The organism is Sphaerisporangium sp. NBC_01403 (assembly GCF_045040145.1).
Lineage (GTDB): Bacteria > Actinomycetota > Actinomycetes > Streptosporangiales > Streptosporangiaceae > Sphaerisporangium > Sphaerisporangium viridialbum.
The window spans coordinates 1440805-1669872 of record NZ_CP109534.1 but is presented as its reverse complement, the minus strand read 5'-3'; the positions used below and the strand labels follow the sequence as shown (position 1 = coordinate 1669872).

Here is a 229068-nt window from a genome sequence, read left to right as displayed (position 1 = left end):
CGAGGTGCCGGCGTCGCGCAGCGCCCGCCGCTGGACGGCGAGCAGGCAGGCCATGGACGGTGCGATGAGCACCACTCCGATGGCGGTCACGACGAGGGTGGCGGTCAGCACCGCCGGGTCGGCGGCGGCCTGGCGGTAGGTGAGCGAGGGCGGGAGCATGACGGGATACTGCGCGAGCGCCCATCCCCACAGGATCGTGATGACACCGAGCATGGCGGCGGCTCGCACCAGCGGGTAGACGCGCCGCCAGAGCAGCACCAGCGAGCCGACGCCGAGCACTGCCCCGGCCACGACCAGCGGGAACCCCCGGTGGGTGAGCCCGGTGAACAGCCTCGGGGCGTCCCAGCGCAGCACGGCGATGCCGCCGAGCGCGACGGCCCCGATGAGCACGGCCGCGACCAGCGCCCGCACGCGGAACCACTCGGCCAGGTCGGGGCGCCCGGCCTCGACCGCGTCGTCGCAGAGGTAGGCCCCGGCGAGGTAGACGCAGACCATGACGGCCAGCGCCCCGCCCAGCAGCGAGGTCGGATTGAGCCAGCTCGTGATGATGTTCCCCCTGGCCAGCCCCGGCGGCACCCGTCCCGAGGCGATCGCTCCCGCGGCCGTGCCGAGGAAGAACGGGGTGAGGATGGAGGAGACGGCGAAGGCCCCGCCGAACAGGCGTTGCTGCCACAGCTCCGTGGCCGCCTTGCGGAAGGCGAAGGCGGTGCCCCTGGCGATGATGCCGAGCGCCGCCAGCGTCAGCGGGATGTACAGCGTCGACATCACCGAGGCGAACACCCCCGAGAACCCCGTCCAGAGCAGCACGAGCACGAAGATCAGCCATACATGGTTGGCCTCCCAGACCGGCCCGATCGACTGCTCGATGAGCCTGCGCCGTCCCATGCCCGTACGGCTGCGCCCGGCGAGCAGGTCCCAGGCGCCCCCGCCGAAGTCCGCCCCGGCCAGCAGGGCGTACAGCGTGATTCCTACCCACATCACGACAAGTACGATCTGCGCAGTGTCCATCAGGAGGCTTCCGGCTCGCGGGTGCGTTCGGGCTCCTGGGGGGCGACGGGTCTCTCGCTCCACCTGATCAGCCGCATCACGTAGAGGGTGACGACGGTGAGCACCGCGTAGACCAGCGTGACGACCACGAAGCCGGTCACCAGCCCCGGCGCGGGGTTCACCGCGTCGGACGTGCGCAGATGGCCGTACACCGTCCACGGCTGCCGGCCGACCTCGGTGACGGTCCACCCCGCCTCTACCGCGATCACCGCGAACACCCCCGACAGGGCCGCCACCCGCAGGAACCACCGCGAGCGGGGCAGCTCCCGCCGCCGCCACCAGCTGTAGCCCAGCCAGGCCGACAGCAGGAGAAGGAGGAAGCCCATCCCCACCATCGTGTCGAAGGCCAGATGGACCATCATCACGGGCGGGCGGACGTCCCTCGGCACCTGGTCGAGACCCTGGACGACGGTGTCGGTGCTGTGCCCCACCAGGAGCGACAGCGCGTACGGGATCTCGATGGAGTAGCGCAGCCGGTCGCCGGTGACGATGCCGCCGATGCTCAGCGGGGCGCCCGCCTGCGTGCGGAACAGCGCCTCGGCGGCGGCGAGCTTGGTCGGCTGCAGCGTGGCGACGCGCTTGCCCGCGAAGTCGCCCACCAGGATCTGGATCGGGGTGAACACCGCCGCCAGCGTGAAGGGGACCAGGAACCCCAGCAGGTGGTAGCGGTCGCGCCGCCCCCTGAGCATGCCGGCGGCGTAGACGCCGGCGACCAGGAAGCCCGCGACCATGAAGGCCGCCACGACCATGTGGAGCGTCTCGTGCGGCACGGCCGGGTTGAACATCGCCCGCCAGGGGCGCACGTGGCCCACCACGCCGTCCGTGCGGGTGAACCCGCGCGGCGCGTTCATCCACGCGTTCGCGCACACCACCAGGAACGCCGACAGCGTTCCGGAGACCAGCACGGGGATCCCGCTGAGCAGGTGCACCTTGGGCGGGACGCGGTCCCACGCGTACAGGTAGATGCCGAGGAAGATGGCCTCGATGAAGAACGCGATGCCCTCCGCCGCGAACGGCAGCCCGATGACCTGGCCGTAGGTGCCCATCATCCCCGGCCACAGCAGCCCGAGCTCGAAGCTGAGGATCGTGCCCGACACCGCGCCGGCCGCGAACAACACCCCGATCGCCTTGGCCCACTGGCGGGCGAGCCGGGTGTAGTCGGCGTCGCCGGTGCGTATGCCCCGCCATTCGATGATCAGCATCAGGGCGGGCATGCCGACGCCCAGGCAGGCGAGCACGATGTGCCAGCCGAGCGACAGCGCCATCTGCAGGCGCGCCGCGACGAGGTCCGCCGGGGTCGCGGGACCGGCCGCCGAGAGGGCCAACTGCAACGTCGCCATCGCGACCTCCCGCCGCCCCCATGGCGCGCCGGTCGAGGCACGCGTGATCTGTTTCTGCAGGTTAGGCGGTCGGTCGGCGGGAGAACGGCTCCTCGCGCGGCGCGTCGCGCACGGTCCACCGGCCTTTGCCCGATGCCGGTGGCGGATTTGCCTTCTCCCGGGTGACCTGTGCGCGAGGCGTGCCGAGGCCACGGCGGAAAAGCGGCGCCCCGCGAGTGGCTACTCGCGGGGCGCCGCTTATGCGCGCATGTCCCGATTTATCCGGTGGGTGGTACCAGGGTCAGCCGCAGCGCCTGCCGTTGTTGATGCAGTCCACGGCCTGCTTCATCAGCGCCTCCGGCATCACGTTGATGAAGTCACCGTGGTCGGTGACCGGCTTGTGGAGCTGCTCGGGGAAGCTGTCGAGCGCGATGCCCGGGCCCGGCGGCACGTTGTAGGTGATGCGCTGCTCCAGGGCCGGGATGGCCTGGAACCCGCTCGGGCACGATCCGTCGGCCCCGGTGAAGGCCACGTGGGTGCGGTGGTTGGCGCTGTCGGTGTTCTTGCCGTCCCAGCAGCTCTGGAACCGCAGGAGGCGCACCACCTGGCTGCCGCGCGGGCAGATCGGGTACTTGTCCTTGAGCTGGCGGTTCTCGAACCCGGTGCACGTCCAGCGGGCGTTGGCGTTCGTCGGGCCGTTGGTGAACGACTTGGCGTCCCCGGTGATGATGCGCAGGAAGACCGGCATCCCGACCACCTTGCTCGTGGGGTTGCCGCTCAGCGTCAGCGTGACGGAGGCGGGACGCACGATCTGGCCGACGTTGCCGTCCAGGCCGCCGCCGGGCTTGTCGGCGTCGTTCCCCTTACCCTTCTGCAGGCGCAGGACCGGCCAGTAGTGGGTGGACTTGTCGCCGTTGGAGCAGGTGGTGCCCGCCGCCTGGAGGCTGTCGTTGGTCGAGAAGCCGCTGGTGTCCTTGTTGCCCACGTAGTCGTGGACGTGGTGGGCGCCGTTGGTCACTCCCGGCGCGACGATCACGTTGTCGGAGTTGTGGTGGCCGTCCTCGTTGCGCCCGCAACGGGAGACGAAGGTGCCCCTCGACGCCCCCTGCTGGTTGCGGGGCCTGTCGGCGTTGGGCTGGACGGTGCGGATGTCCACGAAGTCGTCGGGCGAGGGGCCCGTCGCGCCGCCGGTCGCCGTGGCGCTCGGTGAGGGAGAGGCCGAACCCGAGCCGGTCGGGCTCGCGGTGGGCTCGGCCGTGGGGTTCGCGGTGTCGCTCGGCGACGGCGAGGCGGAGGGGTCGCCGGGGTCGCCGGTCGCCGTCGGGCTCGGAGACGGTGACTGCCCGCCGCCCGCGCCGTTCTGCACCGTGCACGACGTCAGGTTGCGCAGGTCCGCCCGGGCGCCGGCGCGCCGGACGGCGGTCGCGATGCGGTTGATCGTGAACGAGCGCTGGAGCCGCAGCGGGTTGAGCACCGCGTTGCGGATCAGGCTGTTGCTCGCGCGGGCGCCGATCCTGGCCAGGCGCTGGTTGGCCTGGGCGATCTGCCGGTCGATCGTCGCGAGGTTCCGCTTCACCTCCGCCTGGGCGGCGGCGGGGACGTCGGTCAGCCTGTCGGCCACCGACGGGCAGCTCACCGTGCGTACGGCGTTGCCGGTCCTCGAAAGGGCGCTGGGCGACTCGGAGGCGGCGGGGTCGCCGGTCGCGCTCGGGTCCTCGGACGGAGTCGGGTCGTCAGAGGCGCTCGGAGACTCGGATGGAGACTCAGAGGGAGCGGCGGCGGGGCTCTCGCCGTTCTGTCCTGCTTCGGGCGCGCCGGTGCTCACGGCCGTGCTCACGAGGCTGTAGGCGGCGCTGACGGTGAGGGCCGACGGCGACCCGTCCGCGCCGACCGCCTGCCCAGCCGGGGCCAGGCTCGCCACGACGAGGCCGACCCCCGCCCCACCCAGGGCAAGGACGCTCAGGACGGGCCTGAACCGCCGTCTCTGCTGGATTCGGATCATTCGAACTCCTCCCGGAGTACGTGCTCATGGCGGCATTGGTTGGTGCCCCATCGTCACGAGGTACGCGGCGAGGACCGGAAGGGTTCGACCATCCTGGAAAACTTTTGCCGGCCCCTGACTCATGCGTGACACGCTGAACCGAACCGGCGCGCCCCGCGTACCCGCTGACGGTGACTTCTGCAGGCACACTGGATCGGAGATCTGCCATGGGACGCCCAAGCCTCACCACACGCGTGACCGCCCTTCTCGGTTCCGTCCTCGCCCTCGCGCTCGTCACGGGATGCGGTGGCGGCGCGGCCTCGGACGATCCCTCCCTCGCGGCGGCGGGCGGCGCCGCGGCGGCCAACCCGGGCCCCCCTGCCACCCTCAAGCAGCTCGCCACCAGGACCGGATGCGCCAAACCCCAGGTCCAGACCGACGCGGAGGAGCTACGACAGGGCGTGTGCAAGACCGACAAGGGCCAGTACACGGTCACGACGTTCTCCACCGACAAGGGCAAGGCCGAGTGGCTGGAGGAGGCGAAGAAGTGGGGCGGCAACTACCTGGTCGGCACGCGGTGGGTCATCGCGGGCAACGACCCGGGGGTGCTGCAGTCCTTCAGCGAGAAGGTCGGCGGCAACATCGAGACGACCGCGCCGTGACGGGCCGCGCCAGGCGTACGGCCGTGCTGCTCGGCGCCGCCCTGGCCGTCGCGGCCCTCGGCGGTTGCGGCACCGCGCGGGGCGCGACCGGCGGCCCTGCCACCGTCGAGGAGATCGCGGCCAGGACCGGCTGCGCCGAGCCCCAGATGCAGGTGGAGGCCGACGAGCTGCGCCAGGGCGTGTGCAGGACGTCGAAGGGCCAGTACTCCGTCACGACCTTCGCGACGGAGAAGGGCAAGCAGGAGTGGCTGGACGACGCGCTGAGCTACGGCGGCGCGTACCTCATCGGCACGCGCTGGATCGTGCTCGGCAACACCGAGGAGATGCTGGAGTCCTTCCGCGCGACCCTCGGCGGCCGCGTGAGGATGGGCGGGCACGTGATGCCGTCCGGCGAGCCGATGCCGCAGGGGCACTCCATGCCGCCGGGAGAGCACACGATGCCGATGCCGTGACGCGCGGAGCCGGGCCGCCGTGAGCGGCGCGGCCCCGCGCGGGACGGCGGACGCTCAGGAGATGGACAGTGCGCCGGACGGGCACACCTGCACCGCGCGGCGGACGCCCGCCTCCTGTGCGGCGGCCGGCTCCTCCTCCAGCAGCAGCACGGTGCCGTCCTCCTCGCTCTGGTCGAACACCTCCGGAGCCGTCAGCACGCACATCCCGGCTCCGATGCAGACATCGGTATCCGCTTTTATCCGCATGAGTTGGGAAACCTCCTACCAGGCGACCGGCAACCGGTGAACGCCGTAGATAGCCATGTCGGAACGCATCGAGACCTCCTCGCTCGGTATGGCGAGGCGCAGGTCCGGGAAGCGCCGCAGCAGGGCCGGGTATCCGATGCGCATCTCGATGCGGGCGAGCTGCTGACCGAGACACTGGTGGATGCCGTGGCCGAACGAGACGTGGCCCGTGGCCTGACGTGTGATGTCCAGCTTATCGGGGGCGTCGAAGCGTTCGGGATCACGGTTGGCCGCGCTCAGCGACAGCGTCACCGCCTCGCCGGCCTTGATCGTGTGGCCGTCCAGCTCGACGTCCTCCAGCGCCGTGCGAACCGGGCCGATGTGGACGATCGTCAGAAATCTCAGCAGCTCCTCGACCGCGCTTTCGGCCAGCGACGGGTCCCCGCGCAGCGCGGCGAGCTGGTCGGGGTTGTTCAGCAGCGTGTACGTGCCGAGGGCCAGCATGTTGGCCGTGGTCTCGTGACCCGCGATGAGCAGGAGCACCGCCACGCCGGTGATCTCCTCGTCGTTGAGCTGCCCGGTGGCGACCAGCCCGCTGATCAGGGCGTCGTCCGGTTCGGTGCGCTTGCTGACCACCAGGTCGTGAAGGTACTCCATCAGGCCGTCGAGCGCTTCGCGCACCTGCTCAGGCGTCGAGCCGAGGTTCAGCAGCTTGGCGGAGTCGCGCTGGAACCGGGCATGGTCGGCGTACGGCACGCCCAGCAGCTCGCAGATCACCAGGGACGGGATCGGCAGCGCGAACAGCTCCACCAGGTCGGCGGGCGAGCCGGCCTTCTCCATCGCGTCCAGCCGGTCGGAGGTGATCTGCTCGATCCTCGGCTCCAGCTGCTTCATGCGGCGGACGGTGAACTGGCCGGTGAGCAGCTTGCGGAAGCGCGTGTGCTCGGGCGGGTCCTCGCGCAGGAAGAACCCGGGACGCTTCCTGAGCGCGGCCTGCCTCAGCCGCTCGCCGATCGGCGGGTGCATGAACTCGATGCGCGTGCTGAAGCGGGGGTCGGCGAGCACCGCGCGCACGGTCTCGTACCGCGTCGCCAGCCACCCCACATGGCCGTCGGCGTAGAGCATCGGCCTGATCGGGCCTTCCTCGCGCCACCTGCGCAGGTCATCCGGCGGGTCGACGGGGTTCGCCCGCGACATCGGAAGGGTGACGGGATCGGGCATTGCCTTGGTCATGACGCGCTCCTCGGACTTGACAGCGGTCGAAACTTGACGGCCCTTTCTGTAGTCATAGAAAACAGTACCCTCTTTGAAATTGCAATGGATGAAAGAAAACATCGGATGCAGTAAAGTTCCCCCATGGGCGGTGGTCCAGGTCTGAGGGAACGCAAGAAGCTGCGCACGCGCCGTGCGCTGATCGAGTCCGCCATGCGCCTCTTCGAGGAGAAGGGGTACGAGGAGACGACCGTGGCCGAGATCGCGGCGGCCGTCGACGTCTCGACGCGCACGTTCTTCAGCTACTTCGCGAGCAAGGAAGACGTCGTGTTCTTCGACACGCGCACGCGGATCGACCGCGCCCTCGCCGTCATCGCCGGGCGACGGCCGGCGGAGCCGGTGGTCGAGCTCCTGCTCAGGGTCGCGGAGGCCACGCTCGGCTTCGGCGGCGCCGCGCCCAGGGACCCCGCGGACATCCAGGCCGCCGAGGACGCCGAGGCGGCCCTTGGGATGATCCCCGCGCGCACGCGCCTGATCATGTCGGTCCCCGCGCTCCAGGCCCGGGCGCTGCACGTGCTGTTCGACGTCCAGCGCGAGCTGTCCGAGGCGCTGCGGCGGGCCTATCCCGGCGAGCTCGATCCCGTCGAGGCCGCCGCCGCGGTGGGGATGTTCGTGGGGGCGGCGAAGATGGCCGCCATGGCCAGCAGGGATCTGGGCGACCCGCCCGCCATGAGATGGGCGGCGGTGCGCAGAGGCGTCGACATCGCGGTGAACGGGCTGCGCTCGCTCGACGTCGCGGGCAACGCGGCGACCGCCGACCGCCCGTAGGCACTCGCGAGGCAACCAGATTAGCTACAAAAGCGTAACCGATGGGGTGATGCGGCACGCGTTTTGGGGTGGAAAAGGTTTGATCGGGGTGATCAGCTCGCCACCAGCCTGTTTTACGACAAAATCATCCTCCGAGGGTGTCCGCGTGGTGAGCCCTCGGCCGTGAACGTCGCGCCCCTTCCGAGTCCCGCGTCAAGTCCCTGGCGGAATTCGATTGCGGCACGGCTGTTCGTGGTGTTCCGTCTCGCTGTGGGGTACAGACATGAACAGTCGTGACACTCTGCCATCCGGCGAGGGGTCCGAGACGGCCCTCACCGGCGCGGCCCCGCTCGTCGGGCGCCGCGACGCGCTCCGCTCCTTCACCCGCACGGTCGAGGCGACGCTCACCGGCGGGTTCCAGTTCCTGGCCGTGGTCGGCGAGCCGGGCGCGGGCAAGACCCGGCTGCTCGCCGAGCTCGCCACGCTCGCCGGAGGCCGGGGGCTCACCACGCTGTGGGGCAGGGCGGCCGAGTTCGAGCAGATCATGCCGTTCAGCGCGCTCATCGACGCCCTGGACGACCACCTGGAGGCCCACCGCGACGAGCTGTCGGAACGGCTCGGCGCGGGCCAGGCCCGGCAGCTCGCCACCGTGTTCCCCGCGCTCGCCGCCAAGATGCCGGAGCCCCCCGACGGCGCCGAGGTCGACGACCAGAGCGGCATGGTGCGCTACCGGCTCTACCGGGCGCTGCGGCAGCTCATCGACGAGATGGCCGGCCCGGCCGGGCTCGCGCTGATCCTGGACGACGTGCACTGGGCCGACGACAGCTCGGCGGAGTTCCTCGACCACCTGGTCCGCCACCCGCCGCGCGGCAAGGTGCTGGTCACCGTCGCCTACCGTCCCGCGCAGGTCACCCCGCGCCTGGCGTCCCTGGTGATGAGCGCGGGCGGCCACGGCAGGCAGGTCACGGTCGGCCCGCTCAACCAGGCCGAGGTGGAGGAGTTCCTCGGACCGCGCGTCAACCGCACGCGCGGCCGGGCGCTGTACGAGGCCAGCGGCGGCAACCCGTTCTACCTGGAGGCGCTGGCCCGCATGAGCCGGCTGGACGTCAGCGAGCTGCCTCCGACCGTGCGCGCCGCGCTCCAGGTCGAGCTGGGCGACCTGTCCCCCGGGTCCCTGCTGGTCGCCCAGGCGGCCGCGGTGACGGCCGACGAGTTCGAGCCCGCCCTGGCCGCCGTCACCGCGCAGGTCTCCGAGGCCACCGCCCTGGACGCGCTCAACGAGCTGGTCGGCCGCGACATCGTCCGCCCCGCGGCGGCCGGCCGGTTCCGGTTCCGCCACCCGCTGGTCCGGCGGGCCGCCTACGAGTCCTCGGCGGCGGGCTGGCAGCTCGCCGCCCACGCCCGGCTGGCCGCCCACCTGGCCTCCCTCGGCGCGCCCGCCACCGTCCAGGCCCACCACTTCGAGCAGTCCGGCTCCTTCGGCGACCAGCGGGCCGTGGCCACCCTGGTGGAGGCGGCCCGCGCGGTCGCCGCGCAGGCGCCGGTCACCTGCGCACACTGGCTGCGCAAGGCCCTCGACCTCATGCCCGAGGAGCCGGGCACGCTGGAGGAGCGGATGGAGCTGCTCCTGGAGCTCAGCCGGGCCCAGGGCGTCAGCGGCCGGCTCGCCGAGGGCCGCGACACCGCCCGCGAGCTGCTGCGCCTGCTGCCCGAGGACGACCACACGCGCCGCGCCAGGGCCGCACGCATCTGTGCCCTGATGGAACGACAGCTCGACCGCCCACACGAGGCCCGTGCCCTGCTGCTGGACGAGCTGCGCAGGATGCCCGACCCCCGCGCCGCCGCCGCCATACCCCTGCGGATGAGGCTGGTCGCCGAGAGCATGATGCGGGTCGACTTCCGCGCGGCCCAGGCCGTGCTCGACCTGATGCCGGACTCCGGCGACGACTGGGAGCCCGACCTCGCCATGGCGGTGGCGGCCCTGCGGCCGATGCCCGCCTACGCCGCCGGGAGGATGGAGGAGGCGCTGCGCAGCGCGGACGCCGCCGACCGGCTCATCACCACGGCCCTGGACGAGCACCTGGCCGAGTGGCTGGACGCGGTCGCCTGGCTGTGCTGGGCCGAGACCAACATGGGCCGCTACTCGGTGGCGCTGCGGCACTTCGAGCGCGCCGCCGCCGTCGCCCGCTCCACCGGGCAGACCTACATCCTGACCAACCTGCTCGCCGGCAAGGCCCGCACCCTCACCGTGCTCGGCCGGCTCCCCGAGGCGCTGGCCACCGTCGAGGAGTCGGTCGAGGGGGCCCGGCTGCTGGAGTCCGGGCAGCAGCTGGTGTTCGCCCTCACCCAGCTCTGCATGGGGTCCGTCTGGACCGGCGACCACGACGCCGGCCTGCGCGCCGGCGAGGAGGCCGTCCAGGCGGGCGTCGGCGGCGGCGAGGCGTGGGGCGACATGGCGCGGCAGGCCCTGGGAGTGGCCCTGGTCGCCGCCGGGCGGCTGGAGGAGGGCATCGAGGCGGTCCTGGACGCCTGTGCCGGGTTCGAGCAGCCCCGTCTGGACCGGGGCACGCTGATCGCCTGCTGCGAGCTGCTCGCCCACGCCGAGGCCGCCCGTGGCCGGAGCGACGAGGCCGCCGGTTGGGCCGAGCGCGCCGCCTCACTGTCGCATCCCCACCTGCCGGTCTTCTCCGGCCTGATCCCGCTCGCCCGCGCCCACGCCCTCCGCGCTTCCGACCCGGCCGCCGCCGCGCTCCTCGCCGGGCAGGCCGCCGTCCTGCTGGCCGCCGGGGAACGGCGCGTCGACGCCGGCCGGGCGCTGCTGGTGGCGGGCCTGGCCCACGGAGAGGCCGGTGAGCGCCGCCCGGCCCGCGAGCGGCTGCGCGAGGCCACCGAGGCCTTCCACGCCTGCGGCGCGCGCGGGCTGGAGGCGCAGGCGACACGCGAGCTCCGCCGCCTCGGCGTGCGGGTGTCGGCGGCGGGATCCCCCACGCAGGGCGGGCCGGGCGCCGCGCCGTACGGGCTGTCGCCCCGGGAGCTGGAGATCGCCACGCTGGTCGCCGAGGGGCTCACCAACCAGCTCATCGCCGAGCAGCTGTTCCTGAGCGTCCGCACCGTGGAGACCCATCTGTCGCACGTCTTCGCCAAGCTCGGCGTCGGCTCGCGGGTCGGAGTCGCCACCAAGCTGAACCGAAACCCCTGAATCGGAGTCTCATATACGGAATCCCCTGCTCCAGGTACGGGGTTCCCCGGAGTTATGTACGGGGTTTCCACGATGCCGTACGTGCCCGGCGATTGACATTGTTGGACCGGGTCACGAGGAGGACGGTCAGATGGAGCACCGCATACCGCGGTACACGCTTGAGGGCGTGACGGGCGCCGAGGTGTCGGTGCATCCTTTCTCGACCGAGGACGAGCTGGGCCTGACGCTGACGAGGTTCCTCGCCGAGGAGTCCGACGACGTCGTGCTGCTGGTCCACGGGCTGACGTCGTCCAGCGACATGTTCATCATGCCGGAGCACCGCAACCTGGTGAGCTTCCTGCTGGACAACGGCTTCGGCGACGTCTGGACGCTCGACTTCCGGATGAGCAACCGGTTCCCGTACAACATGGAGACCCGGCGGCAGACCCTGGACGACATCGCCGCCTACGACCACCCGGCAGCCATGAGGGAGCTCCGCCGTCACGTTGGGGCACGGCGGATCCACGTCATAGCGCACTGCCTGGGGTCGGTGTCGTTCCAGATGAGCCTGTTCGGAGGAGCGGTCGAGGGCGTCACCAGCATGGTGGCCAACAGTGTCGGGCTGACCCCGCGGGTGCCCGCCTGGGCCCGGGTCAAGCTGGCACTCGGCCCGCTCCTCCTGGAGTACGCGCTCGGCCTGTCCTACCTCGACCCCCGGTTCCACGACGCTCCGCCCCTGACCCGGCGCCGGTTGCTCGCCCGCGCCATCTCGTTCTTCCACCCCGAGTGCCGGGAGCCCGCCTGCCACATGCAGAGCTTCATGTGGGGCAGCGGCCGGCCGGCGATGTACCGTCACGGCAACCTCGCGCCGCGCACGCACGTCCACGAGCGGCTCGCCGACCTGAACGGCGCGTCCGACGTCAACTACTACCGGCACATCAACAAGATGGTGCGAGCCGGCCACGCGGTGAAGTGCGATCCCGGCAACCCGGCTCTGGCCGCTCTGCCGGACGACTACCTGGAGCGCGCCGGCGCGGTCGAGACGCCTGTGCTGTTCATGACCGGCGACCACAACGACGTCTTCACCGACTCCAACGTCGTCTGCCACCGGGTGCTGTCGAAGCGCGCCCCGGGCCGCCACGAGCTGCAGGTGCTGCCCGGGTACGGGCACATCGACCCGCTCATCGGCAAGAACGCGCACGTGGACGTGTTCCCGCGCATCCTCGACTTCCTCAAGCGCAACGCGGGCTGAGCGACCTCATGAGCACCGGGAAGAAGGCGCCTGGGGGCGCCCGCAAGGTAGAGCACGTGGACGTGCTGGTCGTGGGCTCGGGCTTCGGCGGCTCGGTCGCCGCGTACCGCCTGGCCGCGGCGGGGCAGTCGGTGGTGGTGATGGAGCGGGGCCGCGCCTACGCGCCGGGCATGTTCCCGCGCAGCCCCGCCGAGATGGGCAAGGCCTTCTGGGATCCCAAAGAGGGCCACTACGGCATGTACGACGTGTGGAGCTTCGGCGGCTGCGACTCGGTGGTCTCCAGCGGCCTGGGCGGCGGCTCGCTGATCTACGCGAACGTGATGATGCGCAAGGACGAGCGCTGGTTCGTGCACGAGGAGCCGCTGACGGCGGGCGGCTACGAGTCGTGGCCGGTGGCGCGGGACGACCTCGACCCCCACTACGACGCGGTCGAGCAGATGATCGGCGCCACGCCGTACCCCCTCGACCACCCCGTCTACTCCGACACGCCGAAGACCAGGGCCATGCAGGACGCGGCCGCCGAGCTCGGGCTCGACTGGCGGCTCCCGCCGCTGGCCATCAGCTTCGCCCCGATCCGGGGCGCCGAGCCGGGGCTCGGGCTTCCCATCGCCGACCCCGGGTACGGCAACCTGCACGGCGTGCCGCGCCGCACCTGCCGGCTGTGCGGCGAGTGCGACATCGGCTGCAACGACGGGGCGAAGAACAGCCTCGACCACACCTATCTCTCCGCGGCCCGCCACCACGGCGCCGACCTGCGCACGCTCCACGAGGTGCGGGCGATCCGGCCGCGCGCGGGCGGCGGCTACGAGGTGAGCTACCGCCGGTACCACCCCGACAGCGACCCGCGCGTCATCAGCTGCGACCGGCTGGTGCTCGCGGCGGGCACGTACGGCACGACGTACCTCCTGCTGCGGAGCCGTGCGCAGTTCCCCGGGCTGAGCCGCACGCTCGGCAGCCGGTTCTCCGGCAACGGCGATCTGCTCACATTCCTGCTGCGGGCCAAGGACCGCAGCCGCACCCGTGCGATCAACGCCAGCCGGGGCCCGGTCATCACGAGCGCGATCCGGCTGGCCGACGACGCCGACGGCACGCGCGACACCGGCCGGGGCGCCTACATCGAGGACGGCGGCTACCCCGCCTTCATCGACTGGCTGGTCGAGGGCGCCGACGTGCGGCACGAGATCCGGCGCGCCGCCCGGTTCATCGCCGACCGCCTGCGCGCCTTCGTCACGCACGACACCAACCTGTCCGCGGAGATCGCGGACCTGGTCGGCGACGGCGAGCTCTCGGGCAGCTCTCTTCCGCTGCTCGGCATGGGCAGGGACGTGCCCGACGGGGAGCTGCGGCTGCGCGACGGCAAGCTCGACATCAGGTGGAGCTCGCAGGCGAGCGACCAGTACTACGAACGCCTGCGCGCGACCATGCGGCGCATCTCGGACGTGCTCGGAGCCGAGCAGTCCGGCCTGCCGGCCTGGCTCGGCAAGCGCATCATCACGGTTCACCCGCTCGGCGGTGTGCCGATGGGACGCCACCCCGGCGAGGGCGTCTGCGACGCCTACGGCGAGGTGTTCGACCATCCCGGGCTGTACATCGCCGACGGCGCCGCCCTGCCGGGACCGGTGGGTGCCAACCCGTCGCTGACCATCGCGGCGCTCGCCGACCGCATGTGCACCCGGCTGCTGGAGAAGCTGCCGGTGGGAACACAGCACAGGAAAGAAGGACAAGCCCCAATGACCGTGGGAACCGGACGGGCAGGCCCAGTGGTGGACACCGCCCCGTCCGAGGAGGCGCTGAGCCTCATGGCGGGCGAGCCCGCCGAACGTACTTCGCTGTCGTTCACCGAGAAGATGGGCGGATTCGTCGCCCTCGGAGTGACCGACCCCCGTTCCGGTGACATGACCGGGCGATCCGACGGTGACCGGTTCTCGTTCCGGCTCACCATCAGCGTCGACGACGTGGACCGCTTCCTGTCCGAGCCCGAGCACCCCGCCCGGGCCGAGGGATGGATCGACGCCGCCTTCTGCGGAGGCCGGCGACCGGTCGAACGCGGCTGGTTCAACCTCTTCGCGCCGGGCGACACCCCCGACCGGCGCGAGATGCGTTACCGGCTGTGGTTCACCGACGACCAGGGGATGCCGCACACCCTGGCCGGCTGGAAGGACGTACACCACGGGCCCGCCACGCGGCTGTGGCTCGACACATCGACCCTGTACACGCGGTTGCTGCGGGGTCACGTGCCAGAGGGCGAGGACCAAGGGGCGACGGTGGCCGGCGCGGGGACGCTGCACATCCAGCCCATGGACCTCGCCGCGACCCTGAAGAGCTTCGACACGGAGGGCCCGCACGGCGTCGCCGCGCTGGTCCGGTTCGGGAGGTTCTTCGTCGGGCAGCTCTGGGACGTCTACGGACCGGGGTGAGGCGGAAACCCCGAGGCGGCCGATCGGTGAGAGGGAGGTGGATCCCCCGCCGATCGGCCGCCGGCCCTGGGGGTGGCGGCGCCGGTCGCGGTCGAACGCGGTGCCTGGTGAAGCAGATGGCTCTTTGACGCCTTCGTCCCCTATTTGGAGGGGTTAGGGGAGGGAGGCGGGGGCGTGGGCAACGCCGCGAAGTCGACCTTGCCCGTGCTTTCGAGGAGGGTCATGTGCTTCATGACCACGTCGACCGCGACCTGCGCGAAAGCGCGGATCTCGGAGTTCTTCGTGCCGGCGCGCACCAGGGCCACCGCCGAGAACACCTTGCCGTGCGCCGCGCGCAGGCGGTCGGCGAAGGTCTTGTCGTAGTCCTGGCCGGTCTTGGTGGACAACTCGGCCATCCACCCCTGCTGGTCCGCGTTGGGAGTGCTCGGTAGCTCGACGTTCAGCTTGGCGGCGAGCGCCCGCACCTGCTCGTCCAGTTTGGTGTGGTCGGCCACCAGCATCTGACCGACCTCCTTGACCCGCGTGCTCCCGGCCCGCTGCTGCGCCTGCTGCCCGGTCGGGATCTCCCAGAGCCCCGCCTGCCGCACTCTGACCAGGAAGTCCCGGTCCGCCGGCCCGAGCGGGCCCGACGCGGTGTCGGTCCAGTCGGAGGGGGAGGCTCCGCTCGCCGAGGTGATGCCGTTCGGCGCGATCATGAAGACCGCCACCGTGGCGATGACCAGGAAGGTCAGCGCCGCGAGAACCTCGACGAGCCGCATGGACCTGAGTTGAAGCCGGTTCACCGAATGCTCTCTCCCTTTCGTGTCCCTGATCCCTTGGGCGCGCCTGTCAGGAGGAGGTACGGGGGGAAATCGCCGACGGTTCAACCAATGTGGCGAGATTTTCGAATCTTACGGAAGTTGCCTAATTTGCTCACGTGACCCGTGATGCGCTGCCACCATGTGCCTGTGCAGCGTCATCGCAGCGTCCGGTCCCTACCGGAGGAAGCTCACGACGACTCGGAAGAGCAGCTGGTCACCACGCTCTACCGCGAGTTCGGCGGTCCCCTCCTCCGCAATGTGCGCAGACTGACTGGAGGCGACCAGCAATGGGCAGAGGATGTCGTACAGGAGACGGTCTTCCGCGCGTGGCGGAACGCCGGGAAGCTCAACAGGGAGCCCGGCCTCCTGTGGGCGTGGCTGATGACCGTCGCCCGCAGGATCGTCATCGACGCGCACCGTCAGCGCTCGGTGCGTCCGCAGGAGGTCGAACCTGACAGGCTTGACAGCGTCGCCATTCCCGACGGCTCCGAGCCGATGCTGTCGGCGATGGTGGTATCGGAGGCCCTGTACAGCCTCTCGGAAGAACACCGGGAAGCGCTCGTGCAGACCTACCTCCACGACCGTACGATCAATGAGGCGGCAGAGGTGCTGGGAGTTCCGCCAGGGACGGTCAAGTCCCGGGTGTACTACGCGCTTCGCGCCCTCCAGAAGACGATGAAGGAGAGGGGGTGACCGGTCTCATGGATTCACCCCCGCACGTGGAGGTGGCGGCCTACATCCTCGGAGCACTCAACAAGGAGGACTACGAGGCCTTCGACCGCCACCTGCTCGACTGCGCGAGCTGCCAGGACGAGCTGCGCGACATGTACGAGCTGCCCGACGCGCTGGACGTCCTCAAACGCGGCATGAAGGGCATGGCGGGCGGCGCGGTCCCGGGCACGGTGAACGGCGCCGCACTCAACGGCACACCCGGCGGCGCACTCAACGGCCCACTCGGCGACCAACTTGGCGGCCAACTTGGCGGCACAGTCAACGGCGCGGGGTACGGGACGAACGGGGCCGTGAACGGCTCCCCCACCGGCGTGGTGAGAGACCTGTGGTCGCCTCATCCGCAAAGGCGGGCCCCCTCCCGCAGCCATCGCAGGGCCGCGGCCCGCGACGACAGGCGGCAGGACGAGCTCGCCGAGGCGCGGGTCCGGCGCCGCCGGGTCATGTGGCTGGGCGTCGCCGCCGCCCTGGTGGTCGGGGTCACCGGCACCGCCACGGCGCAGCTGTGGCCGCGCGGAGCTCCCGCGGCGATCGTCGCGGCGCCCAGCGGCCCGGCCAAGGCCGACATCAGCGAGGGCACCAGCCCCGACACGGGGGTCAGCGGGTCGGTCGGCCTGGTCGCCAAGGTCTGGGGCACCGAGGTGGCATTCCAGCTCGCCGGGGTGCGCGGGCCCGAGCGCTGCAGCCTGGTGGCCGTCTCCCGGTCCGGGGACACCGACGTCGTGTCCGGCTGGCGCATCCCTCCCGGGGAGGGGTACGGCGTGGCGGGGCATCCCGACCCGTTGCGCCTGACGGGCGGCACTGCCCTCGCCAAGACCGAGATCGACCATTTCGAGGTGCGCAGGGAGGACGGGGTCCGCCTGCTGGCGATCCCCGTCGCCTGACCGTCGTGTCCTATCGCCTGCTCTCTGTGGGGGCAGGGGTCAGCCGGAGCGCGAGCGCGGGGCACATCTCGATCGCCCTGCGCGCGTCGCCTTCCAGCCGGCCCGGTACGGAAGCGGTGCTGACCACCGGGTAGCCGTGCTGGTCGAGCCTGATCAGCTCGGGGATGACCTCCGAGCAGAGCCCGTGTCCCTCGCAGCGTGACCAGTCGAGGATCAGCTGCGCCTCAGCAGCGCGGGACGAGGGCTCGGCCGGCAGCGGCAGCACGCCGCGCACCGGGACGCCGCAGGTGCCGTACGCCGCGTGCGTCATGATGTCCTCGGCGAAGACGTCGATGGCGGACAGCACGAAGCGCGCGGTGCCGTCGGGGTGGCCGCAGGCGCCCCGGCCCTTCATCGTCGCGGCGGCGCGCTGCACCGCCTCGATGTGCCCGGTGCCGTCGGCCAGCGCGCCGAACGCCTGCGCCAGGTCGGGCAGCCCCATGTAGCACGGCCCGCACTGGCCGGCGCTCTGACCGGCCATGTACCTGGCGACCCTGGCGGTCTCGCCGAGCGGGCAGGAGTCCCAGCCGAGCGGCACCACGATGCCGGCGCCGAGCGCTCCGCCCAGGGCCTCGAACCCGGCGCGGGACACCTCGGCCCGCTCCACCGCCTCGGGCGACATCCACTTGCCGTGGTAGCCGCCGAGCAGCACTCCTTGGCCCACCGTGGCGTCGCACAGGTCGAGCACCTCGCGGAGCCGGACGCCGGTGGGGGTCTCCACGACCGCCGGGCGGCGCGCCGAGCCGGTGACGCTGAGCAGCACCGTTCCCGGCTCGGAGGGCAGGCCCACCGAGGAGTACATGTCGACGCCCAGCATCGCCATCAGCGCGAGCTGGGCGTAGGTCTCGGCGTTGGACAGCATGGTCGGCATGCCGCCCACGCCGCTGTCGCTGGAGCGGACCTTGCGGCCGGGCGGGATGGGCCGCTCGCCGTTGATGCCGCGCACCAGCGCCCCGCCCTCGCCGGAGATGAAGCGGTCGGGCATGCGGACCACCCGTACGGTGTCCGTCATGCCCCGCTCGTGTATGGCGTTGAGCAGCGAGCGCTCCCCGGGGCCGCCGTGGGCCACGCCCACGACGATCTCCACGGCGGACAGCGCCCTGGCCACCAGGTCGGCGCCGTCCAGGATCAGGTGCGGGGCCCGGGTGAGCAGCACCTTGTCCTTGTGCGCCGCGGGCTCGCCCTCGGTGGCGTTGACCACCACCGTGATGGGCGCTCCCCTGCGTCCCGCCGAGTCGATCACGGCCCTGAGCTTGCGGGCGAACGGGAAGCCCGCGCCGCCGCGGCCGCGCAGGTCACCGAGCTCGGCCAGCGCGATCAGGTCGTCGATCGGCAGGCGGGGCATGTGGCCGTGCACCCGCCGGTGGGTGTCGTAGTCGAGCCTCGGCGAGCTGTCGAGGCCGGCGGTCAGGCGGCCCGGCCCGATCCTGAACACGTCCTGCACTCCGTACGTGGTCATCGCCGCACCTCCTTTCTCAACGTCACCCAGAACTCCTCGTCGAACACGTCGTCCACGCGGATCTGCTCCGCCTTGCGGCCGATGTTGGCCGGGCGCGCGGCGACGGGGCCGTCCTTGGGACCGACGGTCACCACCAGCCGTACGAGCAGGGCGAGCGCCACCGCGGCGAGGGAGCCGACGTAGCACATGGTGACCCAGCCGACCGCGGACCGTCCCGCCGTGAGCCCGTGCACGATGGCGACGGGCCAGGAGACGTAGGCCATGACATGGAGCACCCGCCACAGCCAGGGCCACTTGATGCCCACGAACCGTCCGCGGAAGGCGCCCGTGGCCGCCACCAGGATCATCAGGTCGGAGGCGACGGTGCCGAGGCCGATCGCGAAACCGGCTCCGCCGAACGGCAGGAACGCGGAGGCGGGGGCCACGCGCCCCCTCATTATCTGCAGGATCACGTGCGTGATCAGGGAACCGACCGCCACGACGGCGAACGCCCTGTGCAGGCCCTGCATGAACACGCGGTGCCGTACCGCGAGGATCAAGCGATCGGTGGCGGCCAGTCCGACGACCACCGTCCCAGTCAGTCCAAGGAGAGTGAACACCCCCGCGTAGAAGATCAGAAACTGCTGTACTTCGACAAGGACCGATGCTCCGAGGAGAGCGGTCCCCGCCAGGAGCGACGTGGACGTGAACAGTCCGACCACGATCGGGGCCCGTGATCGAGACCGTTGCGGAGCTCGTCGATGTCGCGTTTGATTCATCCCGTCCTCCGCCAGATAACGCAGTACCGGCATAAACCGGACAACGTGCCGCTGGGTGCCTACCGGGATCTATCGGGACATTTGCGCGCGCGATCACACTAGCGCCTCTGCAGCCTCGCTGGTACCAGAACGTTACAGAAATTCGGCGCGCTTGAATTTTGCACTATCTGCGGTAAATACTCCCGGACAAACCAGACAAATGATCATACTTGACGACAAACCACCCGAAAAGAAGTGGCCTGACGTCGGGGACTCGCTCTAACGTTTGACGACGTGGAGACTCTCAGCCGCCGTACGGTCACCGATTCCGCGGGCCGTCCTGTGCTCAGCTACGTCGAGGGCACCCGCGCCGGGCGCCCGTACGCCGACCTCGCGCAGGTGCTCGGGCCGGGCGCGGTGGAGGTCATCCTCCGCGAGATGCCGGGCTGGGTGGTCTCGGGCGACGAGGATCTCGGCAGGCGTCTGCTGACCGCCGGCGGCCGGCGCCTCCGGCACGCCCACGTCTACTCCCGCGACCTCCGCGCCGACCCCGCCCCGCCGGAATGGGCGGAGACGGGCTACGGCGTGGTCTCCTGCGACGCCGTCCCGGCCGAGGAGGTCTTCCCCGCCTGGCGGAGCGCCTACCCGCCCGACCATCCCGACCACAACGCGGGCGACGACGCCACCGCCCTGGCGCGCGATCTCGTCCCGCTGCTCGCCGGTGAGTCCTACGGCCCGCTGCTCCCCTGCGGCGGCCTGCTCCTGCGGAACGGCCAGGTGGCGGCCGGTGTGCTGGTCGGCGTGCTCGGCGGACATCCGCCCTCCGGCGGCCCGTGGGTCTTCGACGTCTTCCGCTCCCCCGGCCCGAGGTTCGCCGGGCTCGGCGCCGTGATGCTCCGCCGCGCCCTCGCCCTCGCCACCCTGCACGGCCTGCCCGCGCTCGGCCTCGCCGTGAGCGACGGCAACCCCGCGCGGCGCGTGTACGAACGCCTCGGCTTCCGCCACATGTTCTCGTCGATCACCGTGATCGTCCCGGGCTGACCCGAGGGGTCAGGACCTCAGATAGGCGAGGACGGCGAGCACCCTGCGGTGCTGGTCGCCGTCGTCGGCGTACAGGCCGAGCTTGTTGAAGATGCTCCTGACGTGCTTCTCCACCGCGCCGTCGGTGATGACGAGCTGGCGGCCGACGGCGGGGTTGGACTTCCCCTCGGCCATCAGCCCGAGCACCTCGCGCTCCCTCGGGGTCAGGGACGCCAGGGGATCGTCTCTGCGACGCCGGACCATCAGCTGTGCCACCACCTGCGGGTCGAAGACGGTGCCTCCCGAGGCCACCCGGCGGAGCCCGTCGAGGAACTCCTCCACGTCGGCGACCCGGTCCTTCAGCAGGTAGCCGACCGCGCCCCGGGCGTCGGCGAGCAGGTCGTCGGCGTAGGAGACCTCGACGTACTGCGAAAGGATCATCACCGGGGAGCCGGGCACCTGGCGCCGGGCCTCGACGGCGGCGCGCAGGCCCTCGTCGGTGAAGCTGGGCGGCATGCGGACGTCCACGACCGAGATGTCGGGACGGTGGGCGGCGACGGACCTCACCAGGGCGTCGCCGTCGCCCACCGCGGCCACCACCTCGCAGCCGAACTCCTCCAGCAGCCTCACCAGGCCGGATCGGATGAGAACGGCGTCATCGGCCACGACTACCCGCACGGAACCTCCGCAATGATCAAAGTCGGCCCGCCCGCCGGTGACTGGACGATCAGCTCGCCGTCCACCGCGCGCAGCCGGTCGGCCAGACCGGCCAGTCCATGGCCCTTGGCGACGTGTGCGCCGCCGACCCCATCATCGCCGATCGTGAGCAGCAGCGTGTCACCCACCCGACTGAGCGACAGCGTGCACAGCTCGGCCCTGCTGTGCTTGGAGATGTTGGTCAGCGTCTCGGCCGCCACGTAGTAGATGGAGTTCTCGACCACGGCGGTGTACCGCTCGGCGGTCTGCACGTCCAGCTCGACCGGGATGATGCAGCGGCCGGCCAGCGCGGCGAGCGCGGGGGCGAGGCCGCGGTCGCTCAGGATCGGCGGCGCGATGCCCCGGGACAGCGCCCGAAGCTCGTCGAGCGTCTCGCGGGTCGCCGTGATCGCCTCCGAGAGCGTCGCGTGCGCCCCCTGCGGGTCCTTCTGGAGCTGGCGCTGGGCCCGGGAGAGCTCCATCGCCAGGTACACCAGGCGCTGCTGCGGCCCGTCGTGGATGTCGCGCTCCAGCCTGCGCAGCGCGCTGGCCTCGGCCGACACCGCGGCGGCCCGCCCCTCGGTGAGGTCGTCGATGCGCTCGTGCAGCTCGGCCACCCCGGTGAGCAGCGCCCTGCCGAGCCCCGCCTGGAGCAGCGCGGCGCCGCGGACGATCCCCGGAAGGGTGATGGCGAACACCGCGCCGATGACCAGGTAGAACGCGCTGTCGGTGAGGTAGCCGCTGCCGAATCCGAGCAGCTCGGGGAGCTGGGTGTTGCCGGGGATGTTGGAGGTGATCCAGCCGTAGAGGGGGTACAGCAGGCCCGCCACGGTCACCGCCCACCAGGTCACGGTCACCACGAACGTCACGATCGCGATCGGGAAGACCACGACGCCGTGCAGCAGGTCGAGCCACGACTGGCCGTTCGCGAGCGGCTGGATCAGCCTGCGCGCCCATCCGGCGTTCTCCGGGGGCTTCTTGTAACGCGGGCGGGCCACCGGGCGGCCGAGGATCTCGGGGAGCCAGCGCCGCTCGACGTCGGCGAAACCACGTGCCACCAGCATGGTCACGGCCAGGATGGGGAGCCCGATCCAGACCACCACGGTGCCGAGCCCGGCGGCGAATCCGGGGACCAGCAGGGTGAAGCTCAGGATGGCGAGGGGCAGCCCCAGCAGGGTGTACCGGGTGTCGGCGCCAAGGTGCTTGAGGAGGGATCTCATGGCGACCAAGTTACGAGCGCGACCGGGGCCCGTTCGACCCCGTGCGCCGGTCTCACCGGGGTAGGGCCAGCCCTACCTGAAACAGTCATGTGATCTCCCCTGAAGACACCCGTATCCGTCACTGCGCCGGCAGGGTCGCCGGCGAGAGCCTCAAGCCATCGGATTTCCCCTGATTTCCCGCTAGGGCTCCCCCAGACGATACGAGGTGCGCCGTGCCGGCACTGCTCGAAAGACCCCCGATCACCGCTCCCGAGGCCGAGGTCACCGGCGGAGGCGTGACCCGCCCCGCCTCCGCCCCCGCACGCCACAGGGGGCCGGGCCGCGACCTTTTCATCGACCTGCTCCGGCTTTTCGGCATCGCGGTCGTGGTTCTGGAGCACTGGAGCATCCCGGTCCTGTCCTACGCTCAGGGCCGAATCACCACGGGCAACGCGTTCACCACCCCGGGAGCGTTCGCCATCACGTGGATCACCCAGGTGATGCCCCTGGTCTTCTTCGCGGGCGGGGCCGCCAACGCGATCAGCCACCGGTCGCACCTGGCACGCGGGGGCGGCGAGCCGCTCTGGCTCGCGGGCCGCGTGCGCCGCCTGGCCTGGCCGGTGCTCCCCCTCGCCGTGGTGTGGATCCCCCTGCCCCACCTGCTGCTCGCGCTCGGCCTGCCCGAGCAGCCGGTGCAGACGGCCGCCCGCCTGGCCGGGCAGCTGCTGTGGTTCCTCGCCATCTACCTGCTCGCGGTGGCGCTCACCCCTGTGCTGCTCCGCCTCGGCGAGCGGTACGGCGGGCGCGTCCCCGCCGCGCTGGCCGCGGGGGCCGTGGTGGTCGACGTGGTGCGGTTCAACGGGCTGGAGGCTGCGGGGTTCCTCAATGTCGGGCTGGTCTGGCTCGCGGTGCACCAGCTCGGCTTCCTCTACGCGGGCGGGCGGCTCGGCGGGTACCGGCTGATGGCGGCCGGCGGTTTCGCCGCCGCCGTCGCCCTGGTGGCCTTCGGGCCGTATCCGGGCAGCATGATCGGGATGCCGGGCGCCGCGATGTCGAACATGGCCCCGCCGACCGCCGCGCTGCTGGCCGTGGCGTTCGGGCAGATCGGGCTGGCGATGATCCTGCGCCCGGCCATCCTGCGGCTGGCGGCGAGGCCCGCCGTCGGGCGGATCGTGACCTGGGCCGGGCCGCGCATGATGACCGTCTACCTGTGGCATATGAGCGCGCTGTTCGTGGTCGCGGGCGTGGCGGTCGTGGGGCTGGGCATCGCGACCCCCGCACCCGGCGGCGCCGCCTGGCTGGCCGGGTGGCCGATCTGGCTGGCCGCGCTCGTGCTCGTCGTACGGCCGCTGATCCGGCTCTTCGCCCGGTTCGAGGAGCCGCCCGCCACTTCGTACGGAACCACCGGCCGGACGGTCGGCGGGAGGCCGGACGGGACCACCGGCCGGACGCCGGACAGGGTGCCGGACAGGGCGCCGGGCTGGGCGCGGGCCCTTTCGTCGGCGGCGCTGGCCGGCGCGGGACTGCTCACGCTGACGATCACCGGCTTCGCCACGGGCGTGACGCCGATGCTGGGAAGCGCCGCGATCGTGACCGGGCTCGCCCTGGTCACGCCGGTCGGGAACCGGAACCGGAGCCGGCGCGGGGCCGCTCAGCCTTCGGCGTCGAGCCAGACGTAACCCGCGAACCGGCCGGTCAGCCGCTCCCTGCGATGGGAGTAGAGGCCGGCCGTCTCGATCGTGCAGCGGTCGTCGTGCCGGACGTCGGTCACCCCGGCCCGGGCGAGCTGGGCGGCGATGCCCGCCCGCAGGTCGAGCGCCGGAGTGCCCTCGCGGCTGACCGACCAGGCCTCCGGCAGCACCTCGGCCACCTCCCGGCGCAGCTCCTCCGGCACCTCGTAGCACTTGCCGCACGCCAGCGGGCCGACCAGCGCGACCAGGTCGCCGGCGCCGTGCGAGCGCATCGCCTCGACCAGGGCGGTCACCACGCCTGCCGCCGTGCCGACCCGGCCGGAGTGGGCGCCGCCGACCACGCCCGTGACGGGGTCGGCGAGCAGGACGGGCGCGCAGTCGGCGGCGAGCACGGCGAGCCCGAGGCCCGGCCGGTCGGTGAACACGCCGTCCAGCGAGGGCGGGTCGGCCCCGAAAGGCCCGGCGGCGTAGCTCACGTCGCGGCCGTGGACCTGCCGCATGAACACGACCTCGCCGGGGTCGAGCCCGAAGCCCCTCGCGGTGCGCGCGCGGTTCTCGGCGACGGCCGCGGGATCGTCGCCGACCGACCCGCCGAGGTTGCGCGTGCCGTACGGCCCCGCGCTCACCCCGCCGTGGCGGTCGGTGAACGCCATCCTGACCCGGTCGATCGCAAGCACGCCGACAGTTTACCCAGGGCGGTGTTCATGATCACCGCTGGCTCCGCGCCCGCCGGCCCTGCCGGAGTCGGTCAGAAGTGGTACCGGCCGCCCTGTCGGAGGGGGTCAGAGGTGGGTACCGGCCGCCATCGGGGAGACGTCGATGCGGCCGTCGTCACAGGGGGCCGCCCTGAAGGGGATCTCCAGGTGGGCGTCGACCTCGTCGGGCGGCAGGATGATGAGCCGCGCGGACTCCGGGCACCTGGTCTCGCGCCCGGTGGGAACCACGGTCCAGTGCATCTTGGCGTAGGCCCCGGCTCCCGGCCGGAGGGTGATCCGGCGCGGCTGGGTCCCGTCTCTGCGCGTCCTGGTGCGCAGCACGTCGCCCCTTCCGTCGATCATGATCAGGCCGACGTAGCCGTACACCCAGCAGGTCTTGGCGGACTTGTTGGTGAGCACCAGGGGCGCGTACCGCTGGCCGGCGCCGGGGCCGACCGCGCCGACGCGCGCCGCCAGCGACCCGGTGCGGCATCGCCCGGCGGCGGCCGAGCCCGTGGAGGAACCGGTGGAGGAACCGGCCGCCCGCACTCCCCGCGAGGCGACCGTGGAGCCGGTGCCGGTGGAGCCGGTGGTCACCACCCCTGTCGCGGACGCGGCCGTACGGGCCGCCGTCGTGACCTCCTGCCCGGGAGACGCTGAGGACGCTGAGGACGCTGAGGACACGGAGGGCGCGGAGGAGGCGGTGGAACCACAGGCGGCCGACACGGTCACCACACCCGCCACCACGGCCGACACGAGGGCGAGCCGTCTGGCGTCGTTGGATGGCTTCATACCGTGTTAGACGCACCCCGCGCGGCATTTGTTCGGAGGCCGTCGTAGAGCGCCTGGGTGCGGGCGGCGATGGCCGGCCAGGAGAAGTGCTCGACGGCACGCTGACGGCCCGCCTTGCCCATCGAGGCGGCCAGCTCGGGGTCGGACAGCACGGCGTTGACCCGCTGGGCGATGGCGCCGGCGAAGGCCTCCGGATCGCGCGGCTCGCCGTCGGCCCCCTGGTCGATGGGCACGAGCAGGCCGGTCGAGCCGTCGGCGACGACCTCGGGGATGCCACCGGTCGCGGTGGCCACGACGGCGGTCTCGCAGGCCATGGCCTCGAGGTTCACGATGCCCATCGGCTCGTACACCGACGGGCACACGAACACGGTGGCGTGGGTGAGGATCTGGATGACCTCGGCCCTCGGCAGCATCTCGGAGATCCAGACCACCCAGGCCCTGCTCTCGCGCAGTTCCTCTACCAGCCCCGCGACCTCGGCGGCGATCTCGGGGGTGTCGGGCGCGCCCGCGCAGAGCACGAGCTGGGCGTCGGGGGCGAAGGACCGCGCCGCGCGGAGCAGGTGGACCAGCCCCTTCTGCCGGGTGATGCGCCCGACGAAGACGACATACGGCCTGGCGGGGTCGATGCCGTGCGCGAGCAGAACGCCGGTGCCGGGGTCCGGGGCGTACTCGCCCGTGTCGATGCCGTTGTGGATCACCGTCACGCGGCCGGGCGCGATCTCCGGGTAACAGGCGAGCACGTCGCGCCGCATGCCCTCCGAGACCGCGATGACCGCGTCGGCGCCGAGCAGGGCGGTGCGCTCGGCCCAGGAGGACAGGGTGTAGCCGCCGCCGAGCTGCTCGGCCTTCCAGGGGCGCAGCGGCTCCAGGCTGTGGGTGGTGACCACGTGCGGCGTGCCGTAGAGCATCTTGGCGACGTGGCCCGCGAAGTTGGCGTACCAGGTGTGGCTGTGCACGACGTCGGCCCCCTCGCACGCCGACGCCATCTCCAGGTCGACGCCGAGCACCTGGAGCGCCGGGTTCGCGGTCTCCAGGCCGCCGGGGACGCGGTAGGCGTCCACCCCGCCCTCGTCGCGCCGCGCGCCGAAGCAGCGGACCCGGACATCGGCCAGGCTCCGCAGCTCCCTGGCGAGGTACTCGACATGGACCCCGGCCCCGCCGTACACCTCTGGCGGGTATTCACGGCTCAGTAGATCGACGCGCATGGTTAAACCTTAGCGTTTGGCGGTGTTTCGGCGGGTTTAGCTGGGTAAAGCCGGGTAGCGTCCTCCTATGACGACGCCCAAAATCCTCGCGATCGTACTGGCCGGTGGCGAGGGAAAGCGGCTGATGCCGCTCACAGCCGACCGCGCCAAGCCGGCGGTGCCCTTCGGAGGAATCTACCGCCTGGTCGACTTCGTGTTGTCGAACCTGACCAACGGCGGCTACCTCAAGATCGTCGTCCTGACCCAGTACAAGAGCCACAGCCTCGACAGGCACGTCACGCGCACCTGGCGGATGTCGACCATGCTGGGCAACTACGTCACGCCGGTGCCCGCGCAGCAGCGGCTCGGCCCGCGCTGGTTCGCCGGGTCGGCCGACGCGCTCTTCCAGAACCTCAACCTCATCTACGACGAGCTGCCCGAGCACTGCATCGTCTTCGGCGCCGACCACATCTACCGCATGGACCCCCAGCAGATGGTCCAGCAGCACATCGAGTCCGGCGCGGACGTCACGGTCGCGGCGATCCGCCAGCCCCTCTCGCTGGCCGACCAGTTCGGGGTGATCGAGACCGACCCGGCCGGGCACAGGATCGTGGCCTTCCGCGAGAAGCCGACCGACGCCATCGGCCTCCCGGACGCCCCCGACCAGGTCTACGCCTCGATGGGCAACTACGTCTTCAAGACCCAGGCGATGATCGACGCGCTGAGGGAGGACGCGCTTGACCCCAGCAGCAAGCACGACCTGGGCGGGAACATCATCCCGATGTTCGTGAAGTCGGGTGGCGCCGAGGTGTACGACTTCGCCGACAACGCCGTCCCCGGCTCCACCGAGCGCGACCGGGGCTACTGGCGCGACGTCGGCACCCTGGACGCCTACTACGACGCGCACATGGACCTGGTGTCGGTGCACCCGGTGTTCAACCTCTACAACGACCGCTGGCCGATCTACACCGGCCACGACCCGCTGCCGCCCGCCAAGTTCGTGCACAACGACGGCGACCGCGTGGGGCACGCCGTCGACTCGCTCGTCTCGCCCGGCGTGATCGTCTCGGGGGGCGTCGCCTCGCGGTCCATCCTGTCGCCCGGCGTGGTGCTGCACTCCCACTCCCAGGTCGAGGACTCGGTCCTCATGGGGTCCGTCAAGGTCGGCAGGGGCGCCATCGTCCGGCGGGCGATCATCGACAAGAACGTGGTCATCCCGGACGGCGCCCGCATCGGGCTCGACCTCGAACACGACCGCTCGCGGTTCGCCGTGACCAGGGAGGGCGTGGTAGTGATCGGCAAGAACGAGGTCATCGAGAGGTAGCGCCGGGCGGACCTTCAGCATCCAGGGCGGGCGATTTCAGGTCCGTCTCTGAGCGAGATATTGCCAGATAGGGGTATGGCATCAGGTATGACCGAAACCACGCGCGGACCCGATGACATGGGCGATGACGAGCAGCTGACCCAGATAGGGGAATGGACGGAGAACCTGCCCATCGGCCACGAGATCGCCGAGGACGATCCCGAGGACAGGAACGGCATCTCGCGGCGGGTGTGGCAGGAGGCGCCCGAGCGCGGTCGCGTTCCCCGGGAGGAGCACCGGTTCGTCGCCCCCGACGAGGGCGCCCATCCGGACGTGGAGTCCGAGGAGTACGCCCAGGAGATCGGCCCGGACGACGGCGACCTCTCCGCCGAGGAGCGGGCGATGCACATCGAGCCCGACTGACGGCGGACCCGTCCAGTCGATCATGTACGCGACATGCCCCGCCAATGCCCCGTATCTCGCGCTAAGGTCCCGATGTGCGGAGATCACGGCCATTCTGGCGGCTGACGCCGGCGGAACGACAGGTGTGGGACGCCTACCCCTCGGGCGCCTGGGTCGACCTGCGTACCGGTGACCACCGGCGCGACGACCCCGCGAAGGGCGCACGGTGGGGGCGGGAGCGCACCGTACGCGCCGACATGATCATCGCCCTCATGCTCGGAGCGCACCCCGCGAGGCCCGGGCAGGTGGCGGGGCTGCGGCTCGCCGGGGCCCGCGTCGTCGGCGACGTCGACCTCTCGGACGCGACGCTCACCACCAAGCTCCACCTGCTGAACTGCCACCTGTCCGGCGTCGTCTCCCTCACCGACGCCACCACCAAGGGCATGCGCTTCCGCGGCTGCGACCTCCGCCGCATCCGGGCGGCCCGCTGCACGGTCGAGGGGCTCTTCGAGCTGGACTCGTGCACGGTCCACGCGGGAGTGCGGCTTGACAACGCCCACATCGCCGGCCAGTTCCGCCTCAGCCGTTCCCACCTGTCCGCGCCGGACCAGCCCGCCGCCATCGCCTCCGAGAGCTTCAAGGAGGACAGGAGCCGGCCGTTGACCGAGGCCGAGAAGCGCGATCGGGGCTGGGACCAGAACCACTGGGCGCTGTGGGCCGGGGGCCTGACCGTGGACGGCGGCGCCTTCTGCCGCGACCTGCGGACCGCCGGCGGGCTGAGGCTGATCGGCGCCCGCTTCAACAGCGGCCTCTACCTCCAGCGCGCGGTGATCACGAGCACCGGCCCCCACGCGGTGTACGCCGACCACATGAGCGCGACGAGCGTGGAGCTGAGCGCGGGATTCACCGCCGACGGCACCGTACGGCTGCGCGGGGCACGGGTCACCGGAGTGCTCTCCTTCGACCAGGCCGTGGTGAGCGCCCCCGACCGCTGCCTGCACCTCAGCCACATGCAGGTCGACGAGCTCATCCTGACCCCGGCGTCCGTGCGGGGCGAGATCAACCTCGGCTACTCGCGGATCGGCGTCCTGCTCGACCACCCCGGCGCCTATGCCGGGCGCGTACGCCTCAACGGGCTCACCTTCGAGTCGCTGCGGGGGAACACCTCGCTCACGGACCGCCTGGCGTGGCTGGGCCGTGACCCACTGGGCTACCGGCCGCAGCCCTACGAGCAGCTCGCCGCCTGGTACCGCAGGATCGGCCACGACCAGGACGCGCGCGGCGTCCTGCTCGCCAAGCAGCGGGCCAGGCGCTCCACGCTGCGCGTCCCGGGACGGCTCGCGGGCTACCTGCTCGACATGGTCGTCGGGTACGGGCACCGCCCCTGGCTCGCCGGGGTGTGGTTCGGCCTCCTGCTGTCGGTCGGGACGGCCGTCTTCGCCACCCATCCCCCGAGCCAGGTGGGGCTGGACGAGCGGCGGATCTTCCACCCCTTCGCCTACACGCTCGACCTGCTGGTGCCGGTGAGCCTCTTCGAGCAGCGGGGCGCCTGGGAACCCGTGGGCTGGACGCAGTGGCTGGCGAACATCCTGATCGCGTCGGGCTGGATCCTCGCCACGGCGCTCATCGCGGGCGGCACCCGCGTGCTCAGGCCGTCGAACAACTGAGCGGTCAACCGGCGCGTACCTCAGCCCACAGGGCTGACGGCACCCGCGGTGAGCGTGCCGTCGGCCATCGTCAGGACGACGTCCACCATCGCGAGCGTGGCGAGGTCATGTGTGACCATGACGGTAGCCAGGCCGTTCTCCCTGGTCAGCTCGGCCAGCAGGGCGACGATCCGCTCGCCGCGCTGGTGGTCGAGCGCGCTGGTGGGCTCGTCGACGAGGAGTACCTCGGGCCGGTTCATCAGGGCGCGGGCGATGTTGACGCGCTGCCGCTCGCCGCCGGACAGCTCGTGCGGGCGCTTGTCCTCCTTGCCCGTCAGGTCCATGGCCACCAGCAGCTCACGCGCTCGCACCGCCGCCTCACGCGTGGAGCGGCCGGACAGGTCGGCCATGACCAGCAGCTGGTCCAGTGTGGTCAGCGAGGCCAGCAGGTTGGACTGCTGGAAGACGATGCCGATGTGGTCACGGCGGATGCGGGTCCTGGCCGCCTGGCCGGCGTTCGTCACGTCGTGCCCGGCCACCGAGACCGTGCCGGAGGCGGGGGTGATGAGGGTGGCGGCGACGGCGAGCAGGCTGGACTTGCCGGAGCCGGACGGGCCGACGACGGCGGCGAACTCGCCGGGCGCGACGGAGAGCCCGACGTGGTCGAGCGCGGTCAGCGTGCGGTCGCCGTCGGGGTAGGTCAGGACGATGTCGGTGAGCTTGAGGCTCATCGGGAGGCTCCCAGCGCGGTGAGCGGGTCGACAGAGGTGATCTTGCGGATGGCCAGCGCGGCGCCCGCGGCGCCGAGCAGGATCATCACGGCGACGGGCACGACGGTGGTGGCGGGCGACAGGACGAACGGGACGGTGCCCTGTGCCAGCGAGCCGATCCCGGCGCCGAGCGCGCCGCCGATCCCGGCGCCGAGCAGCAGCACGATGACGGCCTGGGCGAGCGCGTCGCGCAACAGGTAGGCGGTGCTGGCGCCGAGCGCCTTCAGCACGGCCACGTCGCCGCGTCGCTGGATGGTCCACACCGTGAAGAAGGCGCCGATGACCAGCGCCGAGATGGCGAACAGGAAGGCGCGCATGAGTTGTAGCGAGCCGTTCTCCGACGAGAAGGAGCCGATGGCGGCCGGGGCGTCGGCGAGTGCCACGGTAGTGGTGCCCAGGCGCTCGTCGGTCGCCGAGAGGTCGCGGTCGGAGCCGGTGCGCAGCGCGAGGACCGTCGCCACGGTGTCGGCGCCGCCCTGGCGGCCCATCGACTCCCAGTCGCCGATGCTGATCCACGCGACGGGCGTGTGACTGTAGGAGGCGGCGCCCCCGGTCCCGGCGACGGTGTAGTCGCGGCCGAAGATCCGGACCTCGGCCCCCGTGGTCAGCCCACTGCTCTCGGCGAGGCCTGAGGAGAGGACCACCTTGCCGGCCTCGACGGCGCCACCCGATCCTTCGGCCAGCTCGCCGCCGGGCTGGACGCCGAACACCGCGGCCGTGGCGCCGCTCTCACCGTCGGTGCCGGAGGTGAGCCGTCCCATCGTGATGCCGAGCCGCTCGGCGGACGAGGTGCCGCCGGTTCTCCGCCACTCCTGCCAGGTCTTGTCGGTGATGCGGCTGTCGGAGAAGGACGGCTTGGCGGGATCGCCGTCCGGCCCCTTTCCTGTGGAGAAGACGATCCGATCGGCCGGCAGCCCGCTGATGGCCGAGATGTTCTCCTGCGCGAGTCCGGCGGTCAGGCCGGACAGCATGGTGACCAGGAGCGTGATGAGAAGGACGACGGCGCCCATGAGGGCGAACCTTCCCTTGGCGAAACGCAGGTCTCTGAGCGCCACGAACACGGCGCGTCCCCCCGTTGGAGATGGATTGATCTGGACGTTCTCCAGCCTGCGGCGGCGGGCCTTCCTATCGCGTCGTGAGGACGATCCGTCCCGGCTCGCTCCTTCGGTCAGCCCGGAGTCCACCTTTTGAATGACATGCCGGGGAAGGCCATCGCTTACTCTGAGTGAGAAATGTTGAGTTCTCCGTTTCCGCCCGCGCTCAGACTGCTCAGGTGGGCCATTCACGGCACCTTCGCGGTTCTCCTGGTGATCGCCGTCGCCGGGGCCGCGCGCGAGGGCCGTACCGCCGTGGCGACCTGCGGGGTCCTGCTCGGGGTGCTGTACGCGCTGGGGATCGTCATCGAGGGGCGGCTGCCGCACTTCGGTGGCCCCACGCACCTGTCCCTGGGACGGCTCTGGCTGGTGGCGGTGACCATCGGCTGGGCCGCGCTGGCGCTGACCTCGCCGCGGTTCGTCTGGCTGGCCTTCCCGTTGTTCTTCGCCTACCTGCACCTGCTGCCGCTGCCCGTCGCGCTGCCAGGTGTCGTCCTGCTCACCGCCGCGGCCATCGCCGCGGCCAGCTGGCACGCGGGCGGCCTGACCGCCCCGCAGGTGATCGGGCCGTCCATCGGCGCGTCGGTGGCGACCCTCATGGCCCTGGTCTACAAGGCCCTCTACTCCGAGAGCGAGCAGCGCCGCCTGCTCATCGACGACCTGGTCCTCACTCGCGGCAAGCTCGTCCAGGTGGAGAGCGAGTCTGCGCGCCTGGCCGAGCGCGAGCGGCTGGCCAGGGAGATCCACGACACCCTCGCCCAGGGCATGTCCAGCATCATCCTGCTGCTGCGCGCCGCCCGCCGCGACCTCGCCGACCGGCCTGAGGAGGCCGGCCGGCGCATCACCGAGGCTGAGCGTGCCGCCCAGGAGAACCTGGAAGAGGCACGCAACTTCGTCCGCGCGCTGGCTCCGCCCGCCCTGCTGCACTCCTCGCTGACCGCCGCGCTACGAAGGATCAGCGACTCGGCCGCAGCCGGCACTCCCACCGGGGTGCGGTTCGAGGTGTCGGGCACACCGGTGCCGCTCTCGGCCGACTACGACCTCGCGCTCCTGCGCATCGCCCAGGGCGCGCTGGGCAACGTCAGCCGCCACTCCGGGGCCGAGCACGCCGGCGTGACCCTCACCTATCTGGAAGACATGATCGTGCTGGACGTCTACGACGACGGCCGGGGCTTCGACCCGGCACAGACCCAGGGCCGTACGGCGGGCACCGGGTACGGTCTGCGCGTCATGCGGGACCGGGTGGCCGCGCTGGGCGGGAGCCTCACGGTCGAGTCCGCCCCAGGGGAGGGCACGGCAGTCGCCGCCATCCTCCCGCTGCCGGTCGTCGACGGGGCAGGACGATGACGGCGCCGATCAGGATCCTCCTCGTGGACGACCACCCCGTGGTGCGCTCGGGGATCCGCGCGATGCTCGCCGGGCAACCCGGCTTCGAGCTGGCCGGGGAGGCCGCCACCGGCGAGGAAGGCGTCGAGGAGGCGCGCAGGCTCACCCCGGACGTCGTCCTGATGGACCTCCAGCTCGGGGCGGGCATCCACGGCAGTGAGGCGACCAGGCGGATCGTCGCGCTCGGCGGTCCGAGGGTGCTGGTGCTCACCACCTTCGACACCGACGCCGACATCCTGGCCGCGATCGACGCGGGCGCGACCGGCTACCTGCTCAAGGACGCCCCCTCAGACGACCTGCACGCCGCCATCCGCTCGGCCGCCACCGGCGCCAGCGCGCTGGCGCCCAGCGTCGCCTCCCGGCTGCTCGGCCGCGTGCGCGCCCCGGACGCCGTGCTCAGCCCGAGAGAGCTGGAAGTGCTCGGTCACGTCGCCGCCGGCCTGTCCAACCGGCAGATCAGCAAGCGGCTGTTCCTGAGCGAGACCACTGTCAAGACCCACCTCGTGCGCATCTACGCGAAGCTCGGCGTCGACTCACGCACCGCGGCCGTCGCCGCCGCCACGAGAAAGGGCCTCATCCGCCCCTCATGATCTCTCACGGCCATCCCCCGCCGCGCGTCCGGTGAGGTTCTCCATGCGGGGACCGGGAGTCTTCTCCTCGCGGGAGCGGGCGGGCCGTTCGCCGGGGAGGTCCTCCACGCGCAGACGCGGCAGCGCCGCGGGGTGGTTCTCCCTGATGTAGGTGACCAGGTGCTCGCGTATGTCGCACTTCAGGTCCCACACGCTCGGCGCGTCCGAGGCGCTCATCAGCGCCCGCAGCTCCACCAGGCCGTTCGGCTGGACGTCGGTCACCTGGAGGGTCCAGTCCTTCTGGTCCCACAGCGGGTGCTCGCGCAGGCGACGGTACAGCTCCGTCCTGATCTCCTCGACGGGCACCGACCAGTCGACCCGGAGCATCACGTGCCCGATGACACGGCTCCCGTGGCGCGTCCAGTTCTCGAACGGGGTGGTGGTGAAGTGCGAGACCGGCAGGATGAGCCGCCGCTCGTCCCAGAGCCGCAGGACGACGTACGTGAGCGTCAGCTCCTCGATGCGGCCCCACTCCCCGTCGACCACCACCACGTCGTCGAGCCTGATGGCGTCGCTGAAGACGAGCTGCAGCCCGGCGATGAGGTTGCTCAGCGTGGACTGCGCGGCGATGCCCGCCACCACGCCGGCGATGCCGGCCGAGGCCAGCAGCCCGGCGCCCAGCGCCCGCACGGCCGGGAAGCTGAACAGCATCGCCCCCGCGGCGACCACGATCATGACGGCGGCGGCCACCCGCCGTACGAGGGTGATCTGGGTGCGGATGCGGCGGGCCCTGCGGTTGCCGTCGCCCTCGATCGTGCCGAGCCGCGCGAGCACGACGTCCGTCACCGCGTACGCGGCCTGGATGACCAGCCAGGCCACGCACGCGATCAGCAGCACGGTGATGGTCTGCTCCACGGCGTAGGAGGCGGCCCTGCCGGTCATGCCCGGCACGAACCCGGTGTTGAACGCGACCAGGCCCGCCGTCGCGAACCCCGGCCACGTGCAACGCTCGACGATCGGGCCCGCGAGCGAGAAGCGGCCGTTGACCCGGCGGGATCTCAGCAGCCGCCTGAGCAGCTCCACCGCCACGATGGCCGCCAGCACGACGACCACCAGGACCAACCAGTTGACTGCTGATGACACGGACGACGCCTCCTTCGTCGTCTTTCCTACCGTGTGCCGCTGATCGTGGGAAATCAGGGTGGGTCAGAAGGCCTCGTCGAGGCTCACGCTGCCCTCCACCGCCACCTGGTACGCGGACACCCTGCGCTCGAAGAAGTTCGCCAGTTCCTGCACGTCCTGGAGTTCCATGAAGGCGAACGGGTTGGCCGTGCCGTACCGCTCCGGCAGCCCGAGCCGGGCCAGGCGCCGGTCGGCGACGTATTCGAGGTACTGGCGCATCTGGTCCGCGCTCATGCCGGCCAGGCCCTCGCCGCACAGGTCGCGGGCGAACGCCAGCTCGGCGGCGACCGCCTCCTCGATCATCTGGGTCACCTCGGCGCTCAGCTTGTCGTCGAAGAGCTCAGGCTCCTCCGCGCGCACGGTGTCCACGACCGAGAAGGCGAACTCCATGTGCATGGACTCGTCGCGGAACACCCAGTTCGTCCCGGTGGCCAGCCCGCCCAGCAGGCCGCGCGAGCGCAGCCAGTACACGTAGGCGAAGGCGCCGTAGAAGAACAGGCCCTCGATGCAGGCGGCGAAGCAGATCAGGTTGAGCAGGAACGCCCTGCGGTCGTCCCCGGTCTCAAGGCGGTTCAGCTCGTTGATCGAGTCGATCCACCGGAAGCAGAACTCCGCCTTGTCCCTGATCGAGGGGATGTGCTCGACCGCCGCGAACGCCTTGGCCCGCTCGTCGTGGTCGGGAAGGTAGGTGTCCAGCAACGTCAGGTAGAACTGCACGTGCACGGCCTCCTCGAAGAGCTGCCGTGAGAGGTACAGCCGCGCCTCGGGGGCGTTGACGTGCTGGTACAGGTTGAGCACGAGGTTGTTGGCCACGATCGAGTCGCCGGTCGCGAAGAACGCCACCAGGCGGTTGATCAGGTGCCGCTCCCCCGGGCTCATCTTGGCGAGGTCGGCGAGATCCGACTGCAGGTCCACCTCCTCGACCGTCCAGGTGTTGCGGATCGCGGCCCGGTACCGCTCATAGAATTCCGGGTACCGCATCGGCCGCAGCGTCAGGTCCATTCCGGGGTCGAGCAACATCACTGGCACGCCTCACAGATCTCGGGGTTCTCAAGGGAACAGGCGACGGCGTCCGGGTCGGGCACGGCCGCGAGCACCTGCACGGGCGCCGCCGCCTGGGGCACCGCCCTCGACTCGGCCGCCACGGTGGTCTGCGCGATGCGCGTCGCCGGGCGCGAGCGCAGGTAGTACGTCGTCTTCAGCCCGGCCCGCCACGCGTAGGCGTACATCGAGGACAGCTTGCCGATGGTCGGGGTGGCCATGAAGAGGTTGAGGGACTGCGACTGGTCGATGTACGGCTGCCGCGCGGCGGCGAGGTCGATCAGCGCCTTCTGCGGCAGCTCCCAGGCGGTGCGGTACAGGGACTTGAGGTCCTCGGGGATCGAGGCGATCTCCCGCACGCTCCCCTCGGCGCGCTTGACCGCGTCCCTGACCTCCGGCGTCCACAGGCCGCGCTCCTGGAGGTCGCGCACCAGGTAGCGGTTGACCTGCAGGAACTCGCCCGAGAGCGTCTCGCGCTTGAACACGTTGGACACCTGCGGCTCGACGCACTCGTAGCATCCGGCGATCGAGGCGATGGTCGCGGTGGGCGCGACGGCCAGGAGCAGGGAGTTGCGCAGGCCGGTGACCGCGATGCGCTCGCGCAGCTCCGCCCACTCGGCGGGGTGCACGGGACTCGCCGCCGGGAAGTGGTCGAGGTGCAGGACTCCCCCGGCCGCGCGCGTGTCGGCGTACGACGGGTGCGCTCCGTGCCTCTCGGCGAGGCTCGCGGACTCCCAGTAGGCGGCGAGGGCCATCTCCTCGGCGATCCGGGTGGACAGCGCGAGCGCCTCAGGCGAGTCGAAGGGGAGCCGCAGCGAGAAGAAGACGTCGGCGAGGCCCATCACGCCGAGGCCGATCGGGCGCCAGCGCGTGTTCGCGGCCTGCGCCTCCGGCGTGGGGTAGAACCCCCGGTCGATGGACCGGTCGAGGAAGCGCACGGCCGTCGTCACCGTCGCGCGCAGCCGCGCCCAGTCGACCTCGCCGTCAACCAAGTGCGCGGCCAGGTTCACCGAGCCAAGGTTGCACACGGCGGTCTCGGCGTCGCTGGTCACCTCCAGGATCTCGGTGCAGAGGTTGGACAGGTGGATGACGTTCTCGGGGCGGGCCGTCTGGTTGGAGGCGCGGTTGGCGGCGTCCTTGAACGTCATCCAGCCGTTGCCGGTCTGCGCGAGGGTGCGCATCATCCGGCCGTACAGGGTGCGCGCGGGAAGCTGCCGGACGTACCGCCCGGCGGCCTCGGCCTCGCGGTACCTGGCGTCGAACTCCTCGCCCCACAGGTCCACCAGCTCGGGGACGTCCTTGGGGTCGAACAGCGACCACACGCCGTCGTCCTCGACCCGGCGCATGAACTCGTCGGGGATCCAGTTCGCCAGGTTGAGGTTGTGGGCGCGGCGGGCGTCCTCGCCGGTGTTGTCGCGCAGTTCGAGGAACTCCTCGACGTCCGCGTGCCACGGTTCGAGGTAGACGCAGGCCGCGCCCTTGCGCCGCCCGCCCTGGTTCACGGCCGCGACGCTGGAGTCCAGCGTGCGCAACCACGGCACGATGCCGTTGGCGTGGCCGTTGGTGCCCCGGATGAGCGAGCCGCGCGCCCGCACCCGGGTCCAGGAGACCCCGATGCCTCCGGCGTACTTCGACAGCCGCGCGATCTGGCCGTACCGCTCGTAGATGGCCTCCAGCTCGTCGCGGGGCGAGTCGAGCAGGAAGCAGGACGACAGCTGCGGGCGCCGCGACCCGGAGTTGAACAGCGTCGGCGAGCTGGGCAGGTACGACAGCGTCGAGATCAGGCGGTAGAGCTCCGCGGCCTCGGCCACCGTGTCGGCGAGCCCGCAGGCCACGCGCAGGAAGAAGTGCTGCGGCGCTTCGAGCACGCCGCGCGTGACGGGGTGGCGCAGCAGGTAGCGGTCGTAAACGGTGCGCAGGCCGAAGTACTCGAAGCGGGCGTCCGCCTCGGCGTCGACCAGGTCGTCCAGAACGGCCGCGTTGGCCCGCACGAACTCCGCCAGCGCGTCCTGGACCAGCCCGGCCTCGTGCGTGGCGGCGATCGACTCCGAGAACGTCCGCACCCCGTGCGCCGCCGCCTCGTCCGCGATCTCCTCGGCCAGCAGACCGGCGGCGATCCGCGAGTTGGCGGGGTCGGTGACGACCCGGGCGGCGGCCTCCTCGATGGCCAGGCGTCTGTCCCCGGCCTGGTACGGCAAATCGCGTGTCACGGTCACGTGCTCTCCCTCGTAGGGCTCGGTTTGCCCGCAGGAGAGCACGCGTCGGAGCACGACCGGCGTGCGCCGCCGAAGCGGGCACGCCGGATACCCCGCCCGCGGCCCTCCCTCGGGGCCTGGACGACATGTCACCGGCAGGTCTTCGGACTCGCGGGCGTCTTCTCACGCCTAGTGGCCGTCGCTTCCCAGGCGTGCGCGGCCTAGTGCTCATGTGACGGCGGTCGTTCCCGCTCACCGCTGCGGGGCAGCCCCGGAATCGCACCGGGTTCCCTCTTACTCGCTCCGAAGAGCGAACCAGCAACAGATCTGGATCCTACATGTAGTGCACGTCGCCGCAACAACCCCTACAGGTTGTGTCAGGGGGCCCTCACCTGATGCCCTCGGGCCCGTATCACACGTTCGGGGGCGGCGTGTCACACCCGCAGGCCGAGCTCGCCGAGCGCCCGGCTCAGGCGGGCCGACTCCACGCGCAGCCACTGCCGGAAGTCCTCGCCCTCCAGGTACAACGGGGTCCAGCCGTTTCGCGCGCACAGCTCCCTCCAGCGCGCCGAGCCCGCGACGTCGTGGCACAGGCCGACGAGGGCGGCCCGGTCGTCGTCGGCCAGGTCGCCCGCGCCGAGGAGTCCGCGCCAGTTGGCGCACGACAGGTGCACGTCGCACTCCAGCAGCGTCGGGGCGTCCACTCCCTGGATGCGGTCGGGCGAGGAGACCGCCAGCACGTGAAGCTCTCCGGCCCGTACGCGCTCACGCACCCCGGCGTGGCCGCCGACCGCCGCCACCACCCGGCCGCCCGCGAGCGCGGTGACCGCCTCGTCGCTGGTCGGGTAGGCCACGTAGTGCAGCAGGCGCGCGTCCAGGCCGAGGCTCTGGGCCAGCATGCCGAACAGCACGTGGTCCATCCCGCCCTCGGCCCTGCCCGCCACCGCCAGCTTGGCCGGGTCGCGCCGCATGGCGTCGGCGAACGCGCCGAACGACCCGAGGCGCGAGGACACCGGGACCACCAGCACCTCCCACTCGCCGCAGAGCCTGGCCAGCGGCGTGGTGCGCGCGAACGCGCCCGAGGGGCGGACGGTCCGTACGGTGCCGACCAGTTCGGGCTGGGCCATGAGGATCTGGTCGGCGCGCCGCGCGCGGGCGAACTCCGCGAGCGCGGCGTGCGGCGGGCGGTTGACCACCTGCATCCGGCCGGCCAGCGCGGCGCGCTCGGCCACGCCCGCGAGGCTCCGCGCGAGCCGGTCGGAGTCGCCCCCGTACGGCCCGGGGACGACCATCGAGAGCCCGGTCGAGGCGAGCGTGCGCGAGCCGGTGGTGGTGCCACATCCGGCGGCCAGCGCGACGAGCCCGGCGCCGAGTGCGAGCACCTCCCGACGACGCATGGTTCACGCCCTTTCCCCCAATATATGACTAAATGCCCATTTCAGCGGGTGTACACACGAGATGCGGAAGGCCGCGCGCCCGGTCGTGTCATCATGTGACCCGGACTGCGGCGGCGGAGGGCGAGAGCGTGGGCGAGCGGGAGGGCACGGCACCCACCGGCAGGGAGGCCAGGGCTCTCCTGCTGGAGGCCGAAGACCTTCTCGCCGCGGCGCGCACGCTGCTCGCCGACCACGCGCGCGCCCGTGACGACGTCCAGCGGGCGCTGTCGTCGCTGCGTGCCGAACTGGCACGCGACGAGCTGGCCGCCATCCCGCTGGCGCGGCTGAAGGACGTCACCGACGGGCGGCTGCGCCTCGGGGCCCTCGAACAGGCCGGGTACACCACGGTCCAGGGCGTGCTGGACGCCTCGGCGTACGAGCTGCAACTGCTGCCCGGCATCGGCGCCCGCACCGCCGCCCAGGTGCACGCCGCCGCCGGGCAGATCGCCCGCGCGGCGCAGGAGACCGTCGCCGTACGCGTCGACGTCGAGCGGCGGGACCCCGGCACCACGGCGCTGCTGGTCGCGCTGAACCGCCTGGTGACCGCCGGTCCCGACCTCCCGCGCGCCCGCGACGCCGCCCTCGGGATCGTCGGGAGGCTGACGCCGCTCCTGCCCGCCGCCCGGCCCGCGCGGGGGCTGCTGCGGATGGCGCTCGCCGGCCGGGACGGCCGTGACCGGGCGCGGGAGGCCGTCGCGACGATCGCCGCCGTGCTCGGCGAGGCCGGCTCCGAGGGCACGCGGCTGCTCCTCGCCCAGGCCGCCGTGGACCTGCTCCGTCCCCCGGTGACCGACGTCGAGGCGTGGATCGACTTCGAGATCCGCGCCCCCGAGTACTACAACCTGCTCGCCGAGATCGCGGCGCTCGAACCCGACCGGGTGGCGTCGGAGGGCTTCCTGCCGAACGAGGTGTCCGCGCGGGTCAACGCGCAGGCGCTGGACGACACCCACCGCAGGGTCTCACTGCGCGGTTACCAGGCGTTCGGCGCGCGCTTCGCCCTCGCCCAGCGGCGGGTCATCCTCGGTGACGAGATGGGCTTGGGGAAGACCATCCAGGCCATCGCCGCGCTCGCCCACCTGAAGGCCGAGGGCCGCACGCACTTCCTGGTCGCCTGCCCGGCCAGCGTGCTGATCAACTGGACCCGCGAGATCGAGACGCGCAGCACGCTCAGGGCCTACCGGGTCCACGGTCCCGAGCGCGCCGCCGCGCTCGCGGAATGGACGCGTAACGGCGACGTCGCCGTGACCACGATCGACGCCCTGCACCGGCTGGAGGTTCCCCCCGAGGTGGCGCTCGGGATGCTCGTCGTGGACGAGGCGCACTACGTGAAGAACCCCGCCGCCCGCCGGTCACAGGCCGTCGCGGGGTGGTGCGAGCGCACCGGCCGGGTGCTCTTCCTCACCGGCACGCCGATGGAGAACCGCGTCGAGGAGTTCCGCGCCCTGGTCGGCCACCTGCGGCCCGAACTGGTCCCCGGCATCCGCGGCAGCGACGCCGCGGCCGGCCCGCAGGCGTTCCGCAGGGCCGTCGCCCCCGTCTACCTGCGCCGCAACCAGCAGGACGTGCTCACGGAGCTGCCCGACCTGGTCCACGTGGACGAGTGGGAGGAGCTCAGCGCGGCCGACACGGAGGCCTACCGCGAGGCCGTGGCCGCCGGGAACTTCATGGCCATGCGCCGCGCCGCGTACGCCGACCCCGAGAAGTCGGCCAAGCTCGAACGCCTCCGCGAGATCGTGGACGAGGCGGCGGGCAACGGGCTGAAGGTCGTGGTCTTCTCCTACTTCCGCGACGTGCTGGCCACCGTTCACGACACCCTGACCGGCAAGGCGGTCCCCGACACCCGGGGCGTCGTCGCTGACGACACCAGGAACGGCCATACCGACGGCACCGTGAACGGCCGTGCCGGAGGGGCCGTGAACGGCCGTGTGCACGGGCCCATCTCGGGAAGCCTCACGGCCACCCGGCGCCAGGAGGTGGTCGACACGTTCACCTCCGCCCAGGGGCACGCGGTGCTGCTCAGCCAGATCCAGGCCGGCGGCGTCGGCCTCAACCTGCAGGCCGCCTCCGTGGTTGTCATCTGTGAGCCGCAGGTCAAACCCACCATGGAGAGCCAGGCGGTCGCCCGGGCCCACCGCATGGGACAGGTGCGCAAGGTCCAGGTGCACCGCATCCTGGCGGCCGACAGCGTCGACCAGCGCATGCTGGAGATCCTGCGCACCAAGAGCAGGCTCTTCGACACCTACGCCCGGCGCAGCGACCTCGCCGAGTCGACCCCGGACGCCGTCGACGTCTCCGAGCAGTCACTGGCCCGCGAGATCGTCCAATCCGAACAGCGACGCCTCTCCCTGACCCCCTCCCCCACGGCGCCCCCGGCCCCCGAACCCGGGGTTGAGTAGCAGCGGCATTCCCCCGCCGCCGGAGCACGGCCGGACCTACGCCACGCCCTCCGGATCCCGCAGGATCCACCAGTGGCCGGCCGGTCCCTTGCTCACCTCGCGGACACGGGTGACCCCCAGGTCCGCCGGCCGGGCCACCACCTGAGTCCCGGCCGGGCACGGATCCCCCGTGCGGGGGACGCGGTTCCCGTGCCGGGGGGAGGTGCCGGTGCCGCCCCGGCGCGATCGTGGGATGCGCGGATCTCCCCGTACTTCCCAACAAAGGGGGCACCTTGTCATCCTCGTCCCTCAACCCATCCGCCCCGGGCGCGAGCCGGCCCGCGCCCACCACGGAAGGCACGTCCGCCGCGCCAAGCGAGGGGCGTGCCGGGTGGACCGGCCACGCGGCGGTGCTCTGGGCCGCCGCCTACGGCGTGCTCGCACTCGTCTGGACGCTCACCGGCACCGGCTTCCCGTTCGGGGTGAACGACCCCGGCGCCCAGATCACGCTGCTGCGCGGCCTCACGCCCGAGGTCGGCGCGCCGGTCTTCGCGGCCGTCCTGCTCGCGACGGCGGTCGCCACCCTGGCCATGGCCGGGCGCCACGCCGTACGGCTGCGCGGGACGCCACGGGCCCTGCTGCTGACCTTCGGCTACACCGTGGCCGCGCTGCTGCTGGTGGTCGTGCCCACCGAGAACGTCCTCGCCCTGACCGCTTACGCGCCGATGCTGATCCTCGGCGCTCCGTTCGGCTGGCCGCGGGGGATCGACTACTCCCGCGTGCTCACCTGGTCGCTGGCGAACCAGCTGTGGTGCATGGTGGGCGGGTTCCTCATCGCGTTCGCGGTGCTGGCCTGGCAGCGGCGCAGCCGGGGCGCGTGTGCCCGCTGCGGCCGGGAGCGTGACATCTCGGCGGCCCACCGCGCTCGCACCGTCAGGTGGGCACGCAGGGCCGCCGCCGTCGCCGTCGTCATCCCGCTGCTCTACTCCGTGAGCCGTTACGCGTGGCTCGCGGGCATACCTCTCGGCATCAGCGACCAGATGCTGCACGATTTGCGGGAGTCCGGCGGCGTGTGGGCGGGGGCGGGCCTCGCGACGGTCGCCGTCATCGGCGCGGTCCTGACGCTCGGGCTGGTCCAGCGCTGGGGCGAGGTCTTCCCCCGCTGGATGATCGGCCTGGCGGGCCGCCGCGTCCCGATCCGGCTCGCGGTCGTCCCGGCGGCGTACGCGGCGCCCATCGTGATCTCCGGAGGCCTGGGGATCATCACCTCGCCGCAGATCTGGCACATGATGGGGTACAGCAAGGTGCTGGTCCTCACGCACGCGCTGTGGCCTCTGTGGGGGGTCGCGCTCGCCGTCGCCACGTACGGCTACCACCTGCGCCGGCTCCCCGCGTGCGCCACGTGCGGACGGCGGGGCTGACCGGTGTGGACCATCTCCGACGACTCCCTCGCCATGTGGACACGCCGATCGCTCGACGACGTCGAGACCCTGCTCGGCGCGACGCTGCGCAACCCCGGTGACCCGTTCCTCACCACCGTCGCCACCCATCTCCTCGCGGCGGGCGGCAAGCGCGTACGCCCGGCGCTCGTGCTGCTCGCCGCCCGGTTCGGCGAACACCCCGACGACCCCGCGGTCGTACGCGCGGCGGCGGCCGTGGAGCTCATGCACGTCGCCTCGCTGTACCACGACGACGTCATGGACGAGGCGGCCACGCGGCGGGGAGTGCCCAGCGTCAACGCGCGGTGGGGCAACCGGGTCGCCATCCTCGCCGGTGACTACCTGGTCGCCAAGGCGGCCGAACTGGCCGCGCCGCTCGGGGCTCCGGCGATGGAGGAGCAGGCGCGGATGCTGACCAGGCTCGTCACCGGGCAACTCCGCGAGACCGTGGGCGCCGACCGGCACGCCGACCCGGAGCGGTACTACATGAGCGTGATAGCCGACAAGACCGCCGCCCTGTTCACGCTGGCGGCGCGGCTCGGAGCGCACGCCTCCGGCGCGGACGCCGAGGTGCGCGCGGCCCTCGGCGCATACGGAGAGGCGCTGGGCATCGCCTTCCAGCTCTCCGACGACGTCCTCGACCTCACCCAGCCGTCCGCACGGGCCGGCAAGCCCGCGAACGCCGACCTGCGTCAGGGCGTGGCGACGCTGCCCGTACTGCGGGCCCTGCGCGCCCGCCGCCGGAGACCCGGACGCCCTGACGGGGAGCCGGCCCCGGCCGGCAGGGAGCCCGCACGGGTACGCAGGGACTCGGCGCGGCTCAGGAAGATGCTCGCCTCCGGACCGATCACGGACGCGGACGACCTCACGGTCGCCGCGCGCCTGGTGAGACGCTCTCCCGGGTTCACGCAGACGCGCGCGGATGTGGAGCACTACGCGAACCAGGCCAGGCGGGCTCTGCTGCGGCTCCCTCCCTCACCCGCACGCGACACCCTGGGCGAAATGTGCGACCACGTCGTCTCCCGCACCGATCCCGGACCACCCTGACCCGCGACCGTCCGCCCGGCGTCGCGCTCCTGCCACGGTCTCACCTCGACCGGCCGATCTCACCACAGCCACCAGGCTCACCTCAGCCGACCGGGCTCACCACAGCCACCAGGCTCACCTCAGCCGACCGGGCTCACCACAGCCACCAGGCTCACCTCAGCCGACCGGGCTCACCACAGCCACCAGGCTCACCTCAGCCGACCGGGCTCACGAAGCCGGACTCGTAGGCGACGATCACGGCCTGGGTGCGGTCGCGGGCGGCGAGCTTGGTAAGCACGTTGCCGACGTGCGTCTTGACGGTCTCCGTGCCCACCACCAGGCGCGCGGCGATCTCGGCGTTGGACAACCCGGTGGCCATGAGCCGCAGGACCGCCTCCTCACGCTCGGTCAGCCGGGCACGGCGAAGCCGGTCACCGGCCGGGCCGCCCGCCCCACCGCCCCCGTACGAGCCGGCCAGGCGCCGGATCGCCGCGGGGAACACCAGGGATTCGCCTCGTGCCACCACCCGCACCGCCTCCACGACCTCCGCAGGCCGCGTGCGCTTGAGCAGGAACCCGCTCGCGCCCGCGCGCAGCGCCTCGTACACGTAGTCGTCGTTCTCGAAGGTGGTGATGACGAGCACCCGCGGGGGCTCGCCGGAGGCGGCGAGCAGCCGGCGCGTGGCCTCGATGCCGTCGATCGCGGGCATCCGCACGTCCATGAGGAGGACGTCGGGCCCGGTGCGGGCCACCATCGCCATGACCTCGGCGCCGTCGGCGGCCTCGCCGACCACCTCCAGGTCGTGCTGGGCGTCGAGGATGACCCGCAGCCCGACGCGGATCAGCTCCTCGTCGTCGACGATCGCCACCCGGATGCTCATGACACCCTCACAACCGCCACCTTGGTGGTCATGACAGCCCCACAACCGCCACCTTGGGTGGTCATGACGGCCTCACGATTCCGACCCGGATGGTCATGGCAGGCTCCTCGTCACGGCGACTCCGCTCCTCTCACGACCGCCGCCCCCGTCGGCAGCCGGACGGAGACCTTCCACTCGCCGCCGTCGAGGCCGGCCGTCATTTCCCCGCCGAGCAGCGCGACGCGTTCACGCATGCCGGAAAGGCCCCGGCCGCCCTCGCGCCGCGGGTAGGAGCCGGTCACGGGGTTGGCCACGTCGATGGCCAGCGTGGGGCCGTCGACGGCGACGCGCAGGACGACCGGCACGGGCCCCGCGTGGCGGAGCACGTTGGTGAGGCTTTCCTGGATGATGCGGTAGCCCTCCCGCGACACCGGGGCGGGCAGGTCGTCCACGGAGCCCTCCATCTCGGTGCGCACCTGGACCCCGGTCCCGCGCGTGTGGGCCAGCAGGCCGCCGAGGCCGGCCAGCCTGTGATGCGGTGCGGGCTCTGCGGGCTCGTCCTCGCGCAGCATGCCGAGCACCCGGTCGAGGTCCTCGGTCGCGGCCCGCCCGGTGTCCTCGATCGCGGCGAGGGCGCGGCGCGCGAAGCCCGGGTCGGTGTCCAGCAACTGCAGCGCCGCGGCGGCCTGCAACGTCGTGACCGTCAGCGCGTGCCCGATGGAGTCGTGCAGGTCGCGGGCCAGCCGGTTGCGCTCGGCGAGCCGGGCGGCACGCGCCTCCAGCGCCGCGATGCGCTCGGCCGGGGACGGCCCGAGCAGCACCGGCGCCATGACCGCGGCCAGCGCCCCGAGCCCCGCCACCGCGTAGATGACGCCCACCAGCAGGACCACGCCGAGCAGCGACAGCCACACCGACTGGTGCCCGCTCGGCGCCCCGAGGCGCAACCCCGCGAGCTCCGCGCCGCCCGCGATGCCGAACCGCTGGACGATCAGGGTCACGCCCATCACGAGCGGGATGAGCAGGAGCAGGACCACCAGCCCGCCGATGGCCAGATGGACGGTGAACCACAGGGCCGCGCGCATCCTGGTCTCGCGGTCCGCCCGGCGGGACTCGGCCATCGCGGGCGGATCGGGCAGCGGGACGCCGAGCAGCGACCGCGCTGCCACGATCTCGAGCGCCCGCGTGCCCCGCAGGAACGGCGGCACCGAGGCGACCACGACCGCCACGGCCAGCACCGGCAAGACGATCCCCCGGGGCGTACGAGGCGTGGTGAGCATTTGCGCGAACGCCACCGCCACCAGCACATACGGCAGGAGCAGAACCCCACCGAGCAACAGGTGAACCCCCCGCCGGTAGGTGACCCCGCTCACCAGCGGCGCGACCACCCCCCGAACCCTCACGCGGCCCATTCTCCCGCAGCGAACCGCCATCCGGCTCGCCGTGATGAGGTGAGAGCAAGACACTCAATTTTGATACCCTCATTCATGAGTGTTTCGTCTATGAGTGCCTGTGAGGACGTATGGATGGATTCATCGGTAGGCGGCGAGAGCTCGCCGCACTCTCGCGCATGCTCGGGCGCACCGAGACAGGAGGCCGGGCAGGACGTCCCGGCCGAGCGGTGCTCATGCGCGGGCGGCGACGCGTTGGCAAGTCTCGCCTGGCCGAGGAGTTCATTGGGAGAGCCGACGTACCGCACCTCTTCTTCACCGCCTCAGCCCAGCCCAGTCTCCAGGCCGACCTGGCGCTGTTCACCGATGCCGCCCGTTCTTCCTCACTTCCAGGAGCCCGGGCCTTCCAGGAACAGTCCCCGCAGACCTGGGACGCCGCGTTGCATCTGCTCGCGGCGGCATTGCCGACCGACCGGCCCAGCGTCGTCGTCATCGATGAAATGCCCTACCTCATCGCCAACGATCCAGGGTTTGAAGGCACCCTGCAGAAGGTCTACGACCGGGAGCTGTCGAAGCGCCCTGTCCTGCTGCTCTGCATCGGTTCCGACCTCGCCATGATGGAGGCGCTCAACGAGTACGGCCGTCCGTTCCACCAGCGCGCCACCGAGATGGTGATCCCCCCGCTCAATCCCGCTGAGGTCGCCGAGATGCTCTCGCTGCCGGCCGCTGACGCGTTCGACGCGTATCTCGTGACCGGTGGGCTCCCGCTGGTCCTCGACGAATGGCCCGAAGGCGACGGCGTCTTCGACTACCTGGGGGACGCCGTCATGGATCCCACCTCCGCCCTCCTGGTGAGCGGCGAGCGCGCGCTGGCGGCAGAGTTCCCCACCGGGGCCATGGCGCGGCAGGTCCTGACCGCGATCGGCTCAGGAGAGCGCAGCTTCTCTCTCATCGGCCGGGCGGCGGGCGGCCTGCCTCAAGCCTCACTGACCAGGGCACTGCACCTGCTCACCACCAAACGCATGGTGGATGCCCTCGTACCGCTCTCCACCCATCCATCGAGGGAGACCCGCTACGTGGTGGCGGATCCGCACCTGCGCTTCTGGCTGAGCTTGCTCGGCCCCTATCTCGTGGAGGTGGAGCGTGGTCGCGGCGACCTGGTCCTGGAGCGGATCAAGAAGTCGTGGACGGCATGGCGGGGCCGGGCTGTGGAGGCGGTCGTCCGGGAGGCGCTGTTCAGGATGCCCGGCAGCATCCTTCCCGAGGGCACCGGAGCGGTCGGAGGCTACTGGACCCGCACCAACGATCCTGAGATCGACATCGTGGCCGCCGATCGCGCGCCGGTCGCCAAGCGCGTCACGGCGGTCGGCTCCATCAAGTGGCTGGAGAACCGCCCCTTCGACGGCCACGACCTTGCCCGGCTGGTCCTCCACCGCTCCTTGCTGCCGGGAGCGGACGACACCACCCCCCTGCTGGCGGTGTCCCGGAGCGGGTCCACGGTCGACGGAGTGCCCACGATCGCCCCGGAGGACCTGCTCTCCGCCTGGCGGTGACGGGCAGGGTGCGCCAAAGGCCCGACGCTTCGTTCATGAACCGGCTGGTCGATTTGGGGAGAGCGACGAGGTGCCACGGCTGGGGTGGGTGGGCATCAAGCGGATGCCCCCATCAAGTGGGTGGCGGGAGGGCAAAACAGGGCCTTCACCAGGGGTGACTTCTCACGAGGAGGCAGAGCGCGCGATGCTGCCAGGTTGATCACAAACGAGTTGCGTGAGGTGGAGCGTCGCCGGGGGGCTACGCCGGGCGTCATGGTTCGCCAAATACGGGTACCAGGCGTACGCCGACCCTCGCATGACGGCAACCCAATCCGCCCGCGCGTCAACTTCCGCAGCGAGCTGGTCTTCGTCAAAGCCTTCTACGAGGACATCGCCCGCTGGGCCCTCGACGACCCCACCCGCTGGGCCAAGTGGGCAGTCCCTTGCCCGATCAAGGCCAGCGAATGCGCCACCAAGAAGTCCAGGTCCGGAGTCAAGTCGCGGATGGACCAGCGCACCCGAGCCCAACTCCCGCTCATGCCCGCCCCTGCTGCGCGCGGTCGAACAGCAGCGCAAAGCTGCCGAACACCTGATCAGCGCCGCCCGGAGCACTCCCGAAGGCGAACTCTTCACCGTCGCAGGCCGCGCGTTCCGGCGATGCCGGCAAGGCCCATCCGGACGCGTCTACGTCATCGAGGTCGCCACTGGCAAGAAACGCAGCCTCACCCACGAGGAAGAGGCCGCGTTCTGGTCCTGGGCGACTGTCGAGGTGCTGCGCACGACCGGGATCCGGATTGAGGAGATGCTCGAACTCACCCACCACAGCTTCGTCGCCTACGCCCTGCCGACCACCGGCGAAGTCGTCCCCATGCTGCAGATCGCTCCGTCCAAGACCGATACCGAAAGGCTCCTACTTGTTTCGCCCGAACTCGCAGAGGTCCTCACCGCGATCATCTTCGGAGTCCGGCGCGGCAACGCCGCCATACCCCTAGTCTCCGCCTACGACGTGTTCGAGCAGACCTGGAGCGCGCCGATGCCGTTCCTGTTCCAACGCCGCTACGGATCCGAGGACCGGGCCTTGACCCGCGGCTACATCCGCGAATGCCTGATCGCCACCTCGGCCACCGCGCAGATCACCATCGCCGGACATCCCCTCGAATGGCGGCCCCATGACTTCCGTCGAATCTTCGTCACCGACGCCCTACGCTCCGGACTCCCACCCCACATCGCCGCCAAGATCTGCGGACACGCCCTGCTCGACACCACGATGGGCTACGCCGCGATCTACCCCGACGACGTCATCACCCACCACCGTGCCTTCATCGCCCGCCGCCGAGCCGAACGCCCCAGCGAGGAATACCGCGACCTCACAGCCAGCGAATGGGAAGAATTTCTCGCCCATTTCGAGCTACGGAAAGTCGCGCTCGGAATATGCGGACGCGACTATGGAACCCCTTGTGCGCATGAAAACGCTTGTGTCAGATGCCCACTCCTTCGCGTTGACCCAGCTCAGAAGCCCCGGCTCGAAGAAATCCACGCCAACCTCATCGACCGGCTCGCCGAAGCCAAACAACAGGGCTGGCTCGGCGAAGTCGCCGCTATCGAGACCACCCTCGCGGCAGCGAAGCAGAAGCTTCAAGCCATGCGTGAAGCGACTGTTCGTACGAGCACCGTCAACCTCGGAATGCCCAGCATCCGCGCGCACGATTGGACGATCATCCGAGATGACGTCCTGACCCGCTCGCCGGTGAGCGGCCCGCATCGCCAGTGGGGGCACAAAGCTCGCAGGCAATCAGCCGATCGACAGCGCGGCCATGTCCCGACCTGAGAGCATGGGCGCGATCCCGCCCAGCAGCCTCGCCAGCGCTTTCTCAGCATCAGCGTAATCAGCGGTCCGCGTTGTTGAATGGTGATCACCCGACGAGGTTCCGGAGAATGGCATGGTGCTGACCGAAACGGTCCGGAAGGCGTTACCGAAGCAGCGGAGCAGGTGGCCGTTCTTCGTGTGTCTCGCGCTCCTTGCTTCGATCGTCGCCTACACCCTGGTGTTCGACCTTCCCCAGTGGCGAAACGACGAGAAGCTGGCCCGGCTGCAGGAGCGGGTGAGCATGCTCTCCCTCCCACCCGACACCGAGCATGATCTGCGTGCCGAGGCCAGCGTGGTGGGCCTTCTGTCGGGCAACGGCAATCATTGCGACTATCTGGTGCATCTGGCCCTGGTCACGAAGCTGCCCGACGCCGAGATCGCACGCTACTACGAGTCCGTCACGGTCGAGGGCGTCGAGGGCGGTGAGCTCTCCGGCACCGTCTATGTCAACCCGAGCGGATCATGGCGGGACGGGTTCAAGGGCGTCATCGTGGAATTTTTCGACGGAGGCCACGAGGCCGGGTCCGACATGCGCTGCCACTAACCGAAAGCCCCGGCCATCACCGCGACACGCCGAACAGCCTCCTTCTCAGAACTGAATGTGGCTACAAAGAGTTGAGCTGCTCGCTAGGGGGCTCAGGGTTCGCCACCAAGATCAGTTCGGTTAAGCATGTGTCAGATGCCCTCAACTCCGACCCGATCCCGACCAGATGCCCCGGCTTGAGGAGATCCACGACAACCTCCTCGACCGCCTGAAAGAAGCAAAGGACCAGGGATGGCTCGGCGAGGTCGCCGCCATCGAGACGAGCGTGGCCGCCGCTGAAGACAAGCTCGCCACGATGCGCGAGATGACCGCCAAGCACACCACCACCAACCTCGGCATGCCCGACTTCCACCCGTCGGTCGGCCGACGCACGTCCGGCAGCTGACACACATTGACGAGGCCAAACCACCCGCGCACGCGCCGAGCAGCCAGCACAGACTGGCTGACCTTCGGAGAGGCACTCAGCGGCCCGTTGCCCGCACAAGCGACGGGCCGGATCGGCTCATCGAGGGTCGGCGTTCTGAGACCAGACCCGCTGGATCGTCCGGTAGTCGATCACAGCAATGTCCTCCTGCTGCAGAACTTCACGGGCCTGCGGCGATGTCAGGAACTCGTAGTCCGTCCGGCGCACGCACCAGCCACCGTCGACGGCCTGCGCCTCCTCGTTTCCCAGTCCGGGATGCACAGCCCACTCATTGAGCCCAGCAGGCAGGTCGCGCAGCATCTGAACGTATCGGGCCGCCTTTCCTGCGATATCGAGGGAAAAGCTGTCCAGGAAGTCGTTGTCGGTGACCGGCAGCCCGCGTTGCCGCATCACCCGGCGCCCGGGTTCCAGCCAGACCCGGACCGCAAGGCCGTACTCGGCTGCCAGTACTACGGCCAGGTCGAGGATGTCATCGCGGCCTCCGTCGGCCAGGCAATGGAAGTCCAGGTGGGTCGGCGTGAGCCCAGCATCGGCGACGGCACTGATCTGGGCGCGGAACTCAAGTTCGATCTCATCGAGCCGAGCCTGGCCGAGGAGGGCCGCCCGTCCGGAGGGCGTCGGAGGAAACAGCTCACCTGCGTGGTCCAGGAGCGAGGGCACTCGTTCCTTGGCGGTCATCGGCCCCCATCGGATGTCGGGCATCTCACACACCATGGTCAGGTGGATTCCGAACGGGATCTGGGGCCGTCGGCTGAGCAGTTGCATGGCCTGCGGCGCCGCGGGACACGGGACCATCAGGCTGCACGAGGTGGCGATGCCGTCTTCGATCGACTCGATCACCGCGGCGTTGATCGCTGGATACATCCCGAAGTCATCACAGTTGACGATCAGCAGCCGGGCATCGGGCGGATACCCCAGTAACTCACTCGACTGCTCTGCAGGTGTGACGGCCGTGGGGCCGGTGGTTTCATCCATGCCCGCAGTGTGAGACCCGGCCAGACATCGCGCACGGGAATATGACCCCTCCGCGGCTCCGCGCCGTCATTTTCTCGTGGACATCCACGAGCCCGCCGATCACCAACTGCCGCCACAACCAGCGAACGAAAGTTGCTGCCGAACGTGAACGAAGCCGACACGCCGAACGCAACGTCTATACAAGATTTTTTATGGTCACCGTCAGTGAATCTGCGGCGGGCGGCCGCCTCGAGGAGGCCGAGATCCACAGTTGGGGAGGCGAGATCGAAGGGATCAAGGCCAGCCTGGAAGCCGGCCGCGCCAAGCTCACCGCGGTTCGACGTTCAGCGGCCAAGCGTCAACCTGGCCTGACCGACGTGGGCATCTCAACGATCAGAGTCCGGGGCTTACCGTGAGAGCACTCCTCATCGGCCTCGACAGCAATCTCACCCACCTCGAGCTGCCCAAGGGCAGCTTCAACGGCCGCTTCCTCACCGGTGTTCGCAAGCACGTAAACGCGCAGGCCGTTCAACCACTCAGCCTCACCAGCCGCCTGGACCTCTGGGTCGACGAGAACGGCATAGCCACGAACCGGCCAATCAACACCGTCGCCACCAGACTCGCCCGAACCTTCGGCTCCACCCACAACCTCCGCGGCCCCGTCGTGATCACCAGCACCAACCCGGAGATTGGCACGGCCAAGTCCCTGACATCCGAACAAGTCGCCATGATCAAGAACAGGCTCGCCGGTCCCTGAGCACCCCGTCACGCAGTGCCGACGAGAAGCAGAGCCCCAGGATCGTTAGTTCGGAAAAGAGCTCGGCCGCCACGGCGAACAGATCGCGGCCGATGGCATGACGAGCTACACCCTTCTTAGATGGTCGAGAAAGGTCCTCCATTCGCTGGAACTGAATTGAATGGTCGGGCCGGAAGGGTTCTTAGAGTCTCTGGCGGCGATCGACTCGCCGATCACCGCGATTTCTACACAGTCGTTTCCGCCGCCACTGAAGCTGCTCTTTTGCCACGACACACCAGCAAGATCGACCTGGTCGGCCACTAGAACTCCTTAGCCGCTGCCGCGACCATGATCGCGGTTTCCTTGGGGTCCAACGCAAGTTCGCATATGTGCTCGAACAACAGCGTATAGCGCCGAACTTCCTCGACGCTCTCCAGGTAGAGGTCGCCCATCGCGCCCTCGACGTAGGCAACGTCAGGCTCGTACTCCCCGGAGAAGCGAAGCAGAACGAACGGACCTTCGATCGCCGCGTGGGCTCCGACGGCGAAGGGAAGTACCCTCACCGTGACATCTGGTCGCTCGCCGATCTCGATGAGTTGACTGAGTTGGGCGCGCATAGTCACGCTAAGGCGCGACGCCTCGTTCATGAACCGGCTATTCGATTCGGTGAGAGCGATGAGATGCGACGACAACGTGGGTGGGCATCAAGTGGGCACCCCGTCAAGTGGGTGACGGGTGGGCAAAACCGACCCGTCACCAGGGGTACCTCCTCACGTGGAGGTGGGGCACGTGGATGCTTGCAATTGATCACAACGGGCGTAGCTCGATGTAGGAGACCGCGGGCATGGGGAGGTCGAAGGTGAGGGTGAGGGTGCCGGAGGTGGGGTGGGCGGGGGCCGGGGGGTGGAGGTGGTCGAGGGTGTTGCGGGCGTGCAGTTCGTTCCACTGGGCCGCGTCCGGCCAGTCGCCGCCGCCCAGGGCCGCCCACACGCCCTGGATGTCGGAGCGTCCGGCGTCCACGCGGTGGTGGGTCAGCTCGTAGCGGTCGCGGGGAAGCCCGTCCAGGGTGAGGGTGACCCGCCGTTCGAGGATCGGGGCGCCGCCCGCCTGCGCCTGGTTGAGCGTGCCGTTCCACACCAGCACCCCGACGCGGCCGTCGTCGTGGCGGGCCGCCCACGCCTCGACCCCCGCGACGTCGCCCGTGACGTCCGCGGCCAGCTCGTGGTCGCCGAGCCGCTCGGCCAGGGCGAGCGCGAAGTACCGGGGCTTGCGCAGGTTGCCGACCGTGAGCAGGCCGAACCCCCCGTGGAACAGCCGGGGCGGGCGGCCGAGCTCCTCGAAGTGGTCGGAGGCCACCCAGTGTGACAGCGCGTCGACGCGTCCCGCGGCCGACTTCATCCCGTGGAGCAGGAACGCCGCGCCGAAGGGCCCGTCGCCGATGCCGTGGAAGTGCGTGGGAGTGGGCCCCCATTCGGTCCACCAGATCGGCGTGCCCGCCATGCCGTGCCTGGCGAGGACGGGCCGCCAGTCGAGCGGCGCGTTGCCGTAGGTGTGGGTGGAGACGAAGTCGAGCGCCGCGCCCGACCCGGCCGTGTGGGCGACCAGCTCCTCGACCCAGCCGTTGGCCGCGCTGGACGGCCCGCCCACGCGCAGGCCGGGATCGACGCTTTTCACGGCCGCCGCCGTCACGTCGTACAGCCGGAAGTACTCCTCCGGCGTGCCGCTCCAGAAGACCTCCAGGTTGGCCTCGTTCCACACCTCGAACGACCAGTTCCCGGCCACCTCGCGCAGCCCGTAGCGGTCCACCAGGTGGCGTACGAGCGCCTGCACCAGGTCGCCCCAGCGGCCGTAGTCCTTCGGCGGGGAGATGATCGCCCGGTAGCCGAACACGGTCTTCGACGGGTCGGCGGCCAGGTCGCGCGGCATGTAACCGAGCTCCACCACCGGGCGCAGGCCAAGGCCCATGAGCAGGTCGTACACCCGGTCCACTCCGGTGAAGTCGTGCGCCGGCACCCCGTCCACCTCGCGGTACACCCCGAGGTCGTCGCCGAGAATCGCGTGGGCGCGCACCGCGCGGACGCCCAGCTCGTCGTGCGTGAGGCGCAGCGCCTCGGCCAGCTCGGGGCCGATGGGCCGCCCGCCGGTCTCGCCCTCGCTCAGCAGGTGCGACAGGTGCTCCGAACCGATCATCGCCCGCCAGGGACGGGGCAGCGGCCGGGTGACCTCGGCCGCGTTCACCCGCACCGCCACCGCGGCGTCCCCGCCCTCGCGGGGTGTGGCCGCCACGGGCGCCGAGAACGGCCCGGCCAGGTCCATCGTGCCGAGGGCCGCGACGACGTAGTGGACGGTCTCGCCGGGTGTGACCGCCGTGTCGACGAACCGGGTCCCGGGTACGGCGGGCACGTCCACGTCGGGCTGCTTCGTGGTGAGGAACGGGCCGCCCGCGCTCGCGCCCCGGTGCACGAGGTAGCCGATCGCCCCCTCCACGGGCTCCCACTCCAGCGTGACGTGCCCGGCGCCGGCCGACGCGCGCGGCCCGGCGGGCGCGTCGGGCGCGACGCCGACGGCCATGCCCGCCTCGCCGGACCTCTTGTAGATGCGGTCTCTCCAGTCCGTGAGTGCGGACTCGGTCATGATCTTCTCCCCGATCGGTCGCGGTAGGTGCGGCTCGGCCGCCGGTCAGCGCAGCCGCGCGTCCCATTCCTCCAGGCGGAGCACGGGCTTGAGCAGCCTCTCGGGACCTCCGGGGGTGAAGTAACGGCGCAGGTCGTCGTCGGCGAGGGCGTTGCCGAGGGCACCCATGATCATCCCCTGGTCGAGCGCGAGGTACTCCTTGGCGACCTTGCCGCTCCGCACGGCCACGGCGTCGTAGAAGCCGCCGGGGCCGTAGGAGTCGAAGTCCGCCCGCAGCCGCGCCAGGTTGTCCAGCGCCTTGTCGCCCGCGTAGCGCAGGGCGAGGAAGGAGGCGTGCGGCGTCACCACCCCGTCCCCGTAGTGGTCCGGCTCCGGCTTGGCGGGACGGCAGTCGCCGAAGCCCGGGTCGGTGGAGGTGCGCTCCTCGTCGGAGGTGTAGCCGTCGGTGTCCATGCCGAGGCCGTCCACGCCGTACTCGCGGTAGCCGCCGTTCGGGTCGTCGGAGGGCGAGAAGCCCCAGTAGCCGTACTTGGCGTCGTTCAGCCCGTGCTCGATCTGCGCGGCGACGAAGACGGGGTGGTTGCGGCCCCAGCTCCTGGCGCCCCATGTCTCCTCGGGGACCACGAGGTTCGCCATCAGCGCCTCGAACATGCTGCCGCCCCAGTTCGGTACGAAGCGCAGGCCGCGGTAGCCGTACGTACCCTCGAAGACCTTGATGCCCTGGTAGGTCTGCCAGCTTCCCACCGGCTTCTGGTCGGCCCAGCCCCAGTCGCAGGTGTCGGGGAAGGTGCGCCAGAGCCCGAAGTAGTGGGTGGCGGGCACCTGGCCGAGCGCGACGGCGACATAGGTGACGACGCGGGTCTCGGACATCGCGCCGTAGCGGTGGCAGGTGGAGTACACCGTCCTGCCCGTGTGCGCGTAGTCGGTCTCCTGCGAGCAGCCTTCCGGCTTGTCCGGCCAATAGCCGCCGGTCATCAGCCCGGTTCCCGCGTCGGGACGGGCCTCGGGGTCGTAGAAGGCGGCGAAGTTCATCCGCGACAGGACCTCTCCGGCCTTCCTCGCCTGCTGGGGCACCGCGTTCTTCACCATCATCAGCGCGGCGGCCAGCCAGGCGTTGTCCACGCTGGACACGAAGGGCAGCACGGGGTCGCCGGTCTCCGGCCAGGTGCGCACGACCCGCAGCGTCGCGGGGTCGTACCAGTTGTAGAACAGGCCGGTGGCGGTGTCGTGGTCGAGCCGGCCCAGGGCGTCGAGCACCTTGGCGACGCGCGCCGTGGCCTCGCGCCGGTCGATCAGCCGCAGGTCCCTTGCGGCCAGGGTGCTCCACAGGTACGTGCCGGCGTTGGTGGGCGAGGTGACCTTGGCACGGGTCCGAAGGTCGCCCGACACCTTGTCGGACGGCATCCCGGTGCCGGGGTCGGCCATGGCGACCATGGACTTCCAGGTGTCGGCGGCGTACGTACGCAGCACCGACGTACGGGAGGCCGCCGGACCTGTGAGGGAGGGCGACGGCCCGCCGGTACGGGAGTGCGCCAGCGCCTCCGCGGGGATCGCGGCGGCGAGGCCGAGTGCGAGAGTGCAGGCGAGAACTGTCTTGCGCATGGGCACCTCAGATCGCTCGAAGGTCGCTTACGAGGGCGCTCACTTGAGCCCGGCCGTGGCCACGCCCTGGACGAAGTAGCGCTGGAGGGAGACGAACAGGAGCAGGACGGGGGTGATGACCACGATCACGCCGGCCAGCAGCAGCCCGTAGTGAACGGTCTCCCTGCTGGAAAGACTGGCGAGCGCGACCGGCAGCGTGTACATCTCCTGGTGCTGGGCGACCACCGCCGGCCAGATGAAGCCGTTCCACGACCCCATGAAGGTGATCAGGCCGAGGGTCGCGAGCACCGGCTTGCAGAGCGGCATCACGATCTGGAAGAAGATCCGGAACTCCCCCGAGCCGTCCACCCGGGCCGCGTGCACGAGCTCGTCGGGGATCTCCCCCATGAACTGCCGCATCATGAACACCCCGAGCGGGGTGACCAGCCCGGGCAGGACGATGCCTGCGTAGGTGTCGGCCAGGTTCAGGCTCGCGACGGTCACGAACTGCGGGATGAGCAGCACGATGCCGGGCACCATCATCTGCAGCAGGACCAGGCCGAAGACGAACCGTCTCCCGGCAAAGTCCAGCTTGGTGAGCGCGTAGGCGACCAGGGAGCAGAACAGCAGGTTGGCGGCCACCACGATCACCGCCACGATCACGCTGTTGGCCGTCACCCTGGCGACGTCCATCCGCTCGAACAGCGCGGAGTAGTTGCCGGTGATCCAGCGGACGGGCAGGAACGTCGGCGGGTCCCGCCTGATCTCCGCGTCGGTCTTGAACGAGCCGAGCAGGGTCCACAGGAAGGGCCCCGCGACGGCGGCCAGCCCGATCGTGAGCGCGGCGTACAGCGCCGCGGTGCGTGATCTCTTCACGTTCGCGCTCCTCACGTCTTCGGCCTCAGCCACCGGAACTGCGCGAACGAGAACGCGGCGATCACGGTGAACAGCACGGTCGCCGCGGCGGCCCCGTAGCCGTAGTTGCCGAAGCCGAACTGGTTGTAGATGGCCAGCGAGGCCGAGAGCGTCGAGTTGAGCGGGCCGCCCTTGGTCATCACCAGCGGCTCCTCCAGGAACTGCATGAAGCCCGCCGCGCTGTAGACGCCGCAGAAGAGGATCGCCGGGCGCAGCATCGGCACCGTGATGCCGCGGAACTTCGCCCACATGCCGGCGCCGTCCACGTCGGCCGCCTCGTACAGCTCCCTGGGCACCCCCTGCAGGGCGGCCAGGAAGACCACCATGTCGAAGCCGAAGTTGCGCCACGCCGACATCAGGACCAGCGAGGGCAGCGCCGTGCACTCGTCGAGCAGCCAGGCGGGACCCTCGACGCCGGCCGACCTGAGCAGGGAGTTGAGCAGCCCGGCCTGCGGGTCGAGCAGCAGCCGCCAGGCCACCGCGATGCCGATGATGCTCGTCACGTACGGCAGGTAGTAGCCGAGCCGGAAGAACGTGCGCAGCCTGGTGATCCCGGAGTTGAGCAGGATGGCCGCCGCCAGGCCGAGCGCGATCGTCAGCGGTGTGGTGGTGACCACGAAGAACAGGGTGTTGACCGCCGCCCTCCGCATCGACTCGTCCTGGAACAGGCGCTCGAAGTTGGCCAGGCCGACGAAGTTCACCCCGAAGGGGTCGCGCACGTCGGTGCTGCGCATGTCGGTGAAGCCCATGACCAGCCCCGCGAGCAGCGGCAGCGCGTACATCAGGCAGAACACCAGCAGGAAGGGCGCCGAGAACAGCCAGGCGTGCCCGGCCTTCCTGGGCGGGTTCGGCCCGCGCCGTGGCCGGTGCCGTCCCACCCGGGCCGGGGCGCGCCCGGGCGCGTCCTCGCGCGCGGCGGGGCGGCCCTCGTCGGAGTGCCGCCGGTGGTCAGGGGCCCCGCGCGAGGTGGGGCCCCGCCTGTTCGTGCCCGCGAGGCCCGGGCCGAGCGCGGCCATCAGAGGCCGGTGCCGACCGTGTCGGCCTGCGACTGGACGGCCTTGGCCGCCTCCTGCGGCGTCGCCCTGCCGAGCGCGACCTTCTCGACCTGCTGGTCGATCACCTTGGCGATCTGGTCCCAGGTGGGGAAGGGCGGAGGCGTCTTGGCGTCCTTGAGCTGCTCGCCGAACACCGTGACGCGCTTGTCGGCCGTCAGCTCGGGACGCTGCCACGCCGCCTGGACGCTCGGCAGGTCCTTCACCGTCTTGAACCACTCGCCCTGGGTCGCCGGGTCGCTCAGCCACTGGACGAACTTCCAGGCCGCGTCCCTGTTCTTGGAGTCCTTGAAGACCACCAGGTCGCTGCCGCCGATGAAGCTCGTGCCCCCCGCGCTCCCCTTGGGATAGGGCGCGACGTCGAACTTGCCGGCGAAGCCCGGGCCGCCGTCCTTCTCCATCCCGGCGATCATCCAGGGCCCGGAGTAGTAGGCGCCGACGTCGCCCTTGAAGAAGCTCGCCGGGAACGAGGCGGGGTCGACCTTGCTGGAGGCGAGGCCCTCCTTGAAGTACGACTGCTGCTGGGCCAGCGCCTTGACCATCTCGGGGGTGTCGAAGGTCCACTGCCGTCGGACCCGATGATGGAGCCGCCCTGCTGCCAGATCAGCGGGAGGATCTCCTGCCAGGAGCCGGTGGTGTAGTTGAGGTTGATGCCCTGGGCGGCGCCGGCCTTCTGCAGGCCCTTGACGAAGCTCTTGGTCTCGTCCCAGGTGGCGGGCGGGGTGAGCTTGGCCTTGGCGGCGAGATCCTTGCGGTAGTACAGGACGCGCGTCTCCACGTACCAGGGGACGCCCCAGGCGGTGCCGTTGACCTCGACCGTCTCCCACGCGCTGGGGAAGAACGCCGACTTGTCGATGACGTTGCCCGGTGTCGGGTCCACCGCGCCGGTCTTGGCCATCTCCCCCATCCAGGTGGAGCCGATCATGCTGACGTCCGGGGTCGTACGGCCGGCGATGGAGGCCGTGATCTTGTCGTGGGCCACGTCCCAGCCGATGGGGGTGACGGTGACCTTGATGCCGGGGTTGGCGGCCTCGAAGCCCTTGGCGAAGGAGGCCAGCGCCTCGCCCTCCGACCCCATGGCCCACACGGCCAGGGTGCCGGTCGCCTTGGCGGCGGTGTTCACGTCGGTCGGTCTCTCGGCGGTCCCCCCGGACCCGCGCCCGCAGCCGGTCAGTACGAGCGTCCCGGCGATGATCAGGGCAAGTGAACTGGCGGTGTACGGCTTCAACTCAATGACCTCCTGGGGGTGCGGCTACCGAGGACGCGACTCCTCGGCACGCGGCTCTTGGGGGTACGGCACTTCGGCGTGCGGGAACCGCGGCGCTCGGGATTGCGCTTCTCCGGAGCGCGCCTTCGCGGAATGCGCCTTTTCGGGGTGCGGTTCTTGGGAGTGGGCCTTCTCCGGGTGCGGGCCGCAGCTGTGGCGGATCACCAGCTCGGTGGCGAGGGTGCGGTGGCTGTCCTCGGAGCCCGCTCCGGCGATCAGCCGGTCGAGCGCGCGCGCGGCCAGGGCGCCGAGCTCCCGCATCGGCTGCCGCACCGTGGTCAGGGCCGGCCTCGCGTGGCGGGCGGCCATGATGTCGTCCCAGCCCGTCACCGCCACGTCGTGCGGCACGGACAGCCCCAGCTCCTCGGCGGCCAGGATCGCTCCCAGGGCCACCTCGTCGTCGGAGCAGATGACCGCGTCCGGCCGCTCGGCCCCTCCCAGCAACCGGAGCGCGGCCTCGTAGCCGCTCTCGACGGTGTACTCGGCGGTCAGCACCGGCTCGACGGCGTCTCCGAGCACCTCGCGCACGCCCTGCCAGCGCTGGTCCACGTCGTCGCCCGTGGCGTACGGCGCGCCAAGGAAGGCGAACCTCCAGTAGCCGTGGCCGAGCAGGTGGCGCGCCAGCGCGCGAGCCGACGAGAGGTTCTCGCTGCGCAGGGTGACGGCGCCCGGCCGCTCCGCGTGGGAGATGAGCACCAGCGGCAGGCCCAAGGCGACCAGCTCGTCGATCACGTCGCCGGGAACGGTGTTCCCGAAGACCACCAGGCCGTCCACCCGCCCGGCCAGCTCCCGCACCAGGTCCCTGATCGCGTCACGCCACTGAGCGACCGGGCCGGTCTCTCCCCTGACCGGCTCACGCGCCTCAGCGGACGGCTCGCGCCCCTTGGTGGACAGGATGACCACCGACCGGCCCAGCTCCGAGGTGACCTCCTCGTACCCGATGAGCACCTCGGCGAAGTACGGGCCGGAAAGGTTGGGGAAGACGATGCCGTTGGCGGCGTGCCTGCCCTCGGCGAGGCTCACCCCCGCCCGGCTCGGGGTGAACCGCAGCTCCTCGACCGCGCGCATCACCCTCTCGCGCGTGGCCCCCGCCACCGGCCCGGTGCCCCGCAACGCCCGCGACACCGTGGCTATGGACACCCCGGCCCGCCGTGCGACCTCGTAGATCGTCACACCACTCGCCGCCGAGACGTCCCGCCCATCCATGCATGCCTCCCTGGATGTAAGCGCTTCCACCGTAGGCAACAGCGGAAGAAAGGCAGTGGAAGCGCTTACAGTGTCAGGAGTATGCCGCCGCATTACCGGAATGTAAACACCTGCGCACGACGTCCCACATCAGCCGGTACGGCGCCGGGGCTTCTACCGGTGGCGGCCTCGGGGTTTGAGGGGGGTGGCCGGGAGGGCCGGGGCGGGGAGGGGGGCGCCGTCGAAGCCGTCGACGGTGCCGAACTCGGCGCCCTCCGACCATTCCTTGCGGAAGCGCTCGATCTCCTCGTGGCTACGGCCGACGAAGTTCCACCACATGACGATCTCCTCCTCGAACGGCTCGCCGCCGAGGAGCAGGACGCGGCTCGGCCGGCGGGCGCGGAAGGCCAGCTCGGACCGGCCGGACCCGAGGTAGAGCAGAGGGCCGGGATCGAGGTCCACCCCGTCGGCCTCGACGCCCCCCGACAAGGTCAGCGCGGCGTACTCGAAGTCCGGCCGCACGGGGAGGGTGACCCGCGCCTGGTCGTCGAAGGCCATCTCGGCGCCGGCCAGTGGCGTGTGGACCCGCGCCGGCGAGGTCAGGCCGCCGAGCTCCCCGGCGATGACGGTGACGGCGACGCCGGGGAGGTCGAGCACCGGCAGCACCGGGTGGTGCTCGAAGGAGGGGGCGTCGTTGCGGGAGGCGTCGGGGAGCGCCACCCAGAGCTGTACCCCGTGCAGCACGGTCTCCCCGGGCGACTCCTCCGAATGGGAGATCGCGCGCCCGGCGGTCATGAGGTTCAGCTGGCCCGGGCTGATCAGCTGCTCGCTGCCGAGGCTGTCGCGGTGCAGCACCTCGCCTTCGAGCAGCCAGCTCACCGTCTGAAGGCCGGTGTGCGGGTGCGGCGGCACCCGCATGGTCGCCGGCTCGGGGCCGTAGTGGTCGACGAAGCACCAGGCCCCGACCATCCGGCGATCCCGGTTCGGCAGGGTCCTGGTCACCTTCATGCCCCTCGGCCCGCCGAGGACGACGTCGCGGCCGGTGAGCAGGTCGCGCGCCGGGCCCTCCCCGGCCTCGCGCCGGCCGCCGCACAGCGTCTCCCGAGGGTCCCGCTCCAGGTTGCTCACCCGACGACTGTACGACGGACCTCTCGCGCCTACGGCCGCGGCACTACTCCACCGTGACGCTCTTGGCGAGGTTGCGGGGCTTGTCGACGTCGCGTTCGAGGGCGACGGCTGCGTGGTAGGCCAGGAGCTGCAGGGGGATGCCGAGCAGGATCGGGTCGAGCTCGACCTCGTTCTTCGGCACCACGATCACGTCCTCCACGAGCTTGCTGTCGGGCAGGCGGTGACCCACCATGAGCACCTTGCCGCCACGGGCGCGGATCTCGCCGAGCGTGGTGAGGTTCTTGTCGAGCAGTTCGTCGTCGGGCACGATCGCCACGGTCGGCATCTCGGGGCCGATGAGCGCCAGCGGGCCGTGCTTCAGCTCGCTCGCCGGGTACGCCTCGGCGTGCACGTACGAGATCTCCTTGAGCTTCTGGGCGCCCTCGCGGGCGACCGGGTAGCCGCGCACCCGGCCGACGAACATCATGCTGGGGTGGGTGGCGTACTTCCGGGCGAGCGCCTCGATGGCGTCGCTCTGCTTGACGATCTCCTCGATCTGCTCGGGCAGCTTCCGCAGGCCCTCCACGATGCGCCGCCCGTCGGCCGGCGACAGGTCGTGGACCCGGCCGAAGTGCAGGGCGATCAGCGCGAACGCCACGGCCGTCGAGGTGAACGCCTTGGTGGAGGCCACCGAGACCTCGGGCCCCGCGTGCAGGTAGACGCCGCCGTCGACCTCGCGGGCGATCGCGCTGCCGACCGCGTTGACGACGCCGAGCACCCGCCCGCCCTTGCGCTTGAGCTCCTGGACGGCGGCGAGCGTGTCGTAGGTCTCTCCCGACTGGCTCACGGCGACGTACAGCGTGTCGTGCTCGACGACGGGGCTGCGGTAGCGGAACTCGGAGGCCGGCTCGGCGTCGGCGGGGATGCGGGCGAGCTCCTCGATGAGCTGGGCGCCGATCTGACCGGCGTAGTACGCCGAACCACAGCCGATGATCTTCACGCGGCGGAACGCGCGGGTCTCGCGGGGGTCGAGGTTGAGGCCGCCGAGGTGGGCGATGTTGAACCGGCCGTCGAGACGGCCGCGCAGCGTGCGGGCCACCGACTCGGGCTGGTCGGAGATCTCCTTGAGCAGGTAGTGCTCGTAGCCGCCGGTGTCGTAGTGCCCGGCGTCCCAGTCGACGGTCAGCGGCTCCTTGGAGGTGGCGCGGGCGTCCATGGTGAAGGTGTGGAAGCCGTCGGCCTTGAGCACGGCCAGCTCGCCGTCCTCCAGGTGGACGACCTGCCGGGTGTAGCGGACCAGGGCGGCGACGTCGGAGGCGCAGAACATCTCCTTCTCGCCGATGCCGATGACGATGGGGCTGCCGTTGCGGGCGACGACGATCTCGCCGGTGCGCTCGGCGTCCAGCACGGCGATGCCGTACGTGCCGACGATGCTCTTGAGCGCCTTCCTGACCGCCTCCTCCAGCGAGTCGGTGTCCTGGACGGTGCGGGCGATGAGGTGGGCGAGCACCTCGGTGTCGGTCTCGGAGACGAAGACGGCCCCGTCGGCGACCAGCTTCGCGCGCAGCTCGTCGGCGTTCTCGATGATGCCGTTGTGGACGACGGCGATGCGCTCCTCGCCGTCCAGGTGCGGGTGGGCGTTGACGTCATTGGGGACGCCGTGCGTGGCCCAGCGGGTGTGGCCGATGCCGAGGCCGCCCTTGAACCTCGCGGGCACGGCCGCCGCCAGGTCGGCGACCCTGCCCTTGACCTTGCGTACCTTGAGTCCCTTGTTGTTCACCACGAGACCGGCCGAGTCGTAGCCTCGGTACTCCAGGCGCTGCAGACCCTCCAGCAGGATCGGTGCCGCGTCTTTCGGCCCGATATAGGCGACAATTCCACACATTTCGATCTCCTTGGTGCGCTAGCCGTACACGATGCGGCGCAGTTGGCGCAGGGACAGCTCGGGTGCCGCGACGCGGCGTGCGGACAGCTCGGCGGCGATGCAGGGAAAGATGCGCTCGTTGGTGAGACCCCGGGCCTTCATCTCCCCGTGGCGGCGCCTGACGTACTCCTCGGCGGACTCCGAGAAGTAGGCGACGACCTCGGCCACCACGCGGGCGGCCTCCCCCGGACCGAGGGACGTGGTCCGGGTCAGGTGCGCGATCAGATCCTCATAGGAATGCCGTGCCGTTGACACAGGCCAGGACTTTACGCAGGAAAGAGATGACACGCCAAGATTCCTGCCCGATTTCGGGCAAGGTACGCCCCTAAGTGCTGCTGGAGAGTGCCACGGGGGTGCCTACGGGGGCCACGCCCCGGGTTCGAGAAACCTCGCGTTCACGTGCGGCTCGCGTCGCGGACTGCGCACGCGAGGTCTCCGGACGCGCTAGAGTCTTTGCGTGACCGGGGATCGCTTCCCCGAGACTCACGCGGACGTGGCTCAGCTGGTAGAGCATCACCTTGCCAAGGTGAGGGTCGCGGGTTCGAATCCCGTCGTCCGCTCGAAGATCCTGGTGGAGTGGCCGAGAGGCGAGGCAGCGGCCTGCAAAGCCGCGTACACGGGTTCAAATCCCGTCTCCACCTCGACGGGATCTCGCACCTCCGGGATCCGGTAAAGTTAGACAGGCATCACCCGGGTACGACTTCCGAGTGATCATGCGGACGTGGCTCAGCTGGTAGAGCATCACCTTGCCAAGGTGAGGGTCGCGGGTTCGAATCCCGTCGTCCGCTCTGATTCCTCATCGAGGGCGATTAGCTCAGTGGGAGAGCGCTACCTTGACACGGTAGAGGCCACTGGTTCAATCCCAGTATCGCCCACCCCCGATTCCCCAGGTCAAAGACCTGGGGTTTCCGCTTTCCCGCCACCTCAGGCTCGCAGCGCCTCCAGCATCCGCGCCAGGGCGGCCCAGGTGTCGTCCAGGTCGCCGGGGTTCCCCGACCCGGCCGGCCACAGCCACGTACGCTTCGGCCGCCCGGCCTGACCGGACGGATGCGCGAAGTGCGGCGGGTCAGCCGGTGGCGGTGATGCGGGCGGCGGCCGGGGTGGCGCTGAGGAACTCCTCGATGACCAGGGTGGCGGCGCCCAGCGCCACGGCGTCGGGGCCGAGACGGCCGAGCACCAGGGAACTGGCGGCGTACGGCTGCGCGAGGGAGTTCGCGGCGACCACGTCGCGGATCTCGGGCAGCAGGGTCTCACCGAGCAGGAGCCCGACCCAGCCGCCGATGATGATGCGCTCGGGGTTGAGCAGGTTGACCAGATTGGCCAGGCCCACCCCGAGATAGCTCACCGTCTCCTCCACCACGGGAGAGCGTGAGGCCAGTACCCGGGTCAGCTCCTCCTGCCAGCCGGCCTTCCGCGTGGAGACCCCGGCCCGTTCGAGGATGGCCTCGGCGCCGATGTAGGCCTCCAGGCACCCGCGCCCGCCGCACCGGCACGGCCGTCCCCCCGCGACGATCTTGGTGTGTCCCCACTCGCCGGCGCTGCTGCTCACCCCGTGGAAGGTGGCCCCGTCGGCGACCACGGTGGCCCCCACCCCCGCGCCGATCAGGACGATGACGGCGTTCGCCGCGCCACGGCCGGAACCGAACCACAGCTCGGCCTGGCCCATCGCCTTGGCCCCGTTGTCGACGTGCAGAGGGAGGGAGGTGCCGGCACGTAGGAGCGCTCCCAGGGGAACGCCGTCCCAGCCGAAGGCCTTGGCGTGGATGAGCACGTCGGCGCCGCGCTCCACGATGCCAGGGACGCCGACTCCCACGCCGAGGACCCGCTCGGCGGGCACCCCGGCGTCGGAGAGCACCACCTCGATGCCCGCGAGGATGTGCATGACGACCAGCTCGGGGTCGTGGCGGGCCGGCCGCAGGGCGTACTCGACCTTGGCCCGCTGGTTCATCTCCAGGTCGAACAGCTCGACGCGCACGTGCGTCTCGGAGACGTCCACGCCGACCGCGTAACCGTACACGGGGTTGACGCGCAGGAGCACGCGCGGGCGCCCGCCGTCGGAGTCGACCTGGCCGGCCTCGACGACGATGCCGTCGCCCAGCAGCCCGCCGGTCATGGTGCTGACCGTGGCCGCGCTCAGCCCGGTGAGCGCGGAGAGGTCGTTGCGGCTGGCCGGCCCGTCGAAGTACAGCGTGCGCAGCAGCATGGCGCGGTTGCCTTTGCGGACATCGCGCACCGTTCTGCGCTCGGGCCTTGCCATGACGTACCTCCACGAGTTCACGGCCATGTTAGTTCAGACGCCGAAGGAAACCCGCCACCACCGGACCGGCAAGGCCTGACATGGCGCGATGGTCGTGTTACCAAAGCGTTTCATAGAAGGCCTGACCTTATTTCGATACTTAGATTATCTTCTGTGAAACCCCCCGTGGAGGAGAGCGAAATGATCAGGAGAGTGACAGGGACGGCCGCCGCGATGGCGCTGGTCGCCGGGCTCACCGCGTGCGGAGGCGGCTCCGGCGGAGCGGCGGCGACCACCACGCTGACCTACTGGATGTTCCAGGACCGCACTCCGCAGGCCGGAGAGGTGGTCGAGAAGCTCCGCACGGACTTCGAGAAGGCCAACAAGGGCGTCAGCGTCAAGATCGTCAAGATTCCGAAGGACGACTACAACACCAAGCTGGGCAGTGCCGTCGCGAGCGGTTCCGTCCCGGACGCGGGGACCCTCGACCAGCCGCTCGTCGCGCGCTACGCGCTCGACGGCACCATCAGGGAGATGCCCGCCGGCACGATCGACGAGAAGTCGCTGTACGCCGGGGCCCTGGACACCAACCGCGTCAACGACAAGCTGTACGGCGTGCCGATGGACCACACCACGGTCGGGCTCTTCTACAACAAGAAGCTCGTCCCGACCCCGCCCAAGACCTGGGACGAGCTGAAGCAGATCACGACGCAGATCCACCAGACGGACCCGAAGATCGCCGGAATGGTGGTGCCGAAGGGCGACGGCTACGGCGGCTGGATGTGGCCGGGGTTCGTGGCCGGCGCCGGCGGCGAGATGGCGGACATGAAGGCCAAGAAGATCCTGTTCGACCAGCCGCCCGCCGTCGAGGCGCTGCAACTGTGGGTCGACCTGCTCAAGTCCTCGCCGAGGGAGATCACCGACTCCGACAAGCCCTTCGAGAACGGCCTGGCCGGCATGATGATCTCCGGTCCGTGGGACGTGGCCAACATCAAGGACCAGTTCCCCGACCTTGAGTTCAACGTCGCGCCGCTGCCGTACAAGACCGAGCCGGCCGGCAACATCGGCGGCGAGAACGCGGTGGTGTTCACCAAGGGCAAGAACGCCGACCTGGCCTGGAAGTGGCTGGCCTACCTGACCAACGCCGACAACAACACCAAGCTGGCCCAGGCGCTGGGCGGCTTCCCGACGAACATCGCCGCCGCCGAGAGGGACGCCGCCACGTTCGGGACCGAGCAGGCCGCCTTCCTGGAGCAGCTCAAGGTCGCCCACTCCCGCCCGCCCGTACCGCAGTGGATCCAGATCAACGACGAGATCATCGCGCCCGCGATCGAGTCGGCGCTCAGCGGCAAGGCCACCGCCCAGCAGGCCCTCACCGGCGCCGCGGACAAGACCCGCGCCCTGCTCGGCTGGACCGGCTGACCGAGAGGCAGGCAAGCGTGGCAACTCCAGTGGTGGCCGAGAAGCCCACTGTGACGCCCCGGCCCGGGCGGCGCCGCCGCCCGGGGTTCGGGGGGAGCGATCGCGTCATCGGCTGGCTCCTGATCGCTCCCGCGATGCTGTATTTCATCGTCTTCCTGCTCTATCCGGCGCTCGCCGCCCTGTACTACAGCTTCACCGACTGGGACCTGCGGTCCGCGCCGAACTGGGTCGGCCTGACCAACTACACCGACCTGCTGTTCGACGAGGTCAAATACCCGCACTTCTGGCAGTCGGTGAAGGTCACCCTGCAGTACACGCTGATCGCGGTGCCGCTGACCATGGGGTCCGCGCTGTGCCAGGCGCTGCTCATCAACGCCATCCGCAGGGGCTCCAACCTGTTCAGGCTGCTGCTCTTCCTGCCCGTGGTCACCGCGGAGTCGGCCGTCGGCGCGATCTGGCGCTGGCTCTACGATCCGCAGTACGGCCTGATCAACGTCTTCCTCGGGCTGTTCGGCATCCCGCGGCAGAACTGGCTCAACACCCCCGAGCTGGTCATCCCGGCCCTGGCGTTCATCGCGGCGTGGCAGTGCGGCATCTCGATGATCATCTACCTGGCGGGGCTCAAGGGCATCCCCTCGTCGATCCGCGAGGCGGCGATCATCGACGGAGCGGGCCCGGTGCAGCGGTTCTGGAGAGTGGTGGTGCCGATGCTCAGGCCCACGACGTTCTACCTGCTGGTGACCGGGGTCATCGCCGCGCTCCAGGTGTTCGGGCTGGTCTACGTCATCTTCTCCGGCGGCGGCAACAAGAGCGTCACCGGCGGGCCGGAGCAGTCGGGGCTGACCTATGTGCTGCACCTGTACCTGTTCGCCTTCCGCTACGACGCGATGGGCGCCGCCTGCGCGATGTCGTTCATCCTGCTGGCCTTCATCATGATCATCACCGCGCTCCAGTTCAGGTTCGTCAAGAAGGAGGTGTCGTGAGCAGGCTGCGGCTCTCCCCCATCTACATCGCGCTGGTGCTGCTGGTGCTGGTGTCCGTCGTCCCGTTCCTGTGGATGCTGGCCACCTCGTTCAAGCACGGCCCGGACGTCTACACCAAGGTGCCCAGCCTGCTTCCGCTGGACCGCAAGACCGGCGAGTGGTCGCCCACGCTGGACAACTACGAGCACGTCATCCAGATCGGCGGGCTCGGCCGCGCGTTCCTCAACAGCGTGTGGGTCTGCCTGATCCTCGTGCCGGCCAAGCTCCTGGTGGACGCCCTGGCGGCCTACGCCTTCGCCCGCATCCCCTTCCCCGGCAGGGACAAGCTGTTCGCCGTGCTGCTGGCGGGCATGATGGTGCCGACGATCACCCTGCTGGTGCCGCGCATCCACATCACCCAGGCGCTCGGCATGTTCGACTCCGGATGGGGCCTGATCCTGCCGAACGTGGCCTCTGTGCTGGACATCTTCCTGCTCCGCCAGTTCTTCCTGTCGCTGCCCGGCGAGCTGGAGGAGGCGGCGCTCATCGACGGAGCGGGCCGGATGCGGATCTTCTGGAAGATCGTGCTGCCGCTCTCCAAACCGGTGCTCGCGGTCGTCACGATCACCAGCTTCATCTTCCACTGGAACGACCTGGTGTGGCCGCTGGTCGTGCTCAACGACCCCGACCTGTACACGCTGCCGCTCGCCCTGCAGCAGCTGGCCAGCAGCGAATCGGGGCGCGCCTACTACATCATGGCGGGCGCCGCGCTGGCCGTCATCCCGGTGATCATCGTGCTGATGGTGTTCCAGCGGCGGATCATGGAGGGGATCGCCTTCAGCGGGCTGAAGAGCTGAGCTTTGACGTTTCAGGCGGTGATGGCCAGCGTCTCCGGGTCGACCGGGTGCAGCAGGGGCTCGCCGGCGGCGAGCCTGAGCACCTCCTCGACCGCGGTGGCGCCGAGCCTGGCCACCTCGTTGCCGAGCGACCCGGCGACGTGGGGGGTCAGGACCACGTTGGGCAGCTCCCACAGGGGTGAGCCCGCCGGGGGCACCTCGGGCTCGGTGACGTCGAGCACCGCCGACAGCCGTCCCGTGACCAGCTCGGCGACCAGCGCGTCCTGGTCGACCAGCGACCCCCTCGCGGTGTTGAGGAGGGTCGCGCCGTCGCGCATCGCCGCCAGGTGCCGCGCGGTGACCATGCCCCGGGTCAGCGGGGTCGCGGGGGCGTGCAGGGAGACGACGTCGCTGAGCGCGAAGAGCTCGCCGAGCCCGACGAGCCGCGCCCCCAGCGAGGCGGCCGTCGCCGCGTCGGCATGGGGATCGGCCAGCAGCGGCGAGAGGTCGAAGGGACGGAGCAGTTCCAGGACCCGCCTGCCGATGCGCGACGCCCCGACCACCCCGACCACCCCGCGGTGGTTGCCGATGTCGTCGCCGCGCCGGAGCAGCCCGAGGTCCTCGCGCCGCGCGCGGTACTCCCTGGCGAGGGCGGGGACGGCCTTGTTGGCCAGCAGGATCATCGCGAGCGTGTACTCGGCCACGGGAACGGCGTTGGCCGCCGCGGCGGAGCTGACCTGGATGCCGCGGGCGAACACGGCGGGGGGCAGATGGCCCTTCACCGTGCCGGCCGCGTGGACGACCGCCCGCAGGCCGGGGGCGTCCCGCAGGGCTTCCTCGTCGAGCGGCGGGCTGCCCCATCCGGTCAGCAGGATCGTGGCCCGCCGCAGGCGTTCCCGCGCCGCGGGCGAGCGGAACTCGGTCAGCGGCGAGGCCAGGTCGACCTCGGCCACCGTGCGAAGGCGGGCGGCCACGGCGGGCGGGAACAACCTGCCGGGAAGCTCGGGGTACATGGCCAGCTCGACGACCGTCATCGGCCCGCGGCCTGTCTCATGGCCACCACGCTGGGCGGTGTGTACCGGTTTCTCCTGCGATGAGCGGTCATGCATTGGATTCTAAGCTTGAAATTAGCAAGAAAAGAAGGGCGCCCCACTGCCATGCCCGCGTACGCCGACCCCTTCCATAAAGATCTTAAACTAAGTATTGACAAGATCGCGGGTGAAAGGCCACTCTCGGTCAGAGGCGAAAGTCGATGTCACCTGAGATGGAGAGCTACCGGATGCAGAGGATCCGGCCGGCCGTGCCGCGCGACCGCGAGGACCTGCGCCGGCTCGTGCGCGAGCTGACCGAGCCGCTGATCCCGCACTTCAGCCCGGGCGGCGCCCGGCTGCGCATCGGCGGCAACGCCGCGCACCACTCCGACACCGCCGCCGAGCTGGAGTCGTTCGCCCGTCCGCTGTGGGGGCTGGTGCCGCTGGTGGCCGGCGGGGGCTCGTTCGACCATTGGGAGCTGTGGCGCCGCGGGCTGGCGTCCGGCACCGACCCCGGGCACGAGGAGTTCTGGGGTGCGGTCACCGACATCGACCAGCGACTGGTGGAGACCGCCGCCATCGGCCTCGCGCTCGCGCTGGCCCCCGAGGAGGTCTGGGACCCGCTGAGCGGCGGCGAGAGGGACAATCTGCGGGCATGGCTGCTCCACGCCATCACTGCGGAGCACGTGGACAACAACTGGGCGTTCTTCCCGGTCCTGATAGGGCTCGGCCTCGATCGCGTCGGCGTCGCCTACGACCCGAAGCCCAACGCCGCCCGCCTCGACCGGCTGGAGTCCTTCGCCCTCGGGCGGGGCTGGTACAGCGACGGCCCCACCGCCCAGCGGGACTACTACGTCCCCTTCGCGATGCACTACTACGGCCTGATCTACGCGGCGCTCGCCGGGGAGCGCGACCCCGGCCGCGCCGGGCGGCTCCGTGAGCGCGCGGCCGAGTTCGCGCTCGACTTCCAGCACTGGTTCGCGTCCGACGGAGCCGCCGTGCCCTTCGGCCGGAGCCTCACCTACCGCTTCGCCCAGGGCGCGTTCTGGGGAGCGCTCGCGTTCGCGGGCGTCGACGCCCTGCCCTGGGGCACGGTCAAGGGCCACCTGATGCGCCATCTGCGCTGGTGGCTGCGGCGGCCGATCCAGGACCCCTCCGGCCTGCTCACCTTGGGCTACGGATACGCCCAGCCGGCGCTCACCGAGCAGTACAACGGCCCCGGCTCCCCGTACTGGGCGTTCAAGGCCTTCCTCCCCCTCGCGCTGCCCGCCGGTCACCCCTTCTGGACGGCCGGCGAACGGGCCGCGCCTTCCCTGCCGGAGGTCAGCGACCAGCCCGAGGCCGGCGTCGCGCTGATGCGCTGCGAGGAGGGCCGGCAGGTGGTCATGCTGAGCGCGCAGCAGCATCACACCTGGGTGCGCAACGGCGCCGCGAAGTACGCCAAGTTCGCCTACTCCACCTCCTTCGGGTTCAGCGTGCCGAGCGGTTCGTGGGGGCTGGAGCAGGCGGCGCTGGACAGCACCCTGGCGCTCAGCGAGGACGGCGTCCACTGGCGGCCCTGCGAGGTGCCACGGGACTCCACGGTGCGCGACGGGCTCCTCCACCTGCGATGGACCCCCTGGCCGGACGTGGAGGTGGAGACCTGGCTGATCGCGTGCCCTCCCTGGCACATCCGGGTGCACCACCTGTCCACGGGGCGGCACCTGAGGTCGGCGGAGGGCGGATTCGCGCTGGACCGCGACGTCCCCTTCGGCCGCGTGGACAACGGCCCCGGACGCGCCCGGGTGTCCTCGCCCGCGGGTACGTGCGTGGTCGACGACCTCGCCGGCGCCCGGGCCGGACGGCTCGTCGAAGCCCTGCCCGGCACCAACGTCATGGCGCCGCGCACGGTGATCCCCACCCTGACCGACGCCCACGCGCCCGGAGCCCACCGGCTCGCCTGCGCGGTGCTCGGCGCGGTGGACGCGCCACCGGCCGAGGGCTGGCCGGCGTCTCCCACCCTGGAGGCGGTCACCGGACTGCTCTCCCGCCACCCGGCCCCCGAGGCCGCCCGGCTGCTCGCGACACTCCGTGGGGCACCCAAGGTCGTATGAGGACCGGGAACCTCTCCGCCGGGCGGAGGAGCGTTCTCGGCCTTATGGCCGATGGCCCTGCGTCCCGCCGGCGAGGACTCTTGACGGTGAGAGGCCCGCGCGGGGCGGGCCGAGGGAACTGCAGGGGGCGGTCATGACGCGCACGGTCCGTACGACACGGTGGCTGGGCGGGACGGCCCTCGCGCTCGCCGCCACCCTCCTCGTCGCGTCATGCGCGGGAGGGGGGAAGCCCGCGGCCTCGGGGAGCCCGGACTCGGTGTCGGTCACCGGAACGCACGGCGGGCATGGGAAACCGTTCACGGCGCCGCCCGCCGCGCCGTTACGGGCCTCGGAACGGTTCGTCAACCTGACCCTGCCCGAGCCGTACACGCCGGCGGCGCCGTCCGGGGGGACCGACGAGTACCGCTGCTTCCTGGTCGACCCGGGGCTCACCGGCCGGGCGTTCCTCACCGGCAGCCAGTTCATGCCGCAGAACACCGCGCTGGTCCACCACGCGATCATCTTCAGGATCGGCCCCGAGCAGGTGAAGGCGGCCAGTGACCTCGACGCCCGTACGCCGGGTGAGGGGTGGACCTGCTTCGGCGACGCCGGGGTGGAGGGCGGCGCCTGGATCGGCCACTGGGCGCCGGGAGCCAACGAGACCCTGCTCGCCCGCAACGTGGGGTACCCCATGCCCCCGGGCAGCCGGCTGATCCTCCAGGTGCACTACAACCTGCTCGCCACCGGGGGCAAGCCCGGCGGCAGCGACCGCTCCTCGATCAGGCTGCGGCTCACCGACGGCAAGGCCGACCTCGACCCGCTGGACACCGCGCAGTTGATCGCGCCGATCGAGCTGCCCTGCACGAAGGCGGAGTCGGGGCCGCTGTGCGACCGCGAGGCCGCCGTCAAGGACGTCGCCCACCGCTTCGGCGAGCAGGCCGGGGCCACCGTGACGCAGCTCAACCAGTTCTGCAACCAGGCCAGGCCTCCCGTCCCCGGACCGACACAGCACTGCGACCGGCCGGCCCGCGCGGCCGGCACGGTCTACGCCGTCGCCGGGCACATGCACCTGCTGGGCCGCTCGATCAAGGTCGAGCTCAACCCCGGAACGCCCAAGGCCCGGACGCTTCTCGACATCCCCAACTACAACTTCGACGAGCAGGCCATCCGCCCGCTGGCCCAGCCGGTCACGATCAAGGCCGATGACACCCTGCGGGTGACCTGCACCCACGACGCCGGCCTTCGGAAGATGCTCCCGGCACTGCACGACATCCCGGCGCGCTACGTCGTCTGGGGCGAGGGCACCAGCGATGAGATGTGCCTCGGCCTGCTCGTCTGGTCCCCGAAGACCCCGGCCGCGGGCTGACCCGGCGGGGCTCCGCAGCATCTGACGCCGCCGCCGGCTCAGGCCGGCGACGGCGTCAGAAGTCCTCACAGCCCGACGTCCCTGCGCATCAGGTCCTCCGCGCCTTCCCTGCGCACCACCAGCCGCGCTCCGCCCTCCCCGACCGCGACCACGGGCGGACGGCCGGTCAGGTTGTAGGTGGAGGCCATGGAGTGGTGGTAGGCGCCGGTGGCCGCCATGACGATCACGTCTCCGGGGCGGATGTCGGCCGGCAGAAGCGCGTCCTCTGCGAGCACGTCTCCCGCCTCGCAGTGGTGGCCCACCACGTGGAAGGCCCGCGTGCCCACGTGGCACTCCCGCCCGATCATCCGCACCTCGTACGGCGCGCCGTACAGCGAGTGGCGGGGATTGTCGCTCATGCCGCCGTCCACCGCGACGTAGGTGCGGGTGAGCCCCTTCTTGACGGAGATGACCCGGTAGAGGGTGACCCCGGCGGGCCCGCTGATCGCCCGCCCCGGCTCCACGATGAGCCGCGGCACGGGCAGCCCGAGGCCCGCGCAGCGCTCCCGGAGGGCTCCGGTGACCCGCTCGGCGAACGTCTCCGGGCCGAGGCCGCGCTCCCCTTCCAGGTACGCGATCGCGTGGCCTCCGCCGAGGTCCAGCTCGGGAAGGATCACGCCCCGGGTCTCCCGGATGCGGGCCAGTTGCTCCACCAGCACGCGCACGGCGGTCTCGTACGGCTCGGCCGCGCCGATCTGCGAGCCGAGATGGCAGTGCAGGCCGGCGAGCTCCAGGCGGGACTGGGCCAGCACCCTGGCGACGGCCTCGCCTGCGGCGCCGGAGGCGATGGAGAGCCCGAACTGCTGGTCCTCCCCGCCCGTGCGGATCGCCGTGTACGCGCCGGCGCCGACGTCGGGGATGACCCTGATCAGCACCTTCTGCCGTTGCCCGAGCGGGACCAGTGCCGCGAGGCGGCTGATTTCGGCGAGGTTGTCCACCACGATCCGCCCGACGCCCTCGTTCACCGCGGCCGTGAGCTCTCTCGGGGTCTTGGCGTTGCCGTGGAAGATGATCCGCTCGGCGGGGAAGCCCACCGACCGCGCGACCATCAGCTCCCCCGCGCTGCACACGTCGAGGCTGAGCCGCTCCGCCCGGATCCAGCTCGCCATGGCCCGGCACAGGAACGCCTTGGCGGCGTAGGCGATCTCGGCCCCGGGCAGGGCCGCCCGGTAGGCGCGGCAGCGGCGGCGGACGTCGGCCTCGTCCAGGACGTACGCGGGGGTGCCGAACCGGTTGGCGATCTCCATGAGGGACACGCCCGCCACCGTGGCCTCGCCGTGGGCCCCGAACACCGCGGACGAGGGCCACGGTCCCGGAGCGGTCTCGGTCATGACGGTCATTCGTGCCTCGTCTCGGACCGGCCCGCGGTGGTCGGCGGGGCCGGTGATGGTTCGGCGGACGGGTCTTCCGGCCGGTCGGCGACGGCCGCCATGTCCTGCGTCAGGGCGCACATCAGGCCACCCGCGGATCGCTCATGATCTTCCTCCTGCTGGACCTTCGTTTGACCGGAAATACGGCCACAAAAGGCACGCTAGGCGGGTTCAGCCGCGATCTCCGTCGTCTTGACGCCTTCCTGACGGGGACCCCGCGAGAACTGACGCGTCCTTGACGGGTGAAGGCGCCCTCGGCCCGGCGTGCGGGCCGAGGGGGTGGCACGTCAGCCCAGCCAGGCCACCATCTGGGCCTCGGCGCTGGAGTCCCAGCCGAGGCGCAGGTGGTTGAGGGGCAGCGTGACCGTGGCCGCGCGGTTGGCGATGCCGTCGGTGGCCGCGCAGCTCGCGATGAAGACGGCGCCGTCGGACGGCCCGGTGTGCTCGTTGTGCATCAACGGCATGTCGGGCATGCTCCCGCAGAGCTGATAGACCGCCACGCTCGCCGGGGTCCCGGCGTTGATGATCGGCTGGACGAGCGAGCCCTGGTCGATGCTGTACTGGATGCCGCGCCCCTTGGTGTAGAAGCCCGTGCCGCCGTAGTAGGTGGTGTACCAGTCCTGCTCTGCCGTGGGCAGCGGGTAGACGCTGTCCCAGCGCGCCAGCATCTGCCGGCCTCCGGGGAAGGCGGTGCCCTCGTAGCTCAGCTGGGTGCCGTCCCGCCACAGGCCGTAGCAGACCATGGAGGTGTGCGGCGCGGGGGCGTTCAGGCTGCCGCCGCAGTCGGGGTAGATCGCGAAGTCATGGCTCCAGCCGTGCCGGTAGCCCCAGTCGAAGCCCTTGTTCGGCCCGCCGACGAGCACGAGCTTGCGCACGTCGCCGCCATAGGCGCTGCCCCACGACTGGCGCAGCGAGGAGACGTACATCCGGGCGTTGAACGCCCCCTTGGACCAGCCGACCACGTCGACCTGGGAGGCGCCCGTCTTCGTCCTGATGATCTGGATCGCGTCGCGGATCTGCTCCGACCAGCGGTAGCCGTCGCCCGTCTTGTGGGGGAAGCCGATCGCGAACACCTTGTATCCCCGCGCGTCCAGATACTGCATGAACCCGGTGGAGGGGCACGACACGCGCCCGCAGCCGTAGTCGCCGAGGACGTTCGGGTTCGCCCACGCCTGGTCGGCGGTCTGGTTGGCGCCGTGCACCAGCAGCACCGGCACGGCCTTGGAGCCGCTCTGCCAGCCGGGCGCGTGGTAGAGCAGGAAGCGCGACGAGTGCGGCTGGGCGACGTCGCCGAAGAACCGTTTCGTCTGCCCGGTCTGGTCGCCGACTCCGCCCGGAGGATAGGCCTCGGCCGCGAAGCCGGTCGAGGCGTCACGGTAGCGTTCCACCTGGGCCCAGCCGTTCTGAAGGCTCGTGGTGTAGGTCGCCTCCAGGCTCACCGCCGCCGTCGCCGACGCGGGCGGCGCGAGCGCGCCCACTCCCGAAACCGCCAGAACCACCATGGCCAGAGCCGACGCCAATCGCCGCAGTCTCCGCATGAGCCGCTCCTTGTCGAGAACACCCTCTTTTATGAGAGGTGATTCACCTGTTAACTTGGCGGCAACAATCCTCTTCGTCAAGGGATGGCGATGAACGCAGTCCGATCCCGCACCGTCCGCACCGAGCGTCTGGCGACGCACATCCGGGAGACGGGCGCGGGCGTCCCCGTCGTCTTCGTACACGGCAACCTCTCCGACGGCTCCGCCTGGGACGAGCAGCTCGCCCTGCTCCCCGGCGGATTCCACGGCATCGCCCCCGACCTGCGCGGTTATGGGAACAGCGAGCCCGCTCCCGTCGACGCGACCCGGGGGGTCGGCGACTACCGCGACGACCTGGCCGCGCTGCTCGACGCGCTCGGCCTGGACGCCGTCCACCTGGTCGGCCACTCGCTGGGAGGCGGCGTCATCCTCGACTTCGCCATGAACCACCCCGGCCGCGTGCTGTCGCTCACCCCGGTGGCGCCGGTCTCGCCGTACGGGTTCGGCGGCACGAAGCCGGACGGCACGCCGTGCGCGCCCGACTTCGCCGGATCGGGCGGCGGCACCGCGAACCCCGACCTCGTGAAGCTCATCGCCGAGGGCGACGAGTCGGACGCGAGCCCGCTGTCGCCGCGCAACGTCGTGCGCTCCCTCTACTTCCCCGGCCCGGACACCGTCCGCGACGAGGAGGCGCTGCTCAGGGGCATCCTGGCCACCCACCTCGGCGACGGCAGCTACCCGGGCGACTCCACGGCGTCGGAGAACTGGCCGGGCGTCGCGCCGGGGACGCGCGGGGTGCTCAACGCGATCTCGCCGAAGTACCTGAACTGGAGCGGCCTCCCCGAGTCCGGATGCCGCGCCCCGGTGCTCTGGATCCGCGGCGACCTGGACGCGATCGTCTCCGACACCTCGATGGTCGACCTCGGCCACCTCGGGGCGAGCGGGTACGTGCCGGACTGGCCCGGCGAGGAGTCCTTCCCCGCCCAGCCGATGATCCAGCAGACCAGGGACGTCCTCACCCGGTACGGCGACCACTCCGAGCACGTCATGGAGGGCACCGGGCACTTCCCGTACACCCAGCGGCCCGAGGAGTTCTCGGCGCTGCTGCACGCCCACCTGTCCCGGGTGTCCGCGGGCTGACGCTTTGATCGGGGGAGCGCGAATGCAGGCATGGCAGGTCGAGGACGAGCCGCCGCCCACGAGCACCCGGGGGCGCCCGCTGTCCCCGAAGGGCGAACGCACCCGGCGGCGGCTGCTCGACGCCGCGGAGGAGGTGTTCGCCGAGCTGGGCTACCACGAGGCCTCGATCGTCAAGATCACCGAGGCCGCCGGGTGCTCGCAGGGCACGTTCTACATCTACTTCGAGGGCAAGCAGCAGATCTTCGACGAGCTGGTCGCCGACCTCAACCGGCGCGTGCGGCGGGCGATGTCCGAGGGGGCCCGGCAGGGGCGCACCCGGCCGGAGTCCGAAAGGCTGGGCTTCAAGGGGTTCTTCCGGTTCACCGCCGAGCACCCCGCGCTCTACCGGATCATCCGCCAGGCCGAGTTCGCCTCACCGGGCATGCTGCAGCGGCACTACCGCACGATCGCCGACGGCTACGTGGGCGGGCTGCGCGCGGCGATGGCCGACGGTGAGATCGCCCAGGCCGATCCCGAGGTGCTCGCCTGGGCGCTGATGGGCGTGGGCGAGCTGATCGGCATGCGGTGGATCCTGTGGAAGGACGGCCCGGGCGCGGTGCCCGACCAGGTCTTCGAGGAGATGTACGCCTTCATCCTCCGCGGCCTCGGCGCGGGCGCGCCCGGGGATGGGGAGCGGGCCGGCGGGCCGGGCAGGGGCACGGAACCATGACGCTGACCCTGGGCCGGTGGCTGCGCGACCGGGCGCGTGCCACCCCGCACCGCACGGCCGTCGTCTTCGAGGGCGAGCCGACCTCCTACGGCGAGCTGGACGCCCGGTCCGGACGGCTGGCGGCGGGCCTGCTCGCCGCCGGGCTGCGGCCGGGCGACCGGGTGGCCACGCTGACGGGCAACCGTCCCGAGCACGTCGAGCTGTTCTTCGCCTGCGCCAAGGCCGGGCTGATTCTCACCCCGGTCAACGTGCGGCTGACGGCGCCGGAGGTGGCCTACCAACTCTCCGACGCCGAGCCGTCGATCCTGCTCGCCGCGCCCGCGCTGGTCCCGCTCGCGGAGGAGGCCCGTACGAGGTCCGGCCGCCCGTGCCGCGTCGCCGAGCTCACCCGGGACGGCCTGGACGCGCTCGCCTCGACGGCGTCCGAGGGGACGGTCCCGCCCGTGACCGGCGACGCCGGCGGCCTGGGCGACGACGCGGGCCTGCTGCTGGTCTACACCGCGGGCACCACCGGACGGCCGAAGGGCGCCCTGCTGACCCACGCCAACTGCTTCTGGACCAACCTGTCGCTCGACCGGGGCTGCGAGCTGCGCGAGGACGACGTCGTGCTCCAGGTGCTCCCCCAGTTCCACGTCGGCGGGTGGAACGTCCAGCCCCTGCTCGCCTGGTGGAAGGGCGCCACCGTCGTGCTGGAGCCGTCGTTCGACGCCGGGCGGGCGCTGCGCCTCATCGCCGAGCGTGGCGTGACCACGATGATGGGCGTGCCCGCGACCTACCTGTTCATGGCCCGGCACCCGGACTTCCCCGCCGCCGACCTGTCCGGGCTGCGCCGCGTCGTGGTCGGCGGCGCCCCCATGCCCGAGCCGCTGCTGCGCGTCTGGCTGGACCGCGGCGTGCGCATCGTCCAGGGGTACGGGCTCACCGAGGCCGCGCCGAACGTCCTGTGCCTTCCCGAGGAGGACATCGCCAGACGGGTGGGGTGGGCGGGCATCCCGTACCCTCACGTCGACGTGGCGCTGCGCGACGTGGAGACGGGCGGCACGCTCGACGGGCCGGGCATCGGCGAGCTGGTCGTGCGGGGCCCGAACGTGTTCGCGGGCTACTGGCACGACCCGGACGCCACCCGGGCGGCCGTGTCCGGGGGCTGGCTGCGCACCGGCGACATCGCCGAGCGCGACGCGGACGGCTTCTACCGCATCCGCGACCGGGCGAAGGACATGTACGTCTCCGGTGGCGAGAACGTCTATCCGGCGGAGGCCGAGTCGGTGTTGCAGGGTCATCCGGGCGTGGCGGAGGTCGCGGTGGTCGGCGTCCCCGACGAGCGCTGGGGCGAGGTGGGCTGTGCCTTCGTGGTGCCGGTGCCCGGCGCCGCGCCGGCCTCGTCGGAGCTGCTCGCGCACTGCCGGGCGAGCCTCGCCGGGTTCAAGGTGCCCAAGTACGTCCGGCTGGTCGACAGGCTCCCCCGCTCCGCCGTCGACAAGGTGCTGAAGAACAAGCTGCGGGGCGCGTGGGAGCAGGCCGGATGACCCGCGTGCGGCTCGCCGCCACGGCGTCGTACCTGCCCGAGCGGTGGATGGGCGCGGCCGAGATCTCCGGCCTGTCGGGCATCCCCGAGCAGGTGCTGGTCGAGCGGTTCGGCCTGCGCGGCAAGCACATCGCGGGCCCGGACGAGCATGTCAGCGACATGGCCGCCACGGCCGCCCGGCGGCTGCTCGCCGAGCAGGGCATGGAGCCGGGCGAGGTCGACGCCCTGGTCTACTTCGGCTCGACGTGGAAGGACTTCGAGGTGTGGCACGCCGCCCCGCGCGTGGCCCACCTGCTCGGCTGTGGCCGGGCGACGGTGCTGGAGCTCGCCTACGTCTCCTGCGGGTCGCCGGTGGCCGTACGGGTGTGCCGCGACCTGCTGCGGGCCGAGGACGAGCTCCGCACGGTGCTGGCGGTGGCCGCGTCCAGGGAGTCCTCCCTCATCGACTACGGCAACCCCCGCACGCGCTTCGCCTACGACTTCGGCGACGGCGCGGTGGCGGCGCTGTTCGTCAGGGACGCCGGTGACGACGGGCGGGTGGCCCGGGAGGTGCTCGGCTGCCACATGATCACCGACGGGTCGTTCTCGCTGGACGTGATGGTCCCGGCGGGGGGCAGCGCCGAGCCCGCGAGCCGCGAGACGGTGCGCGACGGGCGGCACTTCCTCGACGTGCCCGATCCGGGCTCCATGAAGGAACGGCTGGATCCCGTCACGCTGCCCAACTTCCTCGCCGCCGCGGACGAGGCGCTCCGCCGCTCGGGCGCCGGCCGCGAGGACGTCGCCCACCTGTGCGGCATCCACGTCAAGCGCTCGCTCCACGACACCTTGGTCAGGGAGCTCGGGCTGTCTCCGGACCGGGCGACGTACCTGGACGACACCGGGCACATGAGCGGGGTCGACCCTCTGCTCGGGCTCGACCGGGCGGCCCGGGCGGGGCTGCTCTCCCCCGGCGACCTGGTGCTGCTCCTCGCGGCCGGCACCGGCTACACCTGGGCGGCGAGCGTCATCCGCTGGTGAGCCCCCGGATGCAGATCGCGAGCGGCGATCACGGCGTACGCACTGAGCCCGGGACCCTAAGGTAAGCGACGGGGAAGCACCCCCCGAGAGCGAGGGGATAGTCGATGCCGCACGAGAAGCTGTCGTCGATCTACGACAACGTCCTGGCCCGCAATCCGGGCGAGGCCGAGTTCCACCAGTCCGTCCAGGAAGTCCTTGAGAGCATCGGACCGGTCCTGGGCAAGCATCCCGAGTACGCCGAGTCGAAGATCATCGAGCGGATATGCGAGCCCGAGCGGCAGATCATCTTCCGGGTTCCCTGGGAGGACGACCGGGGCGAGGTGCACATCAACCGCGGCTTCCGCGTCGAGTTCAACAGCGCGCTCGGCCCCTACAAGGGCGGGCTGCGCTTCCATCCCTCGGTCTACCTCGGCATCGTGAAGTTCCTCGGCTTCGAGCAGATCTTCAAGAACAGCCTGACCGGCCTGCCGATCGGCGGGGGCAAGGGCGGCTCCGACTTCGACCCGAAGGGGCGCTCCCCTCGCGAGATCATGCGCTTCTGCCAGAGCTTCATGACCGAGCTCTACCGCCACATCGGGGAGTACACCGACGTTCCCGCCGGTGACATCGGCGTCGGGCAGCGCGAGGTCGGCTACCTGTTCGGGCAGTACAAGCGCATCACCAACCGCTACGAGTCCGGAGTGATCACGGGCAAGGGCCTCGGTTACGGCGGCGCCCAAGTACGCACCGAGGCCACCGGGTACGGCTGCGCGTTCTTCGTCGACGAGATGCTGAAGGCACGCGGCACGTCCTTCGACGGCAAGCGCGTCGTGGTCTCCGGCTCCGGCAACGTCGCCATCTACGCCATCGAGAAGGTCCAGCAGCTCGGCGGCGTCGTCGTCGCCTGCTCCGACTCCTCGGGGCACATCCTCGACGACAAGGGCATCGACGTCGACCTGCTGAAGCAGCTCAAGGAGGTCGAGCGCGCCCGGTTGCACGTCTACGCCGAGCGGCGCGGCGTAAGCGCCTCCTTCGTGCCCGGCCGGAGCGTCTGGGAGGTGCCGTGCGAGGTGGCCATGCCGTCCGCCACCCAGAACGAGATCAGCGCCGCCGACGCCGAGACGCTCGTCCGCTCGGGCTGCGTCGCGGTCGGCGAGGGCGCCAACATGCCCGCCACCCCGGGCGCCATACGGGTGTTCCAGCAGGCGGGCGTGTCCTTCGGGCCGGGCAAGGCCGCCAACGCGGGCGGCGTCGCGACCAGCGCGCTGGAGATGCAGCAGAACGCCAGCCGCGACTCGTGGACCTTCGAGTACTCCGAGCAACGCCTGCGGCAGATCATGCGGGACATCCACGCCCGCTGCCTGGAGACCGCCGACGAGTACGACATGCCGGGAAACTACGTCGCCGGCGCGAACATCGACGGCTTCAAACGGGTCGCCGACGCGATGCTCTCCCTCGGCCTGGTCTGAGCACCCCAGGAGGGAGTGTTCCTCCCTCCTGGGGGAGGTCCGCCGTTGTGCTTCAGTCTCGGATGACCGCCTTCGAGCGCATGAGGAAGTCCGCGAGGTAGCTGTCATGCGGGATTCCCGGTCGCATCCAGTAGGTCGGGTGATCCCCGATGTAGACGTTGCTGATGGTCGGCTCGTTGACCAGCCGGTCGATCAGCGCCTCGTCGCAAGTGATCGCGGTCAGCACAAGTGTGTTCTTCAGCGGCACGACGCCGTCAGCCTGCGACCACGGCGCGACCCAGACGCAGGGGAAGCCCAGCTCGATGCCGGTCTGCGGCGCGTCCGAACGCTCCACCTGGAATACGGCCGGCCGCATGACCGCGCTGCCGTCGCCCAGGTCGTCGACGACGCCATCGCCGCCGAGCCGGGCCGTCGCGTCGCCGGCGTGGTCGAGAAGATACTTTTCCATGGTCTTCGCGCTGTCCAGAGGCTGGACGGGCAGTACGGCCCTGGCATCCTCGGGCGGCAGACTCGGAAGCTCGGACAGCCGTTCGGCTATCGCCTCCGCCACCGGGGTGGGGTCGCCCTCGACGAACACGGCGGTGGTGTTGACACAGGCCATCCCGCCGTAGTCGCTGACGGAGTCGACGATGGTGTTCACATGGGACCGCCAGTCGCCATCGCCTCCTCCATCTCCGGAGAGCAGGATCTTGGACCGTCCCGGGCCCTGCGGTAGCACGGTGACGTCGTTGCGGTACTTCTTCATCACGCTTTCGCCGCCGTAGACCATCGCCAGGTCCGCGGCGCGGACGATTTCGTCGGCGACGGAGTGGTCGGTGGGCAGGAGCACCACTTGGTCGGCGCCGAAGCCGGCCTCACGCAGCGCGCTGATCAGGCGGTGCGGCGTGAACGGCTCGCGCTGGGAGGGACGAACGGCGACCTTGTATCCGAGGGCCAGGGCCTCCAGCCACAGTGTGTGCACCTCGGGCTCGTTGCCGGGGGCGTGCACCGCCAGGACGTCACCGCGCCGGGTCCAGATCGCATGACCCTGGCGGGTCAGGGGATCGCGCCAGTCGTTGACCGCTCCGTCCGGCCGGGCGTTCTGCGCCGCTCGGCAGACCTCGGCCGCACTCCGCGCGATGGCCGTGGTCGCGGCTCGCACCACCGAGATCGGTATCCCGGAGACGCGGCTGACCATGTGCTGGTAGTCCTCGACGGACAGGCCGCCGATGGTAGCGGTGGCGAACGCGTGACCCGCTCGTTCGAGGGCCGCGGCCCGCTCGTCGGCCGGCATGGCCGGCGCCTTGCGCAGTGCGGCCATGCCGCGCTGCACGAACAGCTGCGGCACCAGGCTCAGCTCCGCGACGGGCGCTCCGGTGACATCGGTGACCGTCCGCCGGTTGCTCGCGCGGTAGGCGCCGTTCGGTCCGAGGGCGTCGAGCTGGATCAGCTCACTCATCAGTACACCCCCTCGATGACAACCTCGTTGTCGAACACCGCGACCGGGCTGACATCGGCGACCGAGTCGCCGAGCTGCCCGGGCAGCGGCTCGACCCTGGTCGCCATATCACGCTCGAGGTTGTTGGGCAGCAGCATGTTCTTGCTGACGTGGTTCATCACGACCTGGCCTCGCTCGCCGTAGGCGACGTCCTCGCCGGTCTCGGGATCGACGATCGAGAACGAGATGTAGGGCGAGAACGGGTCGAAGATCCACGGGTCGTCGTCGGTCAGGCCCACACGCTCGGTGGTGCCACCCAAGATCATGGTGCTGGCGTACGTGCCGCGCAGCCTGACGCCGGGGAAGACCTCGGTGCGGAGCAGCCGCCGGGTGTCGGCGTCCATGTGCGCGCCGGCCCACAAGATCAACTGAACCTTCTCGTTGATCAGCGCGACCAGGTCTTCGCGGCGCGTGAGCCGTACCAGCAACGGCGGCGTGGTCGCCATCACCCCGACGTCCTGGGTCTCCAGCACGAAGGCGGCCTGGTCGATCAGGTGCTCGGCGTAACGGTCGGCCTCCTCGGTCAGGCCGTCGCGGATGCATTTCTTGACCCAGCGCGGGTCCAGGTCGACGGTGAACCTGACGCCCCCGCGCAGCCTCGCCTGCCATGCGGTGAGCTCGCCGAACACGTGTGGCCCGCTTGGCCCGAGCGAGAGCCAGTTGACGTCTCGTGGCTCGCCGCGCGCGTCCATGTTCCGCAGGTGATGGGCCATCAGGCGGTCCATCCAGTCGGTGAGTATGATCACGCGCTTGGGGGCGCCGGTCGTGCCGCCGCTCTCGTAGACGCCGACTATGCCGGGCCGCGGGCCGTACCCCTTGGGAATGAGATCCTCGACGCGTACATCGCGCAGGTCGTTGACCACGTTGGGAAACAGCCGTAGATCAGCGAAGGTGTGCACGTCCCGGCGAGGATCGAAATCCAGGTCCTTGGCCCGCTCCAGCCAGAACGACGAACCCGTCTTCGGGTCGAAGTGCCATCGCATGGCCGCTTCGATCAACTCCTGAGCGTCCGGGATCTGGTCCACCGGGCAGTCAAGAACCGGATCTGCATGGTGTGACATGCCGCCTCCCCGTTGGCAACGTTTTCACGCTATCACCACGCCTGGTGACCCCCTCGGAAGCGCCCTCCTCCCCCGGCCGTGATCAGCTGAGGGCTCCGTCCTTCCAGACGCGGGCGACCAGGGGCACGCCCGGGCGGTAGGACAGGTGGACGTGCGACGGGGCGTCCAGCAGGACGATGTCGGCGCGCGCGCCGGGCGCCAGATGTCCGACATCCGTACGCCGCAGCGCCCGGGCGCCGCCCATCGTGGCCGCCCACACCGCCTCCCCCGGCGTCATGTTCATGTCGCGTACGGCCAGGGCGACGCAGAACGGGATGTTCGTCGTGTAGCTCGACCCGGGGTTGCAGTCGGCGGCCAGGGCGACCGTCGCCCCGGCGTCGAGCAGGCGGCGCGCGTCGGGGTAGCGCGAGCGCGTGGAGAACTCCGCGCCGGGCAGCAGCGTCGCCACCGTGTCCCCCGACGCGAGCGCCTCCACGTCGGCGTCGCTCAGATGCGTCACGTGGTCGGCCGACGCCGCCCCCAGCTCCACCGCGATCGCGACACCGGGGCCGGGGCCGAGCTGGCCGGCGTGCACCCGGGGCACCAGGCCCCGCTCCTTGCCCGCCGTGAGGATCGCCCTGGTCTGGTCGCCGTCGAAGGCGCCCCGGTCGCAGAAGACGTCGATCCACTTGGCGTGCGGCGCGCAGGCGTCGAGCATCGCCCCGCTCACCAGCTCCACGTACGCGTCCGGGTCGCCGTCGTACTCGGGCGGGACCACGTGGGCGCCGAGGTAGGTCACCTCGGCGGTGTGCTCGGCGGCGAGGCGCAGGCTCCGCGCCTCGTCCGCCACCGTGAGGCCGTACCCCGACTTGCACTCGATCGTGGTCGTGCCCGACCTGAGCGCCTCGGAGACCAGGCGCCGCAGGTTCGCCCGCAGCGCGTCGTCCGCCGCGGCGCGGGTCGCCGCCACCGTCGTGCGGATGCCGCCGGCCGTGTACGGGCGGCCGGACATCCGGGCCTCGAACTCCGCGGTGCGGTCCCCGGCGAACACCAGGTGCGCGTGGCTGTCCACGAACCCGGGGATCACCGCACGTCCCCCGGCGTCGAACCGCTCGCGCGCGGCACCCTGCGGCACCCGCGAACGCGGGCCCGCCCAGGCCACGCGGCCGTCCTCGACGACGAGCGCGGCGTCCGGCACCAGCCCGAGCGTCCCTTCGCCGAGCGCCGGGTCGTTGGTGACCAGGGAGCCGATGTTGTCGATGAGAAGAGAACTCATGGCAGCTCCGAGATTGCGTGTTCGTAGGGGACGCTCATGTCAGCTCCGCGATGGCGGCGGCGAGGGCGGCGGGGACGTCGTCCACGAGCAGGTGCCGGCCGTCGGCGACGACACGGCGGCCACCGACGACCACCTCGCGCACGTCGGCCGCCGTGGCGGCGAACACCACCGACTCGACCAGGGCGTCGGCGGGCGAGCCCGCCGTCCGCACCGAGTCGAGGGTGACGGTCACCAGGTCGGCGGGGGCGCCCACCTCGATGCGGCCCGCCTCCGGCCAGCCGAGCGAGGCGTGGCCGTCCGAGGTCGCCGCCCGCAGCAGGTCGGCGGCGAGCCAGTGCCCGCGCTCGCGGGTGGCGAGGCGCTCGTCCAGCTCCACGCCCCGCGCCTCCTCGAAGAGGTCGACGACGGCGTTGCTGTCGCTGCCCAGCGAGAGGGGCGATCCGGCGTCCGCCAGCACCCGCGCCGGGCCGATGCCGTCCGCGAGGTCGCGCTCGGTGGTGGGGCACATGCAGACGCCCGTCCGTGACTCCCCGAGGAGCGTGCGGTCGTGCGGGGTGAGGTGGGTCGCGTGCACGGCGGTCGACAGGGGGCCGAGCGCGCCGTGCTCGGCCAGCAGCTCCGCCGGGGTGCGGCCGTACGCGGACAGGCAGGCCTCGTTCTCGGCGACCTGCTCGGACAGGTGGAAGTGCAGCGGCGCGCCCCGCTCGCGCGCCCAGCCGCCGACCACGCCGATCGCCTCGGACGGCACGGCTCGCACCGAGTGGACGGCCGCGCCGACGCGGGCGTGCTCGCCGCCCCTCAGGCCGGACGCCCTCTCGGCCCAGGCCTCCGCGTCGCGGTCGCCGAAGCGCAGTTGCGGTCCTTCGAGCGGCATCCCGAAGCCGCCCCGCAGGTAGCAGGTGTCGAGCAGCGTGATGCGGATCCCCGCCTCCGCCGCGGCGGCGAGCAGCGCCTCGCCCATGGCGTTGGGGGATGCGTAGGGCCGTCCCCCGGTGTCGTGGTGGACGTAGTGGAACTCGCCGACGCAGGTCACCCCGGCGAGCGCCATCTCGGCGTACGCGGCCCGGGCCAGGGCGTGGTAGCCGTCCGGGGTGAGGCGGGCGGCGACGTCGTACATCTGCCTGCGCCACGTCCAGAACGTTCCGCGCTCGCGCTGGGTGCGCCCGCGCAGGGCCCGGTGGAAGGCGTGCGAGTGGGCGTTGGCCAGGCCGGGCACGGTGACCCCGCGCAGGTGGACGGCGCCTGGCGGCGGCGCGGCGACCCCCTGCCGTACGGCCGTGACCCGCCCCCCGGTCACCTCCACCACCACCCCGCGAACCGCCGCCTCCCCACCCAGCCAGGCATGGTCCGCGAAGAAGACCGTCACCACGCCGCACCCCCCGTACTGCTGACGCCCCCGCCGGCCGGGGTCCGCATCACCATGGCACCCGGTGCGAGGGCCGAAGCTGGGTGGAGATGGGTCATCGGCATGCGAGATCCTCCAGTACCGCGGTCAGGGCCACGACGCCGGCGACGCAGTCCTCGGTCTCGGCGTGCTCGGCCGGGCTGTGGCTCACCCCGGTCCTGTTGCGCACGAACAGCATGGCGCTCGGGACGGACGCCGACAGGATGCCGGCGTCGTGACCGGCCCCGGTGGGCAGGGCGGGGACCCCGCCCAGCGTCGCCACGATGCGGTCGCGAAGCTCGTCCCCGAACTCCACCACGGGCGTGGAGGACTCCGTCACGACCTCGACCCGCACGCCGTGCTCGGCGCCCGCCGCGCGCGCGGCCTCGGTTATCCGGTGCACCATCGCGTCCACCGTGGCGGCGTCCGGCGCCCGGCCGTCGAGCCAGGCGTCTACCCGCGAGGGGATGGCGTTGGTGCCGTTGGGATCGACGCGCACCTTGCCGAACGTCGCCAGCGCGCCTGCCTGTTCCGCCGCCTGCCTCGCGGCGAGCACCGCCGAGGCGAACGGCAGCATGGGGTCGTGCCGGTCGGCCAGCCGGGTGGTTCCCGCGTGGTTGCCCTCGCCGTGGAAGGTGCAACGCCACCGGCCGTGCGGCCAGATCGCGCTCGCCACCCCGATCGGCGCGTCCAGATCGGCGAGCCCGCGCCCCTGCTCGATGTGCAGCTCCACGAACACCCCGATCCGCCCCAGTGCGCGCCCATCCCGCCCGATCCCCTCCGCATTCGGCACAAGCCCCTGGTCATCGCCTCCGACGGTCCGGCCGTAGGCTTCGGGCGTACCCGGCGCCGGGCGGTGATCGTCGTGTCCTGCGGTGCCGAGGGCCGTCTGGGCGGATCGGAGTGCCTCGGCGAGGGTCACCCCGTCGCCGTCGCGCAGGGCTCGGGCCTCGTCCGGGCCGAGGATGCCGGTGAGCAGGCGGCTGCCGACGCAGGCCACCCCGAAACGGGCCCCCTCCTCGTCGGCGAAGTTGACCACCGCGATCGGGCGCGCGGGGACGACACCCCGTTCGCGCAGCTCGTCGACGGCGAGGAACGCCGAGACCACGCCGAGCGGGCCGTCGAAGGCGCCGCCTCCGGGCACGCTGTCCAGGTGGCTCCCGGTGACCACGGCGCCGGGGGCGGGAGCCCCCCACCAGGCCCACTGGTTGCCGTTGCGGTCCAGCTCGTAGGTCAGGCCGCGCAGCGCCGCCTGCTCCCGGAACCAGCCGCGCAGCACGAGATCGACCGGCGTCCAGGCGAACCGCCGATATCCACCGGCCCCGCCGTCGCCGATCGCGGCCAGGGCCTCCCACAACCCCTCGAACCGAGCCCGAAGCTCCCCCCGGCGATCACCGTCCACCCCGGCACCAGGCGCGTGGGCGGTGGCCGTGGACGAGGACGGCAGCGGGAGGCCGTCCCCGGACGGGAAGCGGTCCCGTCGCGTCACCGGGCCTCCCCCTCTGCCATCGGCACCGTGACGCCGCGCTCTCCGGCGATCTCGGCGGCCCTGTCGTAGCCGGCGTCGACGTGCCTGATGACGCCCATACCCGGGTCGTTGGTCAGGACACGCTCCAGCTTCTGCGCTGCCAGGGCCGTACCGTCGGCGACCGCCACCTGGCCCGCGTGGATCGAGCGGCCGATGCCCACCCCGCCGCCGTGGTGGATCGACACCCAGGACGCGCCCGAGGCGACGTTGACCATCGCGTTGAGCAGCGGCCAGTCGGCGATGGCGTCGGAACCGTCGAGCATCGCCTCGGTCTCGCGGTACGGCGAGGCGACCGACCCGCAGTCGAGGTGGTCACGGCCGATGACCAGCGGGGCCCGCAGTTCCCCCGAGGCGACCATCTCGTTGAACCGCACCCCGGCCCTGTCGCGCTCGCCGTACCCCAGCCAGCAGATGCGGGCGGGCAGCCCCTGGAAGGCGACCCGCTCCCCCGCCAGCTTGATCCACCGGGCCAGGGACTCGTTCTCGGGGAACAGGTCGAGGATCGCCCTGTCGGTCGCGGCGATGTCCCGGGCGTCGCCCGACAGCGCGGCCCAGCGGAACGGGCCCTTCCCCTCGCAGAACAGCGGGCGGATGTAGGCGGGGACGAAGCCGGGGAAGTCGAAGGCCCGCGTGTATCCGGCCAGCTTCGCCTCGCCGCGGATCGAGTTGCCGTAGTCGAAGACCTCTGCGCTCGCGTCCATGAAGCCGACCATGGCCTCGACGTGCGTGGCCATCGCGTCACGGGCGCGCAGGGTGAAGCCGGCGGGGTCCTTGTCCGCCTCGTCGCGCATGTCGTCGAAGGCCATGCCGAGCGGCAGGTACGACAGCGGGTCGTGCGCCGAGGTCTGGTCGGTGACGATGTCGATCGGGGCGCCCATCGCGAGCAGGCGCGGCAGCACGTCGGCGGCGTTGCCGAGCAGCCCGATCGAGAGCGGGCGCCGCGCGTCCCGCGCCTCGACCGCGAGCCGGAGCGCGTCGTCGATGTCCCGGGCCTCGACGTCGAGGTAGCGGTGCTCGATGCGGCGGGCGATGCGGGAAGGGTCGCACTCGACGCAGATCGCGACGCCGTCGTTCATGGTCACCGCCATCGGCTGGGCCCCGCCCATCCCGCCGAGCCCGGCGGTGAGCGTGATCGTCCCGGCGAGGGTCCCGCCGAACCGCTTGGCGGCCACCGCGGCGAAGGTCTCGTACGTGCCCTGCAGGATGCCCTGGGTGCCGATGTAGATCCAGGAACCGGCGGTCATCTGGCCGTACATCGTGAGCCCGGCCGCCTCCAGGCGACGGAACTCCTCCCAGTTCGCCCAGTCGGGGACGAGGTTGGAGTTGGCGATCAGCACGCGGGGCGCCCACTCGTGGGTCCGCATCACGCCGACGGGGCGCCCGGACTGCACGAGCAGCGTCTCGTCCTGCTTCAGCCCCTGGAGCGTACGCGCGATGGCGTCGAACGACGGCCAGTCGCGCGCCGCCTTGCCCGTCCCGCCGTACACGACCAGCTTGTCGGGATGCTCGGCCACCTCGGGGTCGAGGTTGTTGTGCAGCATCCGGAAGGCGGCCTCCTGCTGCCATCCCTGGCAGGACAGCTCCGCGCCACGGGGAGAGCGGATGACCCGCCGGACGTCGTCACTCATCGTTGCTCTTCTCCTTGCTCGGCCTCCGGCGCCCGTTCGGGACGGCGGCTGGGTGATCGAAGACTCTGTGCTGGAAAGCATGGTGTCCGCCGGGTGAACCCGGCCGACGGCCCGCCGCTCATTCGGGCAGGAAGAGCCGGCGTTCAGCGGCGGTGTTCTCGAACTCCTCGATGGACGCCTGCTCGCGGGCGGGCAGCGCGTAGATCATCGAGTGGACCAGGGCCGCGCACAGCACGCTGGGCGCGGCCTGCGAGTCGAAGGCGAACTGCGAGCTGACGGGCGCGGTGAGCACCACGTCCGCGTGCTCGGCCAGCGCGCCGACGGAGTTGTCGGTGACCAGCGCCACCCGCAGGCCCTCCCGCCTGGCCCAGGCGAGCCCGTCGCGCAGCTCACGGGGGTAGCGGGGCAGGCCGAACGCGAGCACCCACCCGGCACCGGCCTCCCTGGCCCGGCTCAGCGTGTCCTCCAGCGTAGACCCGGGGGTGTCGACCACCCGCACGTCGGGATGCGCCTTGGCCGCCAGGTACCCGAAGAGGTGGGCGAGCGGCGCGGACACCCGCAGCCCGATGACCGGCAGCGGCCGGGACGCCGCCAGGTTCGCGGCCACCTCCGCGAGCCGCCGGGTGTCGCCGAGGGAGTCGCGCAGCAGCTCCAGGTTGCGAAGCTCGGAGTTCACCATGGCCTGGAGGGGGTTGAGCTCCGCGGGCTCCGCTTCCATGCCTTCCCCCTCGCGCAACGCGGCGCGCAGGTGATCGCGGAACTCGGGAAAGCCGGTGAACCCCAGGGCGAAGGCGAAGCGCGTCACGGACGGCTGGCTGGTGCCGACGGCCTCCGCGATGTCGACGCTGGTCATGAACACCGCCTCGTGGGGGCGTTCGAGCAGGTGACGGGCGATTCGACGCTGCGAGGGCGACAACCGATGACCTTCGAGCAACTGCCGCAGGCAAGCCCCCACCCGAGAGGCGTCCTCAACGCCAACCCCCACCCGAGACACCTCCCCGGTGCTTTCAGTCTCTTGCTCCGAATGCATAATTTCATGCAGGATTGTCGCTGCATACGTTCATGTCAATGGGTCCGGGCGAAAAGCCGAGTAAAGTGCTTGATAAGGGGCTCTCTGATGACGTCGCGGACGATCACCCTGGACGGGACCCGAACCCGTCCGGCGGACATCACGGACATCGCATGCGCCGATGCCCCGGTCTCCCTTGCCGCCGAAGGGCTCGACCGCGCCGCCGCCGCCCACAAGGCCGCCGCGGAGCTCGCCGAACGACGGCCCGTCTACGGGCGTAACACCGGGGTCGGCGCCAACCGCACCGAAGACGTCGAGGCCGCCGACACCGACACCCACGGGCTCCGCCTGCTGCGCAGCCACGCCGGCGGAATCGGCCCGCTCGTGCCGGCTCCCCAGGTACGCGCGATGCTCGCCGTCCGCGCGAACCAGATCCTGGCCGGTGGCGCCGGGCTCCAGCCCGTCTTCGCCGAGGCGCTGGCCCAGGCGCTCAACTCCGGGCACTTACCCGAGATCCACGAGATCGGGGCGATCGGCACAGGAGACCTCACCGCGCTGGCAGAGGCCGGGCTCACCCTCATCGGCGAGCGCCCGTGGACCGGCGGCCACGCGGCCCCGCCCGAACCGATCAGGCTGGAGACCGGGGACGCGCTGGCCTTCTGCAGCAGCAGCGCCCTGACCATCGGCCAGGCCGTGCTCGGCTGGTCGGAGATCACGACCCTGCTGCGGGCCACCCAGGTGGTCACCGCCCTGTCCCTGCTCGCGGTCGACGGAAGCAGAGAGCCGTACGACACCCAGGTACACGCCGGCCGCCCCCACCCCGGCAACATCGCGGTGGCCACCGAGATGCGCCGCCTGCTGGGCGGGCCGGGAACAGTGGTGGCAGAGACAGCGGGTGTGGAAGCAGCGGAGGCGGGGGCAGGCCACAGTGGTCCGCGAGAGTCGTGCGTGGCGGCTTCACCGCCACTCGGCGACGAGCGGGCGGTGCCCACGCCCCGGGTGCAGGACCCCTTCGGCTACCGCTGCTTCCCGCAGGTCCACGGCCCCGCCGTCGAGGCCGCGACCGCCCTCGAACGCGTCCTGGACGTCGAGATCAACTCGGCTTCGGAGAACCCGCTGATCTCCGCCGGCACCGGCACGGTCCACCACCACGGGGGCTTCCACCAGGCGACCCTCGGCCTCACGCTCGACCATCTGAGGGTGGCGCTGCTCCACACCGCGCACCTGTCGGCCGCCCGCCTCGCCACCCTGGTGGAGCCCGCGTTCACCGGGCTGCGTCCCTTCCTCGCCGAGGGCGCCGCCGCGAGCTCGGGCGTGATGATCCTTGAGTACTCCGCGAACTCCGCGCTGGCCCAGTTGCGCAACGCCGCGTACCCGGCCGCGCTCGGCCACGCCGTGCTGTCGCGGGGCGTGGAGGAGCACGCGAGCTTCGCGGCCCAGTCGGCGCGGCAGACGCTCCAGGCGGCCACCGCCTATCGGCTGGTGCTGGCCTGCGAGCTCGTGACGGTGGTGCGGGCGCTACGCCGGCGCGGCATCACCCCCGACCCGTCCACACCCATCGGCACAGCCTTCGCGGCGGCGGCCCCCCGGCTCGACCCTCGCACCGAGGACCGCTCCCTGAGCGAGGACGTCGAAACCGCCGGCATGCTTCTCGACACCCTCGCCGGCGTCTGACCGCGTCACTCTGCCGGAGATTTGACAGCGTCACTCCTCCCGGAGATCTGACGGCGTCATCGGAAGAGCCTGCGCGGCAAGGTGGGCGAGCGGCTCTGCTGTCCGGATGCGGACAGGGAGACAACCGGCCTCAGGCGCAACACGTCACCCCTTTGTCCCACTTCCACCGCAAGGGAGCCATCTTGCGCCTCCGCGCCATTCTCTCCGCCACCGTCCTCGCCGGCGGCCTGCTCGTCGCCCCCGTCGCCGCAGGTACGGCCGACGCCGCCGCGTGCCGTGTCCACCAGGTGAGCCAGCACTGGGAGTGCGTGACTCCCGGGGCGTTCTGCTCGGCCGCCGCGCACGGCAAGGTCGGCATCGCCAAGGTGACCGGAAAGCGGTACCGGTGCAAGCAGTCCTCCCCTCGCTGGCGGTGGCTGCGATAGCCGCGATCCGCCGGTGGTCACCGCACCGCACGCGGGCGATCAGGCGTCATCGCGACCTGCCAACGGGTCCCGGCTAGGACGGCATGGGGAGCGCGAAGCGGCCGAAGATCCAGGTGCCGGGGGCGTCCGGGTCGTCGCCGGCCCAGAACTCCGTCCACAGCCGGGTGAAGCGGTCGCGTGAGAGATAACCGTCGCCGTCGGGGCCGAGCAGGGGGAAGATCTCGCCGGTGTCGGTGGCGCGGCCGTTCCAGGCCTCGATGAGCTGGTGATACTCGGCCGGGGAGATGCGCCCGTCGCCGTCCTTGTCGATGGCCTGGAACATCGCCTCGGCGGTCCCGATGACCGCCGCAGACCTGGCCTCCAACTGGTCGACGACCAGCAGGACCTCCTCCAGCGTGACCTTGTCGTCGCGGTCGAGGTCGGAGGCCTCCAGCAGGGCGGTCCACCAGCCCATCATGATCGAGGTGAGCCGGGTGTGGTCCGCCGAGCCGGGCGCCGCGCCCTGGATCGCGGCCCATCGTCCGGCCAGCGCGGCGAAGTCCTGTTCCCGCAGGAGACCGTCACCGTCGGCGTCCATGGCGTCGAACACTCCGGCGATCTTGCTTCTCTGGAACCCGCTTGCCACGGTTCATCCTTCCGGCAGGTCGTGCGTGGACGAGAAAGCGCGGCTCCAGGGTGGCCGACCCGCTACGCCAGGCAACAGTGGCCACTCGGGTCAACTCACATCCCACCAAGGTTACGCATTGCTTACCATTGATGACAGTACGCGCCCACCGGCGACATGGTCCTCGGCGGACGTGAGGCCATCACACGTGACGGCAGCGCGTGCGAGAGGGCTTGACATCGCCGGGGGCGTGGAACTGTAATGATCGGCATGTCGCGTGCCGTCGGCCGGGAGGACGACGACGGCATGGAGGCAGCCAAGCAGGGGGATGATGTCGTGAGTTCACACTTCACAGGCCGCGCCTGACCGCGTAGACGCCTTCGCGTCGCCCCCGCGCCCCGTGGTGCCGAGCGCCACGTTCGCACGCGACCCCTTTCCCGAGACGACCAGTGACGCGTCTCGTGATCCGACGGATCGGTGACCCGCCGAGGTCCGCCGTCACGCGTGCCCATCGAGCTCTTCCCACCCGGGCCGGATCGGCGTGCGACGGCTTCGCGCCGCCCGAATCGCAGTCGTACCCCCACCTCCGCGTACGTGCGCGGACCTTCCACGCCCAGGAGCGAGCAGAGCATGCCCAGCGACTTCAACCAGCAGATCATCCAGGAGTTCCGCGCCAACCGAGGAAAGGTGGGCGGACCTTTCGAAGGAGCCCGGCTGCTCCTCCTGACGACCACCGGAGCACGGACCGGCGTACGGCACGTCACGCCGCTCGCCTGCCTGCCGGACGGCGGGCGGACGCTCGTCATCGCCTCCGCCGGGGGCGCCCCGGCCAACCCTGCCTGGTACCACAACCTTCTCGCGAACCCGCGCGTCACCGTGGAGGACGGCCAGAGGACCTACGAGGCCGAGGCGGCCGTCCTGGAAGGCGAGGAACGGGACCTGCTCTTCGCCCGCGCGGCCGAGGCGGACCCAGGATGGTCCGCCTACCAGGCGAGGGCGGGCCGGGTCATCCCCGTGATCGCCCTCACCCCCCTCGACGCGCCGCACCCTGTGAACCTCACCCACATCCCGGCCACGGCCGAGGAAAGCTCGGCGGTTCTGGCGGAGATGGGCGCCATGCGGACTCACCGTCCCCGCCTGCCCGCCGACGCCGACCTCACGCCCGTCCTGCCGGACACCGGCGGCGTCGCGGGCTCCTGGGTCACCGCGCCCCACCACCCGGCGGCCGAGACGGGCGTGACGATCTACGTCCACGGGGGTGGATTCCAGTTCACCGACCCCGAGCTCGAACAGATCATGGCGTACCGGCTGTCGCGGGTGACCGGCCGCCCCGTCCTCCGTGTGGACTACCGGCTCGCCCCCGCCCACCGGTATCCCGCCGCACTGGACGACGTCGTGGCCGTCTACCGGAGCCTGCTCGACCAGAACGTGCCCGCCTCACGGATCATCCTGTCCGGTGAGTCCGCCGGCGGCACGCTGGTGCTGTCCGCGCTGCTCGTACTCAAGGAGGCCGGAGTCCCCCTTCCCCACGCGGCGCTGGCCATCTCCCCGCAGACCGATCTCACCCTGTCCAGCCCTTCCATCGAGGCCAACGACGGCGAGGATGTCGTCAGCCGGGCCGTGCTGGACCACGTCGCCACCCAGTACCTGGCCGGCGCGCGGCCGGATCAGGCTCCTCAGTCCCCCCTGCACGGCCGGCTGGACGGGCTGCCGCCGCTGCTGCTGGCGGTGGGCTCGAAGGAGGTGCTGCTCGACGACGCGCGCCGGTTCGCCGAGGCCGTCTCCGCCGCCGGAGGGACGGTCTCCCTCGACGTCTACGAGGGCATGCCGCACGCCTTCCACGCGACCGTGCTCTCCGATCGGCCGCTCCCGGTCGCCACCACCCTGCTCCACCGCGTCGCGGAATGGATCGGTGAGACGCGGCAGCGCCCCACCGAAGGGCCGGACTCCGCACTACCCACCGGAGATTGACAGGTCCGCGGACACGCGATGAGGCACGACCTCGTCCATGTCCGCCGACGTCGCCGGTGGAAGGTCAGGCGGGCACCGTGCCGATCCAGGCGGTCACGATCTGTTCGAGGACGCCGAGCGGCACCGCGCCGTTGCCGAGCACCGTCCCGTGGAAGGCCCGGATGTCGAACCGGGATCCGAGGCGGTCCTGGGCGAGGGTGCGCAGGCGGCCGATCTCGCGACGGCCGATCATGTACGCCAGCGCCTGGCCCGGCCAGGAGATGTACCGGTCGATCTCGTTGCGGACGTTGGCCTGCGTGGTGGCGGTGTTGTCCCACATGAACCGCATCGCCTGCTGCCGCGACCAGCCTAGGTGGTGTATGCCGGTGTCGACCACCAGGCGGCAGGCCCGCAGCGCGTCGAACGAGAGCATCCCAAATCGCGATATGTCGGAGGTGTAGAGGCCCATCTCGTCGGCCAGCCGCTCGCTGTACAGGCCCCAGCCCTCGACGTAGCCGCACACCTCGGCGTCCAGGTAGCGCCGGTACTCCGGCAGGTCCGTCAGCTTCTGCGCGGAGGCGATCTGCAAGTGATGCCCGGGCGAGCTCTCGTGGAACGCCAGCGCCTCGTACTCGTAGACGAACCGCTCCTGCGGGTCGGTCGTCAGCACGCAGTGGGCGCCGGGACGCGATCCGTCGCCCGCCGGCGGCCGGTAGTGCGCGAGCGCGGCGCTGCCCGCCTCGATCGGGTTGATCTCCTCGATGACGCAGCCGGCGATGTCGTACGCGGGGAACCAGTCGTCGCGGGCCTCCTCCGCGCGGCGCAGGGCGTCGGAGACCATGTCGACGATCTCGGATCCGGCACTGAACCGCAGGGAGCGGTCGTCCCGCAGCCGGGAGAGGATCTCCCCCACGTCGCTCGTGCCGAGCGCCCGGCCGCCCAGCTCGGCCCACTGCTCCCGCAGGTCCGCCAGGCAGTCGAGGCCGATCTGGTGGATCTCGTCCGGAGTGAGGTCGGTGGTGGTGTGCCGCCGGACCGCGTTGCGATAGCCCTCCTCGCCGCCCGGGACGAACCGGATGCCCACCCGGTCGTCGGGACGGGCCACCGGCAGCAGCTCTTCCTCCAGGCCCGCGAGCAGGCGCCGCAGCGCCGGGCGGACGGACCCCGTCACGATCTCGGACACGCGGGCCCTGACCCGAGCCTCGTCGACGTCGCCCGGCAGCGGCGGGCTGACGAAGGTGTCGTCGGCCAGGCTCAGCGAGAGGTGCCCGTTGAGCTGGTCGATGGCCTGGCCGACCCCGACGCGGGTCGGGACGCGCCCGTCCGCCTTGGCCAGCCGGTGGCGGTCGAGGACCGCGTCGAGGAACGGAGGCAGGGCGGTCAGCCGCTGGATGTACCGCTCGACGGCCTCGGCGTCGGTGAGGGACGCGGCGGGGACCGCCATGAACATCATCGCCTGCGGCGAGGAGTAGCCGGACGCGGACGCTCCCGTCTCCCACTGCGCGTGCTCAAGATCGGAGCGCACGCCCCAGGCGAGGCTGCCCAGCACCGCGTGGTTGATCCGGTCGGCCGGGTTCAGGCCGGCGGGGTCGATGTCGTCCAGCCGCCGCTCGATGCCGGCCACCTTCGCGGCCTCGGCGGCGGTGCCGGCGCGGCTCGGGTCCGGCACCAGGCCGTCGAAGCCCGAGACGCCGAGCAGCGTGGCGCTGAACGGGTCGGCCGCGTGCTTCACCTGGAAGAACTCCGCGCTGAGCCGGGCGAGCCGGTCATCCGGCTCGACGGTCGCCTCGGCTGCGGGCTTGTTGTCAGCCATCACTGGTCCTCGCTTCTGTCGTCCCCGACTCGATCATGGTCAGGCCAAGATTCTCTCAAGCGCCCTGAGGATATTGCCGCCGGGCACGGCGATGATCTCGCTGTCGGAGAACCCGGGACCGTCGCCGATTTTCACTCGACGAGACCACGGCAGAGCAGCACGACAGTGATGAATGTCTGATAGATCTGCAGCGGGTCGTCGCCGGTGATGCTCGCCGACAGGTCACCGGTTCGCTCGACGCCGGCGATCCTGCCGGCCAGCTCGCAGTAGTCGCTGCTGCGGAAGGAGATGTTCAAGGTGGCGGGAAGGCTGACGGCCGCAGGCATCGCGGTGGGCAGATCCTCGATGGCCGACCGCGCCCGCTCGCGGATCAGGTCCCTCGCCGCCGCCGGATGCAGCGCTTCGGCCGAGAACCGCGAGACGGACCTCTTCACCACCGCGGCTTTGATCCCCGGGCAGAACCGCTCGGTCTCCTCGGCGGTCGTCGCGTCGCCGGTGACCAGCACGATCGGCACCTGGTAGGCGGCGGCGACCAGCGAGTTGATGCCGGCCTCGCCCGCGACGACGCCGTTGATGGTGACCTCGGCGAACGCCATCGGGAAGTAGGTGTGCGACAGGACCGAACCCCTGCTGCCCATCGAGCCGTGATAGGACACCAAGAAGATGGCGTCGTAGCTCGCGTCGAGACCCTGCATCATGTACATCGGCTTGTACCGGCCGGACAGATAGCCGGCCCGCCCGGCGAGCGCGTCCGGTTTGAGGTTGGCCATCTTCGAATGCGCGTCGTTGACCAGGAACTCGGTGGCGCCGGCCCGCATCGCGCCCTCGATGGCGGCGTTGATCTCCCCGGTCAGCAGTTCGGTGTAGTAAGGGTACTGGGACCCCCCGATGACGCATTGGTCCCAGTCGACGACTCCGGCGGTGCCCTCCATGTCGGAAGAAATGAAGATCTTCACAGCACGCTCCTCGGATGGAACTCGACGTAATGGTCCAGATTGTCCTCGCACCGTCGTAGTCCGGCCTTTACCGCGTCCAGCGCGAAACCGCCGCGGGCGAGGATCTCCATCGCCGTGGGAAGGAAACGTGGACCAGGGCTACGCCGCGATGGCCTCCCGGGAGGCGATCAAAGTCATGCTCAACCGACCCGGGCGGACGACCCGGTGTGGTGCGCGCCGGAGCGGGCATGCATCCTGGCCATACGCAGGCCATGGACATGGGGTCGGGGGGCGTGAGCTCTCATGTTGCTCGTCGGGACGTCGGGGTGGCAGTACATCCACTGGCGCGGAGTGCTGTATCCCCCCGGCCTGCCGCAGCGCGTGTGGCTTGAGCGATACGCCGAGTGCTTCGACACGGTGGAGAACAACAACGCCTTCTACCGGCTGCCGCCCCGCGAGACGTTCGAGAGCTGGCGCGAGCGGACCCCGGACCACTTCGTCATGGCGGTCAAGGCCAGCCGCTTCCTGACCCACATCAAGCGGCTGAAGGATCCCGAGGAGCCGGTCCAGCGGCTGATGGGCGCGGCGGAGGGCCTCGGGCCGAAGCTCGGGCCCATCCTGCTCCAGCTCCCGCCGACCCTGCGGGCCGATCCCGACCGGCTCGACGCGTGCCTGCGCTGCTTCCCCCGCCACGTGCGCGTGGCCGTCGAGCCGCGGCACCCCTCCTGGTGGACCGACACCGTCCGGGACGTGCTCACGTCGCACGGTGCCACCCTGTGCTGGGCGGACGTCCTCGGCCGGCCGTGCAGTCCCCTGTGGCGGACCGCCGGATGGGGCTACATGCGCTTCCACCAGGGCCGCGCCAGCCCGTGGCCCTCGTACGGCGACGCGTCGCTGCGGTCCTGGCTGCACCGCGTCGGCGAGGCCTGGGACACGGGGTGCGACGTGTACGTCTACTTCAACAACGATCCGGGCGGCGCGGCCGTGCGCAACGCCGTACGCTTCGCCGAACTGGCCCGCGCCAAGGGCTGGCCGGTGAGCCGCACCCCGTCGGACATCCCCGAGGACGAGGACCTGTGATCGGATCCCGGGCGACGGGCCTCAGGGCGGGCTCACCGCCGGCTCCTGCCTCGGGATGCTCCAGCGGCGACGGCAAGCCTGGATGACATCCACGATCACCCTGCTGTACCTGGCTCCGACCGGCCGCCTGCCACTGCGGTTGATGGGGCGCCCAGGTGGAGCGACGCACGGTCCTATATATGCCTATTTTTACGACTTTACAAGATCTTGTCACGCTTGCTGGGTGGTGTTACCACTGTCTCATCAGGTGGGACGCGGCCAACGGAGCCACGTCTCCCAGTTCAGGAGGCAAGCAGCGTGTCGTCGTCTCTTCCCCCATTACGCATCATCGTCACTGCGGTTGCCGCAGCCTCGCTCGCCCTTTCCTTCGCCGGGGTCGCCCAGGGCGAGCAGCGCCGTGAGCCGCGGAAACTCCCGGTCGTCCACGGCGATGGACACGGCAAACCGGATAAGGACAACAGGAAGGGCCGAGTAGCACCCCCGCGCTCCGCCAAAACACCGGCCAAGGGGACCCTCCGATGGAATGACCTCGGCACCCCCGCACTCGTCACCTCGGAAGAGCCGCTCGCCGAAGGGCTTGCCGCCGATCCCGTACAGGCCGCCCGTGCCTATCTGAAGGCCAACACAGACCTCTTCGGCCTGCGGGCCGAAGCCGTCGACGCACTGGAGACGGTCGCGGTCAATCCGATCGGCAAGGGGCATGCCGTGCTCCTGCGGCAGAAGTTCGGCGGCCTGCCCGCCGGCTACGACGGCCTGGTGGCGGTCGGCGTGACCGACGGCAAGGTCCTGCACGCCTCCTCGACGCTGTCACGGGCCACGAGCGCACCGCCGGCCGCGGTCATCACGGAGCAGCAGGCACTGGAGATCGCCGCACGCGACGCGGAGATCGACCTCAGCGCCGCCTCGACCAAGCAGGTGGAGGAGGTCGCGGTACCCGCCGCTGACGGCGTGCACCGCGCCTTCCAGGTCACGCTGATCGAGCAGGGGCATGAGGAGGAGCCGGCGGCCTACACCACCTACGTCGACGCGGTCAGCGGTGACATCCTGATCACGGAGAACCTGGTCGATCACTTCGACCCTGAGAATCCGACATGGTCGGCCTTCCCGGCCAATCCCCCGGCGGACTACTCCTCCACCGACACGCGGCAGAAATGGTGTTTCACCCCCGGGCCGGGGTGCGACCCCGTCGTCGCCGGCGACCCGGCCGCCGGCAAGGCCTGGGACATCGATCACACCACGGGCACGCCGACGTACACGAGCTTCGGCAACGCGGCGCGCACGGTCGAGAACCGCGCCAGCGGTTCTTCCGGATCGGTCGGTACTCGCAGCAACGTGATCACCTCGAGCCGCAACTACAACTTCCCGTGGCAGAACCAGTGGTTCAACGCCAAGTGCGACCCGGCCGCGTTCGACCAACCGGGCGAGGCCGACCTCGAGGCGGCGATCAGCAATCTGCACGCGATGCACAACCGCATGCACGACTGGTCGTACCGCCTGGGCTTCACCGAGACCGCCTGGAACATGCAGGTGAGCAACGGTGAGCGCGGCGGGCTCGGCGGCGACCCGGAGCGGGGCAACGCCCAGGCCGGTGCCAGGGTCCTGTCGATCCGCAACAACGCCAACCAGATCACCCCTGGGGACGGCGTCGCCCCCATCTCGAACATGTACCTGTGGCAGCCGCAGGCCGGGGCGTTCTACGCGCCGTGCGTCGACGGTGACTACGACATGTCGGTAATCGGGCACGAGTACACCCATGCCATCTCGAACCGCATGGTGGCCGGGCCGAACTCGGGGCTCAGCGGGGCCCAGGCCGGCGCGATGGGCGAGAGCATCTCCGACCTGTTCGCCATGGAGTACCTCTTCGAGAACGGTTTCCGCCCGCGTGGCGACACGCCGTACGTGACCGGCGGCTACGTCACCGGCGACGCGGAACGGGGCATCCGCAACTACGACATGTCGAAGTCGCCGCTGAACTACAGCGACATCGCCTACGACCTGGTCGGACAGCAGGTGCACGCCGACGGTGAGATCTGGTCGGCGACCCAGTTCGACGTGCGGGACGCCTTCATCCACAGGTACGGCAAGGGCTCGGCCAAGGATCAGCGGGCCTGCGCCGAAGGCCGGAAGCCGCTCGACGACTGCCCGGGCAACCGGCGGTGGATCCAGTTGCACTTCGACGCCTTCCTGCTCACGACCGCGGGCAACCTCAGCATGGTGGACATGAGGGACGCGATGCTCGCGGCGGACAGGGTCCGCTTCGGCGGTGCGAACCAGGACATCATGTGGAAGGCGTTCGCCGAGCACGGCCTCGGTGCGGCAGCGGCCAGCAACGGGACCGCCGACCCCGACCCGAAGCCCGGCTTCGCCTCCCCGGACGGCGGCAACACCACGGTGACCCTGCGCCCCGAGGGCGAAGCCGCCGACGCGCCCATCCGCCTCTACGTGGGCGACTACGAGGCCCGTGCGGTCCCGATCGCGGACACCGACCCGGCCACCGAGCTCGGCGCGACCTTCGAGATCGTGCCCGGAGAGTACTCGTTCGTCGCGGTGGCCCCCGGGTTCGGCCACAAGAGGTTCGAGTTCAAGGTCAAGAAGGACCGGAAAGACCGGGCCACAGACCTGCCCGTGGAGATGTTCCGCAACCTCGCCTCTGCCGCGGCGGGCGCGACGGCGACCGGCGACGGGGTGAACCAGGACAAGCTGATCGACGAGACGGAGGCAACGAACTGGGCATCGCTCACCGCTCCGGTCGCCGGCCGCTCGGTCATGGTCGATCTGGCGGGCACCAAGGCCGAAAAGATCCGCAGGGTTCAGGTCAGCGCCATGCTGCGGCCCGGCATCAACGATCCCGCCGACCCCGGTTCGACGCCGCAGAACCGGTTCACCGCGCTACGCGCCTTCGAGGTTCTGGCGTGTGACGCGACCTCTGGCACCGACTGCGCGAACCCCGCGAACTACACCAACATCTACACCAGCCGTAAGGATGCCTTCGCCACCAGCCTCCCGCGTCCGCGAGGTGGCGACCTGATCATCAAATCGTTCGATGTCCACCGGACGCTCGCGACCCACCTGATGCTGCGCACGGTGTCCAGCCAGTGCACCGGCAACCCGCTGTACGCGGGCGAGCAGGACAACGATCCCAACTCCGCCACCGACTGCGCCACCGCCGCCCCGCTCGCCGGTCAGATCCGGGCCGCCGAGTTCCAGGCGTTCTCCCGCTGACCCGTCGTTCACACGAACGCCACCTGAGGTGCTGGTCAGCTCGCGACGAGCTGACCAGCACCTCTTCATCGGGAGCCGCGGCTTGAGGTGGGAAGGTGCCATCGGGCCCAGACGGTCTTGCCGGGGCCATTGGGAAGCGGGGTGGCGCCGCATTCGTGGGCGAGCGCCTCCACGATCGTCAGGCCTCGGCCGTGGACGGCCTCGATGCCGAGGTCCAGGCGGCGGGGCTGGTCGCGACCGTGGTCGGTGACCTGGACGCACAACCCTTCGGCCTCGGCCGACAGGGAAAGCCTGACCGGGGGTTCGCCGTAGGTGCTCGCGTTGGCCAGCAACTCCCCCACCACCAAGATCACATCATCGGCGAAGGACTGGAGAGCCCAGGCAACGAGTATCTCGCTCACCATGCTCCGGGTCTTGCCGATCATCGACAGGTCGCGGGGCAGATCCCAGCAGACGGTACGCGCGCCGTCCGGCGTGCTGTCCGGCATCTTCGCTCCTCGGGGTGGGTGCGGCGTTGGCAGGGGGGCACGCGGCACCGGCCGCGCGGGCAAGGCTTCACGGGGCACGAGCGCCGTTGGTGGCCGTGGGCGACGCGCCCATGCGGACCGCTCGGCCTGGAGCACAAGGTCGCGCCGCTCGGCCTCACGTACCAGGTCGCCCACCTCGGCCTCCCGCATGCGGTCGCGCAACTCGGACGCAGTGCCGGCCTGAACGATCAGGGGTTCGGACGCGGGCCAGACGGCGGCGGCGTAGAAGCGGCGCGCACCGAGCCCGTACCAGACGGCCCAGGCCGGCTCCAACTGATCCAACTGCCGCGCGGCGGCCCTCTCTGCCGGATCCCAGCGCCTCGGGCGAACGCGAATCACGGTCCCGCTCCGCCGGTGCCGTCCGCGCTGTCCCGTCCTGGTATCGCGGTCAGTCATGCGAAGCCCGTCTCGGGGGGAGAAGAACCCAGGCGATGTGTCCTTGGCCCGCGATCTGCTTGCTGCCGAACTCGGCGACTTCCTGGGAGAGGTCGGCCCACGAGGTATGGGCGGTGCCATCAGGGGCTGGAGCGCCCGGATCACGAATCTCGATGACGAGATTCGTCGCCAAGGGAATGACACGAAGGTGCAGCTTCTCCGATGCAGAGGTGTGCCGTATGGCGCCGGCCATCAGTTCTCTCGTGATCCGTACGGCGAGTTCTGCCTGGTCAGGCTGGACACTGCCGATGATGGCGCTCATCCAGGCGCACGCGGCGTCGACAGCCGCCGGTTCACCCGGCAATGACTGCTGGAACGGCTCGATCATGAGATTATCGCCATGCTTCCTAGGCAGGTTTATAAGCTTCATGCACAGCTTGCAACCTGCATAGGCAACCCGTCAAGCTATTCGGGTGGATCACGAAACCGATCGGCCTGTGTACGTACATATCGCCGACGAGCTACGGGCTCGCATCCTTTCCGGCGAGCTCGCCGAAGGAGACCGGCTGCCTTCGTCGCCCGAGATCGCCAAGGTGTACGGAGTGGCGCGCAACACGGCATCCGACGCCTTGGGCTTGCTGGTCACCGAAGGTCTGGCGGTCGCGCGGACGGGATCGGGAACCTACGTCCGCGCACGGCCACAGCGGCGCCGACTCGTCCGCAACTGGCATCGGAACGCGGTCGGCGGCAGTCCGTTCGCCCAGTCGATGACCGACTACGCGCAGATCGGGTCGTGGGACTACGAGAGTCGTACTTCTCGCGCGCAGGCCGATGTGCGCGAGCGCCTTGCGATACCCCGGCCGGAGGGGGACGAGCCCGATGTGATGTTCACCAAGTACGTGTTCCGCGGTGACGGCGAACCCGTGCAGCTCAGTAGCAGCTGGGAGCCACTCGCGTTGACACGCGGCACACCGATCGTGCTGCCCGAGGACGGCCCCCACGCCGGCCGTGGAGTGGTGGAACGCATGCGGCAAATAGGGGTGAACATCACGCACGCGGCCGAGGTGGTCTCAGCTCGTCAGGTGCTCGCCGAGGAGGCCTCAGCGCTCGACATCGCGCCGGGAGCGATCGTGCTCTCCATCGAGCGCACGTATTACGCGGACGCGCGCCCGGTCGAGACCGCCGACATCGTGATCCCCGTCGACCGGCACCAGGTGGTGTACGGCACCTCGATCTGGGACAAACCTCAATAAACGGCATTTACCCTGCCGAACGTGTTCAGCGAGTCGACCAGAGAGGTGCGGACAGCATGGAGCTGAGCGATGAGCTGAAGGCGGCGGCCTGGCGCAAGGCCACCAGGAGTGGATCGAACGGCGGCGACTGCCTGGAAGTGGCTCCGCTGTCCGGCGGACGAGTCGGGGTGCGGGACACCGAGGCACCTGAGAAGGCGCCGTTCGTGGTGAGCGCGAGCGTCTGGGATGCCTTCATCGACGGGGCGAAGAAGGGAGAGTTCGACTTCTAGCCCCCATTTCGGACGCATGGGGAGCCCATCGGCCACCGCCATGGGTTTCCCGATGTGGCATTTAGGACCTACGAATCACCCCATCGGGGGTCAGCTTCCTGGAATACGAAGACGAGCCAGCAGGTCTCCCACCTCCAAGGTGCGGTGATGACCAGGGCCGTAGAGGACAGCAAGATCCTCGTGCAGGGGCTGGAGGACGGCCACCGCATCCTCCACCTGTCCTTCGGCGGCGAGTAGGGAACCGATGTCGCGCCGCAGGTCGAGCACTGTCTCGTCTCCGTCGCCCTTCTCCGCCTGGAACCGTGCCAGCACCTGCCGCAGTTCCTGAAGCGCCGCCGCGCCCTGCCCGAGTTCGGCGCGGCAGTAGGCGGCCTGTCGCCGGCACTCCAGAGTCTCGATGTCGCCCGGTCCCGCGACCCGTGCGTAGGCGTCGGCGAGTCGGTCGAACTCGGGCAGGGCTCGCCGGAAGTCGCCGCCGATCACTAGGATCGCCGCCCGCCGCTGGCGTGGAAGTGGAGGTCATCGGCATCTCCGCGGAGTAGCGTCCCCTCCGGTCATCAGGAGGGGAGCGGCCCCGCGGCGGCGGGTCAGATCTCGGCGAGGATTCTGGTCAAGGCCTTCTTGGTGTCGGAGACCGGGACGGCGTCTATGCACAGGCGCTCCATGACGGCCTGATAGCGGTCGAGGTCGTCGCGCTTGTCGAGGTAGATCGCGCTGGTGAGCTGCTCCAAGCAGACAGGGAATGCGACGTGTACGTCTACTTCAACAACGACCCGGGCGGCGCGGCCGTGCGCAACGCCGCACGCTTCGCCGAACTGGCCCGCGCCGAGGGCTGGCCGGTGAGCCGCACCCCCGCTGGCGTTCCAGAAGCCGGAGTCCCCACCTAGGGTTCCCTGGACTCCTCCGCCGCCCAGGCGGTTTCCGCGGCGGACCTACTCGGACTTCGTGCCGGTGACCGCGCCGAGCGTGTCCAAGTCCAGGATGGCGTTCGACGCGCGTTCCAGGATGCCGAGACTGGTCGAGTCGGGCTGGAACTTGGGCTGCATCGCGCTGCGTCCGATGGAGAGCAGCCAGCCGAAGTAGGACCAGAACATCTGCTGGCGGTAGGCGAGCCACGCGGCGTCGAAGTCCGGCGCCGTGACCCCGGCCGCGCTGAGCCGCTCCAGGTAGAAGGCCAGCAGGTCACGTTCCCAGTTTCGCCGGTCCTCCACGGCCAGTCCGGTCGCGATCGTGTACGACACGTCGTAGGCCCAGGTGCCGCGCATGACGACCTGCCAGTCGCCGAACCCCATCCGGCCAGACTGGGTCTTGTAGAAGTTGCTGATGTGCGAGTCGCCATGCAGGAGGGTCAGGGGGCCTTCAGCGGACAACTCCAGCGAACGCCAGAGCGCTCGGTAGAGGTCCTCGTGGAGGTGCACTATGGCTTCGGGCATCACCGCCTTGGCGCGCTGTACGCCGACCCTGGCGCGCTTCTTCAGCCCGGCGAACTTGTCAAGGTTGCCGATGAACGTTTGCGGTGTCTTCCGCAAGAACGAGTGGCGATCCAACTCGGGACTGTTCCAGTACTGCCCATGCCAGACCGCCATGCTGGCGAGCAGGTCCTTCATCTCCTCGCGCGAGATGGGCGTCTGAGGCGTACAGAAGGTCACGCTCTTGGTGGCGACGATGTCCTCCATCAGCGCGATCGAGCGCCCTGACGCCGGGTCGACGGCTCCGTGGTAGCCGTGCGGCGCCTCGATCTCCAGATGGGGCCGGATGTACTTGTAGAACCCCGGCTCACCCGTCAGCACGTCGGCCATCCCCAGCAGGAGGCGCTGAGTCCAGCTCCGGCTGGTCTTGGCGAAGACGGCCGTGGGCAGGCCGGCGTCGCGACCGGCCTGGTTGTAGGTCACCGCCGCTCGCCAGCGGCTTGAAGTGCCGTTGCTCACGTCTTCCAGGTCATACGACTCGACCGCGGCTCCGGGGTGCTCGCCGCACATGACGGCGGTCAGCCATTCGCGGGTGACCTCCCTCGTCCGTACCGGCACGTCCGTCAAGCAGGTCGCACGTTGCCGGGTGAGCTGCTCCCGCAGAGCGTGGCCGTTGTATCGCACGATTCCCTTGGCCACCGCCAGGCCTGGGCTGTCAGTACGCGCACCGGTATCCAAATGAATGATCTCCTTGATCCCAAACTGCCGAAATTTGACAATGGATCTTGCTTCATGTGGAGTATGCCGGATTGAAAAGCTCTCAGCCACCCTGCATCCATCGGAACGGAGGTCCCCTCCGAAGCGGGACACCGATCCCGGCACATCCGGCAGCGCCAGGCCGAAGATCACCGGCCCGGCAGCTTACCCGGGCCGTATTACCGGCCCTGGAAGTCTCCTGGAGCTACGACGCCCGATGCGATCCCGAAGGCGATGGCGATCTCCCGCTCGAAGGTCGCACAACCACGCAACCCGGCCTCTACCAAACCCGGGGCGGCTCGCCCTCTGCCACCAACCGCCGACGAGGAACCGATTTGTCAGTACAAATACCTATTCGCCGTCAGGTGGGGCGCCCGCCGATAGGTCAGGCCCTACTCGTGCTGTCGGCCGCTGTGATCATCACGGGGGGTGCGTGTCTGTGGGCGGTGGCCGAAGCGCCGGCTACGGAGCGGCCATTCGTGGCTTGGTGCCTCGGGGCCGCGGCCGTCCTGTTGTGCGTCGCCGCCACGGTCGCGGCATACGGGACACAGCAAGCGCGTCAGCTCCGAGACCGTCTCGCGGCGATGGACGCGGACAGCGCCCGGCTGGCCGACTACACGCTTCCCGCTTTGGTGAACCGGTTGCGCGATGGGGCGTCGGCTGACACCGCGCTCTCCGAGATACCGAAGCCCGCCGACAGAACCCACCAGCGCGTCCTGTGGACGCTGGCACAGGAGGTCGGCAAGGGAGAGCGCATGCGCGCGGCGGCGATGTCGGCCTGCGCCAACGCCGCGGGCCGAGTTCAGGCGCTGGCGACCAGCATGCTCGCCGATCTGCGAGAGATGGAGGACCGACACAATGAGGAAGTTCTCGGGGATCTGCTGAAATTGGACCACAGCACCGCGCAGGCGGGCCGTCTGGCGGACAGCATCGCCGTACTGACCGGCGCGCGCTCCGGTCGGCGCTGGACCAAGCCGATCGTCATGGAGAGCATCCTGCGTGGCGCGGTGGGTCGCATCAGCGCCTACCAGCGGGTGCGGGTGCACTCGGCCAGCACCGTCGCGGTCGCCGGGTACGCCGCCGAAGGCGTCATGCACGCCCTCGCCGAACTGATGGACAACGCCACCAGGTTCTCGCCTCCATCCGAGGAGGTGCATGTGTACGTGGAAGAGGTGAGCGCGGGAATCGTGATCACTGTCGAGGACTGCGGTCTCGTCATGAGCGCCGCCGCGCTGAGCCGCGCCCAGATGGCCGTCTCCTCCGAACCGCTGGACCTGACCACACTGTCCGGTACGCGGCTTGGCCTGGCCGTGGTGGGCTGCCTGGCTCGCAAGCACGGCCTGACGGTCTCCTTCAGGCCGTCCTCGCGCGGAGGAACCGGAGTGGTGGTCATGATCCCGCCGAAGTTGATCGTGCAGTCCGCGCCGATCCCCCGCCTGGAGGAGCCGGGCCGGACAAGCCCGTCCACCCCGCGCCCCGCGCGCCCGGCCTCCGCGCCTCCTGCGGCTCCTGCGGGCGGCGAACCGCACGGGTTGCCCAAGCGCCACCGCGGGCAGACGCTCGCGGCGGCATCCCCGACCTCCACCCCCGCGGCCGCACCGACGGCGAAACCCGTGCAGCCCCACTCCGATTCCGGAGCGAGGTTCAGGGCCTTCCGCCAGGCCAGCCGGGGAGGCGGCACCGGCAGCGGTACTTCTTCTCCCCCAGAAGACGGCACACGGTGACCGCGACCTCGATTCTCGCCGCCGGACCGGATAGGACAAGACAACAGATTGGAGGGTGGGGCCGTCCTTCTGGCATCAATGCCCGGATCACCGCCCCAGAATCCCGATGAGAACCTCAGACCGCGACCTCGCCTGGTTGCTGGAGAACCTCCTGCAGAGGACGCCGCAGACCCGGCACGCCTTGGTGCTGTCGAAGGACGGCCTCAAGCTTTCCCACACGTACGGGCTGAGCGTGGACCGGGCTGACCAGCTGGCCGCCATCGCCTCGGGCATCCAGAGCCTGTCTCACGGCGCGTCCATCGAGTTCGGTGATGGCACCGGCGGGCTGCGGCAGTCCATGACGGAGTTCCACGGCGGGCTTCTGTTCATCGTGGAAGCGGGAGAGGGAGCCCATCTCGCCGTCGTGGCGAGCGATGACGCGGACCCCGGCATCATCGGGCACAACATGAATGAGCTGATCGAGCAGATCGGCGAGTATCTGACCGCCCCACCACGCACGCCCCAGCAGAGTAGCCGACCGCTATGACCTCGCGGCGAGTCGACGGCGAGAACCCGGACCGGTTGTACACCGTCACCGGCGGGCGCAGCCGCGCGGGCGAGAGCGTCATGGACCTGGTCACGCTGATCGTGAGCGAAAGCGATCCAACGCCGGGCATGCAGTCCGAGCATTTCAACATCCTCCGGATGTGCCGCCGCCCGAAGGCGGTGGTGGAGATCTCCTCGGAGCTGCGACTGCCGGTGAGCGTCGTGAAGATCCTGCTGTGTGACCTGCTCGACGCCGGGCGCATCACCGCCCGCCATCCGCCCTCGGCTCCCGCCAAGGCTCAACTGCCCGATCCCGAACTCCTGAAGCAGGTGCTTGTTGGACTTCAGAAGCTCTGAGCAATCAGCGCACACGCCGTTACGAAGCACGGCCAACACCGGACTCAAGATCGTGATCGTCGGCGGGTTCGGTGTGGGCAAGACGACCATGGTCCGCTCTGTCAGCGAGATCCGCCCGCTGAGCACCGAAGAGACCATGACGGGCGCGGGCGTAGGGATCGATGACGCGACCGGGGTGGAGGCCAAGACCACGACCACGGTGGCCTTCGACTTCGGCCGCATCAGCCTGAACGAGCAGATGGTGCTGTACCTGTTCGGAGCTCCGGGCCAGGAACGGTTCTGGTTCCTGTGGGACCGGCTGTTCTCGGGGTCTCTGGGGGCGGTCGTCCTTGTGGACACCCGTCGCCTGTCCGACTCCTGGTACGCCATCGACCGCCTCGAGCACCACGGAATGCCGTTCATCGTCGCCCGCAACAACTTCGGCGAACCGGTGCACCCCCTGGGACAAGTACGGGAGGCGTTGTCCCTCTCCGACGACGTCCCGCTGATCGAATGCGACGCTCGCCGTCGTGAGTCCAGCAAGACCGTGCTGATCACCCTCGTCAACCACCTCTTCGCCCTGTCCTCCGCCCGGGAGGGGACCCCATGACGAACAGCGACCACTCACCCGACTCGGCCTCGTGGTTCCCCGCCTCGCCGGCGCCGGCGGGTTACCCGGCCCATGCGGGAGCCATGGCGTTGCACGGAACCCGGTTCCACCAGAATCCGGCTCAGCTATACCGGGAGATGAGGCAGCGACATGGGCAGGTCGTCCCGGTCCTGCTTGAGGGCGACGTACCCGCGTGGCTCGTGATCGGATACCGCGAGCTCCGCCAGGTCCTCAGCAATCCCGTGCTCTTCGCCCGCGACTCCCGCCGCTGGAACGCCTGGGATCGCATCCCGCCCGACTGGCCGCTGATGGCGTACGTCGGCTACCAGCCCTCCATGCTGTTCAGCGAGGGATCCGAGCACCAGCGGCGTGCCGGGGCCGTCAGTGATGCCCTTACCGCCGTCGATCAGTTCGAGTTGAGATCCCAGTGCGAGCGGATCGCCGACAGCCTGATCGACGCGTTCACCGGCAGCGGCGTGGCCGACCTGATGGCCCAGTACGCTCACCCGATGCCTCTGCTGGTCGTCGCCACGATGTTCGGCCTGCCCGAATCCGAGGCGCCACGCCTGGTATGGGATGTGAGCGCGACGCTGAACGGCGGAGAGGGCGCGATGGAGGCCTATCAGCGGGTTCACGCCACCATGCAGCGGTTACTGGACAGCAAGCGCCAACACCCCGGCCCGGACATACCCTCACGTCTGATGGCGCACTCCGCGGCGCTCGCCGACGAGGAACTCATCCAGGATCTGATCCTGGTGATGACCGCGGGTCAGGACACGACGGCCAACTGGATCGGGAACACCCTGCGACTGATGCTGACCGACGAACGGTTCTCCGTGACTCTGTCGGGCGGCCGCCGCAGCGTCGGCCAGGCGCTGAACGAAGTGCTGTGGGAGGACTCGCCCAGTCAGAACAGCCTGGGCCGCTGGGCGGTTCACGACACCCAGTTGGGCGGTCAGCGCATCCGGGCCGGCGACGCGCTCATTCTCGGCCTGGCCGCCGCGAACTCCGATCCGCAGGTCCGGCCGGACCTGTACGGCGGCTCCGCCGGGAACCACGCGCACATGTCCTTCGGCCACGGCGAGCACGGATGCCCGCACCCGGCGCCGGAACTCGCCGAGGTCATCGCCCACACAGCCGTCGAGGTGCTCCTGGACCGGCTCCCGGACGTGATGCTGGCGGTGGCCGCCGACTCACTGGTATGGCGGACGTCCATACAGATGCGCGGCCTGTCCGCCCTGCCGGTCGAGTTCACCCCCGGGTTCGTCGTGGGAAGGGGATAGCCAAGCCACCGCGTCCGCCCTCGACCACGGCTTCCGCCCCGGCCGGACGACCCGCCGCTGAATGTCCTCTCCTGGAACCGTCTGACAACGCCCCGGGCGGCACCGCCGTGCGCGACGCCGTACGGTTCGCCGAGCCGGCCCGCGCCGAGGGTGGCGGGTGAGCCGTACCCCGGCGGACATCCCGGGGTACGAGGACGAGTGATGATCGGCATCGAGGTGGCCGACATGGGCCGCCTTGGCATGAACGGCGAGACGAGGCCGGTACCGATCGACAGCGTGACGAACGCCGCCGCCCTGGACATGGCCGACTACTTTTCGGGTGAGCGAGCCACTGGGTCAGGGCGGGCTCGGGTGTCGGCTCCTCACGGAACTGGGTGGCTCTCCCATGAGGTGATGTCGCCACACCAGCGGGTGTCGATGCCTGGAAGTGGCCCCGCTGTCCGGCGGACGGGTTGGCCTACGGGATACCGAGGCTCCATAGAAGGCGCCCCTCGTGGTGAGTGCCGGTGCCTGGGAGGCCTTCATCGACGGAGCGAAGAAGGGCGAGTTCGACTTTGACCACTCCAGATGCACGAGAAGCCCTTGGTCTCGTTGCCGAGGGCTTCTCCTCGTACCAGTTATGCGACCGTGTATTCGACGTCACCAAAGTCCGCAACCACACGAAGCCGCCCGCCGAGAGCCTCGACGTAGGACCGCAAGGTCGCCACCTCTACGCGATCGACCTCTCCGTGCTCGATGGCTGAGACCCTTGGACCGGAGACTCCCATGGTGGCGGCGACGTCGCGTTGGGTCAGGTCTTGCTCACGCCTGATCTCCGCGAGCTTGTGCGCTCGGACTTCCGCCGCGAGCTTTTCCATCGCGGCCTCCTTCTCGGAGTCCGACCGCAACGGTAGTCCTGAAGCCCGGCGCCGCTCTCGGGCCCGCTGCTTCACCTCGTCCCAGTTCGCCGCGCTCATTCATACTCCCTGCTAGCCAGCTCGGCCACATGTGCGGCGTAGCGCTTCTCCGCCAGCGGTACGTTCATGTCATACCAACGGTCCCAGTTGCCGGCCTTGTCTCCTGCGACCAGGAGCACTGCCCGGCGAATCGGATCGAACGAGAACAGGATGCGGATCTCACTCCCTTTCGACGAACCAGGCCGCAACTCCTTCAGGTGATGGTTGTCCGCTCCTTTGATGCGATCGACCAGCGGTCGGCCAAGGGTTGGTCCGACCCTTGACAGCATGTCGATAGCGTCCTCGACTTGCTCGGCGCTGTCCCAGTCGGCTACGCACAACTGGTCGTACCAATCGGCGACCTCGGCAACCAGAACGACCTCCCATCCAGCCCCATCCATAGCTTAACCCTGGCATTAAGTTGGCAGCAAGAAGGTACCTTTCTGACCAAAGAAGCACGTCCAGAGCTCAGTGAAGAGGTGAAGTACGCCTCATCGGGGTCAGCTTCCTGACAGCCGAAGGCGAGCCAACACGTCTCGTACTCCCATGGCGCCGGGATCGCCAGGGCCGTCCGCGATCCGCCTCAAGGCCGGCTGGACACTGGCTCCCGAAACCCTCATCCCCTACGCCCAGGATCTGATCTTGGTGATGACGACACCACGGCCAACTGGATCGGGAACACCCTGCGACTGATGCTGACCGACGAACGGTTCTCCGTGACTCTGTCGGGAGGCCGCCGAAGTGTCGGCCAGGCGCTGAATAACGAGCTGGACTGGAAGCCCAAGCGGTGAAGTGCGCGGACAGGCGGCCGTAAAGTACAGCGTGGCATCCCAACCTGTGAATCCTCGCCGACCCGGGCCCATCACCGCCGAGCACGGCACCACCGGCCCGACCCGGGTGGTGGCGCTCTAGTGGCGGGAACGATCCCGGACGCCTCGTCGCCCATCACGGTGTTACTGGTGGAGGACGACGAGGTGATCCGCAAGACGGTGGGCATGGCGCTGGAGCGCTACGGTTACCGCCTGTCCACCGCCGGTGACGGCCTGAGCGGCCTGGAGTCCTTCCAGGACGGCGGGCACGACCTGCTGCTGCTGGACGTCATGCTGCCCGGCCTGGACGGCATCGGCCTGTGCCGCAAGGTCAGGGAATCCAGCATGGTGCCGATCCTGATGATGTCGGCGCGGGGTGACGCCCTGGACGTGGTGTCGGGCCTGGAGGCGGGCGCGGACGACTACGTCGTCAAGCCGGTCGACATGCCCGTGCTGGTGGCCAGGATCCGCTCCCTGCTGCGGCGGGCCACCTTCACCCCGCAGCCGGAATCCACCGGCGCCGCCGCCGGCATCGGGGGCGCCGGCACGTCCACGCTCACCTTCGGGGATCTGACCATCGACAGCGGCGCCCTTGAGGTGTGGCGGGCCGGACGGCCCCTCGCGCTGGCCCCCACCGAGCTGCGGCTACTCCTCGAGTTCGCCGCCCACCCCGGGCTCGTGCTGGACCGCCGGACGCTGCTGCGCGACGTGTGGGACTACGGCTGGGACGGCGACAGCCGCGTGGTGGACCTGTGCGTGCAGCGGCTGCGGAAGAAGATCGGCGCCGAGCGCATCGAGACGGTGCGCGGCTTCGGCTACAAGCTGCGCCGTTCATGAATCCGGCCTCCTTGCGGTGGAAGATCGCCGTACTGGTCGCCATGGCGTCCTGCTCGGTCGCGGCCGTGGTCGGGTTGCTGGTGCATCGGGCGACCTTCGACCGGTCGCTCCACATCGGGGAAGACACCGCGGTGCAGACCGTCACGCAGGTGGCGGACGAATACGCGCGCACCGGCACGGCGCCGGCCGACGCGCTGAAGGATCCGGCCGAGCTTCCTGAGGAGCTGCGGCAGCGGCTCACGTCCGCCGGACCGGTCACCTGGTACGGCGAGGAACGGCCTGGCGAGCCCTGGATGTGGGCCGCCAGGCCGGTGGGAGACCACGTGGTCACCGCCAAGATCGACATGGGAACGGAGCTGAGGAGCCTGCAGGCCCTCGACCGGAACATGGTGAAGGCCGCGCTGGCCGCGCTCGCCGTCGTCGTGCCCGTATCGGCGCTCGCCGCCGAGCTGCCGAACCGGCGGCTGCGCCGGGTGGCCGCCACCGCACGGCTCATCGCGGACGGGGACCTGAACGCCCGTACCGAGGCGGGCGGCCGTGACGAGATCGCCGGCATCTCGGCGGCCGTCGACTCGATGGCGGCGACCTTGCAGCGGCGGCTGCTCGCCGAACAGCGCTTCACCGCCGACGTCGCCCACGATCTGCGCACCCCGCTGATGGGGCTTCTCACCGCGACCGAGCTGCTGCCCGGCGGCGAGGCGACCGACCTGGTTCGCGACCGGGTCGGCGTACTGCGGTCGCTGGTGGAGGACCTGCTGGAGATCTCCCGCCTGGACGCGGGGGCCGAGCAGGCCGAGCGCTACCCCGTGCCGCTCGGTGGCCTCGCCGCCGAGTCGCTGCGCCGCCTCGATCTCACCGCCCGATTGACGGTGGAGGGCGACCCCGTGGCCGACACCGACCCGCGCCGCCTGGACCGGATCATCGCCAACCTCGTCGCCAACGCGCACCGGCATGGCCGGCCTCCGGTGGAGGTCGGCGTGAGCGGCCGGACGATCGTGATCCGCGATCACGGGCCGGGCTTTCCCGATGACCTGCTGGCCGACGGGCCGCAACGCTTCCGCACCGGCAGAGCCGAACGCGGCCAGGGCCACGGTCTGGGCCTGACCATCGCTCTCGGCCAGGCCCAGGTGATCGGCGCCGAGCTCGTCTTCGCCAACGCCCCGGACGGCGGCGCGATCGTCACGCTCCGCCTCCCGGGCTGACATACGCGCCCGACCTCCGGCGCTGATACACGCCCGATACGCACCTGAGCGGCGGCTGATGAGCCGCTTCCGCAGGGTCGACACCTCCGCGGCCGAAAGTGGCCGGTAAGCGCCCGATCGAGGCGTGAACCGACCGCTCGTGGAGGTCCCCGCCATGTGTTCCGCCCGTCATGACGTCGTCCGCTCCGTGCTGTGGGCCTGCGCCCTCGCCCTGATGGTCACCGGCGTGTCCGGCTGCGTCGGCTCGGCCCGCAGTGACGTCCGGGCCGCACCTCCCCGGCCTGTCATCGACCTGTCACTGCCGTGGCCGAGCGAAGGGCAGGCCGGCATCGAGGTGGTCGGCGTGGGCGGCCTCGGCACGAGCGGCCAGATGAGGCCGGTGCCGATCGCCAGCGTGACCAAGGTGATGACGGCCCATGTGATCCTCAGGGATCATCCGCTCAAGGACGGCGAGGCGGGTCCGCTCATCGAGGTCGACAGGACCGCCGCCACCGAGTCGCTGTCCGGGCGGGAGTCCACCGCGCCCGTACGGGAAGGGCAGAGGCTGTCGCTGCGCCGGTCGCTGGAGCTGATGTTGATCCCGTCCGGCAACAACGTCGCCCGGCTGCTGGCCCGCTGGGACGCCGGATCGCAGGAGGCCTTCGTCGCGAAGATGAACGCCGCCGCGGCCGGCCTCGGCATGGCCGACACCGTCTACACCGGCGCCAGCGGCAACGAGGATTCCACGGTCAGCACGGCGGTCGACCAGTTGAAGCTGGCCCGGCAGGTGATGAAGGACGAGGTGTTCCGCCAGGTCGTCGCCATGACCGAGACGACGGTGCCGGGCGACCCGAGCGTGCTCCGCAACACCAACACCCTGCTGGACAGGCCCGGTGTGATCGGCGTCAAGACCGGGTCGGGCACCGCGGCGGGCGGCAACCTGATGTGGGCCGTCAAGGCCGAGATGGACGGCAGGACGCGCCTGGTGCTCGGCGTCGTCCTGGCCCAGAGCCCGGGCACCAACCCGACGGCGGGCAAGTACGCCGCGCTGGACGCCGGCGACAGGCTGATCACCGCTGTGCGGAAGGAGCTGGCCTCCCGGTGAGGCGCCTGGCCGGTCAGCCCGCCGGGCGGCCTCAGGGAGACTAAGGAACCGGTGCGATCAGAGCTCGTACGGCCCGGTCTGGGTGAGCAGGACGATGAGCTGGAGCATGCCGTAGGCGGCCGTCATGGTCTCGACGTGGAACGTCGCGGAGGGGCCTCAACAGCGGAACGGCCCGCCGAGCTACCGCCGACTCCTGGCCTGCTCAACCCCCTTGTCGAGAGCATGCGGGTCAGGGTCTACTGCCGCATGATGAGCTTGCGTGCCAGGGTGTCGACGCCAATGCTGGTCTGGAAGTCGTAGTTGCTGAGCTTCACCGCGACCCAGCCGGTGGGCGGGTACCACTCCACGTTGGTCGCCACGCCGGGAGAGGCGCCGCTGTGGCCGGAGGCAAAGCGGTCGCCGACGAGGGTCCAGCCTGGTCCGTACGTCGCGAACCTCGGCGGGAGGGGGGCGGCGCCGGGGCGCGGAGGCAAGGGCGGCACGGGAAACTTCGGGCTGACGAGCAACTCCGTGTGGACGGAGTCGAGCAGTTCGCGGCCCTGGAGTGCCTTGGCGAAGCGGACCAGATCCGGCGCGCTGGCGAAGGCGTCGCCGGCGGGTGTGCCGATGAACCCATGCTGGTCGAACGCTTCGACCCGGTGTCCCGACGTCTGAGTGGCGTACGGGTGGGCGATGCGCTTGTCGCTTTTCCACTGCGGCATGGTGTAGAAGCCGGAGCGGGTCATGTCCGCGGCGGCGAAGACGCGGTCGCGCACGTAGTCGAAGTAGGACTGACCGGAGACCTTCTCCACGATCGTGCCGAGGATGTGGTACCCGGAGTTGCTGTACTGGTAGGCGCTGCCGGGAGCGAAACTCAGCGTGTCCTTGCGCACGTACGCGAGCGTGCCGTCCATGAACTGCTGGACGCCGGTCCACGTGGGGACTTCGGTGAAGAAGCCCTTGATCTGCATGTAGTCGCCCAGGCCGGAGGTGTGGGTCAGGAGCTGGTGGACCGTGACCTTGCCGGCCACGTCGGCGGGGAAGCCGTCGAGGTAGGCGCCCAGTTTCTCGGTGAGCTCCACCTTGCCCCGCTGGACGAGCTGCATGATCGAGACGGCGGTGAACATCTTGGTGATCGAGCCGAGCCCGTAGATGGTGTCGGGGCCGTTGCGGATCTCTTTCTGCTTGTCCGCCATGCCGTACGACCGGGACAGCACCGTGCGGTTGCCGTTCACCAGCAGGACAGTGCCAGAGAACTGGTCATGGGCGGCCAGATCTGCCACAAAACGGTCGTATTCTCCACCCGGCCGCAGCGCGGCAGGCGAAGGCGCCGATGCCGATGCCGATGCCGATGCGGAGCGCGGGGCCACGGCCACCACCGGTACGGCGCCCATCAGTCCGAGCATGGACCGGCGGCCCAGCGGGAGATCTTGTCGAGTCATGCGGGCATTCTGGGGGCGGGCGGGCTCCACCCGCGTCTGTCTCAGGTCGCATGGCCGGTCTGTCGTGAGACAGACGGCACCGATTCGGGAGATGCGTAGAATCGTGTGCTCATGAGGGGTCAGGTCGCGGATGCCGGTTTGGCGTTCGGGCTGCTCGCGGTCTGTTTCGTGGTGAACGATCCGGTCACTCTGGTGGCGGCGTCCGGTCGGCCTGGCGTGGTCTGGGCGTGGTGGGCCGCCACGGCCGCCGCCCTGGCCGGCGCGGCGCTGCGTCGCCGGCTGCCGCTGCCGATGCTCGTGGTCTGCACGCTGGCCGCCGCCGCACATCTGGCTGTCGCCGTCCCGCCCACCGCCGTGGACCTGGCCCTGCCGATTCTGCTCTACACGGTCGCGGCCGGCTGCCGGCGGGTGGTGTCGCTCTCGGCGCTGGCCGTGCTGCTGCTGTTCGTGACCGGACAGAGCCTGGCCGACGCGCTCAGCGGGACACCGAGGATGATGCTGCGCCTGGGCAGTCGCCCCGGTACGGCGAGCGCGACCTGGGACGTCGGCCGCGACGACGGGTCGGGCGTGTGGACCGGTGTGATCGTCATCGCCCTCGGCCTGCTCGTCGCCTGGGCGCTCGGGTACGGTACGCGCAACCGCCGCGCCTACCTGGACCAGCTCCACGCGCGGACCAGGCACCTGGAACGCGAACGGGACCAGCGGGCGGAGCTCGCGGTGGCCGCGGAGCGCGGGCGGATCAGCCGCGAGGTGCACGACGTGGTGGCGCACGGTCTTTCGGTGATCGTGATCCAGGCGCAGGGGGCCGAGGCCGCGCTGGACACCCGGCCCGACGACACCCGCGGCGCGCTGCGGGCGATCGTCAAGACCGGCCGCGACTCCCTCACCGACATGCGCAGGGTGCTCGACGCTCTGGGAGAGGTGGAGGACGCCTGGCATCCCCAGCCCGGCCTCGCCCGGCTGCCCGGCCTGCTCGCCCAGGTGCGCGAGGCGGGCACGCCGGTGCGATACCGCGTCGAGGGCGGCCCCGCGCAGCTGCCGTCGGCCGTGGACCTCTCGGCCTACCGTGTCGTACAGGAGGCGCTGACCAACGTCATGAAGCACGCGGGCAGCGGCGCCACCGCCGACGTGGTCGTCTCCTACCGCGACACCGAGGTCGGCGTGGAGGTCACTGACGACGGCCGGCCCGCGCCGGGGGGCGAGGGCAGCGGCAACGGGCTGCGCGGCATGCGTCGACGGGTCGAGATGCTCGGCGGCCGACTCAGCGCCGGGCCGGGAAGCGGGGGAGGGTTCGTGGTGCGGGCCAGCCTGCCCATCGCGGGACACGACGCATGATCCGCGTCCTGCTCGCCGACGACCAGGCCCTCGTCCGCACCGGCTTCCGCATGATCCTGGAGAACGCTCCCGACATGCGAGTCATCGGTGAGGCGGCCGACGGCGCCGAGGCGGCGGCGATGGCCCTGGAGCTGCGGCCTGACGTGGTGCTGATGGACATCAGGATGCCCGACGTGGACGGCGTGGAGGCGACCCGCCGCATCCGCGGCGGCGACACCGGCCAGACCAAGGTGCTGGTGCTGACCACCTTCGATCTCGACGAGTACGTCTATGCGTCGCTTCGGGCGGGGGCGAGCGGGTTCCTGCTCAAGGACACGCGCGCCGCCGACCTGCTCTCGGCCGTCCGAGTGGTCGTGCGCGGCGACGCGGTGGTGGCGCCGCGCGTGACCCACCGGTTGCTCGAACGGTACGTCGGGACCGGCCCCGCGCACCCGACTGCGGCCACGGCACTGGAGGCACTGACCGAACGCGAGCGCGAGGTGCTGGCGCTCGTCGCCCGCGGCCTGTCCAACGCGGAGATCGCCGCGCGCATCTACGTGACGGAGGGCACCGTCAAGACGCATGTCAGCCGTGTCCTGGCCAAGCTGGGGCTGCGCGACCGGGTGCAAGCGGTGGTGTACGCCTACGAGTCCGGCCTGGTCCGCGCCAGCCGCAGCTTTCCTCCGAGCGACAAGGATCGGCCGGTCACGAGATGAGCGGGGAGTGTGTGACGGGCCGGTGGTCGACGTGCTGCCGGAGTTCGCCACTCCAGACCCCGAGGCCAGATCCTTGAACTTGCCGGCGGCGAACTGCTCCACCGCGACTCCAAGACCGTCTGATCTGCTGACCGGCGAGAGATCCTGCCTGCGCGCCCGGCCTCGGCCGACTGCTCCAGGGCGAAGGGGACGCCGGTCCGTCCGGACCCGTGATGCACACCTGATACACGGCCGAGTGCCGGCGGATACGCGGCTTCGACGGTGTGGATACCCGGGTCGCACAGGATGGCGGTCATGTTCCCTCCTCGAACGCCCGGTGCGCTGGCCGCACTGTCGATGACCATGATTCTGGCGGCGGCGACCGGATGCGGCTCGACCGCGGCGGCCGCGCCGTCCGGGGCCGCCAAGCCCGGTGCGCAGACCGCCAAGGACCCGCTCTTCGCCTACCTGGGTAACGGCGGCTATGACGTCGGCTCGTACGACGTGCGCTACGACTACCGGAGCGGCACCACGAAGATGGACGGTTCGGTGAAGATCACGGCCACCGCGACACAGGCCTTGTCCGCTTTCAGCCTGGACGCGGGGATGGAAAAGATCACGAAGGTCGCCGTGGCAGGGCATCCGGCCGGCTTCCGCGTTGCCGGTGAGAAGCTGCTGATCACACCGGAGCAGATCCTGCCCAAGGGACGGCCGTTCCAGGTGGACGTCTCCTTCCGGGTGGACCGCGGCGCCAACCCGCAGTCCCCCGCCTTTCCCAAGGACGAAGAGCCGCACCGCACGGCCTGGGTCGAGAAGAAGGACGGTTTCGCGGTCATGGGCCAGCCGGACCGAGCCCACCTGTACTTCCCCAGCAACGACCACCCCAGCGACAAGGCGAAGCTCACCTTCCGCATCACCACCCCCAAAGGTCTCCAGGCGGTCGCGAACGGCACGCTCCGCTCAGTTAAGGAGAAGGCGGGCCGCGTCACCTACACGTTCTCCACTCGCGACCCCATCCCGACCCACGTCGTACAGGCGGCCGTCGGCCGGTTCACGCTGATCAAGGACAAGGGGCCCCGAGATCTGCCGCTGCGCAGTTACGTCGCCACCGGCCAGGCCACCAAGACACGCAAGCTCGTCAGCGGCATACCCGACCAGATGGCCTGGCTGGAGAAGCAGCTCGGCCCCTATCCTTTCGAGACCTACGGCGTGCTCGGAGTGCCCGGAGACTACAACGGTGTCGCACTCGAGGCCGCGACCATCTCCACCTACGCCGTCGAAAGCCTCACCGGCACCGACCTGAAAGGCCGCGTGACCAAGGAGGACATGCAGAACGACGCGATCACCATGATGCACGAGCTGGCCCATCAGTACTTCGGTGACGCCGTTTCAGTGCGCGACTGGAACCAGATGTGGATCAGCGAGGGCCACGCCGAGTTCTACCAGCTTCTTTATGCCGTGGAGATGGGCTATCGCGACCTCGACGACCCCGATCGCGGTCTGCGCGCCCGCTATATGTTCGACGGTGACAAGCGGGTCGAGTCGGGCCCCCCGGGGAAGATGATGCACGCGCGGGACGTGCTGGTCGGCACGAACACGGCAGGCTTGCTGATGCTGTTCGGCTTGCGGGAGATCGTCGGCGAGGACACCTTCCGAAAGATCGAGAAGACCTTCTTCAACGAGTTCAGCGGCCGTTCGGCCTCCACCCAGGACTACATCAACGTCGCGAACCGGGTGAGCGGCAAGGATCTGACCGGATACATCAACAGCTGGATCTATGACGCCAAGACCCCGCCGATGCCGGGCCACCCGGACTGGAAGCCCAACCAGTGAAGTGCGCGAACGGCCGGCCGTACGGTACAGCGTGGCGATCCGACCTTTGAATCTTCGCCGACCCGGCCCGGACGCGACGGCGGCCCGTCGCGTCGGGCCCCCGGTGCGATCAGAGCTCGTCGAGGATGCGGGTGAGGGCGCGCTTGGTGTCGGACACCGGGACGGCGTCGATGCACAGGCGCTCCATGACGGCCTGGTAGCGGTCGAGGTCGTCGCGCTTGTCGAGGTAGATCGCGCTGGTGAGTTGCTCCAGGTAGACCACGTCGGGCAGGTCGCGCTCGGAGAACCGCAGGATGCTGAACGGCCCGCCGGCGGCGGCGTGGCCGCCCGCGCTGAACGGCATGACCTGCACGGTGACGTTGGGGGACGCGATGACGTCCATGAGGTGCCTGATCTGGCCGCGCATGACCTCGACACCGCCGAGGGGGCGCCGCAGCACCGCCTCGTCGATCACGGCCCACAGGTGCGGCGCGCTGGGCCTGCCGAGCAGCTTCTGCCGGGCCATCCGCAGGTCGACCCGCCGCTGGATCTCCTCCTCTGTCCCGTCCGGGTGGCCGAGCAGGACGACCGCGCGGGCGTACTCCTCGGTCTGGAGCAGGCCGGGGATGAACTGGACCTCGTAGCTCCGGATGCGGGTGGCGGCCTCTTCCAGGCCGACGTACGCCTCGAACCAGTTCGGCAGGACGTCGTCGTAGTTGTGCCACCAGCCGGGGCGGTTGGCCTGCGCGACCAGGGACAGCATGCCCTCGCGGTCGCTCTCCTCGGTGACCCCGTAGAGCGTCAGCAGGTCGGCGACGTCGCGCGCGCGGAAGCTGACCCGGCCGAGCTCCATACGGCTGATCTTGGAGTGGGAGGCCCGGATGGAGTGCCCGGCGGCTTCGAGGGTGATGCCGCGGTTCTCACGGAGGCGGCGCAGCTGTGATCCGAGCAGGATGCGCAGGACCGTCGAGCTGCCTCGCTCCCGAGCCATCATGTTGAGCGGGGTCTCGTCCCCTTCGGCTCGGGCAGTGATCATGTCCATTCCTTAGAACAGCGGTGTCGTCTCACTTCTCGCGGTCACAGAGAAGTTCACGATACCCTCGGCGCTCTAATCCGGATATACCCCAACATCACCCTTAGGCTACGATTTTGAACCCTCCGTAGCTGAGATTTGGGTCAAAAGGCCAGGTCATCGAAGTCGCCGTTCTTGGCGCCCAGGATGAACGCGGCCATTTCCGCCTGGCTGTAAATAAGTGCCGGGCCCCCTGGATGCCGTGAGTTCCGGACGGCGACTCCACCGTCCGGCAGCGGGGTCACCTCGACGCAGTTGCCGCTCGGGTTGCTGTAGGCGCTCTTGCGCCAGCGCGCCCCCTCGATCGCGGACGCGGCCATGCCGTTGGAGATCTCGTCCATCTCGCCTCTTCACATATCCCCGAAAACCCGACGAACCCTGACATCCGTCATCTCAGGTCTTTCACCGGAACGAGGACACCCAGATGGGTGCTTCCACCCTCAAGCGACAGCATACCTCTGTGCGTTTGCACGTGCATCGGTACTTGCACCTGCACACCGAAAGGGAGCAATATGTCCAACTAGCTACAACTCCATGCTGGGATCGACCTAACCTCACAGGGCTCGCCTATGACTGGGTACGGGACACAACGGACTAAACCCACGCAGGTGGGAAACGACAGCTGGGAAGACTGGCTCGCCTCGCTCGACCACGTCCTTTCCTCGTCGGGCCCGTGGGCGGTCGGCGGCGAGGAGAACCCCGAACGGCTGCAGCTCGCGCTCTGCGAGCTGAGGCACGACCCCTACGCGGCACGCACCGCACGCAAGTTCACGACCAGCACGCTGCGCGCCTGGGAACTGGACGAGCTCCTGGACGACGCCGAGCTCGTCATCGGCGAGCTGGTGATCAACGCGCTGAGGCACGGGCTGAGCAGCCGCGCCGCCGTGTACTCAGGACGACCCGTACGGATCATCCTCGCCCTCACCGAGCGGTCCCTGATCTGCGTGGTCACCGATCCGAGCGACGAGTTCCCCACGCCACGCGACCTCGACTTCGTCTCCGAGGGCGGGCGCGGGCTGCAGGTCGTCGCGGGCATCAGCCACCAGTGGGGGTGGGCCCCGCTGGGCTCCCCCGGCAAGGCCGTGTGGGCCGGTTTCACCCTCCCCGGGAGTCAGACCCACCCCGTGCGGCACCTGGAGGTCGTTACTAGCCCTCCTCTGCTGGAATAGCACCCCCTGCCGCCTACGTCACCCGCTTTTCGGAAAAGACGGATATCGTCCCCCGAACCGGCGCTAACATCGGCATTCGGCAGAACAGGGGGGATCATGACGGCGTTCTCGAAGCTCGAACGACTCGGCTTCGATCCGTCCATCCCCAACGAAGCCCGCATGTACGACTACTTCGTGGGCGGCAAGGACAACTTCGCCGCCGACCGGGAGGCCGCGCGGCGGGCGCTCGAGCTCGCGCCCGAGCTCCCCATCATGTGCCGCGAGGGCCGGCGGTTCCTCGACCGGGCCGTGCGCTACCTCGCCGGCGCCGGCATCCGGCAGTTCGTCGACATCGGCTGCGGCCTGCCGACGCAGGGCAGCGTCCACGAGGTCGCCCAGGCGGCGGCCCCCGGCTCGCGCGTGGCCTACGTCGACAACGACCCGGTGGTCGTCGTCCACTCCCAGGCCCTGCTGGAGGACGACGAGCGCACGGCGGTCATCGAGGCCGACATGCGCGACCCTGATCAGATCCTCGGCCATCCCCGGCTGAAGAGCCTGATCGACCTGGACGAGCCGGTCGCGATCCTGCTGCTCTTCACGCTGGTCATCGTCCCCGAGGACGAGCTGGTGGCCCGCATCGTCGGGCGGTTCCGCGACGCCGTCGTCCCGGGCAGCCACATCGTCATCGCCCACAGCGTCTCCGACCCCCGGCCCGAGACCACCGCGAAGCTCGCCGCCCTCTATCAGGACGACGGGGTGGTCTCCGGCCCGCGTCGCGAACAGCTCCGCACCAAGGCCGAGGTCGAGCGGCTCTTCGAGGGCCTCTCGCTGGTCGAGCCGGGTGTCGTCTACATCCCGGCGTGGCGGCCCGACCCCGGAGACCAGCCCGGCGACCCCGAGGCGGTCTGGTCCGTCGGCGGCATCGGGCGCAAGGCCCCCTGAGACGGGCCCGTCATGCCCGGCCGGTGTCTCCCCAGGTCAGAGGCGTAGCCTTGCGAAAGATGGCCTCGACGTAGCCCCGGACACCGCGAAGACTCCGAGCCGGCGAGCCGGTGGCGCCGGTCCTATCGCCTCGATGGAGTCCTCATGTCCGCTACCGCCACCCCCGGCACACCAAGAGCGACGGGCCCCGCGCCCGCGCTGGTCGCCGTGCTCGGCCTGCTGTCGGCGTTCCAGCCGTTCGCCCTGTACATGTACCTGCCCGGCTTCCCTCCCATCGCGCGCGACCTGCGCGCCTCCGCGGTGGGCGTGCAGCTGACCATCAGCGCGTTCCTACTCGGGCTGGCGCTGGGCCAGTTCTCGATCGGGCTGCTGTCGGACCACTTCGGCCGGCGCGGGCCCCTGCTGGTCTGCCTGGCCCTGTGCACGGCGGCCGGGGCCGTGTGCGCCCTGGCCCCCACCATCGGGGTGCTGATCGCCGCCCGGTTCGTCCAGGGGCTCTCGGGGTCGGCCGCCATCGTGATCGGGCGCGCCGTCATCTCGGACACCGCCCGGGGCAGGGACGCCGCGCGGGTCTTCGGCGTCCTCATGGCGGTCCTGGGCGTCGCGCCCGTCGTCGCCCCGCTCGCCGGGGGCATCCTGGCCGGCACCGCGGGCTGGCGCGGGGTGTTCGCGGCGCTGGCCCTGCTGTCGCTGCTGATGTTCCTCGCCGCCCTGGTCGCCGTCCCCGAGACGGTGCCCGCGCACCGGCGCCGCGCCGCGGACGTCGACGCGACGGCCCGGGTGGTCCGCGGCCTGCTGCTCGACGGGCCCTTCCTCGGGTACGCCCTGGCGTTCACGCTCGCGTTCGGGGCCCTGATGGCGTACGTCGCCGCGTCGCCCTTCGTCCTTGAGAACCTCCTCGGCCTGACGACGGCCACCTTCTCGCTCGCGTTCGCCCTCAACGCGCTGGGCCTGATGCTCGTCAGCACCGTCAACGCCAGGCTGGTGTACCGCTTCTCCCCGCACCGGCTGCTGCAGACCGGGCTGGCCATCCTGTTCGTGGCCGCCGCCGCGCTGTGCGTGCTGGCCGTGACCGGCCTGCTGTCGGACGTGACGGGCCTTCCGCTGCTGCTCGTCGCCGTCTCCTCGCTCGGGCTGGTGCTGGGCAACGCCGGCGCCCTCGCGATCGGGCGCGCTCCCCACGCCGCCGTGACCGCCTCGGCCCTGCTGGCGACCGCGCAGTTCGCGTTCGGCGCGCTGGTGGCCCCGCTGGCCGGGCTGCGCGGCGACCGCAGCGCCGTTCCCATGGCCCTGGCGATGGACGTCTGCGCGGTGCTGGCCCTGCTGGTGCTGGCGCTCACCCGCAACGCGCTGGAACTGACGCCGGGCGAGCGGACGGACGCCGAACGCGTGAGGTCCTGCGACCAACGCCGCTGACGCCCGAACCGGGATGAGCGGCCTCGCCGGGGCCGGGGGCGAAAAAAACTTTACGGACGCCGCACGGCATCGGTGTCAGCGGTACGGCACACCACTGACACGCAGGGCAGACCCGCGACCCCCATCATGATCTCGAATGATTACGGACCGTTGGTACCGTGCGGACGATCGAGCCCCAATATGTCAGCGATCTTCCGGGAGAAAGATCGGTCTCCGTCCGCGCGTCGCGGCGAATCAGACTTAACTTTTGCCCCATACCCCGTAAAATCCGCCGATGTGAACGATGGTCATCACGCTCCACAGGAGCTTCCGGTCCGCGAACGCTCGTTCCGGACCAGCTCCGGCCGGCACCGGCGGCCGGTGCCCGCGCAGTTGCCTCCGGACGCGCCCGCGCTCGTGCTGGCCGCGCCGGGCACCGCCGGCGACGTCCCCGCGGCCATCAAGACCATTGTCGGCGTCGAGCATCCCCAGCTCGACGTGCGCCTGATCCACCTCGGCGACAGCAAGACCAGCCTCGCCGAGACGCTCACCGAGTGCGCCATCGACCGGCCGAAGGAGTCGCCGGCGGCCATCGTGGTGCCCCTCGTGACCGGGCCGCACCAGCAGGTCTACCGGGCCATCCGGGAGGCCGTGGCCGACAGCGACGTCCTGACGACCATCGCCGACCCGCTCGGCCCCCACCCGCTGCTCGCCGAGGCCCTGCACGTCAAGCTCTCCGAGAACGGCCTCGCCCGCGCCGACCGCATGCGCCTGTTCAACATCGCCGCCCCGGTCGACGGGATCATCGTCGCCACGGTCGGCGGCCAGGAGGCCGTGCGCGCCGCGGACGCGACGGTCGTCCTGCTGGCCGCGCGGCTCACGCTCCCCGTGGTGGCGGCCTCGCTGGACGCCTCCCCCGGCGTCGGGGACGCCGCCCAGCGGCTGCGCAACATCGGCGCCTCACGTCTTGCCCTGGCCCCGTTCCTCATCGGCCCCGAGATCGACCTCCAGAAGATCACCGCGGCGGCCGAGTCGGTGGGCGCGGGGTGCTCGGAGCCTCTCGGCGCCCACAGCGCCGTGGCCCAGCTCGTCGCGCTCAGCTACGGCAGCTCCCTCACCGGCGACGACCCCGAGCACCAGTAGAGCGACCGGCCCCTCCTTCAGAAGCGGAGCGGGCCGGGCCAGGTGTGCACCGGCTGGTCGGTGAAGGCCAGGTCGCGGTAGCGCGCCAGCATGGCCGCCCGGGCGCCCGGCTCCTCTCCCAGCGCCGCCAGCGCCTCGCGCTGCCAGACCGCGCCGGTACGGCGCAGCAGCACCCGCTCGCGGATGATCGAGAGCAGCCTGGACGCCTCCGGCCCGTCCACCCCGGCCGCCGCCAGGCCCTCCTCCGCCACCGGCAGCAGTTCGAGGATCAGCTCCGCGGCCGGGGCGGGCTCCGCACGTCCCGGCCAGGCCAGCGTGGCGTCCAGCCCGTTGCGGGCGGCGCGGTAGAAGTTGCGGTAGGCGTCGGCGAAGGGGAACCCCTCGGTCCACTCGGGACCGGCCGCCGTCGCCGCCACCAGGCCCAGCAGGAACGCCGCGTTGGCCGCCATGTCGACGCAGGTGGGCCCGGCCGGCAGGGCGCGCAGCTCGACCCGCAGGTGCCCGCCCCCCGCCGGGTCGTACACGGGGCGGTTCCACTGCCACACCGTGCCCTGGTGGAGCCGCAGCTCCGCGAGCCGGGGCACCCCGCCGGCACGTACGGCCGCGAGCGGGTCCTCGTCGTCCATCACGGGCATGACCGGCTCGTACTCGCGGACGCTCAGCTCGAACAGCTCCTCCGCGCCGTTCTCCACCCAGCCGGAGCCGAAGCACACGCGGCCGTCCACCCGCCACGGGCGCTCCATGTCGCGGTCGTCGGCCGAGGCCTCGAACAGCGCGATGCGGGTCTCCTCCCACAGGTCGCGGCCGAGGAAGGACGGGGAGTTGCCGCTGACCGCGAGCACCGGCCCGATGGCGAGCTGGGCGGCGTTGTAAACGCGCGCGAAGTCGGCCGGGGGCGTGCGCAGGTGGACCTGCCAGGAGGTGTTGGCGCTCTCCAGGATGACGTCCTCGACCTCCAGCTCCAGGCGCTCGACACCGTGGATCTGGACCCGGAACGGCTCGGCGCGCACCCGCCGCATCCCCCGGCTGAGCGCCCGGTAGCGGGTCTCGTCGCTCAGGGCGTCGCGGGTGAAGTCGAACACGGTGAGCGTGGGCAGGATGCCGATGGGCACCACTCTGCCGCCCTGCGAGCGGGCCGCCTTGTCGACCACGAGCATCAGGTCGCGCGCCTCGGCCGCGAGGGCCGTGAAGGGCCGTCCGGCCAGCGGCAGGGGGGTGAGGTTGACCTCCAGGTTGAAGCTGCCCAGCTCCAGGACCACCCGGTCGTCCCCCGCCGCGGCGCGCACCTCCTTGTTGCGGCGCAGCGGGCGGCCGTCCGCGTCGATCAGGAAGAGCTCCAGCTCGGCGCCGATGGTCGCGGGCCCGGCGCCGAACCCGGGCCTGCCGAGCAGCTCGCGCAGCGACAGGAGGGAGTCCTTCAGGCGCTCCCCGAAACGCCCGTACTCCGCCTCGGAGAACCGCTCCTTGGCCACTTGCTGTCCCATTCGCATCCCCCACACGTGCTGGTGCCGGTCTCCCCCTCCCTCTCCCGGTGAACCCGTTTCATGCCTCCTACCTCGACTCGCGTGGCCCCCGGAGCTCGGCGAGCCGCTCGTGGTAGCGCTCGACGCCCGCGAGCTTCACCTGCTCGTATCCCCGGACGAGGTCGGGCAGGCCGGCCAGCTCGACCGCGAGGCCGTGCGTCTCGGCGCTGAGCCCGGCGGCGCACTCCTCCACCAGGGCGGCGTACTCCTCGATCAGCCCTCTCTCGACTTTACGGACATGCGCGTGGCCGAAGGGATCCAAGGGGGTGCCCCGGAGGCGGCGCATGGCGTACAGCAGGCGGAAGACCGGGCGGAACCACGGCCCCAGGGAGATCTTGCGGCGCATGCCCATCGCCCGCAGCAGCGGCGGGTGCAGGCGCCAGCGCACCTTCGCCCCGGCGCCGAACCGCTCTTCGACGCCGGCCAGGACCGCCGGGTCCAGGCAGAGCCGCGCGACCTCGTACTCGTCCTTGTAGGCCATCAGTTTGTGCAGGTGGCGCGCCACGGCCTCGGCCAGCGCGGTGTCCCCGGTCACCGCCGCCTCCGCCTCCCGCACCCGCCCGACGAGCTGGGCGTACCGCTCCGCGTAACGGGCGTCCTGATAGGCGATCAGCTCGGGCACCCGCACGGTGACGAGCCGTTCGAGCTCGCTTCCCGGCTCGGCCTTGACCAGGTCGATCAGCGCCTCCGCCTCGCTACCGGGCATCACCGGCGCGGCGACGCCCTCGGCGGGCGGAGCGGCCGGCAGGCCGGCGTCTCCGGGGCTGTGGACGACGTGCCTGCCGAGCCGGAAGGCCCGTACGTTGGCCGCCACGGCCACGCCGTTTAGCTCGATCGCCCGCTCCAGCGAGGCGGCGGAGACGGGCAGCGCCCCGGCCTGGTAGGCGGCGCCGAGGAGGACCAGGTTGACGTACTGGTCGTCGCCGAGCAGCCGCCCGGCGAGCTCGTGCGCGTCCATCACCACGGCGGCCTCGCCCCGGGACGCCGACACCACGCGGGACACCACTCCCCCGGCCTCGGGGAACGCCAGGCCAGGATCGGCGACCATGCGGCCGGTCGGGATCTCGGCCGTGGAGAGCACCGCCACCGTCCGCCGGGGCGACGCCACCGCGAGGTTGGCGGCGTCGGCCGCGACGAGCAGGTCGGCGCCGAGGTACAGGTCGCAGGCGCCGTCAGCGATCTTGTTGGACTCCTCGGCGGGCTCGGTGGTGATCTTCACGTCGGAGACGACCGCGCCGCCCTTCTGCGCCAGGCCCGTCTGGTCCAGGCTCCTGACGTGCTTGCCGTCCAGCGTCGCGGCGACCGCGATGATCTGGGCGAGCGTGACCACGCCCGTGCCGCCGACCCCGGTGATCCGCATGGCGAACCGGTCGGCCGGCACCCGCGGCTCGGGCTCGGGCGCCTCCTCCTGCGCCTCCCACGGTCGCGCGCCGCGCGAGCCGGCGCTCCCGCCGCGGGTCGCGGCGTCCGCCGCCGGGGTGACGGTGAGGAAGGACGGGCAGTCGCCGTCCAGGCAGGAGTAGTCGACGTTGCAGCTCGCCTGGTGGATGCGGGTCTTGCGGCCGAACTCGGTGTCCACCGGCTGCACCGACAGGCAGTTGGACTTGGACCCGCAGTCGCCGCAGCCCTCGCAGACCCCCTCGTTGACGACCACCCGCGTCGCGGGCGCCACCGCCTGCCCGCGCCGCCGCTTGCGGCGCTTCTCGGCCGCGCACTCCTGGTCGTGCACGAGCACGGTGACGCCGTCGACCCCCGCGAGCGTCTCCTGCGCCCGTACCAGCAGGTCGCGGTGCCAGACCTCGGCGCCGGGCGCGAGCCGCACGCCCCGGTAGCGCGCAGGGTCCTCGGTGGTGATGATGATCTTCCGTACGCCCTCGGCGGCGAGCAGGCGGGTGATCTCGGGCACGGCCATGCCGCCGACGGCGCGCTGGCCACCGGTCATGGCGACCGCCGAGTTGTAGAGCAGCTTGAAGGTGATGCGGCTGCCCGCCGCCACCGCCGCCCGCACGGCGAGGCTGCCGGAGTGCAGGAAGGTGCCGTCGCCGATGTTCTGCACGATGTGGTCGCGGTCGAGGAAGGGCTCCATGCCGATCCACTGGGCGCCCTCGCCGCCCATCTGGGTGATCCCGCTGACCTCCCCGGCCTGCGACTCGTCCATGAAGACGACCATGGTGTGACAGCCGATGCCGGCGCCCACCAGCGTGCCCTCGGGCACCTTGGTGGAGCGGTTGTGCGGGCACCCCGAGCAGAAGTACGGCGTGCGGGGCATGACGGGCAGGAGCTGGATGGACTCCCTGCGGGCACGCGGCGGCGGCTCGACGCCGAGGCGCCGGGCCAGCCTGCGGGCGATCAGGTCGGGCCCGAGCTCGCCGCCCACGGGGAACAGCGCGCGGCCGTCCTCGTCCGACTTGCCGAGGACGGCGGGACGGTCGGGCGCCGCGTACAGCGTCTCCTTGATCTGCTGCTCGACGAACGCGCGCTTCTCCTCGACCACCACGATCTCGCGGAGCCCCGCGGCGAACTCCCTGACCGTGCGGCCGTCGAGGGGCCAGGGCATGCCGAGCCGCAGCAGGCGGATGCCCCGGCGCGCCAGCTCGTCGTCCCCAAGGCCGAGGATCGCGAGCGCCTGCCGCAGGTCGAGGTAGGTCTTCCCGGCGGCCACCAGCCCGATCGTGTCGCCCGGCCGACCGGCCGTGACGCGGTTGAGGCCGTTGTCGTGGCCGTACGCGCGGGCGACCTCCAGCCGGGCGTGGTGCACCGAGCGCTCCAGCTCCAGCGGCACGGGGTTCAGCATGCGCGCGGTCGGCACGTGGCGGTACGGCCGGCCGTCGAGCTCCACGTCCGGCAGCACCGGCATCGGCCGCGCGGAGGGAAGGTCCACGGTCGCCGCCCCGTCGGCCACGTTCGTCACGATCTTCATCGCGGCCCACAGGCCGCTGTGCCGGGACAGGGCGAACCCGTGCAGGCCGAGGTCGAGGATGTCGGCGGGATCCGCCGGGTAGAGGACCGGCAGCAGCAGGTCGGCCAGCGCCGCCTCGGAGGCGGAGGCCACGGTCGAGGACTTCGACACCGGGTCGTCCCCGACGAGCGCGAGCACCCCGCCGTGGCGGTGGGTGCCCGCCAGGTTGGCGTGCCTGATGGCGTCGGTCGCCCGGTCGAGGCCGGGGGCCTTGCCGTACCAGATGCCGAAGACCCCGTCGTGGCGGAACCCCGAGAGGGTCGCGGCGAGCTGGGTGCCCGCGACCGAGGTGGCGGCCAGCTCCTCGTTGAGGCCCGGCCGGTGGACGACGTCGTGCTCGTCCAGCAGCGCGCGGTTGCGCCCGAGCTCCAGGTCGTAGCCGCCCAGCGGGGAGCCCTGGTAGCCGGACACGAACCCGGCAGTGCGCAGCCCCGCCTCCCGGTCGCGGCGGCGCTGGTCGAGCGGGAGCCTCACCAGTGCCTGGATGCCGGTCAGGTGGACACGGCCTTCCTGACGGCCGTACCGGTCCTCGAGCCGGAAATCCACGTGCGCCTCCTCGAATCGGCTACACCTACCATCCTCCTGATCGGGCCGGAGGCGAATCGGGTGATCGACAGAAACGTACGCGCTTCTTGGAGCCGAGGACCCTTGACAGGCCAGACGGGCGGCGACCGGGATCGCCCCCCCGGCGCCCGTACGGACCGGATGGCTTCCGAACGCGATCACTCGCAGCCATTGACTCCGTCCGGCCGAATCGATATGCCTGGACAACGCCATTTGTTGGGTGAGGGCCCCTCGTGGGGAGGCGGTGGCAATGCGCGTGCTCGTGCACGCCTACCCGTGGGACGTGATCGGCGATCCGCTGTTCACCGGACGGGTCCAGGCGCTCGGCTGCGACGGGGTGAACCTCGCCGCCGGCTACCACACGGTCAGGGCCGCGACTCCCTGGCATCCTGAACGTGCCTATCTCGACGCGAGGCACTCCGCGCTGTACCGGCCCGTCCGCGAGGAGGCCTGGGCGGGCAGGCGCCTCGTGCCCGTCGCGCCCGGCTGGATGGACGATCCCGACTCCTTCGGCACGGCCACGCGCGTCCTCACCGACGCCGGGGTGCCGGTGACGGCCTGGATCGTGCTCACGCACAACTCCCTCCTCGGCGAGGCGCGTCCCGACCTCAGCGTGGTCAACTGCTTCGGGCAGCCCTATCCCTGGGCGCTGTGCCCCTCGCACGCCGAGGTGCGCGACTACGCCGCCACGCTGGCCGCCGAGGCCGTACGCGACCTGCCGCTCGCCGGGGTGCTCCTGGAGGCCTGCGGCCAGCTCGGGGCCGACCACGGCGGCCACCACGACAAGACGGAGGGCGCCTACGACGCGCGGGCCCGGCGCATGCTGTCGGTCTGCTGCTGCTCGGCCTGCCAGGCGAGCTGGGCCGCGCGCGGCGTCGACACCGCGCGGACGGTGCGCGATCTGCGCGCCGCCGTGCGCTCCCACGAGCACGACCTCGACCCGGGCATGGCGGCCACGCTCCTCGCCGTGCGCCACGAGGCGGCGGACGAGCTGCGCCACCAGGTCGTCGAGGCGCTTCCCGGGCTCCGGGTCAGCCTGCACGCCAGCCCCGACCCCTGGGCCACCGGCGCCAACCCCGGGCTCACCCCGCACGCGGGCAAGGAGGTCGACACCGTCGTGGTGCAGTGCTGGCCCACCGGGCCGGAGTCCCCCGACAGGGTGCGGCTCGCGCACCGGCTGCTCCCCGAGGAGGTCGCGGTCGGCGCCTACGTGACCGTGCTCCCCCCGGTACGGCCCGAGGAGACCACCGCGCACGTCCGGCGGCTGGTCGAGGCCGGGGCACAGGAGATCCACCTCTACCACGCCGGCCTCGCGGGGCCGTCGCGCCACGGCCTCCTGGCCGACGCCACCCGCGCCGCCGCCCTCTGATACCAGGGTCACTCCCGATATCGTGATATATCAGGATATGAGGTGACCAATGCAGCGTCTGACCCCTGAGCAGTTGAGAAGTCACCGGTGGTACGGCACCGAGAGCCTGCGGTCCTTCAGTCACCGTGCCCGCACGCGCCAGCTCGGCCTGTCCGCCGAGGAGCACCTGGGCCGGCCCGTCATCGGCATCCTGAACACCTGGAGCGAGCTCAACCCCTGCCACATCCACCTGCGCGAGCGGGCGCAGGATGTCAAGCGCGGGGTGTGGCAGGCGGGCGGCTACCCGGTGGAACTGCCCGTGATGTCGCTGTCGGAGACCTTCCAGAAGCCGACGACCATGCTCTACCGCAACCTGCTCGCCATGGAGACCGAGGAGGTCCTGCGGTCCTACCCCGTGGACGCCGCGGTGCTCATGGGCGGGTGCGACAAGACCACCCCGGCCCTGCTCATGGGCGCCATCAGCATGGACCTCCCCGCGATCTTCGTGCCGGCGGGGCCGATGATCCCCGGCAACTGGCGCGGCGAGGTCCTCGGCAGCGGCAGCGACATGTGGCGCTACTGGGCCGACAAGCAGGCGGGCCTCGTCGACGACGCCGAGATGAGCGGGGTCGAGGAGGGCATCGCCCGCTCCCCCGGCCACTGCATGACGATGGGCACCGCCTCCACCATGACCTCGGTCGCCGAGGTGCTCGGCATGACGCTGCCCGGCGCCGCCTCCATCCCCGCGGTGGCCTCCGCCCACAACCGGATGGCCGCCGCCACCGGCAGGCTCGTCGTCGAGATGGCGTGGGAGGACCTGCGCCCGTCCGCGATCCTCAACGCCGAGGCGTACGCGGACGCCGTCACCGCCGTGCTGGCCCTCGGCGGGTCGACCAACGCCGTCATCCACCTCGTCGCCATGGCCCGCCGCAGCGGCGTCGAGCTCACGCTCGACCACTTCGACGCGGCCTCGCTGCGCGTTCCCGTGCTCGCCGACCTGCGGCCGAGCGGCACGTACGTCATGGAGGACTTCTACCTGGCGGGCGGCCTGCCCGGCCTGCTGAGCCGGATCGCGGACCTGCTCCACCTCGACCGGCCGACCGTGACCGGGCGCAGCCTCGGCGAGGCGCTGGAGGGGGCCGAGGTGTTCGACGACAAGGTCATCCGGACGCGCGGCAACCCGTTGTCCGCCGAGGGCGGCCTCGCCGTCCTGCGCGGCAACCTCGCCCCGGACGGCGCGGTCATCAAGCACGTCGCCGCCGACCCTCGGCTGCTCAAGCACACCGGGCCGGCGGTGGTGTTCGACGGGCACCGCGACCTGATGCGGCGCATCAATGACGAGAGCCTGCCGATCACGGCCGACTCGGTGCTCGTGCTGCGGGGCGCGGGACCGCGCGGCGGCCCAGGGATGCCCGAGCACGGCATGCTCCCCATCCCCGACAGGCTGCTCAAGACGGGGGTGCGCGACATGCTGCGCATCTCCGACGCCCGCATGAGCGGCACCAGCTACGGCGCCTGCGTGCTGCACGTCGCCCCGGAGTCCCACGTCGGCGGGCCGCTCGCCCTCGTACGGGACGGGGACCCGATCACCCTGGACGTCGAGGCCCGGCGCCTGTCCCTCGACGTCCCCGAGGAGGAGCTGGCACGGCGCCGCGCGGCCTGGCAGCCCCCCGAGACCGTCTTCCGGCGCGGGTACGGCACGCTCTACGACGCCCACATCACGCAGGCGGACGAGGGCTGCGACTTCGACTTCCTCACCGGCAGCGGAGGCGCCCCCGAGCCCGACACGGAGTGAGACCCCGAGCGCGCCACGGCGAACGAGGCCCGGGAGCAGGGTGCCGCCGTCGGAGCGGACCACCACGTCGGGTCGAGGATCAGTCGTCGGACAGTGCCCTGGCGGGAACCGCGTCCCGGGAGCCGGCCTCCGAACTGGAGGCCTTCTTCGCCGCCTCTTCGCCGCGCTTGCCGTACCAGGCGCTCCATGCTCCTAGCAGGCCGATGGTCGCCACCAGGAGGATCGACGACAGCCCGGCCATGACATCGGTCGGCAACCAGTAGACCAGGGGGAGGCGGACGGCCGACTCGACCAGAAGCGCGACTCCCCAGACGAGGGTCATCACCAAGTAGGTCCGGCGGAACATCGGCGCCGCCGCGTACAGGACGTCCCAGCGCCGCGCGGTGTCCGCGTCTTCGGCACCGAAGCGCTTCGCCACGGCGAAGGCCACGGGACGACGGGCAACGCAGGAACCCAGGAAGATCAGGCCCGCGACCGCGGTGGTGACGGACTTGATGGCCAGGAGGAACTTCGCGTCTCCCGTCAGCAAGGAGAGGATCATTCCCACGCCGAAGACGACGCCCATGAAGGCGGCGAATCCATCGAAGCGACGCTGCCGGACGGCGACGTAGGCGACCCGCAGGAATCCGACGCTCGCCGCCGTCAGCATGGCGGCGTACTCGCTCACGCTCAGCGCGCGGCACACATAGTAGGTGCCGATCACCGGCACCACGTCCCACAGCACGACCGAAACGATCTGGTTGTTACCTGAACGGCTCATTTCTCACTCCTGAAGGTCTCGTCGAGCCAGTCACTGATGCGGGCCATGGCCAGTCGCTGGGCGCCTGATTGGCAATGGGCGTCGGCACCCTCCTCGGCGGTGAACTCGAGGAAGGTTCTCGGGCAGGTCAGGTGATCGTGGAGCGCCTCGGGCTGGCCTTGGAAGGCGAAGTCGCCGGGGGCCGAGCAGACCAGGGTGGGGCACCTGATCCGCTCGGCGATGCCGTCACGAAGGTGATAGTCGAGCATCTTGGCCGCGTACCCGCGCGGTGACCGGGCGCCGGTGACCCACATGCCGTGGGTGAAGGCCCACCGCATGACGGGGTCGTTCGCCATGAGGCCTTGAATGATCTCATCGACCTCGGACGTGGACTCGGCGCCCAGCACGGCGCGCGCCTGATCGCGGTCCTCGCCGAAGTGGCCCGCGACGATCGCCCCCATGTCGTAGACGCCGTCGAAGGCGATGAGCGCGCTGATCCGCGGTTCGAAGGCGGCGGCGCGTGGCGCCAGCAGTCCTCCCATGCTGGCGCCCAGCAGCGCGACCCGCTCAGGATCGACCTCGGGCAGCGCGAGCAGGTAGTCGAGCACCGGGCCGACCACCTTCTCCCAGTCCGGCCGGAACACCAGCCCTTCGCGGTGCATCGGCCCAGGCTGCCCGGGACCGTCGAAGGTGAGGACGTGGTAGCCGCGTTCGGCGAACGCCGCCGCGCCGAAGAAGTGCATTTCCTCGGCGCTGCCGTCGAAGCCGTTGTGCATCACGATGGTGGGCCGGGGTGTACGGCTGTCGCCGGCCCGGTAGAGGTAGCCGTTGAGAGCGGTGTGCGCGTACGGGATCAGCACCGGTTCGATCCTGATGTCCGACAGCCGGGCCGCCGCGCGAAACGACTCCACGCCGAGCGCGTAGGACTGGTCGACGCGCGGGTCGGACGGGTCGCCGTGCAGGAAGAACTCGGCAGAGCGGTAGTAGGTGGACGCCCGCAGCAACCCGTCACGCGCGCTGACCTCGTGGCCGGCCGCCAGGCTCCGCCGAGCTTCGCCGGCGACGCGCTCGGCCGTGGCCCGCCACTCCTTGTGCCAGCTGTCGTAATCACCTTCGGTGATCCGCTGTGCGGTGGTGATCACTTCACCGAAGTCCGCGCCGCCGTAGGCGATGTGGCCGAGCGAGCGCAGTGTCTCGTACCAGAACGTGACGTCCTTCTCAAAGATCAGCGCATCCACGCCCGCCCCTTAATACGAAATTATTCGCTTCAAGGGGAAGCTAGCGCGGCGACGCGCTTAAAGCAAGACTATTCGCGTTAAGATGTCGGCCATGGCAACACAGGAACCCGTACGCCGGCCCGGGGGGCGTAACGCCCGCGTCCGCACGGCCGTATGCGAGGCCGTCCTCGACCTGCTCCACGAGGCGGACTGGGACGATCTGAGCATCGCGCAGGTGGCGGAGCGATCCGGCGTCCACCAGGCCACGATCTACCGGCGCTGGGGCACGTTGGGCGCGTTGGTCGACGACGTGGTGACCGAGCAGCTCACGCGCTCGTCCCCGGTTCCCGACACCGGGACGCTCCGTGGGGACCTGGAGGCCTACGCGGTCCAGGTGGCCGAGGACGTGGCCGGCCCCCTCGGTCCCGTCTTCCTCCGTGCCGCCCTGGTGGGCGCGCGCCCGGAGGGAGAGCCTTCCAAGCATGTCTATCTTCTGGAGCGAGGCACACAGCTCCAGACGATGCTCGACCGCGCCAGGGATCGCGGGGAGAACCCCCCCACGTTGCTGGAGCTGCTGGAGGTCATCCTCGCGCCGCTGTACTTCCACGCGATGTTCTTCGAACGGCCGACCAACGCCCACCACGCCCGGACACTGGTGGACAGGCTGCTCGCCCTCAGCGGATCAAGAGCTGACACCTTTACAATGTAGATCACATGGTTGGATCCCCACGCTCTCTCGCCCACGGGCGGGGATCGGGTAGGCCTCGGAGTGAAGGTGCGCGACGATATACCGGTGTACAACATGTCAGAGGATTCGGTCCTGCGGCCGGTCGCGAGGTCGACCACGCGCACCGATCTCGTCGCCGACTCGATCCGGACGGCCATCCTGTCCGGCCGGATCAAACCCGGCGAGACGCTGGTGGAGCGCCGGCTCGCCGAACAGCTCGGCGTGTCCAAGACCCCGGTGCGGGAGGCCCTCATCGGGCTCGCCGCCACCGGGCTCGTCGCGATCAGCCCGAACCGCGGGGTCAGCGTACGGGTGCTGGGCGCCGCCGACCTGCGCAAGGCCCAGGAGCTCCGCCTGCTCCTCGAACCCTGGGCGGTGGCACGCTCCACGCGGCCGTCCCGCCCGGCGACCGTAAGGGACGCGCGGGAGGCGCTGGAGGAGGCGCGCGAGCTGCTGTCGGGAGACGACCCGACCTCCCTCAGCCTGGCCAACCGCCGCTTCCACCGCGCGCTCTACTCCGGCTGCGGCAACGAGCTGGTCACCGCGCAGCTGGACAACCTCCAGGACCTCACCGCCGTCGGCACGGTCACCGTGCTGTGGCGCCACTGGCCGACCTGGCGGGAGGAGTTCGCCGAGCACGAGAACATCCTCGCCGCCGTGACCTCGGGCGACGCCCTCCTGGCCGAACGCCTTACCAGGGCGCACATCGAACGCTCGGTCGCCCACCTGTCCCGCGACCCGGGCGAGCGGAGCTAGCGGCCAACCCGCCGCCCCACCCCAAAGCCCGGGCGGACGTGGCCGGCGGGTGCCGTGCCCGGGGTCAGCGCGTGGCGTCCCCGCCGGGGAGGGTGGAGCGGTAGCGGCGGAGGGTCTCCTCGTCGGGAGGGTAGGTGCCGCGCAGCGGTGCCCCGGCTTCCACCTGCGCCTGGATGAAGTCCTCCAGCCGTTCCTGCTCCAGGGCGTCGCGCGCCACCTCCGCCGCCAGGTGGCGGGGCACGCAGACCACGCCCTCGGCGTCCGCCACGATGACGTCGCCGGGGTAGACGGGCACCTCGGCGCAGCCGATGGGCACCTGCAGGTCGACGGCGTGGTGGCGCGCGAGGTTGGTGGTCGCGCAGACCCCGGCGGCGAAGGCCGGCAGCTCCAGGCCGGCGAAGAACGGCGAGTCGCGTACTGCCCCGTCGGTGACCAGCCCGGCCGCGCCGCGCCGCAGCAGGCGGGTCGCGAGGATGCCGCCGATCGACGCCGCCCGGGTCTGGCCCCGGCAGTCCATGACGAGCACCTGCCCCGGGCCGACCGACTCGACCGCGAGCCGCTGCGGGTGGTCGTAGTCCTTGAACACCGACAGCACGTCAAGGTCCTCGCGGGCGGGGATGTGGCGCAGCGTGAACGCCTCCCCCACCATCCGGGTGTGCGCCGGGTTGAGCGGGCGCAGCCCCGCCAGGAAGGTGTTGCGCAGCCCGCGGGCGAACAGCTGCGTGGTCACGGTCGCCGTCGACACCTTCCGCAGCGCGGCGAACACCTCCGCCCCGACCTCCCCGGGCGTCTCGGCGTGCCCGGAAGTGACCTGTCCTGATTCGCGAGGCGTCTCGGCCCGGCGGTCTCGCCCGGTGGGCTCGGTCATGCCGCACCGACCGGGAGCCGCAGGGAGCGCAGGACGGCCGTGACCTCGTCGCGCTCGGAGTCCGGGAGCGGCGAGATGGGTGGTCGTACGTCCCTGCCGCACAGGCCGAGCTGGGCCAGCGCCTCCTTGAGCACCGACACGTTGTTGGCGTTGCCGTGCCGGGCCCGCAGGTCCTCGATGGGCTTGAGCAGACGCCAGAGCTCCATCGCCCCGCCGAGGTCGCCCGCCCGGAGGCGTCCGAGCAGGTCGAGCGACAGCTCGGGGACGATGACGGCCAGGCCGGAGGTGAACCCGCGCGCCCCGCCCGGCCAGTAGAACGGCGCCCAGCTCTCGGCCAGCCCGCACACCCACGCCACCTCGGGCACCTCGGCCGCCAGCTCGGCGAACCGCACCGGGTCGGGCACCGCGTACTTCACGCCAACCACGTTGGGGCACGCGCTCACGAGGTCCCGCAACGCCCTGGCGGTGATCAGCGGGGAGCGGACGTAGCAGACGACCCCGAGCCCGGGCACCGCCTCGGCGACGGCCCGCTGGTAGCCGGCCCACCCCTCCTGCGACTGGTAGGGATGCACGGGCTGGTGCACCATGACGCCGTGCGCCCCGAGGCGCGCCGCCTCGGTGGCGAGCCGGACGGCCGTCGCCGTGTCGTGCCCGACGCCCGCGATGACCGCCGCCCCGCCCGCCGACTCCACGGTCAGCGCCACCACGCGGTCCAACTCGGCCAGGGACAGCGAGTAGAACTCGCCGGTGTTGCCGTTGGGCGTGACCGCGCCGACGCCCGCCGCGACCATGCGGGCCACCAGCGCGGCGTACGCCGGCCCGTCGACCTGCCCGAGCCCGTCGAACGGCGTCACCGGCACGGTCACCACCGACGCGAGCGCCTGCCTGACGTCATCCACCATCGAGATCTCCCCTTCGTGGGCGGCTGCCGAACCTTGGTATATCAGTACACCATCGGCACCTGGGGAGCGATGTACGGCTGCGGCGCCCTCGCGACGGCCGGGCCCCGTCGGCCGGCCCCCGGCGACTTCACTCCGGAAAGAGTTTGAAAGTCGGTTGAACCGGGTCACAGAGGGCCGCGTACCTCCGTCCGTACGCACATGCAGACGACATAGGAGGCCTGATGCGGCCACGCATCGTCACGCTCTGCGCTGCGGCACTCGTCCTGGGCATTTCCACCGGCACGATCCCGGCGCACGCTGAGTCCACGCAGTCCAAGGAGTCCACCAAGACCACCACACACACCAGCACGCGGTTCGCCGAGCTTCCCCTGATCTCGGACGTGGCGGGCAAGGCGGACGTCACCGACCCCAAACTGGTCAACCCCTGGGGTCTCGCCATGGGCAAGACGCTGTGGGTCTCCAACGCGGGCACCGGCTCGGCGACCGTGTACTCGGGCGGGGCGAGCCAGCTCACCAAGGAGAAGACCGAGGTCGCCATCCCCGGCGGCACGCCGACCGGCCAGGTCTTCAACGGCGAGGAGGGCTTCGAGATCTCCAGCAAGGGCGTCTCGGGCCCGGCGACGTTCATCTTCGCCAGCCCGAGCGGCGCCATCACCGGCTGGAACGCCGAGGTCAACCCGGGCAGCGCGATCATCGCGGCGTTCACCCGCAAGGCCGACTACAAGGGCCTGGCGATGATGCGGACCAACCGCGGCTCCTTCCTCCTCGCGGCCGACTTCGCCCACAACCGGATCCACGTCTTCGACGACGACTTCAGCCGCGTACGGCTGTCGAGGTGGGCCTTCGTGGACCGCGGCCTTCCCCGTGGCTACTCCGCGTACAACGTGGAGATCGTCGGGAACGCCGTCTACGTCGCCTACGCCAAGCGGGACCCGGAGACCGGAAAGTCGATCGCGGGCAAGGGACTCGGCTTCATCAGCCGGTTCAACGCCTCCGGCCGGCTGACGGCCCGCGTCGCGGCCCGTGGCGCCCTCAACGCCCCCTGGGCGATGATCGCCGCACCGCAGGGCTTCGGCCAGTACGCGGGGGCGCTCCTCGTCGGCAACTTCGGCGACGGCTGGATCAACGCCTACAACCCGAGGAACGGCCGCTACCTCGGCCCGCTCCGCAAGGCCGACGGCAAGGCCATCGCGATCGAGGGCCTGTGGGACCTGGAGCAGGGAACCGCCGCCAGCGGTGGCGAGAACGCCCTGTGGTTCTCCGCCGGAATCCAGAAGGCCCAGCACGGCCTGGTCGGCCTGATCATGCCCGCGGACGCCGCGAGCACCACGGCCACCCCGTCCGCCTCGCCGAGCGCGTCGGCCTCGCCGACCGCCTCACCGACTTCCTCCGCCAACTCTTCGTACTAGCAGAAGGGAGGTGGGCGACCACCGAGCCGCTCCGGCCGGAGGGCTCCTTCCAACCGAGGATTCCCATCATTCCTAGAGATCAGCACGACCCGCCCGAATGAGCGGAAGTCGGCTGCGGGGTGGCGCGCCCCGCAGCCGGCTTTCGGTTGTTCGGACATCCGCCCTCAGGCGTTGTCCGGCGTCCCTCGGCTTCGGCGTACCTCGGTTCGGTGACTCAGCCGATGGTGCAGCTCACGCCGCCGAGGGTGAAGGACGCCGGCTTGCCGGTGTTACCGGTGTGGGTGGCCTGGAAGCCGAACCCGGTCGAGGCCCCCGGCGCGATGGTCGCGTTGTAGCTGACGTTCCTCGCGGTGACCTGGCCGCTGGAGGGTGAGATGGTGGCGTTCCAGGCGGAGGTGACCACCTGCCCGGCGGGCAGGGTGAACGCCAGCGACCAGTTGTTGATCGGGGTGGATCCGGTGTTGGCGAGGGTGACCTCGGCGGTGAACCCCGTGTTCCAGGCGTTCGTCGTGTAGGTGACGCGGCACGGCCCGGAGCCCGGAGTCGGGGTGGGCGTGGGCGTGGGGGTGGGCGTAGGAGTCGGGGTCGGGGTGGGCGTCGGGGTCGGCGTCGGCGTCGCGGTGGGCCCGCCCGCGAGGCCGAAGAACTGGATGGCGGCCAGGGCCATGCCGCTCGTCGGCAGGCTGTGCCCGACGCCCTGGACGCTGATGGCCTCGACCGGAACGTTGGTGCCCGTGCCTCCGTAGCGGGTGCGCGTCCAGCTCGGCTGCGGGCGGTCGGTCAGCGTGGCGGTCTGGCTGAGCCCGTGGACGTTGGTCCACTGCTTGATCTCTTCCTGGAAGTTCGGGTAGCGCAGCGTCGTGTCGTCGGTGCCGTGCCACACCTGCATCCGGGGACGGGCGCCGCTGTAACCGGGATAGGCCCCGCGCACGAGGTCGCCCCACTGCTGCGGGGTCTTGGTCACGGTGCCGTTGGCGCAGGCGCTGTTCCAGCTTGAGCCGTCGGTGGTGGCGAAGCATCCGAACGGCACGCCCATGAAGGCCGAGCCGGCCTTGAAGATGTCGGGATAGTCACCCAGCAGGACGTTGGTCATCATGCCGCCCGAGGACGCGCCGGTGACGTACACCCGGTCGGGATCGCCGTTGTTGTGCTGCTCGACGTACTTGACCATGGACACGATGCCCACGGGGTCGCTGCCGCCGTCGTGCTTCAGCGCCTGCGGCGAGGAGACGTCGAAGCAACTGCCGCTTCTCGTCGCGGACGGGTAGACGACGATGAAGCCGTACCGGTCGGCGAGGGAGGCGAACTCCGTCCCCGAGAAGAAGGCCGGGCCTGAGCCCGTGCAGTAGTGCACGGCGACCACGATGGCCGGCTTCGCCGCCACCGAGTCCGGCACGTACATGTGCATTCTCAGAGCGCTGGGGTTGGTCCCGAAGCCGGTGACCTCGGTCAGCGACGCGGGCGACGCCGGTGGCGCGGTGGCCAGCCCCGCGACGACCAGCGTCGCGGCGGTGGCCAGCGCGCCCAGCAGCTTGCTTCTCATCCTCATCCGTACTCCTGCTCTCCGGTTCGCGTGGCATGCTCTCGAAACATTCCGGAGTATCTGCCGGAATATTTCGGCAGACAAGACGCCTAGTAGAAGCGCTGGAGGACAGGGGCACGGACCTGCGGGCACGGCCGTGGCGCATAAGAAATCTGTGAAACTTTCGGCGCGGTTCAGGCTACCGGACGGTGCCGAAGGCCAGGCCGGCGGCCAGGGCGATCACCAGGGAGAGCACGACCAGGACCATCACCGAGGACAGCGGACTGCGGCGGCGGGACGGCTGGAGCGCCGCGCGCATCGTGCGGATGCGGGGAGCCGGGCCGACCGCCGACGGCGTGGGGGCATGCTCCGCGGTGGGCCGCGCGGGCCGCGGCGTGGCGGGCGGCGTGCGCGGCGGTGGCACGGCGGGCACGGCCGGGCGGATCGACGGCGGGGGCGCCGGGGCCCGGGACGGCGCCGGGGCGCGGGTCGGGGACGCGGCGGGGGTGGGAGTGGACGGTGGCGTGGGGGGCGGCGTCGGGACCGGAGGCGGGGTCGGGGCGGGGGGTGGCGCCGGAGCCGGGGGCGCCGGGGCAGGGGGCGGAGCGGGGGCCGGTGGCGGGTTCGCCGGGGCCTGGCAGATCGGAGGGTATCCCCCGATGCTGATGCCGACCCGCAGGCTCACCACCACGTCGACGTCGAGACAGACGGTGACGTCGGCCCCGGGAAGACTCCCCGCCGGGACCGGCACCGAGGCCGGGGCCATGGCCGAGCCCGGGATCGGGTGCGCGACGGCGCCCGCCGACACAGGGAGGACGCCGGCCGAGGCGGGAACGGGATGCGCGACCGCGCCCGCCGACACAGGCAGGACGCCGGCCGAGGCGGGGATGGGGTGAGTGATGGTGGTGGCGGAGGCGGGGGCGCTTCCGACGAGGCCGGTCAGCGACAGGCCCGCGACCGGCACCGCCAGCAGCGCCGCCGTACGTGGAGCGGCCACGGTCAGCCGCTCCACGGGATGCGGTCGAACTCCGACAGCGCGGCGCTGAACGCGTCGGGCCCGACCGACAGCCCGCTCGCGAACACATGAGAGATCTGCCAGGTGAGGAAGACGCCGAACCCGAGCAGCGCCGCCATCACCACCAGCGGCGCGAGCGTCTTGCCCCGGGGACGGGCACCGGCCATGAACGGGAACACGATGACGATCAGCCCCGTCAGGATGGTCAGCGGCAGCACGCCCGCCGGAGGCGTGGCACGCGCGTCGGCGGCTCTCTGGCGGCGGGCCGCCGACAGGTCTCTCACCTCGTCGAGGACGTCGGACTTGGCGGCCTTGGCGTCGTCGTCCTTCACGATCAGGCCCGCCGCCTGAGTGCGCAGCGCCTCCAGGCGCGACGCGCCCTCCACGCTGAGCCGGCCCGAGGCCATGAGCGGCCACTCCTTGTTGAGCACGAACCCGACGTAGTCGCGCACCTGCTGCTGCAGCTGGGCGCCGCCGGGAGCGGGAAGCCGTGCCGCGGACCAGTAGGTCTCCACGGCCGCCTGGCTCTCGGCGTAGGTGTTCTGGCGCGCGGCGTCGGCCGTGGTCCACGGCACCACGATCGCGATGGCGAACACCAGCAGAAACAACGACGAGAGCATCGACCCCGCGTGGCCGGCGGAAGGGCCGTCGGGGACCAGGTCGTCGGTGCCGTTGCCGAGCCTGCGGAAAAGAAAGGCGGCGATGGCCACCACGCCGACCGCCGCGGCCACTGCGAGTACGCAGACCAGCATGACCAACTCCATACCTTCGTATCAGGCGGGGTCGCCCCGCCTTGCCGATCGCATGCCGTCACATAGCTATCACATTACGTAACCGGGATGATGGCCATTCGGGGAGATGTAGGTGGGGTTTTCCCCACCGCCTTTCGGGATGCCTCGGCCATGTCGCCCATACCGCCACGGTCTCTACGGTGGGGGCATGACTCACGCCGAGGTGGCCACCCCCTGGGACAAGATGCGCGCCCACTGGTCGGCACCGACCTGGCTCCGCACGTTCCATGTGGTGACGGGCGTCCCGATCGCCCTGGCCGCCCTGTTCGCGGTGGCGGGGCTGGCCCTGGTGTCCGTGCTGTTCGCCTGGACCCTCGTGGCGCCGCTGGTCGCCCTGCCGCTGCTCTTCTGGTCGGCGCGGATGTTCACCAGGCTCCAGCGCGCCCGCTTCGCCGCCTTCCTCGGCGTGGACATCCCAGCGGTCCCGCGCCGCCCCGGCACGGGCAACCCCGCGGTGCGGCTGTTCCGCGACGCGCGGACGAGGAGCACCTGGCGGCAGCTCGGCTACCACATGCTGGCGCCGCTGATCAGCGGCGCCGGGTTCGTCGCGGTGGTGATGGTCTGGTCGGCCTGCCTGGTCGCGGCGGCCCTCGCCGTGCAGGTCTGGAGCGTGGGCGGCGGTTGGCGGAGCGCACCCCTCGCCCTGCTCGCCCTGGCCCTGTGCGTCGCCGCCCCGTGGCTGGCGCGGGCGATCACCGCGCTGGACGTGATCGCCGCCGAGGCGCTCCTCGGGCCGAGCCTGAGCGAGCAGCTCGCGCTGCGGGTCGAGACCCTGAAGGAGAGCCGCGCGGAGGTGATCGACGCCGCGGACGCCGAGCGGCGGCGCATCGAGCGCGACCTGCACGACGGCGCCCAGCAGCGGCTGGTGTCGCTGGCGATGAACCTCGGCATGGCCCGTGCCGCCTTCACCGACCTGCCGGGGCCCGCCAGGGAGACGATCTCCCGGGCGCACGAGGAGGCCAAGCAGGCCCTGAAGGAGCTGCGCGACCTCGTACGCGGGCTGCATCCGGCCGTGCTCAGCGACGAGGGGCTGGACGCGGCGCTGTCGGGCCTCGCGGCGCGGGCCCCCCTCCCCGTACGACTGCGGGTGGAGGTGCCGGAACGCGCCTCCCCCACGATCGAGGCCGTCGCGTTCTTCGTGATCTCCGAGGCGCTGGCCAACGTGGCCAAGCACGCGCGGGCGTCCGCCGCCGAGGTCACGGCGCGCCGCGAGGGAGACATGCTGCTTCTGGAGGTCACCGACGACGGGCGGGGCGGCGCGGAGCCGGACGCCGGCACCGGGCTTCGGGGCCTGTCCCAGCGGGTGGGCTCGGTCGACGGCAGGCTGAGCATCGACAGCCCGCCCGGCGGGCCGACGACGATCAGTGTGGAGCTGCCATGCGCGTAGTGCTCGCCGAGGACTCCGTCCTCCTCAGGGAGGGGCTCGTGTGGATGCTGGGCTCGGCCGGCATGGAGGTGGTGGCGGCCGTGGCCGACGCCGAGTCGCTGCTGCGCGCCGTCGACGAGCACCTGCCCGACCTCGTCGTCACCGACGTCCGCATGCCGCCCGGCCACTCCGACGAGGGCCTGCGGGCCGCGCTCGTCCTGCGCCGCCAGCGGCCGGGCCTCCCGATCGTCGTCCTGTCGCAGTACGTCGAGGAGCGTTACGCGACCCAGCTGCTGTCCACCGAGACCAGCGGCATCGGCTACCTGCTGAAGGACCGGGTGGCCGACGTGGCGGAGTTCGTCGGCGCGCTGCGCCGGGTCGCGGGGGGCGGCACCGCGCTGGACCCCGAGGTGGTCGCCCAGTTGCTGCTCCGCCGGCACAGCGATCCGCTCGACCGGCTCACCCGCAGGGAGCACGAGGTGCTGGCGCTGATCGCCGAGGGCCGGTCGAACACCGGCATCGCCGAGGCGCTGGTGGTCTCCGAGGGCGCGGTCGGCAAGCACATCAACAACATCTTCGCCAAGCTCGAGCTGTCCGGCGCGGACAAGGACCACCGCCGGGTGCTCGCCGTCCTGCGCTTCCTGAAGATCTGAGAGAGGCTCCGTGCCGATGCGAAGCACCATCCGGACCGCCTGGATCGCCGTGGGCGGGGCGCTCACCGCGCTCACCGTGATCGGCATGGCCCTGTGGGCGTGGACCGACATCCGGCTGCCCCACGACTACGACTTCGCCTTCCCTGGGTCGTACGACTCCTCCGACCTCGGCCGCCTGACGACCGAGACCTCCACCGTGACGTACGCGATCACCACGCCACTGGTCATCGTGGACGCCACCGGGAGGGTCGGCGTCCGCTTCGTACCGGGCGCCGCGGGCCGGCTCTCGGTGCGGCGTGAGCTGACCTGGCGGGACGGCGACCGGCGGTTCTCCGAGGCGTGGGAGAGCGGCAGGACGCTGCGCGTCAGCCTCACGTGCGCGGGCGGCTCCGGCTGCCGCGGCGACTACACCCTGGGCGTGCCTCCCGGCGTCGAGGTGCTCCTCACCACGCCCACGGGCACCGTGCGGTGCTCCCCGGCATCGCCAGGGGCCCCCTGCCCGCCTCCTCGTCTCACCTTCTGACCGCAATCATCCTGGATTACCGCGTTGACCAGGGGTTTTAGGAGATACCTCTGAGTTAGAGGTATTCTGCGGAAGTGTCACACGCACAAGGCGATTCGACGGATGAACCAGGCACGTTCGAGGTGCTCGCGGAGGAGCTGCTGGCCGCCGTGGTGGCGTTGCGCCGGGCGTCTCGCCGGGCGGCGGGGCGGGGGCCGGTGTTCGCCTCCCTCACCGGCGCCCAGGCCGACCTCGTACGCCTGCTGTACCGCAGGCCGGGCATCGGCGTCGCCGCCGCGGCCGCCGAGCTGGGCATGGCGGCGAACTCCGTGAGCACCCTGGTGGGCCAGCTCACCGCGGCGGGACTGGTGCGGCGCACCCGGTCGGACGGCGACCGGCGGGCGGCCAGCCTGGAGCTGACCGACGCCTCCCGCCGGCGCATGAGCGAGTGGCGCGACCGCCGCGCCGCGGCGGTCGCGGACGTGCTGGCCCGGATGGACGCCGCCGAGCGCGATCGGCTGGCCGGCGCCGTGGAGCCCCTGCGGCGGCTGGCGGAGGGATTGGAGCAGGAGTGACCACTGACATACCGGCGGTCGAGTGCGAAGAGCTGACCTACCGCTTCGGTGACCACCGGGCGGTCGACGGCGTCTCGCTGAGCGTCGTCCCTGGAGAGATCTTCGGGCTGCTCGGGCCCAACGGAGCAGGCAAGACCACCACGATCCGGGTCATCACCACCCTGCTCCCGATGCAGGGCGGGCGGGCCCGCGTCTTCGGCGCGGACGTGGACCGGCGCAGGATGGACGTCCGACGGCTGATGGGGTACGTCCCCCAGCAGCTGTCGGCGAACGGCGCGCTCACCGGCAGGGAGAACGTCTCCCTGTTCGCCCGGCTGTTCGACGTGCCGAGGCGCGAGCGCCGCGAGCGGGTGGCGGAGTCACTGCGCGCCATGGGCCTGGAAGACGACGCCGACCGCATCGCCTCCGCGTACTCGGGCGGCATGGTCCGCCGCCTGGAGCTGGCCCAGGCGCTGGTCAACCGGCCGAGGCTGCTCATACTCGACGAGCCCACCATCGGCCTCGACCCCATCGCCCGGTCGGGCGTCTGGGACCGCGTCAACGAGCTGCGCGAGACCACGGGCATGACCGTGCTGGTCACCACGCACTCGATGGACGAGGCCGACGCCATGTGCGACCGGGTGGCGCTCATGCACCTCGGCACGCTGCGTGCGGTCGGCACACCCGGCGAGCTGAAGGCCGCGCTCGGCGGGGACGCCACCCTTGAGGACGTGTTCCGGCACCACGCGGCCGACGCCCTGGACAACTCACTTCCTCAGGGAGGATTCAGTGAAGTACGTACCACTCGCCGTACCGCAGGGCGCCTCGGCTGAGGCCGGGCTCTTCCCGGTCCGGCGGCCACCGGCCTGGCGGCAGTACCCCAGCCGGGTGGCGGCGCTGTGCCTGGTCGAGCTGCAGAAGATGCGGCGCGACCGCACCGAGCTGCTGACCCGCGCGATCCAGCCCGCGCTCTGGCTGCTCATCTTCGGCGAGACCTTCAGCAGGATCCGCGCCATCCCCACCGGCAGCGTCCCCTACCTGGACTTCCTCGCGCCCGGCATCCTGGCCCAGTCGGCGCTGTTCATCGCCATCTTCTACGGCATCCAGATCATCTGGGAGCGCGACGCGGGGGTGCTGACCAAGCTGCTGGTCACCCCCACTCCCCGGTCCGCGCTGGTCACGGGCAAGGCGTTCGCGGCGGGCGTGCGCGCGCTCACCCAGGCCGTCGTGGTGCTGCTGCTCGCCGCGCTGCTGGGCGTCGGGATGACCGGCAACCCCCTGAAGCTGGCCGGCGTGGCCGTCGTGCTGCTCCTGTCCGCCGCCTTCTTCTCCTGCCTGTCCATGACCATCGCCGGGCTCGTGCTCACCAGGGACCGGCTGATGGGCATCGGCCAGGCCATCACCATGCCGCTGTTCTTCGGGTCCAACGCGCTGTACCCGGTGGCGCTGATGCCGGCCTGGCTCCAGGTGATCAGCCACGCCAACCCGCTCAGCTACGAGGTGGACGCCCTGCGCGGGCTGCTCATCGGCACCCCCGCGCACCTGCCCCTCGACTTCACCGTGCTGGTGGTGTCCGTGGTGCTCGGCGTCACCGCCGCCTCCGGCCTGCTGGGCCGCCTCGCCCGCTGAGGCCCCTGCCGCTCGCCGGCCGAAAGGTGCAGCTTGCTGTAGTGTGCGCCACCCGGTCGTTCCACCAGACTTCACTGCATGCGTGAACAATGGGGACAAGTTCGGCGCGGCAGCGGGTACCTCCTGGCGGGCCTGCCGTCGGCGATGGCGACGATGTTGGTGTTACCGCTTCTGGCGATCGGGGCGATGTCCACGGGGCTGGGCGGGCTCGGGCTGGTGGTCTTCCCCCGCATGATGATCGGCATGAGGCGCTGGTCCGAGTGGCACCGGCGCCGCGCCGCCGCGCTGCTGGGCGTCCCGGTCACCGCGCGGCGCGCGACCCTGCCCAAGGGGGTACGGGCGCAGTGGCGGCAGGTGCTGGACGACCCCGAGAGCAGGCGCGACGCCCGCTGGGTCCTGCGGCACGTCGTGACCGGCATCCCGGCGGGGCTGGCCGCGCTGGCCTGCGTGGGCGCGGCGGTGTTCACGGCGGTGGCGGCTCCGCTGTGGTGGCTGTTCCCCGCCGGGGAGCCGCTCCGGCTGCTGCTGGCCGTCCCGGTGACCGGGTGGGAGAGCGCGCTCACCGCGGGCGCCGCGCAGGTCGCCGTCGCCGGCGCGGTGACGTGGTGGGCGGTGCCGAGACTGGCGCGCTTCCACGCGCGCGGCTGCCTGGCCGCGCTGGAGCCCTCGGCCGAGGACCGGCTGGCGGAACGGGTCGGCGCGCTCACCGAGAGCCGGTCAGGCGTGCTCGACGCCCACGGCGCGGAGCTGCGCCGCATCGAGCGTGACCTGCACGACGGCACGCAGGCCAGGCTGGTCGCCATCGCGATGCGGCTCGGCGTGGCAAGGGAGGCGCTTCCCGAGGAGTCGGGAGCGCTGGCCAGGCTGCTCCAGGAGGCCCATGAGGGCACAGAGGAGGCCATGACGGAGCTCCGCGGCGTGATCCGCACGATGTACCCCCCGATTCTCGCCGACCGGGGCCTGGAGGGCGCCGTGGCATCGGTGGCCGCGCGGGCGGGCGTACCAACCGAGGTGGAGCTCGGCGAGCTCGGCAGGCTGCCCGCGGCGGTCGAGGCCGCCGCGTACTTCATCGTGGCGGAGACGCTCACCAACGCCGCCAAGCACAGCGGCGCGACGCGCGTGCTGGTGCGGTTGACACGGCATGACGGCGCCCTGCTGATCGAGGTCACCGACGACGGCATCGGCGGGGTGGACGAGAGCCTCGGCACCGGCATCATCGGCATCCGGCGGCGGGCGGCCGCGCTCGACGGCACCGTGCTCGTAGGCGGCCCGGCCGGCGGGCCGACGACCATCACCGTGGAGCTGCCGTGCGCGTCGTGATCGCCGAGGACAACGTCCTGCTCTCCGCCGGGCTCGAACTCCTCCTCGGTACCAAGGGCATCGAGGTGGCCGCCGTCGTCACCGACGGGCCCGGGCTGATGGAAGCCGTGGAACGCCATCGGCCGGACGCCGTGCTCGCCGACGTGCGGCTGCCCCCCTCCTTCCGCGACGAGGGCATCAGGGCCGCCCTCGCGCTCCGGCGGGCGTATCCCGGCCTGCCCGTGCTGGTCCTGTCGCAGTACGTCGAGAAGGTGTACGCGCGCGAGCTGCTCTCCGACGGCTCCGGCGGCGTCGGCTACCTGCTCAAGGACCGGGTGAGCCGGGTCGGCGAGTTCGTGGACGGCCTGCGCCGGGTCGCCGGGGGCGGCACCGTCATGGACCCCGAGGTGATCGCCCAGCTCATGGCCGGGAGCGGCGAGAACGCCGTCGACTCGCTCACCAACCGCGAGCGCGAGGTGCTGACGCTGATGGCGCACGGCCTCGGAAACGGGGAGATCGGCAAGCGGCTGTTCGTCACCGACAACGCCGTGCACAAGCACATCGGCAACATCTTCGCCAAGCTCGGCCTGCCGGTCACCGACGGAGGCCACCGCCGGGTCCTCGCCGTGCTGACCTACCTCAACAGCCGGCAGTGAGCGCCTGCGGCCGCGGGTGACCGGCCGGCTCCACGGGCCTCCGCCAAGCCGCCGAGTTTAGCGAAATGCCTGATAGATCCGCACAGCAAGTCTTAAGATTCTGGGTTCCGTGACGGATACCAATCCCCCGCTCGCGGAGATGACGGACGCACGGCCCTCCGCACCCGAAGGACCAGCGGACTCTCCACCCGCCGGGCGGCTGGCCGGGGTGGACCTCGCCCGCGCGATCGCGGTGTTCGGGATGTTCGCCGTCCACGTCGGCCCCGATCCCGCGAACGTCGGCGGGATCCCCGGCGCCTTCCTGGAGCTGTTCCGTGGCCGCTCGTCCGCGCTCTTCGCGACGCTGGCGGGGCTGTCGCTGGTGCTGATCAGCGGTCGCGCGCGGCCGAAGACCGGGCGGGAGGGACGGCAGGTCAAGGCGCGCATCGCGCTTCGCGCCGTCATCCTCATCGCCCTCGGCACGGCGCTGACGATGCTCGGCACCCAGATCTCGGTGATCATCCCCTACTACGGGGTGTACTTCCTGCTGGCCCTTCCGCTGCTGCGGCGCGGCGCGGGGACTCTCACGGCCGCCGCCGCGCTGGTGGCGCTGGCCGGGCCGTTCCTGACGTTCGCGCCGCTCGTGATCCCCGAGTCCTGGCTGGACACCTTCGCCGCGTACGACCCGGTCAACCTGCTCGACGGGCGGGGATTCATCGACCTGGTGCTCGTCGGGGCGTACCCGGCGGCGACGTGGATGGCGTACGTGTTCGCGGGCATGGCGCTCGGGCGCACGGACCTGGAGGCGCCGCGGGTCCGCCGGCGGCTGGCCGCCCTCGGCTGCGCGCTGGCGGCGGCCGGGTACGGCGGCTCGTGGCTCGTCCTGCACGTCTTCACCGGCCTGCACACGGCCGTGGACGCGGCGGCCGCGCGGGGTTCGGACTCCGCCGCCCAGTACGACGGCCCGCTCCCCGAGCGGCTGCTGGTCGCCTCCCCGCACAGCGGGACGACGTTCGAGCTGGTGGGCAACATCGGGGTGGCGGTGCTCGTCATCGTGCTCGCCCTCGGCGCGCTCGCCGCGCTGCCCCGCCTGCGCCGGCTCGCGTCCCCGGTGACCGCCATCGGGACGATGTCGCTCAGCGCCTACGTCGCCCACATCCTCGCCATCAGGTTCCTGGACGTCGAGGGGCTGCTCGGCTCGACCGGCGCGGCGCTCGCCGCCCTGATCCTGCTGAGCCTCGCCTTCGCCGCCGTCTGGTCGCACTTCTTCGGCCGGGGCCCGCTTGAGCACCTGCTGCACGTGGCCACCGCGGGACCGGCGAAGCTGGTCAGATGACGCCGTGGACGCGGCGGGCACCCAGAGGCGGGTCAGCCGGGGACGTGGTGGAGGTCGACCAGCCGGCCGCGGGCCCGGGCGGAGTCGGCGGTGCCCGTGGCCCCGGCGGTGCGCACCAGGATCTTGGTGCGGTCGGCCCTGAACAGGTCGTGGGAGAACTCGAAGGAGTGGCCGGCCTGGTCGTAGGTGGTGCGGGTGACCGCGAGCAGCGGCAGGCCGAGCGGCACGTCCAGCACGGCGGCCTCGTCGGGGCCCGCCGGCACCGCCTCGATGGCCTCGATCGCCTCCACCGGGCGCACGCCGTACCGCTCGGCGAGCAGGTCGTAGATCGAGCCGCCGAGCGGCAGCTCCAGCAGGCTCGGGAAGCGGAGCGCGGGAAAGCGGGCGTTCTCCAGCGAGAGCGGCTTGCCGTCGGCGAGGCGGATGCGGACGATCTCGGTGACCAGGTCGCCGGGGTCGACGGCCAGTGCGGCGGCCGTCGCCTCGTCGGCGGCGACGATGCCCGCGCTGACCACCCGCGACCCGGCGGTGAAGCCCTGCTCGCGCAGCAGCGCGGGCACGCCGATGACGCTTGACAGGTCGCGTTCGATCTTGGCCTTGCTGACGAACGTGCCGCCCCCGCGTCCCGGCACCCGGCGCACGGCGCCGAGCCCCTCCAGGGCGCCGAGCGCCTGGCGCAGCGTCGACCGGCTGACGCCGAGGCGCAAGGAGAGCTCGCGCTCGGAGCCGAGGCGCTGGCCGGGCTCCAGCTCGCCGGCCGAGATCAGGGCGAGGAGCTCCCGGCGGGCGGCCTCCACCGCGCTCTCATCTCCCAGGTCGCGGGACACGTCATCACCTTTCTCGCCATGGCCACGAACCACGGCGGAGACCGAAGGATCGCCCGATTAGATCACATGAGACCCAGCGCCTCCTGGGATTCGGGAAGGATCTGGCCGCCGTCCACGACCATGGAATGGCCGGTGATGTAGGCGGCCTCGTCGGTGGCGAGGAACAGGCAGGCGTTGCCGATGTCCTCGGTCGTGCCGAGGCGTCCGAGCGGGATCGCGGCCGTCATCCCCCGCAGGTAGTCCTCCCCGTGCTCCATGAGGCTGTCGGTGAGGATGTTCCCCGGCAGGACGGCGTTGATCGTGATGCCCTTCGGCGCGAGCTCCATGGCGGCGGTGCGCATGAAGCCGAGCTGCGCGGCCTTGCTGGCGCCGTAGTGCGACCAGCCGGGGTACCCGGTGACCGGCCCGGTGATCGAGGACGTCAGGATCACCCTGCCGTGCCCGGACGCCTGCAAGGGTGACAGGCACGCCTTGACGCAGAGCATGGTGCCCTTGATGTTCACGCCCAGCACCTGGTCGATGTCGTCCTCGGTCATGTCGGTCAGCCGCTTGTCGGGAAAGACGCCGGCGTTGGCGCACAGCACGTCCACGCCGCCGTGCCGCCTGACCGCGGTCTCCGCGATCCGCGCGCAGTCCTCCGCCCTGGAGACGTCGGCGGCAAGATGGGAGACGCCCAGCTCGCGGGCGGCGGCGCTCGCGGCCTGCTCGTCCCTGCCCACGATCAGCACGTTCGCGCCCGCGCGCGCGAACACCCGCGCGATGCCCTTGCCGATTCCCTTGGTGCCGCCGGTGACGACGACGGACCTTCCTGTCACTGGAGTGAACATGGGGGCTCCTTAAAGTGATCCACTGAGGTAGCGTTCCGCCAGCTCGCAGCTTCCCCGGGTGTAGCCGGCGCCGAGCTCGCGGGCGACGTCGACCGCCGAGTGCGAGCCGATCCAGGCGACCAGCAGCAGGCGGCGGAACATGATGAAGGTCCAGATCTCGTTCTCGTCGTCCCCCGGCAGGCCGAGGACGCTCCGGTAGCCGCGGACCCAGGAGTCGATCATCTGGGGCACTGCCGGGTGGTGCTCGATGAAGCTGACGGCGGCGCCGAGGTCGTACAGGTACCAGCCGAGCCCGCAGTCGTCGAAGTCGATCACGGTGGTGGCGGCCGTGCCGTCCACCAGCAGGTTGGCCAGGCGCAGGTCGGCGTGGATGAGCCCGTAGCGCTCCGGCCCCTTGCCGAACCGCTCCAGCCGGTCGCGCAGGGCCCCCTCCAGCCGGGACAGCACGGCGTGCGCCTCCCGGTCGACCCCGGCGCCGTCCTGCCATCTGCCCCAGCGCGGCGCGGGCCCGAACGCGGCGTCGGCGTCCCAGTGGAACCGGGTGAAGGCGGCGGGCCGCAGCCAGCGGCGGGCGTGCAGGTGCATGCGGGCGGTGATCGCGCCGAGCGGCTCGAAGTGCTCGACCAGGCGGTGCTCGGCGGGCTCGGCGCCGGGGACGTACTCGAACATCACGCAGCTGCGCGACGCGGAGCCGGGGTCCTCTACGGTGACGAACCTCGACCCGTCCAGCGCGGGAAGCACCGCCGGGGTGCGCACGCCCGCCTCGTCGCGCAGCGCCGACAGCCAGTCGAGCTCGGAGGCGATCGCCTCGGGCGAGTGGTAGCCGAGGCGGTGGACGCGCAGCACCGTGCGGGCGTCCCCGTCGGTGACGAGGAAGGTGGCGTTCTCCGACACGTTGATGAGCGTCACCCCGGCGTCGGGCGAGAGGCCGTACCGCCGCAGCGCCCGCCGGGCGACCCGCTCGATGCGGGCGAGCACGTCGCCGCCGCCCGACAGGTCATGGACCTCCATGCGCACTCCTACTGGTCACGGGCCTTCAGTGGTCACGGCCGTCAGTGGTCACGGCCTTCGACCGCCGACAGGACGCGGGCTATGGCGTCCCTCGCGGTCCGTACAGAGTCTGCACGCCCGCTGATGTAGAGACGTCCGGCGGACCCGATCATCTGCACGTCCACGAGCGTGATGTCGGGGGCCGCCTTCTCGGCCTCGTTCGCCGCGACGGTGGCGAACAGCGCCGGGGTCATCTCGCAGACCAGGAGCGTCTCCCCCGGCAGGACCATCGAGGCCTGCCTGTTGCGGTTGACGAGGACCGCGTGCTGGTCGGTGATGTCCTCGATGACGTCGGTGTACAGGATGCGGGGTCTGAGCTGGTCGGACGGCGAGGCGCCGATGCCGTCGAGGATGGCCTGCCCCGCCCGGCGCACGTCCTCGGCCGACGAGCCGTGGACCTCCAGCACGCCGAACTGCCGCTCGACGAACAGGATCCCCGGCTCGACGGAGGGGACGGCGCGCAGCGCGAGGTCGATGACCCGCTCGATCGCGAGCCCCGGCGCCACCTCCACGATGAGGGCGTGCTGCCCCTCGTACGGCGGGTACCCCCGGGCGCGCGTCGGCGCGGCCATCGCCGCGGTGAACTGCCGCCGCAGGTTCTCCACGAGCAGGTAGACCCGCAGCTCCGCCGAGCGGCGTCCCTCCGGCTCCGGCCCGGGCACGGGCTTCGCGGCGCGGGCGCGGGACCTCGGGGAGGGCGGGCTCACCGGTCGGGGGGCGCTACTCACCGGTCGAGAGGTTGAAGCCGCGCGCCAGGTCCGCGTGCGGGCGCGGGATGACGTGCACCGACACGAGCTCGCCGATGTTGGAGGCGGTCTCGGCCCCGGCCTCGGTGGCGGCCTTGACCGCGCCGACGTCCCCGATCACCGTGACCGCGACCAGCCCGGCGCCGACCTGCTCCCGGCCGACGATCGTGACGTTCGCCGCCTTCACCATGGCGTCGGCGGCGGCCAGCGCCGCGACGTAACCCTTGGTCTCGATCAGGCCGATCGCGTTGTTCGCCATTACTTCTCCTTATGCCGTTAAGTCTGGATATTTCGTTTATGCAGGAATGTCGTCGATCGAGCCGATGATCAGCGCGTCGATGGGCGGGGACTTCTCCGCGGGGAACCAGGACGCGGCCACCGAACCCTGGACGACCAGCACCCGCTCCCCGATGCCGCTGCCGAGCACGTCGAAGGCGATCAGCCGCGATCCCCCGTCGAGCTCGACCTCAAGGAACGCGCCCCCGGGGATCCCCTCGATCCGCCTGGTCGCCCAGACGCTGGACGTGACCGTGCCGCGCAGCATCAGCCCTCCCTCTCCACGACCAGGCCGCAGGCCCGGGCCCTCTCCTTGGCCAGCGGCGTGAGGACCGCGCGGCGGCCGAGGACCAGCCGGGCGCCCGCCTCGGCGGCCTCGGCGACGTGCCGCTCGGTGACCGCCCCCTTCTCGTGCCGCCGTACGGGCGCGTCGTCCCCCCGGTGTACGGCCCGCGCGGGCGGCGTGTCCGGGGCGGGGACGGAGAGGCGGAACCGCAGCCGCCCGTCCCGGATGTCGGCGGCGCGAGCCGGGTCGCGGGCGAGCTCCAGCACGCGCAGGGCGAACGCGTTGAGGTCGTCGTCGCCGCCGATCGCGACCGCCTCCGTATGGTGTCCCGGCTCCCGCGCCGCCCCGCGCAGCGTGGGCAGCAGGTCGCGGACGACCTCGCGGACCAGCGCGCGCAGCTCGTCCCCGTGGATTCCGGCGTGGTCCGGATGAACCGTCATGCCCTGCTCCGATGTGAGGCGGTGGAGCCGTCCAGCGCCTGGCGGGCGGCCTCGGCGGCCTGCCGCACGTCGGACTCGCGGCCGGAGAGGTAGACCCGCCCGGTCGCGCCCATCATGCGGTAGTCCACGACCTTGATCTCGGCGGCCTTCTCGGCCTCGTTGACCGCGAGGATGGCGTACGAGGCGGGCTGGCACTCAAGGACGAACAGCGACTCGCCCGGCAGCGCGAGCGATCCGAGCCGGTTCCTGTTGATGAGGAAGGCGTGCTGGCCGTCCAGGCTGGAGACGATCTCGGAGGCGAGGATGCGCGGGGGCACCGCGTCGGCGGCGGTGGCCCCCAGCTCGTCCAGCACCGCGTCGGCGGCGGCGCGCACCTCGCCGATCTGCCCGTGGAACTCCAGGTAGCCGAACTGGCGCTCGACGACGAGCACACCGGCCTTCACCTCGGCGTGCTTGAGCGCCACGTCGGTCAGCGGCTCGATGTCCAGGCCCGGGGCGATCTCGATGATCTGCGCCGCCTGGTCACGCCTGGGCAGCGCGCCGCGCATCCAGGTGGCCAGGTAGCACATGGTCTGCGGCTGCAACCGGTCGATGAAGATGAAGGAGCGCAACTCGGCCATCGTCAGGACCTCACCAGGGAGGCGAGCTCTTCGAGGATGAGCCGCCTGATCTCGTCCCGCAGCTCGTCACGCCCCGCCCCGGGCGCCGTACGAGAGTCCGGTGCGGGAGCCGCGCCGGGCGCGGACGCGGGCACGGTGCGGGCGTTGGACGCCTCCGGGTACGGCGGGACGGGACCGCCGGGCGGCGGCGACCACGGGTCGAGCCGGTCGAAGTCGCCGAACGGGGCGTCCACGTGGTAGGCGACCCGGGTCCAGTTGACCAGGTTGCCCGGCTGGAGGTTCTCCCCCGCCGACGAGCCGCCGACGAAGCCGGTGCCGATGGTCATGGAGATCGGGAGATTGGTGTCGATGCCCGAGCTTCCCGTGCTGTTGCCCGCGTTCACCGAGACGCGCAGGACCGGCACGGCCGCGCCGTACTCCATGATCGTGGCGGGGTCGGTGCTGTGGATCGCGGCCGAGTGACCCGCTCCGGCGATGCGCAGCACGGCCCGCGCGGCGTCGATGCCGCGCCGCGCCGAGGGCACCCGCATGAGGCCGAGCACCGGGCAGAGCTTCTCGTGGGCGAGCGGCTCCTCCGGGACGGCCAGGTCGAACGGCGCGAGCAGGATCCTCGTCCCGGACGGCACCCTGACCCCGGCCCGCTGGGCGATCCACACCGCGTCCCTGCCGACGAAGCGGGTGTCGAACCGGCCCTCGGGGAACAGCGTGCCGCGCACCTGGTCACGCTCGTCGCCGCTCAGCAGGTGGGCGCCGCGCATGAGCGAGACCAGCCGATCCGCGATGGACTCCTCGGCGATGAGCACCGACTCGTTGGTGCACAGGATGGAGTTGTCGAAGCTCTTGCTGTCCACGATGTGCCGGGCGGCCGACTCCAGGTCCGCCGTGCGGTCCACCAGCACGGGCACGTTGCCGGGGCCGACGCCGAGCGCCGGGTTGCCCGACCGGTAGGCGGCGCGCACCACCGGCGTCCCGCCGGTCGCGACGATGACGTCCACCCGGGGGTCGGCCATCATCCGCTCGATCAGCGGCAGCGCCGGCTCCTCGACCACCTGGACCACCCCGTCGGGGGCGCCCGCGGCGACCGCGGCCTCGGCGAGCGTGCGGGCGGCGTCGGCGCAGCACTCCCTGGCCATCGGATGCGGGCTGATCACGATCGCGTTCCGCGTCATCAGCGCCAGAAGGATCTTGAAGTAGACCGTGGCCACCGGGTTGGTGGAGGGCGTCAGCGCGAAGACGACCCCGGCGGGCCTCGGGATCGAGAGGATCTTGTCGGCGGCGTCGGCCCGAGGGGACACGTAGTCGTGGCCCGCGTAGGCCTCGACCAGGCCGGTCGAGCAGGCGAGGTTCTTGAGCGCCTTGTGCTCGGCGACGCCGAACCCGGTCTCCCGCACGGCCCACTCGGCGTAGCGCACGGCGTTGGCGGCGGCCACGCGGGCGACGGCCGCGACGACGCGGTCCACGGCCGCCTTGTCGTAGCGGGCGTACGCGCGGGCGGCCCACCGCGCCCGCTCCAGCATGACCGGCCCGCGGTCCGCCGACCTGCCGTTCACCGGGCTCTTCACCGTGCTGTTCACCGGGCCTCCTTGGCGGCCCGCGCGATGGCGACGGCCGTACGATCCAGCAGTTCCTCGGCCAGCGACGGGTCGAGGAGGATGCCTGGTTTGTACTGCAGCACCCGGGGGTCGAGGGTGGAGAAGATCGCCCAGACCCCGTTCTCGTACAGATGCCTCATGACGTACTTCGCGCCCTCGGGATGGTCGAATTCCAGGCCGATGACCAGGCCGTTCTGCCGGATTCCGGTGAACCAGCCGGGGTTGTCGGCGCGGATGGCGGAAAGGCCCCGGCCGATGAGGTCGCTGATGTAGTGCACGATCGAGCGGGTCTCAGGACGGTCGCAGATCTCCAGCGTCTTCAGCGCGGTCACGCAGCCCAGCTCCGCGCCGCCGAAGGAGGCCATGTGCGCGAAGCCGTCCTCGGTCAGCCACCCCGCGCAGCGCTCGCTGACCAGCACGGCCGCGATGGGGTACAGGCCGCCGGAGATCCCCTTGCCGGTGACCAGGATGTCGGGCCGGATGCCGTGCTTGGTGATCGCCCACAGTTCCCCGGTGCGCATGAGCCCGGTCTGGACCTCGTCGGCGATGTACAGGGCGTCGTGGGTCTCGCAGAGCCGCTTGACGCCCTCCAGGTAGCCCGGCTCGGGCAGCGGGAAGCCGTACGTCGCGGGGATCGTCTCCATGATCACGGCGGCGACGTCCCTGCCCCGCAGCGCCTCGTCCATGGCCGCGAGGTCGTTGAACGGCACGTGGACGAACTCCTCCGGCCGGTCGGACAGGAAGAGCTTGGAGAACCGGTCGTCGCCGGTGCCGACGGCCAGCCCGGTGTGCCCGTGGTAGGCCTTGACGATCGAGACGATCTTGCGCTTGCCGGTCGTGTGCCGCGCGGTCTTGAGCGCGATGTCGATGGCCTCGCCGCCGCCGCTGGCGTAGATGACCTTGCTCAGTCCCTCGGGGGCGGTGGTGATCAGCGCCTCGGCGAGTGCCGTGCGGGCCAGGGACGGGAAGTGGTGGTTGCCGATGTCGAAGTGGTCCATGGCCTGCCTCAGCGCGGCCAGGACCTCCGGATTGCGGTGGCCGACGTTGTAGGTGCCGCCGTTGAGGTGGACGTCGATCAGGCGCTTGCCGGAGACGTCGTACAGGAAGTAGCCCTCCCTGCGGTCGATGACCAGGGGCACTCCGGAGTCGATCCAGAACTGCGTCTTCCCCGGGTTCCAGTACGCCAAGGACTTCTCTAGAACCTCGTCCTTGGACGCGAAGGAGAACAACCCGTAGTCCAGCATCCCGGTCCCATCGGTTCGGTCTACTAATCGGTAGGACCGAATAATTCACCAGGCCGACCTTATGCGTCAATGGTCCATCTTGTGAGGATTCGGAAACACGGAAGGTATTGCTTGGCCTGGCCATAAATGGCAACATTTGCGCACCTCGCGTGACTTCGCCCACGTCGAGAGCGTCCCCAGCAGGAGGCCGACCGGTGTGCACCACCGAACAGAATGCACCGCACCACACACCCCTGAGCTCCGGCGAGTTCCACCGGGGCCCATTCGGTCTGACCACGGTTCCGTCAAGGCCGTCGCCGACGTGGCGCCCCCTACGCCATCCCCAGTACGACGCTGGTTCCCCGGAAGGGCACAGTCTTGAGCACCACAGATAGCCGGGCGACGGCGGCGACCTCCCGGCCCGCGGGCGTGAACCGCCTGCGCAAGGACGCCGTCGGCCTGCTCGGCGTCATCTTCATGGCGGTCGCCACCGCCGCCCCGATCACCGCCATGACGGGCAACGTCCCGATCGCGCTGGGCTTCGGCAACGGCCTCGGCGTCCCGGCGGGCTACCTCGTCGCGACCATCGTCCTCACGGTGTTCTCGGTGGGGTACGTCGCGATGGCCAAGCACATCACCTCGGCCGGCGCCTTCTACGGGTACATCTCGCACGGGCTCGGCCAGATCGCGGGCATGGTCGCGGGCCTGCTGGCCACCATGGCGTACGTCGTGTTCGAGGCGTCCATCATCGGCTTCTTCGCCTACTCGGCCAGCGACACCTTCAAGTCGCTGGCGCATGTGGACGTCCACTGGCTGTGGTTCGCCTTCTTCGGCCTCGCGCTCAACGCCGCGCTCACCTACTTCGACATCAACCTCACCGCCAAGGTGCTCGGCGTCTTCCTGGTCACCGAGATCCTCATGCTGGGCCTCACCGCCACCGTGACGCTGTTCCACGGCGGCGGCCCCGACGGGCTGATGGCCGGCTCGCTCAACCCGGTCAACGCCTTCGGGACCAACGGCCTGGCGGCGGGCGCGGTCGGGCTCGGGCTGTTCATGTGCTTCTGGTCGTGGGTCGGCTTCGAGTCCACCGCGATGTACGGCGAGGAGTCCCGCGACCCCAAGCGCATCGTCCCGAGGGCCACGCTGGTCTCCGTGGTCGGGATCGGGCTGTTCTACACCTTCGTCTCCTGGATGACCGTCGCGGCCAGCGGCACGAAGGCGCCCGAGATCGCGGCCAAGGAGTTCGCCGGGGTCTTCTTCAACCCCACCCGGGAGCTGATCGGTGTGTGGGCCGTCGACCTGTTCAAGATCCTTATCCTGACCGGGTCGTTCGCCTGCTCGATGGCGTTCCACAACTGCGCGTCGCGCTACCTGTACGCGCTCGGCCGCGAGGACCTGATCCCCGGCACCGCGCGCACCCTCGGGCGCACCCACGCCAAGCACGGCTCCCCGCACATCGCCGGGTTCGCGCAGACGGCCGTGTCGGTGGTGCTGGTCCTGGCGTTCTTCTTCGCCGGCATGGACCCCTACGTGCACATGTACACGCTGCTCGCCGTGCTCGGCACGCTCGCGATCCTCGTCGTCCAGTCGCTGTGCTCGTTCTCTGTGATCGGCTACTTCCACGTCAAGAAGAAGCACCCGGAGACGGCCGGCGTCTGGCGCACGCTGGTCGCCCCGCTGGCCGGCGGCCTGGCGATGCTGTACGTCGTGTTCCTGCTCTTCCAGAACCAGGAGGCCGCCGCCGGGGACGCGTCCAAGACGCTGCTGTTCAGGCTGATCCCGTGGATCGTGCTCGGCTTCGCCGCCGCCGGCGCCGCCCTGGCGCTCTACCTGCGGGCCAGGAAGCCGCTGAAGTACGACATCATCGGGCGCATCGTGCTGGAGGAGACCGTCGAGCGCGACTGACGGCATCGAGCACCGTCGACCGGCCACACCCGCGCCAGGAGGAACGAGACATTGAGCGGACGAGCAGTACTGGTGACAGGAGCGTCCAGGGGCATCGGACGGGCGATCGCGACGGCCTTCGCCGCCGCGGGCGACCGCGTCGCGATCCACCACCGGGGCTCCGCGGACCTCGCGGTACGGCTGCGCGACGAGCTGCCCGGCGATGGCCACGTGGTCGTCCAGGCCGACATCGCCGATCCCGGCCAGGTGAGGCGCATGGCCGACGAGGCGGCCGAGGCGCTCGGCGGCATCGACGTCCTGGTCAACAACGCCGGCGTCTTCTTCCACCACCCCATCACGGAGGTCTCCTACGAGGAGTGGCAGGCGGCCTGGCGCGAGACGCTGGACACCAACCTCGTGGGCGCGGCCAACCTCACCTGGTGCGCCGTGCGGCACATGAGGCGCGGCGGCCGCATCGTCAACGTCTCCTCGCGCGGCGCCTTCCGCGGCGAGCCGGAGGGGCCGGCCTACGGGGCGAGCAAGGCGGGGCTGAACGCCCTCGGCCAGTCGCTCGCCATCGCGCTCGCCCCGCACGGCATCTCGGTGGGGACGGTGGCGCCCGGCTTCGTCCAGACCGACATGACCAACGAGCACCTCAAGCCGCCCCGGGGTGACGCCATCCGCGCCCAGAGCCCGTTCGGCCGCGTGGGCCTGCCGGAGGAGATCGCGGCCGCGGTCCTCTACCTGGCCTCCCCGGCGGCCGAATGGGCCACCGGCAGCATCATCGATCTCAACGGGGCCTCCTACCTGCGGACCTAGGCGCCTTGGACGCGCGCCTCGCCCCCGGCGGCGGGCGAGGCGGCGTCCCTGTCCCGGCGGCGATACGTAAACCGCCCGATGTACGAAATAGGCGGAGGTTCTACCGTCTGCGGCGTCGAGAGCCCCTTCAGGGAAGGTGAGCCCATGCGCGTGCCGACCGTCCTCCTCTCCGTCTTACTCCCCGCCGTCCTCCTGGCCACCACCGCCGCGACGCCCTCAGCGGCGAGCGCAGCCGCCGGGGCCAAACCGCCGCCGAGTCCGGTGAAGGTCGTCTACCAGCGAGCGTCCTTCCACTCCGGCACCGCCGAGGGCGTGACCGCCGGGCGCGGCCTCGCCTTCGCCTCCCCTGTGGGGACGACCTCCTACACCGACGCGCTCGGCACCAAGGACTGGGAGTACGCCCGCTGGACCGGCAAGGAGCGGCGGATCGGCTTCGCCGCCACCGAGCTGGTCGCCTCCTGGACCGCCGACACGCCGCCCGGGAGCTGGCTGCAGGTCGAGATGCGCGGCCGCCACGCGGCCGGGCTGACCAAGTGGTACGTGATGGGCCGCTGGGCCTACGGCGAGTCCGACATCCGCCGCACCTCGTTGCCGGGCCAGCGGGACGCCGACGGCACCGTCTCCGTCGACACCTTCGTCGCCGCGGCGGGCAAGGCCATCACCGCGTACCAGCTGCGGGTCACGCTGCATCGCACGCCGGGCTCGGCGGTGATCCCCGAGGTCAGGACCCTCGGGGCGATGGCCTCCGCCGTACCAGAACGCGCCACCGTACCGGTCAGCCCCTCGGGCGGCGCGTGGGGAACCGAGCTGAACGTGCCCCGCCGCTCCCAGAACGTCCACCGCGGCCACTACCCCGAGTGGGACGGCGGCGGCGAGGCGTGGTGCAGCCCGACCTCGACCACCATGGTCCTCGGTTACTGGGACAGGTGGCCGAGCGCCGAGGACACCTCCTGGGTCGACCCGTCCGACCCGAACCCCGAGGTCGACTACGCCGCCCGGTACACCTACGACCACGCCTACCAGGGTGCGGGCAACTGGCCCTTCAACACCGCCTACGCCGGCCGCTACGGCCTTGACGGCTTCGTGACCCGGCTGCGGTCGCTCACCGAGATGGAACGCCTGATCAAGGCCGGCATCCCGGTGATCACCTCCCAGTCGTTCCAGGAGAGCGAGCTGCCCGGCGCGGGCTACGGCACCAACGGCCACCTCATGGTGATCATCGGCTTCACCGCCACGGGCGACGTGATCGCCAACGACCCGGCCTCGCCGGGCAACGACGCCGTACGCCACGTCTACCCGCGAGCCAACTTCGAGAACGTCTGGCTGCGCAGCTCGGGCAGCGGCGGCATCGTCTACGTCATCCATCCGTCCGGGCAAAGGCTGCCCAGGACCACACCGGGGCTGCCCGCCAACTGGTGACCCCTTTCCGGGTGCGGCGGGCCCTCCGGGGTTCGCCGCACCTCGGCCCCCAAACCGTGGTCCGGTCACGGGCCAGGCGGTCGCCGGCGGCCGACGGCGCCGAGGTCACCGCGAGGAACGACCCGATGGTGCACGACAGCGAGGCCACCGCGTGACTCGGGCCGTACCCGTACAGCCGGCTTCCCTTTGAGCTACAACTGACGCAGCACCTGCATGGCGTCCTTCTCGATGCGCGAAAGATCGTGGAGGATGACGCCGGCCTGCTCGAGGTACCCCGCGTCGCCGCTCTCTCCAGCCTTCGCGATCAAGGTGGACACGTCCGTCCACAGGACGGCGGCCTCGGCGTACAGCCGGTGACCGGCGCGGAGGTTGCCGTCGTCGATCAGCCGGGTGCACTCGTCGAGGAAGTCGCGATAGAGGGCGCGAAACAGGGCACCGCCGGTGCCGCCCTTCTCCATGAGGAGGGCGGCCTGCGGCAGGTCCTGCTGCGGATCGCCGACGCGTAGCAGCCATCTGGGCACCTGTTTGCCGGCCTTCTCGATGCCGCGGTGGCCCAGGTTCGCGATGGGAGCGGCGAGGAAGGCGTCGGCGCAGTCCTTGATGGCGGGGATGATCTGGTCCTGCCAAGAAAGCGGGTGAGCCGGCAGGGTGATGGTGAAGGAGCGGTTCCTGGCGGTCATCGGGCCGCGTTCGGCGCGCGCCATGGCGAGGCCGGCGCGGCTGGTGCGCACCGCTCCTCCCTGCTGGTCGGTGTCCACAAGGTAGACGTCGTGCTCGTCGTAGCCGTACATGGCGACGACATGACCGCCGAAGTGCACCTTGGAGCGGAAATAGTCCAGGTGGTAGCAGTCGAGCTGAAGGCCGACCGGCCGACCGGCGTCGATGGGGGCGGCCACGTTCTCCCACGCCTTGCGCGGCGAGGTGGTCTCCTCGGCCATCAACGTCAGTCCCAGCCTGGCGGCCAGGTTCCTGGTGAGGTCGAAAGGCTTGACGCGGCCTCCGAGAAAGGGGAACGCCATGCCCTTGCTGTCCCAATAGATGAAGGACAGGCCCGAGCCCAGGCCGAACAGCATGGGCTCGGACAGATCAAGTCCCTCATGCCGTAACAGCACCCCCAGCGCCGTCGTCTCGCAGTGGTGCATGCCGCGGGCCTCGATGTCCTTCACGATGGTCATGCGTCGCTCTCCTCATGCTGACGCGGCGAACGGTCACACCGTCCCGATCCCTGATACCTTCATGATCAACCACTGGGAGTAGCATGAGGCCTCCCACAGTGGGAGAGTCCAGCCGAGACCGGACTCACCCTCGACAGTCCGATCTCGGCAAGGGCCCGCCGGCTAGGGCGTCATGGTCGGGGTGGTGGCGGGGGTGCGGACGGCGTCGGTGAGGACGCTTCTGGCCTGGCGGACGACGGCCTCGTCGACGAAGCGGCCGTCGGGGAGGGCCACCGCGCCGACCCCTGCCGCCGCCACGACCTCGTTGGCGGCCGTGACCTCCTCCTCCGTCGGGCGGTAGGCGGCCTCGATGACCGGGAGCTGTGCCGGGTGGATTGCCGCCCGGCCGCGGAAGCCCATCGACCGGCCGACGCGGCACGACTCGGCCAGGCCCTCCAGGTCGCGGAAGTCGGTGTAGACCGACTGGACGGGCGCGGGCAGCCCGGCCGCGCGGGCGGCGACCACGAGCCGCGACCGCGCCCAGGCCAGCCCCGCCTCGTCGCTGACGCCCAGGTCCGCGCGCAGGTCCGCCTCGCCCAGGCCGATGCTCGCCACCGCCGGGTCGGCCGAGGCGATCTCGTAGGCCCGTTCGAGGCCGAGGGCCGACTCGATGAGCGGGTGCAGCGCGACGCCGGGCGCGGCCTTGGCCACCTCACGGATGTCGACGGCCGACTCGACCTTCGGCACCCGGATGCCGGCCGTGCCTGAGCAGAGGGCGCCGATGGCCCGCAGGTCCTCCTGGCCGCACGCCGTGCGCACGTCGTTGATCCTGACCTGGACGCGCGGCTGCGGGCCGGCGAGCAGCCCCACGACCTCAGCCCTCGCCTCGCTCTTGGCGTCCGCCGCGACGGCGTCCTCCAGGTCGACGATCACCACGTCGGCGGGCCCCGCGAGCGCCTTGGCCACCAGCGCCGGCCGGTCGGCGGGCGCGTACAGGAAGGTCAGCACGACCCAGCTCCTCTTGTAGGCGTCTGTGGGGTGGCCGGTGTCGCGTACGTCATCAGACCACTCCCTTCTGGCGCAGGGCTTCGATGTCGGAGGGCGAGAGGCCCAGCTCCGACAGCAGGCCGGCGGTGTCGGCGCCGTGGGGGCGGCCGGTCCAGCGGATCTCGCCGGGGGTGTCAGACAGCCGGAACATGACGTTCTGCATCCGCAGCGGCCCGAGCTCGGGGTCCTCCACGGTGGTGACGGCGTCCAGGGCGGCGAGCTGCGGATCGGCCAGCACGTCGCGCACGTCGTAGATCGGCGCGACGGCGGCCTGCGCCTCCTCGAACGCGGCGAGCACCTCGTCGCGGGTGCGCGCGGCGACCCACGCGGCGACGGCCTCGTCCAGCTCGGCGGCGTGCTCGACCCGCCCCGCCCCGGTGGCGAACCACGGCTCGGCGATGTACTCGGGCCTGCCCACCAGTCGCATGACCCGCTCGGCGATGTTCTGCGCCGAGGTGGACACCGCCACCCAGGAGCCGTCCGCGCACCGGTAGGTGTTGCGCGGCGCGTTGTTCACCGAACGGTTGCCGGTGCGCGGCGGCACGATCGCGAGCTGGTCGTAGATCGTCGGCTGGGCCCCGAGCACGGTCAGAATAGGCTCGATGATCGACATGTCGACCACCTGCCCCGCGCCGGTGGTTTCACGCGCGCGAAGCGCCGCCATCACGGCGTAGGCGGTCGCGAGGGCGCAGATGCCGTCGGCCAGGCCGAACGGCGGCAGGGTCGGCGGGCCGTCCGGCTCGCCGGTCATCGCGGCGAACCCGCTCATCGCCTCGGCGAGCGTGCCGAACCCTGGCCGCTTGGCGTACGGCCCGAACTGGCCGAAGCCGGTGACGCGGGCGAGCACCAGGCGCGGGTTGGCCTCGCGGAGCCGGTCGTAGGAGAGGTTCCAGCGCTCCAGCGTGCCCGGCCTGAAGTTCTCGATGACCACGTCGGCGTCGCGCACCAGCGCGAGGAGCAGGTCCTGACCCTCGGCCGTGGACAGGTTGAGGGTCACGGCTCGCTTGTTGCGGCCGAGCATCTTCCACCACAGGCCGCCGGGCCCATGCCCTCGCGAGGGATCGGGCTTGGCCGGATGCTCGACCTTGACGACCTCGGCGCCGAAGTCACCGAGCAGCATCGCCGCCATCGGCCCGGCGAACAGCGTCGCGAGGTCCAGGACGCGGATGCCTTCGAGGGCTTTCATCGGTGTACCTCCATCACAGTGCCGCGTCGATCTCGGCGCGGGTGGGCATCGACGTGCTCGCGCCCTCGCGCTGGACCGAGAGGGCCGCCGCCGTGGCGGCGAACCGCAGGGCCGCCGGCTGCGGCCTGCCCTCGGCCCGTGCCACGGCCAGCGCGCCGACGAAGGTGTCCCCCGCCGCCGTGGTGTCGACCGCCTTCACCGGTACGGCGGGCACGCGCAGCCGCTCGCCCGCGCGTGAGCCGTACAGCGCGCCCTCCCCGCCCAGGGTGATCACGGCCTCGGGGACGAGGTCCAGCAGCGCTTCGAGCGCCTCGCCGGGGTCGGCGAGGCCGGTGATGGCCTCGGCCTCGTGCTCGTTGGGCACGATCAGGCCGACCGCGTCGAGCAGCTCGCGCGGCAGCTCCCGCGCGGGGGCGGGGGTGAGGATCACCGGGACCCCGGCCTGGCGGGCCGCCGCGACCACGGCCTCCATGGGCAGTTCGAGCTGGAGCAGCAGCGCGTCGGACCGGGCGATGACGGCGAGGTCCTCCGGCGAGACGCCCGTCACGGTGCCGTTGGCGCCGGGGATCACGATGATGGAGTTGCCGCCCTCGTCGTCCACGACGATGTGGGCGATGCCCGAGGAGCCCGGCACGACCCGCAGGCGGCGCACGTCGACGCCCGCCGACTCCAGCGTCTCGCGCATGACCGGCCCGAAGGCGTCGTCGCCCACCGCGCCGACGAACGCGACCTCCGCGCCCGCGCGGGCCGCGGCGATGGCCTGGTTGGCACCCTTTCCGCCGGGAACCGTGCTGAACGTCCGGCCGGTCACCGTTTCGCCGCGTTTGGGGGCGGTCGCGGTGTAGGCGACCAGGTCCATGTTGGCGCTGCCGAAAACCGAGATCATGGTCTTTCCTCTCGCATGCCGTCACCCCGGCGGTGACCGCCCGCCCGCGACCACCGGGATGGCGGCGTCATGACGCCGTGTCCCGGTGGTGACCGGCCTTCCCCGCCGCCGGGACGGCGGCTTCAGGGTGCGTCGTGTCGCGGGTCACGGGGCGGTGACCGCCAGGGTGCGCCGGGTGAGCTCGTCGAAGCCGATGCCGTCGAAGCCTCTCATGCTGCTGGCCAGCCGGTTCTTCAGCGCCCACTCCGCGGGGATCCGGGACGCGCCGAGCAGCCCGCCCATGATCGACCCGACCGTGGCCCCCGCCGAGTCGGTGTCCCAGCCCGCCGCGACCGCCCCGGCGATCGAGGCCGTGAAGTCACCGCGCCCATGGATGAGCGCCGCCGCGACGAGCGCCGCGTTGTTGATCGTGTGGACCCAGTGCAGGTCGCCGTGCCGCTCGTACAGCCGGTCCACGACCCGCTCGAAGTCCGGCTCGGACGCGGCGTCGGCGACGGCCTCCCGTACGGCCCGCGCCAGCCGCGACTCCGCGGGGACGACGGACAGCCCCGCCGCGACGACCTCCTCGACCGAGGAGGCGACGAGAGACCGCGCGCACATGGCCGCGACCATCATCGCGCCATAGATCCCGTTGGCGGTGTGGCTGAGGCGGGCGTCCCGCCAGGCGAACTCCGCGGCGGCGCGCGGGTCGCCCGGGTTGGCCCAGCCGTACACGTCCGCCCTGATCAGCGCGCCGATCCACTCCCTGAACGGGTTGCGCCGGCTGGCCGTGCCCGGCGGCTCCACCCCGTCGAGCAGGTTGCGGTACGCCACCCGTTCCGCCGTGAACACGCGGCCGGCGGGCAGCTCGTCCAGCCACATCGTGGCGACGTCCGCGGTGGTGAAGTCCCGGCCGAAGCGCTCCAGCAGCGACAGTGCGAGCAGCGGGAAGTTGAGGTCGTCGTCCTCGGGCACGCCGTCGATGTTCTCGGCCAGGGAGTTGACGGCGCTGCGCCTGTTCCACGGCCAGCGGGCCGCCACGTCGTCCGGGAGGCCGATGGCGGTGAACCAGCGGCGGACGGGCCAGTTGCCGGTGGCCTCCGCGATCTCCCTGATGCCCTCGCGGGGGATCTTCTCCACCGGCTTGCCCAGCACGCACCCGGCCGCCCGCCCGAGCCACGCCCCGAGCAGCCGTTCACGGAGCGCGCCGCGTCCGTTGTCGGTACCGGTGCCCATGCCTCCGGGGGCGCTCGCCACGATCGCGGCCAGGTCAGAGGGCTCGGGAAGCGGAGACGGGATCGCCGCCAGTTCGTCGAGCAGCCGGGCCGCCAGCTCGCGCAGCTCCGGTGTCGGCGGCTCGGGGGAGGCTCCGGCACGCGGCGGCGCGTCGTGCCCTCCCGCCGCGTGCCACCGGGCCGCGATGGCCTTCACCTCGGCCGAACGCCCGTCCTCGGCCGCCTGGCGCAGCTCGTGCCCCAGCAGGTCCTCGGGTTGAACCCAGGTGAGCCGGATAAAGGACGGTCCGGTCATGATGATGGGTCCTTGGAGGTGTCCCAGGTGAGGGAGGTGAACGCGGTCTCGTGGGCGCGGCGGGCGGCGAGGTCGGTGGCGTGGACGCGGCGCGCCACCTCGGCGATGGACACCCCGGGAGCCACCAGGTCGATCCTGCTGGCCTCGGTCACCGGGTCGAGCCACTCCGGCGGCACGGCCTTGGCTCCCGAGAGCGCCCCGGCGATCGCCCCGCCCATGCTCGCGATCGAGTCGGCGTCGCGCCCGTAGTTGACGCCCCCGAGGATGGTGTCGCGGTAGTCGCCCCCGGCGATCAGCAGGAAGGCGAGGGCCAGCGGCAGCTCCTCGATGCTGTGCAGGCGGCTCGGCCTGCGGGCGCCGAGTCCCTGGTCGCGGTAGGTCTCCGCGACGGTGTCGTAGGGCGCGACTGCCTCGCGCAGCACGCCGAAGGACCCCTCCCAGTGGCGTAGGCCCCGCGCCCGCTCGCAGACGGCCTCGATGGCGGCCCGCGTGCCGTCCCGCGCCAGTCGCAGGCAGGTGGCGACCACAGAGTCCGCGGTCGCGCCCGGGCGCATGGCCTCGGCGACGGCGGCGGCGAGCACCCCGGCGGCCTCCCGGCCGTAGCTGGACTGGTGGGCGCCCGCCAGGTCGATGGCCTCGGCGTACGCCGCGTCGGGGTTGGCCGCGTTCACGATGCCGACCGGCGCCATGTACATGGCGGCGCCGCAGTTGACGATGTTGCCGACGCCCGCCTCTCGCGGGTCGACATGGCCGTAGTGCAGGCGCAGGACCAGCCACTTCTCGGCGAGGAAGACCCGCTGCAGCGGCAGCGCCTCGGTCTCCAGCTCGGGGATCCAGCGCTTCTCGCCCATCATCTCGGGCACCAGGTGCTCGGCCGCCGCGTACGCGTCCAGGTGCCGCCCGGCCTTCTCGTACACGCGGATGAGCGCGTGGGTCATGAGGGTGTCGTCGGTGACGTGGCCGTCGCCCTTGTGGTACGGGGCGATGGGGCGGGCGTTGCGCCAGTCCTCGAAGTACGGCGGGACGATGCCCGTCACGTACCCCTCGTAGCGCTCCTGGATCTGCTCGGGCGTCCAGCCCTCGGTGGCGCCGCCGAGCGCGTCGCCGACCGCCGCGCCCGTCACGCACCCGACGGCCTTGTCGGTCAGCAGGTCGGTCAGCGGATCGTCCTGCGGCGTCATGCGAGTCCTCCAGCGATGTCGATGAGATCCGTTCCTGCCAGGTCGGGCAGCCCGCAGCCCGTCAGCGTGCGCGCCGCGACCCGCCAGCCCTCCGGAAGCGCCTCGTACCCGGTGAAGGCTCCGGTGAGCGCCCCGGTCAGGGCCGGGGCGGAGTCGGCGAGTGAGGGCAGGCACGCGGCGGCGGGCACGGCCGCGGCGAGCGCGCCCCCGGACACCTCCGCGAGCGCCAGTGCCACCGCGACCGTCTGCGAGGCCGCGACGCCGTAGCTGTAGACGTGGTCGAGCAGGGCCGCGTCCAGGGCCGGGACCGCCGCGAAGGGGTCGCCCGCCTCCCGCGCCACCGCGAGCGCCGTACGCGTCGCGTGGCCGATCGCGGTGTCCTCGGGCAGCTCGGCCAGCGCCGCCTCGATCGCCGAGGCCATCGGTCCGCCCGCCACCAGCTCGGCGACCGCCGCCGCCACGGCCATGGCCGCGTGGACGCCGTCCTCCGCGTTGGTCACCGAGGCGTCGGCCCTCGGGTCGGCCCCGATCGCCCCGAAGGCGACGGCGCGCACGGCCGCCGCGTCGTCGAAGAAGTGCGGGTTGTCGTGGCCGCTGGCCGGGGGCGGTTTCCCGGCCGCCAGGTTGTCCAGCGCCGAGCGTACGGAGATCCGCACGCGCAGGTCCGACCGGCCGGCCAGCCTGCCGAAGGCCTCGGCGCGGTCCTCGTGGATGGTGAGCGCGGTCCAGGCGAGCCATTCGGCGTCGTCGGACGGCCCGATCGCCAGCGGCTCGGCGGGCTGGTTCAGCGTGAACGGCACGGGCGGGGTCGTGACCCGGTGCTCCTCGGCGAAGCCGTCGAGCTCCCTGCCGAGCCGCCTGCTCCAGGGCGCGAGCAGCGCGGAGCGGTGCCGTGCGGACGGCCAGCCGGCCGCGTCGCCGATCGCGAGGCCGATGAAGGCGCCGCGGATCCTGTCCCCCGATGACATGTCTCTCCTCTATCCCTTGGGCCGGCGCCGCGAACATGCCGGCCGGTCCTCGTCGCCGCCGTGCGCGGTCACGCCGGTCCTCCGACGCGCGGTCACGCCGGTCGCCCGGCGCGCGGTCACGCCGGTTCCCCGGTCGCGGCCACCAGTTCGGTGGCGACGTCGAGCACGTGGCGCCCGGCGACGACCGGGAGGCATCTGCCGGTGACCGGCCCGATCTCCCTGGCCCACCGTTCCGGCACTGCGGCCTCGCCGCGCCCCGCCCCCGCGAGGGCGCCGGCGATGGCCGCGGTGGTGTCGGCGTCCCTGCCGAGGTTGGCGGCCGACACCACCGACTCCTCGACCTCGCCCGCGCCCATGAGGTACCCGGCGAAGGCGAGCGCGACCGCCTCGGGCGCGAGGTCCGTCCAGGGGTAGTGGCGCACGACCACGGCCTCGTACAGCGCCTCAGCCGATGCCGTTGCCACTGCCGCGACGGCGGCACGCAGGTTGCGGGAGGTCCAGGAGTCCTCGGGGACGGCCGCGATGCCGGCCTCGACGACCTCGCCAGGCGAGGCGCCGGTCATGGCGACGGCCACCGCCGCCGCCACCGCCTGGCCGCCGTACACGCCCTCGCCGCTGTTGCTCACCACCCCGTCGACCGCCACCAGCCGGGCGGCCTCGACCGGGTCGCCGGCGGCGAAGACGCCGTACGGCGCGGCGCGCATGGCGAGCCCGTCGGACCAGCCGTGCTGGTGCCACCTGCCGGACAGCGGCGGCTCGATGCCCCGGCGAAGCGCCTGGATGGCGCCGAGCTCGGAGAACCCCGCGCCGCGCATCGGTCCCTCGATGTTCGGGATGATCTGCTCGCGGTACTCCCTGGCGACGTCGGCGGGGGTCATGGCCGAGCCGTACCTGCACAGCAGGGAGGAGGCGAAGATGGTGTACTCGGTGTCGTCGGTGCCGCCCATGCCGGGCTCGATCTCGGTGAGACGGCCCCAGCGCCGGGCGATCTCCTCCGGGGCGAGGTTCTCGGCGGGCCGCCCGAGGGCGTCGCCGGCCGCCAGGCCGAGCAGGCACCCCCGGGCGCGGGTCAGCCTCATTTGCTGTACCGCTCCAGCACCTTGTCGCCCTCCTCGACGAGCGCCTTGGCCGCCTGGTCGAGGGTGATCTTGTTGGCGAAGTACTGCTGCAGGGTGGGCGTGGCCACCTTGCTCTTCCACTCGTCGAACCCGTTCACCCGCAGGTAGGGGGCGACCACGAGGTTCTTGGCCGAGGCCGTCGCCACGTCCCAGCCGTTCTCCTTGGTCGTCATCGACGGGTCGCTCGCGGCCTTGGTGCTGGTCGGGAGCAGCCAGTCGCCCTTGGCGAGCTTGGCCTGGTTGGCGCTGTTCAGGAAGAACGAGATGAACTTAGTCGCCTGGTCGGGGTACTTGCTGTCGGCCGCGACCGACAGGGTCTGCGAGGCGGCGCCCTGGTTGGAGGTGGTGCCCTTCAGCGGCGGGAGCGTGATCCACTCGAAGCCGGCCGGCGCCTGCTCCACGACCTGCTGGCGCAGGTAGACGCTTGCGGGGATCATGGCGTACTTGCCCGCGTAGAAGCCGGGAAGCGGGTCGGCGGTGCCCATGCCGAGCGTGGACAGGTCGGCCGACTTGTCCTTGTAGAGCTGGTCGTGGATGCGCTGGAGGACCTCGCGCTCCTCGGGGCCGACCTTGACCGTGGCCTTGGTGCCGTCGGTCTGGAAGAAGGTGCCGCCGAAGTTCAGGCCGAGGTTGAGCACCTTGTTGACCGGCGACTTCAGCGGCCAGGCCACCCCGAAGGCGCCGTCCTTGGTGAGCTTCTTGCAGATCTCGGCGTACTCGTCCCAGGTCCAGGGGTTGTCCGGGGTCGGGATGCGCACCTTCGCCGCGTCGAGCAGCTTCTTGTTGGCGATGATGACCTGCGACTCCTGCAGGAACGGCACGCCGTACACGCCCTGGCCGCCCTTGCCGTCGGCGAAGGTCACGGTGTCCCAGGCGGGCTGGGGGATGTCGCTCTTCAGGTCGTCGGGGAGCTTGCCGGTGAGGTCCATGAGGTAGCCGCGCGAGGCGAAGCCGGCCAGCGCCGGGGAGTCGTCGTGGATGACGTCCGGCGGGTCACCGCCCTCGAACGAGGTGACGAGCTGGTCGTTGACGTTGTCCCAGCTCCCCTGGACGTACTCGACCTGGGTGCCGGGGTTGGCCTTGTTCCACTCGCCGACGATCTGCTTGTTCGCGGCGATGGACTCCTTCTGCCACGCGAGGCTCAGGAACTTCAGGTTCACGGCCTTGGCGGGCTGGTCGCCGCCGCCGGCGTCTCCGCCGGACGAGCAGCCGGCCGTCAGCGCGACCATCGCGGCCGCCGCCACCGCGAGTGCGGTTCTGGTACGCAAGAGATTCTCCTATCAGGGGGTGCAGCATGCTTGAGGGGTTCCGCGGGAGCTAGCCCTTGACCGCGCCGGCCATCAGGCCCGATCTGAGCCGCCGCTGGATGATCGCGAAGAACACCAGGCTCGGGATCGTCGCGAGCAGCGACGCCGCCGCGAGCGGGCCGAGACGTACGACCCCCTCCGCGCCGGTGAACTTGACGAGGGTCAGTGGCAGGGTCGCCACGTCGGGGTCCTTGAGGACGACCAGTGCGAAAAGGAACTCGTTCCAGGAGGAGATGAAGGCGAACAGCGCCGTGGCGACCACGCCGGGGGCGAGCAGCGGCGCGACCACCTTCACCAGCGAGCGGATCCGGCCCGCGCCGTCGACCGCCGCGGCCTCCTCCAGCTCGCGCGGCACCGCGCGCACGTACCCCTGGAGCATCCACAGCGCGAACGGCAGCACGAACGTCACGTGCACGACGGTGAGGCCCGGCAGGGTGTTCACCAGGTCCAGCCGCCGCAGCACCATGAACAGCGGGATGATGATCAGGATGAACGGGAAGACCTGGCTGACCAGCACCCACCCGACCGCGAACTTGCTGACGAGCGATCGGTAGCGGGCCATCGCGTACGAGGCGGGCAGCGCGAGCACGACGGTCAGCACCGAGCAGGCGACCGCCACCGCGAGGCTGCGCAGCGCGCTGCCGACGAGGTCCTGCTCGCCGAACGCGTCGGCGAAGTTCGACAGGATCGGGTGGCGCGGGATCCACGTGGGCACCAGGCTCGCCATCTCCCTCGACGTCTTGAGCGCCGTGGACAGCAGCCAGACCATGGGGAAGGCCAGGAAGACGACGTAGCCCAGCAGGGCGAGGTACTGCAGTGGCCTGCGCATGTCAGTTCGCCTCCCGCATCTGCCGCCAGATATAGAGGCCCAGCACGGCCAGCACGACGATCACGAAGGCGACGCCGAGCGTGGCCGCGTACCCGAAGAAGCCGTAGCGGAAGGCCTCCTCGTAGGCGAAGAGCATCGGCAGCCGGGTCTGCCCGCCGGGCCCGCCCTGGGTGAGGACGTAGACCAGGCCGAACTGGTTGATGTTCCAGACGAAGTCCAGGGAGGTGATCGTCACGATGATCGGGCGGAGCTGCGGCAGCGTGATGCTCCAGAAGCGGCGGAAGGACGAGGCCCCGTCCATGTGGCCGGCCTCGTACAGCTCCTTGGGCACGTTCTGCAGCCCGGCGAGCAGCACGACGGTCGTCTGCGGCATGCCGGTCCAGATGCCGACGACGATCACGGCGGGGAGCGCGATGGAGAAGTCGTTGAGCCAGTCGATGTTGTGGTCGAGCAGGCCGACGTCGCGCAGCACACTGTTGAGGATCCCGGCGTTCGGGTGGTAGACCAGCCGCCACATCAGCCCGATGACGACGGGCGGCATGGCCCATGGCACCAGCACCAGCACCCGCGCGAACGCCCGGAACCGCAGGTCCTCGTTGAGCAGCAGGGCCAGCCCGAGCGAGGCGAGGAACTGCAGCACGGTCACCGAGACCGCCCAGATCAGGCCGATGCGGAACGACGACCAGAAGTCCGCGTCGGCCATCAGGTCGCCGAAGTTCGCCAGCCCGACGAAGGACGTCACAGCGTTGCGCCCCGACCTCGCGTCGGTGAAGGCGAGGAAGATGCCGTACAGCAGCGGCCCGACGCTGAAGACCAGCACCGGCACGAGCGCGGGCAGCATGAGCACGAGCGTCTCGCGCCCCTGCCGGCCCCTCTTCTCCCTGCCGCGGTGACCCGTGGCGGGCCTTCGCGTCCTTTCGGCCGTCAGGGTCATGAGGTCTCCTCCCCCATGGTCGAGGCGCGGATCACCAGGCGGGGCTCGACGGTGACCACGCGGGGCTCGCGCGGGCCGTGGGCGAGCCGGTCGAGCAGGAGCTCGGCCGCCGCCCGGCCGCGTTCGGCGGAGCCGAGCGAGACGCTGGTCAGCGGGGGCCAGGCGACGGTGGCGAGGTCGGTGTCGTCCATGCTCGCCACGGCGACCTCCTCGGGCACCCGCCGCCGCTCGCGCCGCAGGACATCGAGCGCCCCGAGCGCGATCAGGTCGTTGGCGCACAGCAGCGCGTCGAGGTCGGGCACGCGGTCGATCAGGCGGGCGGCGGCACTCGCGCCTTCCGGGCGGTAGAAGTCGCCCACCTCCACGAGGCCGGGGTCGTACGGCAGGCCGAGCGCCGCGAGCGCCTCGGCGTAGGCGGCCGAGCGGGCGGCGCCCGGGACGGTGTCGAGCGGGCCGTTCACGAAGCCGATGCGCCTGCGGCCGAGCCGGTGGAGGTGCTCGACGGCGAGCCGCACGCCCTTGCGGGAGTCGGTCCGCACGTTGTCGACGGGGGTGCCCTCGGGGACGGAACCGATGATCACGATCGGCGCCCGGGCGGCGGCGAACATCTTCAGGTGCTCGCCGGTCACGCGCAGCGGGATCATGATGAGGCCGTCGATGTACCGCTCCCCGAGGCCGCGCAGCACGTCGATCTCGTCCGCGGCGTCCACGTTCGTGGAGTGCAGCACCAGCCGGTAGCCGGCCGCCTTGAGCACCGGCTGGATCTCGCGGATCATCGCGAGGTACACCGGGTTCCCTATGTCTGCCATCGCGAAGCCCACCTGGTTGCTGCGCCTGGACTTCAGCGACCTCGCGACCGAGTTCGGCACGTAGCCGAGCTCGCGCGCTGCGCTCATCACCCGGCGCTCGGTCTCGGCCTTGGTGGGCAGCCCGTTGAGCACCCGTGACACCGACGCGATGGACACTCCCGCGCGCTGGGCGATCGTCGTGATCGTCGGCCCGTCACTCACGTGTCACCTCGGTGGTCGGAAACGGTAAACGTTTACAGAAAATGGGGCTGAGAACTCTGAAAACGTTTACGGGGTGAGGACATGTAACCTGCGGGACACATTCGGCGTCAAGTCACGATCGGATAAACCGGACATCGCGGACGCTTCGCCGGGGAGCTTACCTGGTCAGTGGTCGTGGAGCGCGCGCCAGCGCCGGGAGGCGGCGGCCGGGGCGAGCCGCCGCTAGCGGGACCGGTCAGATCGTACGGCGCCAGACGTCGATGGCGAGCACCGGCCGCATGCCCACCGACAGGTACAGATCGAGCGCCGGGGAGCTGTTGCCGGAGTCCACGTGCAGGTACGTGCCGGCCCTCCCCCGGGCCACGTCCCCGGCGAAGGCGTGCCGCAGCAGCAGCTTGCCGAGGCCCCTGCCCCGGGACTCCGGCAGCACCGACAGGATCCGGACGTACCCGCAGTTCTCATCGCTGACGAACATGTCGCTCCCGAGCAGCATCGCCGCCGGAGCGCCGTCCACCTCGGCGACGAGGAGCTGCGACCAGTCGTGGGTGCTGGAGGACTCGAAGTCCTCCCTCCACCGGTCGTACTCCTTGGGGACGAACCCGAAGTGCCGGGCGAAGCCCTCCTGGTGGATCCGGTGGGCGGCCCGCGTCAGCTCCTCGGACCCGGCCGCCCCGCGCACGGTGACACCGGGGAGGGACCCGGGGTCCACTTCCGCGTGGTCGGCCCTCAGCCGGTGGAAGCTGGTCGCGGCCTCGAAGCCGTGCTCCTTGGCCAGCGCCCGCTTGGCGTCGTCCTGCCGGTAGACGCCGATGTCGGCCACCGCGTAGGGGTGCCCGGCCTCGGCGGCCAGCTCGCCGGCCCGCCGCAGGACGGTGTCCCACAGCCAGGGGGTCACCGCCGCGTCGCGGGAGAGGATCTCGATCTCGACGTTGTCGCCGTCGCCCTGGCGCGAGGCGTAGCCCCAGCCCACCAGCGCCGGGTCCCCGTCGCGGCGGAACACCAGCCAGCCGTCGCGGCCGAGGTCGAAGCCCGGATCGGCGAGGCCGTCAGCCACGTCGTCCTCGGTCATGTCGGGGTGGCCGAGGACCTCGGTGTCACAGGCGGACACCAGCTCATGGATGACCGGCACGTCCTCCGTCGCCGGCCGCCGGATGTCGTACGCGTCCATGACCGCGCCGGGGTGATTGTGGTCGTTGTGGTTCACGCCTCCGTTGTAGGGGCGTGCACTTGCACGGCGCTGAGTCGGGACTTGGCGGCGCCGCCTCCTGAGGGATGATGGCGTCCGTCGCGACTTATCCTGAGCGGAGGCAGGCATGGAACTGCGGGAGTTCTTCGACCGTCTATCCGGTGCCCGGCGGGTGTACGGCGAGCCGTACGAGAAGGACGGCGCCACGGTCATCCCGGCGCTGGTGGTGCGCACCGCGGGCGGCTTCGGCACCGGAGAGGCCAAGGAACGGGTGTCCAGCGGCGCGGGCGGTGGCGGGGCCGCCACGGCGCGCCCCGTAGGCGCGTACGTCATCAAGGACGGCGAGGTGTCGTGGAGGCCCGTCGTCGACGTCGACCGCATCGTGCTCGGCGGGCAGATCCTCTTGGGGCTCGCGCTGATCGTGTACGCCCTGCGCTCCGGCATGCCGCCGGAACGCCGTCATGGGCGCTGAACGGCACGACTAGGCTTGGCCGACATGGACCGCACCCGCCTCTACCGCGACGGCGTCCTTGAGGCCGAGGGCTTCCCGATCGCCGACGTCTCCGAGTACATCAAGGATCCCTCGGCGACCGTGTGGTTCGACCTGCTTGCTCCCACCCCTGAGAAGCTCGCCGTCATCAGCGAGGAGCTCGGGCTGCACCCCCTCGCCGTCGAGGACGTGCTGCACCCCCACCAGAGGCCGAAGCTCGACATCTACGAGAGCCACCTGTTCCTCACCGTCTACGCCGTCAGGCTGGGTGGGGGCGACGGGCCCCTGGACCTCACCGAGGTGTCGGTCTTCGTCACCAGGAACGCCCTGGTGACGGTCCGGTCCGACGACACCTGCGACATCGACGCCGTGGTGGCGCGCTGGGACGCCGAGGGCGGGCTCGCCAGGCACGGCGTCTCCTTCCTCCTGCACTCCCTGCTCGACTACGTCGTGGACGGCCACTTCGACGTCGCCCAGGCGCTCGACGACCAGGTGGAGGAGCTGGAGGACCAGCTTTTCACCGACCGCCCGGGCGACGGGCGGGCCATGCAGCGCCAGATGTTCGACCTGCGCAGGACCACGGTGCGGTTCAGGCGCGTCGTGGTGCCGATGCGCGAGGTGGTGAACAGCCTCATCCGCCGCGACCTGCGGGTGGTCGAGCCCGAGATGGCGCCCTACTACCAGGACGTCTACGACCACGTGCTGCGGGTGTCGGAGTGGACCGAGTCGCTTCGCGAGCTGGTGGGCAACGTCTACGAGACCCACCTGAACCTCCAGGGCTACCGGATGAACGACATCATGAAGCGGGTGACGAGCTGGGCCGCGATCATCGCGGTGCCCACCCTGATCACCGGCTTCTACGGCCAGAACATCCCCTTCCCCGGCTTCTCGCACGCGGCCGGGTTCTGGACCTCCAGCCTTCTGATCATCGTGGCCTCGTCGATCCTCTACCTCGTCTTCCGCAAGAAGGACTGGATCTGACCGGTCGCGTTTCCGGGGCTCAGGCGCGGGCGGTCGCCTCGTCGACCCAGCCGCCGGAGAGCACGACGTCGCGCAGCAGTGAGCCCGCGCCGAGAATGGCCGCGTTCGGCCCGGCCCGCGTCGCGTCGATCTTGAGGTCCCGGGTGGCCAGGGGCAGGCAGCGCTCGTAGACCGCGCCCCTGACCGCGGCGACGAGCTGCTCGGCAGCCGACAGGCTTCCCCCGATCACCACCGCGTCGGGGTTGAAGAAGTTGACGAGCGCGGTGAGCACGTCGCCGATGAGCCGCCCCGCGCCGCGTACGAGGTTGGTGGCCTGCGGGACGCCGTCGGCCGCGAGGGCGGCGATGCGCGCGGGGTGGTCGACCTCGATGCCCTGCTCGGCGAGGGCGGCCATCAGCGCGGCGCCGCTGGCGAAGGCCTCCAGGCAGTCGGAGTGGCCGCACGAGCACATCACCGACCTGTCCGTGCGCACGCGCACGTGGCTGATGTCGCCCGCCGCCCCGCGCCCCCGGTGCAGCCGACCGCCGGCGATGATGCCGCAGCCGATGCCGGTGCCGACCTTGAGGACCATGAGGTTCTCGCAGCCCGGCCAGGCGAGATGCTCCCCCGCCGCCATCAGGTTGGCGTCGTTCTCGACCAGGATGGGGACGCCGAACCGATCGGCGAGGTGCGCGCCGACCGGGTACTCGTTCCAGCCCGGCATGCGCGAGGGCGAGATGACGGTGCCGTCGGACGGGTCGACCGGGCCGGGAACGCCGATGCCGACCCCCCGCACCGGGAGCCCGCCGCCCCGCGCCGCGACGAGCTCCTCCAGCCGGGTCACGAGCCAGTCGAGCGTGGGCCGCGCCCCGTCCCCTATGTCGCAGGCGTGCTCGACGACGGCCAGGGGCGTACCGCTGAGGTCGACCAGGCCGAGCCTGGCGTGGTGGCTGCCGAGGTCGGCGACGGCGAGCAGCCCGGCCCGGGGGGCGAGCCTGAGACGCCGGGGACGCCGGCCGCCTCTGGACAGCCCCGCGCCCTCCTCCTGGAGCAGGCCCGCGTCGATCAGCTCCTCGACGCGCAGCGACACGCTCGACGGGGCGAGGCCCGAATGCCTGGCGAGTTCCGCGCGCGACTCGGCATGGCCCAGGGCGACGAGACGGAGGAGCTCACCTTTGCCTGACACAGGGAGATGCATACCACGTCATGACTTAGTACAGCAATCAGTTGACTTAGCCCGATATCGACCTCTATCGTCCGTAAAACTTCGATTCCGAATTAAGTTCGATCGTAAACGACGAGAATGGAGTTGGTGATGGTGCACGCTGCCGCACTGTCACGCTCGCGCCGCGCGGCGCTGACCGTGGTGACCGTGGTGTCGCTGGCCGGGGCGGCCGCCTGCTCGGGAAGCGGCGGCTCTGCCGCCGTGCCGCCCGGCGCTCCCGGTGACGGGGGTGCGACGGCCGCGGACGCCTTCGCGAACGCCCCCGTCGCCGCGGCCTCGGAGATCCTGCCCGGGTCGACGATGGAGAAGATCAAGAAGCGCGGCGAGCTCATCGTCGGCGGCTCGCTCGACGCGCCGCTGCTCTCCCAGCAGAACCCGGTGACGGGTCAGGTGGAGGGCTTCGACGCCGACCTCGGCAAGCTGCTGGCGAAGTACATCATCGGCGCGCCCAAGGTGAAGATCGTGAACGCCGCCTCGGAGACGCGGGAGGCGCTGCTGTCCAACGGCACCGTCGACGTGGTGTTCCAGACCTACACGATCACGCCGGAGCGGGCCAAGCAGGTCGCCTTCGCCGGGCCGTACTACACCTCCGGCCTCGCCGTCGCGGTCAAGAAGGGGACGACCGGGATCGCCAAGCCCGAGGACCTGGACGGCAAGACGGTCATCGCGGGCGCCAACACCCCGGCCATCCCGGCACTCAAGAAGGTCGCGCCCAACGCCAAGATCGTGACCTTCGGCAGCGACCCCGAGTGCGTCCAGGCGCTCAAGCAGGACCGCGGCGTCGCCTACGTGCAGGACCAGTCGCTGCTCGTCGCCGACGGCAAGAGCGACCCCGAACTGCAGGTGGTCGGCGAGCCGTTCACGACCGACCCGTACGGCATCGGCCTCAAGCACGGCGACGACCAGATGAAGAAGTTCGTCAACGACTGGCTGAAGAAGTCGCAGGACGCGGGCCTGTGGCAGCAGGCGTGGAAGAACTCGATCGGCACGGTCGTGCAGGGCGAGGCGCCCACGCCGCCCGCCATCGGCTCGGTCCCGGGCTCGTAGGGCCGACCTCCCCGATGGACGCACTGTCCGGCAACCTCCCGGCGCTGTGGGACGGCCTGCTCGTCACCCTGCGGCTCACGCTGCTCGCGTTCGCGGGCGCGTCCGTGGTGGGCGTCCTGGTCGCGACGGCCCGCGTCAGCCCGGTGCCCGTGCTGCGCGCCGCCGGCACGGTCTACGTCGAGACGCTGCAGAACATCCCCCTGCTGGTGCTGCTGATCCTGGCGGTCTTCGGGCTGCCGGAGATCGGCGTCCAGGCGGGACTGTTCACGACGGCGGTGGTGGTGATCGCGCTGTACCAGGCCGCCTACGTGGCCGAGGCGCTGAGGTCGGGGGTCAACTCGGTCCCCGCCGGGCAGGGCGAGGCCGCCCGGGCGCTCGGGCTCGGCTTCACCGGGTCCCTGCGGTACGTGGTGCTGCCGCAGGCGCTCGGGACGGTCGTCCAGCCGCTCGGCAACATCTTCATCATGCTCACGATGAACACCTCCCTGGCGGCGGCGGTCGGCGTGGTCGAGCTGACCGCCGCCGCCAACCGGGTGAACCTCATCGAGGCACAGCCCATCCCGATCTTCGTCGGGGCCGGGCTGGCGTACATGCTGCTGTCGTCGCTGGTCGGACTCGCCACCGGCGTGCTCGAACGGAAGCTGGCGGTGGCCCGATGACGCGAGGGAGCGCCCCGACCCGCCTGCTCTTCGACGAGCCGGGGCCGCGCGCGCGGCGCCGGGTCCGCACCGCCACCGTCGTCTTCACGCTGGCGGCGCTCGGCCTGGTGGCCCTGGCCGTACGGCAGTTCGCCGCGAACGGGCAGCTCGACGCGGCGCGGTGGCAGCCGTACGCCACCTGGCCGATGTGGCGCTACCTGCTCGACGGGCTGTGGTCGACCGCTCTGGCGGCCGTGGTCTCCGCCGCGCTCGCCATGGCAGGCGGGCTGCTGCTCGCGCTCGGCCGGCTGTCGCCCCGGCGCCCGGTGCGCTGGGCGTCGGCCGCGTACATCGAGGTCGTGCGCACCATCCCGGCGCTGCTGCTCGTCTACGTCGTGCTGTTCGCGCTGCCGAGGTACGGCGTGGACCTGCCGCTGTTCTGGAAGCTCGTGGTGCCGCTCTCGGTGTCCAACGCGGCGGCGTTCGCCGGGATCTTCCGCGCGGGCATCCTGTCGATCGAGCGCGGCCAGACCGAGGCGGGGCTCGCCATCGGGCTCACCCGGGGGCAGACCATGCGGGCCATCGTGCTGCCCCAGGCGGCAAGGCGCGTGCTCCCGTCCATCGTCAGCCAGTCGGTCGGCCTGCTCAAGGACACCTCGCTGGGGTTCGTCGTGAGCTACGCCGAGCTGCTGTACAGCGGCAAGGTGCTCGCCAACTACAACCACCTGCTGATTCAGACCTACATCGTCGTGGCGCTGATCTATCTGGTGGTGAACGCGTCGCTGTCCAAGCTCGCCCGCACGCTGGAGGCCCGGCAGGCGCGCGGGGGCCGCCGCGCCAGGCCCCCGGCGGTCCCGGAGGCCGCAGTCCATGCCTGACATGTTCGAGAAAGGTGACCGCATGTACGCCCGTCTGGCCGAGGTCGTCCGTTCCGGCTTCACCGAGAGCGTCCATTTCGGCAGCGTCGCGGGCCTCGGTCCGGACGGGGCCCTCGCGCTCTCACGCGGCGCCGTGGAGGAGCCGATGCTGCCCCGCTCCTCCGCCAAGCCGTTCCAGGCCCTCGCCTGCCTCACCTCCGGCGCGCCGCTCCACGGCTCGCGCCTGGCGATCGCGGCGGGAAGTCACACAGGGGAGGACTTCCACGTCGCGCTCGTCGGCGCCATGCTGGACGAGGCGGGCCTGGGCCTTTCCGCCCTGGGCTGCCCCGCCGACTGGCCGGAGGACGAGCCCGCGCGGCACGCCCTGATCAGGTCGGGCGAGGGCAGGTCCAGGGCGCGCATGAACTGCTCGGGCAAGCACGCGGCGATGCTGCTGGCCTGCGCGGCGTCGGGCTGGGACACCGCGTCGTACCTCACCCCCTCGCACCCGTTGCAGGAGCGGGTGCGTTCGGCCGTCCAGAGGCTGTCCGGCGAGCAGAGCCCGCACACGGCCGTCGACGGCTGCGGCGCCCCGCTGTTCGCCATGTCGCTCGCGGGGCTCGCGCGGGGCGTACGGGCGCTCGTGACCGCCCCGCGCGACACGCCCGAACGGGCGGTGGCCGACGCGATGCGCTCGTTCCCCGAGTACGTCGGGGGGACCGGTCACCTGAACACCGAGCTGATGCGCGCCCTGCCGGGCTCGCTGGTGAAGGGCGGCGCGGAGGGCGTGCTCGTCGCCGCGACAGCCGAGGGGCACGCGGTGGCCGTCAAGGTCGTCGACGGCGGCCCGAGGGCGACATCGGCGATCGCGCTGGCCGCGCTCGCCGAGCTCGGGGCCGACGTCACCGGCGCCGAGGCGTTCACCACGGTCCCGGTGCTCGGCGGCGGCCGTCCCGTCGGCGAGATCCGCGCCACCCTCTGACCCACCACCCTCTGACCGGCCGCTCTTTCAGCCGGCGCTCTTTCAGCCGGCGCTCTTTCAGCCGGCGCTCTTCGACCCTGCGCTCTTTGACCCGGCACTGTCCGATCCGCCAGCTATGTTCCAAGGAAGCACATGAGCCTCACGTACGAGATCTGCGTCGACAGCACCGAGGCGGCCCTCGCGGCCGAACGGGCGGGCGCGCACCGGGTGGAGCTGTGCGCGGCGCTGTTCGAGGGCGGCATCACGCCGACCATCGGCACGGTGGCGGCGACGCTCGCGGCGGTGTCCGGCATCCGCGTCCACGTGATCATCCGGCCGAGGGGCGGCGACTTCATCTTCGACGCCCACGAGGTCGCCGCCATGGAGCGGGACGTGGCCGAGGTACGGGCCGCCGGGGCGCACGGTGTGGTCATCGGCGCGCTGACGCCGCAGGGCACGGTGGACCGGCCGGTGTGCGAGCGGCTCATCGCGGCGGCGGACGGCCTGCCGGTCACCTTCCACCGCGCCTTCGACATGACGGCGAACCCCTACGAGGCGCTCGACACGCTCGTCGACCTCGGCGTGCGGCGCGTGCTGACCTCCGGCCAGGAGGTGTCGGTGCTGGAGGGCGCTCCGCTGATCGCCTCGCTCGTACGGCACGCGGGCGACCGCATCATCGTGATGCCGGGCGGAGGCGTGACCGAGCGGAACATCGGGCGCATCGTGGCGCAGACCGGGGTCAGCGAGATCCACTTCGCCGCGCTCACGGGCGAGCCGAGCCCCGCCGTGCACCGGAACCCGCGCCCCTTCATGGGCGGCGAACTGCGGCAGCCGGAGTACCTCAGGCAGGTCACCTCCGGCGCCCTGATCTCCGAGATCATGAGCGCGGCCACCGCCTGACGGAACGGCGCGCAGGCGGCCCGTCAGGGGTGCTCAGCCGGTGCAGGTACTGGAGCCTCCGAGGCTCACCATCGCCTGGTAGACCTGCTCGGGACGCATGGGCGGCTCGGGGAGCGGATGGGCGCGCTCGGCGCGGAACGCGTCGAGCATCAGCCCGAGGTGGCGCCGCCAGGCGGTGGGGCAGACCTCGCTCGTCGCCTCGCTGATGCGGGTGTGGGCCCAGATCACGAGCGCCAGGTCCTCCACCGTGACGTCCGGCCTGACCACTCCCTCGCCCTGCGCCCGCTCGACGATGCGGCGGCTCAGCTCGTTGATGTGGGCCTGGGTGCGCTCCATGCACTCCGCGTGGGGGAAGCGCATGGACGCCAGGTCGTTGAACCCCCGGTCGTGGGCCTGCAGCTCACACAGCTTCTCCAGGTAGTAGGCGAACGCCTGCCACGCGTCGTCCATGCTCAGGGCCTGCTCCGCGCTCTCCAGCCAGGTGCGCAGCTTGCCGACGAATATCGCCTCGACGAGGTCCATGCGGGTGGGGAAGTTGCGGTAGAGCGTGCCGATGGCGACACCCGCCTGCCTGGCGATCTGTTCCAGCGGGGCGTCGAGCCCCTCCGAGGCGAAGATGGTGCGGGCGGCGTCCACCAGGGCGTCACGGTTGCGTTGCGCGTCGCGGCGCAGGGGCCGCGCGGTCTTGGTCGGCGTGGGCTCGTCGGACGGCATCTCCCTAGTGTAACGAACTTGAGGGTTACCTCGACTTCTGTGCTACGCTCGCGAGTCGAGGTGACCCTCGACTTGCCGATACGCACTCCGTACCAGGTCAGAGCCACTTCTACTTCCCTCAGGTGGTGACGGCCGGGCTCACCTGTGCGGCATGCCCCTCACTCCCCGGCCCTCGAAGGAGACCCTGTGAACGTCTTCCTGTGGATAGTTCAGGTGCTTCTCGCCCTGGCCTTCGGCATGGCGGGTGTACTGAAGACCACTCAGCCCAAGGAGAAGCTCGCCACGAACATGGGGTGGGTCGACGACTACTCCGCCGGCACGGTGAAGCTCATCGGCGGACTGGAGTTCCTGGCCGCGCTCGGCCTGATCCTCCCCGCCGTGACGGGCATCGCCACCGTCCTCACCCCGCTCGCCGCCACCGGCCTCGCCCTGATCATGATCGGCGCGATCGTGGTCCACCTGCGGCGCAACGAGGTCCAGGGCGCGGTCCTCAACGTCGTCCTGCTGATCCTCTCCGCCCTCGTAGCCTGGGGCCGCTTCGGCCCCTACCACTTCTGACCCCCGCGGTTGCCGGTGGCCGGGGCTCAGTTCTGGATGCCTCGGCCGTCTTGGACGGCGTTCCATTCCTCGTCGGTTACCGGTGGGGTGCCGAGGGCACGTGCCGCCTCGTCGAGGTCCTCACGACTCAGCCCCCAGCAGTGCATCAGGCCCTCGGCCCGCCTTCGACGGCTCTCGCTTTCCATGATCAGGGCCACGGCGGCACGTACGCGCTCCACTGTCGTGCGGTTCACCCGGCGCCGATCCCTCGGCTCGTCCGCGTAGGCGCCCCCGGAAACGATCATCCGGCCTCCCTGTACCGCGCGGGCGCGCGGCTCGATCCGAGCGCGACCCGCTGCCGCCGAAAGCACATGCTCCGAAGGTAGAAATATCCGCAAATAGTAGGCAACAAGGTTTCGCATAGTTGCTGGAGTCGCACAGGCACCATCTCCCCCCGAGATGGCCGCACGCACAAGCCGCCGCCGCGCCCCCGCAGCTGGCACCACGTCCTCGAACGGAGACCCGGCCGCACCGGGCACCACGTTCTTGATGGAGACCCACCACGTTCCTCGGTCGCATCGGCGGGAACCTTCGGGGCCCGGTCGGGGGTACTAGCGGCGACGAAAGCGTTTCGGGGAGACCGGGAGGTAGCCGCAGATGAGAAGGCCTTGGCACGCGGGGGTCCGGATGGCCGCCTGCCTTGCCGTCGTCCTGAGCGCGTGCGGCGGCCTGGTATCGGGTTGCTCGGCCGGCACGCCCTCCCAGGCAGCGGCCCCCGCAAGCCCCCGTACCGCACTCACCGGAAGCACCACACCGCCTCCCGTACGCCCGGAGACCACGCCGCCGGGGTCAAATACGGAGTGCGCCGTCACCCGGCCCTCTGACCGGGAGGACGGTCCGCCGTCGCAGGTCAGGCGCCAGCCAGGGGAGGACCGCTGGTTCGGCGAGAAAGATCTGTGGGTGGTCCTGCCCGACCCGGCGTACCCCGGAGACCCGCGCCCGCAGGGCTACAGCTTCAAGATCGGCTGGTGGCGGCTGGCCGAGGGGCGCCTCAGGCTGAGCGCGACCCGCGTCGACGGCGGCACGGGAACCGCGACGGCCGAAGTCCCCTCGGGGTACGCGCCGACGGGGTTCCAGCCCACCGGCATCCTGTTCTCCCGGCCGGGCTGCTGGCGCGTGACCGGGTCCCTCAACGCCACGAAGGTGGCATTCGTCATGACCGTTGGGAGGGGGCCGGCGACCGCACTGCCGGGGTCCTAGGCGTCCTCGGGGGAGAGGAACTCCAGGCGGTTCTCGTGGCAGTCGGCGACGTAGAACCGCCGGTGGCCGGGGAAGTCGTCGTCCCAGGTCACCTTGACGCCCAGGCCCGCGAGCCGTTCGGCCAGCGCGTCCAGGCCGGTGACGAGGATGCCCGGATGGGCCTTGCGCGCCGGGCGGAAGTCCTCCTCGACCCCTAGGTGGATCTCCAGATCGTCGGCGCGCACCCACAGGCCACCGCGGGCGGCGAGCACCGGGGGCTTCTCGACCTCGGTCATGCCCAGCACGTTCACGTAGAACCGGCGGCACACGTCCTCCTCGCCCGGCGGCAGGGCGAGCTGCACGTGGTGCAGCCCAAGGCCGAAGGACGACCTGTCCGACTGGGCTTCCTGACTCACGGTCTCCCCTTTCCTCGCGACGGCTCACGGCGGGACCACCGGCCGTGCGTCTTGTTTCTAACACTCCCCCGCGCCACCGTCCGCACCGCCATGCCGCCCAGGCCGTACTCGGAGATGGCGGGCTTCGTGATGGGATGTCCACCAGGAGGTATTGAAATGGACTACATCAGGCTTGGTGCCACCGGTATGAAGGTGTCCCGGATCTGCCTCGGGATGATGAGCTACGGCGACCCGGCCAAGTGGCAGGACTGGGTGCTGGACGAGGAGAAGAGCGAGCCCCTCGTGCGCAGGGCCGCCGAGGCGGGGGTGACCTTCTTCGACACCGCCGACGTCTACTCGGCCGGCAGCAGCGAGGAGGTCACCGGGCGGCTGCTCCGCAAGATCTTCCCCAACCGCGAGGACTACGTGCTCGCCACCAAGGTCTTCTTCCCCGTGGGACAGGCCGTCAACGACAGCGGCCTGTCGCGCAAGCACATCCACGCCGCGATCGACGCCTCGCTGAGGCGCCTCGGCACCGACTACGTGGACCTCTACCAGATCCACCGCTGGGACGACCACACCCCCATCGAGGAGACGATGGAGGCCCTCCACGACGTCGTACGGTCCGGAAAGGCGCGCTACATCGGCGCCTCCACGATGTACGCCTGGCAGTTCGCCAAGGCCCAGCACGTCGCCGAGGTCAACGGCTGGACCAGGTTCGTCTCCATGCAGAACCACTACAACCTCCTCTACAGAGAGGAGGAGCGCGAGATGGTCCCGCTCTGCGTGGACCAGGGGGTCGGGCTGATCCCGTGGAGCCCGCTGGCGCGCGGCCTGGTGGCCAGGGCGGGCTCGCAGGACCAGAGCACGACCCGCGCGGGCTCCGACGGGCGGATCACCGCACTGTACGGGGGGCCGGGTGACGCGGCGGTCCTCGACCGGGTCGCCCAGATCGCCGCCGAGCGCGACGTCTCCCCCGCGCAGGTGGGCCTCGCCTGGCTGCTGGCCCAGCCCGGCGTGAACGCGCCGATCGTCGGGGCGACCAAGGAGCGCCACCTGGACGACGCGGTCGCGGCCGTGGGCCTCACCCTGTCCGACAAGGAGCTCGCCTCCCTCGCCGAGCCGTACGTGGACCGTCCGGTGGCCCACTAGTACCGCGTGGGGCTCGCCGTCTCGGGTCACGTCACCGAGAAGACGAGCCCCGCGGCGACCCGTATTCCGGCCGGGCCCGGTCCTGCGGCCTCGGTAGGCTGAGGGCATGGGGCGGGCGAACGACGAAGCGGCGGCGGCGCTGGAGGAGTATGCCGAGCTGTTCGCGATGAACGGCGGCGACGCCTTCCGGGTGCGCAGTTACCAGAAGGCCGCCAAGGCCATCGCGGGCTTTCCCGAGGACATCTCGCAGGTGGACGTCCGCAGGGTGCCGGGCGTGGGCGAGGCCATCGCGAAGAAGATGGAGGAGTTCCTCCAGCGGGGCGGCTTCCGGCAGCTCGACGACCTGCGCCTCCAGGTGCCCGACGGCGTGCGCAAGCTGACGCGCATCCCCTCCCTCGGGCCGAAGAAGGCCGTCTTCCTCTTCCAGGAGCTCGGCATCGCCTCCCCCGAGGCGCTGGCCGAGGCGATCCGCGCGGGCAGGCTCGCCGGGCTGCGCGGGTTCGGGGCCAAGAGCGAGGAGAACATCCTCAAGGGCATCGAGCAGCTCCAGCAGGCGGGTGAGCGGGTGCACCTCGGCGTCGCCATGGACCTCGCCGAGCGCGTCATCGCCTCGCTCCCCGCCGAGAGGATCGCCTACGCCGGGTCGCTGCGCCGCATGAAGGACACGGTCGGCGACATCGACATCCTGGCCGTCGGGCCGGCGACGCTGATGGAGGAGTTCAGGCGGCAGCCGTACGTCGCGGAGGTCATCGCGAGCGGCGGGCTGAAGACCTCGGTGCGCACCACGCAGGGCCTCCAGGTCGATCTCCGCCTGGTGCCGGCCGAGTCGTGGGGCGCGGCGATGCAGTACTTCACCGGCTCCAAGGAGCACAACGTACGGCTGCGCGAGATGTGCGTGAAGCGCGGCTGGAAGCTGTCGGAGTACGGCCTGTTCGAGGGCGAGACCGTGATCGCCGGAAGGACCGAGGAGGAGATCTACGAGGCGCTCGGCATGCGCTGGGTGCCGCCCCCGCTGCGAGAGGACGGCGGCGAGATCGAGGCGGCCCTGCGCGGAGAGCTTCCCGAGCTGGTGACCCTCGCCGACCTCAGGGGCGACCTGCACACCCACACCGACCTGACCGACGGCATCGCCACGCTGGAGGAGATGGTCGAGGCGGGGGCCGGGCGCGGGTACGCGTACTACGCGGTCACCGACCACGCGCCCAACCTGTTCATGCAGCGCATGACCCTCGACAAGGCGCTGGAGCAGCGCGAGCGGCTGCACCGGCTCCAGGCGTCGTATCCCGGCATGCGGCTGCTGCACGGCACCGAGCTCAACATCGCGCCCGACGGCACCGTCGACTGGCCGGCCGAGGTCCTTGCGGGCTTCGACGTCTGCGTCGCGTCCGTGCACTCGCACTTCACCCAGTCACGCGACGAGATGACCCGCCGGTTCATCACCGCGTGCGAGAACCCTGACGTCCACATCATCGGCCACCCCACGACCCGCAAGATCGGCAAGCGGCCCTCCGTGGACGCCGACTGGGCGGCGGTCTTCGCGGCGGCGGCGCGCACGGGCACCGCGATGGAGATCGACGCCTACCCCGACCGCGCCGACCTTCCCTCCGATCTCGCCCGGCTCGCGCGCCACCACGGCGTGAAGTTCTCCATCGACAGTGACTCCCACGCCGTGCCGCACCTGGACAACCAGCGCTTCGGCGTCGGCATCGCCCAGCGCGCCTGGCTGACCCCGGGCGACGTCATCAACACCTGGCCCCTCGACCGCCTCCTTGCCTTCCTCGGCCGCACCTGACCGCTCCTCCCCGCTCCTCCCCGCGACGATCTCGGCGGGCCCGGCGAGATGCGCCGCCTGACGGGGAGGAAGATGAAGGTCCGGGGCGGTAGCGACCTGCACGCCGCCCGCGCGGCAAGCGCTGTCGATCACCAACATAGGTTCAGATCATGAAAAATATTGATAAGACCGACCTCACGGTCTTCCCGTTGTGCCTGGGCGGCAACGTCTTCGGGTGGACGGCCGACCGTGACACCTCCTTCGCGGTCCTTGACGCCTACGCCGAGGCGGGAGGCGACTTCATCGACACCGCCGACTCGTACTCGGCGTGGATCCCCGGCAACGCGGGCGGCGAGTCCGAGACGATCATCGGCGAGTGGATGGCGGAGCGCGGTAACCGCGACTCCCTCGTCGTCGCCACCAAGGTCGGCCAGCAGCCCGGAGCCGAGGGCCTGTCGGCGGCCAACATCCGCACCTCGGCCGAGGGTTCGCTGCGGCGGCTGCGCACCGACAGGATCGACCTGTACTACGCGCACTCCGACGACCGGAGCACTCCCCTGGAGGAGACGCTCACCGCCTTCGACGAGCTGGTCCGCGAGGGCAAGGTGCGCCACATCGGCGCCTCCAACTACGAGGCCGGCCGCCTGGAGGAGGCGCTGGCGGTGTCCGACCGGCTGGACCTCGCCAGGTACGTCGCCCTCCAGCAGCACTACAACCTCGTGGAGCGCGAGAGGTACGAGGGGCGGCTCGAAGAGGTGGTCGCCCGCGAGGGCCTGTCCAGCGTGCCGTACTTCGCCCTCGCCAAGGGTTTTCTGACCGGGAAGTACCGGCCCGGCCTCAGCGTCGACTCCGCGCGGGCGGGCGGCGCCTCGCCCTACCTCCAGACCGAGCGGGGCCGCCGCGTGCTGGAGGCCCTGGACAAGGTCGCCGCCGAGCACGGTGTCGAGCCGGCGACCGTGGCGCTCGCCTGGCTGCTGACCAGGCCCACCGTCGCCGCGCCGATCGCCAGCGCCCGGGTGCCCGAGCAGGTTCCCGCGCTGGTCGCGGCGGCTGACCTGGTGCTGTCCCCCGAGGAGGTCAGGCTGCTCGACGAGGCCTCGGCCTAGGGACGGCGGAGCCGTGGAAACGGCCACCGCAAAGAGGTCCGTGGAGACGGCGAGGCCCGGTCGCGGGGCCTCTGGAGGTGAGGGAGACCCGCGACCGGGCAGTTTCGGGAAGCCGTTCCCCGCCGTCCACGGCTCCCGGCGTGAGGGGGGTTCGCCGGGAGCCGCGTGTCTCAGTGGTAGACGGCCTTCTCGGCGCCGGCGCCGGTGAGCGAGCGGACCTCGATCTCGGCGTACTTCTGCGCGTTGAACTCCTTGCTGAGCACCGTCCCGATGTACCCGGCGAGGAAGCCGAGCGGGATCGAGACCAGGCCCGGGTTCTCCAGCGGGAACCAGTGGAAGTCCACGGTCGGGAACAGCGACGTCTTCGCGCCCGAGACGACCGGCGAGAAGATCACCAGGATCAGGGCCGACGCCAGGCCGCCGTAGATCGCCGAGACCGCCCCCGCCGTGTTGAACCTCTTCCAGAACAGGCTGTAGAGGATGGCGGGGAGGTTGCCCGACGCGGCGACCGCGAACGCCAGCGCGACCAGGAACGCCACGTTGAGGTTCTGCGCGAAGATACCGAGGATGATCGAGACCGCGCCGATGGCGAAGGCGGCGATCCGCGCGACCTTGATCTCCTGCTGCTCGGTCGTGTTCCCCCGCTTGAAGACGTGCGCGTAGAGGTCGTGGGCGAAGCTCGAGGAGGAGGCCAGCGTCAGGCCCGCGACCACCGCGAGGATCGTCGCGAAGGCCACGGCGGCGATGACCGCGAGCAGGATCGTGCCCCCGACGTCACCGAAGATCAGCTGTCCGATCTTCAGCGCGAGCTGGGGAGCCGCGGTGTTGCCGGCCGCGTTCTGGGCCGCGATCTCCTTGCTGCCGACCAGGGCGGCGGCGCCGAAGCCCAGCACCAGCGTGAGCAGGTAGAACACGCCGATGATGCCGATGCCCCACAGGACCGACTTGCGGGCGACCTTGGCGGTCGGCACGGTGTAGAAGCGGATGAGGATGTGCGGCAGGCCCGCCGTGCCGAGCACCAGAGCCAGCCCGAGGCTGATCAGGTCGAGCTTGCTCGCCAGGCCCTTGGCCTCCACGCCGTACTTCAGCCCCGGCTCCAGGAACTGCTGCCCCTTGCCGCTCGCCTGCGCGGCGCTGCCGAGGAGGCTGGAGAGGTTGAAGCCGAAGTGCCCGAGGACGAGCAGGGTCACCAGGGCGGCGCCCGTCATCAGCAGCACGGCCTTGACGATCTGCACCCAGGTGGTGCCCTTCATGCCGCCGACGACCACGTAGACGATCATCAGCAGGCCGACGACCACGATCGTGCCCGCCTTGCCCGCGGGGGAGGTGATGCCGAACAGCAGGCCGACCAGCGCGCCCGCGCCGACCATCTGGGCGAGCAGGTAGAAGATGCTGACCGTGATCGTCGAGACCCCGGCGGCCGTACGGACGGGGCGCGGGCTCATCCGGAACGCCAGCACGTCGGCCATCGTGTACTTGCCGGAGTTCCGCATCAGCTCGGCGACCAGCAGCAGGGCCACCAGCCAGGCGACGAGGAACCCGATCGAGTACAGGAAGCCGTCGTACCCGGACAGCGCGATGATGCCCGCGATGCCGAGGAACGACGCGGCGGACATGTAGTCGCCGCCGATGGCGAGGCCGTTCTGCACGCCACTGAACGACCGGCCGCCCGCGTAGAAGTCGGTGGCGTTCTTGGTGTGGCGGCTCGCCCAGAAGGTGATGCCCAGGGTCGCGGCGACGAACAGGACGAAAAGTGTGATCGAGAGGGCGTGGTTACTCATTGGAGGACGTCCCCTCGATCTCACCGCGAAGCTTGTCGGACAGCGGGTCGAGCTTGCCGGCGGCATGCCGCGAGTACGCCCACGCGATCAGGAACGTCGACACGAACTGCAGAACGCCGAAGATCAGCGCCACGTTGATGTTTCCGAAGACCTTGGTGCCCATGAAGCCACGTGCCCAGCCGGACAGGACCACGTACAGCAGGTACCACACAAGGAAGGCGACGGTCACCGGGAACGCCCAGCCGCGGTAACGACGGCGCAGCTCCTGGAACTCCGGGCCGGCCTGCACCTGTTCGTATGCCGATGACTCGTCTTGTTGAGTGGCCACGAGACCTCCACGTTGTGATCTGTATCACGCTTACCGTAGAAGGCTCCGGGGGCCCGGGCGGAGGGCTCGGGCCGCATCATCGCCAAGTCGCCCCTACCCGTCGCTCACGTGGCCGGGCCCTGCGCCGAAAGGCGCATTCCACGCGACGAGTGGTCCCCCGCGCCCGGCCGCCGTACGGCCGCTCACGTGGAGCCTCAGGTGGAGCGAGGCCGCCAGTCGCCCCGGTTGACGTTGAGCGTCTCGGGCGCGTGCAGCCGCACCATCGTGCGCGCCACCCCTCGCGGCACCCGGCGGGGGGTGAGCAGCGACACCAGGATCATCACGGCGAAGGAGATCGGGACCGTCCACGCCGCCGGCTGCGCGAGCAGCGCGCCCGTCCAGCCGGTGTACGGGCCGCCGGTGATGACCGCGATCACGGCGACGCTCGCCAGCCCTCCCCCGGCGAGCAGCCCGGCCATGGCTCCTGTGGTGGTCAGCCGCCGCCACCAGATGCCGAGCACGAGCAGCGGGCAGAACGACGAGGCGGCCACCGCGAAGGCCAGCCCCACCACGTCCGCGACGGCGAGTGACCTGGCCATCGTGGCCAGCACGAGCGGCACCGTCACCGCGAGCAGCGTGGCGGCGCGGAAGCTCGGCACTCCCCCGCGCAGGATGTCCTGCCCGATCACCCCGGCCACCGACACCGCGAGCCCCGAGGAGGTGGACAGGAACGCCGCGAAGGCCCCGGCGGTGACCAGGGCGCCGAGCAGCTCCCCCGCCGTCCCGCCGACCATGCGGCCCGGCAGGGTCAGCACCACCGCGTCCGTACGGCCCGTCATGAGCAGCTCGGGCGTGTAGAGACGCCCGAGGGCGCCGTAGACCGCCGGGAGCAGGTAGAACGCGCCGAGCAGGGTCAGCACCACAAGCGTGGTGCGACGGGCGGCCCGGCCGTCGGGGTTGGTGTAGAACCGCACGAGCACGTGCGGCAGGCCCATGGTGCCGAGGAAGGTGGCGAGGATCAGCGAGTAGGTCGCGTACAGCGGGTGCTCGCGGCCGTGCAGCGGGAGTGCCCACTGGTGGTCGGTCAGCACGGGAAGGCTCTCGACGTGCGGCACGGGCGCGCCCGCCGGGAACGCCACCGTCGTGTCGTGCCTGATCGCGTGGTTCCCCGGCGGCAGCGTGAGCCGCTCCCCGCGCACCTCCCGGCCGTCCACGCGGCCGGTGGCCGTGACCACGGTCTGCCGCTCGAACCGGACGGTCACGTCGGCGCTGACCGCCACGGTGACGGGGTCGGCGAAGACCGGGGGCGCGTCGCGTCCGAGCCCCGGCTTGCCGAGCCCGTACCAGGCGAACAGCAGGAACACCACGGGCAGGGCCAGCGCGGTCAGCTTCAGCCAGTACTGGAACGCCTGGACGAAGGTGATCGAGCGCATCCCCCCTGACAGCACGTTGGCCGCGACGACGACGGCCACGAGCAGGCCGCCCACCCACGGCGGCGCCCCGGTGATCGTACGGAACACCAGGCCGGCGCTCTGGAACTGCGGCATCAGGTACAGCCAGCCGATCAGCACGACGAGCACGCTGGCCACCCGCCGCACGGCCATCGACTCAAGGCGGGCCTCGGCGAAGTCGGGCAGCGTGTAGGCGCCCGACCTGCGCAGCGGGGCCGAGACCAGCACGAGCAGCACCAGGTAGCCGCCGGTCCAGCCCACCGGCAGCCACAGCATGTCGGCGCCGTAGGCGAGGATCAGCCCGGCGATCCCGAGGAAGGAGGCCGCCGAGAGGTACTCCCCGCCGATCGCCGAGGCGTTCCACAGCGGCGAGACCGTCCGCGAGGCGACGTAGAAGTCGGAGGTCGTCCGCGACAGCCGCAGCCCGAAGGCCCCGATGAGGATCGCGGCCACCACCACGACGATCACGGCCGTGAGCCCCAGCGCGGCGCTCACGGCGCCGTCCCCACGGCCTCGCGCGAGCGGTGGCCGGGTGGTGTGCTCGCGGCTTCGCGCGAGCGATGCTCGGGCGGCACGCTCACTCGCGCTCGACCAGGTCGGCGAAGTGGCGCTCGTTGCGCTCGGCCTGCCGTACGTACAGCCAGGCGCCGGCGACGAACGCCGGATAGATCAGCCCGGCGAGCACCACCCACGGCAGCGGCAGGCCGAACATGCGCACCTCGCGCAGGTCGGGGACCAGCAGGAACAGCAGCGGCAGCCCGCCGATCACGCACCCGAGCACCGTGCAGACGAACAGGGCCAGCCGGAACTGGGTGCGGACCAGCGAGCGCATGTAGACCTCGCCGAGGCGCGTCTGCTCGTCGATCTCCATGGTGACCGGGTAGCGGGGCCTGCGCGCCGCCGTCGTGCGAGGGCTGGTGACGACCTGCCGCTTCGGCCGTTCGGGCGTCTTCGGCGTCATCCGGCGCGCCCCTCCGCGCCGCGCCTCGTCCCCGCGTCTGCCCTCATCCCCACGCGGCCCCCTCGCGTCCTCGGCGTCAATCGGTACGGCCCTTCCTGGCACGGCGTACGAGCAGGTCGCGGAGCTCGCGGGTGTGGCGGCGGCTGACCGGGATCTCGGTGTCGCCGATCCGGACCGTACATCGGCCGGAGTCGATGTGCAGCTCGTCGATGTGCTTGACGGCCACCAGGTGGCTGCGGTGCACGCGGACGAACCCGGCGGCGGCCCAGCGCTCCTCCAGCGCGGCGAGCGGGATGCGCACCAGGTGGCTGCCCGCAGCCGTGTGAAGCCGGGCGTAGTCGCCCTGCGCCTCCACGTACCGGACGTCGGAGCTGGCGACGAAGCGGGTGATCCCCGCCAGCTCGACCGGGATGGTCTCGGCGTCCGGCGCCGTGCGGGCGGCGTCCTCCACCGAATCGGGGGCGTCCGGGATGGCGGCGCACACCCGGCGGATCGCCTCGGCGAGCCGTTCGGGCCGTACCGGCTTGAGCAGGTAGTCCTCGGCCTTGATCTCGAACGCGTCCACCGCGTGCTCTTCGTAGGCGGTGACGAACACGACCCGGGGAGGCCGGGCGAACTGGGCCAGCAGGCGGCCGAGCACGACGCCGTCCAGACCGCGCATCCGGATGTCGAGGAACACCGCCTCCACTGGCCTGCCGTCGGCCATGGCGCGGTCGAGCATCTTCAGCGCCGACGCGCCGTCGCGGGCCATGGCGACCTCGCCGATGCGCGGATCGGCCCTGAGCAGGTATGCCAGATCCTCCAGCGCCGGCTGCTCGTCGTCCACCGCCAGCACGCGCAGGCCGGTCACATCACTCCCATTCACCCGATCGCACTCCTGAGTGAACTAGAGAGTGATGAATCCGACAGAGGAAGTCAACGCCTCACGTCACCGGCGGCCATAACTATCCGGAGACACCCAGGCGGGATCGGTTCGTAACCCACTGCCGACCCGAACCGAGGAACGACTCTGGAGTCAAACAACTCCCCCACCTACCATCTTGTCCCACTAAGGGGCATGGTGACTGGTTTTGAGGTCGCTGATGAAGGCATGCCACTCACCTTGGGAAAACACCAGAGCGGGGCCGCCGCGGTCCTTCGAGTCACGTACGGCGACGACAGCAGAAAGGTTGGTGGCCACCTCAACGCACTGACCGCCGTCCGGGCCGGACCGGGTTGACTTGCGCCACTTCGCGGCACTCAGGTCCATTGCTTCATCACGTCCTTGATGAGCTGGAGCGATAGATACTGGGCATGAGCCTCGGCGCGGATGGCCTCGTAACGAGCGGCCACTCTAGCGAGCGTTGGGCGGTCTTCGATCACTTGTCCGTGAGCTGAGGACTCCACGTACACGATATGTGGCGAGCCCTGGAGCTCCGCAAGGGTGAAGGCGCTGAGCATGCCTGAAGTGGATTCGGCGCTATATGGCACAACCTGGATGGTGACCTTCGGATTTTGTGCGATGTCCAGGAGGTATTCCAGTTGCTCGCGCATAACAGCGCGACCTCCGAGGGGTCGATGCAGAACGCTCTCGTCCATCAAGGTCACGATCACCGGCGGGCTCTCCCTGGCGAGGATCGCCTTCCGGCGCAATCGGCTGGCGATGTGTTCGTCTCGTTGCGCGGTGGTCAGCCCGGGCTCGCCTTCAATGACGCGCCGAGCGTACGCCTCGATCTGGAAGAGTCCGGGGATCAGCAGCGGATCCCAACTGCGAAGGAGTGTCGCCTCCTGTTCGACGTCCATCCAGTCGCGGAAGAACTCGGGGACCGTTTCCCATCTGGCTATGGAGCAGAGCCGCGTCAAGACGCCGTCGAGGCCGAAGACCTGGTCGCAGAGTTCGGCGAAGCGTTTCCCCGGTGGACGTCTGGCCGTCTCCACCATGCCCACCACACTCGTCGCGTATCCGATCTTGCGTGCCAGCTCTGCCTGTACCAACCCTGCTTCCAGGCGGTAGCGCCGTAGCTCGTAGGCGAACAGGGCTTGGGGGGACTCTTCGGGGTTCACCTCGACGGGTTTTGTCACTTGATCCCTCCTCGGCTCGAACGGCCTGCTCCTGCACCTCACCCCGGACCTCTCCCCGACTGTGTCGTCGCTGAGAGGTGGATCCGCTGTCGGAGGCGTAACCGGATTGACCACTCTATGAAGTCAAGTCTTCACTATTCGCATGCAAGGTGAGGTGGGAAGGCGTGTCAACCTCGCAACAACCCGGCAAGGCCGTGTGTGGTTCCGACCGGTCACAGGCAGCGGAAAGGGGTGACGCGGCGAGGAGCCTTCTAGGGATGACCGAGTTGGTCGGTGCTCCGGAGTCCGTTGCGCAGGCTCGGGCGTTCGTGCGTGAGGTGCTGGGGCGCGCGCATCCGGTGCTGGACGAGGTCGTGCTCCTCGTATCCGAGCTGGTCACGAACAGCGTCACGCATTCGGACTCGCGTGGGGGCGGGCAGGTGACGCTGGCGGTGAGCGAGTGTGACGGCACCGTCCATGTCGAGGTCATCGACTCGGGATCCGACAGCGAACCGAGGGTCTGCGACGAGTCGTACGGCGAGGGCGGTCGCGGGTTGTTCCTGGTGGACGCCATCTCCGAGCGGTGGGGCATCTACAGGGACGGCGCGGGCCGGGTGGTGTGGTTCGCCGTCAGATTCAGAAGGCCGGACTCGATGGTCGTCGGGCCTATCTACGCGACTGGAGAGCGGGAACGCGACTGATCGCCCGACTCATCCCCGCCGAAGTCCCCATCACCAGCGAAGCCGAATACCAGGCCGCCATCACCCAATGGCAGACCACCGTGTTCGCGGTCCTAGCCGCCGTCGACGAGGCGATCGCCGCCGAAGACTGGGATCAGCTCAAAACCGCACGCCAGGCCGTTGACCAGGCCATGCACGACACCCACGGACTCCTCATCGGCACCACGCTCTACCGGCACCGCCAGGCCGGCACCGACATCGACGCCGAGATCGCCCGAGCGCGCGACGAAGACACCCGCGCCGCCGACGCCCGGCGGGCACAGCGCGACCAGCCGAAGAGCCGCAAGCCCCGGAAGCCCGAACCGCCTACCTGACCCCGGACCTACCTGACCCCGGTGTCAACCTTCAGTTGATGTTTGACGAATTGGTGTCGGCTGATGCTTTACATGATCACGATGAGGCTGACCAACCCAAGCTCTGCGCGGACTGGCCATCATGTCGCGGCGATACGTCCGCTCATGCCGATGAGCGGACGTTGCTGTCAGCCAGGTGGGCACTCCGCGGGCGTTTGGTGGATCGTAGAGTCTGGCAATCGGTCGACCGGGGGCGGAGGGACGAGCGTGGACGTGCAATTGTTGCGGATCGCGGAGAAGCTCGGTGAGGTGGCGAGTGTTCCTGGTCGGTTCACGTCGTTCGGCGCTGAGAAGCACGGTTACCGGCTGAATCCGCCGCTGTCGGAGTCGAGCGTGGCGGCGTTCGAGGCCGAGCACGACGTCGTCCTTCCGGAGGGTTACCGCAGATTCATCGTGGAGCTCGGTGATGGAGGCGCTGGTCCGAGCTACGGATTGCTGGCACTGGCCGATGCCTACGGGGAGGTGTCCGATTCTTTTGCCGGTCACCTGGTCGAGCCGAGCCCGTTCGTGCCCGGAGCGCTGTATTCCCAAGACTGGTGGGATGGGTTCTGGGGGCCGGACGACCGTCCAGATCCGCTGCAGGGAACACTGGCCGTCGTGCACCGCGGCTGTACGAGCTACACACAGCTTGTCGTCTCCGGTCCGGGGCGGGGACGGCTCGTCAACGTCGATCTCAACGGCGTCCCGGCACCTTACGTGCTTGAAGACTTTGTTGCCCGATTCGGTTCACGCTGCCAACCCGAGATCAGCGCCAAGTCGTGCCAGGTGAGAGGCTCGGGTGCCGCGGATGGGGGTGTCGGTCCACCAGGCGTCCAGGCGGATGAGGTTGAGGGCGGAGGCGGTGAGAACGTGGGCGAGCCGGGTCTTGGTCAGGCCCCGGTAGCGGGTGGTGCGGATCCGTCCGGTGCGGATGGCCTGGGAGATGGTGCCCTCTACTCCGGCGCGGATGTTGTAGCGCTGCTTCCAGGCGTCGGTCTGTTGTTCGGCTCGTTGCTGGTCCAGGGCTTGTTGCGACGGCTGGGACAGCAGGGTCAGGCTGCGTCCGTAGCGATGCCCCCTCGCGCGTGTGCACTGTTCGCGGACCGGGCACGGGCCGCAGTCGCGGGCGTCGAAGTGGACCTGGGTGATCGGGGTGCCGCTGGGTTTGTGCTGGTCGGACCAGCTGATGCTGGTGGCACCGCGCGGGCAGATCGCGATCTTTGCGGTCCAGTCGATGGTGAAGGCGTCCTGGCCCAGCCCGGTGGCAGCCTGCCAACTGGTGTCGGCCCCGACCGGCCCCACCAGGTCGATGCCATCGCGGTCACGGGCGTTGACCAGCAGGGCGATGCTGATATATCCGGCATCGACCACATGCTCACGGGGCCGGAGCCCGCGAGCGTCCAACGCTTGGTGGATCTCTTCGGTCATCTCCGCATCGCCGCTCGCTGCGTCTGTGGTGAGCACGCCAGTGATCAGGTGCGGGGCGTCGGGGTCGCAGGTTTCGCTCAGATGGACCTTGTAGCCGACCCAGCCCGAGCCGCGTTTCTCGCCGTAGCGGGCATCGGTGTCATACGGCGTGGCCAGGCGGATTTTCCCTGGCGGGAGGTCTTTGCCCTCCCGCCAGCGCACCCCCTTCTCGTCGCGGTGATACTGCTGGATCCAGGCCAGGCGCAGGATGTTCACCGCCGGGATACGGCGCAGCCAGACCGGGGCGCCGGCGGCGTGAACCGCCTCCAGCAGGGCGAATCCGTCGGTCCCGACGGTGAGGGCCCAGCGGGTGCGGGCATCGGCGCCTTTGGGGAAGCGGTAGCCATCTATCCGCGCTCCGTAGCGTTCGATCCACTCCGGCGCCACCACCCCCGCCAGCCAGTCCGGCGCAGCGGCGGCCAGCGCCTCCAGCGCAGCTCGCAGGCTCTCCCCGACGAACTCCATCCGGTTCAGCATCCGCGCCGAGGCGATGACGTGGGTGGAATCGGTCCGCTGACGGCCCCCGGCGCTCAGCAGTCCCGCCTCCTGGCAGCGGGCCAGCAGTTCATCCAGCAGGCGCTGCCCTTGCCCATGCTCGATCAGCCGGTCGCGGAACTGCGACAGCACCGAGAAGTCGAAGCCCGGGTCGGTCAACTCCAGAGCCAGAGCGTACTTCCACGAGATCTTGTCCCGCACCGCGTCAGCAGCCTGCCGGTCGGTCAGGTTCTCGGCGAACGCCAGGACCGAGACCAGCGCCAGCATGCCCGGCGACAGCCCGGGTCCACCGCGCACGGAGAACGCCTCGGCGAACTGCGCGTCGTCGAACAGCGAGCCCAGCTCATCACGGACCCGCATCGCCAGGCATCCCTTGGGGAACGCGGCGCGCGCGACCTGGGCGGTTGCCTCGGGTACCGGACGGGCAGGTTGGGGGCGCAGAGACATGGCAGATCTTCCTCCACCTTCTCCGCGGCCCAAGTAACCCCAGACTGCGTCAGCAATCAACGATCATCAACCGAATCGGGCAACAAAGTCCTTGAAGACGAGGATTTCCTGTCGTGGTACGAGCGCTGGCTCGACGAGCTGCTCGCCGGCTACGACGTGACCTGGTTCGGCGAGAAGCTTCCCGGCGACGAGCCCAGCTTGCTCGGTGTTCTCGCTTGCGATCCGTCTCCGCACCGACGCGCGCGGGCGGCGCGTTCGCTTCGCGCACTGCCCGCCATCACCCAGACCGCTGCGGAGGCCCTCACCGAGGCAGCCACTGACAGTGATCCGCTGGTGCGGGAAGTGGTCATGGAAGTCGCGTGGCGTTCCAAGGTGCCGGGGCTCGAGTCCGCGGCCCGGGCGGCTTTGACCGATCCGGAGGCGCCCGTGCGGGCGGAGGCGATCAGCGCGCTGCGTGCCCTTGGCGTTGCGGACGTCGCCGAGCAGGCCCGGCTGCTGCTCACCGATCCGGACCGGGAGGTGAAGTGGAGGGCGATGCAGGCGCTGGCCGACAGCGGCCGGATGGTCGCGGCTGATCTGGCGCCGCTCATCACCGGCCAGGACGCCAGGACACGCGAAACTGCGACATATTTCCTCATCAAGGCGCAGGGCGAAGCGCACGGCCTGCTCGTCCGAGCTCTCGGCGACGAGGACCCGACAGTACGCCGTCAAGCAGTACAGACAGCGGAACAGCGAGATGAGCGGATGCTCCTCCCCATTATGGAGCGCATGCTGAAGGCCGAAACCGACGCCTATGTGCGCGTCAACCTCGACCGCGTCGTTGCTGCCTGGTCTGTCAATCGATGACGGGCATCGGCTCGGGTAGTGCGAATGATGTAGCCAGTTTTCAGCGGACATTGGCGGGCACCCTGAGGTGGGCTGCCTCGCGGGCGCGCTGAGCGTATCCTCATCTGCCGCGCAGCGCGCTTGCCCGAAGGGCTGATCCTCGTCAGGTAACCGACTGCTGCCACCACACGGCGATGTCCACATCGTTGCCCAGGGCATCGTCATGGCTCCGGTGAAGTGCGAGGTCGACGATCCGATCGTCGTTCGGACGGTAGGGCTTGCGAGGATCCGGCGTGCCAAGTACCGGGCCTAAGGCATCAATGGCCGGTTTCCAGAGCGTTGACCAGTTGCGCCTGCGGGACACGGCGAATCGGATGCCCATCGCCAGCGGGCCATCGGGCAACGGGGCGCCGACGACGGCGCTGCAGGCATCACGAATCTCCTGCTTCCACGCCGGCGACTGACTGGAGCTGGTTGTACGTACCCGCAGCTGCGGCTCGCCGGGCAAACCGTCCAGGTGGACGGCCACAGAAACGGCGATGGTCGAGGTAGCCGCGTGTTGCTTACGGGCGAACACCGCATCAAGGCGCCCGGCGCCGATCCGCCGGGCGATCGGAAAGAGGTAGTTATCGAGATCACGGCCGTCCCTGGTTAGAGCAGCCTGTTGTGGCAGGCAGACCGTGAGATCGAGTGCGAGATGATCGCTGCCCGGCTGTACGCATGCGTGCACGAGCGCATCGACTTCGTCCAGGTAGGCGGCCAGCCGCCGCTGGCTTGGATGGTTGGCCGCATCCCAGCTTTCCAGGACCGGAGCGGTCGGCAGGACACGCGGCATGACGCTGGGTCTGGCGAAGATGGTTTCCACGGCCTCAGCATCACCTCGCCTCCCCTCACATGGAAGCCGACGATCCCCTAACCCGCCCTCTTCTGCCGCTGGTCGGGCGCTCTTGCCGAATTGCGGATGTTCAGACGCGCTGCAACTGGCGAGTCGCCAGTGACACGACGAGCCCGCCCACAACAAACCAGGGATTCCACAGGATCAGGCTCCAGTGCGTTTCCAATGGCCCCACCGCCGAGGGGATGCCGCCGACCCCGGTCAGCAGAACAACTTCGAGCAGTAGTCCACGAGCGAGCAGAACGGCGCCACCCAACCAACCAAGGATCAGCACTCCACGCCGCAGGCGGCCCCTCAGCCGCCAGCGCGTCATTCCGACGCTGAAAGCCGCCCCGGCAAGGAGCAGCATGGCCACGCCCCACAGCCCGAGCAGCACGAACCACAGCGGCCGGTGAGTTGCGAGGTCGGCTCCCGCCGACGAAGCCAATCCGGCGTCCCCTCCCGCCGCCCAGTAGATGTGCAGCGCCGCAAAGAGCACACACCACACGCAGGCGAGATATCCCCAGGCCCGCACAGGTGGGAGCGGATGCGGTTCGTCGGCCGTCGTCATACCCCGGGCAACGACGAACCAGACGACCAGGTTCCCACTATCGATGATCGTGGTGTTCCGAACGCGCTCTTCTGCCGCTGGTCGCGCGGTCATGCCGGGAGGTGTTCCGCTGGCGGCCGCGGGGAGAGTTTGATGGGATCGTTCTATGAAGACACGAGGACATGACATCGAGGTCACGCCTGTATCGGATCAGGTCGTGGTGCGGGTCAAGGACGTGGTCGTCGCGACCTCCTCCCGGCCGGTCCTGCTCACCGAGACGGGCTGTCCACCGCGGTACTATCTGCCGCCGGCGGACGTGAAGATGGACCTGCTCAGATCATCGACAACCACGTCGCACTGCCCGTTCAAGGGCGACGCCGTCTACTGGTCGGTTCAGACCGGTGACGGTGTGGCCGAGGACGTCGTCTGGTCCTACCCGGAGCCGTTCCCGAGGGTTGAGGAGATCGCCGGACTGCTCGCCTTCTGGGCCGAGAAGCCAGGCGTCACCCTCGAGGTGAACGGGCAGGCCGCGTAAGCGTCGCGGGTTGCGATCGCCGCCACACGCAACAGACTGCCCACCATGACGGCGCTGAACATCCGCTTCTGCCGCAAGCTGGGCGGTCGGTAGGTCGGCTCTGGTCTTCCGTCCGGGGTCGGGGGAGCTTCGGGTATGACTTCGTTCGATGAGTTGCTGACGGCGACGACCGGAGCGGTGGGTACTGATCCGCTGCGGATGGCGACCGTTGCCCACCTTGCCCGCTACAAGGGCACGTCTCGGATGCACACCGAGTCCGATCTTCGGATCTTCCTGGGCTGGTGCACCGAGCGGAACCTGGAGCCACTGTCCGTTCAGCGGGCTCAGGTCGAGCTCTATGTTCGCTGGCTTCAAGAGATCCGGCGCTTCCGGCCCTCCACGGTGTCCCGGCGCCTGTCAGTCGTGGCCGGCTTCTACCGGACCTGCGTCATCGACGGGGTGCTGGAGCACTCGCCCGCCGACCATGTCCGCCGCCCCAACGTCCCACCCGAGTCCCCGACTCTCGGGCTGTCGCATCTGCAGTTCGAGACACTGCTGTCCGCGGCACGCCAGTCTGCCAATCCCAACGACTTCGCCCTGGTCGCGATGCTCGGCCTCCTCGGACTACGGATCTTCGAAGCCACCGGAGCCGATATCCACGATCTCGGCGAGGAACACGGCCACCGGGTCCTGCGCGTCGTCGGCAAGGGCACCCGGGTCGTCCTGGTGCCGCTCCCACCGGCCGTCGGCCGGGCCATCGAACGCGCCGTCGGAGAACGGGTGAGCGGGCCGATTCTGCTCAATACCCGCGGTACCCGGATGGACCGGCACGCCGCTACCCGACGCCTACGGAACCTCGCGGCCGAATCGGTCGTGCGGCTGCCACGGATGCACCCGCACATGCTGCGCCACACCTTCGTCACCGCCATGCTCGACGCAGGAGTCGACCTGCGAGACGTCCAAATAGCTGCCCGCCCCACCGACCCGCGCACCACGATGCGCTACGACCGCGCCCGTAACAACCTCGACCGGCACCCGAACTACATCCTCGCCGCCTACATGGCCTCCGGCACGTGACCCCAGGAGGGACTCGAACGCACTGGTCTGCCGATGAGCGGACGGGTTCGTAGTGGCTAATCGGTTGCGACCTGGACGGCGCTCAGGATGCTCGACAGGCTGGCCGGGTGGGCCATCTTCAGGTCTGCGAGATCGCTGGGCCGAAACCAGCGAAGATCGTCGTGCTCCTCGGGTGCGGCGTTGACAGGTTCCCCTTCCCAGCGCGTGACGAGGAACGCGTGCATGTCGAGGGTGGGGTCACTGACCGTCATCGGAATGGGTAGGGGGTCGTGGACGTGGACACCGAGTTCTTCGAGGCATTCCCGACTGACGGCCTGGTAAGGCAACTCGCCCGACTCGACATGTCCGCCGACGAGATCCCAGCAGTCGGGATACCACCGACGCGATGGATGGCGATGCACCAGGAGCACGAGACCGTCGCGCACAAGTGCAGCGACTGAGATCGGAATTTGGGCGACCATGGCGGCACACTAGACGCGAACGCACTCTCATGCCGCCGACCGCGTGCTCATGCCGCCGTAGCGGTGCGGAAGTCCTTGTTGGTCGTGTTCCTGGATGGTCGGTTAGCTGATCCTCTGCACGGTGGCACCCCGTCGGATGGCGCGGGGGATCTCGGCGACGGAGTCCACGATGTCGATCAGGTGGGCGATGCTCTCGGCTGGAGCGGTGGAGCTGACGTCGACGGTGTAGGTGATCCCGGTTGACCGCCAGCTCTCGGTATCGAAGCCGCCGGCTGCGGAAACGCGCACTCCCAGGAGTTCGATTCCCAGTGCGGCGGCCTCCCGGTAAAGGTCGTTGAGGACGCATCCTGCGGCCGCGAGGTGAAGGAGATGTCCTCCGGTGAAGTCCGCCCTGACGCTCACGCCCTCGGGCGTCCACCGATGAGGGAAATGCACCGCGTGCTCGTCCGTCACCTTCAGCGATCCTGCGCTCACGATCACGTTGAAACGATCATCCATTACTCGGCTCCCGGCACCTCGGGCGTACGGACGTGACGACAAGAGTCGTCCTACACGTCGCAGCCGCCAACCGGCAACACAGCACTCCCTCACACGGGAACGCCGCCGAGGGTGTCCCAAAAGCCCCAGTTGAATCCGTTTAGGGCATCGCTTGCGCCGCCGCCGACCTGGCATCCGATGCCGCAGTCTGATGTCTTGGGCTGGCATGCGCCGTTGGCGCATGGATCGCCTGCAGGTTGGTATGCGGGGAGCTTTGCATTGGCGGATGGGGCGATGTCGCCGGAGGCGGATCGTCGTCCGGTGTTGCAGAATTCGCCGGGTGTGCAGCCGGCGTGGCCGTCGAGTTCGACCATGTTGATGGGGTTGCCGCCGGTGAAGGCGTAGCGGTTGGCGGTCCAGGGGTCGGTGCCGAGGGACAGGTCGTTGAGGGCTCCGTTGTAGGAGTCGAGGGTGAGGAAGCGGTTCAACCCCGGGTTGTAGTCGCGGAACCCCATGTCGTAGGTGCCGGTGGAGTTGTCCCAGCGTTTGGCGTTGAACCTGTAGGGGTTGTACTCGTCGTTGGCGGTGGGGTCGACGGGGTCGGGTTTATCGATGCCGGTGAACAGTTTGTCGTCGTTTTTGCCGTAGGCGGTGTAGCCGTAGGTGGCCCGGGTGTCACCGGATTCCTTGGTGACCTGTTCGACGTCGGTGTGGAGGTTGTAGCCGTAGTAGGAGGATTCCTCGGTGGTGTCGGTGTTGACCTTCGCCTGGGAGAGTCGCTCACCCCAGGGGGAGTATTGGAAGGATTTGGTGTGTTTTCCGGCGACTTCTTCGTCCAGTACCTCGCCTGAGAGGCCGAGGTAGGAGTAGTCGGTGGTCTTCGCCGAGGCGGTGCCGGTCTTCTCGGTCTTTGAGGTGGTGCGGTCGAGCGGGTCGTAGGTGTAGGTGGTGACAGTCGTGGCGTTGTCGGCGCCGAGCTTTTGGTGTTTGGCGAGGTGGTCGAACCCGTCGTAGGTGTACTTCTCGAAGGTTTTGCCGCCGCCGGTGATGGTGCGCAGCCGGCCGTAGGGGTCGTAGTTGTAGGTCGAAGTCGCTCCGCCGCTGGCAGAGGTCATCAGGCGGTTGCGGTCGAAGGTGAACGTGGTCTGAGTGCCGTGGATGGTCTGGTCGTAGACGTTGGAGTTGGGGTCGTGGCTGTAGGTCTCTGTCTCCGCCGCGCCGCCGCCGACGGGAGTCTTGACCGTCTTTGAGATGCGGTCGCGGGGGTCGTAGGTGTAGTCGTAGACGTTTTCCAGGTAGACGCCGGAGTTGTCGGCGTTCTGGAGTTTGGCTTGGTCGCGGGAGCGGTTGAGGTTGCCCTGGTAGTTGATGGTGTGTTCGGACACCACCGTGGCGTTGGGCTTCTTCTCGATGGAGTGAGTCCTCGCCTGCGTCGGCGAAGCGAAAGCAGTGCGTGCAATGATCTTTGACTCAACGTGTCAATGAGTCTCCCCGGGGAACGGACGGTGGCCGTTGGGTGCTAAACCGAGACGCCCTGTTTGTACTTGGGGAGGCGGACGCTGACCTTGGCGCCGGCGCCCTGGGCCGTCTCCACGACCAGGCCGTACTCGTCGCCGTAGACCTGGCGGAGCCGCTCGTCCACGTTGGCGAGGCCGACCCCGCCCGCGCCCGAGCGCTCGTCGGGGTCGCCGGACAGGATGCGCCGCAGCCGCTCGGGGTCCATGCCGATGCCGTCGTCCTCCACGCTGATCAGGCACTCCGAGCCCGCGTCCTCCGCGATGATCGTGATGCGGCCGACCCCGTCCTTGCTCTCCAGCCCGTGCCGCACGGCGTTCTCCACCAGGGGCTGCAGGCACAGGAACGGCACCGCCACGGGCAGCACCTCCGGCGCGATGCGCAGCGACACCCTGAGCTGGTCGCCGAAGCGGGCGCGCTCCAGGGTGAGGTAGCGGTCGATCGAGCGCAGCTCCTCGGCGAGCGTGGTGAACTCACCATGCCGCCTGAAGGAGTAGCGGGTGAAGTCCGCGAAGTCCAGCAGCAGCTCCCTGGCCCGCTCGGGGTCGGTGCGCACGAAGGAGGCGATCGTGGTCAGCGAGTTGTAGATGAAGTGCGGGGAGATCTGCGCCCGCAGCGCCCGTACCTCGGCCTCCATGAGCAGGGTGCGCGAGCGGTCGAGCTCGGCCAGCTCCAGCTGGGAGTCGACCCAGGTGGCGACCTCCTGCGTGGCGCGCACCAGGCCGGCCGAGGCGTGGTCTCCGTAGGCCGCCAGCGAGCCCACCACCCGGTCGTCGGTGGTCAGCGGCACCACCACGGCGTACCTGACCGGGCACTCGGGCAGGTCGCAGGAGACCGCGTCGGGGCCGAGCACCTGGATGCGGCCGTCGCGCAGGGTCTCGGCGGCGTTGGCGAAGGCGTTCCGCGCGTGGTGGTCGCCCGCGCCGTCGTAGACCAGCAGCTCCTCGCCGTTGGTGATCGCGATGGCGGGCGAGCCGAGCAGCTCGCGCAGGTAGCGCGAGGCCTTCAGCGCCCCGGCCGCCGTCAGGCCCGCCCGCAGCGGCGGCGCGGCGAGGGAGGCGGTGTGCAGGGTCTCGAAGGTGGCGCGCTCGGCCGGGCTGGTGCCGAGCTCGCGCCGCCCGCGCAGCACCCGCCACAGCACCACGGCCGGGACCCCGACGAGGACCAGGAGCACGGGCACGGCCAGGAGCGGTTCCACGCCGCCGGAGCCTACTCCACGAAGCCCTCGCCGAGGGCCTTGCGGATCTTCACGGCGTACGACTCGGCCTCGGCCTCGTCCTCGTACTTCACGCGGGGCCAGAAGAAGCCGCGCAGGCCGTCCTTGCGGTTGCGGGGGACGACGTGCGCGTGCAGGTGCGGCACGCTCTGGCTGACGCGGTTGTTCATCGCCACGAAGCTGCCGGCCGCCCCGAGGCCCTCCTCCACGGCGCGGGCGACCGCCTGGACGCGCGCGAAGTACGGCCCGACCGCCTCGGTGGACAGGTCGGCGAGGGTCTCGACGTGCCCCCTCGGGATGACGAGCACGTGCCCCTTGAACACCGGCCGGGCGTCGAGGAACGCCACGGCCACCTCGTCGGCCAGCACGACGTGGGCGGGCACGGCGCCCGAGGAGATCCCGCAGAACGGGCACGCGTCGGTCACCAGCCGAGCTTAGCGGCGCCGGACAGCAGGGAGCGCGCGATGACCATGGCCTCTCAACGCTCGCCGCGACATTCCAGATCGACCCTGCGCCTGGGGAAGGATCAGGCGGTGCTCTCCTCGGCGGCCGGGAGCAGGTAGAGCGTCACGATCGTCTCGTTCCCCTCGGCGTCGGAGACGTCGAAGGCCCGGATGGAGCCGTGTGCCACGGTGTCGGCCAGAATGCGCTGGGGATGGTCGATGGCGTGGCGCAGGACCACCGGGTAGCGCCCGTCACGGCCGCCTACGCCCACCGAGAACTGGTCGTCCTTGGGGTCGTATTCCAGGTAGGCCAGCGGGATCCTCTCCGCCTCGAACAGGTCGCCGAAGTCCTTGCTCACCACCTCGATGGCGGCCTCGGCGCCCTCGTAGTCGCGCGTCATCGCGTCGAAGAACTCGCGCCATTCGTCACGCGGAAGCTCAGGCCGCTGCTGGTTCATGGTCATGATCCCCCTCGCCGCCGCCGTGCCCGCGGGCCGCGTCGTCACCATGGTCGGCGACCCCGCCGCCCCGCCACATCACCCGATCAGGTAGGACTCCCCGAGGGAAGGGCCTCCCGCGCGTGGGAGGCCGGCAGCAGGATTCTGAACACCGTACGGCCCGGGCGGCTCTCGACCTCGGCCGAGCCGCCGTGCGCGCCCGCCACCGCCCTCACGATGGCCAGCCCGAGGCCCGTACCGCCCGAGGCGCGCGACCGGCCGAGGTCGGCGCGGACGAACCGCTCGAAGATCTCCCCCCGGAGCTCCTCGGGGATGCCGGGCCCGTCGTCGGCCACCGACAGCTCCACCCACGGCCCTCCACCGGCCGGCGGGCCCACCCGCACCATCACGGTGGTGCCCCCGGGGGTGTGCGTGCGGGCGTTGTCCAGCAGGTTGGTGAGCACCTGGTGGAGCCGGTCGGCGTCCCCCGAGATCGTGACCGGCTCCTCGGGCAGTTCGAGCCGCCAGCGGTGCTCGGGTCCCGCCACGCGGGCGTCCCCCGCGGCGTCCAGGGCCAGGCGGGTCAGGTCGACCTCCTCGCGCCGCAGCGGGCGGCCCGCGTCGAGGCGGGCTAGCAGGAGCAGGTCGTCCACGAGGTGGCCCATGCGCACGGACTCGGCCTGGACCCGCTCCAGCGCGTGCCGCACCTCGGGCGGCACGGGACCCGGGTGGCGTCGGGCCAGCTCGGAGTGGCCGCGGATGGCCGCCAGCGGGGTGCGGAGCTCGTGGCTGGCGTCGGCGGCGAACCTCCTCAGCCGCTGCTCGCTCGCGTGCCGCCGGGCGAGGGCGTCGCCGACGTGGTCGAGCATCCGGTTGAACGACGCGCCGACCTGCCCCACCTCGGTACGCGGGTCGGTGTACGGGACGCCACGGGGCAGCTCCACCTCGCCGTCGGCGAGCGGCAGCTCGGTCACCCCCCGCGCGGTGGCGGCGACCCTGCGCAGGGGCCGCAGCGACACCCCCACCCACAGCGCCCCGGCGACCCCGGTCAGCACGAGGGCGACGGCGAAGACGGCGGCCTCGACGGCCTCCAGGCGGTGCACGGTGGCCTCGGCCTCCACCAGCGGGAGCCCGGTGACCAGCGTGTCGCCGTCGAGACCCGGCACGGCCATCAGGCGGTAATCGCCCAGCCAGGACAGCCGGACGGTGCGTCCCCGGCCGTCGGCCGGGAGCGCGGCCAGAGCCGCCGTGTCGGCGGCCGAGAGGGTCAGCGTGGGGCCGGTCGAGGAGGTGTCGTCGGTGTCACGCTGCGGGGCGACCACGCCGCACTGGGTGACCACCCCGGCCACCAGCCTGGCCCCGAAAGTTCCGGCGGACTGCCCGCGCGTGTCGCCCTGGGAGTGCTCAAGGCTGGAGGCGAACCGGCCCCTCGACGTGGTGAGCTGGTGGTCCAGTCCCGAAAGCAGCGACCGGTTCAGGGCGAGGACGCTCACCACCCCCACCGCGGCGCACGCGCACGCGAGGAGCACCAGCAGCCCGGCGATGAGGCGGCCGCGCAGCGTCACCGGCGGTATGGGGCGCGCCATGGCGAGCCTCACGACGGCACGGGCTTGAGCACGTAGCCGACGCCGCGCACGGTGTGGATCAGCGGCGCCCGCCCGGCGTCGATCTTCTTGCGCAGGTAGGAGATGTACAGCTCGACCACGTGCGCCTGCCCGCCGAAGTCGTACGACCACACGCGGTCGAGGATCTGCGCCTTGCTCAGCACCCGGCGTGGGTTGCGCATGAGGAAGCGCAGCAGTTCGAACTCGGTGGGGGTCAGGTCGACCAGTTCCCCGGCCCGGGTGACCTCGCGCGCCTCCTCGTCCATGACGAGATCGCCGACGGCCAGCCGGTCGCCGGCGCCGGCGCGGGTCATCCCGGCCCTGCGCAGCAGGCCGCGCAGCCGGGCGAGCACCTCCTCCAGGCTGAACGGCTTGGTCACGTAGTCGTCGCCGCCCGCCGTGATCCCGGCGACGCGGTCCTCCACGGAGTCCCTGGCCGTCAGGAAGAGCACGCAGACCTGGGGCATCTCGGCGCGCAGCCGGCGCATGACCTCCAGGCCGCCGACGTCGGGGAGCATGATGTCCAGGATGACCGCGTCGGGGGCGAACTCGCGGGCCAGCCTGATCGCGGTCGCGCCGTCGCCGGCCGTCCGCACCTCCCAGCCCTCGTAGCGCAGCACCGCGCTCAGGACCTCGGCCAGGTCGGGCTCGTCGTCGACGACCAGCGCGCGCACGGGGGTCCCGTCGGGGCGCAGCAGGCCGGTGATCGGAGTGGGCGTGGTTTCCTCCATGAGGCTTACAGGGTCCTACCTGTACCGCAACGCACCCTATGCGATTCTGCTGAGAATCCTCTGAACGCCGCTCTTCATAGGAAAAGCAGAGATTCCGCTGGCACGGTGGCCGATATCTCGACGAAAGGGGATCTCTTGACCACCACGCACGCCGGCCACCGGCCGGGCTCCGGCGGGCGGCACTCGGCCGCGCCGGAGGCCCCGGCCCGGGGACGCCCGAGCCTCGCGCCCGTGGTGACCCAGGCGCTCATCGCCGCGGGCGCCGTGGCCGTGGTGGGGCTGTGGTGGGCGGACACCCCGTCGGTCATCGGGCCCGGCGGCTGGCTGACCGGCGCCGGACGGATCACCGGGCTGCTGGCCGGGTACGCGATCGCCGTGCTGATCTCGCTCATGGCCCGGGTGCCGGCGCTGGAGAGGGGGGTCGGCGCCGACCGGCTGGCCCGCTGGCACGCGATGGGCGGCCGCTACACCGTGGGCCTCGTCGTGGCGCACACGCTGCTGATCATCTGGGGGTACGCCGTCACGACGCGCACCGGCGTCGTGCACGAGACCGCGAGCCTGGTGCTCTCCTACCCCGACATGCTCAAGGCGACCGCGGCGGTGCTGCTGCTGGTCGGCGTCGGCGCCGTCTCGGCCAGGGCCGTACGGGCGCGCGTGCGCTACGAGACCTGGTTCTACCTGCACTTCTACACCTACCTCGCGGCGGCTCTCGCCTTCGGCCACCAGCTGAGCAACGGCGCGGAGTTCGTCGGCGACCGGGTCGCCCAGCTCGCCTGGTACGGGCTGTACGGCGTGGTGGGGGCGCTGGTGCTCTGGTACCGGTTCGTGACGCCCGTGGCGCGGGCGTTCCGGCACCGGCTGCGGGTCGCGCACGTCGTGCCGGAGGCGCCGGGGGTCGTCTCGGTCTACCTGACCGGCCGCCACCTGGGCGAGCTGAAGGCCGAGGCGGGCCACTTCTTCCGGTGGCGGTTCCTCACCCGCGACCTGTGGTGGGCGGCCAACCCCTACTCCCTGTCCGCGGTCCCCGCGAGCCACGAGCTGAGGATCACCGTCAAGGACCTGGGCGACCAGAGCCGGTCGCTGGCCCGCCTGCGCCCGGGCGTCCGCGTCGCCGCCGAGGGCCCGTACGGCGCGTTCACCGCCGGCCGGGCGACCCGGCGCCAGGTGCTGCTGATCGCGGGCGGGGTGGGCATCACCCCGATCCGGGCGCTGTTCGAGACGGTGCCGGGCGAGGTGACCCTGCTCTACCGGGCGAGCACGCCGCGGGACGTCGTCTTCCAGCGCGAGCTCTCGGCCATCGCCGCCCGGCGGGGCGCGGCCCTGCACTACCTGGTCGGCCACCGGGCCGAGGTAGGCGAGCCGTTCACCGCCGAGGTCCTCACCTCCCTGGTGCCCGGGCTGCGCGACCACGACGTCTACCTCTGCGGGCCGGCCGGCATGACCGCCACCGCGGTGGCGGCGCTGCGCCGCGCGGGGGTGCCGCGCCGCCGCATCCATCACGAGTCGTTCGAGTTCTGATCCGAGGAGCCACCCGATGCGAAGAGCCATATTCGCCGTGCTGGTCACGGCCGCCGGACTGATCCTGCTGCTCTCCTTCAAGCCCCACGAGGTCGCGTCCGCGGAACGGCCGCCCGCCGCCGTCTCGGGAGGCACGAGCGGAACCCAGGGCGATCCGGCGCCGAGCCAGGACGCGAGCGGCGGCGGGTCGTCCGGGAGCGCCGCCCGCACGGTGACCGGCGACGCGGTGGACACCCGCTGGGGGCCCGTACAGGTGCGCGTCTCCCTCTCGGGAAGCAGGATCACCGCCGTGGAGGCCATCGTGGTCCCCGACTCCAACCCCCGTGACCGGGAGATCAACTCCTTCGCCGTGCCCGTCCTCACGCAGGAGGCGCTGGACGCGCAGAGCGCCCAGATCGACACCGTGTCCGGCGCGACCTACACCAGCGAGGGGTACGCCGGCTCCCTGCAGAGCGCGCTGGACAAGGCGGGCCTGTAGGTGAGGCACGTCGAGCACGTCATGGGCACGGTCTTCTCCTTCGACGTGCGGCACGAGCCGTCCGGCGGCCTTCGGGAGGCCCTCGGCGAGGCGGTGGCCGAGCTGCACCGGATCGACGAGGTGTTCTCGACCTACCGGGAGGGCAGCCCGGTGAGCCGCCTCGGGCGCGGCGAGATCACCCTGGCCGGGTGTCCCGAGGAGGTCGCGGAGGTGCTCGCGCTCTGCGAGGAGGCGGCGCGGGTCAGCTCGGGGTACTTCACCAGCGCGCCCGGCGGGCGCCTGGACCCGTCCGGCATGGTGAAGGGGTGGGCGGTGGAACGGGTGTCGGCGATGCTGGCCGGGGCGGGCGCGTCCCGGCACAGCGTCAACGGCGGCGGCGACGTGCGGGTGCGGGGCGAGGCGGCCCCCGGCAGGCCGTGGCGGGTGGGCGTAGCGCACCCGCTCCGCCCCGGCGCCCTCGCCACCGTGGTGTCCGGCCGGGACCTCGCCGTGGCCACCTCCGGGGTCGCCGAGCGGGGAGCGCACATCGTCGACCCGCACACGGGCGCCCCCGCGACGGCCCTCGCCTCGGTGACCGTGGTCGCCGAGAGCCTGACCAGGGCGGACGCGATGGCCACCGCGGCGTTCGCCATGGGTGAGGCCGCGCGCGAGTGGGCCGAGGGGCTGCCCGGCCTGGAGGCGTTCGCGGTCACCCGCTCGGGCACCGCCTGGTGGACGGGCGGCTTCCCGCGCTATGGGCCCACACCCCGGCACAAGCCGCAAATGATGTGCTATGACGTGATTGACAGTTAAGTGGGCAATGCCGGGCATGCCATCGGCCCGGGCATGTCCCGACAGCGAAGGACTACTTTGGCCAGCAGCAGCGCCAGTCACGGCCCCCTCGCCGCGTACACCCTCGCCGAGCTGCGGGAGCGGCACAGCGCGAAATGGCGGGAGTACCCGCCGGACGTGCTGCCGGTGTGGGTCGCGGAGATGGACACCCCGCTCGCCGAGCCGATCGCGGCGGCGCTGGTGGCGGCCATCGGCCGGGGCGACACCGGGTACGCCGTCGCGGGAGGGCTGCCGGAGGCCTTCGCCGGGTTCGCCGCCCGGCGGTTCGGCTGGCGTCCCGACCCCGCGCACATGCGCCTGGTGCCGGACGTGATGGCCGGGATCGTCGAGGTGCTGCACCTGGTGACCGAGCCGGGAGACCGGGTAGTGATCAACACCCCCGCCTACCCGCCGTACTTCTACTGGCTGCCTCGCATCGGCCGCGAGGTGGTCCAGAGCCCCCTCGCCCTGACCCCGGACGGCTTCCGGCTGGACCTCACCGCCCTGGAGCGGGACTTCGCGGCCGGGGCCGCCGCGTACCTGCTGTGCAGCCCGCACAACCCCACGGGCCTGGTCTTCGGCGAGGACGAGCTGCTGGCCGTCGCCGGGCTCGCGGACCGCTACGGGGTGCGGGTCGTGGTGGACGAGATCCACGCGCCGCTGGTCTACCCGGGGGCGCGTCACGTGCCCTTCGGATCGCTGGACGCCCCGGCCTCGGCCCGCTCGATCACGCTGGCCTCGGCGTCCAAGGCGTGGAACCTCGCCGGGCTCAAGGCCGCGCTGGCGGTGCCGGGCGTGGAGGCCCGGTCCGACGTCGCCGCCATCGACGCCGAGGTGAGCGAGAGCGCGGGCCTGCTCGGGGTGATCGCCTCGGAGGTGGCGTTCGACGCCGGGGAGCCGTGGCTGGCCGAGCTGATGGCCGGGCTCGCCGCCAACCGCGCCCTGCTCGGCGACCTGCTCGCCGAGCGGCTGCCCGAGGTCGGCTACCAGCCGCCGCAGGCGACCTATCTGGCCTGGCTGGACTTCCGGGCGCTCGGGCTCGGCGACGACCCCGCCGGGTGGTTCCTGCGGCGGGGCGGGGTCGCGCTGTACCCGGGCACGAAGTTCGGGGCCCCCGGGTGCGGGTTCGCGCGGTTCAACTTCGCGACCGCCGCCGAGCGGGTGACCGAGGCGGTCGGCCAGATGGCCGCGACGCTCGTCAGCCGCCCGCGCGCGGGCGTGACCAGGGCGCTCAACGCGCTGTGACCGTACGGCTCAACGCGCTGTGACCGTACGGGCCGAGGGGGCGCCGGGCCGCTCCCCACAGCGGCCCGGTCCCCCCTCGGTACGCGCTCAGTCGAGCAGGGTAGCGAGGAAGGAGTTGGAGAAGACCTGGTGCGGGTCGAGGGTGTCGAGGGTGGCCACGGCGGTGTCCCAGTTGTCGCCCGAGGGCTGCCCCGCCCTGTAGGCGTTCGGAACCGTGGTGTCGCGGATGGTGGCGTCCGCCCACGCTGCCGTGCCCGAGTACGCCCACCCCTTGGACCACTCGGGCCGTACGGCGGCGTAGGAGCCGGTGTAGTTGGACAGGATCCACTGCTCGGTCTCGCGGTAGAACTGCTGGGAGTACGGCGTGCCGGGCACCGTGAGGATGTCGAGCCAGACCGCCACGTTCCAGTCGGCGTGGTCGGGCCGTGGCCGCAGCGCCGAGAGCTGCGGGGACACCGCGCCGGCGACCTGGGAGTCGGCCGGGTTGTCGAGCCCGGTGACGCGGATCTCCAGCGGGCCGTTCATCGGGTAGCGCCCCTGGTTCGCGTACGCGGTGATCGCGCCCTGGTAGTAGGCGTAGAACTCGCTGACGACGCGCTGGATGTTGCTCCTGTTGGTCAGGATGGCGTAGCCGTTGGCGGTCACCCGCAGCGTGGTCGGGCGCACGTAGAGCATCAGGTTCTTCGACCAGCCCCAGATGTCCCACGTGCCGGTCAGGATCAGCCCGGAGCCGACGACTCCCATCTGGGTGTTCTCGAAGGTCGGGGTGAGCGCGGCGTTGCCCGCGACGATCTGTGACAGCAGGTCGGAGGCGTCCTTGGACAGGAAGTCGGAGAAGGAGTAGTTGTAGGGGCTGTTGACCTGCCGGGAAAGCAGGGGCTTGGAGGGGGCGACGCTCCACACCTTCAGCCAGGGCACGGTGGTGAAGGGGAACCAGATCGCCTCGACGCGCCCGGATGAGTTCACGTAGCTCGCGAAGGAGTCGGAGCCGGCCGAGGCGGGCGGCGCGAACATCGTGTTGACGTTGATGTGGTAGAAGCTCTGGCACCTGAGCCGCTTGTTCGCCCCCACCCGCAGCGTGACCTCGGTGACGAACGTCCGGCCGAGGTTGACCAGCAGCGCGCCGATCGCCGGGTCGGACCGCTGGAAGGTCCTGACGGCGTACTGGCTCGTCCCCGGGTCCCAGACGACGGCCTTGAGCTGCGTGACGAGGTTGCTGACCGAGCCGAAGGTGTGGCCGGGGGTGAGGGTCTCCCCCGTCTTCGGCACCGCCGTGCCGTGCCCGTCGATGGCGAGCACGCCGCCGAGCGACAGGTCTCCCGGCGCGGGGGTGGCGGTCAGGCCGTAGCCCGCTCCCTCCAGGGTGGTCAGCAGCGCCTCCATCGTGACGCCGGTCTGGGCGGTGACGCTGGCGGGCGAGCCCGCGTTGACCGTGACGGCGGTGAGGTGCTGGGTGGTGTCGACCAGCAGGGTGTTCCCCGGGGCCCCGGCCGGGATGACCAGGGGCGACCAGTTGTGCGACATGCCGCGGGGACGGACCTTCCAGCCGTTGGCCCTGGCCCAGTTCGCGAGGGTGACGACCTCGGCGGCCGAGGCGGGGGCCGACGTCCAGACGCCGTCGATCTCGATCTCCCCCGACCAGTTCTCGTAGGTCTGCTGGTAGAGCGAGATCCCCGCGGGGTAGCCGGGCGGCGCCGCGAGCGTCGCGCCGCTCGCCGGGGTGAGGCGGGCGGCCGGCGTCCACTGGAGCGCGCTGAGCGCCGCGGCTCCGGCGGCGCCGCCGAGTAACGCCCGTCGCGTGAGACCGTGCCGGCCGGTGTCGTCACCGTATGCCATGAGGTGCCTCCGTTGATCGCTTGTTTTCGGGCATGCGGCGGCCTGGGGCGACGATGGAGGAGACCCCGGACCGTCCCGTGCGGCGGCACGGGGCCGGGGCCGTTCTCGTGCGGGGGCGCGCCGGGGGTATGGCGGATCGACGTCCGCGAGGAGGACGGGGACGCCGGCCGCCCTTTCCGGGGTGGCCGGAGGTGCGGGCTCGCGCCTAGGCCCGCGTGTGGTGAGCTGTCAGGAACTCACAGTTTCCCGATGGCTTTTTATACGCCCGCGCAACATGGCGGTCAAGCAAATGCTTGTTTGTGTTAACGGGCCGGGAACGGATCAGGTGTCCAGGAAGCCCGGGGGGACCATGACCCGCAGGCCGTTGGGGATCGAGCGGATCGTGAGCGGGGTGCGCAGGCGCACCTCGCCGTCCACGTCGGCGGCCATCGAGGGCTCGGTCTCCAGCAGCATCTCACCGCCGGTCACGAACGGGCCGCCGGCGAGGCTGCTCCAGCGGCCGCTCGTGGCCCTGACCAGGGTCTCGGCGAGCAGCCTCAGCCGCTTGCCGGAGCCGAGCTGGTAGGCCACCAGGCGGCGGTTGTCGATGCTGATGTCGCGGGCGATCTGCCAGCCGCCGTGGTAGCGCCCGTTGGCGATGTTGAGCTGGTGCGTGAGCAGCTCGTGGCGCCGGCCGTCCACCGTGATGAAGGCGCGGAACGGCGAGTGCCCGGGCAGGATCGTCAGCGCGGTCAGAGGGTACGCCGCGCGGCCGAGCACGCGCTTGAGCCACGGCTTGACCTTGCCGGCCACCTCGACCGACACCCCGAAGCTCGCCAGGTTGGCGAACGGGCGGTCGCCCGCCATGCCGAGGTCGATGTCGGCGACCTTGCCGCGGCTGAAGACCTTGACCGCGCGCGCGAGGTCGAGCGGGAGGCCGAGGCTGCGGGCGAAGTTGTTGGTGGTGCCGAGGGGCAGCACGCCGAGGGCCACGTCGCGGTGGGCGACGTGCTTGACGGCCTCGCTGAGGCTCCCGTCGCCCCCGCCGACCACCAGCAGGTCGGGCTGGAGCTCCAGAGCCTCCTGGATGATCTCGGGGAGCCGGGAGGGGTCCATGACCGCGTAGGTCCTCAGCGGGCGGAAGCCGTCGGCCTGGAGCAGGCGCAGGGCCTCGAAGTAGCGGTGGCGGCCCCGCCGGGACCGCGTGTTCACCACCAGGGCCACCCTGCGAAGATCGCGGATCGCCTTGGTGTGTTCCGCCTTGCTCCGCAGCTCGCTCACCGATCACCCGTCCCGTAGATGGCTTCGGGAGACATGCTATTCAGTGCCGGGAAGCAGGCGGGACGGGTTCGGCGTCGCCGTAACCCGTCCCGCGTGGACCTTCGCCGGTCAGCTCACCGGCTCACTGCTTACTACGTCCGGAGGCTTCTCCGGCTCACTTCTTCGGCGCGGTCACCTGGGCGATGACACCCAGGTTGCCCGGAAGCGGTGCGATGAGCTTGATCTGCACGCCGAGCTGCTTGCCCTCGTCGCCGGGGTTGCCCGAGCCGAGGGTGAAGCCGTTGACGCTCTCGCCGTACAGGTCGGTCGCCGGAGTGCCGTCGGCGTTGACGACCCGCAGCGAGTACTGCTGGTTGTCCTTGGAGGGGACGACCACCGAAGCGTCGCGGAACCGGTAGTAGAGCCCGTCCTCGCGGCTCTCCAGGCCCGGGTACCAGGTCTTGGCGTCGGTGAACGCCTTGACCGGGTCCTGCGGCGCGAACTTCGTGCAGTACTCGGTGAACGGCTCGCCCTCGATGCACTCCTTGAAGGTGTACGTCTTGTTGAAGCCGAACGCGATGTTCGACGCCTGCGGGCGCGACGGGATGTTCTTGAGCACGCTCTTGTCCACCTCCGCCGCCTTGCCGCTACGGCGCAGCGGGTCGAAGTGGGAGTCGACCAGCAGGAGCTGGCCCTTGGCGCCCGCCGACGGCAGCGACCAGGTGTTGGACGCCGCGTTGTTGTAGCCGAGCGAGGTGTCGCGCAGCCAGACGAGCATGCCAGGAGCGTTGTAGGGAACCTTCTCGACCTTCCAGGCGCCGTCGTGGCTCCAGGTGGTGTCGTAGGTGTAGCTCAGGCCCTTGTCGAAGCCGTCGAGGTTGCGCCACTCGGCCAGGTAGTACTGGGCGCTCTTCAGCGTCCCGCTGTGCTGCACCCAGCCGGCGCCCTTGGTGTCGGTGAAGGTGCCGCCGGCGGCGGTCCAGCCGGCCGCGCCGGACTCGACGTCGTCGCTCCAGACGGTGGTGCCGCCGCTGGTGACCGAGAAGTCGTCGGCGAACCAGCCGCGCTCCTCCGCCGCCGCGTCGGTGGCGTACCGCAGGCGCAGCTTGACGCTCTTGCCCGCGAACGGCGCGAGGTCGGCGTAGTAGTGCTGCCAGCCGCCGGAGTCGCCGGTCAGGCCGTACTTCTTGTTGCCGTAGTCGCGCATGCGCTTGTTCGGGTCGGCGTAGTCGTCCGCGGTGGAGACGAGCGTGCCGTCCGCGCCGTAGACCTTCTGCTCGGCCCAGGTCGCGCCACCGTCGGTGGAGACCTCGATGAACCCGTAGTCCCAGTCCTGCTCGATGGTGAAGTCGTTCCAGAGCCAGAACTTGGTGTCCGTGCCGGCCGGGACCGCGATGTCGCGGGTCAGCTTGATGTCGGCCCAGTCCTGGTCGTTGTTCGACCACCACACCTTGGTGCCGCTGTGCGGCGTGGTCAGCGTGACGTCCTTGTCGGGCAGGTTGATCCGTACGCCGTCCTCGGTCAGCTTCGGCGTGCGGGACGCCTGGCCGACCGTGACCAGCTTGGTGCCGTCACCGGGGTTGAGCACCTTCGGGTTCGCCCAGCCGAGCACCCACTTGTCCCACAGGCCCATGTGGATCGGCATCGACTGGAAGATCGGCCCGGAGTGCGAGCCGGTCGACATGAGGTCCCAGAACTCCACGTCGCTGTCACCGGCGCCGGTGGCGTCGTACAGGTCCGGGAGGCCGAGGTCGTGGCCGTACTCGTGGGCGAACACGCCGACGCCCGAGTTCTCCGGCTGCACGATGTAGTTGGAGATCTTGACGTTGGTCCCGGGAACCGTGTAGCCGCCCGCGATCGCGCTGGAGTGGGCCCAGATGGCGAAGGTGCCCTGGGCGCCGCCGCCGCCGGACTTGTCCTCGCCCGCGTGGACGAGCACCAGGTGGTCCACCACGCCGTCGGGCTCGTTGTAGTTGCCGTCGCCGTCGGCGTCGGAGGTGTCCTCCTGGTCGTAGTCGGCCCAGGGGAAGTTCGGGTTGCTCTTGGCCAGCTCGTTCACCGCGTCGATGCCGAGCTGAGCGGCGCCGCGGGGGTTGTTCGGGTGGCCGGAGGAGTCCTGCACCGCGGCGTGGCAGGCGCCCGCGCCGTACCAGGCCTCGGAGTGCGGCACCTTGATCCAGCCGATCGCCTCACCGCTGACGGTGTAGGCGCCCTTGGACATCTCCTCGTACATGTTCTTCATGGTGTAGCCGGAGATGTCGATGCCCGGCTTGCCGTCGCGAGGGTCCTTCAGGTCCGTGCGGACCCGCTTGGTGACGCCCTTGCTGGAGTAGAGCATGTCGTTGTAGAAGGCGTTGTTGAAGTCCGCCACCCACATCGAGTTGTTGTCCTTGCCGCCACCGGCCGCGAGCGCGGGGTTGGCGATCTTGTTGTGCAGCGGCCCGTTGATCTTGGTGCCGGGCGGCTCGGTGATGCAGTCGTCCGCGTCGTCGATGGTCTTCGGGTGGCTGAAGCCCGAGAAGTCGTCGTTCGCGTTCTCGTTGAACTCGACCAGCAGCGTGAGCAGCTTGGCCTTCTGCGTGGTCTTGGACTTCTTGTAAAGGAACTCGAAGGGGTTCTTGCCGGTGCGGACGGCCGTGCGCTCGTGCTTGGCCAGTTCGCGGGCGGCGACCGGGTTGCCCTCGGCGTGCTTGTGGTCGAACGCCTCGGCGGTGGGCGCGGTACCGCGCCGCTTTGCCGCCCCGGTGTCCACCTTCTCCCCGGACTTGGGGGTGGTCTCGCTCTGCACCCTCGGGGGGGCGTAGTTGATGTAGTAATCACTCGCCGTGGGCTGATACCTGGCCACCGAGGTGTCCCCCGGTGCCGCGGCACCCGTGACCGCGAGGCCCGCCGCCGCCAGTCCCACCACTGGCAGCATCGCGGCGAGACGCCTGATTCTGCGTGACAACAGGGTTTCCTCCTCCGCCCGGGTTGTCCGGGCTCCACCCGGGGTCTCCGGGCGACGTCCAAGGCGCGCCGGGATGAACGCGCCGACCGTTGGAGATCTGTGGCGTTAACCATGGAACGCCCCAGAATCGGCAAAGCGGACGTTAGAGGATGGAGTAAAGCAAAAGTAAAGCCAACCAAGGATGTTGCGAAATTGTCATCGTGGGAAGTCCGGTGCGCACGGCGTTTCCTGCGCTCGTGATGAGCCGTTTCCTGCGGTTTTCCTGCTGGGTGATGTCATAGTGCGGAGTTTCGTCCCCGGTTCGCCCCGAGTCGGCATGTCCGGGGGGCAGAACGTACAGTCGCAGTCGTGAACGCCGTCGATGAACTCGTGGACGCCCTCCCTGCCGGGAGGGTGCTGACCGATCCTGATGTGACCGCCTCCTACGCTCGGGACCAGACGTTCCTCGAGCCCGGCAAGCCCCTGTGCGTCGTCGCGGCGCAGACCCGTGACGACGTGATCGCCACGATGAGCTGGGCCACCCGGCACCGGGTGCCCGTGGTGCCCCGGGGCGCCGGCACCGGGCTCGCGGGCGGCGCCACGGCGGTCGAGGGCTGCGTGATGCTGTCGCTGGCGCGCATGACCGCGATCCGCGAGCTGTCCCCCGCCGACGAGATCGCCGTGGTGGAACCCGGGGTGATCACCGCCGACCTCGACCGGGCCGCCCGGGCGCACGGCCTGATGTACCCCCCCGACCCCTCCTCGTACGAGATCTCCACCATCGGCGGCAACCTCGCCACCAACGCGGGCGGGCTGCGCTGCGTGAAGTACGGCGTGACCCGCGACTCCACGCTGGGGCTCGAGGTCGTGCTGGCCGACGGGCGGGTCCTTTCCACCGGCCGCCGCACGATGAAGGGCGTGACCGGGTACGACCTCACCGGGCTGTTCGTGGGCTCCGAGGGCACCCTCGGCGTCATCACCTCGGCGACCATGCGGCTGCGCAGGGCGCCGGCCGTGCCGCCGGTCACGATCGCCGCCGAGTTCCCCTCGCTGCGCGCCGCGGGCGACGCGGTCGCCGCGATCGTCGCCGCGGGCTGCCAGCCCTCGCTGCTGGAGCTGATGGACCGCAACACCCTCAAGGCGATCGACGACTGGAAGAACATCGGCCTGGAGACCGGCGTCCAGGCCATGCTCATCGCGCAGTCGGAGGGGAACCCGCCCGGAAACGCCGACGAGATGGCCCGCATCTGCGAGGCCGCCGGGGCGAGCTTCGTCGCGGTGTCCTCGACCCCCGAGGAGACCGACGAGCTGATCGGCGTGCGGCGGCTGGCCTACACCGCCAAGGAACGGCTGGGCACGTGCCTGGTGGAGGACGTCTGCGTCCCCCGCTCCGTGCTCCCCGACATGATCTCCACCATCGAGGAGGTCGCCGCCCGCCACGACACCATGATCTGCACGGTCGCGCACGCAGGGGACGGCAACCTGCACCCGGTCTTCATCTTCGACCGGGGTCTCCCCGAGCCGCCCGCGAACGTCTGGGAGGCGGCCGACGAGATCTTCCGCGTCGCGCTCGACCTCGGCGGCACGCTGACCGGCGAGCACGGCGTCGGCCTGCTCAAGCGCCGCTGGCTCGGCCTGGAGAGCGGACCGGTCGTCAGTGAGGTCCAGCAGGGCATCAAGGCGGTCTTCGACCCTCTGGGCATCCTCAATCCCGGCAAGGCCATCTGAGACCGGCATCACCATTCCCACTGGTAGCGTTCTTGACCACAAGTGGTGATATTTCGCGCTATCGGGGGTCGGGGTGGCACAGGGGCTCAGTGACGAGGATCCGCGCCGCCTCGGCGCGTTCGAGATCCTCGGGCGCCTGGGCGAGGGCGGCCAGGGCGTGGTCTACCTCGGCCGGTCGGCCAGGGGCGAGCAGGTGGCGATCAAGCTGCTGCACGCCCGGCTCTCCGGCGACGCCGACGCCCGCGCCCGGTTCCTCCGCGAGGTGTCGGTGGCGCAGCGGGTCGCGCGGTTCTGCACCGCCTCCGTCCTGCACGCCGACCTCGCCGGCAACCAGCCCTACATCGTCAGCGAGTACGTCCCCGGCCCGTCCCTGCGCCAGCTCGTGGACCGCGAGGGACCGCGCAGGGGCGCCGCGCTCGACCGCCTCGCGGTCAGCACGGCCACCGCCCTCGCCGCGATCCACGGCGCGGGCATCCTGCACCGCGACTTCAAGCCCGCCAACGTGCTGATGGGCCCCGAGGGGCCGGTCGTCATCGACTTCGGCATCGCCAGGGCGCTGGACACGCCCGGCGCGACCGCCACGGGCGACACCCTCGGCACCCCGTCGTACCTGGCGCCCGAGCAGCTCAGCGGCGTGGCGGCGACCCCGGCGGTCGACGTCTTCGCCTGGGGCGTGACGATGGTCTTCGCCGCGACCGGGCGGCCGGCCTTCGGCGCGGACTCCATCCCCGCGGTCATCAACCGCATACTCAACGAGCAGCCCGACCTGACGGCCCTGGACCCCTCGCTGCGCGCCCTGGTCGCCGCCTGCCTGTCGAAGGACCCCTCCCGCCGCCCCACGGCGGAGGCCATGGTCTCCCACCTGATGGGCCGGCCCGCCGCCCAGGTCAGGCACGACGCCCAGGGCGGCGGTCCCGGCAACCCGCAGAGCGGCGGTCCCGGCGACCCGCAGAGCGGCGGTCGCGGCAACCCGCAGCGCACCAGGCGGCGCCCCGCGCGGCGCAAGCCGCTCGGCGAGCGGACGGTCGTGCTGTCGGTCGTCGCGGCGGTCGCCGCCGCCATCCTCACCGCCGGCACCGTGGTGCTGGTCCAGACGGTGGCCTCGTCCGGCTCGTCCGCCCAGCGGGCGGCCATCGGCGAGCCCCCGGTCGTCGACGCGGTCAGCGGGGGTCCGTCCGGCACGCGGCCGCCTGTGGA

At 70.9% G+C, this 229068-nt stretch carries 213 protein-coding genes, 4 tRNA genes, 1 pseudogene and 1 riboswitch (2 of these 219 cut by a window edge); of the genes and pseudogenes, 102 read left to right on the top strand and 116 right to left on the bottom strand.

All coding sequences use genetic code 11. From position 1 onward, the window contains the following. The 3 genes from OG589_RS07235 to OG589_RS07225 all read right to left on the bottom strand — a co-directional run. A protein-coding gene (locus OG589_RS07235; RefSeq protein WP_405147302.1) for a cytochrome d ubiquinol oxidase subunit II crosses the window boundary here: on the bottom strand, positions 1 to 1008 show its 5' portion. The gene continues 6 nt to the left of window position 1, outside the view; the window shows 1008 of its 1014 coding nt (coding positions 1-1008); it begins with the start codon at positions 1006 to 1008; its stop codon lies beyond the left edge, outside the window. Beyond that, entirely contained in the window at positions 1008 to 2387 is a 1380-nt protein-coding gene (locus OG589_RS07230) for a cytochrome ubiquinol oxidase subunit I (protein ID WP_405147301.1), read from the bottom strand. The genes OG589_RS07235 and OG589_RS07230 overlap by 1 nt, the downstream gene beginning before the upstream one ends. Before the next feature lie 280 nt (positions 2388 to 2667). After that, the gene (locus OG589_RS07225) at positions 2668 to 4368 is read right to left on the bottom strand and encodes a DUF1996 domain-containing protein (protein ID WP_405147299.1); all 1701 of its coding nucleotides are present in this window, start codon (positions 4366 to 4368) and stop codon (positions 2668 to 2670) included. A 206-nt stretch (positions 4369 to 4574) separates the two neighbouring features. On the opposite strand from OG589_RS07225, the gene OG589_RS07220 reads away from it, so the two are divergent. Further along, a complete protein-coding gene (locus tag OG589_RS07220) occupies positions 4575 to 5009 on the top strand; it encodes a hypothetical protein (RefSeq protein ID WP_405147298.1) in 435 nt (144 codons plus the stop codon). Beyond that, on the top strand, positions 5006 to 5461 hold the full coding sequence (locus tag OG589_RS07215; protein WP_405147296.1) for a hypothetical protein: 456 nt from the start codon (positions 5006 to 5008) through the stop codon (positions 5459 to 5461). The genes OG589_RS07220 and OG589_RS07215 overlap by 4 nt, the downstream gene beginning before the upstream one ends. 54 nt (positions 5462 to 5515) lie before the next feature. Here the strand turns inward: OG589_RS07215 and OG589_RS07210 are convergent, their stop codons facing one another. Further along, positions 5516 to 5707 carry a ferredoxin gene (locus tag OG589_RS07210; RefSeq protein ID WP_405147294.1) on the bottom strand — a complete coding sequence of 64 codons (192 nt, stop codon included), beginning with the start codon at positions 5705 to 5707 and terminating at the stop codon, positions 5516 to 5518. A 15-nt stretch (positions 5708 to 5722) separates the two neighbouring features. Beyond that, the gene (locus tag OG589_RS07205; RefSeq protein ID WP_405147293.1) at positions 5723 to 6919 is read right to left on the bottom strand and encodes a cytochrome P450; all 1197 of its coding nucleotides are present in this window, start codon (positions 6917 to 6919) and stop codon (positions 5723 to 5725) included. A 123-nt stretch (positions 6920 to 7042) separates the two neighbouring features. On the opposite strand from OG589_RS07205, the gene OG589_RS07200 reads away from it, so the two are divergent. The 4 genes from OG589_RS07200 (at position 7043) to OG589_RS07185 (ending at position 14552) form a co-directional block, all read left to right on the top strand. Continuing rightward, complete coding sequence (locus tag OG589_RS07200; protein ID WP_405147292.1) at positions 7043 to 7726, top strand: TetR/AcrR family transcriptional regulator; 684 nt, start codon at positions 7043 to 7045, stop codon at positions 7724 to 7726. A 262-nt stretch (positions 7727 to 7988) separates the two neighbouring features. Next, a complete protein-coding gene (locus OG589_RS07195) occupies positions 7989 to 10904 on the top strand; it encodes a helix-turn-helix transcriptional regulator (protein WP_405147290.1) in 2916 nt (971 codons plus the stop codon). Between the two features lie 130 nt (positions 10905 to 11034). Further along, complete coding sequence (locus OG589_RS07190; protein ID WP_405147289.1) at positions 11035 to 12135, top strand: alpha/beta fold hydrolase; 1101 nt, start codon at positions 11035 to 11037, stop codon at positions 12133 to 12135. An 8-nt stretch (positions 12136 to 12143) separates the two neighbouring features. Then, positions 12144 to 14552 carry a GMC oxidoreductase gene (locus tag OG589_RS07185; protein WP_405147287.1) on the top strand — a complete coding sequence of 803 codons (2409 nt, stop codon included), beginning with the start codon at positions 12144 to 12146 and terminating at the stop codon, positions 14550 to 14552. 140 nt (positions 14553 to 14692) lie between these two features. On the opposite strand, the gene OG589_RS07180 is transcribed toward OG589_RS07185, so the two are convergent. After that, positions 14693 to 15310 (bottom strand): DUF4142 domain-containing protein, encoded by a 618-nt coding sequence (locus tag OG589_RS07180; protein ID WP_405147285.1) that lies wholly within the window; start codon positions 15308 to 15310, stop codon positions 14693 to 14695. A gap of 189 nt (positions 15311 to 15499) precedes the next feature. On the opposite strand from OG589_RS07180, the gene OG589_RS07175 reads away from it, so the two are divergent. Both OG589_RS07175 and OG589_RS07170 read left to right on the top strand, forming a co-directional pair. Then, entirely contained in the window at positions 15500 to 16045 is a 546-nt protein-coding gene (locus OG589_RS07175) for a sigma-70 family RNA polymerase sigma factor (RefSeq protein ID WP_405147284.1), read from the top strand. Then, positions 16042 to 16965 carry a zf-HC2 domain-containing protein gene (locus OG589_RS07170; protein ID WP_405147281.1) on the top strand — a complete coding sequence of 308 codons (924 nt, stop codon included), beginning with the start codon at positions 16042 to 16044 and terminating at the stop codon, positions 16963 to 16965. The genes OG589_RS07175 and OG589_RS07170 overlap by 4 nt, the downstream gene beginning before the upstream one ends. Before the next feature lie 10 nt (positions 16966 to 16975). On the opposite strand, the gene OG589_RS07165 is transcribed toward OG589_RS07170, so the two are convergent. After that, positions 16976 to 18463: an NADH-ubiquinone oxidoreductase-F iron-sulfur binding region domain-containing protein gene (locus OG589_RS07165; protein WP_405147279.1), complete on the bottom strand. Its 1488-nt coding sequence runs from the start codon at positions 18461 to 18463 to the stop codon at positions 16976 to 16978. Further along, entirely contained in the window at positions 18460 to 19032 is a 573-nt protein-coding gene (locus tag OG589_RS07160) for a hypothetical protein (protein ID WP_405147277.1), read from the bottom strand. Before OG589_RS07160 ends, OG589_RS07165 begins: the two co-directional genes overlap by 4 nt. A gap of 462 nt (positions 19033 to 19494) precedes the next feature. On the opposite strand from OG589_RS07160, the gene OG589_RS07155 reads away from it, so the two are divergent. Continuing rightward, positions 19495 to 20241, top strand: a complete 747-nt coding sequence (locus OG589_RS07155) for a GNAT family N-acetyltransferase (protein WP_405147275.1) — start codon at positions 19495 to 19497, stop codon at positions 20239 to 20241. A 9-nt stretch (positions 20242 to 20250) separates the two neighbouring features. Here OG589_RS07155 and OG589_RS07150 read toward each other — a convergent pair whose 3' ends face one another. Continuing rightward, on the bottom strand, positions 20251 to 20898 hold the full coding sequence (locus OG589_RS07150) for a response regulator (RefSeq protein WP_405147274.1): 648 nt from the start codon (positions 20896 to 20898) through the stop codon (positions 20251 to 20253). Further along, positions 20889 to 22136 carry a sensor histidine kinase gene (locus tag OG589_RS07145; RefSeq protein ID WP_405147272.1) on the bottom strand — a complete coding sequence of 416 codons (1248 nt, stop codon included), beginning with the start codon at positions 22134 to 22136 and terminating at the stop codon, positions 20889 to 20891. Before OG589_RS07145 ends, OG589_RS07150 begins: the two co-directional genes overlap by 10 nt. 212 nt (positions 22137 to 22348) lie before the next feature. Between OG589_RS07145 and OG589_RS07140 the strand changes: the two genes are divergently transcribed. Next, positions 22349 to 23794 (top strand): acyltransferase, encoded by a 1446-nt coding sequence (locus OG589_RS07140; protein WP_405147270.1) that lies wholly within the window; start codon positions 22349 to 22351, stop codon positions 23792 to 23794. On the opposite strand, the gene pgeF is transcribed toward OG589_RS07140, so the two are convergent. From pgeF to glgA, 3 genes are all read right to left on the bottom strand, one after another. Then, a complete protein-coding gene (pgeF, locus tag OG589_RS07135; protein ID WP_405151974.1) occupies positions 23767 to 24459 on the bottom strand; it encodes a peptidoglycan editing factor PgeF in 693 nt (230 codons plus the stop codon). The two genes, OG589_RS07140 and pgeF, sit on opposite strands and share 28 nt — an antisense overlap. A 129-nt stretch (positions 24460 to 24588) precedes the next feature. Further along, on the bottom strand, positions 24589 to 25293 hold the full coding sequence (locus OG589_RS07130) for a DUF4232 domain-containing protein (protein WP_405147268.1): 705 nt from the start codon (positions 25291 to 25293) through the stop codon (positions 24589 to 24591). Next, complete coding sequence (gene glgA, locus OG589_RS07125; RefSeq protein WP_405147266.1) at positions 25290 to 26498, bottom strand: glycogen synthase; 1209 nt, start codon at positions 26496 to 26498, stop codon at positions 25290 to 25292. The genes OG589_RS07130 and glgA overlap by 4 nt, the downstream gene beginning before the upstream one ends. A 67-nt stretch (positions 26499 to 26565) precedes the next feature. Between glgA and glgC the strand changes: the two genes are divergently transcribed. The 3 genes from glgC (at position 26566) to OG589_RS07110 (ending at position 29849) form a co-directional block, all read left to right on the top strand. Next, positions 26566 to 27801, top strand: a complete 1236-nt coding sequence (glgC, locus tag OG589_RS07120) for a glucose-1-phosphate adenylyltransferase (RefSeq protein ID WP_405147264.1) — start codon at positions 26566 to 26568, stop codon at positions 27799 to 27801. Between the two features lie 87 nt (positions 27802 to 27888). Then, a complete protein-coding gene (locus OG589_RS07115; protein WP_405147263.1) occupies positions 27889 to 28203 on the top strand; it encodes a DUF5709 domain-containing protein in 315 nt (104 codons plus the stop codon). A gap of 74 nt (positions 28204 to 28277) precedes the next feature. Beyond that, the gene (locus tag OG589_RS07110) at positions 28278 to 29849 is read left to right on the top strand and encodes a pentapeptide repeat-containing protein (protein WP_405147262.1); all 1572 of its coding nucleotides are present in this window, start codon (positions 28278 to 28280) and stop codon (positions 29847 to 29849) included. 20 nt (positions 29850 to 29869) lie between these two features. Here OG589_RS07110 and OG589_RS07105 read toward each other — a convergent pair whose 3' ends face one another. Beyond that, positions 29870 to 30559 carry an ABC transporter ATP-binding protein gene (locus OG589_RS07105; RefSeq protein ID WP_405147260.1) on the bottom strand — a complete coding sequence of 230 codons (690 nt, stop codon included), beginning with the start codon at positions 30557 to 30559 and terminating at the stop codon, positions 29870 to 29872. Next, positions 30556 to 31653, bottom strand: coding sequence for an ABC transporter permease (locus tag OG589_RS07100; RefSeq protein ID WP_405147259.1), 1098 nt, complete (start codon positions 31651 to 31653; stop codon positions 30556 to 30558). Before OG589_RS07100 ends, OG589_RS07105 begins: the two co-directional genes overlap by 4 nt. Before the next feature lie 177 nt (positions 31654 to 31830). On the opposite strand from OG589_RS07100, the gene OG589_RS07095 reads away from it, so the two are divergent. Both OG589_RS07095 and OG589_RS07090 read left to right on the top strand, forming a co-directional pair. Continuing rightward, positions 31831 to 33039 (top strand): sensor histidine kinase, encoded by a 1209-nt coding sequence (locus tag OG589_RS07095; protein WP_405147257.1) that lies wholly within the window; start codon positions 31831 to 31833, stop codon positions 33037 to 33039. After that, the gene (locus tag OG589_RS07090; protein WP_405147255.1) at positions 33036 to 33668 is read left to right on the top strand and encodes a response regulator; all 633 of its coding nucleotides are present in this window, start codon (positions 33036 to 33038) and stop codon (positions 33666 to 33668) included. The genes OG589_RS07095 and OG589_RS07090 overlap by 4 nt, the downstream gene beginning before the upstream one ends. Here OG589_RS07090 and OG589_RS07085 read toward each other — a convergent pair. From OG589_RS07085 to OG589_RS07070, 4 genes are all read right to left on the bottom strand, one after another. Then, positions 33663 to 34790, bottom strand: coding sequence for a mechanosensitive ion channel family protein (locus OG589_RS07085; RefSeq protein WP_405147253.1), 1128 nt, complete (start codon positions 34788 to 34790; stop codon positions 33663 to 33665). The two genes, OG589_RS07090 and OG589_RS07085, sit on opposite strands and share 6 nt — an antisense overlap. Before the next feature lie 63 nt (positions 34791 to 34853). Beyond that, a complete protein-coding gene (locus tag OG589_RS07080; RefSeq protein ID WP_405147251.1) occupies positions 34854 to 35810 on the bottom strand; it encodes a ribonucleotide-diphosphate reductase subunit beta in 957 nt (318 codons plus the stop codon). Positions 35811 to 35848: 38 nt separating this feature from the next. Further along, a complete protein-coding gene (locus OG589_RS07075) occupies positions 35849 to 38086 on the bottom strand; it encodes a ribonucleoside-diphosphate reductase subunit alpha (RefSeq protein WP_405147249.1) in 2238 nt (745 codons plus the stop codon). A 115-nt stretch (positions 38087 to 38201) separates the two neighbouring features. After that, positions 38202 to 38400, bottom strand: a riboswitch (cobalamin riboswitch). 99 nt (positions 38401 to 38499) lie between these two features. After that, the gene (locus OG589_RS07070; RefSeq protein ID WP_405147248.1) at positions 38500 to 39462 is read right to left on the bottom strand and encodes a tripartite tricarboxylate transporter substrate-binding protein; all 963 of its coding nucleotides are present in this window, start codon (positions 39460 to 39462) and stop codon (positions 38500 to 38502) included. A gap of 95 nt (positions 39463 to 39557) precedes the next feature. On the opposite strand from OG589_RS07070, the gene OG589_RS07065 reads away from it, so the two are divergent. The 3 genes from OG589_RS07065 (at position 39558) to OG589_RS07055 (ending at position 44362) form a co-directional block, all read left to right on the top strand. Beyond that, a complete protein-coding gene (locus tag OG589_RS07065) occupies positions 39558 to 41897 on the top strand; it encodes a DEAD/DEAH box helicase (protein ID WP_405147246.1) in 2340 nt (779 codons plus the stop codon). 272 nt (positions 41898 to 42169) lie between these two features. After that, the gene (locus OG589_RS07060) at positions 42170 to 43297 is read left to right on the top strand and encodes a hypothetical protein (RefSeq protein ID WP_405147245.1); all 1128 of its coding nucleotides are present in this window, start codon (positions 42170 to 42172) and stop codon (positions 43295 to 43297) included. Between the two features lie 3 nt (positions 43298 to 43300). Further along, positions 43301 to 44362 carry a polyprenyl synthetase family protein gene (locus tag OG589_RS07055; protein WP_405147243.1) on the top strand — a complete coding sequence of 354 codons (1062 nt, stop codon included), beginning with the start codon at positions 43301 to 43303 and terminating at the stop codon, positions 44360 to 44362. 193 nt (positions 44363 to 44555) lie between these two features. Here OG589_RS07055 and OG589_RS07050 read toward each other — a convergent pair whose 3' ends face one another. Then, positions 44556 to 45221, bottom strand: a complete 666-nt coding sequence (locus OG589_RS07050) for a response regulator transcription factor (RefSeq protein WP_405147241.1) — start codon at positions 45219 to 45221, stop codon at positions 44556 to 44558. Between the two features lie 110 nt (positions 45222 to 45331). After that, positions 45332 to 46600 carry a sensor histidine kinase gene (locus OG589_RS07045; RefSeq protein ID WP_405147239.1) on the bottom strand — a complete coding sequence of 423 codons (1269 nt, stop codon included), beginning with the start codon at positions 46598 to 46600 and terminating at the stop codon, positions 45332 to 45334. A 119-nt stretch (positions 46601 to 46719) separates the two neighbouring features. On the opposite strand from OG589_RS07045, the gene OG589_RS07040 reads away from it, so the two are divergent. Beyond that, on the top strand, positions 46720 to 48141 hold the full coding sequence (locus OG589_RS07040; protein ID WP_405147238.1) for an ATP-binding protein: 1422 nt from the start codon (positions 46720 to 46722) through the stop codon (positions 48139 to 48141). A 514-nt stretch (positions 48142 to 48655) separates the two neighbouring features. Here the strand turns inward: OG589_RS07040 and OG589_RS07035 are convergent. Next, the gene (locus tag OG589_RS07035) at positions 48656 to 48940 is read right to left on the bottom strand and encodes a hypothetical protein (protein ID WP_405152265.1); all 285 of its coding nucleotides are present in this window, start codon (positions 48938 to 48940) and stop codon (positions 48656 to 48658) included. Here OG589_RS07035 and OG589_RS07030 point away from each other — a divergent pair. The 3 genes from OG589_RS07030 (at position 48890) to OG589_RS07020 (ending at position 50916) form a co-directional block, all read left to right on the top strand. Continuing rightward, entirely contained in the window at positions 48890 to 49948 is a 1059-nt protein-coding gene (locus OG589_RS07030) for a tyrosine-type recombinase/integrase (protein ID WP_405147236.1), read from the top strand. The genes OG589_RS07035 and OG589_RS07030 overlap by 51 nt on opposite strands. Positions 49949 to 50060: 112 nt before the next feature. Beyond that, entirely contained in the window at positions 50061 to 50531 is a 471-nt protein-coding gene (locus tag OG589_RS07025) for a hypothetical protein (protein ID WP_405147235.1), read from the top strand. Between the two features lie 166 nt (positions 50532 to 50697). Continuing rightward, positions 50698 to 50916: a hypothetical protein gene (locus tag OG589_RS07020; protein WP_405147234.1), complete on the top strand. Its 219-nt coding sequence runs from the start codon at positions 50698 to 50700 to the stop codon at positions 50914 to 50916. A 117-nt stretch (positions 50917 to 51033) separates the two neighbouring features. Here the strand turns inward: OG589_RS07020 and OG589_RS07015 are convergent, their stop codons facing one another. Continuing rightward, positions 51034 to 51930 carry a polysaccharide deacetylase family protein gene (locus tag OG589_RS07015; RefSeq protein ID WP_405147233.1) on the bottom strand — a complete coding sequence of 299 codons (897 nt, stop codon included), beginning with the start codon at positions 51928 to 51930 and terminating at the stop codon, positions 51034 to 51036. Between the two features lie 191 nt (positions 51931 to 52121). Between OG589_RS07015 and OG589_RS07010 the strand changes: the two genes are divergently transcribed. Both OG589_RS07010 and OG589_RS07005 read left to right on the top strand, forming a co-directional pair. Next, complete coding sequence (locus tag OG589_RS07010) at positions 52122 to 52325, top strand: hypothetical protein (protein ID WP_405147231.1); 204 nt, start codon at positions 52122 to 52124, stop codon at positions 52323 to 52325. Continuing rightward, on the top strand, positions 52322 to 52666 hold the full coding sequence (locus OG589_RS07005; RefSeq protein WP_405147230.1) for a DUF3846 domain-containing protein: 345 nt from the start codon (positions 52322 to 52324) through the stop codon (positions 52664 to 52666). The genes OG589_RS07010 and OG589_RS07005 overlap by 4 nt, the downstream gene beginning before the upstream one ends. Positions 52667 to 52771: 105 nt before the next feature. Here the strand turns inward: OG589_RS07005 and OG589_RS07000 are convergent, their stop codons facing one another. The 12 genes and pseudogenes from OG589_RS07000 to OG589_RS06945 all read right to left on the bottom strand — a co-directional run bounded on the left by OG589_RS07000 (position 52772) and on the right by OG589_RS06945 (position 64565). Further along, a complete protein-coding gene (locus tag OG589_RS07000; protein ID WP_405147228.1) occupies positions 52772 to 52966 on the bottom strand; it encodes a DUF397 domain-containing protein in 195 nt (64 codons plus the stop codon). After that, on the bottom strand, positions 52966 to 53292 hold the full coding sequence (locus OG589_RS06995) for a DUF5753 domain-containing protein (protein WP_405147227.1): 327 nt from the start codon (positions 53290 to 53292) through the stop codon (positions 52966 to 52968). Before OG589_RS06995 ends, OG589_RS07000 begins: the two co-directional genes overlap by 1 nt. Before the next feature lie 160 nt (positions 53293 to 53452). Beyond that, positions 53453 to 55279, bottom strand: a complete 1827-nt coding sequence (locus OG589_RS06990) for a GH39 family glycosyl hydrolase (protein WP_405147226.1) — start codon at positions 55277 to 55279, stop codon at positions 53453 to 53455. A 45-nt stretch (positions 55280 to 55324) separates the two neighbouring features. Beyond that, positions 55325 to 56881 (bottom strand): glucoamylase family protein, encoded by a 1557-nt coding sequence (locus OG589_RS06985; protein ID WP_405147224.1) that lies wholly within the window; start codon positions 56879 to 56881, stop codon positions 55325 to 55327. A gap of 39 nt (positions 56882 to 56920) precedes the next feature. Continuing rightward, a complete protein-coding gene (locus OG589_RS06980; RefSeq protein ID WP_405147223.1) occupies positions 56921 to 57736 on the bottom strand; it encodes a carbohydrate ABC transporter permease in 816 nt (271 codons plus the stop codon). 11 nt (positions 57737 to 57747) lie between these two features. Next, complete coding sequence (locus OG589_RS06975; RefSeq protein WP_405147221.1) at positions 57748 to 58791, bottom strand: carbohydrate ABC transporter permease; 1044 nt, start codon at positions 58789 to 58791, stop codon at positions 57748 to 57750. Next, complete coding sequence (locus tag OG589_RS06970; RefSeq protein WP_405147219.1) at positions 58791 to 59369, bottom strand: extracellular solute-binding protein; 579 nt, start codon at positions 59367 to 59369, stop codon at positions 58791 to 58793. The genes OG589_RS06975 and OG589_RS06970 overlap by 1 nt, the downstream gene beginning before the upstream one ends. A 17-nt stretch (positions 59370 to 59386) precedes the next feature. After that, positions 59387 to 59905, bottom strand: a pseudogene (locus OG589_RS06965) (extracellular solute-binding protein); the annotation flags it as partial. 174 nt (positions 59906 to 60079) lie between these two features. After that, entirely contained in the window at positions 60080 to 61300 is a 1221-nt protein-coding gene (locus OG589_RS06960; protein ID WP_405147218.1) for a LacI family DNA-binding transcriptional regulator, read from the bottom strand. A gap of 153 nt (positions 61301 to 61453) precedes the next feature. Next, a complete protein-coding gene (locus OG589_RS06955) occupies positions 61454 to 62407 on the bottom strand; it encodes a pirin family protein (protein ID WP_405147217.1) in 954 nt (317 codons plus the stop codon). A 43-nt stretch (positions 62408 to 62450) separates the two neighbouring features. Beyond that, positions 62451 to 64271 carry a glutamine--fructose-6-phosphate transaminase (isomerizing) gene (gene glmS / locus OG589_RS06950; RefSeq protein ID WP_405147215.1) on the bottom strand — a complete coding sequence of 607 codons (1821 nt, stop codon included), beginning with the start codon at positions 64269 to 64271 and terminating at the stop codon, positions 62451 to 62453. Positions 64272 to 64289: 18 nt separating this feature from the next. Then, complete coding sequence (locus OG589_RS06945; protein WP_405147213.1) at positions 64290 to 64565, bottom strand: hypothetical protein; 276 nt, start codon at positions 64563 to 64565, stop codon at positions 64290 to 64292. A 232-nt stretch (positions 64566 to 64797) separates the two neighbouring features. On the opposite strand from OG589_RS06945, the gene OG589_RS06940 reads away from it, so the two are divergent. The 4 genes from OG589_RS06940 to OG589_RS06925 all read left to right on the top strand — a co-directional run bounded on the left by OG589_RS06940 (position 64798) and on the right by OG589_RS06925 (position 65185). Then, a tRNA-Gly gene (locus OG589_RS06940) sits at positions 64798 to 64870 on the top strand. A gap of 10 nt (positions 64871 to 64880) precedes the next feature. Then, positions 64881 to 64951 (top strand) — tRNA-Cys (locus OG589_RS06935). 74 nt (positions 64952 to 65025) lie between these two features. Further along, positions 65026 to 65098: transfer RNA gene (locus tag OG589_RS06930), tRNA-Gly, on the top strand. 15 nt (positions 65099 to 65113) lie between these two features. Next, positions 65114 to 65185: transfer RNA gene (locus tag OG589_RS06925), tRNA-Val, on the top strand. A gap of 191 nt (positions 65186 to 65376) precedes the next feature. Here OG589_RS06925 and OG589_RS06920 read toward each other — a convergent pair. After that, the gene (locus OG589_RS06920) at positions 65377 to 66567 is read right to left on the bottom strand and encodes an ROK family protein (protein WP_405147211.1); all 1191 of its coding nucleotides are present in this window, start codon (positions 66565 to 66567) and stop codon (positions 65377 to 65379) included. Positions 66568 to 66747: 180 nt separating this feature from the next. Here OG589_RS06920 and OG589_RS06915 point away from each other — a divergent pair, with 180 nt between their 5' ends. From OG589_RS06915 to OG589_RS06905, 3 genes are read left to right on the top strand one after another with little or no spacing between them, the layout of a single operon-like run. Further along, positions 66748 to 67968, top strand: a complete 1221-nt coding sequence (locus tag OG589_RS06915; protein ID WP_405147209.1) for an ABC transporter substrate-binding protein — start codon at positions 66748 to 66750, stop codon at positions 67966 to 67968. A 17-nt stretch (positions 67969 to 67985) separates the two neighbouring features. After that, positions 67986 to 68951, top strand: a complete 966-nt coding sequence (locus OG589_RS06910) for a carbohydrate ABC transporter permease (RefSeq protein ID WP_405147207.1) — start codon at positions 67986 to 67988, stop codon at positions 68949 to 68951. Further along, positions 68948 to 69787 carry a carbohydrate ABC transporter permease gene (locus OG589_RS06905; protein ID WP_405147205.1) on the top strand — a complete coding sequence of 280 codons (840 nt, stop codon included), beginning with the start codon at positions 68948 to 68950 and terminating at the stop codon, positions 69785 to 69787. Before OG589_RS06910 ends, OG589_RS06905 begins: the two co-directional genes overlap by 4 nt. An 11-nt stretch (positions 69788 to 69798) precedes the next feature. Here the strand turns inward: OG589_RS06905 and OG589_RS06900 are convergent, their stop codons facing one another. Beyond that, on the bottom strand, positions 69799 to 70800 hold the full coding sequence (locus OG589_RS06900) for a hydroxyacid dehydrogenase (RefSeq protein WP_405147203.1): 1002 nt from the start codon (positions 70798 to 70800) through the stop codon (positions 69799 to 69801). A gap of 218 nt (positions 70801 to 71018) precedes the next feature. Between OG589_RS06900 and OG589_RS06895 the strand changes: the two genes are divergently transcribed. Together OG589_RS06895 and OG589_RS06890 are read left to right on the top strand one after the other, a co-directional pair. Further along, positions 71019 to 72890 (top strand): DUF2264 domain-containing protein, encoded by a 1872-nt coding sequence (locus tag OG589_RS06895; RefSeq protein WP_405147201.1) that lies wholly within the window; start codon positions 71019 to 71021, stop codon positions 72888 to 72890. 133 nt (positions 72891 to 73023) lie between these two features. Beyond that, a complete protein-coding gene (locus OG589_RS06890; protein WP_405147199.1) occupies positions 73024 to 74235 on the top strand; it encodes a monooxygenase in 1212 nt (403 codons plus the stop codon). A gap of 65 nt (positions 74236 to 74300) precedes the next feature. On the opposite strand, the gene lysA is transcribed toward OG589_RS06890, so the two are convergent. After that, entirely contained in the window at positions 74301 to 75614 is a 1314-nt protein-coding gene (gene lysA / locus OG589_RS06885; protein WP_405147197.1) for a diaminopimelate decarboxylase, read from the bottom strand. 317 nt (positions 75615 to 75931) lie between these two features. Then, complete coding sequence (locus OG589_RS06880; RefSeq protein ID WP_405147196.1) at positions 75932 to 77182, bottom strand: esterase/lipase family protein; 1251 nt, start codon at positions 77180 to 77182, stop codon at positions 75932 to 75934. Positions 77183 to 77272: 90 nt separating this feature from the next. Here OG589_RS06880 and OG589_RS06875 point away from each other — a divergent pair, with 90 nt between their 5' ends. The 5 genes from OG589_RS06875 (at position 77273) to gdhA (ending at position 83000) form a co-directional block, all read left to right on the top strand. After that, entirely contained in the window at positions 77273 to 78301 is a 1029-nt protein-coding gene (locus OG589_RS06875) for an alpha/beta fold hydrolase (RefSeq protein ID WP_405147195.1), read from the top strand. A 22-nt stretch (positions 78302 to 78323) separates the two neighbouring features. Then, a complete protein-coding gene (locus OG589_RS06870; protein ID WP_405147193.1) occupies positions 78324 to 79010 on the top strand; it encodes a TetR/AcrR family transcriptional regulator in 687 nt (228 codons plus the stop codon). Further along, the gene (locus OG589_RS06865; protein ID WP_405147192.1) at positions 79007 to 80536 is read left to right on the top strand and encodes an AMP-binding protein; all 1530 of its coding nucleotides are present in this window, start codon (positions 79007 to 79009) and stop codon (positions 80534 to 80536) included. Before OG589_RS06870 ends, OG589_RS06865 begins: the two co-directional genes overlap by 4 nt. Beyond that, complete coding sequence (locus tag OG589_RS06860) at positions 80533 to 81552, top strand: 3-oxoacyl-ACP synthase (RefSeq protein WP_405147190.1); 1020 nt, start codon at positions 80533 to 80535, stop codon at positions 81550 to 81552. The genes OG589_RS06865 and OG589_RS06860 overlap by 4 nt, the downstream gene beginning before the upstream one ends. A 104-nt stretch (positions 81553 to 81656) precedes the next feature. Then, positions 81657 to 83000 carry an NADP-specific glutamate dehydrogenase gene (gdhA, locus tag OG589_RS06855; RefSeq protein WP_405147188.1) on the top strand — a complete coding sequence of 448 codons (1344 nt, stop codon included), beginning with the start codon at positions 81657 to 81659 and terminating at the stop codon, positions 82998 to 83000. A 52-nt stretch (positions 83001 to 83052) separates the two neighbouring features. On the opposite strand, the gene OG589_RS06850 is transcribed toward gdhA, so the two are convergent. The 7 genes from OG589_RS06850 to OG589_RS06820 form a co-directional block, all read right to left on the bottom strand. After that, positions 83053 to 84438, bottom strand: coding sequence for an aldehyde dehydrogenase family protein (locus OG589_RS06850; protein WP_405147186.1), 1386 nt, complete (start codon positions 84436 to 84438; stop codon positions 83053 to 83055). Further along, a complete protein-coding gene (locus OG589_RS06845; RefSeq protein ID WP_405147185.1) occupies positions 84438 to 85538 on the bottom strand; it encodes a phenazine antibiotic biosynthesis protein in 1101 nt (366 codons plus the stop codon). The genes OG589_RS06850 and OG589_RS06845 overlap by 1 nt, the downstream gene beginning before the upstream one ends. 82 nt (positions 85539 to 85620) lie before the next feature. Beyond that, the gene (gene hutI / locus OG589_RS06840; RefSeq protein WP_405147183.1) at positions 85621 to 86793 is read right to left on the bottom strand and encodes an imidazolonepropionase; all 1173 of its coding nucleotides are present in this window, start codon (positions 86791 to 86793) and stop codon (positions 85621 to 85623) included. Positions 86794 to 86827: 34 nt separating this feature from the next. Continuing rightward, a complete protein-coding gene (locus tag OG589_RS06835; protein WP_405147181.1) occupies positions 86828 to 88159 on the bottom strand; it encodes a formimidoylglutamate deiminase in 1332 nt (443 codons plus the stop codon). 94 nt (positions 88160 to 88253) lie between these two features. Next, entirely contained in the window at positions 88254 to 89579 is a 1326-nt protein-coding gene (locus OG589_RS06830) for a Zn-dependent hydrolase (protein ID WP_405151973.1), read from the bottom strand. 83 nt (positions 89580 to 89662) lie between these two features. Continuing rightward, positions 89663 to 91333, bottom strand: a complete 1671-nt coding sequence (gene hutU, locus OG589_RS06825; RefSeq protein ID WP_405147180.1) for a urocanate hydratase — start codon at positions 91331 to 91333, stop codon at positions 89663 to 89665. A gap of 118 nt (positions 91334 to 91451) precedes the next feature. Continuing rightward, entirely contained in the window at positions 91452 to 92318 is an 867-nt protein-coding gene (locus tag OG589_RS06820) for a MurR/RpiR family transcriptional regulator (RefSeq protein ID WP_405147178.1), read from the bottom strand. A gap of 132 nt (positions 92319 to 92450) precedes the next feature. On the opposite strand from OG589_RS06820, the gene OG589_RS06815 reads away from it, so the two are divergent. Then, on the top strand, positions 92451 to 94016 hold the full coding sequence (locus tag OG589_RS06815; RefSeq protein WP_405147176.1) for an aromatic amino acid ammonia-lyase: 1566 nt from the start codon (positions 92451 to 92453) through the stop codon (positions 94014 to 94016). 182 nt (positions 94017 to 94198) lie between these two features. After that, positions 94199 to 94441, top strand: coding sequence for a hypothetical protein (locus OG589_RS06810; protein ID WP_405147174.1), 243 nt, complete (start codon positions 94199 to 94201; stop codon positions 94439 to 94441). 73 nt (positions 94442 to 94514) lie between these two features. Here the strand turns inward: OG589_RS06810 and OG589_RS06805 are convergent, their stop codons facing one another. Further along, the gene (locus OG589_RS06805) at positions 94515 to 95066 is read right to left on the bottom strand and encodes an EF-hand domain-containing protein (protein WP_405147172.1); all 552 of its coding nucleotides are present in this window, start codon (positions 95064 to 95066) and stop codon (positions 94515 to 94517) included. A 609-nt stretch (positions 95067 to 95675) separates the two neighbouring features. Here OG589_RS06805 and OG589_RS06800 point away from each other — a divergent pair. Continuing rightward, positions 95676 to 97016, top strand: a complete 1341-nt coding sequence (locus OG589_RS06800) for a nitroreductase/quinone reductase family protein (RefSeq protein ID WP_405147171.1) — start codon at positions 95676 to 95678, stop codon at positions 97014 to 97016. 64 nt (positions 97017 to 97080) lie between these two features. On the opposite strand, the gene OG589_RS06795 is transcribed toward OG589_RS06800, so the two are convergent. Together OG589_RS06795 and OG589_RS06790 are read right to left on the bottom strand one after the other, a co-directional pair. Then, the gene (locus tag OG589_RS06795) at positions 97081 to 98808 is read right to left on the bottom strand and encodes a DUF885 domain-containing protein (RefSeq protein WP_405147169.1); all 1728 of its coding nucleotides are present in this window, start codon (positions 98806 to 98808) and stop codon (positions 97081 to 97083) included. Positions 98809 to 98939: 131 nt separating this feature from the next. Next, the gene (locus OG589_RS06790; RefSeq protein ID WP_405147167.1) at positions 98940 to 99764 is read right to left on the bottom strand and encodes a M55 family metallopeptidase; all 825 of its coding nucleotides are present in this window, start codon (positions 99762 to 99764) and stop codon (positions 98940 to 98942) included. Positions 99765 to 100046: 282 nt separating this feature from the next. Between OG589_RS06790 and OG589_RS06785 the strand changes: the two genes are divergently transcribed. Both OG589_RS06785 and OG589_RS06780 read left to right on the top strand, forming a co-directional pair. After that, positions 100047 to 100823, top strand: coding sequence for a DUF72 domain-containing protein (locus OG589_RS06785; RefSeq protein ID WP_405147165.1), 777 nt, complete (start codon positions 100047 to 100049; stop codon positions 100821 to 100823). A 297-nt stretch (positions 100824 to 101120) separates the two neighbouring features. Next, positions 101121 to 104045, top strand: coding sequence for a M36 family metallopeptidase (locus OG589_RS06780; protein WP_405147163.1), 2925 nt, complete (start codon positions 101121 to 101123; stop codon positions 104043 to 104045). Positions 104046 to 104110: 65 nt separating this feature from the next. Here the strand turns inward: OG589_RS06780 and OG589_RS06775 are convergent, their stop codons facing one another. Next, on the bottom strand, positions 104111 to 104533 hold the full coding sequence (locus OG589_RS06775) for an ATP-binding protein (RefSeq protein ID WP_405147161.1): 423 nt from the start codon (positions 104531 to 104533) through the stop codon (positions 104111 to 104113). A gap of 427 nt (positions 104534 to 104960) precedes the next feature. Further along, positions 104961 to 105335, bottom strand: coding sequence for a hypothetical protein (locus OG589_RS06770; RefSeq protein WP_405147159.1), 375 nt, complete (start codon positions 105333 to 105335; stop codon positions 104961 to 104963). Between the two features lie 109 nt (positions 105336 to 105444). On the opposite strand from OG589_RS06770, the gene OG589_RS06765 reads away from it, so the two are divergent. Next, complete coding sequence (locus OG589_RS06765) at positions 105445 to 106200, top strand: GntR family transcriptional regulator (protein ID WP_405147158.1); 756 nt, start codon at positions 105445 to 105447, stop codon at positions 106198 to 106200. Between the two features lie 56 nt (positions 106201 to 106256). Next, the gene (locus tag OG589_RS06760; RefSeq protein WP_405147156.1) at positions 106257 to 106469 is read left to right on the top strand and encodes a DUF397 domain-containing protein; all 213 of its coding nucleotides are present in this window, start codon (positions 106257 to 106259) and stop codon (positions 106467 to 106469) included. A 90-nt stretch (positions 106470 to 106559) separates the two neighbouring features. On the opposite strand, the gene OG589_RS06755 is transcribed toward OG589_RS06760, so the two are convergent. Then, positions 106560 to 106952 carry a hypothetical protein gene (locus OG589_RS06755; protein ID WP_405147155.1) on the bottom strand — a complete coding sequence of 131 codons (393 nt, stop codon included), beginning with the start codon at positions 106950 to 106952 and terminating at the stop codon, positions 106560 to 106562. Positions 106953 to 107056: 104 nt separating this feature from the next. Continuing rightward, complete coding sequence (locus tag OG589_RS06750) at positions 107057 to 107200, bottom strand: hypothetical protein (protein WP_405147153.1); 144 nt, start codon at positions 107198 to 107200, stop codon at positions 107057 to 107059. An 18-nt stretch (positions 107201 to 107218) separates the two neighbouring features. On the opposite strand from OG589_RS06750, the gene OG589_RS06745 reads away from it, so the two are divergent. Next, entirely contained in the window at positions 107219 to 107356 is a 138-nt protein-coding gene (locus OG589_RS06745) for a hypothetical protein (protein WP_405147151.1), read from the top strand. Positions 107357 to 107401: 45 nt separating this feature from the next. Here the strand turns inward: OG589_RS06745 and OG589_RS06740 are convergent, their stop codons facing one another. Beyond that, entirely contained in the window at positions 107402 to 108616 is a 1215-nt protein-coding gene (locus OG589_RS06740; RefSeq protein ID WP_405147149.1) for a phosphotransferase, read from the bottom strand. 602 nt (positions 108617 to 109218) lie between these two features. On the opposite strand from OG589_RS06740, the gene OG589_RS06735 reads away from it, so the two are divergent. The 5 genes from OG589_RS06735 to OG589_RS06715 all read left to right on the top strand — a co-directional run bounded on the left by OG589_RS06735 (position 109219) and on the right by OG589_RS06715 (position 113112). Further along, positions 109219 to 110358 (top strand): sensor histidine kinase, encoded by a 1140-nt coding sequence (locus OG589_RS06735; protein WP_405147147.1) that lies wholly within the window; start codon positions 109219 to 109221, stop codon positions 110356 to 110358. A gap of 106 nt (positions 110359 to 110464) precedes the next feature. After that, positions 110465 to 110884, top strand: a complete 420-nt coding sequence (locus tag OG589_RS06730) for a roadblock/LC7 domain-containing protein (RefSeq protein ID WP_405147146.1) — start codon at positions 110465 to 110467, stop codon at positions 110882 to 110884. Beyond that, positions 110881 to 111240: a DUF742 domain-containing protein gene (locus tag OG589_RS06725; protein ID WP_405147145.1), complete on the top strand. Its 360-nt coding sequence runs from the start codon at positions 110881 to 110883 to the stop codon at positions 111238 to 111240. Before OG589_RS06730 ends, OG589_RS06725 begins: the two co-directional genes overlap by 4 nt. Beyond that, positions 111221 to 111829: a GTP-binding protein gene (locus OG589_RS06720; protein ID WP_405147144.1), complete on the top strand. Its 609-nt coding sequence runs from the start codon at positions 111221 to 111223 to the stop codon at positions 111827 to 111829. The genes OG589_RS06725 and OG589_RS06720 overlap by 20 nt, the downstream gene beginning before the upstream one ends. Next, a complete protein-coding gene (locus OG589_RS06715; protein ID WP_405147143.1) occupies positions 111826 to 113112 on the top strand; it encodes a cytochrome P450 in 1287 nt (428 codons plus the stop codon). Before OG589_RS06720 ends, OG589_RS06715 begins: the two co-directional genes overlap by 4 nt. A 617-nt stretch (positions 113113 to 113729) precedes the next feature. Here the strand turns inward: OG589_RS06715 and OG589_RS06710 are convergent. Together OG589_RS06710 and OG589_RS06705 are read right to left on the bottom strand one after the other, a co-directional pair. Continuing rightward, a complete protein-coding gene (locus OG589_RS06710) occupies positions 113730 to 113969 on the bottom strand; it encodes an XRE family transcriptional regulator (RefSeq protein WP_405147142.1) in 240 nt (79 codons plus the stop codon). Between the two features lie 95 nt (positions 113970 to 114064). Beyond that, the gene (locus tag OG589_RS06705; protein ID WP_405147140.1) at positions 114065 to 114448 is read right to left on the bottom strand and encodes a type II toxin-antitoxin system RelE/ParE family toxin; all 384 of its coding nucleotides are present in this window, start codon (positions 114446 to 114448) and stop codon (positions 114065 to 114067) included. Positions 114449 to 114958: 510 nt separating this feature from the next. Here OG589_RS06705 and cseB point away from each other — a divergent pair. The 3 genes from cseB to OG589_RS06690 all read left to right on the top strand — a co-directional run bounded on the left by cseB (position 114959) and on the right by OG589_RS06690 (position 117979). Further along, on the top strand, positions 114959 to 115693 hold the full coding sequence (cseB, locus tag OG589_RS06700; RefSeq protein ID WP_405147139.1) for a two-component system response regulator CseB: 735 nt from the start codon (positions 114959 to 114961) through the stop codon (positions 115691 to 115693). Continuing rightward, a complete protein-coding gene (locus OG589_RS06695) occupies positions 115690 to 116895 on the top strand; it encodes a sensor histidine kinase (protein WP_405147137.1) in 1206 nt (401 codons plus the stop codon). The genes cseB and OG589_RS06695 overlap by 4 nt, the downstream gene beginning before the upstream one ends. Before the next feature lie 124 nt (positions 116896 to 117019). Then, positions 117020 to 117979 (top strand): D-alanyl-D-alanine carboxypeptidase family protein, encoded by a 960-nt coding sequence (locus OG589_RS06690; RefSeq protein ID WP_405147135.1) that lies wholly within the window; start codon positions 117020 to 117022, stop codon positions 117977 to 117979. 236 nt (positions 117980 to 118215) lie between these two features. Here the strand turns inward: OG589_RS06690 and OG589_RS06685 are convergent, their stop codons facing one another. Then, entirely contained in the window at positions 118216 to 119241 is a 1026-nt protein-coding gene (locus OG589_RS06685; RefSeq protein WP_405147134.1) for a serine hydrolase domain-containing protein, read from the bottom strand. Positions 119242 to 119511: 270 nt separating this feature from the next. On the opposite strand from OG589_RS06685, the gene OG589_RS06680 reads away from it, so the two are divergent. The 3 genes from OG589_RS06680 to OG589_RS06670 all read left to right on the top strand — a co-directional run bounded on the left by OG589_RS06680 (position 119512) and on the right by OG589_RS06670 (position 123242). Next, positions 119512 to 120735 carry a sensor histidine kinase gene (locus OG589_RS06680; RefSeq protein WP_405147132.1) on the top strand — a complete coding sequence of 408 codons (1224 nt, stop codon included), beginning with the start codon at positions 119512 to 119514 and terminating at the stop codon, positions 120733 to 120735. Next, positions 120732 to 121430, top strand: coding sequence for a response regulator (locus OG589_RS06675; protein ID WP_405147131.1), 699 nt, complete (start codon positions 120732 to 120734; stop codon positions 121428 to 121430). The genes OG589_RS06680 and OG589_RS06675 overlap by 4 nt, the downstream gene beginning before the upstream one ends. 294 nt (positions 121431 to 121724) lie before the next feature. Continuing rightward, positions 121725 to 123242 carry a M1 family metallopeptidase gene (locus OG589_RS06670; protein WP_405147129.1) on the top strand — a complete coding sequence of 506 codons (1518 nt, stop codon included), beginning with the start codon at positions 121725 to 121727 and terminating at the stop codon, positions 123240 to 123242. Between the two features lie 109 nt (positions 123243 to 123351). On the opposite strand, the gene OG589_RS06665 is transcribed toward OG589_RS06670, so the two are convergent. Both OG589_RS06665 and OG589_RS06660 read right to left on the bottom strand, forming a co-directional pair. After that, on the bottom strand, positions 123352 to 124257 hold the full coding sequence (locus OG589_RS06665; RefSeq protein WP_405147127.1) for a helix-turn-helix domain-containing protein: 906 nt from the start codon (positions 124255 to 124257) through the stop codon (positions 123352 to 123354). A 140-nt stretch (positions 124258 to 124397) separates the two neighbouring features. Further along, positions 124398 to 124634: a DUF397 domain-containing protein gene (locus OG589_RS06660; RefSeq protein ID WP_405147126.1), complete on the bottom strand. Its 237-nt coding sequence runs from the start codon at positions 124632 to 124634 to the stop codon at positions 124398 to 124400. A 267-nt stretch (positions 124635 to 124901) separates the two neighbouring features. Here OG589_RS06660 and OG589_RS06655 point away from each other — a divergent pair, with 267 nt between their 5' ends. From OG589_RS06655 to OG589_RS06640, 4 genes are all read left to right on the top strand, one after another. Continuing rightward, positions 124902 to 125462, top strand: a complete 561-nt coding sequence (locus OG589_RS06655; RefSeq protein WP_405147124.1) for an ATP-binding protein — start codon at positions 124902 to 124904, stop codon at positions 125460 to 125462. A 96-nt stretch (positions 125463 to 125558) separates the two neighbouring features. Beyond that, a complete protein-coding gene (locus OG589_RS06650; protein WP_405147123.1) occupies positions 125559 to 126383 on the top strand; it encodes an SAM-dependent methyltransferase in 825 nt (274 codons plus the stop codon). Between the two features lie 144 nt (positions 126384 to 126527). Continuing rightward, the gene (locus tag OG589_RS06645) at positions 126528 to 127799 is read left to right on the top strand and encodes a multidrug effflux MFS transporter (protein ID WP_405147122.1); all 1272 of its coding nucleotides are present in this window, start codon (positions 126528 to 126530) and stop codon (positions 127797 to 127799) included. Between the two features lie 276 nt (positions 127800 to 128075). Next, on the top strand, positions 128076 to 128921 hold the full coding sequence (locus tag OG589_RS06640) for a sirohydrochlorin chelatase (RefSeq protein WP_405147121.1): 846 nt from the start codon (positions 128076 to 128078) through the stop codon (positions 128919 to 128921). A 17-nt stretch (positions 128922 to 128938) separates the two neighbouring features. Here OG589_RS06640 and OG589_RS06635 read toward each other — a convergent pair whose 3' ends face one another. Next, complete coding sequence (locus tag OG589_RS06635) at positions 128939 to 130405, bottom strand: glutamate--cysteine ligase (RefSeq protein ID WP_405147120.1); 1467 nt, start codon at positions 130403 to 130405, stop codon at positions 128939 to 128941. A gap of 67 nt (positions 130406 to 130472) precedes the next feature. Then, positions 130473 to 133949, bottom strand: coding sequence for an indolepyruvate ferredoxin oxidoreductase family protein (locus OG589_RS06630; protein ID WP_405147118.1), 3477 nt, complete (start codon positions 133947 to 133949; stop codon positions 130473 to 130475). A gap of 268 nt (positions 133950 to 134217) precedes the next feature. On the opposite strand from OG589_RS06630, the gene OG589_RS06625 reads away from it, so the two are divergent. Both OG589_RS06625 and araD read left to right on the top strand, forming a co-directional pair. After that, entirely contained in the window at positions 134218 to 135336 is a 1119-nt protein-coding gene (locus OG589_RS06625; RefSeq protein WP_405147116.1) for a hypothetical protein, read from the top strand. 49 nt (positions 135337 to 135385) lie between these two features. Beyond that, the gene (gene araD, locus OG589_RS06620; protein ID WP_405147114.1) at positions 135386 to 137110 is read left to right on the top strand and encodes an L-arabinonate dehydratase; all 1725 of its coding nucleotides are present in this window, start codon (positions 135386 to 135388) and stop codon (positions 137108 to 137110) included. A 79-nt stretch (positions 137111 to 137189) separates the two neighbouring features. Here araD and OG589_RS06615 read toward each other — a convergent pair whose 3' ends face one another. After that, complete coding sequence (locus OG589_RS06615; RefSeq protein WP_405147112.1) at positions 137190 to 137870, bottom strand: VC0807 family protein; 681 nt, start codon at positions 137868 to 137870, stop codon at positions 137190 to 137192. Further along, positions 137867 to 139087 (bottom strand): alpha/beta hydrolase family protein, encoded by a 1221-nt coding sequence (locus tag OG589_RS06610; RefSeq protein ID WP_405147111.1) that lies wholly within the window; start codon positions 139085 to 139087, stop codon positions 137867 to 137869. The genes OG589_RS06615 and OG589_RS06610 overlap by 4 nt, the downstream gene beginning before the upstream one ends. A gap of 91 nt (positions 139088 to 139178) precedes the next feature. Here OG589_RS06610 and OG589_RS06605 point away from each other — a divergent pair, with 91 nt between their 5' ends. Further along, positions 139179 to 139775, top strand: coding sequence for a TetR/AcrR family transcriptional regulator C-terminal ligand-binding domain-containing protein (locus OG589_RS06605; protein ID WP_405147109.1), 597 nt, complete (start codon positions 139179 to 139181; stop codon positions 139773 to 139775). Between the two features lie 93 nt (positions 139776 to 139868). Next, positions 139869 to 140549: a GntR family transcriptional regulator gene (locus OG589_RS06600; protein WP_405147107.1), complete on the top strand. Its 681-nt coding sequence runs from the start codon at positions 139869 to 139871 to the stop codon at positions 140547 to 140549. Between the two features lie 64 nt (positions 140550 to 140613). Here OG589_RS06600 and OG589_RS06595 read toward each other — a convergent pair whose 3' ends face one another. Further along, complete coding sequence (locus OG589_RS06595) at positions 140614 to 141417, bottom strand: ribonuclease activity regulator RraA (protein ID WP_405147106.1); 804 nt, start codon at positions 141415 to 141417, stop codon at positions 140614 to 140616. Continuing rightward, positions 141414 to 142319 (bottom strand): dihydrodipicolinate synthase family protein, encoded by a 906-nt coding sequence (locus tag OG589_RS06590; protein WP_405147104.1) that lies wholly within the window; start codon positions 142317 to 142319, stop codon positions 141414 to 141416. The genes OG589_RS06595 and OG589_RS06590 overlap by 4 nt, the downstream gene beginning before the upstream one ends. Positions 142320 to 142540: 221 nt before the next feature. Here OG589_RS06590 and OG589_RS06585 point away from each other — a divergent pair, with 221 nt between their 5' ends. Continuing rightward, a complete protein-coding gene (locus OG589_RS06585; RefSeq protein ID WP_405147103.1) occupies positions 142541 to 143728 on the top strand; it encodes a TIGR03118 family protein in 1188 nt (395 codons plus the stop codon). Between the two features lie 214 nt (positions 143729 to 143942). Here the strand turns inward: OG589_RS06585 and OG589_RS06580 are convergent, their stop codons facing one another. From OG589_RS06580 to OG589_RS06570, 3 genes are all read right to left on the bottom strand, one after another. Further along, entirely contained in the window at positions 143943 to 145277 is a 1335-nt protein-coding gene (locus OG589_RS06580; RefSeq protein WP_405147102.1) for a PHB depolymerase family esterase, read from the bottom strand. Between the two features lie 172 nt (positions 145278 to 145449). Then, entirely contained in the window at positions 145450 to 146247 is a 798-nt protein-coding gene (locus OG589_RS06575; protein WP_405147101.1) for a hypothetical protein, read from the bottom strand. Between the two features lie 2 nt (positions 146248 to 146249). Then, positions 146250 to 147017, bottom strand: coding sequence for a hypothetical protein (locus OG589_RS06570; protein WP_405147099.1), 768 nt, complete (start codon positions 147015 to 147017; stop codon positions 146250 to 146252). Positions 147018 to 147204: 187 nt separating this feature from the next. On the opposite strand from OG589_RS06570, the gene OG589_RS06565 reads away from it, so the two are divergent. From OG589_RS06565 to OG589_RS06525, 9 genes are all read left to right on the top strand, one after another. After that, positions 147205 to 148443: a sensor histidine kinase gene (locus OG589_RS06565; RefSeq protein WP_405147097.1), complete on the top strand. Its 1239-nt coding sequence runs from the start codon at positions 147205 to 147207 to the stop codon at positions 148441 to 148443. Then, positions 148434 to 149075: a response regulator gene (locus OG589_RS06560; RefSeq protein ID WP_405147096.1), complete on the top strand. Its 642-nt coding sequence runs from the start codon at positions 148434 to 148436 to the stop codon at positions 149073 to 149075. Before OG589_RS06565 ends, OG589_RS06560 begins: the two co-directional genes overlap by 10 nt. Before the next feature lie 16 nt (positions 149076 to 149091). After that, complete coding sequence (locus OG589_RS06555; protein ID WP_405147094.1) at positions 149092 to 149598, top strand: hypothetical protein; 507 nt, start codon at positions 149092 to 149094, stop codon at positions 149596 to 149598. A 74-nt stretch (positions 149599 to 149672) separates the two neighbouring features. Beyond that, positions 149673 to 150152 carry a MarR family winged helix-turn-helix transcriptional regulator gene (locus tag OG589_RS06550; RefSeq protein WP_405147093.1) on the top strand — a complete coding sequence of 160 codons (480 nt, stop codon included), beginning with the start codon at positions 149673 to 149675 and terminating at the stop codon, positions 150150 to 150152. Continuing rightward, on the top strand, positions 150149 to 150964 hold the full coding sequence (locus OG589_RS06545) for an ATP-binding cassette domain-containing protein (protein WP_405147091.1): 816 nt from the start codon (positions 150149 to 150151) through the stop codon (positions 150962 to 150964). Before OG589_RS06550 ends, OG589_RS06545 begins: the two co-directional genes overlap by 4 nt. Beyond that, positions 150921 to 151760: an ABC transporter permease gene (locus tag OG589_RS06540; protein ID WP_405147089.1), complete on the top strand. Its 840-nt coding sequence runs from the start codon at positions 150921 to 150923 to the stop codon at positions 151758 to 151760. The genes OG589_RS06545 and OG589_RS06540 overlap by 44 nt, the downstream gene beginning before the upstream one ends. A gap of 78 nt (positions 151761 to 151838) precedes the next feature. Beyond that, on the top strand, positions 151839 to 153080 hold the full coding sequence (locus tag OG589_RS06535; protein WP_405147087.1) for a sensor histidine kinase: 1242 nt from the start codon (positions 151839 to 151841) through the stop codon (positions 153078 to 153080). Then, entirely contained in the window at positions 153068 to 153715 is a 648-nt protein-coding gene (locus tag OG589_RS06530) for a response regulator (RefSeq protein WP_405147086.1), read from the top strand. Before OG589_RS06535 ends, OG589_RS06530 begins: the two co-directional genes overlap by 13 nt. Positions 153716 to 153824: 109 nt before the next feature. After that, positions 153825 to 155030 (top strand): heparan-alpha-glucosaminide N-acetyltransferase domain-containing protein, encoded by a 1206-nt coding sequence (locus OG589_RS06525; RefSeq protein WP_405147084.1) that lies wholly within the window; start codon positions 153825 to 153827, stop codon positions 155028 to 155030. A 32-nt stretch (positions 155031 to 155062) separates the two neighbouring features. On the opposite strand, the gene OG589_RS06520 is transcribed toward OG589_RS06525, so the two are convergent. The 10 genes from OG589_RS06520 to OG589_RS06475 form a co-directional block, all read right to left on the bottom strand. Then, positions 155063 to 155857 carry a GntR family transcriptional regulator gene (locus tag OG589_RS06520; RefSeq protein ID WP_405147082.1) on the bottom strand — a complete coding sequence of 265 codons (795 nt, stop codon included), beginning with the start codon at positions 155855 to 155857 and terminating at the stop codon, positions 155063 to 155065. Between the two features lie 62 nt (positions 155858 to 155919). Then, positions 155920 to 156684 carry a 3-oxoacyl-ACP reductase FabG gene (gene fabG, locus OG589_RS06515; RefSeq protein ID WP_405147081.1) on the bottom strand — a complete coding sequence of 255 codons (765 nt, stop codon included), beginning with the start codon at positions 156682 to 156684 and terminating at the stop codon, positions 155920 to 155922. A gap of 9 nt (positions 156685 to 156693) precedes the next feature. Then, positions 156694 to 157695, bottom strand: a complete 1002-nt coding sequence (locus OG589_RS06510; protein WP_405147079.1) for a phosphotransferase enzyme family protein — start codon at positions 157693 to 157695, stop codon at positions 156694 to 156696. Positions 157696 to 157736: 41 nt separating this feature from the next. Further along, the gene (locus OG589_RS06505; RefSeq protein ID WP_405147077.1) at positions 157737 to 158462 is read right to left on the bottom strand and encodes a microcompartment protein; all 726 of its coding nucleotides are present in this window, start codon (positions 158460 to 158462) and stop codon (positions 157737 to 157739) included. After that, positions 158455 to 158739: a BMC domain-containing protein gene (locus OG589_RS06500; protein WP_363918441.1), complete on the bottom strand. Its 285-nt coding sequence runs from the start codon at positions 158737 to 158739 to the stop codon at positions 158455 to 158457. The genes OG589_RS06505 and OG589_RS06500 overlap by 8 nt, the downstream gene beginning before the upstream one ends. A 36-nt stretch (positions 158740 to 158775) precedes the next feature. After that, entirely contained in the window at positions 158776 to 159024 is a 249-nt protein-coding gene (locus OG589_RS06495; RefSeq protein WP_405147075.1) for a EutN/CcmL family microcompartment protein, read from the bottom strand. After that, positions 159024 to 159482, bottom strand: coding sequence for a hypothetical protein (locus OG589_RS06490; RefSeq protein WP_405147073.1), 459 nt, complete (start codon positions 159480 to 159482; stop codon positions 159024 to 159026). The genes OG589_RS06495 and OG589_RS06490 overlap by 1 nt, the downstream gene beginning before the upstream one ends. Continuing rightward, positions 159479 to 160102, bottom strand: a complete 624-nt coding sequence (locus tag OG589_RS06485; RefSeq protein ID WP_405147071.1) for a BMC domain-containing protein — start codon at positions 160100 to 160102, stop codon at positions 159479 to 159481. Before OG589_RS06485 ends, OG589_RS06490 begins: the two co-directional genes overlap by 4 nt. A 2-nt stretch (positions 160103 to 160104) precedes the next feature. Continuing rightward, complete coding sequence (locus OG589_RS06480; protein ID WP_405147069.1) at positions 160105 to 161676, bottom strand: aldehyde dehydrogenase family protein; 1572 nt, start codon at positions 161674 to 161676, stop codon at positions 160105 to 160107. After that, complete coding sequence (locus OG589_RS06475; protein ID WP_405147068.1) at positions 161673 to 162938, bottom strand: aspartate aminotransferase family protein; 1266 nt, start codon at positions 162936 to 162938, stop codon at positions 161673 to 161675. Before OG589_RS06475 ends, OG589_RS06480 begins: the two co-directional genes overlap by 4 nt. Before the next feature lie 357 nt (positions 162939 to 163295). Between OG589_RS06475 and OG589_RS06470 the strand changes: the two genes are divergently transcribed. From OG589_RS06470 to OG589_RS06455, 4 genes are all read left to right on the top strand, one after another. Next, positions 163296 to 164822 (top strand): APC family permease, encoded by a 1527-nt coding sequence (locus OG589_RS06470; protein ID WP_405147067.1) that lies wholly within the window; start codon positions 163296 to 163298, stop codon positions 164820 to 164822. A gap of 51 nt (positions 164823 to 164873) precedes the next feature. Further along, positions 164874 to 165620 (top strand): SDR family NAD(P)-dependent oxidoreductase, encoded by a 747-nt coding sequence (locus OG589_RS06465; RefSeq protein ID WP_405147066.1) that lies wholly within the window; start codon positions 164874 to 164876, stop codon positions 165618 to 165620. A gap of 144 nt (positions 165621 to 165764) precedes the next feature. Further along, a complete protein-coding gene (locus tag OG589_RS06460; RefSeq protein WP_405147064.1) occupies positions 165765 to 167039 on the top strand; it encodes a C39 family peptidase in 1275 nt (424 codons plus the stop codon). Beyond that, the gene (locus OG589_RS06455) at positions 167036 to 167194 is read left to right on the top strand and encodes a hypothetical protein (protein ID WP_405147063.1); all 159 of its coding nucleotides are present in this window, start codon (positions 167036 to 167038) and stop codon (positions 167192 to 167194) included. The genes OG589_RS06460 and OG589_RS06455 overlap by 4 nt, the downstream gene beginning before the upstream one ends. Positions 167195 to 167230: 36 nt before the next feature. On the opposite strand, the gene OG589_RS06450 is transcribed toward OG589_RS06455, so the two are convergent. From OG589_RS06450 to OG589_RS06390, 13 genes are all read right to left on the bottom strand, one after another. After that, complete coding sequence (locus OG589_RS06450; RefSeq protein WP_405147061.1) at positions 167231 to 168214, bottom strand: BtrH N-terminal domain-containing protein; 984 nt, start codon at positions 168212 to 168214, stop codon at positions 167231 to 167233. A gap of 162 nt (positions 168215 to 168376) precedes the next feature. Next, positions 168377 to 169201, bottom strand: a complete 825-nt coding sequence (locus tag OG589_RS06445) for an HpcH/HpaI aldolase/citrate lyase family protein (protein WP_405147059.1) — start codon at positions 169199 to 169201, stop codon at positions 168377 to 168379. Between the two features lie 52 nt (positions 169202 to 169253). Next, entirely contained in the window at positions 169254 to 170426 is a 1173-nt protein-coding gene (locus OG589_RS06440) for a CaiB/BaiF CoA transferase family protein (protein WP_405147058.1), read from the bottom strand. A 13-nt stretch (positions 170427 to 170439) separates the two neighbouring features. Then, positions 170440 to 171312 (bottom strand): ribokinase, encoded by an 873-nt coding sequence (rbsK, locus tag OG589_RS06435; protein ID WP_405147056.1) that lies wholly within the window; start codon positions 171310 to 171312, stop codon positions 170440 to 170442. Positions 171313 to 171456: 144 nt separating this feature from the next. Next, on the bottom strand, positions 171457 to 172821 hold the full coding sequence (locus tag OG589_RS06430) for an ADP-ribosylglycohydrolase family protein (protein WP_405147054.1): 1365 nt from the start codon (positions 172819 to 172821) through the stop codon (positions 171457 to 171459). Further along, entirely contained in the window at positions 172818 to 174002 is a 1185-nt protein-coding gene (locus tag OG589_RS06425; RefSeq protein ID WP_405147053.1) for an ADP-ribosylglycohydrolase family protein, read from the bottom strand. Before OG589_RS06425 ends, OG589_RS06430 begins: the two co-directional genes overlap by 4 nt. Further along, the gene (locus tag OG589_RS06420) at positions 173999 to 174970 is read right to left on the bottom strand and encodes an ADP-ribosylglycohydrolase family protein (RefSeq protein ID WP_405147052.1); all 972 of its coding nucleotides are present in this window, start codon (positions 174968 to 174970) and stop codon (positions 173999 to 174001) included. The genes OG589_RS06425 and OG589_RS06420 overlap by 4 nt, the downstream gene beginning before the upstream one ends. 116 nt (positions 174971 to 175086) lie before the next feature. Next, the gene (locus OG589_RS06415) at positions 175087 to 176049 is read right to left on the bottom strand and encodes an ADP-ribosylglycohydrolase family protein (protein WP_405147051.1); all 963 of its coding nucleotides are present in this window, start codon (positions 176047 to 176049) and stop codon (positions 175087 to 175089) included. Further along, positions 176046 to 177356, bottom strand: a complete 1311-nt coding sequence (locus tag OG589_RS06410) for an ABC transporter substrate-binding protein (protein WP_405147049.1) — start codon at positions 177354 to 177356, stop codon at positions 176046 to 176048. The genes OG589_RS06415 and OG589_RS06410 overlap by 4 nt, the downstream gene beginning before the upstream one ends. 49 nt (positions 177357 to 177405) lie before the next feature. Then, the gene (locus OG589_RS06405) at positions 177406 to 178224 is read right to left on the bottom strand and encodes a carbohydrate ABC transporter permease (protein ID WP_405147047.1); all 819 of its coding nucleotides are present in this window, start codon (positions 178222 to 178224) and stop codon (positions 177406 to 177408) included. Between the two features lies 1 nt (position 178225). Next, positions 178226 to 179158 (bottom strand): carbohydrate ABC transporter permease, encoded by a 933-nt coding sequence (locus OG589_RS06400; RefSeq protein ID WP_405147045.1) that lies wholly within the window; start codon positions 179156 to 179158, stop codon positions 178226 to 178228. Beyond that, the gene (locus tag OG589_RS06395) at positions 179155 to 180168 is read right to left on the bottom strand and encodes a LacI family DNA-binding transcriptional regulator (RefSeq protein WP_405147044.1); all 1014 of its coding nucleotides are present in this window, start codon (positions 180166 to 180168) and stop codon (positions 179155 to 179157) included. The genes OG589_RS06400 and OG589_RS06395 overlap by 4 nt, the downstream gene beginning before the upstream one ends. 235 nt (positions 180169 to 180403) lie before the next feature. Continuing rightward, complete coding sequence (locus OG589_RS06390) at positions 180404 to 181372, bottom strand: GNAT family N-acetyltransferase (RefSeq protein WP_405147043.1); 969 nt, start codon at positions 181370 to 181372, stop codon at positions 180404 to 180406. 109 nt (positions 181373 to 181481) lie between these two features. On the opposite strand from OG589_RS06390, the gene OG589_RS06385 reads away from it, so the two are divergent. Next, entirely contained in the window at positions 181482 to 181826 is a 345-nt protein-coding gene (locus OG589_RS06385; RefSeq protein WP_405147041.1) for a spore germination protein GerW family protein, read from the top strand. Positions 181827 to 181850: 24 nt separating this feature from the next. After that, the gene (locus OG589_RS06380) at positions 181851 to 182825 is read left to right on the top strand and encodes a magnesium transporter CorA family protein (RefSeq protein ID WP_405147039.1); all 975 of its coding nucleotides are present in this window, start codon (positions 181851 to 181853) and stop codon (positions 182823 to 182825) included. A gap of 19 nt (positions 182826 to 182844) precedes the next feature. On the opposite strand, the gene OG589_RS06375 is transcribed toward OG589_RS06380, so the two are convergent. Further along, entirely contained in the window at positions 182845 to 183990 is a 1146-nt protein-coding gene (locus OG589_RS06375) for an ROK family protein (RefSeq protein ID WP_405147037.1), read from the bottom strand. Positions 183991 to 184119: 129 nt separating this feature from the next. On the opposite strand from OG589_RS06375, the gene OG589_RS06370 reads away from it, so the two are divergent. From OG589_RS06370 to OG589_RS06350, 5 genes are all read left to right on the top strand, one after another. Then, positions 184120 to 185076 (top strand): glutamate ABC transporter substrate-binding protein, encoded by a 957-nt coding sequence (locus tag OG589_RS06370; protein ID WP_405147035.1) that lies wholly within the window; start codon positions 184120 to 184122, stop codon positions 185074 to 185076. Between the two features lie 14 nt (positions 185077 to 185090). Then, positions 185091 to 185735, top strand: coding sequence for an amino acid ABC transporter permease (locus tag OG589_RS06365; RefSeq protein ID WP_405147033.1), 645 nt, complete (start codon positions 185091 to 185093; stop codon positions 185733 to 185735). Continuing rightward, positions 185732 to 186592 (top strand): amino acid ABC transporter permease, encoded by an 861-nt coding sequence (locus tag OG589_RS06360; protein ID WP_405147031.1) that lies wholly within the window; start codon positions 185732 to 185734, stop codon positions 186590 to 186592. The genes OG589_RS06365 and OG589_RS06360 overlap by 4 nt, the downstream gene beginning before the upstream one ends. A 22-nt stretch (positions 186593 to 186614) precedes the next feature. Beyond that, positions 186615 to 187553, top strand: a complete 939-nt coding sequence (locus OG589_RS06355; protein WP_405147029.1) for an asparaginase — start codon at positions 186615 to 186617, stop codon at positions 187551 to 187553. Positions 187554 to 187685: 132 nt separating this feature from the next. Further along, a complete protein-coding gene (locus OG589_RS06350; RefSeq protein ID WP_405147027.1) occupies positions 187686 to 188432 on the top strand; it encodes a copper homeostasis protein CutC in 747 nt (248 codons plus the stop codon). Between the two features lie 33 nt (positions 188433 to 188465). Here OG589_RS06350 and OG589_RS06345 read toward each other — a convergent pair whose 3' ends face one another. Beyond that, complete coding sequence (locus OG589_RS06345) at positions 188466 to 189146, bottom strand: TetR/AcrR family transcriptional regulator (protein ID WP_405147025.1); 681 nt, start codon at positions 189144 to 189146, stop codon at positions 188466 to 188468. Between the two features lie 186 nt (positions 189147 to 189332). Here OG589_RS06345 and OG589_RS06340 point away from each other — a divergent pair, with 186 nt between their 5' ends. Next, the gene (locus OG589_RS06340) at positions 189333 to 189704 is read left to right on the top strand and encodes a DoxX family protein (RefSeq protein ID WP_405147024.1); all 372 of its coding nucleotides are present in this window, start codon (positions 189333 to 189335) and stop codon (positions 189702 to 189704) included. Between the two features lie 26 nt (positions 189705 to 189730). Here OG589_RS06340 and OG589_RS06335 read toward each other — a convergent pair whose 3' ends face one another. Next, the gene (locus OG589_RS06335) at positions 189731 to 189988 is read right to left on the bottom strand and encodes a hypothetical protein (RefSeq protein ID WP_405147023.1); all 258 of its coding nucleotides are present in this window, start codon (positions 189986 to 189988) and stop codon (positions 189731 to 189733) included. A 352-nt stretch (positions 189989 to 190340) separates the two neighbouring features. Between OG589_RS06335 and OG589_RS06330 the strand changes: the two genes are divergently transcribed. After that, positions 190341 to 190943, top strand: coding sequence for a hypothetical protein (locus OG589_RS06330; protein WP_405147022.1), 603 nt, complete (start codon positions 190341 to 190343; stop codon positions 190941 to 190943). On the opposite strand, the gene OG589_RS06325 is transcribed toward OG589_RS06330, so the two are convergent. Next, complete coding sequence (locus OG589_RS06325; protein WP_405147020.1) at positions 190940 to 191338, bottom strand: glyoxalase; 399 nt, start codon at positions 191336 to 191338, stop codon at positions 190940 to 190942. The genes OG589_RS06330 and OG589_RS06325 overlap by 4 nt on opposite strands. A 156-nt stretch (positions 191339 to 191494) precedes the next feature. Here OG589_RS06325 and OG589_RS06320 point away from each other — a divergent pair, with 156 nt between their 5' ends. The 3 genes from OG589_RS06320 to OG589_RS06310 all read left to right on the top strand — a co-directional run bounded on the left by OG589_RS06320 (position 191495) and on the right by OG589_RS06310 (position 195346). After that, positions 191495 to 192469, top strand: a complete 975-nt coding sequence (locus OG589_RS06320; RefSeq protein ID WP_405147019.1) for an aldo/keto reductase — start codon at positions 191495 to 191497, stop codon at positions 192467 to 192469. A gap of 106 nt (positions 192470 to 192575) precedes the next feature. Next, positions 192576 to 194261 (top strand): DNA polymerase/3'-5' exonuclease PolX, encoded by a 1686-nt coding sequence (gene polX, locus OG589_RS06315; protein WP_405147017.1) that lies wholly within the window; start codon positions 192576 to 192578, stop codon positions 194259 to 194261. Between the two features lie 149 nt (positions 194262 to 194410). Further along, positions 194411 to 195346 carry an aldo/keto reductase gene (locus tag OG589_RS06310; protein WP_405147015.1) on the top strand — a complete coding sequence of 312 codons (936 nt, stop codon included), beginning with the start codon at positions 194411 to 194413 and terminating at the stop codon, positions 195344 to 195346. A 170-nt stretch (positions 195347 to 195516) separates the two neighbouring features. On the opposite strand, the gene OG589_RS06305 is transcribed toward OG589_RS06310, so the two are convergent. The 7 genes from OG589_RS06305 to OG589_RS06275 form a co-directional block, all read right to left on the bottom strand. After that, positions 195517 to 197127 (bottom strand): cation acetate symporter, encoded by a 1611-nt coding sequence (locus tag OG589_RS06305; protein ID WP_405147014.1) that lies wholly within the window; start codon positions 197125 to 197127, stop codon positions 195517 to 195519. Beyond that, the gene (locus tag OG589_RS06300; RefSeq protein ID WP_405147012.1) at positions 197120 to 197455 is read right to left on the bottom strand and encodes a DUF485 domain-containing protein; all 336 of its coding nucleotides are present in this window, start codon (positions 197453 to 197455) and stop codon (positions 197120 to 197122) included. Before OG589_RS06300 ends, OG589_RS06305 begins: the two co-directional genes overlap by 8 nt. Positions 197456 to 197649: 194 nt before the next feature. After that, positions 197650 to 199380, bottom strand: coding sequence for a cation acetate symporter (locus OG589_RS06295; RefSeq protein ID WP_405147010.1), 1731 nt, complete (start codon positions 199378 to 199380; stop codon positions 197650 to 197652). A gap of 82 nt (positions 199381 to 199462) precedes the next feature. After that, positions 199463 to 199846, bottom strand: a complete 384-nt coding sequence (locus OG589_RS06290; protein WP_405147008.1) for a hypothetical protein — start codon at positions 199844 to 199846, stop codon at positions 199463 to 199465. Positions 199847 to 199922: 76 nt separating this feature from the next. Next, positions 199923 to 200696 (bottom strand): LytR/AlgR family response regulator transcription factor, encoded by a 774-nt coding sequence (locus tag OG589_RS06285; RefSeq protein ID WP_405151972.1) that lies wholly within the window; start codon positions 200694 to 200696, stop codon positions 199923 to 199925. Between the two features lie 198 nt (positions 200697 to 200894). Beyond that, the gene (locus OG589_RS06280) at positions 200895 to 201095 is read right to left on the bottom strand and encodes a DUF397 domain-containing protein (protein ID WP_405147007.1); all 201 of its coding nucleotides are present in this window, start codon (positions 201093 to 201095) and stop codon (positions 200895 to 200897) included. After that, complete coding sequence (locus OG589_RS06275; protein ID WP_405147005.1) at positions 201086 to 201907, bottom strand: helix-turn-helix transcriptional regulator; 822 nt, start codon at positions 201905 to 201907, stop codon at positions 201086 to 201088. The genes OG589_RS06280 and OG589_RS06275 overlap by 10 nt, the downstream gene beginning before the upstream one ends. Positions 201908 to 202164: 257 nt before the next feature. Between OG589_RS06275 and OG589_RS06270 the strand changes: the two genes are divergently transcribed. Next, positions 202165 to 202587, top strand: coding sequence for an ATP-binding protein (locus OG589_RS06270; RefSeq protein WP_405147003.1), 423 nt, complete (start codon positions 202165 to 202167; stop codon positions 202585 to 202587). Continuing rightward, the gene (locus OG589_RS06265) at positions 202506 to 202940 is read left to right on the top strand and encodes a hypothetical protein (RefSeq protein WP_405147001.1); all 435 of its coding nucleotides are present in this window, start codon (positions 202506 to 202508) and stop codon (positions 202938 to 202940) included. Before OG589_RS06270 ends, OG589_RS06265 begins: the two co-directional genes overlap by 82 nt. A gap of 765 nt (positions 202941 to 203705) precedes the next feature. Here the strand turns inward: OG589_RS06265 and OG589_RS06260 are convergent. After that, positions 203706 to 205367, bottom strand: a complete 1662-nt coding sequence (locus OG589_RS06260) for an IS1182 family transposase (protein ID WP_405145096.1) — start codon at positions 205365 to 205367, stop codon at positions 203706 to 203708. On the opposite strand from OG589_RS06260, the gene OG589_RS06255 reads away from it, so the two are divergent. After that, entirely contained in the window at positions 205350 to 206213 is an 864-nt protein-coding gene (locus OG589_RS06255; protein WP_405147000.1) for a HEAT repeat domain-containing protein, read from the top strand. The two genes, OG589_RS06260 and OG589_RS06255, sit on opposite strands and share 18 nt — an antisense overlap. A 142-nt stretch (positions 206214 to 206355) precedes the next feature. On the opposite strand, the gene OG589_RS06250 is transcribed toward OG589_RS06255, so the two are convergent. Together OG589_RS06250 and OG589_RS06245 are read right to left on the bottom strand one after the other, a co-directional pair. Further along, positions 206356 to 207057, bottom strand: a complete 702-nt coding sequence (locus OG589_RS06250) for a hypothetical protein (RefSeq protein WP_405146999.1) — start codon at positions 207055 to 207057, stop codon at positions 206356 to 206358. A gap of 100 nt (positions 207058 to 207157) precedes the next feature. Next, positions 207158 to 207730, bottom strand: coding sequence for a DUF3995 domain-containing protein (locus tag OG589_RS06245; protein WP_405146997.1), 573 nt, complete (start codon positions 207728 to 207730; stop codon positions 207158 to 207160). A gap of 52 nt (positions 207731 to 207782) precedes the next feature. Here OG589_RS06245 and OG589_RS06240 point away from each other — a divergent pair, with 52 nt between their 5' ends. Beyond that, on the top strand, positions 207783 to 208151 hold the full coding sequence (locus OG589_RS06240) for a DUF427 domain-containing protein (RefSeq protein ID WP_405146995.1): 369 nt from the start codon (positions 207783 to 207785) through the stop codon (positions 208149 to 208151). A 135-nt stretch (positions 208152 to 208286) separates the two neighbouring features. After that, positions 208287 to 209207 (top strand): tyrosine-type recombinase/integrase, encoded by a 921-nt coding sequence (locus OG589_RS06235; protein WP_405146993.1) that lies wholly within the window; start codon positions 208287 to 208289, stop codon positions 209205 to 209207. 56 nt (positions 209208 to 209263) lie between these two features. On the opposite strand, the gene OG589_RS06230 is transcribed toward OG589_RS06235, so the two are convergent. The 8 genes from OG589_RS06230 to OG589_RS06195 form a co-directional block, all read right to left on the bottom strand. Beyond that, positions 209264 to 209668 carry an NUDIX domain-containing protein gene (locus tag OG589_RS06230; RefSeq protein ID WP_405146991.1) on the bottom strand — a complete coding sequence of 135 codons (405 nt, stop codon included), beginning with the start codon at positions 209666 to 209668 and terminating at the stop codon, positions 209264 to 209266. Between the two features lie 102 nt (positions 209669 to 209770). Further along, positions 209771 to 210166 (bottom strand): OsmC family protein, encoded by a 396-nt coding sequence (locus OG589_RS06225; protein WP_405146989.1) that lies wholly within the window; start codon positions 210164 to 210166, stop codon positions 209771 to 209773. An 89-nt stretch (positions 210167 to 210255) separates the two neighbouring features. Then, positions 210256 to 211530, bottom strand: coding sequence for an RHS repeat-associated core domain-containing protein (locus OG589_RS06220; RefSeq protein WP_405146988.1), 1275 nt, complete (start codon positions 211528 to 211530; stop codon positions 210256 to 210258). Between the two features lie 134 nt (positions 211531 to 211664). Continuing rightward, positions 211665 to 212858, bottom strand: coding sequence for a sensor histidine kinase (locus tag OG589_RS06215; protein ID WP_405146987.1), 1194 nt, complete (start codon positions 212856 to 212858; stop codon positions 211665 to 211667). Positions 212859 to 212869: 11 nt separating this feature from the next. Beyond that, positions 212870 to 213301, bottom strand: coding sequence for an HIT family protein (locus tag OG589_RS06210; protein WP_405146986.1), 432 nt, complete (start codon positions 213299 to 213301; stop codon positions 212870 to 212872). A gap of 101 nt (positions 213302 to 213402) precedes the next feature. Next, positions 213403 to 213783 carry a DUF5335 family protein gene (locus OG589_RS06205; RefSeq protein ID WP_405146985.1) on the bottom strand — a complete coding sequence of 127 codons (381 nt, stop codon included), beginning with the start codon at positions 213781 to 213783 and terminating at the stop codon, positions 213403 to 213405. An 80-nt stretch (positions 213784 to 213863) separates the two neighbouring features. Next, positions 213864 to 215342: a sensor histidine kinase gene (locus OG589_RS06200; protein WP_405146984.1), complete on the bottom strand. Its 1479-nt coding sequence runs from the start codon at positions 215340 to 215342 to the stop codon at positions 213864 to 213866. Between the two features lie 8 nt (positions 215343 to 215350). Continuing rightward, positions 215351 to 216091: a response regulator transcription factor gene (locus tag OG589_RS06195; RefSeq protein WP_405146982.1), complete on the bottom strand. Its 741-nt coding sequence runs from the start codon at positions 216089 to 216091 to the stop codon at positions 215351 to 215353. A 135-nt stretch (positions 216092 to 216226) separates the two neighbouring features. Between OG589_RS06195 and OG589_RS06190 the strand changes: the two genes are divergently transcribed. The 4 genes from OG589_RS06190 to OG589_RS06175 are packed head-to-tail and all read left to right on the top strand — an operon-like array spanning position 216227 to position 220142. After that, positions 216227 to 217609 (top strand): ferric reductase-like transmembrane domain-containing protein, encoded by a 1383-nt coding sequence (locus OG589_RS06190; protein ID WP_405146980.1) that lies wholly within the window; start codon positions 216227 to 216229, stop codon positions 217607 to 217609. 16 nt (positions 217610 to 217625) lie between these two features. Beyond that, entirely contained in the window at positions 217626 to 218087 is a 462-nt protein-coding gene (locus OG589_RS06185) for an FMN-binding protein (protein WP_405146978.1), read from the top strand. Further along, on the top strand, positions 218088 to 218879 hold the full coding sequence (locus OG589_RS06180; RefSeq protein ID WP_405146976.1) for an FAD:protein FMN transferase: 792 nt from the start codon (positions 218088 to 218090) through the stop codon (positions 218877 to 218879). Between the two features lie 57 nt (positions 218880 to 218936). Next, positions 218937 to 220142 (top strand): MalY/PatB family protein, encoded by a 1206-nt coding sequence (locus OG589_RS06175; protein ID WP_405146975.1) that lies wholly within the window; start codon positions 218937 to 218939, stop codon positions 220140 to 220142. Positions 220143 to 220229: 87 nt separating this feature from the next. On the opposite strand, the gene OG589_RS06170 is transcribed toward OG589_RS06175, so the two are convergent. The 3 genes from OG589_RS06170 to OG589_RS06160 form a co-directional block, all read right to left on the bottom strand. Continuing rightward, positions 220230 to 221978 carry a cholesterol oxidase substrate-binding domain-containing protein gene (locus OG589_RS06170; protein ID WP_405146974.1) on the bottom strand — a complete coding sequence of 583 codons (1749 nt, stop codon included), beginning with the start codon at positions 221976 to 221978 and terminating at the stop codon, positions 220230 to 220232. A 321-nt stretch (positions 221979 to 222299) separates the two neighbouring features. Next, positions 222300 to 223238, bottom strand: coding sequence for a diacylglycerol/lipid kinase family protein (locus OG589_RS06165; protein ID WP_405146973.1), 939 nt, complete (start codon positions 223236 to 223238; stop codon positions 222300 to 222302). A gap of 154 nt (positions 223239 to 223392) precedes the next feature. Beyond that, entirely contained in the window at positions 223393 to 226164 is a 2772-nt protein-coding gene (locus OG589_RS06160; RefSeq protein ID WP_405146971.1) for an immune inhibitor A domain-containing protein, read from the bottom strand. A 348-nt stretch (positions 226165 to 226512) separates the two neighbouring features. Here OG589_RS06160 and OG589_RS06155 point away from each other — a divergent pair, with 348 nt between their 5' ends. Both OG589_RS06155 and OG589_RS06150 read left to right on the top strand, forming a co-directional pair. Then, on the top strand, positions 226513 to 227871 hold the full coding sequence (locus tag OG589_RS06155; protein ID WP_405146969.1) for an FAD-binding oxidoreductase: 1359 nt from the start codon (positions 226513 to 226515) through the stop codon (positions 227869 to 227871). 73 nt (positions 227872 to 227944) lie between these two features. Then, positions 227945 to 229068: the 5' portion of a serine/threonine protein kinase gene (locus tag OG589_RS06150; RefSeq protein ID WP_405146967.1), read on the top strand. 586 nt of this gene lie beyond the right edge of the window; only the first 1124 of its 1710 coding nucleotides appear in the window; it begins with the start codon at positions 227945 to 227947; the stop codon falls past the right edge of the window.

Coding starts and splice junctions, on each gene's coding strand:
- OG589_RS07230 (WP_405147301.1), bottom strand. CDS start 2,387: ATGGCGACGTTGCAGTTGGCCCTCTCGGCGGCCGGTCCCGCGACCCCG.
- OG589_RS07225 (WP_405147299.1), bottom strand. CDS start 4,368: ATGATCCGAATCCAGCAGAGACGGCGGTTCAGGCCCGTCCTGAGCGTC.
- OG589_RS07220 (WP_405147298.1), top strand. CDS start 4,575: ATGGGACGCCCAAGCCTCACCACACGCGTGACCGCCCTTCTCGGTTCC.
- OG589_RS07210 (WP_405147294.1), bottom strand. CDS start 5,707: ATGCGGATAAAAGCGGATACCGATGTCTGCATCGGAGCCGGGATGTGC.
- OG589_RS07205 (WP_405147293.1), bottom strand. CDS start 6,919: ATGACCAAGGCAATGCCCGATCCCGTCACCCTTCCGATGTCGCGGGCG.
- OG589_RS07200 (WP_405147292.1), top strand. CDS start 7,043: ATGGGCGGTGGTCCAGGTCTGAGGGAACGCAAGAAGCTGCGCACGCGC.
- OG589_RS07195 (WP_405147290.1), top strand. CDS start 7,989: ATGAACAGTCGTGACACTCTGCCATCCGGCGAGGGGTCCGAGACGGCC.
- OG589_RS07190 (WP_405147289.1), top strand. CDS start 11,035: ATGGAGCACCGCATACCGCGGTACACGCTTGAGGGCGTGACGGGCGCC.
- OG589_RS07185 (WP_405147287.1), top strand. CDS start 12,144: ATGAGCACCGGGAAGAAGGCGCCTGGGGGCGCCCGCAAGGTAGAGCAC.
- OG589_RS07180 (WP_405147285.1), bottom strand. CDS start 15,310: ATGCGGCTCGTCGAGGTTCTCGCGGCGCTGACCTTCCTGGTCATCGCC.
- OG589_RS07165 (WP_405147279.1), bottom strand. CDS start 18,463: ATGACCACGTACGGAGTGCAGGACGTGTTCAGGATCGGGCCGGGCCGC.
- OG589_RS07145 (WP_405147272.1), bottom strand. CDS start 22,136: ATGAGATCCCTCCTCAAGCACCTTGGCGCCGACACCCGGTACACCCTG.
- pgeF (WP_405151974.1), bottom strand. CDS start 24,459: ATGGCGTTCACCGACCGCCACGGCGGGGTGAGCGCGGGGCCGTACGGC.
- OG589_RS07130 (WP_405147268.1), bottom strand. CDS start 25,293: ATGAAGCCATCCAACGACGCCAGACGGCTCGCCCTCGTGTCGGCCGTG.
- glgA (WP_405147266.1), bottom strand. CDS start 26,498: ATGCGCGTCGATCTACTGAGCCGTGAATACCCGCCAGAGGTGTACGGC.
- glgC (WP_405147264.1), top strand. CDS start 26,566: ATGACGACGCCCAAAATCCTCGCGATCGTACTGGCCGGTGGCGAGGGA.
- OG589_RS07115 (WP_405147263.1), top strand. CDS start 27,889: ATGACCGAAACCACGCGCGGACCCGATGACATGGGCGATGACGAGCAG.
- OG589_RS07105 (WP_405147260.1), bottom strand. CDS start 30,559: ATGAGCCTCAAGCTCACCGACATCGTCCTGACCTACCCCGACGGCGAC.
- OG589_RS07095 (WP_405147257.1), top strand. CDS start 31,831: ATGTTGAGTTCTCCGTTTCCGCCCGCGCTCAGACTGCTCAGGTGGGCC.
- OG589_RS07090 (WP_405147255.1), top strand. CDS start 33,036: ATGACGGCGCCGATCAGGATCCTCCTCGTGGACGACCACCCCGTGGTG.
- OG589_RS07080 (WP_405147251.1), bottom strand. CDS start 35,810: ATGCGGTACCCGGAATTCTATGAGCGGTACCGGGCCGCGATCCGCAAC.
- OG589_RS07070 (WP_405147248.1), bottom strand. CDS start 39,462: ATGCGTCGTCGGGAGGTGCTCGCACTCGGCGCCGGGCTCGTCGCGCTG.
- OG589_RS07050 (WP_405147241.1), bottom strand. CDS start 45,221: ATGAGCATCCGGGTGGCGATCGTCGACGACGAGGAGCTGATCCGCGTC.
- OG589_RS07040 (WP_405147238.1), top strand. CDS start 46,720: ATGGATGGATTCATCGGTAGGCGGCGAGAGCTCGCCGCACTCTCGCGC.
- OG589_RS07025 (WP_405147235.1), top strand. CDS start 50,061: ATGGTGCTGACCGAAACGGTCCGGAAGGCGTTACCGAAGCAGCGGAGC.
- OG589_RS07020 (WP_405147234.1), top strand. CDS start 50,698: ATGCCCCGGCTTGAGGAGATCCACGACAACCTCCTCGACCGCCTGAAA.
- OG589_RS07015 (WP_405147233.1), bottom strand. CDS start 51,930: ATGGATGAAACCACCGGCCCCACGGCCGTCACACCTGCAGAGCAGTCG.
- OG589_RS07010 (WP_405147231.1), top strand. CDS start 52,122: ATGGTCACCGTCAGTGAATCTGCGGCGGGCGGCCGCCTCGAGGAGGCC.
- OG589_RS06995 (WP_405147227.1), bottom strand. CDS start 53,292: ATGAACGAGGCGTCGCGCCTTAGCGTGACTATGCGCGCCCAACTCAGT.
- OG589_RS06990 (WP_405147226.1), bottom strand. CDS start 55,279: ATGACCGAGTCCGCACTCACGGACTGGAGAGACCGCATCTACAAGAGG.
- OG589_RS06985 (WP_405147224.1), bottom strand. CDS start 56,881: ATGCGCAAGACAGTTCTCGCCTGCACTCTCGCACTCGGCCTCGCCGCC.
- OG589_RS06975 (WP_405147221.1), bottom strand. CDS start 58,791: ATGGCCGCGCTCGGCCCGGGCCTCGCGGGCACGAACAGGCGGGGCCCC.
- OG589_RS06970 (WP_405147219.1), bottom strand. CDS start 59,369: ATGGTCAAGGCGCTGGCCCAGCAGCAGTCGTACTTCAAGGAGGGCCTC.
- OG589_RS06960 (WP_405147218.1), bottom strand. CDS start 61,300: ATGGATGGGCGGGACGTCTCGGCGGCGAGTGGTGTGACGATCTACGAG.
- glmS (WP_405147215.1), bottom strand. CDS start 64,271: ATGTGTGGAATTGTCGCCTATATCGGGCCGAAAGACGCGGCACCGATC.
- OG589_RS06920 (WP_405147211.1), bottom strand. CDS start 66,567: ATGGCAAGGCCCGAGCGCAGAACGGTGCGCGATGTCCGCAAAGGCAAC.
- OG589_RS06915 (WP_405147209.1), top strand. CDS start 66,748: ATGATCAGGAGAGTGACAGGGACGGCCGCCGCGATGGCGCTGGTCGCC.
- OG589_RS06900 (WP_405147203.1), bottom strand. CDS start 70,800: ATGACGGTCGTCGAGCTGGCCATGTACCCCGAGCTTCCCGGCAGGTTG.
- OG589_RS06895 (WP_405147201.1), top strand. CDS start 71,019: ATGTCACCTGAGATGGAGAGCTACCGGATGCAGAGGATCCGGCCGGCC.
- OG589_RS06890 (WP_405147199.1), top strand. CDS start 73,024: ATGACGCGCACGGTCCGTACGACACGGTGGCTGGGCGGGACGGCCCTC.
- lysA (WP_405147197.1), bottom strand. CDS start 75,614: ATGACCGTCATGACCGAGACCGCTCCGGGACCGTGGCCCTCGTCCGCG.
- OG589_RS06880 (WP_405147196.1), bottom strand. CDS start 77,182: ATGCGGAGACTGCGGCGATTGGCGTCGGCTCTGGCCATGGTGGTTCTG.
- OG589_RS06875 (WP_405147195.1), top strand. CDS start 77,273: ATGAACGCAGTCCGATCCCGCACCGTCCGCACCGAGCGTCTGGCGACG.
- OG589_RS06870 (WP_405147193.1), top strand. CDS start 78,324: ATGCAGGCATGGCAGGTCGAGGACGAGCCGCCGCCCACGAGCACCCGG.
- OG589_RS06865 (WP_405147192.1), top strand. CDS start 79,007: ATGACGCTGACCCTGGGCCGGTGGCTGCGCGACCGGGCGCGTGCCACC.
- OG589_RS06860 (WP_405147190.1), top strand. CDS start 80,533: ATGACCCGCGTGCGGCTCGCCGCCACGGCGTCGTACCTGCCCGAGCGG.
- gdhA (WP_405147188.1), top strand. CDS start 81,657: ATGCCGCACGAGAAGCTGTCGTCGATCTACGACAACGTCCTGGCCCGC.
- OG589_RS06850 (WP_405147186.1), bottom strand. CDS start 84,438: ATGAGTGAGCTGATCCAGCTCGACGCCCTCGGACCGAACGGCGCCTAC.
- OG589_RS06845 (WP_405147185.1), bottom strand. CDS start 85,538: ATGTCACACCATGCAGATCCGGTTCTTGACTGCCCGGTGGACCAGATC.
- hutI (WP_405147183.1), bottom strand. CDS start 86,793: ATGAGTTCTCTTCTCATCGACAACATCGGCTCCCTGGTCACCAACGAC.
- hutU (WP_405147180.1), bottom strand. CDS start 91,333: ATGAGTGACGACGTCCGGCGGGTCATCCGCTCTCCCCGTGGCGCGGAG.
- OG589_RS06815 (WP_405147176.1), top strand. CDS start 92,451: ATGACGTCGCGGACGATCACCCTGGACGGGACCCGAACCCGTCCGGCG.
- OG589_RS06800 (WP_405147171.1), top strand. CDS start 95,676: ATGCCCAGCGACTTCAACCAGCAGATCATCCAGGAGTTCCGCGCCAAC.
- OG589_RS06795 (WP_405147169.1), bottom strand. CDS start 98,808: ATGGCTGACAACAAGCCCGCAGCCGAGGCGACCGTCGAGCCGGATGAC.
- OG589_RS06785 (WP_405147165.1), top strand. CDS start 100,047: ATGTTGCTCGTCGGGACGTCGGGGTGGCAGTACATCCACTGGCGCGGA.
- OG589_RS06775 (WP_405147161.1), bottom strand. CDS start 104,533: ATGCCGGACAGCACGCCGGACGGCGCGCGTACCGTCTGCTGGGATCTG.
- OG589_RS06770 (WP_405147159.1), bottom strand. CDS start 105,335: ATGATCGAGCCGTTCCAGCAGTCATTGCCGGGTGAACCGGCGGCTGTC.
- OG589_RS06760 (WP_405147156.1), top strand. CDS start 106,257: ATGGAGCTGAGCGATGAGCTGAAGGCGGCGGCCTGGCGCAAGGCCACC.
- OG589_RS06735 (WP_405147147.1), top strand. CDS start 109,219: ATGGACGCGGACAGCGCCCGGCTGGCCGACTACACGCTTCCCGCTTTG.
- OG589_RS06730 (WP_405147146.1), top strand. CDS start 110,465: ATGAGAACCTCAGACCGCGACCTCGCCTGGTTGCTGGAGAACCTCCTG.
- OG589_RS06725 (WP_405147145.1), top strand. CDS start 110,881: ATGACCTCGCGGCGAGTCGACGGCGAGAACCCGGACCGGTTGTACACC.
- OG589_RS06715 (WP_405147143.1), top strand. CDS start 111,826: ATGACGAACAGCGACCACTCACCCGACTCGGCCTCGTGGTTCCCCGCC.
- OG589_RS06710 (WP_405147142.1), bottom strand. CDS start 113,969: ATGGAAAAGCTCGCGGCGGAAGTCCGAGCGCACAAGCTCGCGGAGATC.
- OG589_RS06705 (WP_405147140.1), bottom strand. CDS start 114,448: ATGGATGGGGCTGGATGGGAGGTCGTTCTGGTTGCCGAGGTCGCCGAT.
- OG589_RS06695 (WP_405147137.1), top strand. CDS start 115,690: ATGAATCCGGCCTCCTTGCGGTGGAAGATCGCCGTACTGGTCGCCATG.
- OG589_RS06680 (WP_405147132.1), top strand. CDS start 119,512: ATGAGGGGTCAGGTCGCGGATGCCGGTTTGGCGTTCGGGCTGCTCGCG.
- OG589_RS06675 (WP_405147131.1), top strand. CDS start 120,732: ATGATCCGCGTCCTGCTCGCCGACGACCAGGCCCTCGTCCGCACCGGC.
- OG589_RS06670 (WP_405147129.1), top strand. CDS start 121,725: ATGTTCCCTCCTCGAACGCCCGGTGCGCTGGCCGCACTGTCGATGACC.
- OG589_RS06665 (WP_405147127.1), bottom strand. CDS start 124,257: ATGATCACTGCCCGAGCCGAAGGGGACGAGACCCCGCTCAACATGATG.
- OG589_RS06660 (WP_405147126.1), bottom strand. CDS start 124,634: ATGGACGAGATCTCCAACGGCATGGCCGCGTCCGCGATCGAGGGGGCG.
- OG589_RS06650 (WP_405147123.1), top strand. CDS start 125,559: ATGACGGCGTTCTCGAAGCTCGAACGACTCGGCTTCGATCCGTCCATC.
- OG589_RS06645 (WP_405147122.1), top strand. CDS start 126,528: ATGTCCGCTACCGCCACCCCCGGCACACCAAGAGCGACGGGCCCCGCG.
- OG589_RS06635 (WP_405147120.1), bottom strand. CDS start 130,405: ATGGGACAGCAAGTGGCCAAGGAGCGGTTCTCCGAGGCGGAGTACGGG.
- OG589_RS06625 (WP_405147116.1), top strand. CDS start 134,218: ATGCGCGTGCTCGTGCACGCCTACCCGTGGGACGTGATCGGCGATCCG.
- araD (WP_405147114.1), top strand. CDS start 135,386: ATGCAGCGTCTGACCCCTGAGCAGTTGAGAAGTCACCGGTGGTACGGC.
- OG589_RS06615 (WP_405147112.1), bottom strand. CDS start 137,870: ATGAGCCGTTCAGGTAACAACCAGATCGTTTCGGTCGTGCTGTGGGAC.
- OG589_RS06605 (WP_405147109.1), top strand. CDS start 139,179: ATGGCAACACAGGAACCCGTACGCCGGCCCGGGGGGCGTAACGCCCGC.
- OG589_RS06600 (WP_405147107.1), top strand. CDS start 139,869: ATGTCAGAGGATTCGGTCCTGCGGCCGGTCGCGAGGTCGACCACGCGC.
- OG589_RS06595 (WP_405147106.1), bottom strand. CDS start 141,417: ATGACCGAGCCCACCGGGCGAGACCGCCGGGCCGAGACGCCTCGCGAA.
- OG589_RS06590 (WP_405147104.1), bottom strand. CDS start 142,319: ATGGTGGATGACGTCAGGCAGGCGCTCGCGTCGGTGGTGACCGTGCCG.
- OG589_RS06585 (WP_405147103.1), top strand. CDS start 142,541: ATGCGGCCACGCATCGTCACGCTCTGCGCTGCGGCACTCGTCCTGGGC.
- OG589_RS06580 (WP_405147102.1), bottom strand. CDS start 145,277: ATGAGGATGAGAAGCAAGCTGCTGGGCGCGCTGGCCACCGCCGCGACG.
- OG589_RS06570 (WP_405147099.1), bottom strand. CDS start 147,017: ATGCTGGTCTGCGTACTCGCAGTGGCCGCGGCGGTCGGCGTGGTGGCC.
- OG589_RS06565 (WP_405147097.1), top strand. CDS start 147,205: ATGACTCACGCCGAGGTGGCCACCCCCTGGGACAAGATGCGCGCCCAC.
- OG589_RS06560 (WP_405147096.1), top strand. CDS start 148,434: ATGCGCGTAGTGCTCGCCGAGGACTCCGTCCTCCTCAGGGAGGGGCTC.
- OG589_RS06555 (WP_405147094.1), top strand. CDS start 149,092: ATGCGAAGCACCATCCGGACCGCCTGGATCGCCGTGGGCGGGGCGCTC.
- OG589_RS06535 (WP_405147087.1), top strand. CDS start 151,839: ATGCGTGAACAATGGGGACAAGTTCGGCGCGGCAGCGGGTACCTCCTG.
- fabG (WP_405147081.1), bottom strand. CDS start 156,684: ATGTTCACTCCAGTGACAGGAAGGTCCGTCGTCGTCACCGGCGGCACC.
- OG589_RS06510 (WP_405147079.1), bottom strand. CDS start 157,695: ATGGAGGTCCATGACCTGTCGGGCGGCGGCGACGTGCTCGCCCGCATC.
- OG589_RS06500 (WP_363918441.1), bottom strand. CDS start 158,739: ATGGCGAACAACGCGATCGGCCTGATCGAGACCAAGGGTTACGTCGCG.
- OG589_RS06495 (WP_405147075.1), bottom strand. CDS start 159,024: ATGCTGCGCGGCACGGTCACGTCCAGCGTCTGGGCGACCAGGCGGATC.
- OG589_RS06490 (WP_405147073.1), bottom strand. CDS start 159,482: ATGACGGTTCATCCGGACCACGCCGGAATCCACGGGGACGAGCTGCGC.
- OG589_RS06485 (WP_405147071.1), bottom strand. CDS start 160,102: ATGGCCGAGTTGCGCTCCTTCATCTTCATCGACCGGTTGCAGCCGCAG.
- OG589_RS06475 (WP_405147068.1), bottom strand. CDS start 162,938: ATGCTGGACTACGGGTTGTTCTCCTTCGCGTCCAAGGACGAGGTTCTA.
- OG589_RS06460 (WP_405147064.1), top strand. CDS start 165,765: ATGCGCGTGCCGACCGTCCTCCTCTCCGTCTTACTCCCCGCCGTCCTC.
- OG589_RS06450 (WP_405147061.1), bottom strand. CDS start 168,214: ATGACCATCGTGAAGGACATCGAGGCCCGCGGCATGCACCACTGCGAG.
- OG589_RS06440 (WP_405147058.1), bottom strand. CDS start 170,426: ATGAAAGCCCTCGAAGGCATCCGCGTCCTGGACCTCGCGACGCTGTTC.
- rbsK (WP_405147056.1), bottom strand. CDS start 171,312: ATGATCTCGGTTTTCGGCAGCGCCAACATGGACCTGGTCGCCTACACC.
- OG589_RS06430 (WP_405147054.1), bottom strand. CDS start 172,821: ATGACCGGACCGTCCTTTATCCGGCTCACCTGGGTTCAACCCGAGGAC.
- OG589_RS06425 (WP_405147053.1), bottom strand. CDS start 174,002: ATGACGCCGCAGGACGATCCGCTGACCGACCTGCTGACCGACAAGGCC.
- OG589_RS06420 (WP_405147052.1), bottom strand. CDS start 174,970: ATGTCATCGGGGGACAGGATCCGCGGCGCCTTCATCGGCCTCGCGATC.
- OG589_RS06415 (WP_405147051.1), bottom strand. CDS start 176,049: ATGAGGCTGACCCGCGCCCGGGGGTGCCTGCTCGGCCTGGCGGCCGGC.
- OG589_RS06405 (WP_405147047.1), bottom strand. CDS start 178,224: ATGCGCAGGCCACTGCAGTACCTCGCCCTGCTGGGCTACGTCGTCTTC.
- OG589_RS06400 (WP_405147045.1), bottom strand. CDS start 179,158: ATGACCCTGACGGCCGAAAGGACGCGAAGGCCCGCCACGGGTCACCGC.
- OG589_RS06385 (WP_405147041.1), top strand. CDS start 181,482: ATGGAACTGCGGGAGTTCTTCGACCGTCTATCCGGTGCCCGGCGGGTG.
- OG589_RS06380 (WP_405147039.1), top strand. CDS start 181,851: ATGGACCGCACCCGCCTCTACCGCGACGGCGTCCTTGAGGCCGAGGGC.
- OG589_RS06370 (WP_405147035.1), top strand. CDS start 184,120: ATGGTGCACGCTGCCGCACTGTCACGCTCGCGCCGCGCGGCGCTGACC.
- OG589_RS06365 (WP_405147033.1), top strand. CDS start 185,091: ATGGACGCACTGTCCGGCAACCTCCCGGCGCTGTGGGACGGCCTGCTC.
- OG589_RS06360 (WP_405147031.1), top strand. CDS start 185,732: ATGACGCGAGGGAGCGCCCCGACCCGCCTGCTCTTCGACGAGCCGGGG.
- OG589_RS06355 (WP_405147029.1), top strand. CDS start 186,615: ATGTACGCCCGTCTGGCCGAGGTCGTCCGTTCCGGCTTCACCGAGAGC.
- OG589_RS06350 (WP_405147027.1), top strand. CDS start 187,686: ATGAGCCTCACGTACGAGATCTGCGTCGACAGCACCGAGGCGGCCCTC.
- OG589_RS06345 (WP_405147025.1), bottom strand. CDS start 189,146: ATGCCGTCCGACGAGCCCACGCCGACCAAGACCGCGCGGCCCCTGCGC.
- OG589_RS06335 (WP_405147023.1), bottom strand. CDS start 189,988: ATGATCGTTTCCGGGGGCGCCTACGCGGACGAGCCGAGGGATCGGCGC.
- OG589_RS06330 (WP_405147022.1), top strand. CDS start 190,341: ATGAGAAGGCCTTGGCACGCGGGGGTCCGGATGGCCGCCTGCCTTGCC.
- OG589_RS06320 (WP_405147019.1), top strand. CDS start 191,495: ATGGACTACATCAGGCTTGGTGCCACCGGTATGAAGGTGTCCCGGATC.
- polX (WP_405147017.1), top strand. CDS start 192,576: ATGGGGCGGGCGAACGACGAAGCGGCGGCGGCGCTGGAGGAGTATGCC.
- OG589_RS06310 (WP_405147015.1), top strand. CDS start 194,411: ATGAAAAATATTGATAAGACCGACCTCACGGTCTTCCCGTTGTGCCTG.
- OG589_RS06305 (WP_405147014.1), bottom strand. CDS start 197,127: ATGAGTAACCACGCCCTCTCGATCACACTTTTCGTCCTGTTCGTCGCC.
- OG589_RS06290 (WP_405147008.1), bottom strand. CDS start 199,846: ATGACGCCGAAGACGCCCGAACGGCCGAAGCGGCAGGTCGTCACCAGC.
- OG589_RS06280 (WP_405147007.1), bottom strand. CDS start 201,095: ATGGACCTGAGTGCCGCGAAGTGGCGCAAGTCAACCCGGTCCGGCCCG.
- OG589_RS06270 (WP_405147003.1), top strand. CDS start 202,165: ATGACCGAGTTGGTCGGTGCTCCGGAGTCCGTTGCGCAGGCTCGGGCG.
- OG589_RS06260 (WP_405145096.1), bottom strand. CDS start 205,367: ATGTCTCTGCGCCCCCAACCTGCCCGTCCGGTACCCGAGGCAACCGCC.
- OG589_RS06245 (WP_405146997.1), bottom strand. CDS start 207,730: ATGACCGCGCGACCAGCGGCAGAAGAGCGCGTTCGGAACACCACGATC.
- OG589_RS06240 (WP_405146995.1), top strand. CDS start 207,783: ATGAAGACACGAGGACATGACATCGAGGTCACGCCTGTATCGGATCAG.
- OG589_RS06235 (WP_405146993.1), top strand. CDS start 208,287: ATGACTTCGTTCGATGAGTTGCTGACGGCGACGACCGGAGCGGTGGGT.
- OG589_RS06230 (WP_405146991.1), bottom strand. CDS start 209,668: ATGGTCGCCCAAATTCCGATCTCAGTCGCTGCACTTGTGCGCGACGGT.
- OG589_RS06225 (WP_405146989.1), bottom strand. CDS start 210,166: ATGGATGATCGTTTCAACGTGATCGTGAGCGCAGGATCGCTGAAGGTG.
- OG589_RS06205 (WP_405146985.1), bottom strand. CDS start 213,783: ATGACCATGAACCAGCAGCGGCCTGAGCTTCCGCGTGACGAATGGCGC.
- OG589_RS06200 (WP_405146984.1), bottom strand. CDS start 215,342: ATGGCGCGCCCCATACCGCCGGTGACGCTGCGCGGCCGCCTCATCGCC.
- OG589_RS06195 (WP_405146982.1), bottom strand. CDS start 216,091: ATGGAGGAAACCACGCCCACTCCGATCACCGGCCTGCTGCGCCCCGAC.
- OG589_RS06185 (WP_405146978.1), top strand. CDS start 217,626: ATGCGAAGAGCCATATTCGCCGTGCTGGTCACGGCCGCCGGACTGATC.
- OG589_RS06170 (WP_405146974.1), bottom strand. CDS start 221,978: ATGGCATACGGTGACGACACCGGCCGGCACGGTCTCACGCGACGGGCG.